Origin of the sequence: Enterobacter sp. RIT637 (assembly GCF_019718755.1) — a bacterium.
Taxonomy (GTDB): Bacteria; Pseudomonadota; Gammaproteobacteria; order Enterobacterales; family Enterobacteriaceae; genus Enterobacter.
Genome location: NZ_JAIHAZ010000001.1, coordinates 379,429 through 606,163 on the forward strand (window position 1 = coordinate 379,429; position 226,735 = coordinate 606,163).

Below are 226,735 nucleotides of genomic sequence, written 5' to 3' on the forward strand. Positions count from 1 at the left end.
CTTATGTTGGCGAAGACAACGAGCGACAGGTTCCGGTAATGATTCACCGTGCAATTCTCGGTTCTCTGGAGCGCTTCATCGGCATCCTGACCGAAGAGTTCGCTGGCTTCTTCCCAACCTGGCTTGCGCCAGTGCAGGTCGTGGTGATGAACATTACCGATTCTCAGGCGGATTACGTTAAAGAATTGACGCAGAAACTACAAAATGCGGGCATTCGCGTAAAAGCAGACTTGAGAAATGAGAAGATTGGCTTTAAAATCCGCGAGCACACTTTACGTCGTGTCCCGTATATGTTGGTCTGTGGTGATAAAGAGGTGGAAGCAGGCAAAGTTGCCGTTCGCACCCGCCGTGGTAAAGACCTGGGGAGCCTGGACGTAAGTGAAGTGATTGAGAAGCTGCAACAAGAGATTCGCAGCCGCAGTCTTCAACAACTGGAGGAATAAGGTATTAAAGGCGGAAAACGAGTTCAAACGGCACGTCCGAATCGTATCAATGGCGAGATTCGCGCCCAGGAAGTTCGCTTAACAGATCTTGAAGGTGAACCACTGGGGATTGTGAGTCTGAGAGAAGCGATCGAAAAAGCTGAAGAAGCTGGAGTAGATTTAGTTGAAATCAGCCCTAACGCCGAACCGCCAGTTTGTCGTATCATGGACTACGGCAAGTTCCTTTATGAAAAGAGTAAGTCTTCTAAGGAACAGAAGAAGAAGCAAAAAGTTATCCAGGTTAAGGAAATCAAATTCCGTCCTGGTACCGACGATGGCGATTATCAGGTAAAACTCCGCAGCCTGATTCGCTTTCTGGAAGATGGCGATAAGGCCAAGATCACACTGCGTTTCCGCGGTCGTGAGATGGCCCACCAACAGATTGGTATGGAAGTGCTTAACCGCGTCCGTGACGATCTGAGTGAACTGGCAGTAGTCGAATCCTTCCCTACGAAGATCGAAGGCCGCCAGATGATCATGGTGCTCGCTCCTAAGAAGAAACAGTAAGGCCTTCAAGCAGCAAAATCTGTGGAGCCTTCGGGTTTCATAGGTTTTGTTCGCCTATGTTTCGTTTATTTAACAATGCGAAGTGGAAGTTATTAAGATGCCAAAAATTAAGACCGTACGCGGTGCTGCTAAGCGCTTCAAAAAAACCGGTGGTGGTGGATTTAAGCGTAAGCACGCAAACCTGCGTCATATTCTGACCAAAAAATCTACTAAGCGTAAACGTCACCTGCGTCCAAAAGGCCTTGTTTCTAAAGGCGATCTGGGTCTGGTTATCGCGTGCCTGCCGTACGCATAAGCCGTTAACGTTTAATTTTTTTACTAAGAATATAGATACAGGAGAGCACATATGGCTCGCGTAAAACGTGGTGTAATTGCACGTGCACGTCACAAGAAAATTTTGAAACAAGCTAAAGGCTACTACGGTGCGCGTTCACGCGTTTACCGCGTTGCCTTCCAGGCTGTTATCAAAGCAGGTCAGTACGCTTACCGTGACCGTCGTCAGCGTAAGCGTCAGTTCCGTCAACTGTGGATTGCGCGTATCAACGCAGCAGCACGTCAGAACGGTATTTCTTACAGCAAATTCATCAACGGCCTGAAAAAAGCCTCTGTTGAAATCGACCGTAAGATCCTGGCTGACATCGCAGTATTCGACAAAGTAGCGTTCACCGCTCTGGTCGAAAAAGCGAAAGCAGCACTGGCATAAGCCAGTTGAGAGAGGGAGCTTTGCTCCCTCTTTTGTTTTAACATCATCAGAAGATTGACATTTATCCGTCCAGGCTTTTCAATAAGGTCTTCACGGTTTTTACCACACAAGGTAACGCAAGCATGAATGCTGCTATTTTCCGCTTCTTCTTTTACTTTAGCACCTGAATTCAGGAGGCTAGCGCGTGAAAGATGAAACGAAAAACAGCGCCAGATAAGCCTCCCGATGGAGGCTTTTTTTGTGTCTAAATTCGAGAGAATAAGTCCACCAAATCGGTGTCTGCACCGACATAATGAGGAAAACCATGTCACATCTCGCAGAGCTGGTTGCCAGTGCAACGGCCGCCATTAACCAGGCCTCAGATGTTGCCGCGTTAGACAATGTCCGCGTCGAATATCTGGGCAAGAAAGGGCACTTGACCCTTCAAATGACTACCCTGCGTGAACTGCCGCCTGAGGAACGCCCGGCAGCGGGTGCGGTGATTAACGAAGCCAAAGAGCAGGTACAGCAGGCGCTGAACGCGCGCAAAGCCGAGCTGGAAAGCGCGGTGCTGAATGCGCGTCTGGCGGCGGAAACCATCGACGTTTCTCTGCCGGGTCGCCGTATCGAAAACGGTGGTCTGCATCCGGTTACCCGCACCATCGATCGCATTGAAAGTTTCTTCGGTGAGCTCGGCTTTACCGTGGCGACTGGCCCGGAAATCGAAGATGATTACCATAACTTCGACGCACTGAATATTCCTGGCCATCATCCGGCACGCGCTGACCACGACACTTTCTGGTTCGACGCTACGCGTCTGCTGCGTACTCAGACCTCCGGCGTTCAGATCCGTACCATGAAGGATCAGGCGCCGCCAATCCGTATTATCGCGCCGGGCCGCGTCTATCGTAACGACTACGATCAGACCCACACCCCAATGTTCCACCAGATGGAAGGTCTGATTGTTGATAAAAATATCAGCTTCACCAACCTGAAGGGCACGCTGCACGATTTCCTGAACAACTTCTTTGAGGAAGATCTGCAGGTTCGTTTCCGTCCGTCCTACTTCCCGTTCACCGAACCGTCTGCGGAAGTTGACGTGATGGGTAAAAACGGCAAATGGCTGGAAGTGCTGGGCTGCGGCATGGTGCATCCAAACGTGCTGCGCAACGTGGGTATCGATCCGGAAGTTTACTCCGGCTTTGCCTTCGGCATGGGCATGGAGCGCCTGACCATGCTGCGTTACGGCGTGACCGACTTACGTGCATTCTTCGAAAACGATCTGCGTTTCCTCAAACAGTTTAAATAAGGGCAGGACAGAACAATGAAATTCAGTGAACTGTGGTTACGCGAGTTGGTGAACACCACGCTGGACAGCGACGCGCTTTCTAACCAGATCACCATGGCGGGTCTGGAAGTGGACGGCGTTGAGCCGGTATCCGGTGCCTTCAATGGCGTAGTGGTTGGCGAAGTGGTCGAGTGCGGCCAGCACCCTAACGCTGACAAACTGCGCGTGACAAAAGTGAACGTGGGCGGTGACCGTCTGCTGGATATCGTCTGCGGCGCGCCAAACTGCCGTCAGGGCCTGAAAGTGGCCGTGGCGACCGTCGGTGCGGTACTGCCGGGCGATTTCAAAATTAAAGCAGCTAAGCTGCGCGGCGAGCCGTCTGAAGGCATGCTGTGCTCCTTCTCCGAGCTGGGTATTTCCGACGATCACAACGGCATCATTGAGCTGCCGCTGGATGCGCCGATTGGCACCGATATCCGCGAATACTTGAAGCTTGATGATAACACCATTGAAATCAGCGTCACGCCGAACCGTGCCGACTGCTTAGGTATCATCGGCGTTGCGCGCGACGTGGCCGTGCTGAACCAGACCGAGCTGAACGCGCCGGAGATCGCTCCGGTTGAAGCGACCATCAGCGATGTGCTGCCTATTCAGGTTGACGCTGCGGATGCTTGCCCGCGCTACCTCGGTCGCGTGGTGAAAGGCATCAACGTGAAAGCGCCAACCCCGCTGTGGATGAAAGAGAAGCTGCGACGCTGCGGTATCCGCTCAATCGATGCGGTTGTTGACGTAACCAACTACGTTCTGCTGGAGCTGGGCCAGCCGATGCACGCGTTCGATAAAGATCGTATCGACGGCGGCATTGTTGTGCGCATGGCGAAAGAGGGCGAAACCCTGGTTCTGCTGGACGGCAGCGAAGCGAAGCTGAACGCCGATACTCTGGTGATTGCTGACCACAGCAAAGCGCTGGCAATGGGCGGTATCTTCGGTGGCGAACACTCTGGCGTAAACGATGAAACACAAAACGTTCTGCTGGAATGCGCGTTCTTCAGCCCGCTCTCCATCACCGGCCGCGCACGTCGCCACGGTCTGCATACCGATGCCTCCCACCGCTACGAGCGCGGCGTTGACCCGGCGCTGCAGTACAAAGCGATGGAACGCGCGACCCGCCTGCTGATCGACATCTGCGGCGGCGAAGCGGGCCCGGTTATCGACGTCACCAACGAAGCGACCCTGCCGAAGCGTGCCACCATTACCCTGCGCCGCAGCAAGCTGGACCGCCTGATCGGCCACCACGTTGCCGATGCGCAGGTCACCGACATCCTGACGCGTCTGGGCTGTGAAGTGACCGAAGGCCAGGACGAGTGGAAAGCCGTTGCGCCATCATGGCGTTTCGACATGGAAATCGAAGAAGATCTGGTGGAAGAAGTGGCCCGCGTATACGGCTACAACAACATCCCTGACGAGCCTGTCCAGGCAGGTCTGGTGATGGGTACCCACCGTGAAGCCGATCTGTCCCTGAAGCGTGTGAAAACCATGCTGAACGACAAAGGCTACCAGGAAGTGATCACCTACAGCTTTGTGGATCCTAAGCTGCAGCAGCTGATCCACCCGGGCCAGGAGGCGCTGATCCTGCCAAGCCCAATCTCCAGCGAGATGTCCGCGATGCGTCTGTCTCTGTGGACGGGCCTGCTCGGCACCATCGTGTACAACCAGAATCGTCAGCAAAACCGCGTGCGCATTTTCGAAAGTGGATTGCGCTTTGTACCGGATACTCAGGCGAATTTAGGCATCCGTCAGGATCTCATGCTGGCGGGGGCCATCAGTGGTAACCGCTATGAAGAGCACTGGGATCTGGCAAAAGGTACGGTTGATTTCTTCGATATGAAGGGCGATCTGGAAGCCATTCTCGATTTGACCGGTAAATTATCTGAAATTGAATTCCGCGCAGAAGCGAATCCGGCCCTGCATCCAGGCCAGAGCGCGGCGATTTATTTAGACGGTAAACGCGTTGGTTTCATTGGGGTTGTTCATCCGGAGCTGGAGCGTAAGCTGGACCTGAATGGCCGTACCATCGTGTTCGAGCTGGAGTGGAACCCGGTCGCAGACCGCGTCATTCCTCAGGCGCAGGACGTATCACGCTTCCCGGCGAACCGCCGTGATATCGCGGTTGTCGTCGCTGAAAACGTGCCCGCAGCAGATATTTTGGCCGAATGTAAGAAAGTTGGCGTAAATCAGGTAGTTGGCGTAAACTTATTTGACGTGTACCGCGGCAAGGGCGTAGCAGAAGGTTTCAAGAGCCTCGCTATTAGCCTTATCCTTCAGGATACCAGCCGTACACTCGAAGAAGAGGAGATTGCCGCTACCGTTGCCAGATGTGTAGAGGCATTAAAAGAGCGATTCCAGGCATCATTGAGGGATTGAACCTATGGCGCTTACAAAAGCTGAAATGTCAGAATATCTGTTTGATAAGCTTGGGCTTAGCAAACGGGATGCCAAAGAGCTGGTAGAGCTGTTTTTCGAAGAGATCCGTCGTGCTCTGGAAAATGGTGAGCAGGTAAAACTCTCCGGTTTTGGCAATTTTGATTTGCGAGACAAAAACCAACGTCCGGGTCGCAACCCGAAGACGGGGGAAGATATTCCCATTACAGCCCGCCGCGTGGTGACCTTCAGACCCGGCCAGAAGTTGAAAAGCCGTGTCGAAAACGCAACGCCTAAAGCAGAGTAATATGAACTAACTAAAAAGGCCGCTATTGCGGCCTTTTTTCTTTGCGCTCTTCTGCAAACCCACCGTAAAATCAATTACATCTCACGTGACTAAAACCATACCCATGCTTGATTTTGCCCATCGCCAGCACCGTTCCGATCGACGTCGCCTGCTTCTGCTTGCGCTGCTGCTCATCGTGGCTGCTGTCGTTAGCCTGTGCGCGGGCGACAGGTGGCTGGGGCCGGAAAGCTGGTTAGGTCCCGATGGCCAGCTTTTCGTCTGGCAAATTCGTCTGCCGCGCACGCTGGCGGTGATCCTGGTGGGGGCCGCGCTGGCGCTGTGCGGCACCATTATGCAGGCGCTGTTTGAAAACCCGCTGGCGGAGCCAGGGCTCCTTGGCGTGTCGAATGGGGCTGGCGTAGGGCTGATTGCGGCTGTCATGCTCGGGGGCGGGGCTCTCTCAGCATGGGGCATTAGCGTGAGCGCTATTCTCGGCGCCCTGCTGATAACCATTATTCTTCTGCGTTTCGCCAGACGGCATCTGTCGACCAGTCGGCTGCTGCTTGCCGGAGTGGCGCTGGGGATCATCTGCAGCGCGTTAATGACCTGGGCGGTCTATTTTTCCACGTCGTTCGATTTACGCCAGCTGATGTACTGGATGATGGGCGGATTCGGCGGCGTCGACTGGCGGCAGGGCTGGCTGATGGCGCTGTTGATCCCGGTCATACTGTGGACCTCTTTTCAGGCACAGCCGCTGAATATTCTCGCCCTTGGCGAAACGTCGGCTCGCCAGCTCGGTATGCCGATTAGCCTCTGGCGCAATGCGCTGGTGATTGCCATCGGCTGGATGGTGGGGGTAAGCGTGGCGCTGGCGGGGGCGATTGGCTTTATCGGGCTGGTTATCCCACATATGTTGCGTCTGTGCGGTATTACCGACCATCGGACTTTACTTCCGGCCTCGGCGGTTGCCGGGGCGGCAACGCTTCTGGTGGCTGACATCATCGCCCGGCTCGCCCTTAGCGCAGCTGAACTGCCGATTGGTGTAGTGACCGCTACGCTGGGCGCGCCGGTATTTATCTGGCTACTCTTAAAAGCTGGACGTTAAATCACTACCCGTAAGATAACCTGAGGGAATGCTATGCAGACTGATATTCTGAATACCGAAGTGACCACCATTGACGGCGAAAAAACCACGCTGGAAGGCTACAAGGGCAACGTGCTGCTCATCGTCAACGTGGCGTCTAAATGCGGCCTGACGCCGCAGTACGAACAGCTGGAGAACATTCAAAAAGCCTGGGAGAAAGACGGTTTCACCGTGCTGGGCTTCCCGTGCAACCAGTTCCTGGGCCAGGAGCCGGGCAGCGAAGAGGAGATTAAAACCTTCTGCAGCACCACCTATGGCGTGACGTTCCCGATGTTCAGCAAGATCGATGTCAACGGTGACGACCGCCATCCGCTGTATGCGAAGCTGGTGGCCGCAGCGCCGACCGCCGTAGCGCCGGAGGGCAGCGGTTTCTATGAACGCATGGCAAGCAAAGGGCGTGCGCCGCTCTATCCTGACGATATCCTGTGGAATTTTGAAAAGTTCCTGATTGGTCGAGACGGTCAGGTTGTCCAGCGCTTCTCACCGGATATGACCCCTGAAGATCCTATCGTCATGGAGTCTATCAAGCTGGCGCTGGCGAAATAATGACGTTGCTGATGCAGCTCACGGACGTTGCCGACAAGGGACGTCTGGAGCCGGTAACCGGTGCTATCAATGCAGGAGAAATCCTGCATCTCGTTGGGCCAAATGGGGCCGGTAAAAGCACACTGCTGGCACGTATGGCGGGGCTGACCTCTGGTCCGGGCGAGATCGCGCTGCAGGGGCGTGACCTCGCCAGCTGGTTGCCGCTATCGCTGGCACACCGGCGTAGCTATTTAGTTCAGCAGCAGGTGCCCCCGTTTGCGATGCCGGTCTGGCACTATCTGATGCTGCATCTGCATGACAAAAATCACGCCACGCTGCTCTCGGATGTCGCGACGGCGCTAGGGTTAGACGATAAGCTCGCCCGCCACGCCAGCCAGCTCTCCGGTGGGGAGTGGCAGCGCGTGCGTCTGGCCGCGGTTATCCTTCAGATCCATCCGGCAGGAAATCCTCACGGACGCTTGCTGCTTCTGGACGAGCCGATGAGCGGTCTGGATGTCGCCCAGCAGGCGGCGCTGGATACTCTGCTAAGCGGGTTGTCCCGTCAGGGGATAGCCGTCGTCATGAGCAGCCACGACCTTAACCATACGCTGCGTCATGCCCATAGGGTCTGGCTGCTGTCGCGAGGCAAAATGATTGCCAGCGGCGCGCGTGACCAGGTTCTGACGCCTCCCAATCTTGCCCGCGCGTACAATATGTCGTTCCGCAGGCTGGATATAGAAGGGCATAAGATGCTGATTTCTACCGCGCAAGAGTAACCGTTTCTTGCCTGGTAGCCTACTTGCACGCTAAATTACAAAAAGAATAAAAAAGCAGAGGATTCGTCTGGACATGCGATTCTGGTTTCTCTTTGTGGCAGCGCTCTTTCTTGCGGGATGCAGTAGCCATCGTGCGCCACCCCCTAACGCCCGGCTCTCGGATTCTATTACCGTGATTGCCAGCCTGAACGATCAGTTAAGCAACTGGCGCGGCACGCCTTATCGCTACGGCGGTATGAGCCGCGGCGGCGTGGACTGTTCTGGTTTTGTGCTGATGACCTTCCGCGATAAGTTTGATTTGCAGCTCCCGCGTGAAACGCGCAAACAGGCTGAAATAGGCACGGAAATCGACAAAGATGAGTTACTGCCTGGCGACCTCGTCTTTTTCAAAACCGGTTCGGGTGAAAGTGGCCTCCATGTCGGCATTTATGATACGGATAACCAGTTTATTCATGCTTCGACCAGTCGTGGGGTGATGCGCTCTTCGCTCGATAATGTCTACTGGCGTAAAAATTTCTGGCAGGCGCGCCGTATTTAGTCGCTGCTTGACTGCTCAACGCTGGCGGCAGGGTAACTAATAAACTCTGCCGCTTTTAATCATATAAGATGATTAAAGTTAAATTTACGAAGAATTACTTATGTCCATATGTATCTGTTTTATCTAAAACTGGCTATTACACAGCAACCAGGATAAGATTAATTTAGATTCAGGGATAAATCTGAAAAATATTACGGAACTGATGAAATTAATCTTATTAAAATCAAGACAGTGGAATTGTGTCGTCAATTGCTCCAGGATGTCCTCTCTCATCTTTAATGCGGGGCGAGTGCAATGATTATTACGCTAGATAATGACTACAAGTCTGAACTTTTGCTGCAGCCTGCGCGTAATAGCGCCGGGGGGCTTAAAGGTTTAGAGCTTGTGGTTAACTTTGCTGGCGTTGACACGGAAGTGCGGATCCCTACAGAACTGGTTATCCCGCGTCTTTCACCTGCAGAAGAGTTAGCGCTGTTTCAAGAGAAACTGCAATTGCTCGACACCTGTAAACTGTTCTTTATTCAGCATCAGTTAATTGCATGGATCAATATTACACCTGTAATAGTTGAGTTTTTATTAACTAATGGAAATGCTGTTTCATTACTCGAGCGCTACCCTTTTCTTGAGTTTACTGTTAATGAGAACTATCCAGGTTTAAATAATGGAAAAGATGATCTGAACCTGGCGAGAATGGCAATCCATTTTCCTTTAGTGCTGACAAACTTTGGCGCAGGTGCAGCCTCTCTCAAAGCGGTTTATGACGGTTTGTTTAAACGCGTAATACTGGACAAAGGTTTTATCCAGCAGCGGGCTGCATCGCTTTCTTTTGAGCCCTTTATGCGAGCCATTCTCTGGCAAATCACCCCACACTGCCAGTCGGTTATGGTATCCGGGATTGACGATCACAGCCTGTTGCAGCGTGTGTTGACGTTTAATTTTGGCGCGATGCAGGGTAGTCTCTGGCCTGCCGTACCGGCAGAGCAGGTGACAACGCTCGTTCAGTGATAACCCTTCTCTTCGCCCGTGTTTAAGACCCACTAAACCCTCTACACTAAAAGCAGGAGGACCTATGACCCTGTCTTTTACTGCACACTGGCATGACGAGTTGCCCGGTTTCTATACCGCACTCAAACCCACACCGTTACACCATTCCCGTCTTATCTGGCATAACGCGCCGCTGGCTGACGAACTGGCGATCCCGCCTGACCTGTTCCAGCCTGAAAAAGGGGCTGGCGTCTGGGGCGGCGAAACGCTTTTACCGGGCATGCAGCCTCTGGCTCAGGTCTACAGCGGCCATCAGTTTGGCGTCTGGGCGGGGCAGTTGGGGGATGGCCGGGGGATCCTGCTCGGTGAACAACAGCTTCCCAACGGCGAGACGGTTGACTGGCACCTGAAAGGCGCGGGTCTTACCCCCTATTCGCGCATGGGCGACGGACGCGCGGTGCTGCGCTCAACGATCCGCGAAAGCCTGGCGTCGGAAGCCATGCATGCGCTGGGTATTCCCACCACGCGCGCGCTGTCGATTGTGACCAGCGACACGCCGGTTGCGCGCGAGACGATGGAGCAGGGCGCAATGCTGGTCCGCATTGCTGAAAGCCATCTGCGCTTTGGTCATTTTGAACACTTTTACTATCGCCGCGAGCCGGAAAAAGTCCGACAGCTTGCAGACTATGCCATTCGCCGCCACTGGCCGCAGCTGCAGAACGAAGCGGAAAAGTATGTTCTCTGGTTCCGAGATATCGTCGCCCGCACCGCCTCAATGATTGCCCGCTGGCAGACCGTCGGGTTTGCACACGGGGTTATGAATACCGATAACATGTCCCTTCTGGGGCTCACCTTCGATTACGGTCCGTATGGCTTCCTTGATGATTACCAGCCGGGTTACATCTGTAACCATTCAGACTATCAGGGACGCTACAGTTTTGATAATCAGCCTGCTGTTGGGCTGTGGAATCTCCAGCGCCTTGCGCAAAGCCTGTCGCCTTTTATTGACGTCGATGCCCTGAATGATGCGCTCGATGGCTATCAGGAGGTTCTGCTGCGGGAGTATGGCGCGCTGATGCGCAACAAGCTGGGCCTGCTGACCCAGGAGAAGGGCGATAACGAATTGCTCAACACCTTGTTTGCGCTGATGGCGCGGGAAGGGAACGACTACACCCGCACCTTCCGGATGCTGAGCCAGACGGAGCAGAACAGCGCGGCGTCACCGCTGCGCGACGAGTTCATCGACAGGCAGGCGTTTGACGACTGGTTCACGCTCTACCGCTCACGGCTTCAGCAGGAGCAGGTGGACGATGCAACCCGCCAGGCGAAGATGAAGGCCGCGAACCCCGCAATGGTGTTGCGCAACTGGCTGGCGCAGCGGGCGATTGCGCAGGCAGAGCAGGGGCAGTACGACGAGCTACACCGCCTGCATGTGGCGTTGCGCACCCCGTTTGCCGACCGGGATGATGACTACGTCAGCCGCCCGCCTGACTGGGGTAAGCGGCTGGAGGTCAGCTGCTCAAGCTAAATGTTTTGCCGGGTGGCGGCGTCGGTCGCCTTACCCGGCTAGCACATCACTGCGCAACCCAGCCGCCGTCCATATTCCACGCAGCGCCACGCACATTTACGGCGCTGTCGCTGCACAAAAACAGCGCCAGTTCACCTAGCTGCTCCGGCATGACAAACTCGCCCGAAGGCTGCTTCTCCGCCAGAAGCTGTTCGCGGGCCTGCTCCGGCGGTACGCCATCCGCGATGCGCTTATCAATTTGCTGCTGCACCAGCGGCGTCAGTACCCAGCCGGGGCAGATGGTATTGGCGGTAATACCGCTGCGGGCGGTTTCCAGCGCCAGCGATTTCGTAAAGCCCACTACGCCATGCTTGGCGGCCACGTAGGCGGACTTCTCTTTTGACGCGACCAGCCCGTGAACGGAGGCGATATTGATGATGCGTCCCCAGTTTTTCTCGCGCATGGCGGGCAGCGCCAGCCGGCTGGTGTGAAATACCGAGGAGAGATTAATGGCGATAATGTCGTTCCATTTCTCCACCGGAAACGCGTCAACCGGGGCGACATGCTGTATCCCGGCGTTGTTGACAAGAATATCCACGCCGCCAAACTGCGATTCGGCGTAGCGCATCATGGCTTCAATTTGCAGCACGTCGCGCAGGTCCGCATCGTGATAGCCCGGCTTTTTGCCCAGTTGCGCAATCTCTTCTCGTGCTGATTCGCTGTCGCCGAAACCGTTGAGGATCAGCTGTGCCCCGGCCTTCGCCAGTACGCGGGCGATCCCAAGTCCAATGCCGCTGGTCGAGCCTGTCACCAGCGCTGTTTTACCGTTCAGATTCATCTTTCTCTCCTTACACAATGCCGGTCAGATAGAACACGGCAATGACAAAAAGCACTGCCAGACTTTTAATGAGGGTGATAGCAAAAATGCCGCCGTAGGCCTGACGATGGCTCAGGCCGGTAATCGCCAGCAGGGTAATCACCGCGCCGTTATGGGGCAGCGTATCCATACCGCCGCTGGCCATTGAGGCCACGCGGTGCAGCACCTCAAGCGGGATATTGGCGGCGTGGGCGGCGGCGACAAACGAGTCGGCCATGGCGGCAAGGGCAATACTCATCCCGCCGGACGCCGAGCCGGTGATCCCCGCAAGCACCGTCACGCTGATGGCCTCATTCAGCAGCGGATTCGGGATAGCCGCCAGCGCTTTGGATAACACCAGGAACCCGGGCAGGGCGGCGATAACCGCGCCGAAACCGTATTCCGAGGCGGTATTCATCGCCGCCAGAATGGCGCCGCTCACCGCGGTCCGGCTGCCTTCAGCCAGACGCCCCCGGATATTGCGAAAGCCAAAAATCAACACCAGCACGATACCGGAGATCAGCGCCGCCTCCACGGCCCAGATTGCGGTGATCTTGCCCACCTCGGTCACAATCGGTTTCGCCAGGCCTGGCAGGGTAAGCTCGTGGGTCGTGCCGTACCAGCCGGGGATCCAGCGGGTAAACAGCAGGTTAAGTATGCCCACCACCAGCAGCGGGGAGATAGCAATCAGCGGGTGCGGAAGGTTAATGTTATCCGGCGTTTCAGGCTCATTTTTCAGATCCGTGCCGTAACCTTCGTTGTTATTGAACGCCTTACGACGCTGGCGCTCCAGCCAGAGCAGGCCAAAGATGATAATAAACAGAGAGCCGATCAGCCCCAGCCACGGCGCGGCCCAGGCGTTCGTGCCAAAGAAGCTGGTGGGGATGATATTCTGGATCTGCGGCGTGCCGGGCAGGGCGTCCATGGTAAACGAGAATGCCCCCAGCGCCACGGTGGCCGGGATCAGCCGCTTGGGGATACCGCTCTGGCGGAACAGCTCCGCGGCGAAAGGGTAAACCGCAAACGCCACCACGAACAGCGACACACCGCCGTAGGTTAACAACGCGCACACCAGGACAATCACCGGAATGGCGTGGCGACGACCGAGGATCTGGATCGCGGCGGCGACGATGGAGCGTGAGAAACCGGAAAGCTCAATCAGCTTGCCAAAAACGGCCCCCAGCAGGAAAACCGGGAAGTAGAGCTTAACAAAGCCGACCATCTTTTCCATAAACAGGCCGGTAAACGTCGGGCCGACAGCTCCCGGATCGGTCAGCAGCACGGCACCGAGCGCCGCAATCGGCGCAAACAAAATAACGCTGTATCCGCGATAGGCCGCCAGCATCAGCAGCGCCAGCGCCGCCAGGGCAATTAACACGCTCATTACGACTCCTCACTTTAATTATTATTCGGGTACCAACGAGAGGCTTAACGCTCGACGGTCAGGGCGATGCCTTGCCCGCCGCCTACGCACAGGGTGACAAGCCCTTTTTTGACGTCACGGCGCTGCATTTCGTACAGCAGCGTCACAAGAATGCGGCAGCCGGAGGCGCCAATCGGATGGCCCAGGGCGATAGCGCCGCCGTTCACGTTCACCTTGTCCTCATCCCAGCCGAGCTGCTTGCCCACCGCCAGCGCCTGGGCGGCAAAGGCTTCATTGGCTTCAATGAGGTCCACGTCATCCAGCGTCCAGCCCGCCCGCGCCAGTGCCGTCCGACAGGCGCTGACCGGACCGATGCCCATGACCGACGGGTCAACGCCCGTCACGGCGTAGCTCACGATGCGCCCAAGGATCGGCAAACCGCTCTCCCGCGCCTTTTCGCCGCTCATCAGCAGCACCGCAGCGGCTCCGTCGTTGAGCGTTGACGCATTTCCGGCCGTGACCGTGCCTTCCACCTGCAAAAAAGCGGGGCGCAGTTGCGCCAGCTGCTCAGCGGTGGTGCCTGGCCGGGGCTGTTCGTCACGGCTGATGATAAACGGCGGCTTTTTGCCCTGTTGCACCGTCACCGGCGCTATCTCGTCGTCAAAGCGACCCGCTTCGATGGCAAAGGCCGCTTTGTGCTGCGACCGGGCGGCAAAGGCATCCTGCTGCTCGCGGGAAATGTCATTCTCACGGGCGACGTTTTCAGCGGTGATCCCCATGTGGTAGTCGTTGAACGCGTCCCACAGACCGTCGGTAATCATGCTGTCCTGCAGGCCCGTATGGCCAAAACGCAGACCTGACCGCGCGCCGTCCAGCAGATAGGGGGCGCTGCTCATGCTCTCCTGACCGCCAGCGATCGCCACATTCGCGTCGCCGCAGCGGATCGCCTGCGCGGCGAGCTGCACCGCTTTTAGGCCCGCGCCGCAGACCAGATTGACCGTTGTCGCTGGCGTACTGACGGGCAATCCGGCGGTGATGGCCGTCTGGCGCGCAGGGTTTTGTCCGCACCCGGCCGTCAGCACCTGACCGAAAATAAGTTCATCTACCTGTTCTGCGCTAAGACCGCTGTTCTCCAGCAGGTGCCGCACCGCAACGGCTCCCAGCTCAACCGCTGAAAGGGACGATAGCGATCCGCGAAAACTGCCAATGGGGGTTCGGGTTGCCCCGACAATCATGACCTCTTTCATCGTAAGTCCTCAGTTGAAGCGCATCTCGCGGACGTCGTCCGCCACGGTCATTTTCCCGGCCGTTTTAGCCGCAATTTCGTCGATGCTGACGCCGGGAGCATATTCCCGCAGGATGAACGCGCCGTTCTCAATTTCGAGCAAGGCGAGGTCGGTTAAAACCCGACGGATGCAGCCCGCGCCCGTGAGCGGCAGCGTGCAGCGCGGCAGCAGCTTTGACTCACCGTTTTTCGAGGCGTGGGTCATCACCACAATGATGTTCTGCGCCCCGGCCACGAGATCCATCGCGCCGCCCATGCCCTTCACCATCTTTCCGGGGATCATCCACGAGGCGATATTGCCCTCGACGTCCACTTCAAACGCGCCCAGCACGGTCAGATCAACATGACCGCCGCGGATCATGGCAAACGACTGGGCCGAGTCGAAAATGGCCGCGCCGGTGCGTGCGGTCACGGTCTGTTTACCGGCGTTGATCATGTCGGCGTCAAGGCTCTGCTCGTCAGGAAAAGCACCCATCCCCAACAGCCCGTTTTCCGACTGAAGCATCACGTCCATTCCGTCCGGAATGTAGTTCGCCACCAGGGTAGGGATGCCGATCCCCAGGTTGACGTAGTAACCGTCGCGCAGCTCGCGGGCGACGCGCATGGCCATCTGTTCACGGGTTAACATCGTCACACCCCTCCGCGCGTAGCGTGCGCTGTTCAATGCGTTTTTCAAACTGGCCGACAATCAGCCTGTCGACGTAAATTCCCGGGGTATGAATAGCCGACGGGGGCAGCTCACCCGGAGGAACGATCTCTTCCACCTCGACGACCGTTATCCGGCCCGCCGTTGCCATCAGCGGATTAAAGTTTTGCGCGGTGTGCCGATAGACAACGTTGCCGTACCAGTCCGCTTTCCAGCCCTTGATGAGCGCAAAATCGCCAGTAATGGCCTCTTCAAGGATGTAGTGCTTCCCCGCAAACTGGCGCACGTCCTTGCCGGCAGCCACGGGCGTGCCGTAGCCGGTGGCGGTGTAAAACGCCGGAATGCCCGCGCCGCCCGCGCGCACCTTTTCCGCCAGCGTGCCCTGAGGCGTGAGTTCAATCTCCAGTTCGCCGCTCAGCACCTGCCGCTCGAACAGCGCGTTCTCGCCGACGTAAGAGGCCACCACTTTGCGAACCTGCCGCGTTTCGAGCAGTAGCCCGAGACCGAAGCCATCCACGCCGCAGTTGTTTGATACCACCGTCAGATCTTTCACCTGACGGCGTCTGACCTCTGCAATCAGGTTCTCCGGAATACCGCACAGGCCAAAGCCGCCCGCCAGCAAGGTCATTCCGTCCGTCAGCCCATCCAGCGCCTGCGCATAGCTGCTGACGCGTTTATCCAGTCCCGCCATCGTCATCCCTCCCGTTATCCGTGCCGGTATCATTAGGGGCAGGAACTCATTTGTTAATTTTGAATTTGTGACCCACTCATTTGGTTTTTTTATTAATTTCCTGTTAACTAAATCTTTTCAATTGGTTAACAGGATGAAAAATGAGAATGAGTGTCAAACAGTTACGCGCGTTTTTAGCGGTAGCTCACACTCTGAATTTCGCGCACGCCAGCGAACGGCTGAATCTTTCCCAGCCAGCCTTAAGTCTGACGATTAAGGGACTTGAGGATGCGCTGGGGGGATCGCTGCTGCAGCGGAGCACGCGAAAAGTCGCGCTGACGCAGGAGGGAGAGACGTTTTTGCCTATGGCGCGCCAGCTGCTTGCCGACTGGGATAACGTCGAAGAGGCGATGCACCAGTGCTTTACCCTGCAGCGCGGTAAAATCTCGGTCGCGGCCATGCCGTCATTTGCGGCGAATGTGTTACCGGAGGTGCTCAAAGCGTTTCGCGATCGCCACGCCGGGATCAACGTCACCGTGCATGACGTTATCAACGAGCAGGTGATTGAGATGGTGCGGGAAGGGCGGGTTGAGATGGGCATCGCCTTTGAACCGGCACCGACGCACAACCTGCTGTTTACCCCGCTGGGCCTCGACAGGTTTGTCGCCATTGTGCCGAAAGATTCCTCGCTGGCGGGCAAAAAGCGCCTGTCATGGGAAGAGCTGCTGACGCTGGATTTCATCACCCTGCAGCGGCCTTCGGCAGTGCGCCTGATGCTGGAGGAGGAGTTGGCCCGGAGCGGCAGAAAGCTGGACGTCGCGCTGGAAAGCCATCAGCTGGTGACGGTCGGGCGAATGGTTGCGAGCGGTCTTGGCGGCAGCGCCGTTCCCGCGCTGTGCGAGGCGCAGATGGCCTCGTTAGGTGCGGTCTGTCTTCCGCTGGATAACCCGCCGATTGAAAAGTGCATTGGGGTGATCCATCCAGGGCACACGCAGCTCTCTAAGGCGGCGCATGCCCTGCTGGAAACGCTGAAAGACTTTTATCAGCCGGGTCAGGGGGCGAGAAACACCTGCGGCGCGGCGTGAGCCGGATGCTGACCCACATGCACCTGTGCGCCATACCAGTGGGCCAGCGCATCGGCCTGCAGGACGGCCTCCGGTGTGCCTTCGGCGACCAGCCTGCCGTTATGCAACAGCAGGATCCTGTCTGCCCACAGCGCCGCCAGGTTGAGATCGTGCAGCACCACGCAGACGTGCAGATCCTTTTGACGGGTCAGCGATTTTAACAGCCGCAGCAGATACTGCTGATGGTAGAGATCCAGCGCGGAAGTGGGTTCATCCAGAAACAGCCAGCCGCGCGGAGCACCGTCGCACCAGAGCTGCGCCAGCGCGCGCGCAAGCTGGACACGCTGCTGTTCGCCACCGGAAAGCGCCGCAAATTGCCTTCCGGCAAGCGGTAAACATTCGGTGATCCGCATGATTTCCTGAATAACTGCCGCTTCAGGCGTGCGGGTCCACGGGGCGCGACCCATGCCGATAACGGCCTCCACCGGCCAGTCAAATCCCAGCTGGGTGTTTTGTCGCATCACCGCCCGCTGGCGGGAAAGCGCGTCCGGACGCCATGCGCTGAGGGGTTTCCCCGCCAGAAGACAATGCCCGCTGGCAGGCTTGAGATAGCCCGTTAACAGCCGTAATAACGTCGATTTCCCGGCACCGTTCGGGCCAATTAACGCCGTCAGTTCACCCTGCGACAGTGACAGCGAAATATCGTTGATGAGCGTGCGTCGTCCCGCCTGAAAAACAATATTTTCCGCGCAATAGCGGTCAGCCATGTTGCCCTCCGCGACGGAAGATAAGCCAGAGAAACCAGGGGGCGCCAAGAAGGCTGGTCAGCAAACCGACCGGCATTTCTGCTGGCGCGACCAGCGTTCGCGCGGCCGTATCCGCAACCAGCAGCAGCGAAGCGCCGGCGAGGACCGAACCGGGGATCGCGGCCCGGTGATCCGCACCCAGCCACATGCGCATCAGATGCGGCACCACCAGACCCACAAAGCCGATCACGCCGCTGACCGCCACCGCGGCAGCAACCAGCAGGGCGCTGCACAGCAGCAGGATCCGCTGTACGACGGCGACATCCACACCCAGGTAGTGCGCTTCCTCATCACCGAGCTGCAGCACGTTGAGCGCGCTCGCCAGCCGCCAGATAACCAGAACGGTGGGCACCATCAGCGAGGTGACGGCCAGCAGTGTAGACCACTGCGCCTGGCCGAGGCTGCCCATTCCCCAGAGCGAAAGCTGGCGAAGCTGGGCATCGTTACTCACCCAGGAGAGGACACCAATCGCCGCGCCGCACAAGGCGTTTATTGCAATGCCAACCAGCAACAGACGTGACAGGGAGCTGTTGCGCTGCTGGCTGAGCAGGAAGATCGCAATGGTAGCGGCCAACGCGCCGAGAAAGGCTGCCAGCATCGGGGCGTAGAGCATCACCAGGGCAGGTAACGAGAGCGGAAGAACGACCCACAGCGCAACCGCCAGCGCCGCGCCGCTGCTGATGCCGAGCAAACCCGGATCCGCCAGGGGGTTGCGAAACAGTCCCTGCATCACACACCCCGCCAGCGCCAGCGACCCGCCGATGACCAGCGCCAGCAGCACGCGAGGCAGACGGATCGTCAGCCAGATCTGACGCAGCGCCTCATCGCTGCCGTTCCACAGCAGGCTGACCGGCAGGCGCAGCGCACCAAAGCCGGTGGCCATTAACGTCAAAAGGGAGAGCAGGGCAGCCAGCAGCCACAGCGAAACTGTAACCCGTCGGGACATCAGGGGAGTTGCTCCGCTTTGGCGCGCAGCTGCTGGATCGCTTTCGGCGTTCGCACGCTAAAGCCCAGCAGCGCCATGTCATCAATCGCCAGCACCTGTCTGTTCCGCCCGGCTGGCGTTTGCGCCAGACCCGGCAGTGTCCACAGATTGTCTTCACCGCCCAGCGCCCGCACGCCTTCCTGCGAAATCACCACCAGGTCGGGCTGGCTGGCAATCACGCCCTCCTGCGACAGCGGCTGATAGCGGGAAAATCCCTGCATTGCGTTCTGTAAACCCGCCGCACGGATGGCGGCATCCGCACCGGTCTGCTGTCCGGCAGCCATGGCGGTCATCCCGCCGTGGTTCAGAATAAACAGCACCCGCTTGTTCAGCGACGTCGTGGGCAGTGCGGCCAGCTCGGCACGCAGCGTTTTGCGGAGGATTTCTCCCCGCGCCTGCCGGTGCGTTGCTTCGGCAATCGTCCGGACTTTCTCGTCAATCATGCTCAGGGCGTTACTGCCGGGAACGGTAACTACCCGGACGCGGCTTTGCTCAACCTGCTTCAGCGCCAGAGAGGGCTGAGCCTGAGCGCTCGCCAGCACCAGCGTGGGACGCATGGATAAAATCCCCTCCGCATTGAGCTGGCGCAGATAGCCCACGTCAGGCAGGTCGTTCGCCGCCTGCGGCCACTGGCTGGTGCTGTCGCGCGCGACCAGAGAAGACTGCGCGCCAAGGGCATAAACGATCTCCGTGACGTCGCCGCCGAGGGTGACAATTTTCTCCTGCGTGGCGGCAAACGCCACCAGAGGCAGGGCGCTCAGCAGGGCAAACCAGCTTTTCATGCGGCCAGCCCTTTTGGCGTCAGGGCATCAATCTGGCTGCGCCACTGGCTCTGCTCCGGCTCGCCCTCGGTGCGCTGGCCGTACAGCTGGGCGATTTGCGTTCCGTCGGCGGCAAACAGTTCCAGGCTGGTGACGTGACCGTCAGCGGTCGGCTTGCGCGTCACCCAGCTCTCCGCGACGGCATCTTCCAGCAGATGCAGCGTAAAGGCGGGGTTAAAGATGTTCAGCCAGCCCTTCATCGGTACCACTTTTTCCACCACGCCGGTGAAGATCTGCACGCAGCCGCGGTTGCCGACGAAGACCATGATTTCGTTACCGTCCTGACGCGCCGTTTCCAGCAGCTGCGCCAGCGCGCTGTTCTCCACTTTGCAGGCGAGGTCGTCGCCCACCAGACGAAACGCCTGCTGGCGGGTGAGGTTATGGCGCTTCAACAAGCTGAAGAACTGATGAACGTCGGTCATGCCGCGCCACTCTTTGTCCACCCGCGCGGCATCCGCGTTTTCAGCATGAGCCGGGGCATCGGCGGCCTTCAGTTCAAGCGGCGGGTTGTCGGCAAAGATAAAGCGGGCCAGCACGTCGCCCCAGGCAGGAACCTCGGTGTTATCCGTGGCGTAGACCTTCAGCAGGGCATCGCCCTGGTGGTCGAAGAACTGAATGCTCTGCCGCTCGCCGCGGGCGGTGGTTTCGCTGATGTGAAACACGCTCGCCCACTGGTTGAGGAACAGGCGCAGATCCAGCGCGCGCGGGTTCAGCACCAGCCCGGCGTGGCCGTTCAGGTGCTGATTGGTAAAGCTCCCGACCTGCTCGTGAACGGCGTATTCGTTGCGGCAGATACACTTGGTTTCGCCTACGGCTTCCAGCGCGCCTAAAATCTCGCGGATTTCACCGTGCAGTCGCCAGGCGTCGTAACCCACGCGGGCAAAGGCCAGCTCTGCTTCACTGATGTTCATTAACCCTGCGATGTCGCGTGCGTATTTACCCGGATTGTCTTCTTTTAACTCAAGCCAGCGTGTGTAGTGATTCATTGTCTCTTCCTTCTCAATATGCGTTACCACTGATAACTCACGAAAATCTTGCCGTTGCGACCGTCCTGCGGGATCCCCTGCGGCGACCAGTACGCTTTGTCAAAGGCGTTGCCCAGCACCAGCGTGGTGGTCACGCCTTTGAGCTGTTCCAGACCTTTATAGCTGACGTAGAAATCATTCACCGCATAGCCAGGCTGTTTGCTGTAGCTGCTGCTGATATGCGTTGAGCGATCGACAAAAGTACCGATCCAGCCGACGGAGAACCCGCTTTGCGCCACCGGGATATCCAGCTTGCTGGTGACGGTGTCCGGGTTAATGCTGGAGATATACTCGCCGGTGTTGGTGTCTTTGCCGCGCGTGCGGTTGTAGGCCACGTCGAGGTTGAAGAGGTCGGCGGAGTATTTCGCCATCACGTCCCAGCCCCAGATTTTGGCGTCGGGGACGTTATAGGACATGGTGGTCGCCGCGGCAAAATCGACGGTGGTGGAGATGTAGTCTTTGGCTTTGGTATCGAAATAGCTGGCTTTGAACTCCAGCGCATCGTTGGCAAGCATCAGATCGTCAAAGCGCAGGCCAAAACCGAACTCCTGGGTTTTGTTGGTTTCCGGGCGCAGGTTCGGGTTGGGTACCCAGTAGTTGGTGTAGAAGCTGCCGATGGAGAAGTGTTTCGCATCGTTATACATCTCGCCCATGGTCGGCGCGCGGAAGGCCTGCGCATAAGAGCCGAACAGCATCAGCCAGTCGGTTGGGCTGACGGTTAACCCGGCGCGGGATGACCATTTATCGGCATCCACATCCTCGTAACCCTCGCTGCTGCCACGATAATTGTCGTAGCGCGTACCGCCCAGCAGGGTCACGGGCAGATCGCGCAGGGTGATCTCATCCTGCAGCCAGCCGGAGCTGAAGTCGATTTTGGCATTCGGGAAGCCGGTTGTCGCACCGCCCGGGCGTTGCTCCTGACGATAGTATTCACCGCCGTAGGTCAGGAGATGCGACGCAAAGGAGTCGCTGAACAGACGGGTGCGGTTTTCCACTTTGCCGCCTTTGGTGGTCTGTTTGCGAAACTCGCCGGTGCCGTCGACGTTCTGGGCGTTAATGCGCGCTTCGGACCAGTAGATTTTTGCATCGGCGTTCAGCCAGTCGTTACCTTCCGGGGCGATGCGGTAGCCAAGCTGCGCATCACGCTGGATGGTGGAACGGTCGGTCATGGGATTACTGCTGTCGGACGCGTCGGTGGTTTGCGGGTTTTTCGGCTCCTGCGCGTCGTTGTTGTAGTAGCGCAGGGAGCCGCTCAGGGTCTGGGCCGGGTCGATTTTCCAGCTGCCTTTCGCCAGCATGTTATTGATGGATTCGTCGTTAGGTGCCGTTGCACCGTCACTCTGACGGATATCACCACGATCCCGGCTGGACCATGCCACCAGACCGTCCAGCGTATCGGTGCGACCGTAGGCGCTGGCCCCCATCCCGAGGCTATGATCGCCCGTCGCGCCCGTACCAAACACGCGGTATCCGCTGTTCTTGCCCGGCTCCAGCAGATCTTTCGCGTCGGCGGTGTCATAGGAAATCACGCCGCCCAATGCGCCGCTTCCGTACAGCAGAGCGGAAGGACCGCGCACCACTTCGATACGTTTGATCAGCGCCGGGTCGAGGAAGGTGCTGTTGAGGTGGCCGGTATCGGTTCCCTGACGCACGCCGTCCACCAGGACCAGCACGCCGCGACGGTCATAACCGCGCAGGTTGACGTCCTGACCGTTCGTGCGGCCAGTGCCGTCCAGGGTCAGACCTGGGACTTTGCGCAGCAGGTCGGCGGCCGAGCTGGCGGTCTGGTTTTCCGGGGCAGTGGCGTCAATGACGCTGACCATCATCGGCGCCTCAAAGGCGCTGCGGGCGTTACCGGTGGCGGTGACGGTGATGTCGTCCGTGGTGGCGAACGCAGCGCCCGGCAGGGTGCTGACAATCGCCAGCGCCAGAAGTGACGGACGTAAAGACGTGGAATGCAGGTGTGGCATAGCAACTCTCCATAAGAATTGAAAAGCGCTGGCTGCCTGGGGAAAACCTGGGTGGCTGGCGAAATTATCGTGTTGTTTATTTAGTCAGGATCAGCTTTCCGGCATGGGTCTGGCGCAGAAGATAGTGCTGGCCATCATGCTCGATAATGACCCGCCCCTCGTCACCGAGCAGGGTTTTGCTGTCGATACGGCGATCGGTGGCGGTGGGGGAAGGCGCTGTGTGTGTTTTTATTGGCGTTGCCGCGCTGTTATCCGTACGTGACATAATGTTTATAAATAACAATCAATGTAACAATGATAATCATTATCAATAAACTGCAAATTCACGGCAAGCATTTTTGTGAAAAAAGGGTGAGGGGATCAAATTTGGGGGGGAGGTGCGGTCTGATGCCCTCACCCCGACCCTCTCCCACAGGGCGAGGGAGAAGGGCACGTACCGTAGGCCGGGTAAGCGCAGCGCCACCCGGCAGGATTTTAAAAGCGCGTGTCCACGGCTGAAGCCAGCTTCTCCAGCAGCAGCTCGCTGTCTTCCCAGCTCAGGCACGGGTCGGTGATCGACTGGCCGTAAACCATCTGCTGACCGGCAACGATTTTCTGCGTGCCTTCTTTGAGGAAGCTTTCCGCCATAATGCCTGCCACGGCGGTCGAACCGCTGCGGATCTGCTGGCAGATCTCATCGCAGACGTCCAGCTGGCGGCGATGCTGCTTCTGGCAGTTGCCGTGGCTGAAATCCACCACCAGATGTTCCGGCAGGTCGAACTCGGCCAGCGTTTCGCAGGCCGCCGCAATATCTTCTGCATGGTAATTGGGTTTCTTGCCGCCGCGCATAATGATATGCCCGTAAGGATTACCGCTGGTCTGGTAGATGGTCATGTGACCGCTCTTATCCGGCGACAGGAACATATGGCTGGCACGCGAGGCGCGGATCGCATCGACCGCAATTCGTGTATTGCCATCGGTCCCGTTTTTAAAGCCAACCGGACAGGAGAGGGCAGAGGCCATCTCACGGTGGATCTGGCTTTCGGTGGTGCGCGCGCCAATCGCGCCCCAGCTGATCAGATCGGCGATAAACTGCCCGGTCACCATATCGAGAAACTCGGTCGCCGTCGGAACGCCAAGCTCGTTGACCTGTAAAAGCAGCTTCCGCGCCAGCTCAATACCGTGGTTCACGCGATAGCTGCCGTTGAGGTCAGGGTCGGAAATCAGTCCCTTCCAGCCCACCACGGTGCGCGGTTTTTCAAAGTAGGTGCGCATGACGATCTCAAGGCGATGCTGATACTTCTCACGCATCCCCTGAAGACGTTTTGCGTAGTCCATTGCGGCATCCAGATCGTGAATGGAGCAGGGACCAATCACCACCAGAAGGCGCTTGTCTTCGCCGTTGAGGATTTTTTCAATGCGGCGGCGGGAGGCCGTCACGTGTTCCGCAACGCCTGCGGAAACGGGGTGCCGCTGAGCCAGTTCAGCCGGAGTCACCAGGCTGTCAATGCGCGCAGTGCGGAGTTCGTCGGTTTTATTCATGGAATGTCTCAGAAAATTTTTGCTTCATCGGCAGACTACCGGGAAGTGATGGGCATCACCTTAAACCAATCCCTGCTGATTTCAAGTTCGGGGCAGATTCGCCCCGATGATGCCCGTTATGATAACTGAAACTGGATTAATGTACTAGCATATTAGTACATGCGGCGATTCAGCCCCATGATGTCGAGGATTTTGGTGGCGATTTCTTCTACCGAATAGTTGGTGCTGTTCAGCCACGGGATCTGGTTTTTGCGGTACAGCGCTTCCACTTCGGAGACCTCCATCCGGCACTGGCGCATTGAGGCGTAGCGGCTGTTCTCGCGGCGCTCTTCGCGGATGGCCGCCAGACGTTCCGGGTTAATGGTCAGGCCGAACAGCTTGTGCTGCAGCGGCTTCAGGGCGGCAGGCAGCACCAGGTTATCCATATCGTCGGCAATAAAGGGGTAGTTCGCAGCGCGAATACCAAACTGCATCGCCAGATAGAGGCTGGTCGGGGTTTTGCCGCAGCGCGATACGCCCAGCAGGATCACCTGCGCCTGGTCGAGATTACGTAGCGAGATCCCGTCGTCGTGGGCGAGGGTGTAGTCAATGGCGGCGATACGTGCATCGTACTTGGTCAGGTTGCCGGGGTTTAGCCCGTGGGTACGGTGGGCGATAGGCGTCGGGTCAAGTTTCAACTCGCTCTGGAGCGGTGCCACCAGCGCCTGCACGATGTCCTGACAAAAGCCTTCACTTTGCAGAATGATGCTGCGAATTTCCGGGATAACAATCGAGTAGAACACCAGCGGGCGAACGCCGGTCTGCTGGAAGATGGCGTCAATCTGGTCTTTCACCGCTTTGGCGCGGCTCTCGTTTTCAACAAAAGGCAGCGTGATGCTGTTAATCGAAACGGGAAATTGCGACATCACCGCGTGCCCCAGCACCTCGGCGGTGATCGCCGTACCATCAGAAATATAAAAAACGTGGCGATCGACAGCATTATCCATTTTATCCACCCTGAATATCAGACCTAATTGCCTGAAAGCATAAATTAAAAAAGTAAATTAGACAGCAAAGAAGTTGTCCTAATTATAAGTGAAACGGTGTTTTTGATTTTCCTGAAAAGTGGATTTCATTTTTCAAATAGCGACTTTATTTTTGGGGTTTTTGGCTGAATATATAGGAATCATCGGTTTAGCCAGTGATGGGAAAGTATCCGAAAAGTTGAAAATTTAAATTGCTTACACGATTCACCGTTTTTTTAGCGGATGTAAATATGCCAGTATAAATACGTAGTCAGGTGTTTCTTACTCCGATCAAATATCACAAAAGGATTGTTTCGATGTCCAACAATGGCTCGTCACCGCTGGTGCTTTGGTATAACCAACTCGGCATGAATGATGTAGACAGAGTTGGGGGCAAAAATGCCTCCCTGGGTGAAATGATTACAAATCTGTCCGGTATGGGTGTTTCCGTACCAAACGGGTTTGCCACCACCGCCGATGCCTTTAACCTGTTTTTAGACCAGAGCGGTGTTAACCAGCGCATTTACGACCTGCTGGATAAAACGGATATTGATGACGTCACCGAGCTTGCCAAAGCCGGGTCACAAATCCGCCAGTGGATTATCGATACACCTTTCCAGCCGGAACTGGAAAAAGCCATTCACGACGCGTACAACCAGCTTTCTGCTGACGATGCGCAGGCCTCCTTTGCCGTACGTTCCTCTGCGACCGCAGAAGATATGCCGGACGCTTCGTTCGCCGGGCAGCAGGAAACCTTCCTGAACGTCCAGGGTTACGATGCAGTGCTGGTGGCGGTGAAGCACGTGTTTGCTTCCCTGTTCAACGACCGCGCCATCTCCTATCGCGTGCACCAGGGCTACGACCATCGCGGCGTCGCGCTCTCCGCTGGCGTGCAGCGCATGGTGCGCTCGGACGTGGGCTCATCCGGCGTGATGTTCTCCATTGATACCGAATCCGGCTTCGATCAGGTGGTGTTTATCACCTCCGCGTGGGGTCTGGGTGAGATGGTGGTGCAGGGCGCGGTAAACCCTGACGAATTCTACGTCCACAAGCCGACGCTGGCGGCTAACCGTCCGGCGGTGGTGCGCCGCACCATGGGCTCGAAAAAAATCCGCATGATCTATGCCCCGACCCAGGAGCATGGCAAGCAGGTTAAAATTGAAGATGTACCGCAGGAGCAGCGCGACCGCTTCTCCCTGACCGACGCTGAAGTGGAAGAACTGGCGAAGCAGGCGGTGCAGATCGAAAAACACTACGGCCGTCCGATGGATATCGAATGGGCGAAAGACGGGAACACGGGCAAGCTGTTTATCGTGCAGGCGCGTCCGGAAACCGTCCGCTCACGCGGTCAGGTGATGGAGCGTTATACGCTGCACGCGCAGGGCAAAATCGTGGCGGAAGGCCGCGCCATCGGTCACCGCATCGGTGCCGGTCCGGTGAAAGTGATCCACGACATCAGCGAGATGAACCGCATTGAGCCAGGTGACGTGCTGGTGACCGACATGACCGACCCGGACTGGGAACCGATCATGAAGAAAGCGGCTGCCATCGTCACTAACCGTGGCGGACGTACCTGTCACGCGGCGATCATTGCCCGCGAGCTGGGTATCCCGGCGGTTGTCGGCTGCGGTGACGCCACCGAGCGCATGAAGGACGGGCAGAATGTGACCGTCTCCTGTGCCGAAGGCGATACCGGCTACGTGTACGCCGATATTCTCGACTTCAGCGTGAAAAGCTCCAGTGTGGATACCATGCCGGACCTGCCGCTGAAGATCATGATGAACGTCGGCAACCCGGACCGCGCGTTCGACTTCGCCTGCCTGCCGAACGAAGGCGTTGGCCTGGCGCGTCTGGAATTTATCATCAACCGCATGATCGGCGTTCACCCGCGTGCGCTGCTGGAGTTTGACGATCAGGATCCGAAGCTGCAGAACGAAATCCGCGAGATGATGAAAGGCTACGACTCTCCAAGAGAGTTCTACGTCGGCCGTCTGACCGAAGGGATCGCGACGCTGGGCGCGGCGTTCTACCCGAAACGCGTGATTGTGCGTCTGTCTGACTTTAAGTCTAACGAATACGCTAACCTGGTAGGCGGCGAGCGCTACGAGCCGGAAGAAGAGAACCCGATGCTGGGCTTCCGCGGGGCCGGACGCTACGTTTCCGACAGCTTCCGCGACTGCTTCGCGCTGGAGTGCGACGCGGTGAAACGCGTGCGCAACGACATGGGGCTGACCAACGTGGAGATCATGATCCCGTTCGTGCGTACCGTGGACCAGGCGAAAGCGGTAGTGGACGAGCTGGCGCGTCAGGGCCTGAAGCGCGGCGAGAACGGGCTGAAGATCATCATGATGTGCGAAATCCCGTCTAACGCCCTGCTGGCCGAGCAGTTCCTGGAGCATTTCGACGGCTTCTCTATCGGTTCAAACGATATGACGCAGCTGGCGCTCGGTCTGGACCGCGACTCCGGCGTGGTCTCTGAGCTGTTCGACGAACGCAACGAGGCGGTGAAGGCGCTGCTCTCTATGTCCATCCGTGCGGCGAAGAAGCAGGGTAAATACGTCGGGATCTGCGGTCAGGGTCCGTCCGACCATGAAGACTTTGCCGCCTGGCTGATGGAAGAGGGGATTGATAGTCTCTCCCTGAACCCGGACACCGTGGTGCAAACCTGGTTGAGCCTGGCGGAACTGAATAAGTAACCGCTTAAAAACGGATAAAGGCGAGGAGATATCTCCTCGCCTTTTTTTATTTTCGTCCGAATATGCTCCCCATCACAAATAAAACAAAAAACCAAATATCATAATTTGTCTGTTAATTTAGACAATTGTTAGCGCGCAAAGCGTTGCTAATACTTGAGCCTTACTGCGCATCTCCACAGGATGATGCGCAACTGGTTGAAATACGTTTTAACCTGATAAAAAGGCAAATAACAATGACAATCTCCTCTGTATTACGTACGAAAGATAAAATAGGTTACGGCTTAGGCGATATGGCCAGCGCGCTGGTCTGGCAAACGGCGACGTTATTTCTCGCCTATTTCTATACGGACGTTTTTGGTTTGCCCGCCGCGATAATGGGCACCATGTTTTTAGTGGTGCGCGTGGTCGATGCATTTATTGATCCCTGCATTGGCGCACTCGTCGACCGCACGCAAACGCGCCACGGTCGTTTTCGCCCCTGGCTGCTGTGGTTTGCCATTCCGTTTGGCGTTAGCTGTCTGATCACCTTCTACGTGCCGGACGTCGGGCCGACCGGGAAAATCGTCTATGCCTGCGTGACTTACGCCATTCTTAGCCTTATCTATTCGGCGATTAACGTCCCTTACTGCGCCATGCCCGGCGCGCTGACGCTGGATCCGCGCGAGCGTCACTCTCTGCAATCCTGGCGCTTTGGGCTGTCGTTTATCGGTGGCCTGATCGTGACGGTGATTGCCCTGCCGCTGGTGTCGCAGCTGGGGCAAGGTAACGTACAGAAAGGCTATTTCTACGCGATGAGCCTGATGGGGTTGCTGGGTATTGTTTTATTCTTCTGCTGCTTCCTGATGACCCGCGAACGTTATTCGCCACGAAATGATACCTCCGGCTCCATGCTGACGGATTTAAAACTGCTGGCCAAAAACAGCCAGTGGCGAATTGTGTTCGTGTTTAATATTTTGCTGTTAACGGCGGTCGTGACGCGCGGCTCTGCAACTATGTATTACGTCAACTATGTGCTGCTGCGCCCGGAGCTGGTCTTTGCCTTTATTGTTTCAGGTATGGTGGCTTCATTAAGCGGGGCACTATTATCTGAACGCCTGCTCGGAAAGTTTGATCGCGTCCGCGCCTATCAGTGGACGATAATTTCCTTCGTCATCTTCGGCGCGCTGATTTTCTTCATTCCCCCTTCGCAGGTCTGGTTGATATTCGGCCTCAATATCGTCTTTAGCTTTATTCAAAACCTGACCACGCCGCTCCAGTGGACCATGTTCTCGGACGTGGTGGATTACGAAGAGCATCGCAGCGGTCGTCGTCTGGACGGACTGGTCTTCTCTACCGCGCTGTTTGCCATCAAGTTTGGCCTGGCGCTGGGCGGGGCCGTGGTCGGCTGGGTGCTCGGCATGGTGGATTACGCGCCGGGCCAGATGACGCAGGCGCCGCACGTGCTCTCTACCATCAACGCGCTCTTTACGCTCATTCCTTGCGTGCTGTTCCTCTGCATGGTGGCGCTTCTTTCCATTTACAAACTCAACAGTCGGCTGGTGGATTCCATTGCCCGTGAACTCGCGGGCAAGCGTGATGTGCGTCCCGACGCGGGGCAGCTCAGCCCGGCAACCCATTCTGCAATACAGGAGTAAAACATGACGGCTATCTATAAGGACGCAGGACGTCCGGTACACGAGCGCGTCGCCGATTTACTGGCGCGCATGACCCCGGAAGAGAAGTTTGCCCAGATGCACGCGTACTGGCTGATCCTCGATGAAAACGGCAACCACCGCGAACGCAGCGATCTCAGCGATGAGTTTGCGGGCGTGAGCGAGCAGGCCTCGCTCAGCGAACGGCTGAAGCTGGGTGTGGGGCAGATCACGCGTCCGCTCGGCACGCACATTGTTGATGCGAAAACGGGCGTGCGCGCGGCGAATCGGCTCCAGCGCATGATGATGGAAGAGACGCGGCTCGGCATTCCGGCGCTGTTCCATGAAGAGTGTCTGGTGGGTTTGCTGTGCAAAGACGCAACGCTGTTTCCATCCTCGTTGAATTATGGCTCGACCTGGGACCCGGCGCTGGTGCAGCGGGCGGCGGAGCAGATTGGCAAAGAGGCGCGATCCGTCGGCTGCCAGCAGGGGCTTGCGCCGGTGCTGGATGTTTCCCGCGACGTGCGCTGGGGACGAACCGAAGAGACCTTCGGGGAAGATCCCTGGCTGGTGGGGGTGATGGCGACCGCCTACGTGAAGGGTTTACAGGGCGATAAACGCGACCTGCTGGCAACCCTGAAACATTACGTGGGCCACTCGTTCAGCGAAGGGGCGCGCAACCACGCGCCGGTGCACCTCGGTTTCAGCGAGCTGAACGATACCTTCCTGCTGCCGTTCGAAATGGCGGTCAAGCTGGCGAACGCCGGTTCGGTCATGCCCGCCTACCACGATATCGATAACCAGCCCGGGCACAGCGACAGCTTCCTGCTGACCACTGTCCTGCGCGAACAGTGGGGCTTTGATGGCATCATCGTGGCGGATTACGGCGGCGTGAGCCTGCTGCATCAGCACCATGGCATTTCCCACGATGCGGCGGAGTCCGCCGCGCTGGCGTTTAACGCCGGGCTGGACGTTGAGCTGCCGAAAGATGACTGCGCGCGGCATCTGGCGGAAGCGGTAGAGCGCGGGCTGATTTCTATGGCGAAAGTGGATGAGATCGTGGCGCGTACGCTGACGGAAAAATTCCGCCTTGGCCTGTTTGAACGTCCCTATGCCGATGAGCAGGGCAGCGATCTGCAAAATGAGACGACCCGCCAGGTGGCGCGGGATGTTGCGACAAAGTCGATCACCCTTCTGGAAAACAATGGCCTCTTACCCCTCGGCGGTAAACCTCGCGTGGCGTTGGTCGGCCCGACGGCAGACGATCCGCTGGCCCTGCTGAGCGGTTACAGCTTCCCGGTGCACCTGATTATCAGCGACATGGTTGAAGAGACGTCGCAGGTGATGACCCCGCGCGCGGCGCTTGAACACTATCTCGGTGCATCGAACGTCCGCTATGCCAAAGGGTGCCACATCATTGAAAAACGGATGGCGGGCGCGCCGGTCTTCCCGGGCGACAGCGGCGGTAAACCGATGCAGCAGTCGCCAGTATCGCAGAGTACCGCCCTGATCCCCGAGGCGGTCAACGCCGCGCAGGAGAGTGACGTGGTGGTCGCCTGCGTCGGCGATCTCGCCGGGCTGTTCCAGAGCGGCACCGTGGGTGAAGGCTCAGATACTGACTCATTGAATCTGCCCGGCGTGCAGCAGCAGCTGCTGGAAGCGCTGGTCGCCACCGGTAAACCGGTGATTGTGGTCATGACCGGCGGGCGTCCGTACAACCTGCAGGGTCTGGAAGATAAGGTCGCGGCGCTGATGATGGCCTGGGCACCCGGGCAGGAAGGCGGCTGGGCGATTGCCGATGTGTTGACCGGACGCGCGGAGCCGCAGGGCAGGCTGGTGGTCAGCGTTCCAAAAAGCGCAGGCGCGATGCCGTTCTACTACAACCACAAGCTGAAAAGCGGGGGCACGCCGTTCGCGTTCCATTTCGGTGCCCGCTATCCGTTTGGTTTCGGCCTTGGCTGGACGTCGTTTAGCTGGAGCGCGGCACGCCTGGCTGACAGCCGCGTGCCGGTTGACGGCGAGGTGACGCTGAGTGTGGATATCACCAATACCGGAGAGCGCAGCGGCAGCGAGGTGGTGCAGGTTTACGTCAGGGATAAGGTTGCCACGCAGGTGCGACCGCTTCAGGAACTCAAAGCCTTCCAGCGCGTCACGCTTTCGCCGGGCGAAACCGCCACGCTCACCTTTACGTTAGCGGTGGACATGTTCAACTTCACCCGTCGGGACGGGAAACGCATCGTCGAGCCGGGTGAGTTTGAGCTACAGGTTGGCGCATCGTCGGCGGATATTCGCGAGACGGTGACGGTCAATGTCACCGGAGAGACGCGGGTGCTGCCTGGTGAGTGGCGGATGCTCAGCACCTGTCAGGTCGAACGCGCGTAGTCAGGATAAAAAAAAGCCCATCGTGGGAGATGGGCAAAGACTACACACAGCAATTCGTTGTTTCACTCAGGGGATTTCCATGCTTATAAATCAAGGTGTTGATTTATAACCGTGTCCTAATAGTAGGCATGTCGGCTTTTAGCGTCGATCAGATTCGTCTCAATAGTTAAAGAGAGGTAAAGATTTCTTGAGGTTAGCAGCGAAGTTACTGCTTAAATGGCGGGTCTGACCAGTGAGTAATGAGTAAATACTTTAGCAGTATTTAAGTATCATACGAAAGAGTGTAGGCCGGGTAAGCGTTAGCGCCACCCGGCCAAAGGCTTACTGCGTGTTCTTCTCTTCCAGCTCTTCCAGTTCGCTCAGGATCACATCCGGGTCCGTTCCCGGAGGGGGAACTTCATGCACCCAGGCCGAGAAGAGACGCCATGTCACTGCGAGCAGCACCGGGCCAATAAAGAGACCGATCATCCCAAACGCGATTAACCCGCCGATAACGCCTGACAGGATCAGGATCAACGGTAAATCAGCACCCATGCGGATCAGTATCGGGCGAATGACGTTGTCCATGGTGCCGACCACGCAGCTCCAGACCAGAAGCACAGTGCCCCAGGTGGTATCGCCCGTCCAGTAGAGCCAAATGATGGAAGGCACCAGCACCAGCAGTGGTCCCAGTTGTGCAAGACAGGTCATCAGCATGACAACGGTAAAGACGGTGGCGTACGGCACGCCGGAAATCGCCAGGCCGATACCGCCCAGCACAGCCTGCACCAGCGCGGTGACGACCACGCCCAGCGCAACGGCGCGCACGGCCTGTGCAGCCAGCAGCACGGCGGCATCGCCGCGCTTACCCGCCAGTCGGGTGGCAAAATGACGCACCCCGAGGGCAACCTGCTCACCGCGCCAGTACAGAAGGGCGCTAAAGACCAGCATCAGCGCACAGTGCATCATAAAGCGGCCAATGTGCGCCGCCTGACCGACAAACCAGGTGGTGGTGGTGCCAATATACGGCCGCACTTTCGCGATCAGCGCGCTGCCGCCCATCTCCAGCAGGCTGTGCCAGCCGCTGTAGAGTTTCGCGCCGACCAGTGGAATGCTGTTTAGCCACGCGAGATCCGGCAACGTCAGATCCCCGCTGGTGGCGGCACGGATAACCGGGCCACTGGAGTCGACAAGGCTATTTACCAGCAGGGCAATCGGAATAATAAACAGCATGAACAGCAGCAGCGTCATGACCAGCACCGCCAGGCCACGACGGCCAAACAGCAGTTTTTGCAGCCGTAATAGCAGAGGCCAGGTGGCGACGACAACGGTCGCGGCCCACGCAAAGCCAAGCACGAAGGGTTGAACAATCCACAGACACGCAATGATCATCAGGGCTAAAAACAGCACCGACAGCAAAATTTGCGCAACATCCCTGGGCTGACGAAGATTGACCATAAATGTAACTTTCCTTAAATGAACACCAGCATGGCTGGCGAGAACGTAAACCGCTTCTCTCTAATCATTAGTGATATCAGCGATTTTTGACAGGCGGATTTTGCCCGTAATTCAGCGAAGCACATAAGAAAAAAATGTGATAAAACTTTCCAGACACAACGCAAACGATTTCACACCACTCTAATTAGGGTCGACGGTAATGATCCCACAGATTTCTCAGGCACCTGGCGTCGTTCAGCTGGTGCTTAATTTTTTGCAAGCACTGGAGCAACAGGGTTTTACAGGTGATACCGCCACGAATTATGCCGACAGGCTGACGATGGCGACCGATAACAGTATCTACCAGCTTCTCCCCGATGCCGTCGTTTTTCCACGCTCTACGGCGGATGTGGCGCTGATTGCCCGTCTGGCCTCGCAGGAGCGCTTTACCTCTCTGGTTTTTACCCCCCGTGGCGGCGGAACCGGCACCAATGGACAGGCGCTGAACCAGGGCATCATCATCGATATGTCCCGCTATATGAACCGCATCATTGAAATCAACCCTGAAGAGGGATGGGTGCGCGTGGAAGCGGGGGTTATCAAAGATCAGCTTAATCAATTCTTAAAACCGTACGGCTACTTTTTTGCGCCGGAACTGTCGACCAGCAACCGGGCGACCATCGGCGGGATGATCAATACCGATGCCTCCGGTCAGGGCTCGCTGGTCTACGGTAAAACGTCGGATCACGTGCTGGGCGTGCGCGCGGTGCTGCTGGGAGGAGATATCCTCGATACCCAGCCAATGCCGGTCGAGCTGGCCGAGACGCTGGGTAAAGAGAGCACGGCGAGCGGGCGGATATATCGCACCGTGCTGGAGCGCTGTCGCGATAACCGTCAGCTGATCCTCGACAAATTCCCGAAACTGAACCGCTTCCTGACGGGTTACGATCTGCGTCACGTCTTTAACGACGACCTGACCCAGTTCGATTTAACCCGCGTACTGACCGGTTCGGAAGGTACGCTGGCGTTTATTACCGAAGCGCGTCTGGATATCACCCGGCTGCCGAAGGTGCGTCGCCTGGTGAACGTCAAATACAACTCCTTCGATTCTGCCCTGCGAAATGCGCCGTTTATGGTGGATGCACGGGCGTTGTCGGTGGAAACCGTTGACTCAAAAGTGTTGAACCTGGCGAGGGAAGACATTGTCTGGCATTCGGTCAGTGAGCTGATTACCGATGTACCCGACAAAGAGATGCTCGGTCTGAACATCGTTGAGTTCGCTGGCGATGACGCCGAACTGATTGAACATCAGGTCGGTACGCTGTGCCAGCGGCTGGACGAACTGATTGCACGCGGAGAAGGCGGGGTGATCGGCTGGCAGCTGTGCAACGATCTCTCCGGCATTGAGCGTATCTACGCGATGCGTAAAAAAGCGGTGGGGCTGCTCGGGAATGCGAAAGGGGCCGCGAAGCCGATTCCGTTTGCCGAGGATACCTGCGTGCCGCCGGAACATCTGGCGGATTACATCGTTGAATTCCGCGCGCTGCTCGACAGCCACGGCCTGAGCTACGGCATGTTTGGCCACGTGGACGCGGGCGTACTGCACGTGCGTCCGGCGCTGGATATGTGCGACCCGCAGCAGGAGATCCTGATGAAGGAGATCTCCGACGACGTGGTGGCCTTAACCGCCAAATATGGCGGCCTGCTGTGGGGCGAGCACGGTAAAGGGTTCCGCGCGGAGTACAGCCCGGCGTTCTTCGGGGAACAACTCTACGCGGAGTTGCGTAAGGTCAAAGCGGCATTCGACCCGAATAACCGCCTCAATCCCGGTAAGATTTGCCCGCCAGAGGGCGTTGACGCGCCAATGCTGCAGGTGGATGCGGTCAAGCGCGGTACCTATGACCGACAAATCCCGATTGCGGTACGCTCTTCCTGGCGTGGCGCGATGGAGTGCAACGGCAACGGCCTGTGCTTTAACTTCGATGTGAAAAGCCCGATGTGCCCGTCGATGAAAATCACCAGCAACCGCATTCACTCGCCAAAAGGGCGTGCAACCCTGGTGCGCGAGTGGCTGCGCCTGCTGGCGGATCGCGGCGTCGACCCGCTCAAGCTTGAGCAGGAACTGCCGGAAAAACGCGCCAGCCTGCGTTCCCTTATCGAACGCACCCGCAACAGCTGGCATGCAAATAAAGGCGAATACGACTTCTCGCATGAAGTGAAAGAGGCCATGTCCGGCTGCCTGGCCTGCAAGGCCTGTTCAACGCAGTGCCCGATCAAAATCGACGTGCCGGAGTTCCGCTCGCGCTTCCTGCAGCTGTATCACACGCGCTATCTGCGACCGATGCGCGACCATCTGGTGGCGACGGTGGAAAGCTACGCCCCGCTGATGGCGCGTGCGCCGAAGACCTTTAACTTCTTTATCAACCAGCCGCTGGTGCGCAAGCTTTCCGAAAAACATATCGGCATGGTGGATCTGCCGCTGCTCTCGACGCCGTCGCTGCAGCGCCAGCTGGTGGGACACCGCTCGGCGAACATGACGCTGGAACAGCTTGAAGCGCTAAGTGATGCGCAAAAAGCCAACGTGGTGCTGGTGGTGCAGGATCCGTTTACCAGCTACTACGATGCGCAGGTGGTGGCCGATTTTGTCCGTCTGGCGGAAAAAGTGGGCTACCAGCCAGTTGTGCTGCCGTTCTCCCCGAATGGCAAGGCACAGCACATTAAGGGCTTCCTGACCCGTTTTGCGAAGACGGCGCAGAAAACGTCTGACTTCCTCAATCGCGTGGCGCAGCTCGGAATTCCCATGGTCGGTGTCGATCCGGCGCTGGTGCTGTGCTATCGCGATGAGTACAAGCAGACGCTGGGCGAAAAACGCGGTGATTTCCACGTCATGCTGGTACATGAGTGGCTGCCTTTGGCGCTACAGCAAACCGCCGCACGTGAGGCCAGCGGTGAGCCATGGTATCTCTTTGGCCACTGTACTGAAGTCACTGCACTGCCGGGTGCACCTGCCCAGTGGGCCGCTATATTCGCCCGTTTTGGCGCGAAGCTGGAAAACGTCAGCGTGGGCTGCTGCGGTATGGCAGGGACCTACGGGCACGAAGTGAAAAACCACGCCAATTCGCTTGGGATCTATGAATTATCGTGGCAACAGGCGATGCAGCGTCTACCGCGTAACCGCTGTCTGGCGACGGGGTATTCGTGTCGCAGCCAGGTGAAACGCGTTGAGGGTAACGGTGTTCGCCATCCATTACAGGCTTTGCTGGAGATTATCGGATGATCTGGAAACGTGCGGTGACGCTGCAGGCGCTAAACGCCATGGGCGAGGGGAATATGGTGGGGCTGCTGGACATCCAGTTTACCCGCATTGGTGAGAATGAGCTGGAAGCGACGATGCCCGTCGATAGCCGCACGCATCAACCGTTTGGTTTACTGCACGGCGGCGCGTCCGTTGTGCTGGCCGAAACGCTGGGATCGGTTGCGGGCTACCTCTGTACCGAAGGGGAGCAGAAGGTTGTCGGGCTGGAGGTGAATGCTAACCATATTCGCTCTGTTCACAGTGGGCGCGTGCGCGGTATTTGCCGCGCGCTGCATGCCGGGAGCCGTCATCAGGTGTGGCAGATTGATATTCTCGATGAGCAGGAACGCCTGTGCTGCTCCTCAAGGCTGACGACGGCGGTAGTGTAAAGTTTCCTGATGTTTTGCCCGTGGTCAAAAACTAGCCAGTCTGTTGTGATATACTGGTCAGGATTTGTACATAAGCGAGGACATCATGGATACTGAAATAACCCCAACCCAACTGGCAATTGAATATTTACGTCGCGATAAGAGCAACCTGTCTCCGGCGCAGTACCTGAAAAAACTGAAACAACTTGAGCTGGAATTTGCAGATTTGCTGGCGCTCTCTTCAAGCGAACTGAAAGAAGAGATCTATTTTGCCTGGCGGTTGGGCGTTCACGTCCATTGAGTGCGAATGAAAAGGCCGCGTATGCGGCCTTTTTTGTCTCTGGAATTCAGTATTTGGCGGGAAGTTTGTTAATTTTTATCAGCCTGCCTTCGTCGATTTCAATAAACCCGCCCGTTTTAAGATCGGCCAGAATGCGCATCACGCCACTGCGCGAGAGCTGCGTTTTTTCCCTGATATACCTTTCCGCTGTTACGCCGAGCCGATAAGTCTCATCTTCCTCCATCAGCTTGACAAGCTGCTGGCGAATCATCTCATACGCCGTCGGTGCGCCCTGTGGCATCACGTTGTTATACAGGCGGCTATAGACAAACATCAGCTGGTTAGAAAGCAGGCCCCATAACGCTTTCTCTTTAATAATTTCGTTGACCTTCTCGGTAGTGAGAATGCCAATCAGGCAAGGGCTCACGGTTTTGATGTAATCATTGAAATAAATATCCGTCAGATTAGCGAGACCAAACACAGCAGGACTGCGGGCGGTGGAGAGCATCATGTCATCGCTTCTGCGGTAGACGGCAATTGTCCCCTCCAGAATTAAATAACAGATCCCCTTGCCGTCAACCTGAAGATCGAATTGCTCGCCACGGCCTGTTCTGCGCGTGGTGCAGTACGGCTCTAAATAAGAGATCAGTTCCTGGGCGTAGGGAGAGCCGCGATGTTGTTGTGCTGAAGACATTGTCTGAAACCTGAAAAAAAACCGGACTTATTATAGTGTCGCTCTTATCCTCCACCTTCTCCAGATATAAATGTGGGGTCAGTACTTTCGGGGTAAGTGATGGATATCCATCAGCACTCCGCGCACCATCGTGATGTATTTACCCGTTCGTAACTCCGCCAGAATCCGCATAATGCCGCTACGGGAAAGATAGGTCCGGCTTTTGATATAGGCTGCGGCGGTCGTATTGAGTCTTATCGCCTCAGGCTCCTGCATCAGTTCGACGAGCTGGAAGCGGATAATGTCGTAAGCCGACATTTGCGATATCTGGGCACAGTGTTCATAGACGCGCGAGGCGGTATAGATCAGCAGGTTAGAAAAATGCTCCCACAGATTTTGCTGCGCAACGACGTTATTAAAACGCTCCAGCGACACAGCCGCGACTTCGGAGGTTTCCAGCGCCCTGACGTAAAGGTGTTCAGAGGAGAACTGGCTGCTTACGCCCAGAATAAAGGGCGCTGATTCAGAATTTAAGACAATACCATCTCCACGGCGGTGTAATGCCACGCTCCCCTGGATCAGTAAAAAACACTGACGAATATCACTCTTGTAATAGTGAACTACTTCCCCTCTGGACAGTATTTTCCTTTCTGCTGAAGGAAGTAGGGTATCGATAATTTTTTCAATGTGCTTATAGGGTTTTAGGTGGAGCACGGTGGAATTGTCTTTACTATATTCTGTAGCCATTCGGGTATTCATCAGCTGCCTCATTCACTCATGCGATCATTTTTTGATCGGCATAGAGAATTATCTTAAAAAACAGCACTTCAGGGAATAATCGAAGCTGGTCTATTAATAGACTGACGCATGTGAGAGATATAACCTCATGAATCATAAGGGGTTGTATTGCGAGTCTAAAAGTAGACAAGGAATAATATGAGTTAAGGTTTATCTAAAAAGAAATGTTTCGAATTTGTTAAAGGCAAGTCTACAGCTAGACCTCAAATTGATTGTGTGCGGAATAAGAGTTGGTTAAATTTTGGCTCGTCGACAGGAACGCTCAGATTTCTATTCGCGAGCCATTTATCTGGTTCCTGACAAAAAATAAAAGGCAACGCTCAGGTTGATTGAAACTTGTGGGGAACGTTTGCCTGGATTTCAGTAATAAATAAAGTGATACAGGGTAGGATATTATGAAAAACAAAATGATGATGGCAATGCTGGCAGTGAGTTCTGCACTGACAATGACGCAGGCTTTCGCTGCAGCGGGTACCGTTAATTTTAACGGTAATATTCTGGATTCCGCCTGCGACGTTGATGTGGCTTCTCAGAACCAGGTCGTCGTATTGGGCGATTATTATAAAACGGAATTCGCGACAACGGGAGCCAGAACCGCTGCCACACAATTCAATATTGTATTGAAAAACTGTCCGGTCACGGTGACTAACGCGAAAGTGCGCTTTGACGGTACGCCTGATTTAAGCAACGCCAGCCTGCTGGCGATTGACTCCTCGGTGGCGGGGGCGGCAACAGGGGTGGCAATCAACCTGATGAGCGCCGATAAGGCCGATCTGCCTCTGCATGGCAGCAACAGCTATTCCTATGCACTGAGCAGCACCGCAGATAATACGCTGAACTTCTATGCGCAGTATATTTCGACCGCCGCGTCAGTCACTGCAGGTCCGGCTAACTCGGTGGCGAACTTCTCCGTGGTTTACAACTAAGTTTTTGCAGCAATCAGTAGGGGGCCAACCCGGCCCCTTTGTTTTACGAGGTTTTTACCATGCGTTTTATCAGAACAACAGGTCTGGCGGTGGCGCTGCTACCGTTGACATTAATGACGGCCAATGCCGGGGTTATTATTGGTGGTACTCGCGTTATTTTCGAGGGGGGAAAGAAAGAAGCCTCAATCAATATTACTAACCCTGACAACACCCCTTATTTGATCCAGTCGTGGATAGATATGCAGGATGGGGTGTCGGGTAAAGCGCCGTTTATTATTACGCCACCGCTGTATCGTCTGGACGGCGGACAAAAAAACCTTGAGCGCATTGTAATGACGGGTTCCCTGCCCGAGCAGCAGGAAAGTTTATTTTGGTTGAATATTAAAGCGATTCCCTCAGCCTCAAAACAGATGAACGCCCTGCAAATTGCGGTAAAAACGCGGATTAAATTGATTTATCGTCCTGAAGGTCTGCGTGCGTCAACTCCGGAGGATCAAGCGAATAAATTAACCTGGCAACGATCCGGGAATGCGATTCAGGTGAATAATCCCACACCCTACGTGATCAATTTCAATGAGATTACCCTGGCCGGGCGAAAACTTGATGATGTGACGTATGTTTTACCCGGCGCATCAGCACGGTTTTCATTACCTGAAGGGGTGAGGGGTGATTCTCTCACATTTAAAGTCATTAATGACTATGGCAGTCCTGGCACCGCACATCAAGCCAGTTTCTGATGCTCATGCATTCATTAGGTTTCCTGCAATGACAACATCAACGCATATGATACGGCCTGCTCGTCTGGCGATATTAATCGCCTGCGCACTTGCTGGTTCATCACCAGCAATTTATGCCAGTGAAACGTTTAACACGGAACTGGTTGAGCTGGATAATCCTGGAATGGGCAAAGCAGACCTGTCGGCTTTTGAAACAGGCTCTCAGGCACCGGGAACCTACCATGTTGACATCATTCTTGACGACCAGTTAATGGAGACCCGCGATATCGCCTTTGCCGCGGTGAAAAGCGACAACGGTAATGAGATATTGCAGCCTTGCCTGAGCATCGACCAGTTAAAACAGTGGGGAGTCAAAACCGCGCTATTTCCTCAACTTGCTTCGGGAAAAAGTGACTGCGCGGATCTTCAGGCCATTCCACAAGCCAGCACCGATTTTCAGTTTGGCGCTCAGCGCCTTCTTATCAGCATTCCACAGGCGGCGATTGATCTGCCCGCAAGAGGCTATGTGTCTCCTGAGATGTGGGATGAGGGGATCGCGGCGGCCATGCTCAATTACAGCCTGAGCGGCGCGAACACCTGGGCGAGCCACGGTGAAGGCAACAGCAGCGACAGCCAGTATGCCAACCTGCGTCCGGGGATCAATATCGGTCCGTGGCGTCTGCGCAATTACTCCACGTGGTCACGGGACGGTTCCGGTCAGGACAGGTGGGACACCGTCTATACCTACGCGCAGCGTGCCGTGATCCCCCTGAAAGCACAGCTGACGCTCGGAGACAGTTCTGCACCGGCTGACGTGTTTGACAGTATGCCGTTTCGCGGTGCTCAACTGGCATCTGATGACGACATGCTGCCAGATTCCCTGAAGGGGTATGCCCCTGTCGTGCGGGGTATCGCGCGCACCAATGCACAGGTTGTGGTGCGTCAGAATGGTTATCAGATCTACCAAAGCTACGTTGCGCCCGGTGCATTCGAGATTACGGATATGTATCCGACTGGAGGGGCAGGCGATCTGGACGTGACGATCAAAGAAGCCGATGGCAGCGAGCAACATTTCATACTGCCATATGCGTCGTTACCGGTACTGCAGCGCGAAGGCCGTCTGAAATATGCCCTCACCGGGGGGCAATATCGGTCCTATAACCACAGCGTGGACAACACGCCTTTCGGGCAACTTACCGGCATTTATGGCCTGAAGCACGGGATCACCCTCTATGGCGGAGTACAGGGCTCAAGCAGATATCGGTCGCTGGCGATGGGGATGGGTAAGAATATGGGCGATTTCGGCGCGCTCTCAGCAGACGTCACGCAGGGCTGGTCAACGCCGGATAACACAGCCAAAACCAACGGTCAGTCCTTGCGCGCGAGGTATAGCAAGAATTTCGTGAATATCGGGACTAACTTTTCCATCGCGGGATACCGCTATTCAACCCGCGGTTATTACGGGATGCAGGAGGTGCTGGATTCTTACGGAGACAGCAGCGCGCTTCAGGAGAGGCGGCGTAACCGCGCAGAGCTGACGATGAGCCAGACGCTGGGCGGCGACCTTGGGTCTCTAACCCTTAGCGCCGTGCGGGAAGATTACTGGAACACCGGTAAGTCGATGGCCTCCTGGAGTGTCGGATACAACAATTACTGGCATAACATTAGCTACGGGGTGACCTGGACATACAGCAAAAATGCCAGCGCTGCGGCATACGGCAGCGGGAGTGGGAAAACCTATGACCATGACCAGCAACTGGCATTCAACCTCAGCGTACCGCTGGAAAAATTCCTGCCGCGGACATGGGCCAACTATGCCATGAGCGCCAGCAAGAATAACGGCACCACGCACAATATCGGCATGAACGGCGTTGCGCTGGAAAACAGCGCCCTGAACTGGAACGTGCAGCAGGGTTACGGCACGAACGGCGTGGGTTACACCGGCAACATGAATGGTGATTACAAAGGCACCTACGGCGAATTGACGGCGGGCTATGGCTACGACAAAAACAGCGAGCGTCTGAATTACGGGCTGCAGGGGGGCATACTCGCACACGCCGATGGCGTCACGTTTTCTCAGCCGCTGGGTGAGACGAATGCTCTGATAAAAGCGCCCGGCGCGCGGGGTATCGATATCCGAAATCAGTCCGGAGTACGTACGGATTATCGCGGCTATACCGTGGTCAGTAATTTGTCCGTGTACCGAAAAAACGATCTCATCCTCGATCCGGAAAATATGCCTGACGATGTTGAGCTGGAGATCAATACCCGTACGGTCACTCCGACGCGCGGGGCGGTGGTGAGAGCGGACTATCTTTCCAGAGTCGGACGTCGGGTGCTGATGACCCTGACAGACAACAACCATCCCGTCCCGTTTGGGGCCGTAGTCACCCTCGCGGGTGATCGTAACAACAGTTTCATCGTGGGCGATCGCGGCCAGGTGTATTTGACCGGCATGAGCGAGCAGGGGACGTTAGTTGCAACCTGGGGAAACCAGGACAGCCAACAGTGCCGTGCTGATTTCAGTCTGCCGAAACAATCAACCTACAGTGGAATAACGGACGTGAGCGCCACGTGTCGCCAGGAGCATTAACATGAAATTCATTCAGGCTATTTTACTGCTCTGTTTACTCACCGGCTGGAATAACAGCGTGCGTGCAGGGACCTGCACAACAATAACACCGCAAATTTCCACGCTGTCGGTGGGCACAATTAATGTCCAACGCGATGCGCCTGTCGGCACGGTGGTATTTTCCGGCGCGGCCACCTATACGGGATCCTATCTTACCGGGTGCAGTAATCCATTAATGCTCGGATTTAGCATGCGCTATAACAACGCCACGTTGAGCGGCTATGGCAACCATGTTTACAACACCAATATTAGCGGAATGGGTATTCGCTTTTCTTCGAATAACTACTTTGAAAATCCGGCCAATACGTTTTCTTATAATGCGCAGACCTCTTATGTTGACTGGTACGGCGGCAAAATTGAGCTGGTGGTCACCGGTCCGGTTTCGTCTGGTGCCTTAACGCCGGGGGTCATAGGCGTAGTAACGCTTCAGGGGAGCGACGGCGTCTACCGCGACGGCCTGACGGCTCAGCTCACCAGCGGGACGATCAATGCGCTTGCATGCAGTATTACCACGCCTCAGCTGACGTTCCCTATTGGCGATATCTCCGCCTCAGCGTTTGGCACGGCGATCGGAACCACGCCCACGGGTGCACAGAATACGCAAAATCTGGGGTTAACCTGCACCCCGGGAACCAATATTAGCGTTTCGCTTGGGGGAATTCAGAACCCGGACAGCAGCAATACCAGCGTAATGGCGCTATCGGGACAGGGTATTACCGGTACGGCAAAAGGCGTGGGCGTGCAACTTTTATATAACGGCACGCCGCTGGTGCTGAATAGCCGCCTGCTATTAAAACAATCTTCGGGTGGACTAGAGACGCTGCCGTTAACGGCGCGATATTACCAGACGTTAACGTCTGTCGAATCCGGCGCGGCCAATGCCTCTGCCACGCTTAATTTGACCTACCAGTAGCAGGTGAATGATGAAATTCTCGCACAAGAAACGGGTCTTTCTCGCCTTGCTGAGCTGGAAGGCCTTTGCCGCCGATAACGTGAATCTTGACGTGACGGGAAATATTGTGGCCTCGCCCTGCATATTTAATGGCGGGAATACGCAGCTGGATATTAATCTCGGCAATATTCAGGCGACAAACATGGTGACGCCGGGTTCATCCTCCGACCCGGTGACGTTTAATCTGCAGTTTATGCAATGTCCCGCGGGGACGCGCAGCGTGACGGTCTCCTTCACCGGAAACCCCGACCCGGTTGCCGGGGTGAATTACTACATGAACAACGGCTCGGCAACGAACGTGGCGGTTGCGATGCGTGAGGCGGGGACCGGCACGCTCAAAGGAACGGGCTCCAGCATGACGCAAAATATTGCAGCAGACCGAACGGCGAGCATGCCCATGCAGGCATCGGTCATATCCCTGAGCGGTGGCGCGACGCCGGGAAGCATCAGCGCGGTTGTTGTGATGACGATGCAATACAACTGAGCACCGGGAAGCGCATATATCATGAGACGTGGGTGAGCTATGTTGAATATCCTGATTCAGGAAACGGATTTATTTTTTCAGGCCGGGCTACAGCATTTTTTCGTGGATTTTTTTGAGCACAATTTTCATCGCCCCATCCATTTTAATGCCGATCTGACTGAGGATAACGTCATTCAGGCCGATATTATTGTCCTTTCGCTCTGTCAGGGGGAAACGCTGACCTGTTTCCCGGAACTACAGGTCCGGGAAAAAGGGATTGTGATAGGTCTGGTTGACGATGAGCTGCGTTTTTCCGCGCTGCCCTCCTGTTTTCAGGACATCATCTTCCTCTCTCGCCGTGCTTCGCTTGATCGTATAAGCGGCACATTGTTTATCGCCTTGTTCAGAATGCAGTTACCGGGTTACACCTGGAATAAAAAATCCTGTTTCGAATGCCAACATAAAGTCTTATCACCGCAGCAGATTCGAATTATGGTGAATTTCTATCGTGGACACTCGGTTATGCAGACCGCCAACATATTAAAGATGAGCGATAAAACGGTCTTTACCCATAAATATATGATGATGCAAAAGTATAACCTGCGAACTGATTACGAGTTGATCGTTCTGCTCAGAAGGTTAATGGAGAAAAAAAGTCGGCCAAACCTGCTTCGTGATTACCTGGAAAATAATGAAGCATGAGGGGTAATGTGATCGTGCTGCAGAGAGTATGCCGGGCAAGCGGAGCGCCGCCCGGCAAGGCAATCACACGTTTACCGCACTGATTAACCGCGACTTCATGGACTGGTACGCCGACGCCGCAAGGTCCTCGGCCCAGCGCTGATCCTCAATCGCTTCCAGCTGCACCGCACAATACTTCGTTTCCGGCGTTTTGGAGACGGGGTCGAGGTTATCCTGGGTCAGCTCGTTGCAGGCGCCAATCCACCACTGATAGGTCATGTAGACGGCCCCGGCGTTGATGCGTTCGCTGATGCTGGCGCGGGTAATCACTTTACCCCGGCGTGAACGTACCCAGACCAGTTGGCCGTCAGCAATTCCCAGTCTATGGGCATCGGCAGGGTTCATCTGGACGCGTCCAGGCTCGTCGGCCAGGCTCTGCAGCGCCGCGCAGTTTCCGGTCATGGAGCGGCAGGAGTAGTGGCCCACTTCGCGTACTGTGCACAGCACCAGCGGGTAATCTGCATCCGGGGTTTCCGCTGGCGCGCGCCAGGCGGCGGCAAAAAGTTGCCCTTTGCCCGTTGGGGTGTCGAACTGATTGTCCTTGTACAGGTAGGGCGTACCGGGGTGATCGAGCGTTGGGCACGGCCACTGAATATGGCCCATCTCGCCCATTTTTGCGTAGGTCACGCCGTAGAAGAGCGGGCACAGCTCGCGCATTTCGTCCCAGATCTGCTGGTTGTCGTCGTAATGCATCGGGTAGCCCATCTCCGTCGCCAGCAGGCTGATGATCTCCCAGTCGCGCTTCACGTTGCCGCTGGCCTCTATGGCTTTCCCGAAACGCTGGAAGCCGCGATCGGCGCAGGTAAAGACGCCGCCGTGTTCACCCCATGACGTAGCGGGTAACAGCACATCCGCCACTTCCGCCGTTTTGGTCATAAAGATGTCCTGAACCACTACAAAATCGAGCGCGTCGAACCCGCGACGGACCAGGCCGAGATCGGCTTCTGTCTGAAGCGGATCTTCCCCCATGATGTAATACGCTTTGACCTTACCTTCCAGTGCAAGATGCGGCACCTCGGTGATGCGCGTCCCGACGCGATCGTCCATTCTGTTGACGTCTATCTTCCACGCATCAGCAAATTTCTGTCTGACCGCCGGGTCCGTAACCTCCTGATAGCCGGGGAACATATTGGGTAGAACGCCCATGTCGCACGCACCCTGAACGTTGTTTTGCCCGCGTACCGGGCCAACGCCGACCGCCGGACGGCCCAGGTTGCCCGTCAGCAGCGCCAGGCTGGAAAGGCCTTTCACCACATCGACCGCCTGACCAAACTGGGTAACCCCCATCCCCCACATTACCGTCGCTGACGGTGCCGCCGCGAACGTGCGCATTGCCTGACGCACATCGCGCGCGGGGATACCCGTCAGATGCTCCACGCGCTCTGGCGCGTAATCTTTGACGATCTGTCGGTACGCCTCAAGCCCTTCCGTAAAACGTGCGACGTAGTTTTTGTCGTACAGCTCCTCTTCCAGCAGCACATAGCCAAAGGCATTCACCAGCGCCATGTTGCTGCCGTTTTTCAGCTGAAGATGCTGATCGGCAATGCGCGCTGTTTCAATGCGCCGCGGATCGCAGACGATAATTTTTGCGCCGTTTTCACGCGCTTTCAGCACGCGCCGGGCGACGATAGGGTGGGAGTCCGCGCAGTTATAGCCGAACACCAGCAGGCATTTTGAGTTTTCAATATCGCTAATGGAGTTACTCATGGCGCCGTTACCGAGCGTTTCCTGCAGGCCAGCAACAGAAGGACCATGGCAGACGCGCGCGCAGCAATCGACGTTGTTGGTATTGAGCACGGCACGGGCGAATTTCTGCATGACATAGTTGGTCTCATTACCTGTTCCTCGTGAGGAGCCGGTGGTCATGATTGACCGTGGACCGAACTGTTCTTTGATGCTCTTGAGCCTCTGGGCGGTATAGCGAATGGCCTCTTCCCAGGTGACGGGGGTAAACGCCTCTCCTTTGTTGTAGCGGATCATGGGCTGCGTCAGGCGGGGGGTGAGCAGGCGGGTGTCGTTAAGGAAGTCCCATCCGTAGAATCCTTTCAGGCAAAGCGTGCCCTGATTGGTGACGCCTTCAGCTGCTTCGGCACGGATAATACGGTTATTTTCAACGACGAGGTTAAGTTTGCAGCCTGCACCGCAGTACGGGCAGACGCTGGCGATTTTTTTCATCAATAACAGACCTGTTAAGAAATGAAGCAATGTTTAACTGGAAAGCCCAGTCCCTTGTTGGGCTTAAGCAGGATCCATGCCACATTGCTTTTTCTTGATTTACAGGGTGTTATGGACGAAGGGCGTGTCATCGTCAGGCTGTTCGACAGAATTGACGATGACACGCTCGCCGTTTTGTTGGGCAGGGGTCAAAGATCGTCCATGGTGTAGCCGACGACGATTTCCAGCGTCTTGCGGATCACATCCGCCTGAACGACATCGTCTGTGGCTTCCAGCGTCTGGATCAGCCAGAGGATAATGGCTTTATTGGTCAGATGTCCTTCAGAGGCAAGGACACAGCGTACTGCAGTAGAAAAAACAGCGGACTCTTCAGCAAAACGTTCGCCTGCATGACGGAAGTACTCCGATAACGCACTGTCTAAAAAGGCAGAGTGAAATTCGGGTTGAAGCTGAATATTTTGTCTCATTTGTTCTCACCGTAGCTGTATGGTTGCAGTCAATGTATCTTCTTTGGATCGGACGGTTTTCCATTACCAAATAACGGCACTACATTGTCTCGACTCTCTCTGAGAGATCCCTCTCTTTTTGGTCGTCCGTGTGCGGTTCTGCGACGTGTAAAGGCGAGGTCATTTGAACCGATTTCGGCAATCACCCTCGCAAGTGTCTCCCGCCGCTGGGGATCCTTTTCATGTGCTTTCATATTACGCAGACGCTGGATGAGACCTTCGGTTGTCACGGGGCCACGCTCTCTCAGGAGAGAAAGAACGGCTTCACCGATTAGCTGGTCGATCAGGCGATCTGCGTCACTACAGTTCATCACGTTACCGTTCGAAAAGCAGTCCAAGCAGCATGTGATAATGCTGTTCTTCTTCCGGGCCTTCAGCCCTTTCGAGGCGACTTAAAAGTTTGGTACAGAGCGATTTGCGATTGAGATGTCGCCCGTCGCTAAGAATTTCAACAACCACCTGACCCAGCGTCTCCTGCTGAGTAGGTAGCGCGGCTTTCTCGAAGTACTGCGCGATTGCTGCTGCTGAATCTGCGACATAACCGTTCTGGTTCATGTTTCGCTCCTGTAAATATCCGTAATCAGTAACGTTACAATTAAGGTATACATATTTTTCAAATCTGTACATTCAAATTGTACAGATTTTTAACTTTTTCTTGATATATTTTATAATTTTTATAAATATCAGCTGGTTGTGAGTATGCTATTTAGCGTTATTGGTGCAGAATATATTGTACAATCTCGATTGTGCTCAGAGAGTTGTACAACACCAAAACCCGGCTTTGTAAATGCGCTAAATCATTGACGTGTAAATTATTTGTTAAGTAATGAATGTGCTATAACAACACTCTATCCACGATTTTTTCGTGGCCGAACCTATAAACCCCCAGGAATAGCATGCTAACAACCATCATTTACCGCAGTCATATCTGCGAGGACGTTCCGGTGAAAGCGCTGGAAGAAATGGTAGCTGCTGCAAATCGTAAAAATCGGCACTCCGATGTCACGGGGATCCTGCTGTTTAACGGCACACATTTTTTCCAGTTACTTGAAGGGCCTGTTGATCATGTAACGGCCATCTATCAGCATATCTGCCGTGACCCGCGACATCATAATGTGGTGGAGCTCATGTGCGATCACGGTCCCTTCCGGCGCTTTGGCAATGTGGGCATGGAGCTTTTCGATTTGCGTCAATTTGATACAGACGAAGTGCTCCAGCAGGTGCTTGATAAAGGAACGACGAAGTACCGGTTGACGTATAACGACCGTGCCTTGCAGTTTTTCCGCACCTTCGTTGAGGCCACAGAAAAAGCCAACTATTTTGAACTGCCTCCGGCGAACAGCTGGGAATTTATTCCCGAAGAGACGCCCTTATCCGCGCAGTCAGAGGTTGTGGCAAAAGGCGCAGATTGCAGCTTTGCGTTTCAACCTATCGTCGATCCCTTTATGCAACAGATTGTCTCCTGGGAAGCGCTGATTCGTACGCCCGAAGGGGATTCACCTGCGGCCTATTTTCAGACTCTGCCTCGAGACGCGCTTTATGAGGCCGATCTGAAAAGCAAGCAGGTGGCACTGTCGATGGCCAGCGCGCTGGGGCTACACACCCAAACGCTGTCCCTCAATCTGCTGCCGATGACGCTGGTTAACGTGCCAAACGCGGTTGATTTCCTGCTTACGGTCATTGAAGCGAATGGTTTTGTGCCCGAACAGATCGTTGTCGAGTTCACGGAAAGTGAAGCGATCTCCCGCTTTGATGAATTTACACACTCCGTCAGGCAGTTAAAGAGCGCGGGTATTAGCGTGACGATCGATCACTTTGGCGCAGGGTTTGCCGGGCTGCAGCTGCTGGCGCAGTTCCAGCCGGACAGGATCAAGATTAATCGGGATTTGATAGCCAACGTGCACAAAAGCGGCCCGCGTCAGGCGATTGTACAAGCCATCATCAAATGCTGCGCGTCCCTGGAAATCCAGTTCTGCGCGGTGGGGGTAGAGCTGGCTGAGGAGTGGATGTGGCTGGAATCCGCCGGGATTTCGCAGTTTCAGGGGCATCTGTTCGCCAGCCCGCGTCTGGGCGGGATCCCGGCTGTTGCCTGGCCTGAGAAAAAGAACGATTTCTAAAAACCTGTACATGACACTCGAGAGTTAACTGTACGAAGAGATAAATTTAGACAACAATAGATAAACGAGTGAAAGGATTTGACCCCTTTCACTTGTCTCAGAACGAGGAGTTGGTTATACAAATGCGTTGTACAATCTGATAAGGTTGGTGCGGTTAGGTATGAAAGTGTTGAGCGTGAGGGAGTTAATGGCCTATTACAGTATCGGCGAAGTCGCCGAACGATGCGGTATCAACCCCGTTACGCTGCGTGCCTGGCAACGCCGCTATGGTTTGTTGAAGCCGCAACGCAGCGAAGGGGGCCATCGTCAGTTTGACGATGAGGATATCCTGCGTATCGAAGAGATCAAGCGCCTGATGAAAACCGGCGTATCGGTCGGGAAAGTCAAAGCGTTACTGGAAAATAAAGAAGAGCTGACGCAGGGAAACTGGGTCTCTTTCCAGGAAGAGATGATGACGGTTCTGCGTTACGCCAGCCCGGGTAAACTGCGCGCCAAAATGGGCGAATTCCGCCGCGATCATGCGATGGATGCGCTGATTGATAACATTATTTCTCCGGTCCGCCAGCGAATGAACCAGGACCAGAATACCGTGCGTCACATGGCGAGTCTTTTTGACGGCGTCCTGATCGAATTCGCGGTTGCCAGCCTCGCGGAATCCCGCAAGAAAGCCGGTAAAGACGCGCTCCTGATCGGCTGGGAATGCGACGACCGAACGCATCTTTGGCTTGAAGCCGCGCGTTTGGCACAGAAGGGCTGGCATATTGACGTGCTGGCTGAACCCATTGATTCGCCGCGTCCTGAACTGTTCCCGGGGCAAAAAATCTTTGTCTGGACGGGGAAATCTCCCACGCCTCGCCAGCAGGAACAGCTCGATCACTGGCGCGAACAGGGGTTTGCTGTTTCATTTCATCACTGATCGTAAGAGGCCTTGAGGGCCTTTTTTTGTTTTTGTCACTTTTCTGCGCAGAAGCTATCTCAAAAATAGGCATTTCCGATGCATATTTTACTTTTCTCCTCTCCGCCACAAATGCCGCAACGAAATGCATTATTTATCAATGTATTGAACAATTAAATCCATCCTGCCTGCATCCTTCCACAGGGTCTATGCTTAATAAAAGTAACCAAAAAGGGCGGTTTAGCCAGATGCCCCTACTGACAGGGGGTTGAAGTGATAATCGTTATCACTAACATGGTGTTATGCCCTGATGGCTATTCAGACGAGGTGGACCTATGGAACTGCATTCAGAAACCTTTAATCCAGCCGATTTTGCCTGGCGCGGTTTAACGCTCACGCCAGCGGCGGCGGCACATATTCACGAGCTGGTGGCGAAAAAGCCCGAGATCCTCGGCGTGCGTTTAGGCGTCAAACAGACCGGATGCGCAGGTTTTGGTTACGTGCTTGATACCGTCACCGAACCCGAGAAGGATGACCTGGTCTTCGAAACCGACGGCGCGAAACTGTTCGTTGCGCTGCAGGCGATGCCCTTTATCGACGGCACCGAAGTGGACTACGTCCGTGAAGGCTTAAACCAGTTATTCAAATTTCATAACCCGAAAGCCCAGAACGAATGCGGCTGCGGCGAAAGCTTTGGGGTATAGGCGGTACTATGTCTCGTAATACTGAAGCAACGAGTGATGTGAACACCTGGAGCGGCGGACACCTGAATTATAAAGAAGGGTTCTTTACGCAGTTGCAGACCGATGAGCTGGCAAAAGGCATCAACGAAGATGTCGTGCGGGCGATCTCGGCCAAACGTAATGAACCTGAGTGGATGCTCGAATTTCGCCTGAGCGCCTTCCGCGCCTGGCTGAAAATGGAAGAGCCGCACTGGCTGAAAGCGCACTACGACAAGCTGAACTATCAGGATTACAGCTACTACTCCGCACCCTCCTGCGGCAGCTGTGACGATACCTGCGCCTCGCAGCCTGGTGCGGTACAGCAAACCGGTGCGGAGAACAGCTTCCTGAGCAAAGAAGTTGAAGAAGCCTTTAACCAACTTGGCGTGCCCGTTCGCGAAGGAAGAGAGGTGGCGGTGGACGCCATTTTTGACTCCGTCTCGGTGGCAACCACCTACCGCGAGAAGCTGGCAGAGCAGGGGATCATTTTCTGCTCCTTCGGCGAAGCGATTCACGATCATCCGGAACTGGTGAAAAAGTACATCGGTACCGTGGTGCCGAGTAACGATAATTTCTTCGCGGCGCTCAATGCGGCGGTAGCCTCTGACGGCACCTTCATTTATGTGCCGAAAGGCGTGCGCTGCCCGATGGAGCTTTCTACCTATTTCCGCATCAATGCCGAAAAAACCGGTCAGTTCGAACGTACCATTCTGGTCGCGGATGAAGGCAGCTACGTCAGCTATATCGAAGGCTGTTCCGCCCCTGTACGTGACAGCTATCAGCTGCACGCGGCGGTGGTGGAGGTCATCATCCATAAAGACGCCGAGGTGAAATACTCCACGGTGCAGAACTGGTTCCCCGGCGACGGCAATACCGGCGGCATTTTGAACTTCGTTACCAAGCGCGCGCTGTGCGAAGGCGAAAACAGCAAGATGTCCTGGACCCAGTCGGAAACCGGCTCGGCCATTACCTGGAAATACCCGAGCTGCATCCTGCGCGGGGATAACTCCATCGGCGAGTTTTACTCGGTGGCGCTGACCAGCGGGCATCAGCAGGCCGATACCGGCACCAAGATGATCCACATTGGTAAAAACACCAAATCCACCATTATCTCGAAAGGGATCTCCGCCGGGCACAGCCAGAACAGCTATCGCGGGCTGGTGAAAATCATGCCGACGGCCACCAACGCGCGTAACTTTACCCAGTGTGACTCAATGCTGATTGGCGCTGACTGCGGGGCGCATACCTTCCCGTACGTCGAGTGTCGTAACAACACGGCCCAGCTTGAGCACGAGGCGACCACGTCGCGGATTGGGGAAGATCAGCTCTTCTACTGCCTGCAGCGCGGGATCAGCGAAGAAGATGCCATTTCAATGATTGTGAACGGCTTCTGTAAGGACGTGTTCTCTGAACTGCCGCTGGAATTCGCCGTTGAAGCACAAAAACTCCTCGCCATTAGTCTTGAACACAGCGTCGGTTAAGGAAAGCACATGTTAAGCATTAAAGATTTACAGGTTAGCGTGGAAGAGAAAGCCATCCTGCGTGGCCTCAATTTTGACGTCAAGCCGGGTGAAGTTCACGCCATCATGGGGCCGAACGGCTCCGGGAAAAGCACGCTTTCCGCGACGCTGGCAGGACGCGAAGATTACGAAGTCACTCACGGCTCTGTCGAGTTTAACGGCAAAGATCTGCTGGAGATGTCGCCGGAAGACCGCGCGGGAGAGGGCATCTTTATGGCCTTCCAGTACCCGGTCGAAATTCCGGGCGTCAGCAACCAGTTCTTCCTGCAGACGGCGCTGAACGCGGTGCGCAAGTATCGCGGTCTCGACGCGCTGGACCGCTTCGACTTCCAGGATCTGATGGAAGAGAAGATCAAGCTGCTGAAAATGCCGGAAGACCTGCTGACCCGTTCGGTCAACGTCGGCTTTTCCGGCGGCGAGAAAAAGCGTAACGACATTCTGCAGATGGCGGTGCTGGAGCCCGAGCTGTGCATTCTGGATGAGACCGACTCCGGTCTGGATATCGACGCCCTGAAGATTGTCGCTGACGGCGTGAACTCCCTGCGTGACGGCAAGCGTTCATTCATTATCGTCACCCACTACCAACGCATTCTTGACTACATCAAACCAGACTACGTCCACGTGCTTTACCAGGGGCGTATTGTGAAATCCGGCGATTTCACGCTGGTTAAACAACTGGAGGAGCAGGGTTATGGCTGGCTTACCGAACAGCAGTAATGCGCTCCAGCAGTGGCATCGGCTATTTGAAACGCAGGGGCAGTCGCGTTCAGAACAGGCCCAGCAGCATCTTCAGCAGATGCTGCGCCTGGGGCTGCCCACGCGTAAGCACGAAAACTGGAAATACACCCCGCTCGATGGCCTGCTGAACGGCGAGTTTGTCACGCGTTCGGCGGAGCTTACTCCTGCGCAGCGTGACGCGCTGGCAGTGGGCGTGGATGCCGTGCGCCTGGTGTTTGTCGACGGTGAGTTCCGTGCGGAGCTGAGCGACGCGCTTCAGGGGGGCGGATTTGAGATTGAGATAAACGACGATCGCCAGTCCCTGAGCGCCCCGGTTCAGCCTGAGGTTTTCCTGCACCTGACCGAGAGCCTTGCCCGCGGCGTGACGCATATCCACGTGAAGCGTAACCAGCGTCCGGCGAAGCCGCTGCTGCTGATGCATATCACGCAGGGCATAGAGGGCGACGAAATCAACACCGCGCACTATCGCCACCATCTTGAGCTGGCTGAGGGGGCGGAGGCCACGGTCATCGAACATTACGTCAGCCTCAACGAGACGCGCCACTTCACCGGATCGCGTCTGACGATGAATGTGGCGGCCAATGCCCAGCTTCATCACGTCAAGCTGGCGTTTGAGAACCCGCAGAGCCACCACTTTGCCCATAACGACATTGTGCTGGGTCAGGATGCCGCAGCGTACAGCCACAGCTTCCTGCTCGGTGGCGCGGTGCTGCGCCACAACACCAGCACCCAGCTTAACGGTGAAAACACTACGCTGCGCATTAACAGCCTGGCGATGCCGGTCAAATCTGAAGTGTGTGACACGCGCACCTGGCTTGAGCACAACAAAGGCTACTGCAACAGCCGCCAGCTGCATAAAACCATCGTCAGCGACAGAGGCCGCGCGGTGTTTAACGGCCTGATAAACGTGGCCCAGCACGCCATTAAAACCGACGGGCAGATGACCAACAATAATCTGCTGTTAGGCCGCCTGGCGGAGGTGGACACCAAACCGCAGCTGGAGATTTACGCCGATGACGTGAAATGCAGCCACGGTGCGACGGTCGGGCGGATCGACGATGAGCAGATGTTCTACCTGCGCTCCCGCGGTATTGACCGTCAGGCGGCGCAGAAGATGATTATCTACGCGTTTGCCGCCGAGTTGACGGAAGCGCTGCAGGATGGCGTGTTAAAACAGCAGGTGCTGGCCCGTATCGGTGAGCGTCTGCCTGGAGGCGAAGCATGAGTTTTCCCGTCGAGAAAGTACGGGCAGATTTCCCGGTTCTGACCCGTGAAGTGAACGGTCTGCCGCTGGCCTATCTGGACAGCGCGGCCAGCGCGCAGAAGCCGAACCCGGTGGTGGATGCGGAAGCCGAGTTTTATCGCCACGGCTACGCCGCCGTGCATCGCGGTATTCATACCCTGAGCGCCGAGGCGACACAGCGCATGGAAAACGTGCGCACGCAGATTGCCGCCTTCCTTAACGCGCAATCGTCTGAAGAGCTGGTTTTCGTGCGCGGCACCACCGAAGGCATTAACCTCGTCGCCAACAGCTGGGGCAACGCCCAGGTGCACGCGGGTGATAATATCGTTATCACGCAAATGGAACACCACGCTAATATCGTGCCGTGGCAGATGCTCTGCGAGCGCGTTGGCGCGCAGCTGCGGGTGATCCCGCTCAATGCCGACGGGACGCTTCAGCTTGAGCAGCTTGACGCATTGCTTGACGATAAAACGCGGCTGGTGGCGGTCACCCAGGTCTCCAACGTGCTGGGGACGGAAAACCCGGTAGCGGAGATTGTCGAAAAGGCCCATCAGGCGGGCGCGAAGGTGCTGATTGACGGCGCGCAGGCGGTGATGCACCACGCGGTTGACGTCCAGGCGCTGGACTGCGATTTCTACGTCTTTTCCGGCCATAAGCTCTATGGGCCGACCGGGATAGGCGTGCTGTACGTCAAAGAGGCGATCCTGCAGGCGATGCCGCCGTGGGAAGGGGGCGGGTCGATGATCGCCACCGTTAGCCTGACGGAGGGCACCACCTACGCGCGTGCGCCGTGGCGTTTTGAGGCGGGCACGCCCAACACCGGCGGGATTATCGGTTTGGGGGCGGCGGTTTCTTATGTCTCGTCAATCGGCCTTGAGAGCATTCAGGAGTACGAACAGCTGCTAATGCACTATGCGCTTGCGGAGCTTGCCAGCGTGCCGGATCTGACCCTCTACGGGCCTGCCGACCGGCAAGGGGTGATTGCGTTCAATCTCGGGAAACATCATGCCTATGACGTGGGCAGTTTCCTCGATAACTACGGCGTGGCGGTCCGTACCGGGCACCACTGCGCCATGCCGCTGATGGCGTTTTACCAGGTGCCGGCAATGTGTCGCGCGTCGCTGGTGATGTACAACACAACGGAAGAGGTCGACAGGCTGGTGGCGGGGCTTAAGCGTATTCATCAGCTGCTGGGCTAACGGAGAGGCGAAAGATGGCGGAACTGCCGGACAAAGATAAATTACTGCGTAACTTCTCGCGTTGCGCAAACTGGGAAGAGAAATATCTCTATATTATTGAGCTGGGACAGCGTTTAGCGCCGCTCAGTGAAGAGGCGCATAACCCGGAAAATATTATTCAGGGCTGCCAGAGCCAGGTGTGGATTGTGATGGAGCAATCTGACGATGGCACTATTGAATTACGCGGAGACAGCGACGCTGCGATTGTAAAAGGCCTTATTGCCGTCGTCTTTATTCTCTATCACCAGATGTCGGCGCAGGACATTGTCGCGTTTGATGTTCGTCCCTGGTTTGAAAAAATGGCCCTGACCCAACACCTCACCCCGTCTCGTTCCCAGGGGCTGGAAGCGATGATTCGCGGCATTCGCGCCAAAGCTGCAATCCTTAGCTAGACTTACAGAACAGCATTCATTCTGTTTCGCGAGGTGGTTCCCGCCTCGCTGGTTTTTCAGCTTTCTGGCGTTCTGTCAGTGAATAAGGAATCTCAGCATGAAGCGCGCGTCTCTAATAACTCTATTACTCCTTGGTTCGCTCGGTGTGCTTAATTCGGCCCGGGCGGTGGATTATCCGTTGCCGCCCGCAGGCAGTCGTCTGATTGGGCAAAATCAAACCTACACGATTCAGGAAGGCGACAATAAACTGCAGGCCATTGCCCGCCGGTTTAATACGGCAGCGCAGCTTATTCTTGAAACCAATAATACCATTGCGCCGGTGAACCCCGCGCCGGGGACGGTGATCACCATTCCATCTCAAATGCTGCTGCCGGATACCCCGCGGGAAGGGATCGTGGTCAACCTGGCAGAGCTTCGGCTTTACTATTTCCCGCCGGGGGAGAATATCGTTCAGGTCTTCCCGCTCGGTATCGGGCAGTTGGGGCTGGAAACGCCGGTGACAACCACCCGCGTGAGTCAGAAAATCCCTAATCCAACCTGGACACCGACAGCGGGCATCAGGGCGCGCTCTCTGGCACAGGGAATTAAATTGCCACCGGTCGTGCCAGCAGGGCCAAATAACCCGTTAGGACGCTTTGCGCTGCGCCTGGGCGTAGGGAATGGTGAATATCTTATCCACGGCACCAGCGCGCCGGACAGCGTCGGTTTACGGGTCAGTTCGGGCTGTATGCGGATGAACGCGCCGGATATCAAAGCGCTGTTCGGGCAGGTGCGTGTTGGCACGCGGGTTCAGATTATCAATGAGCCGGTGAAGTTTGCCGTTGAGCCGGATGGGAAACGCTACGTTGAAGTACACCGTCCGCTGGCGCAGGTTGAGGGAGAAAACCCGCAGGTTGCGCCCATTAGCCACTCCGAAGATTTCGCGACCTTTGTGTCTCAATCGGGCAGTGATAAAGCGCTGATCGATAAAGCCTTGTCACGTCGTGCGGGGATCCCTGTTGTGGTGTCTGCCGGTAATGGCCCATCAGCCAACAACAGCGTGCTGTCGGTGCAGAACAGTCGGGTGTCAGCGGCGGTAGCCGAAGAAGAAGGGGAGAAGGTGACGCAGTAGGGATTTGACGAAGGCAAAAAAAATGGCGCACAATGTGCGCCATTTTATTAACAGGTACTATTACTTACGGTATTTAGTAGCCTGGTTGTCCAGACGCTGGTTAGCGCGAGCTGCGTCGTCTTTAGCAGCCTGAACGTCGGAACGCATTGCGTTCACGTCGTTGCTCAGCTGGTCAACTTTAGCGTTCAGAGTCTGAACGTCAGAAGACAGCTGATCGATTTTAGCGTTGCTGGAGCAACCTGCCAGCAGAGTAGAACCCAGGATTACCGCGCCCAGTACCAGTTTAGTACGATTCATTATTAATACCCTCTAGATTGAGTTAATCTCCATGTAGCGTTACAAGTATTACACAAAGTTTTTTGGGTTGAGAATATTTTTTTGATGGGAATACGCCTATTTTTGATCGTTCGCTCAAAGAAGCAACGAATTTGGCCTTTTTGTCGAAAAAGCTATGTTAAAAAAGGCATTTTTCATCGGATTCATCTTAGATAAATCACAATTAAATAGAAAAACCCGATTTGCAATTTGAATGACTTTGGCTAATGCCGGGAATAAAAAAAGCGCCCGGCGGGCGCTTTTTATCAAAATTAATTCGTTCGGGAATTATTACAGCACGTGAACAGATGCAGTGTTAGTGGTGCCTGCTGGAACCAGAGCACCAGAAACCATCACCACAACGTCGCCTTTCTGAGCCAGACCGCTTTCCAGCGCCATGGCTTTACCCTGAATATAGAAATCATCGGTAGACGCGATCTCTTTCACCAGATGGGCAACCACGCCTTTGCTAAGCACCAGCTGACGCGCGGTGGTTTCATTGGTGGTCAGGGCAAGGATGGTGGCATCCGGGAAGTATTTACGCACTGCACGAGCAGATTTACCGCCCTGGGTCGCTACCACGATCAGCGGTGCGTCCAGTTTCTCAGCGGTTTCAACTGCACCGCGGCACACAGCTTCTGTGATGCGCAGTTTGCGGCTGTCGTTGTTGAAGTCCAGACGGCTGGTCATCACGCGGTCAGTACGCTCGCAGATGGTCGCCATGATGCCGACCGCTTCCAGCGGGTATTTACCCTTCGCTGACTCACCGGACAGCATCACTGCATCGGTACCGTCAAGGATGGCGTTCGCCACGTCGCCTGCTTCAGCGCGGGTAGGGCGTGGGTTTTTGATCATGGAGTCCAGCATCTGCGTTGCGGTGATAACCACTTTACGCGCGCGCACACACTTCTCGATCATCATCTTCTGCGCGAAGATCACTTCTTCAACCGGGATCTCAACGCCCAGGTCACCACGTGCAACCATGATGCCGTCAGACGCTTCGAGGATTTCGTCGAAGTTGTTCAGGCCTTCCTGGTTTTCGATTTTGGAGATGATCTGGATCTTCTCGCCGCCGTGCGCTTTCAGGTGCTCACGGATCTCAACCACGTCAGAACGCTTACGGATGAAGGATGCAGCAACGAAATCAACGCCCTGCTCGCAACCAAAGATCAGGTCCTGTTTGTCTTTTTCAGCCAGTGCTGGCAGCGCGATGGAAACGCCCGGCAGGTTAACACCTTTGTTTTCGCCCAGGTCGCCGTTGTTCAGCACTTTACAAATAACCTTGTTACCTTCGATCGCGGTGACTTCCATACCGATCAGGCCATCATCCACCAGAACGGTGTTGCCGACGGACAGGTCGCTGGTGAAGCCTTCGTAGGTCACTGCAACGATTTCGCTGTTGCCGACAACGGATTTGTCGGTGGTGAAGGTGAAGGTCTGGCCCGCTTTCAGGGAGACGTCGTTACCGCCTTCCAGTTTGATGGTACGGATTTCTGGACCTTTGGTATCCAGCAGGATAGCTGCTTTTTTACCGGTCTTGCTCATTACGTTGCGCAAGTTCTGGATACGCTGACCGTGTTCTGCGTAGTCACCGTGGGAGAAGTTCAGACGCATCACGTTCATGCCGGCGTCCAGCATCTTGGTCAGCATCTCTTCAGATTCGGTTTTCGGGCCGATAGTACAAACAATTTTCGTCTTTTTCATGACAGTCTTAGTCTTTAAGTTGGGAAGGATATGGAAATCTCGCTCCGGGGGCGCACTGCCGCGGAGTCAAACCTGTGTTGCAAAAGAGTATATGACACGCACTAAGGATAGGAGACATCAAATGAGCGTGCAGAAGAAAGTGTGCCTGAGTGTCAGCCCAACGAAGGAGAGGAGAAGTTGTACGTTGTTTTTTGTATTCCAAGCGCTGAAACCATTCACCAGGGATTTGGCGCGCATTATACGCTGATTTTAAGATAAAAGGAAAATGGAAACAGCGTTTCAAAAATAATCTGTGCAGATTCACATAAGTTTGTTATCAAGGCGTTAAGGCATAATGACAACTTATGGCGGCAGGTGCCTGACCTGCCGCATTTTGCTTATTTTTGCAGCGCCTGGCTGAGGTCGGCAATGAGGTCTTTTTGATCTTCAATCCCGACTGACAGACGGATCAGCTGCGGCACAATGCCGTTTGCCAGGCGTTGTTCCAGCGGAATGGACGCGTGGGTCATGCTGTAGGGCTGGCTTACCAGGCTCTCCACGCCGCCCAGGCTTTCCGCGAGGGTGAACAACTTGAGGTTGCGGATCACCTCGGTGGCGCGTTGCGCATCGCCTTTTACCACGACGGAAATCATCCCGCCCGGCAGGGCCATCTGCGTGCGGGCAAGCGGGTATTGCGGATGCGACTCCAGGCCGGGATAGAACACCTTTTCGACCAGAGGATGCTGCGCCAGCCATTGCGCAATCGCCAGTGCGTTGGTGCTGTGCTTTTCAACGCGCAGCGCAAGCGTGCGAATACCGCGCAGGGTCAGGAAGCTGCTAAACGGATCCAGTACGCCACCTACTGCGTTTTGCAGATAGCCCAGCTTATCCGCCAGTTCCTTGTTGTCCCCGACAATCGCCAGCCCGGCCACCACGTCAGAATGGCCGTTCAGGTATTTAGTGGCGGAGTGCACAACGATATCGAAACCCGACGCCAGCGGACGGTGGATCACCGGCGATGCGAAGGTATTATCCGCCACGCTGATGACGTTATGACGACGGGCAATTTGCGCAATGGCCGCCAGATCCGCCAGCTTCAGCAGCGGGTTGGTTGGCGTTTCGACCCACACCATGCGGGTATCCGGGCGAATGGCGGCCTCAAGCCCGGCCAGGTCGTCCGGTTTAACCCAGCTGACCTGCAGACCGGTGCTGCGCTTGCGCACGTTTTCAATCAGGCGATACGTCCCGCCGTAAACGTCATCAATGGCGACAATATGGCTGTCTTTATCGAGCAGTTCGAGCACGGTGGAGATGGCCGCCAGACCGGAGGCAAACGCGTAGCCGCGCGTGCCGCCTTCCAGTTCGGCGATGGCGGTTTCCAGCGCGTGGCGGGTGGGGTTGCCGCTGCGGGAATACTCATAGCCGGTATGCTCGCCGGGTGACGGTTGCGCAAACGTTGAGGTGGCGTAAATCGGCGGCATGACGGCACCGTGCTGGTCGTTGAACTCGCCGCTGTGTACGCTCAGGGTAGCCAGATTTTTCATCACTTATTCCTTTATTGCTGAAGACGGTTGCGCCAGGCGGTCAGAACGTCACTGCGCGTAATCAGACCGAGAAAACGGTCGTTGTCGTTAATCACGGCCACCAGACCGCGGTCGAAGATGGCGTTAAGGGCGCTTTCCGGGGCGTGTTTATCCAGGAACTCCACCTGACGCGTCATGGCGGCCGTCACCGGAAGGGCGAAGCGATCGCCGTCGCCGCCGATATGTCGCAGGAGATCCCACTCGTCGATAATGCCCACCACCTTGCCGTTCTCCAGCACCGGCAGCTGGGAGATGTCATACAGACGCATGCGCGCCAGCACGGTGGAGAGCGTGTCGTCCGGGGCGGCGGTGACGGTGGCACCTTCATCGTGACGCAGCGCGATATAGTCGGAGAGATCGCCCACCTGAGGGCGCGTGATGAGCCCTTGCTGACGCATCCAGTCGTCGTTGAACATCTTCGAGAGGTACTTATTGCCGCTGTCGCAGGCGAAGGTGACAACGCGTTTCGGCGTGGTCTGCGCCTGGCAATACTTCAGCGCCGCCGCCAGCAGCGTGCCGCTGGAAGAGCCCGCCAGAATGCCTTCCGTTTTCAGCAGATCGCGCGCGGTGGTGAAGGCTTCGCGGTCGGTGATGCGCCAGGCGCGATTCACCCCTTCGATGTGGGCCAGCGGCGGAATAAAGTCTTCGCCAATACCCTCAACCAGCCAGGAGCCCGCGTCGTGGTAGCGTCCGGTCTCCACCTGGTCAGCCAGAACGGAACCGGCCGGGTCTGCCAGGACAAACTCCGTATGCGGAGAGTGCTCGGCGAACCACGCCTGCAGGCCGCCCAGCGTGCCGCCTGAACCGACGCCCACCACGATGGCGTCGATCCGCCCATCAAGCTGTTCAAACAGTTCCGGTGCCGTGGTGGTGCGGTGCGCCAGCGGGTTAGCCTCATTATTGAACTGGTCGATGTAAAACGCGCCGGGCAGCTCGTTGGCCAGCCGCTGGGCGTAATCCTGGTAGTAGGCGGGGTGGCCCTTGTTGACGTCGGAGCGGGTTAGCACCACCTGTGCGCCCAGCGCGCGCAGGTGGAATATCTTCTCGCGGCTCATTTTGTCCGGCACCACCAGGATCAGCGAGTAGCCTTTCTGCGCGGCGATCAGCGCCAGGCCAAGCCCGGTATTGCCCGCTGTCGCTTCAATAATCGTGCCGCCCGGCTGCAGCTGGCCGGTGCGCTCCGCTTCGTTGATCATCGACAGCGCAACGCGGTCTTTAATCGAGCCGCCGGGATTTTGGTTTTCAAGCTTCAGAAACAAGGAGCAGGGGCCGGTATCCAGTTTGTGTAGCTGGATAAGCGGCGTGCGGCCAATCAGTTCGGTGACGGAGTGATAAATCGTCATGGTCTTTTTCCTTTAAGGAGGTCATGACCGGATGATAGGACCATGAAAATTTCTCAATAAAGAACGTTTCACTGCCTTTTAGAACAGAAAGGAATATTCAGCGCGTTTTCGGATGTAAGGACAGCAAGACGTAAAGTTGTCTGGATGTGAGGATGGCTATATCGGGATAAAATGCTGCAAAAATGACCGTTTTTTCAGCGGGTCAGCCATTGAATATGCGTATGGCAGATAATCATTGCTGAAAATGATCTAAATGCCTTCCAGCCGTTAAATCCGCTGTTTATTTCCGAAAGTTATAACAAATTCCTTTTTGTTCATTTAAAACCTGATAACGCCTGTTTACTATCGTTTGGACATCCATACTGCTAAACCGCCACGGGCGGAACGGATAACGAATAAGAATGATCGTACTGAGCAATATTTCGAAGGTTTTTGACAACGGAAAGGTGGCACTGACAGCCGTTGATAATGTCAATTTGACGATAGCACAGGGACAGATTTACGGGATTATCGGCTACAGCGGTGCCGGGAAAAGTACGCTTATCCGGCTGCTGAACGGTCTGGAAAAACCCAGTACCGGCAGCGTAACCATCAACGGGCAAAATATTTCTGCTGCTAAGGGCGAAGCCTTACGTCAGGCGCGTCTGAAGATCAGCATGGTGTTCCAGCATTTCAACCTGCTCTGGTCGCGAACGGTGAGCGAGAACATCGCTTTCTCAATGCAAATCGCGGGCGTGCCTAAAGCCAATATCAAGGCGCGCGTGGCTGAACTGGTGGATCTGGTCGGCCTCAAAGGGCGCGAGAATGCGTACCCGTCCCAGCTGAGCGGCGGGCAAAAACAGCGCGTGGGCATTGCGCGCGCGCTGGCCAATAACCCGGACGTGCTGCTCTGCGATGAAGCCACGTCGGCTCTTGACCCACAGACCACCGATCAGATCCTCGATCTGCTGCTGGATATTAACCGTCGCTTCAAACTGACCATCGTGCTGATCACCCACGAGATGCACGTGGTGCGCAAAATCTGCGACCGCGTAGCGGTGATGGAGAACGGTAAAGTCGTGGAAGAGGGCGACGTCCTGAGCGTCTTTACCCATCCGCAACAGCCCATCACGCAACAGTTTGTTCGTCAGGTGAGCCAGTACGCCGAGGAAGAGACCTTCAATGCCGAGCTGGCAAATGAACTTGAAGGCACGGTTATCAAGCTGACCTTTACCGGGCACAGCACCCATAAGCCTGTCGTCGGTGAATTAACGCTGCGCTACGGCCTGCCGTTTAACATCCTGCACGGAAAAATGACGCAAACCGCCCACGGAGTTTTCGGGCAACTCTGGGTGCACGTGGTGGCATCTGATGAACAACTGAACAATATCCTCGCCGACCTGAAGCACAGCGATATTGAAGGTGAGGTGATTAAACATGGCTGAGGATCTCTTTCCGCATCTGAAGTGGGACCAGCTCTGGGCGGCAACTCAGGAGACGCTGTACATGACCGCGCTCTCCGGCGTGGCGACCTTTGTTCTGGGGCTCGTGCTCGGTCTGGCGCTGTTTTTAACCGCGCGCGGCGGGCTGTTCCATAACCGCACGGTCTACAGCGTGATTTCGATTGTGGTGAACGTGTTCCGCTCGATTCCGTTCATCATCCTCATTGTTCTGCTGATCCCGTTCACGAAAACCATCGTCGGGACCATCCTTGGCGCCAACGCGGCGCTGCCGGCGCTGATTGTGGGCGCAGCACCGTTCTACGCACGCCTGGTGGAAATCGCCCTGCGTGAAGTGGATAAAGGCGTTATAGAAGCAACGCGCTCGATGGGCGCACGACTGAGCACGTTAGTGTTTCGGGTTTTACTGCCGGAATCATCACCTGCACTGGTTTCAGGTATTACGGTGACGCTGATTGCGCTGGTGAGCTACAGCGCGATGGCGGGGGTGATTGGCGCCGGCGGTTTGGGAAATCTGGCTTATCTGGAAGGATTCCAGCGCAACCATGGTGACGTCACGCTGGTGGCAACGGTGACCATTCTGATCATCGTTTTCATTATCCAGTTCTGCGGCGATGTCATTACTTCACTGTTAGATAAACGCTAATACCCGTCATATTTCGAGCCTCAGGCGCGTTGGCTGCATTCGTTCACCCCAGTCACTTACTGTATGTAAGCTCCTGGGGATTCGCTCACTTGCCGCCTTCCTGTGACTCGAACTATTTAGGGTAACAACAACACACAGGAACCACATCATGAAAAAAACACTGACACTGATCGCCGCCGCAACCCTGAGTGCCCTGAGCTTCGCTTCCTGGGCCGACACCCTGACCGTAGGCGCGTCCAACACGCCGCACGCCGAAATTCTGGAGCAGGCAAAGCCGATTCTGGCGAAACAGGGTATCGACCTGGAGATTAAACCGTTCCAGGACTACATTCTGCCGAACACCGCGCTGGCGGGTCATGACATCGACGCGAACTATTTCCAGCACATTCCTTACCTGAACAGCGTGCTGAAAGATCATGCGGGCGACAAGGACTACGATTTTGTCAGTGCGGGCGCGATCCACATTGAGCCAATCGGCATCTACTCCAAAAAATACAAGTCGCTGAAAGACCTGCCGGAAGGCGGCAAGATCATCATGCGTGATGCCGTTTCCGAAGAGGGGCGCATTCTCTCCATCTTCGAGAAAGAGGGCGTGATCAAGCTGAAGCCGGGCATCGATAAAGTGACCGCACGCATCAGCGACATCGTCGAGAACCCGAAAAAGCTGCAGTTCACGCCTAACGTCGAAGCTTCTCTGCTGCCGCAGATGTACAACAACGACGAAGGCGCTGCGGTGGTGATCAACGCCAACTACGCGATTGATGCAGGTCTGGACCCGGTTCACGACCCAATAGCGGTAGAGAGCGGTGAAAACAACCCGTACGCCAACATCATTACCGTGCACCGCGGTGACGAGAAGAAGAAAGATATCGTCGCGCTGGTGAACGTGCTGCACTCGAAAGAGATTCAGGACTGGATCCGCACCAAATATAAAGGCGCGGTCATCCCCGTAAACAACTAATTTACTGATTTTACAGATGAAGCCCGGCGAGTCTCTCGCCGGGCTTCTTTTTTGTATCCGGCAGGAGAATCATTTAAGCTCAACCTTTAAAAGGCAATGGAGTGATGACGATGGGTAACGTGACCAAAGATGAAGCGCTGTACCAGGAGATGTGCCGGGTGGTCGGGAAGGTGGTGCTTGAGATGCGTGATTTAGGGCAGGAGCCAAAGCATATTGTCATTGCCGGCGTGCTGCGAACCGCGCTGGCGAACCAGCGCATTAAACGCAGTGAACTGACAACCGAAGCGATGGAAACGGTAGTTAAAGCGCTGGCCGGGTAATGCGCCAGCGCTTCGCAAGCTGCTCGAGCGAGCAGCAGAGCAGGTAGTAGACCACGCCCGTAAAGATAAATATGGCCGCCGGGTAGATTTGCACCCGGTTGTTGACCTGTCCCGCCACCGTAGTCAATTCCGGGACGTTCACAATAAACGCCAGCGACGTATCCTTCAGCAGGCTGATAAAAATCCCCACCAGAGACGGCAGAATATTGCGCATCACCTGCGGGAGCAGCACGCGCCACAGGGTTTGCCGCGTGCCGAATCCCTGCGTCAGTGCGGCTTCATATTGCCCGGCGGGCAACGCGTTTAGCCCGGCGAGTACCGAATGCATAACCGATGCCGCCGTGAACCAGGCCAGCGCCAGCGTCACGGTGAGGGCGCCGGGCAGATCGCCGCCAGTCATCAGCGGCAGCAGATACCACATCCAGAAAATCACAAAGATGAGCGGAATGCCGCGTATCAACTCTGCCCACAGAAACAGCGCCTTACGCCCAAGCCCGGGATAGCGCCACGCGGCGCACGCCAGCGCAATACCGCAGGGCAGAGCAAGTATGGCGGCTCCCGCAGCCATCAGCAGCGAGAGCAACACGCCGCCGGGTTCACCCGCCGCTGCACGTCCCCACAGCAGATAATCCAGGTTATCAACAATGACGTTAAATCCGGCAATCATGCTGAGCCCTCCCTGCGCGGGGGCCGAGTCGCGTCAGTAGCATACCCATCAGCACGCCGGTAAGCAGATACAGTGCGGTTCCCACGGTAAAGGCCTCCAGCGCGTGCGCGTTGTAGCTTTCGATCTGCCGCACCTGATAGGTGAGTTCGGCAAAGCCAATGCCGCTGGCGAGCGAGGAGAGCTTCATCAGGTTGAGATACTGACCGACGACAGGCTGCCAGGCGTTCGCCAGTCCTTGCGGCAGCAGAATGTAGCGGAATAACCGCCAGGCAGAAAATCCCTGCGCCAGCGCCGCCTCCCGCTGTCCGCTGGGGACGGAACGCAGCCCGGACTCAATCTCCTCAATTAAAAACGCTGAGGTGAACACGCCCAGCCCCCACGCCGAACATAAAAATTCAGGAGTGAACCACCAGACGTCGCCGGGCAGAATCGACCAGGCGTGATCGGCATTCACCACATCCCTAAACCCGAGCGGCAGCCCGTTCCAGGCGGCGAAGTACCAGAACAGGAGCTGCACCAGCAGCGGCGTGTTGCGAAACAGCGAGACCCAGCCGCTGACGACGGCATGACCGAACCGTCCTGCGGAGAGGCGAAGCAGCAGAAACAACAGCGCAAGCAGGGTGGCAAGTACCACGCCTGCGAGCGTGACCCACAGCGTGGTGAGAAAACCGGATACTATCCACTGCAGGGGCTGTCCGGTCAGCACTCCCTGCCAGTCGAGCGCGGGCATTACAGCGCCTCCTGGTGAAGCGGGTCGAGCACTTTTTGCAGGAACCGCTGGGCGCGCGGATGCGAAGGTTGACTGAAAAATTGCGCAGGCGGGGCGGTTTCGAGAATTTGCCCGCCGTCGATAAAGACGATCCGGTCAGCAATCTCCCGGGCAAACTGCATCTCGTGCGTCACCACAATCATGGTGATCCCGCTGTGGGCGAGGGCTTTCATCACATATAGCACTTCGCCAATCATCTCGGGATCGAGGGCTGACGTCGGCTCATCAAAGAGAATGATTTGCGGCGACGAGGCCAGCGCGCGAGCAATCGCCACGCGCTGCTGCTGGCCGCCGGAGAGCTGCGCGGGAAAGTGATGGGCTTTTTCGAGCATCCCGACCTTATCCAGCAGCGCCAGGGCGCGCTCCTGGGCAGGCTGCGGCTTCCAGCCGTGAACGTGCTCCAGTGCCAGGGTGATGTTCTGGCTGGCGGTGAGGTGGGCGTAAAGGTTAAATTGCTGGAACACAAAGCCGACGCGGCTGCGTAACTGGCGCAGGGCCGCAGCGGCAAGCCGGGAGGTGGGTTTGTTATCAATCAGAATGTCGCCGTCACTGAGGGTTTCAAGCTGGTTGATAAGGCGGATCAACGTCGACTTTCCTGAACCGGATGGACCGAGGATCGCCACGACTTCACCCGAAGAGATGCTGAGGTTAATGCCTTTTAACACCTCGTGGTCGCCGTAACGTTTTACGACGTCACGAAACTCGACGCTGGCGTGTTCCAGATGTGAAAAATCCGCGGCGTCGGCCGCGGAGTGTGAAAATAAACCTGAGAGCATATTACTGGGCTTCTATTTTAAAGGCGCGAGGCTGTGGGGCGGGGGTGTTTGGGCCAAACCAGACATCGTAGATTTTTGCCGCCTGACCGTTCTTCTCGAGATTAACCAGCTCGTCGTTAACGGCCTTCAGCAGCGCCGTTTCACCTTTTTTCACCCCAACGCCAATCTCTTCCTTGCTGAGCAGATCCGGCAGGATTTTAAAGTTCGCTTTATCCGGGGCCTGTGCCAGCAGGCCTGCAAGAATCGTGCTGTCCTGGGTGATGGCCTGCACGTTGCCGTTGCGCAGCGCCGTCAGCGCCAGAGGAATGTCATCATAAGAGAGCACGCGGGACTGCGGGAAACGCTGGTGCAGCGCCTGCTCACCCGTTGTCCCTTTCACCGCACCAATGCGTGCCCGGCTGTATTCATCCAGCTTATCGGGTGATTTGGCGGGGACCAGGAACTGTTGTCCGGTCACGAAATAGGGGGTGGAGAAATCAATCACCTGCGCGCGTTCCGGGGTGATGGTGATATCCGCCACGATCAGATCCGCTTTACCGGACTGAAGCAGTGGAATTCGGTTCGCCGGATTGGTGGCAACCAGTTCAAGCTTCACGCCGAGTGATTTTGCCAGCGCTTTGGCGAAGTCCACGTCGTAACCCACGATGTCGTGCGTCTTTGCATCAATCGAGCCAAACGGCGGATTGGCGTCAAAAGTGGCCACCTTCACCACCCCTGCGGCCTTAATGTCCGCCAGCTGATCGGCCTGGACCTGCGCTGAAAGCAGGCTCCCGGCTGCCAGTAGTCCCAGAACCCATGTCCGTTTGTTAAACCCTTTCATTTTTGCTGCCATAGTCATACGTCATCCCGTCGTTTTTTGTTTTGTCCCGCTACGCTCCCATAAGCGAAAGCTATCGCCAAATAAGAAATCGTTCTTTGCTATGAGCAAAAAAGCATTAGTGAACAGGGTGTTATGAACAGGTAAATGAAAGGGGAGGCTATTTGCAGATACTGCACATGAACAGTCAATATTGGTATTTCCCCCGCGCCGAATTTGAGTGTTTAACTGAGGTCAGGCAAAGCGAAGAGGGTAAAGACGATGAAAAAATGGATAAGCACGTTACGGCGGTTTTTTGCGACCCGGCAGGTCAATGCGGAGAACAGCGCGCAACGGGTTCTTGAGTCGATACTGCCTGTCGCCAGCCTGTATGGCGTGGACGTTGCCAACATCGATCCGGAGTGGTTCTATGATAAAACGTCACGCTGAACTGCGCCGGACGCGCGAAATGTACTGGAATGAGCTGTGCGTGATGACTGTAAAGCAGGGATGAGCGGAAAAATACGCAGGCAAATCCTCGGTAAACGGTAGCCGTTTTGTTACCTCTATCTCCTTTCAAAGATGGAGATGAGAATGAAACGGACAGTATTAACCACAACGCTTTCAACCACCGCATTACTGCTTTCCATGCAGGCGGCGCACGCTGCACCACAGGCGCACGTCGTCTGCGGTTACTCCCACACGCTCGGCGATGATGCCATTATGATGTACGGCATGGCCAACGAGGCCATGCTGCACGATTTTTTTGGCAACGTGCAAACGGATGCCTTCTCCAGCCGCGAATCGCTGCGTAGAGATGAAAAGACCACCTGTGACAACAAAGCCGACAGCTCGGCCTACTGGGCACCTTCTCTGAGGTTGCCTGACGGAACGGTGGTCAAACCCGCCTATCAAAAAACCTACTATCAGGCCTCGAACGTTGACGCCTGGCCGCTGCACCCTTTCCCGGCGGGGCTGTCGCTGCTGGCAGGCGATCATCATGGCACCGCGCCGAATCCGCATATCACGTTTTTATGCGCCAACGGCAAGGGCTACACCACCAAAACGGGGGAAGTGTGCGGCTTGCGCAAGGCGAACGATGCCGTGCAGTTTAATATCGGCATTCAGTTTCCGAACTGCTGGGACGGGGTCAACCTGAAGCCCGCTCACGGGATGATCAACGCCACCTACGACACGAAAGGGCAGTGCCCGTCCGCTTTCCCGGTGAAAATACCGACCGTGACATGAATATTGCGTACGTGCTCCCGACGATTAGCGCTCTGGATACCAGCAAAGCGCAGCTTTCTCTCGACCCAATCATGCACGGCAGCGAGCGCGAAGAGCGGTGGGGAAGCCTGTACACGGCGCATGCGGACTTCATGAACGGCTGGACGGAGGACGCTGCGCGCTTTATGACCGACCTGTGCATGAACCGCGGGATAGACTGTGGCACCACCGTTCCGAATGGCTACTCAAAAGCGAAAGCCAACGTCTGGCTCAGCAGCCTGGATCCAGCGCTTTCCCAGCCGGATCCTCAGGTCCTGCTGGTGCAGGACAACTGGCAGAACGGCGGGCGCACGAAAAACAGCGAAACGCTGTCGCTGGTGAAGTTCCATATTCCCCCGCTGCCTGCCGGGCAGGATCCGTCGCAATTTAAATACCGCGTACGTATTTATGGCGGGAAAGTGGAAACCAACGGCGCGGATCAAATTTTCTTCTATCCGGCAAGCAATGACTGGGATCCGGCCAGCGTGAGCTGGCATGCGCGGCCAGCTTGTAACTACCGTTCGGATGCGGTGCTTTACCTGAACCACTCCCGCGAGTACCGGATGGTGGACGTGGATAAAGCGGTGCGTAAGGCGCTGGCCGAAGGGAAAACCGAGATTTCGTGGTACATCGGCGGCGATCGTCAGGGAAATCACTACCAGTTTGAGACGGCGTCATCTCCGCAAAGTATGATCCTGATGCTGACCGGTTTTAGCAAAACGCCGGAGATCTGATACCGCCCGCGTTTTTTTGTTCTCATCAACGTTAACTGGTAATGTCGATAGCCTGAATGACGGTGCCAGTTAACGCGATGAGTATAAAAAAAATGATAAAGCGCAGCATTGCCGCCTGGGTGGCGATCTGTCTGATAAGCGGTGTGTTGCTGTATGCGGAACAGATCCGCCGTCAGTACTGGGAGCGCGATCGCGAGTATTCGGCGCTGTTTTCTGAAATTAGCGCCGTCCTTACGCAGAACGAGTCTGTATTGCCGCTCCTGAGCGGTAATGAAGATATCACGGCACTGAATAAAAAATTCCCCCATCTTCTTGCGCTGGAGAAAACAACCGGACGCGCGCTGGACGCCGCCCGCGTTGAGCCCGCCAGCGAGCGACAATACTGGCTCTATAATCCCTGGCGGCAAATCCGTGTACGGGTTGATCTTGCCCCGCTACTTAATACGCATCATGCCTTTGACCGCCTCGAGGTCTATTATTCGAAGCGTAGCGAACCACACTCTTCAGATGCGTTCTGGCACTGGGCACGCCCCTTCCCACAGGTAACGCAACCCTTCGTGCTTTCAGCCGATGCTCAGCCGGACTGGCTCGGAATTCAGTGGGTTATCTTCCTGGCAGTCTTTCTTGGATGGGGTATGGTCATTGCGGTGGGCAGCGTGGCGCTCTGGCAGCGCAAGGCAAGACGAGACGCCGAGCAGCGCGCCTTGTATTACCAGCATGCCCGACTGAACACGCTGGGGGAGATCACTGCGGGTATTGTCCATGAGATCAACCAGCCGCTCACCGCCGTGCAGACCTGGATCCAGGGCGCGCAGCGACAGCAAAAGCTGGATAATCCGCAGGCGGTGTCCCAGGCACTGGCAGCTGCGTTGGTGCAAACACAGCGTATCAGCGCCCTGTTAACGCGTTTTCGTGAACACGTAGTGCAGGAGAAAGTGACGCTGCGCGAAACCGACCTGGCGCAATGCTGGCAGCAGGTTGTGAATTTACTGGAACACGAGAGGCGCGCTGAACATATCATCGTCACCCATGCGTTTGCACCGGAGGCAATGACGGTTCTGGCGGACAGACTTTGGCTTGAGCAGGTACTGCACAATCTGCTGAGCAACGCGATTCAGGCCCAGTAGGCGAACGCGCAGGGTTGGGTGCGGATTGAAAGCCGAAAAGGTGAAAATGGCATCCAGATAATCGTGACGGATGGCGGCCCCGGCTTTAGCCCGGAGGCGCTACAGAATGCCTTTATGCCGTTTTACAGCGGCAGAGAAGAGGGAATTGGCCTGGGGATGACCTTAACGGAGTCACTGATGACGCGCATGAACGGATCGATTACGCTGGGTAATTCGCCGGAGGGAGGCGCGCGAATCGTCCTGCAACTGGCTAATGGAAAGGAGATGACGCATGGATAATATAATCTGGCTGATCGATGACGATGAATCCATCAGAGAGTCGATGGCATTTTTACTTTCGGGCATGGGCTGGGAAGTGAAGACGTTCGGGAGTATCGACGCGTTTACCACGGCCCATGTTAAGGACTCAACGCTCGTCGGCTGCCTGCTGCTGGATATGCGCATGCCGGGAAAAGGGGGACTGACGTGGCTGGAAGAGGGCGAGTGGCCGTGGCCGCTGCTGCCGGTGATTATCATGACCGGGCACGGCAGCGTCGACGCCTGCCGCCGGGCGTTCCGTAATGGTGTTTTTGAGTTTTTCACCAAGCCGCTGGATGCGGACAAGCTTATCGAATCTGTGGGGCTGGCGTGCGAGGAGAGCCAGCGACGGTTCGCCGCCTGGCAGGAGCTCTCACGGATAAAAGCGCGCTTTGAACAGCTCACCGCGCGGGAACATGAGGTGTTGGCGGTGTTGATGGAAGGGCTCAGCAATAAAGAGGTGGCGGCGCGGCTAAACCTGTCGCCGCGCACGGTGGAAGCGCATCGTGCGGCCGCGTTTGCCAAGCTTGGCGTCACGAGCCTGGTTCAGGCAAGCCGCGAGTACGATAAATTGCAATCCGTATAATTACCAGGATGCGTGCGTAATCAACCGAATTACGCGTCGCTGCCTGTCCCGGTATCCTCGAATGGTCTTCAGATATTCTATTCGAGGTTATGCAATGAAAAAGTTAATGATGGCGGCAGCGCTGGTCGCGGGTAGCGTAAGTCTGACTGCGCAGGCAGATTCCGTGAGCCAGAAAAATCTCTCCCTGGCGCAGGCCAATGCGCTGGCAAACTCTGCCGTCCAGGCGTGTCTGGCGAAGAACTATCAGGTGTCGGTTACCGTGGTTGACCGTGCGGGTGTGGTGAAAGCGGTGCAGCGCACCGATAATGCGGGCCCACACACGGTAAAAGCCAGTGAAATGAAAGCCTTCACGGCGCTCAGTTCGAAGAATGCCTCAGGCAAAGTGATGGAAGCGGCACAGAGCAACGCGGGCGCGCAGAACATGCGTGATATCCCTGGCTTCCTGCTGCTGGCGGGTGGCTTACCCGTTAAAGAGGGCGATGAGGTGCTCGGGGCGATTGGTATCGGCGGTGCGCCGGGCGGTCATCTGGATGAAGCCTGTGCTCAGGCAGCCATTGACGGGCTGAAGAAGTAACAGCAATAAAAAAGCACCGGCTTTACCGGTGCTTTGCAATCAGATCTTGCAGGCGTCGCCGCAGTCATCATCGGCAACTATCGCCTGCGCTTTTTTGTCTGCATCGTCCAGACGTTCCGCGTTACGCTCTTCTGCTTCATCCAGTCCGTTAAAGACCAGGTTATCGAGATCAATTTCCATGTGGCACCTGCTATGTTCTGTTTTTGATACTGGCACAGTATAGGGCAAAAAAAACCAGGAATGTACCTCGCAGCACATAAGGATAATCCCTGCCATACTCAGTGCGTTGTCACTGAGGAAAGCACATGATTATACTCTGTAAAGCCTGCGGGACCTCGTATGCTTATCAACCCGACAGATGCCCCGTATGCGAGGATGAACGGCAGTATGTTCCAGTTACCGGGCAGGCGTGGACCGATCCTGAAACCGTCACTGCCGCGCATACCAACAAATGGCAGCAGCTTGAACCGCAGCTCCTTAGCATCAAAACGGTGCCCGCCTTTGCCATCAATCAACGGGCACTCCTGCTGCGCACCCCGCACGGCAATATTTTGTGGGATTGTATCGCCAACCTCGACCCGGCAACCCAAACGCTGATCGCCGCGCTCGGTGGGATCAGCGCCATCGCCATCTCACACCCTCACTATTACACCACCATGCAGGACTGGGCGGAGAGGTTCAACGCGCCGGTGTATCTTCATGCGAGCGATCGGGAGTGGGTCATGCGCGACAGCCCGACCCTTCACTTCTGGCAAGGTGAAACCCTGGAGATTGTCCCCTCCGTGACGTTGCTGCGTCTCGGCGGCCACTTTGCGGGCGGAACGGTGCTGCACTGGCAGGAGGGCGAAGGGGTTTTGCTGGCGGGGGATATCCTGCAGGTCACACCGGGGAAAGACGCCGTTTCGTTTATGTGGAGCTATCCCAATATGCTTCCGCTACCCGCCCACACCGTTGCGTCCGTCATCCATCGCCTTGAAGGCAGAAAATTTGAGCGACTCTATGGCGCGTTCGAGGGGCAGAACATCCCGGCTTTCGCGGACGATATTGTGCAGCGGTCGGGCCAAAAATATATTGCTTGTCTGAAGTAAAGTACGGTGGGTAAACTTTACGAGTGTGATCGCGATCATACCTAAACTACAACAGATAAAAGAGAAATTGCTATGCAACATATCATTGAAGGTTTTCTCAGCTTTCAAAAAGAGATTTTCCCGCAACGTAAAGAGCTCTTCCGCAGTTTAGCGTCCAGCCAGAATCCCAAAGCGCTGTTCATCTCCTGCTCTGACAGCCGACTGGTGCCAGAACTGGTCACGCAACAAGAGCCAGGACAACTCTTTGTCATTCGTAATGCTGGCAATATTGTGCCGCCGTTCGGGCCAGAGCCAGGCGGCGTCTCAGCCACCATCGAATACGCGGTTGTCGCGCTGGGCGTGACCGACATCGTGATCTGTGGCCACTCAAACTGCGGTGCGATGAAAGCGATTGCCGACAATGCAAATCTGGAGCCGATGCCTGCGGTTTCCCACTGGCTGCGCTACTCTGATGCGGCTAAAGCCGTGGTGGAAAAGAAATCCTGGGACCAGCCAATCGATAAAGTGAATGCGATGGTGCAGGAGAACGTGTTTGCGCAGCTGAGCAACATTAAGACCCACCCGTCCGTCGCGGTGGGCCTGCGTAATAATTCCATCCGACTGCACGGCTGGGTGTACGACATTGAAAGCGGCGACATCCGCGCGCTGGATAAAGCGACGAAAACCTTTATCTCTCTGTCTGAAAATCCGGAAGTTTTCTTCGAGTAATCAGACCTTTCAGGGCAGGGAGGCCCTGTCAGTTATCAATAAAAGGCAACTTTTTGCGCGTAACCGACGCAGGTTTATTCGCCGCTTTTGCCATTGCCTCCCCAATTTCAGAGCACTCTGCCAGCCCCTGGACAAAGGGTCGATCGTGCATCAGCCACGGTATCGCACCAAAGGCAATACGTCCGCGAAGCGTATCGGGCGCCAGCAGCGTGTAATCTTCACCAATATCGGGTATGTCGTCGCCTGTCGTTTGTAGCTGTTTACGCAATGACGGGAAGGGTAAATCTTCTGTCTTGAGCGGTTTCTGCCCGCGCGCATCAATAAAGACATCGAAGCAGTAGCGGTTCTCTTTGGTGGTAATGACCGTTTGAGCACTACCAATATCCAGCGCGTAATCCTCACCCAACGCCACTACGCTTATGATCCCCGCCTCGCGCAGGGCAAGCAGCCTGCGAATAGATTGCGGCGGGATGGCGGCATAGTTATCAATAAACACGCGCTCCAGCCCGGCTTTGAACCGCGCTCTGTCCTTTTCGTTCAGGGCAGGTACGATTTCTGCAACGATCTCGTGCAGCCGCAGTACGGTATAGCGCCAGGCCACGGTGCGCCGTTCGCGTTTGTTTCGCTCGACCTCTTTGAGATTCTCTTCCGCCCAGGTAAAGGGACCGTGCTGTTTACGCTCTTCAAACCACGCGTCGCGAAGGCTGTCTGCGTCCAGTTGTTGCAGCGATATGGCCTCGCACCACGCCGGATCGGCAAGTTCAAGCTCTTTAACCATCAGGGTAAAGATGCGGTCCAGCAAGCCGTCGGCTCCTTTGGCAATCTCGGTTTGAACCACGAATTCGGTCAATACCGACAGTGGCTCGTAAGGAATCGGGCAGTAAAAATCTGCCTCTGGCAAAATGCCGGTCCGTGACATCAGGACAATTTTTAGCGCCTCGCTTCCTTTATCCAGAATGAACGCGTCGTCCACAAACTCACCGTGCTGCATCACCACCGCCATGGCCGCGTCCAGGCCGCTCAAAGACGTTCCCATAATGCCCACCTTGCAGGGGCGAATTTCGGCGTCCATGAGTCCTGACCATGGGCTAGGGAAGTACGTGCGCGTGGCTTCATCATCGTCTGGCCAGACGTGACCGGTGGCGATAACCGCAAGGTCATACCGATCGGCGAACGCATCACCGTTAACGGAAAGCGTGATGGCGTTTGAGTTGACATCGATATCTGTGACTTCCGAGGATTCGTGGATCTCGACCTTGAACCCTAATTTTTTAGCCTCTTTTACAACCGTGAGAAAGCTGTCGCGGAAATATTCGCCCAGCAAAATACGCGGTAGAAATTGACGGTCATGTAAGCGGGCTTTATCAACTTTAAAGCGTGCCAGGTGGGTTTCGCTCTGGCCCTTAAGCCAGTCGAGATAGGTCATAAAAATGGGCGGGATTTCAATGCTTGCTATGTTCGCCAGCATCAGACGAGAGTTTTCGTCGTCGTTATAGGGCATACCCACGCCAGCTTCATCAGCTTTTTCAAAGACGGAGACCGAAAGCGGCTGCGGATTTTTAAGGAGTGCGTAAAAGGTGTAAATCCCTGTTGGGCCGGAGCCAATAATCGCGATTTTCTTCATCGACGTTCTTCCTGCTTTTTTGTCATGAGAAAAGCGTAGCAGGAGAATAATTAAGAAATCAGGAGATTGGGATAATTCAGAACATAAAGAGAGGATTTGCACCATTTCAGGACTGAAATGGTGCGTCCGAGTGGACTCGAACCACCGACCCCCACCATGTCAAGGTGGTGCTCTAACCAACTGAGCTACGGACGCAGAATGGTGCGTTCAATTGGACTCGAACCAACGACCCCCACCATGTCAAGGTGGTGCTCTAACCAACTGAGCTATGAACGCAACGTGTTGTCGGTGACAACGGGGACGAATATTAGCGGCACAGCATCGTTGAGGCAAGAGGGAAAATGCATTTTTCTCTCTGATTTCACGCGATTGCTTCATTACCGCGCAAAGTGAAGAGAAAGTAGCCGCCGGCTGGCGGCTACTGCCTGTTTAACGTGCGGCGCGTTGCAAAATGACCGTTGATGGCTGGCGTTGCAGGAAGCGCATACGCAGCATCATCATGATGGCCGCTGAGGTCAGACCGATGATAAAGCCCATCCAGAACCCTGCCGGCCCCATGCGATCCACCACCAGATCGGTAAGCGCCAGAATATAACCACACGGCAGACCTAACACCCAATAGGCGATGAAGGTGATAAAGAAGATAGAGCGCGTGTCTTTATATCCGCGCAACACGCCGCTACCAATCACCTGGATGGAGTCAGAAATCTGGTAAATCGCGGCCAGCAGCATCAGGTGCGATGCCAGCGTGACCACTTCCGGATTGTCGTTATAGAGCAGGGCAATCTGCTCGCGTAATGCAACGGTAAAAAGCGCCGTACAGACGGCCATGCAGACGCCAACGCCCAGCCCGGTCCGGGCGGCCGTTTGCGCATCCAGCGTCGAGCCCTGGCCCAGACGGAAGCCCACGCGAATCGTCACCGCCGCGGCCAGCGACATCGGCAGGACGAACATCAGGGAACTGAAGTTCAGCGCAATCTGGTGCCCGGCCACGTTCACAATGCCCAGCGGGGAGACCAGCAGGGCGACCACGGCAAACAGGGTCACCTCAAAGAACAGCGCCAGTGCAATAGGAAGACCCAACTGCACCAAACGCGTCATGATGTTCCAGTCCGGCGTGCTAAATCTGTTTTCATTGCGAATATCGCGCATTGAGCGGGCGTGTTTTACAAAGGTGATCATCGAGAAGAACATCACCCAGTAAACGGCCGCCGTCGCCACGCCGCAGCCGACGCCGCCCAGCTCCGGCATGCCGAAGTGGCCGTAAATAAAGATGTAGTTCACCGGAATATTGACGAGCAGACCGATAAAGCCCATCACCATACCGGGCTTGGTTTTTGCCAGACCTTCACACTGGTTACGCGCCACCTGGAAAAAGAGGTAGCCGGGCACGCCCCAGAGCAGGGCGCGCAGATAGCCGACGGCTTTATCCGCCAGTGCCGGGTCAATGTTGTCCATTGCGCGAATGATATGCCCGGCGTTCCAGAGCACCACCATAATCAGCACGGAGACAAACCCTGCCAGCCAAAAACCCTGGCGAACCTGATGGGCAATGCGCTCGCGTCGGCCCGAGCCGTTCAGCTGTGCAATAACTGGCGTGAGTGCGAGCAGCAAACCATGACCAAACAGGATGGCCGGTAGCCAGATAGATGTGCCGATTGCCACGGCAGCCATATCGGTGGCGCTGTAGCCACCTGCCATTACCGTATCCACAAATCCCATTGCGGTTTGGGCTACTTGCGCGACGATCACTGGTATAGCCAGTGCCAATAGCTGGCGCGCTTCATTCATGTACTTCTGCACGTGAACACCTTTATTTTGTAGTTATATGAGAGACTAAAAAAGCCGCCGTAACTGGCAGCAAGAAGAAAATGCAGGGGGGTGCCAGCTATTGTAGCGGGCTTTAACTATTTATCTAGTGAAAAAATCGCCAGAAAATGCGCTCCACTGGCAACCTGTTTTTCCAACTGTTATTGTGGTGGGATTAAACGGTGTCACCACCGTCCGGAAAAAACAGGAGTTGTAAGCATGTTTACTGGTATTGTGCAGGGCACCGCCAAAGTGGTGTCCATTGATGAAAAACCCAATTTCCGCACTCACGTGGTGGAGCTGCCGGAATATATGCTCGACGGCATAGAGACCGGTGCCTCGATTGCACATAACGGCTGCTGCCTGACCGTGACCGAAATTAACGGTAACCAGATTAGCTTTGATTTAATGAAAGAGACGCTGCGTATCACCAACCTGGGCGAGCTTGCGGTGGGGGATACCGTCAACGTTGAGCGCGCGGCGAAGTTCAGCGACGAGATCGGCGGCCATCTAATGTCGGGCCACATCATGACCACCGCCGAGGTCGCAAAAATTGTGACCTCGGAAAATAACCGTCAAATCTGGTTTAAAGTTCAGGATCCGGCATTAATGAAATACATCCTGTATAAAGGATTTATTGGTATTGATGGGATTAGTCTGACGGTCGGAGAAGTGACGCCGACGCGTTTTTGCGTGCATTTAATTCCCGAAACGCTGCAGCGCACAACGCTGGGCGCAAAAAAACTGGGGCATCGCGTGAATATCGAAATCGATCCGCAAACCCAGGCGGTTGTAGATACCGTTGAACGTGTCCTGGCGGCAAAAGAGGCGGCGATAATAAAAGCCGTTGAGGAAGAATAAAAAATAACCCCGGCTATCCGGGGTTATTTTTTTAGCGTGCGACACGGAGTCCGTGTTCAATGCCGCGACTGAAAACCACCTGCCAGAGCTGAATATCCCGCGCACGGAACGCACCCGCGCAGGCATTCAGATAATAGCTAAACATGCGTTTGAACCGTTCGGAATAGTTGTCTGCAATCTCGGGCCAGGCCTCCTGAAAACGCGAGTGCCATGCCATCAATGTGGTGTCGTAATCCGCGCCGAAGTTATGCCAGTCTTCCACAATGAAGTGGGGCTCGCTGGCGTTAGCAATCTGGCGCACGGACGGTAAACAGCCATTCGGAAAGATGTATTTATTAATCCACGGGTCCACGTTATTGTCGGTGCGCTTAGAACCAATGGTATGGAGCAGGAAAATACCGTCAGGCTTCAGGTTTCGGTCGGCAACGTCAAAATAGGTTCTGTAGTTTTTCGGACCCACATGCTCAAACATGCCAACAGAAACGATGCGGTCGAACTGTTCGTTAAGATCGCGGTAATCCTGAAGCCGAATATCGACATCCAGATCCTGGCAACGTGTCTGAGCCATTTTTTGTTGTTCAGCTGAAATCGTCACGCCCACAACGCTGGCACCGTAATGCTTCGCCATAAAATACGCCAGACCGCCCCAGCCGCAGCCGATATCCAGCACGCGCATACCCGGCTGTAACTGCAGTTTCTCGCAGATCAGACGCAGTTTATCCTGCTGCGCCTCTTCAAGCGTTGTGGCCTTTTTCCAGTAGCCGCAGGAATATTGCATTAAGGGATCAAGCATACGGCTGAACAGGTCATTACCGAGATCGTAGTGCTCTTTACCGACGATCCAAGCCCGCTTTTTACTTTGCAGATTGAACAGGCGGGCGGAGGCGATACGCAGCGTGTCTTTGAAGTGGCGAGGGAGCTGATTTTCAAGACCGGCGCGCAATACGCTGGAGAAGAACATGTCCAGCCGTTCACACTCCCACCAGCCGTCCATATAGCTTTCGCCCAGGCCTAACGATCCCTCCTGCAAGACGCGTTTAAAAAAATCGGGATGTTTGACCTGCGGATCGGCGGGGGACGATCCATTAATCGTGATGCCCGCACGGCCCAACAGTTCACTGACGATCCGGGACCAGTTATCGTCCGGAACGCTGACTTCTTCTATACACGATGAACTCATAGCTTCTCCATCACCTTGCTGTGATCAGAACCTTAAAACAGCGTAGACGCTTTTTTTGGTTTGTGAGAAATCTCACGGTTAATGCCCGCGAGGCTAATATCCGACGTAGAACAGAGGAAGGGAGATAACCCTTGCCGAAAAGCCTTCCATGGTAAAACGGGAGCACTCCGGCTCCCGTTAACACTTAATATTTATCGTATTTAATCGAACCAAATTGAGTATAGGCCTCAAAATTTGGTGATTCAATAGAAAATTCTTAGCAACCTAATCACTAAGTCTTAACATAATTACTGGCGCGATTATGCGTGCGACGTTTCCACCTGCTGACGCGCATTCTGCTCGCGCTGTGCGGAGGACTGCATACGGTAGCCCAGGGCAGCCAGCGCAACGGTCACCAGCATAACGCTGGTGGTAGTCAGGAGCGGCGTGACAATCAACGCAGAGACCACCAGGCTTGCCAGGAAGCACAGACCCAGCTGTAACGTATTCTGCAGAGCGGCGGCGCGTCCCGTCGCCTGCGGGAACGGACGTAACGCCTGCGCCACCACGATGGGGTAAATAGCACCGTTAGCGACGGCCATGACGCAGAACGGAATCAAAATTTCTGTCAGGCCCGTACCCGGAATAAACCCGACGGCCCATGTGCCGAAAACGCTTAACGCGAACAGCACCAGTAGCCAGGGCAGCATCTGCTGGCCTTCCCACTTCTGCAGCGCTGCGCGACAGCCGTAGCCGCCGACCAGGAAAGCGATGGTCTGCGGAACATAGCTCAGGCCGATTGCCGCCGGGCTGTATCCCATATCGTGCAGAATGAACGGTGAGCCAGTCAGCCACGCGAAGAAACTGGCGGAACAGGCTGCGTAAATCAGGACGTTGCCGCGATAGGCTTTTGACCGCAGCAGCGAGGCAAAGGTAATCGGCTTCGCGTCAGGATGCGTCTCTTTTTTATGCGCAGGCTTGAGGAAGAACGCGGGCAGCATCAGTACCAGGGTAATGGCAAAGAGCGTGGCGAAAATCGCCTGCCAGTCGAAATGGGCGAGGATCCAGCTTCCGAGCAACGGGGCAAGGGCAGGCGAGAGACCGACCAGCGGCATAATGGTGGCGAAAATTCGGTTAGTGCGGGATGCCGGATAATAATCGGTCACCAGCGCCTGCCAGGTCACCGCTGCAGCACAGACGCCAACGGCCTGAATGAAACGCAGTACCAGCAGCCAGGTGGCATCGCGTACCCACAGCATGCCGAGGCAACCCACGGCAAAAATAGCCAGACCCAGTAGCAGCACCGGTTTACGACCAAAGCGATCGGAGAGCGGCCCCCAGAGCAGCTGCGCGAAGGCAAAACCGGCGAGGAACAGGCTCAGGCTGGCGCTGATAGCGGCTGCGGGGGTTTGCAGATCTTCCTGCATCGCGGCAAACGCGGGCAGATACATGTCGGTCGCTAAAAAGCCCAGCACGCTTAAGCCGCCGAGCCAGACTAAAAATCCTTTCCTGGGTTGCATTCTTTTATTCTCCTGAGGAGGCAGGTGTACGTTGGCGCAGAGTGTAGGGAGTGCAAAGCGGCTTGTGAAACGCTAATATTTGTCGAGTGCATTCAAATTTTTTGCAGGCAGAACATGTGGTCAGATTATTCTCTTGAAGTTGTCGATGCTGTTGCCCGTAACGGCAGTTTCACCGGTGCCGCGCAGGAGTTACACCGCGTACCCTCGGCGATCAGCTACACCGTGCGTCAGCTGGAAGAGTGGCTGGCGGTTCCGCTGTTCGAGCGGCGTCATCGCGACGTGGAATTAACGCCCGCAGGCGCGTGGTTTTTGAAGGAAGGGCGTTCTGTTATCAAAAAAATGCAGATCACCCGCGAGCAGTGTCAGCAGATCGCGAACGGCTGGCGCGGCCATCTCTCCATCGCGGTGGATAATATCGTTAAGCCGGAACGGACCCGGCAGATGATCGTGGATTTCTATCGTCATTTTTCTGATGTCGAACTGCGGGTCTCCCAGGAGGTGTTCAACGGCGTCTGGGACGCGCTGGCGGATGGCAGGGTTGAGATGGCGATTGGGGCCACGCAGGCGATCCCCGTTGGGGGACGCTATGCGTTTCGCGATATGGGGATGCTGAGCTGGACCTGCGTTGTCGCCAGCGATCATCCGCTGGCGACAATGGAAGGCCCTCTCAGCGATGACACGCTGCGCAACTGGCCGTCGCTAGTGCTGGAAGATACCTCGCGCTCGCTGCCCAAGCGCATTACCTGGCTGCTGGACAACCAGCGTCGCGTGGTGGCCCCTGACTGGGAATCGTCGGCAACCTGTCTTTCTGCGGGGCTGTGCGTGGCGATGGTGCCCGTACACTTCGCGCGTCCGCGTATCGATACCGGCGAGTGGACAGCGCTAACGCTGGAAAATCCGTTCCCGGATGCGGCCTGCTGTCTGACCTGGCAGCAAAACGACGTATCGCCTGCGATGGCCTGGCTGCTGGATTATCTGGGAGACAGCGAAACGTTGAATCGGGAGTGGCTACGGGAGCCAGCATAACTGGCTCCGTAAGCGATTAACGGCGATAGTCGCGGAACGGACCGTCCGCCACGGAGCGGCGCTCAATGAGGCGCGGGTGAACTTCAATCGACTGGGATTCTTCACGCTTGTTGACGATCCTGTCCATCAGCATGTTGAAAGCCGTTTCGCCCAGTGAATCTTTTGGCTGGTGAATGGTGGTCAGCGCCGGGGTGAAGAAGCGCGCGTTACGCACGTTGTCATACCCGATCACGGAAATATCCTGCGGCACCCGCAGGCCCAGCTCGTCGGCGGCGCAGAGCGCGCCCATCGCCATAATATCGCCGCCACAGAAAACGGCCGTCGGGCGATGCGGTTGGGAGACAATCTGCTGCATTGCGCGGTAGCCGGATTCCGGCTCAAAGTCGCCCTGAACAATCCAGTTTTCCGGCACGGTGATGAGCGCCTCTTCCATTGCCTTCATAAACCCGGCCAGACGGCCCGCACCGGTGTTGCGTTCCAGCGGCCCCGGGATCACGCCAATCTCGCGGTGACCGCGTTCGATCAGATAACGACCGGCCATATAGCCGCCTTCAAAGGCATTATCGATAACGGAATCGGTGAAATCCGCGCGCGCTTCGCCCCAGTCCATCACCACCATCGGAATGTGGCGATACTCTTCCAGCATAGAAAGCACGGACTCTGGGTACTCAGAACACATCACCAGCAGGCCATCGACGCGCTTTTGCGCCATCATCGACAGGTAGGCGCGCTGCTTCTCGATGCTGTTCCACGCGTTGCCCAGAATCAGCGTATAGCCTTTCTGGAAGCAGTTTTTCTCAACGGCTTCGATGATTTCGGCAAAATAGGCCGCTTCGCTGCTGGTCGCCAGCAAGCCAATCGACTTGGTGTGATTCACCTTCAGGCTGCGCGCAACCGCACTTGGGGAGTAATGTAACTCCTTGATCGCCGCCCAGACGGCGTTGCGCGTCTCTTCCGCGACGAAGCGGGTTTTGTTAATTACATGTGATACGGTTGTAGTGGAAACGTTTGCGCGTTTTGCTACGTCTTTTATTGTTGCCATTCAATGTCACTCCAGACCATATCCTAAACTCCTGAAAAACTTGAAGGTAAACGTTTGCCTTCTCTCACCCTTATTACGCAATCTTGAGTTGCGACACGCCGGGAAAACGACACAGGACGTCAGGAGGGGGTCAATGGCCGGTACGCTAATAAATTTAGCGTGGAATTTTGTCCTATCTTGATGAAAAGGGGAAGAGCTAAAGTGGATATCAGTTTAAATCCAGGAAGATTTTTGACGTAAACTGTGTAAAAATGAGCAAGCTCACTTTTCGTGGGGTGATTAAAAGGAGAAAAATTGATGAGTTCCGATCTGAAGTTTTCGCTGGTGACCACCTTTATCGTGCTGGCATTGATTGTTGCCGGTGGTTTGACGGCTGCGCTGCATTGATTTACGCGGGGGGGAGAGTCCTCTCCCTCCTCATTTGCTTCCTATTGTTACCTCTCCGGCAAAAATCTTTTGCCAAAATGTTAACTTCTCAAATTTTGTGATTGATGTCATGCTTTTGACTTCTTTGTTCTGTGTCGCTTGATGACACGGCATCCGGAGTTGACTCATGAAAATCAATTTTCCTCTGCTGGCCCTGGCGATTGGCGCTTTTGGGATTGGCACCACTGAATTCTCCCCCATGGGGTTACTGCCTGTTATCGCACGCGGCGTGGACGTCTCTATTCCTGCTGCCGGGATGTTAATTAGCGCCTATGCCATCGGCGTGATGGTCGGGGCCCCGCTGATGACGCTGCTGCTGTCGCACCGCGCACGTCGCAATGCGCTGATATTTTTAATGGTGATCTTTACGCTGGGCAACGTGCTCTCCGCAATTGCGCCGGATTACACCACCCTGATGCTGTCGCGTATTCTGACCAGCCTGAACCATGGCGCATTTTTCGGTCTGGGCTCGGTTGTTGCGGCAAGCGTGGTTCCGAAGCACAAGCAGGCCAGCGCGGTGGCGACCATGTTTATGGGGCTGACTATCGCCAACATAGGCGGTGTGCCGGCGGCCACCTGGCTGGGTGAAGTGATTGGCTGGCGAATGTCTTTCCTGGCGACAGCCGGGCTGGGCGTGGTGGCGATGGTGGCGTTGTTCTTCTCCTTACCGAAAGGGAGCGCCGGTGAACGTCCTGACGTGCGTAAAGAGCTGTCGGTGCTGATGCGTCCTCAGGTGCTTTCCGCGTTGCTGACCACGGTGCTGGGGGCCGGTGCGATGTTTACGCTCTACACCTATATTTCACCGGTGCTGCACGATATCACCCACGCGACGCCGATCTTTATTACCGCGATGCTGGTGCTGATTGGCGTGGGCTTCTCTATCGGTAACTATCTGGGCGGGAAGCTGGCCGATCGTTCCGTGAGCGGTACGCTGAAAGGCTTTTTAACCCTGCTGATTGTCATCATGATTGCGATCCCGTGGCTGGCGCGCAACGAATGGGGTGCCGCGATTGCGATGGTCGTGTGGGGCGCTGCTACCTTTGCCGTGGTACCACCGCTTCAGATGCGGGTGATGCGTGTCGCCCATGAAGCGCCAGGTCTCTCTTCTTCCGTGAATATCGGTGCGTTTAACCTGGGTAATGCGCTGGGGGCCGCAGCGGGCGGGGCGGTGATTTCCGGCGGTCTGGGATACAGTTTTGTGCCGGTAATGGGGGCAATTATTGCCGCACTCGGCCTGCTGTTAGTGCTGATGTCCGGGCGTAAACAGCCAGAAGCCGCCTGCGCGGCGGAATAAGTAAAAACGCAGAAGGGCGAACCCTTCTGCGAGTCTCTTACGCGGCGAAGTTCTTCGCCACAAAGTCCCAGTTAGCCAGCGCCCATAAGTGCTCCAGATAGTTAGGACGCGCGTTACGGTAATCAATGTAGTAAGCGTGTTCCCATACGTCCACGGTCATCAGCGGTTTAGCACTGGTGGTCAGCGGGGTGCCCGCATTCGAGGTGGAAACGATAGCCAGCTTGCCATCCGCTTCTTTGACCAGCCACGTCCAGCCAGAACCGAAGTTTTTGATGGCTGCATCGGTAAACTTCGCTTTGAAATCCGCGAAGCTGCCAAAAGCGGCGTTAATGGCGGCCGCCAGTTCACCGGCAGGTTCACCGCCGGCATTCGGCGCCAGGCAGTGCCAGTAGAAGGTGTGGTTCCACACCTGAGCCGCGTTGTTAAATACGCCACCCTCTGAGCTGCGGACGATCTCTTCCAGCGTTTTGCCTTCGAAATCGGTGCCCTTAATCAGATTGTTCAGGTTGGTGACGTACGTCTGGTGATGCTTGCCGTAATGATATTCCAGGGTTTCCGCAGAAATGTGCGGTGCCAGGGCGTCTTTGGCATACGGTAGTGCAGGTAATTCGAACGACATTGCTTCTCTCCTTATTTTATTTGTATGTTGTCAATAACCCTACAGACAACATGGAAAGGATAGCAAATTGAAAGGGTATGCAAAAGAGGAACTTACCCTGCCACGCGTGCGGCAGGGCAGGGGTTAGCGAATGGTTTTTGGCGTCATGACGCGACGTGCGCCAACGTAGTGACGCACCCAGTAGTCTTCACTGAGCGAGGTAATCTGGATGTCCTGGCCGCTACGCGGTGACTGAATGAATTTTCCGTTGCCAACGTAGACGCCGACATGGTCAGCCGTGCCGCGACCCTGAGTACGGAAGAACACGAGGTCTCCGTTCTCCAGCTCACCACGATTGACCGGTGCGGCGTCGCGCAGGTGGTACATTTCATTAGCGGTACGCGGAATACGGAACTTCACCAGGTCTTTATAAGCGTAATACACCAGGCCACTGCAATCGAAACCCGTTCGCGGAGAAGTGCCACCCCAGTGATACGGTTTCCCTATTTGCCCCATTAATTTATTCATCGCCGTTTTTTGCGCTTTCTGCATACGGACTTTATGCACTTCGGCTAATTTCGTGACCTTCGTGCACTTCGCTTTGTGACCTTTACGCGTAGTGCATTTTTCTGTCACAAGGTTGGCGGCCGTTTGCGAGGCTTTACGTCGGGTAGAATGTGCGGTGTGGGCTGGGGATGTTTTCGTCTTGCTGGAGGCGGTCTTTTTGGTCTGAGTGGGTGTTTTTTTCTTTACGGTCTTGCTGGTGGTTTTTTTCTTACGTTCTGTGGACTTAACCAGATGCGATTTTTGTACAGCAGAATGCCGCGCCTGTTCAGAGGCGTTCGCCGCTGGCGTGAAAGTGAGTGATGTAAACAGTAAAGCACAGAGCGTGATCGAGATTTTATTTATCCGCGCCACTGGGCAGTCCCCTGATTTATGCAGGCCATCAATAATACCCGCGTATGATTTACAAAGCCCGTCGATTCTAATCCATAAAAACCCGAGAAGTTAATAGCATTTTTCATTCTAAAATCATGTTTCGTTAGCAAGTGCAAAAAAATTCATCGTTCTGTCGCACAATTGTCCACTCCCTAAGCAAAACCGTACTGCAAACAGGGATAAGCGTCATTTGCAATGCATCTTTTAGCGTTAACCGTTAAAATAGTAAGACGTGACAAAAATGTTATTTTCCGATGTCTGTCTGAACCGCTACAATGTCAGACGAATGCCGTAACAGAAGTTAAAGGAAGCAAGACATGAGCACCACTATTGAAAAAATTCAGCAACAAATCGCTGAAAACCCGATTCTCCTGTACATGAAAGGTTCTCCGAAGCTGCCAAGCTGCGGTTTCTCCGCACAAGCGGTTCAGGCGTTATCTGCCTGTGGTGAGCGTTTTGCTTACGTTGATATCCTGCAGAACCCGGACATCCGCGCTGAGCTGCCAAAATACGCAAACTGGCCGACGTTCCCACAGCTGTGGGTTGACGGTGAGCTGGTGGGCGGTTGCGACATCCTGATCGAAATGTATCAGCGTGGCGAACTGCAGCAGCTGATCAAAGAGACGGCGGCGAAGTACAAAACGGAAGAGCCGGACGCAGAGTAATTTTCTGCGGAAATAAAAAAGCGACCCGCTTAGTGTGGTCGCTTTTTTTTTGCCGGGTGGCGCTGCGCTTACGCGGCCTACGATTGGCGATCGGCCTCATCACCCATCGGCAGCGGCCAGCCGCCCAGGCGTTTCCAGCGGTTAACAATTTCACAAAACAGTTCTGCCGTGCGCTCCGTATCGTAGAGCGCCGAGTGCGCCTGCGTGCCGTCAAACTCGATCCCTGCCGTGATGCAGGCTTTGGACAGCACCGTTTGGCCCAGCGCCAGACCGCTTAGGGCTGCGGTGTCGAACGTCACAAACGGATGGAACGGGTTGCGTTTCAGCGAGGCGCGCTCTGCGGCGGCCATCGTAAAGCTGTGATCGAACGTCGCGTTGTGGGCCACCATAATGGCGCGGCTACAGTCATTCTCTTTCATGCCTTTGCGCACCATTTTAAAGATAGCGTGTAGCGCGTCATATTCACTGACCGCGCCACGTAACGGGTTTTTCGGATCGATACCGTTAAAGGCCAGCGCCTCTGGCTGCAGGTTTGCCCCTTCAAAAGGTTCAACATGGAAATGCAGCGTGGTGTCCGGTGTAAGCCAGCCCTGTTCATCCATCTTCAGCGTGATGGCGGCAATTTCAAGCAGCGCATCGGTTTTAGCGTTAAATCCGGCTGTTTCTACATCAATGACAACGGGATAAAAACCACGAAAACGGTCGCACAGACCGGTAAATTGAGCGTTATCGGACATCAGGGTCTCTTACAAGGGGAAAAAAGCAGTGCGCATTATGGCAAATTTTGAGAGGGGATGCAGTAAAACTACGGGCGCATAGTGCGCCCTGCGAGATCAGTTGCCCAGACCGCGGCCAGCGTCTTTGGCTTCGATCAGTTCGATTTTATAACCGTCGGGATCTTCAACAAACGCAATCACGGTGGTGCCGCCTTTTACCGGGCCCGCCTCACGCGTAACGTTGCCGCCGTTGCTGCGGATGCGCTCACAGGCTTCCGCTGCGTTGTCCACTTCCAGCGCGATATGACCGTATGCAGTGCCCAGCTCATAGCTGTCCACGCCCCAGTTGTAGGTCAGCTCGATGACGGCCTCATCCGTTTCCGGGCCGTAACCTACGAACGCCAGCGAATATTTGTATTCAGGGTTTTCGCTGGTGCGCAGCAGCGTCATGCCCAGAACGTTAGTGTAGAAATTGATGGAACGTTGCAGGTCGCCAACGCGCAGCATGGTGTGAAGTAGGCGCATAATTTCCTCATTAACCAATGGAATGGAGTATCTTTTTGAACAGAAACGATGTTTTAGTATAGCGGCGAAATGTCGCCGCTATCAATGCACAATGGGGGATTACAGCGAAGGGTAGTCGGTATAGCCTTCCGCGCCACCGCCGTAGAAGCTTTCAGGGCGCTGTGGGTTCAGCTCTGCTTTCTTCTGCAGACGGGCAACCAGATCAGGGTTCGCAATAAAGTCACGGCCAAACGCGACCGCGTCGATCAGGCCTTTGCCGATCAGGTCTTCGGCTTTCTCTGGGGTATACGCACCCGCACCGATGATCACGCCGTGGAAGCGCTCGCGCACTTTCTGGCGGAATGCTTCTGTGTAAGGCTGGCCGCCTGCCCAGTCCGGCTCGGACATGTGCAGATAAGCAATTCCGCGTTTCGCCAGCTCTTCAATCAGATACAGCGCGTCCGCTTCTTCGTTCGGGCCGTTGTCGACGTTCTGGAAAGAACCAATAGGGGAGACGCGAATACCAATACGGTCTGCGCTCCACTCTTGGCATACCGCATCCACCACTTCAAGCACCAGACGCGCGCGGTTTTCAACGCTGCCGCCGTACTGGTCCGTGCGGTGGTTAGAGGACGGTGACAGGAACTGGTGCAGCAGGTAACCGTGTGCAGAGTGCAGTTCAACGAGGTCGAAACCGGCTTCACGAGCGTTGGCCACGGCCTGGCGGAAATCGTTCACGATACCCGGAATTTCATCCAGCTCAAGTGCGCGCGGCATAGAGGTGTCCACGCGGATCGCATTCCCGTTTTCATCACGCAGGGAAGTACGGGTATTTGCGCTCAAGGCCGACGCGGAGACCGGCGCCTGGCCGCCAGGCTGGATGCTGCTGTGCGAGATACGTCCGGTGTGCCACAGCTGAACCGCAATGCGGCCCTCTTCTACGTGCACGCCTGCGGTGATTTTCTTCCACGCGGCAATTTGCTCCGGGCTGTGCAGACCGGGCGCACCGGCATAGCCTTTCGCCTGGGCTGAAATCTGCGTGGCTTCAGAGATGATAAGGCCTGAGCTTGCGCGCTGACGGTAATATTCACCCATCAGAGGCGTTGGGATGTCACCCGGTTCGATGCTGCGAAGACGGGTCAGCGGGGCCATAAACACACGGTTTGGCGCGGTAACGGCGCCCACTTTCAGTGGGGTAAATAACTTTTCAGCGGACATAACGACTCCTGAGTAGACCAGTCGACTAGTAATAACGTAAATAAAAACGCCTGCTAAACGCCAGGCGCAGTAATACTGCTTTTTACATGTGCCAGCGCGCTTTCGAGCGGCACGGCACTGCGAGAAATCTTGGCCTGCAGGTTGGCTCCTAACCAGAGGGAGTACAAAACCTGAGCCTGTGTAAACGGGTCGCCGGGGAAGGAGAGCGTGTTTTCATCACGCCCTTTCTCCAGCGCCTGCGCGAGCAGGGCGATAACCCCGCAGGCACCTTTATCCATCGCCGCGCGCATATCTTCGGAGAGATCGCACACTTCTGCAGAGAGTTTTACCGTCAGGCAACCGCTGATGATGCCCTGCTGACAGAACTGCGTCAGCGTTTCCTGATAGTAGTTCAGAACCCGATCCCGGTAGTTACCTGCACCGCTGGCGAAGTGGGTGGCGAGGCGCTGATGGTAGCTGGCGTAGTGCCGCTCCAGCATGGCCACGCCGAAGGCTTCTTTGGAGCGGAAGTAGTGGTAAAACGACCCCTTCGGCACCTCAGCGGTTTTCAGTAACTCACTCAACCCCATACCGGTAAACCCGCGGTGCATGCAAAGACGCTCGCCGGTTGCCAGTAAATGTTCGCGTGTATCGTGTTCAGTGTGTCTGCTCATGGATGCACTGTAATAGACCGTTCGGTCTAATGCAAGCGAGTTTACTGACGACATGCGCTCAGGATATCCAGCTGCTGTTGATAAACTGTTGATTTCACGTCCATCATGCCCAGCACGGTCGAGAACAAATTGTCCTGCGATACCGCATCTTTTGCTGCGTGGTCACGCAAACACTGCTCGTTGACGCCATAATTTTTCGCGTAGTCAGGGGAGAGCCAGAACATAAAGGGAATATGCGTTTGCTGCTCCGGCGCCAGCATGTACGGCGTACCGTGCAGATAAATCCCGCTTTCACCCAGTGATTCACCATGATCGGAAAGATAAATCAGCGCCGTGTTCATGTTGGCCTGACGGGCTTTTAAGGCGTCAATCGTTTTACTGACCACACTGTCGGTATAGAGGATGGTGTTGTCATAGGTGTTCATCAGCGCCTGATGATCGCAGTCCTGAATTTCGTTGGTATCACAGGTTGGCGTAAATTTTCGGAAACTGCTCGGATAGCGATTGTAATACGCCGGACCGTGACTGCCCATCAGGTGGATAACCAACACCGTGTCTTGCTTCAGGCCGTCCAGCACATTATCCAGACGATAGAGATTCACATCATCAATGCAGGTTTTGTCTTTGCAGAATTGATCCAGCTTCCACTGCGTCATGTCTGTGTGCGGCACACGTTCGCAGGCGCCTTTACAGCCGCCATCGTTATCGCGCCACAGCAGATTAACACCTGCATGGTGAAGCACGTCGAGCAGACCTTCCTGGTGATGTGCGAGGTCAGCATCGTATTTTTTCCGGGTCATGCCGGAGAACATACAAGGGACAGAAACGGCGGTTTCGGTACCACAGGACGAGGCCTGCGGGAAGTTAATGACGTCTTGCTTTTTAAGTTCCGGGTTAGTTTCGCGCCCGTAACCGTTGAGCGAGTAGTTTGCCGCGCGTGAGGCTTCACCGACGACCAGAACCAGCACGGTTTTTTTCTGCTGCCCGGCAATCAGTGGCCCTTTATGGGCATCTTCACCGATGCGCACCAGCGTTTGGTCGCCCGCAAACCAGCGCATTTTGCTGTACTTCACGACGGCGCTAACGTAGTTCGCCGGCGTGACCATTTTGACGATGCTTTTATTATTCCGAAACAGCGAGGCGTAATCTTTATAAAAGACGGCAGCCACCAGAATAATGACCAGCAGCGCACCCAGCATCGCTGCAAAGCGCATCAGGAGGGCATACCACCATTTCCCGGTACGGATACGCGTCAGTGCGAGTATGGCGGACGGGACAAAACCGGCAACGGCAATCCACAGGATCATCTGTGGCGTGAGCAGTGCCGTGGCTTCCTGGGAATTGGTTTCAAACACGTTCACAATCATGTTCTGATCGATAACCGCGCCGTAGGTGTACATAAAGTAGGTCGCGGCAGCACATCCCATGGTCAGGACAATCAGCAGCGGCTTACGAATATAGGGAATATTGAGCAGGCTAAAGACAATCACCCAGCCGCAAAACAGCACCAGCGGTACGGAAGCGGCGAAGAGGATGTCGTGCAGATGTGCAGGGGCGATAATGGCCCAGCTGCGCTGAATAAAAAGTGCATTTAGCGCAGTGAAGAAAAGCGCACAACCCAGAGTGAATTTTATATCGTTACAGTGTAACTTTTTTGCAAACCACATCATAAGAAAACCATTCGTTATCGTGATGCGGCGAGTATAGAGAGGGAAGATTAGTGAAACCTTAATGCCACAAAACGGTGGTAAATCTCTTGCACACCAGGCGCATAACGTCTTCACTGTAAGTGATGGTCGTTTTGTGGAGGTGAGTGTGGCAGAGCAGCTGGAATTTTTCCCCATCCAGAGCCCGTGCCGGGGGATTTGTCAGGTTGATGAACGCGGCTATTGCCGTGGGTGTATGCGTACCCGTGACGAGCGCTTTAACTGGCAAAACTTTAGCGACACGCAAAAGCAGGACGTGCTTCGCCTCTGCCGACAGCGTCTGCTGCGCAAAATTCGCGCAAACAAAGCAGGGGAAACCGAAGAACCCCAGCAACCTTCACTGTTTTAACACGGTAATTGCGTATACTCATGACATCACGTTCTTGAGGAAAATGTTATGGTTCAGCGTATTACCCTTGCCCCGCAGGGCCCGGAATTCTCCCGTTTTGTCATGGGCTACTGGCGTTTGATGGACTGGAATATGTCCCCGCTTCAGCTGGCAAGCTTCATTGAAGAGCATCTCGATTTAGGCATCACCACCGTCGATCATGCCGACATCTATGGCGGCTACCAGTGTGAAGCCGCCTTCGGTGAGGCGTTAAAGCTGGTGCCAGCCCTGCGTCAGCGGATGGAGATCGTCACCAAGTGCGGGATCGCCACCACCGCGAAACCTGAACACGCGCTCGGCCATTACATTACCGACAGCGCACACATTATTAAGAGCGCCGAGCAATCTCTGGTCAATCTGGCAACCGATCATATCGATCTGCTGCTGATCCATCGTCCGGACCCGTTGATGGATGCCGATGAGGTGGCGGAAGCGTTTCTGAATCTGCACCAAAGTGGCAAAGTCCGACACTTTGGCGTGTCTAACTTCACCCCGGCGCAGTTTGCGCTCCTGCAATCTCGTCTGCCGTTTACCCTGGCTACTAATCAGGTCGAGATTTCTCCAGTACACCAGCCGCTGCTGCTGGATGGTACGCTCGATCAGCTGCAGCAGTTGCGCATTCGCCCTATGGCGTGGTCGTGCCTGGGCGGCGGTCGTTTGTTTAATGACGATGAATTCCAGCCCCTGCGTGACGAGCTGGAAACCGTGGCCCGAGAGCTGAATGCCGAAAGCATTGAGCAGGTGGTCTATACGTGGATACTGCGTCTGCCGTCTAAACCACTGCCGATTATCGGTTCGGGTAAAATTGAGCGCGTGCGGTCTGCGTTGGCGGCCGAAGAGCTGCAGATGACCCGCCAGCAGTGGTTCCGCATCCGCAAGGCCGCGCTGGGTTACGACGTGCCATAAACCGCCTTAAGGTGACTTTCCGGTGAAATCTTTGCCTCTGGTATACACTTAAGGGGCAAAAAATAACCAGCGGAGGTCATATGAAGCGTTTTGCTCTGGCATTGGTCACGCTGGTTGTTTGCGCAGGGGCGCAGGCAGCCAGCGACGAAGTAGAAATGAATCTCGTCACCTCTCAGGGTGTAGGTCAGTCCATCGGTACGGTGAAGATCACGGAGACCGATAAAGGGCTGGAGTTCGCCCCTAACCTCAAAGCACTTCCTCCCGGTGAACATGGTTTCCATGTCCATGCTAAAGGCAGCTGTCAGCCCGCTTTAAAAGAAGGTAAACCGTCGGCGGCGGAAGCAGCAGGAGGGCACCTCGATCCGCAGCATTCCGGCAAGCATGAAGGCCCGGAGGGAATGGGGCATTTAGGCGACTTGCCTGTGCTGGTGGTGAACAATGACGGTAAAGCCACGGATCCGGTTGTGGCGCCGCGTCTGAAAAAGCTGGACGAGGTGAAAGGGAAAGCGCTGATGATCCATGTCGGCGGCGATAACATGTCCGATCAGCCTAAACCCCTCGGCGGTGGCGGAGCACGCTATGCCTGCGGCGTGATCTGATCCCCAATCGTTCCCGGTGGCGGTGCCTGTTCCAGCTGCGACAGCGAGCAGTGCAGGCGCCAGATTATCGAGGCCAAATCACGAGCCGCGGGCAGATGATGCCGCGCAAGGGTATCGCAGATCCGCTGCAGTTCAGCCAGCGTCGTTTCCAGCGGCCGCTGCTGGACACCGCGCTCGCTCATCACATCGCGTAGCAGAGAGAGGCAAACATCACGCACCTGCGACAGCGGATCGGAACGCGTTTCCCACGCACGAAGCTGCCAGACGACGTGTGAACAGTTCAGCAGCACCACGCCCCAGCGTAAAAGCCAGCGTCGGGAAAGAGAGTCCTGGCTATTATTGAGCTGGCTGACGTGGTGATAGACCAGCGATTCATACTCGCTTTCACGCAGATGCGGTTTACGACTAAGCTGGTCGACAAATCCCCGTCTTAGTTCACGGATATGTCTGCGGCTTTTACGCGCATCAGAACCCGGCCGCAGTACGGCGAACGCCAGCCACGCCAGGCCCACGCCGAGGATCTTCGCCAGATTGTCATTGAGAAAGTCAGCGTAGTCATACACCGGTGGATTCGTCACTGAAATAAACGACCCCATAAAGACAATCAGCTGCCCCCAGAGACCGGCCTGCCTGGGCATTTGTAACTTCAGCAACTGCATGGTGGTTAATAGCGGGAACAGGAACAGCAGGAACTGCCACAGGTCGCTTATCTGAACCATCAATCCGAACTTCACCACAAAACTGAACAACGACAGCAACAGCAGCGTGCGTAACAGCAGCGTAAGCGAGTTAAACGGCGACGCGGCAACGGAATAGAGCACGCAGCTGATGGCGGCAAGCGTCAAGGCCGCAGAGCCGGATTCCCACTGCGTGGTGATGCTCCACGCGCCAACGAGGGTAAGGGCGCAAAAGGTGCGAAAACCGCTCCACAGCGCTTCCATATAGTCGGTGTGGCGCGCCAGCGCCGGGCTGCTGGGGACGGCGAATTCCGTTATTGGACTGGCATTCTCGACCGCGTTTATCCATCGACTGCTTCGCAGATACAGCCGACAAAAATAGTTCAGGCGCTGCCAGAACGCGCGGTGACGGTAATCGTACTCATCGACGGGGGCGAGCGGGGCGATGATCCTTGCCACGGTGTAGATGTCCGTCTCCGGGCGGGCGAGGGCCGCAAGCAAGGTATCAATGACGTCGCGCGTGTTGGCTGGCGGCGTGGGCCAGTTGAGCAGCATTCGACGCAGGCTGGAGATTGCGCTGGTCATCCGCAGCTGCTGATGCAGCAAATAGTTGAGGAGTTTGTTTTGCCGGCGAAAGCGATAGTGGCTCCAGAAGGCCTGAATGCGCAGCAGATTCATGGTCAGGATCTGCCCAATGACCTTCTCGTGTGCCAGACGGATTTCATCGTTGGTATCCGGCTGCCAGAGAAGGCTTGCATGCTCCAGTAAGCGGGCATGCAGGGTCTTCAGGGCGGTGATAAGCGCCGTACCGTCGGAGGTACTGGGCAGGATCATCATCATAAATCCGCCGCTAAGAATACCGACAATCACTTCACAGACGCGAGCCTGGGCGATGTCCCATAGCTCGGTGGTGTCGAGTACATTCACCACGGGAAAGGCAATGATGGCGGCGGTATAACCCGCCAGCTGGAATGCGTAGGCAACGTTATTGGTAAAATGGGCGCAGGCCCAGGTACAAAACCCCAGCCAGGCCGCCATGCTCAGTAAAAAGAGCCACGGATCGTTTAGCGTATGCCCCGCAATGATTAACGCAGCTGTGGCTCCTAGCAGGCTTCCGGCCACGCGCCCCAGACTTTTACTGATGACACCACCGACGGTCGGGAAGCTCACCACCGCCGCAGAGGTCATTGCCCAATAGGGCTCATCCAGATTCAGGTAATAGGCGACGGTCAGCGCAAGGCACATGGCAATGCCGTTTCGCAGCGCGTAACGCCACTGAGGGCGCGATGCTTTTACCCACGGTAGGTTTTGCCAGGAGAGCACCCGCAGGTTCATCAGCGCGTTCCGATAGACACAGTACAGGTCGTGCCTGAAACCAGCGTGAGATTCTGGGGCAGGTTGTCAAACTCTACGCGAACCGGAACGCGCTGTGCCAGACGAACCCACGGAACGTTAGGTTTAATATCGGGGACCAGGCCAGAATCCGTCTCAACGCTTTGATCGTAAATGGCGCGCCCAATGCTGGAAACGTGACCCTGTAACCTGTTCGAACCGCTGTAGAGGGTGATGGTTGCAGGCGCACCTTCCTGAATATGCCGAAGCTTGGTCTCTTCAAAATAGCCCACGACATAAAAAGAGTGGCTGTCGACTAAGGCAAAAACGGGTTGCCCGGTAGTGGCATAGTTCCCCACGCGGGCAGAGAGGTTAGTCACCCAGCCATCGACCGGCGCTTCCACCACCGTTTGCGTTAACGCCCACTGCGCCTGCTTGAGCGTAGCTTCCGCCACGTTAACGTTGGCTTGCATAGCCTTAACGTTTATGTTGGCGGTGTCTAAATCTTCGGCAGAGATATAGTTTTGCGACAAATGCCGGCGGCGGGTCGCTTCGTTATTGGCTTTCGCGAGATCGGATTGCGCTTTCGCAAGCTGTGCCTGGGCGTTGAGGATGGCGATATGAAAAGGCGTATCATCAATACGGAATAAAACGTCTCCCTTTTTGACGAACTGGTTATCCTTAACAAGAAGCGTCGTGATGCTTCCAGACACCTGCGGCGTGATGCTGACCTGTTCTGCGCGAATTTTACCGTCGCGTGTCCAGGGGGACTGCATGTAATAGTTCCACATCCACCAACCGGCAATCAGCGCCAGCGCCAGAACAAGAAGGGTGGAAAAGTATTTTAGTGTTTTCAGGGACATATTTACCACACGGTCAACACGGCAAGGCCCAGGCATACGGAAAGGGCAAACAGGGAGAGATCCATCAGCATGGGGTGCCAGATCTCGCCGGAATACATCCAGTCTCGCAGGAGTCGGTGTGCGACAAGCCAGATCGCAAAGCCCACCAGTACGGCTTTAAACAGGGGAGGAAAATAGACTGATGCACCAAAGATCAGGTCCTGGAGGGGTAACCCCGTGGAGTTTAACGAGAACGTCACGAGCAGTGATCCTTTGCAGTGAACTGAGTGCCACAATGGCCTGTCTTACAATGAAATAACATAAGTATTCAGTGTAAATCATACTTTTATTAATGTTGAATGCAGTAATGCATTTGTTTTGGCAATATAAATACTGCACACTATTCTAAAATCAGTATAATAACTTAGCAAGCTAATTATAAGGAGATGAAATTGGAATCGCCATTAGGTTCTGATCTGGCAAGGTTGGTACGCGTCTGGCGTGCTCTGATTGACCATCGCCTGAAACCTCTGGAATTGACACAGACGCATTGGGTCACGCTGCATAACATTCATCAGCTACCGCCCGAGCAGTCGCAAATTCAACTGGCAAAAGCGATCGGTATTGAGCAACCGTCACTGGTGCGTACGCTCGATCAGCTGGAAGAGAAAGGACTCATCTCCCGGCAAACCTGTGCCAGCGATCGTCGCGCGAAGCGGATTAAGCTGACGGAAAAAGCGGCGCCTATCATCACTGAGATGGAGGCCGTTATCAGCAAAACGCGTGGTGAAATCCTGTCGGGGGTATCGCCTGAAGAACTGGAAATGCTCATCAGCCTCATTGGTCGCCTTGAGCAAAACATCCAAGAACTGCAGTCACGCGACTGAGAAGTAAAAAAGGCCTTGCATGAGCAAGGCCTTTCTCTTTTTACTGGAAAATCACCACGCGGTTTCGTCCTCTCTCTTTGGCCTCGTACATCGCCTTATCCGCACTTTCCACACACTTCTCGGCGGTAATGTCCGGCGATGATGCCGTGAAGACGCCCATACTGATCGTAATCGGCTCGGGCAGTTGCCCCTCACTGCTGGCTTTATCAAAGCTGCTTAACTTTATGCGGATGCGTTCAGCGACCTGGCGAGCCTCTTCTGAAGAGGTATTTTCCAGCATCAGGACAAACTCCTCGCCGCCGATACGTGCCGCTATATCTTGCGGTCGTACGGAATCCATCAGCAGGTTAGAGACAAACTGCAGCACTTTGTCTCCCTGCAAGTGCCCGTAGTTGTCGTTGATGCGTTTGAAGCGATCGAGATCGCTGACAATCAACGAAACCGGACGGCTGGCTTTGGCGATCGCCAGCGCCTGATTTAACGAATCATAAAAATAACTGCGGTTATAAAGACGCGTCAGCGGATCGCGAATCGAGTTCTGATAAGACTGCTGATACTTTAAGTGTGATTCACGATACAAATTGAAAACATCGTAAAGCAGGACAAAAATAATAAGCAGCGTCGCGACAGTTTCAAATAAACGGGCGCGATACCATGAATAATCTTCGGCATGCCCACCCACTAACAGCATTGACAATGTGACCACATAACAGACGCAGAGGAAATTCCCCCCGACCCAGAATAGGTTGCGTACGCGCGTAATATACATCAGCGTTGCTAATGTCACTATCCACAGCACAATTAATGAAATATTAATGCACTGGCTCCAGAGAACCATAAACTGGCGGGTTTCATTATCCACCAGGTCGATTGATAAGAAATTTGAATGACTGGAATAGAGCCAGGCCAGAGAAACAACGCAAAGGGTAAAGACAACTAACCCGCTAATAATTGACACATGCGCCAGCCGTGACAGAGGCCGACTACGCGTGGTGTAGAGTAACGCCGAGACGATGATCAGTACCGCCATTAACAGATGGCGGAACATGTAGTAAATCATCGCATCGTTATAGTTGACGACATTGAACTGATAGAGATCCAGCCAGGCCGGGAAACTGGACAGTGTGCCAATCATCAACAGTGCCGAACCGGCAAAGGCGAAGGCGATCGCCACCAGATACAACCGTTTCCTGTCACACCAGTATTTCATTACCATAAAACAGGCAATAAACAGGTGAAATACCAGCAGGAAAATGGTGAGTGTAGGGAATAAAAACGGCGAAAAAGAAGGGATCAATCCCACCAGTTTGATAAACAAAGTCTGTAATATCCCGATGACAACAATGCAACCGAGACAGAACGAGATATAACGAGCTTTTACAGAATGACTGATCGCAAGCATATAGTTTTTAACAAAGTTATAATAAATTAAAAGAGGTAAGTGCGACGAGTCTAATGTATTAATTCAATAAATACTTTGCGCAGAAACAATATCAGATAACATTAATAATAAGTGCAATAAATATATTTTGTAAATATATTCATTTAAATGATGTGTTTTGTAAAGGGATGTGGCCTGAGAGCCACACCCCATGACCAAATTAACGTGGGGAAACGGTCACCTGACTGCCATTGCTCGCCAGAACAACACGTTGGCCTGCAGAGAAGCGGGTGCTGCCCTGTTTCTGTACGACCATAATGGTGCTACCGTCATCTTTGCGGATTTCCAGCTCCACGCCCTGCGTTTTGTTCATTGCACCCTGAACGCCCTGGCCTGCCACGCCACCGGCAACGGCACCTGCTGCTGTCGCCAGCGAACGGCCCGTGCCGCCGCCTACGGTGTTACCAAGGAAGCCGCCCAGAACCGCACCGCCGATGGCACCCATTACGTTGTTTTCATCGCCGCCCTGAATTTGAACAGGACGCGCATTAACAATAGTACCGTAAGTCACGTTCTGAACTTGCTTAGCCTCAGAAGCGCTATAGACGTCGCCGGAAAGTGAACTGTCATTCACACAACCAGCGAGTGTTAAACCAATCAGCGAAACGCCCAGTACACGTAAAATCATTTGAATCTCCTGTTCACCAAAAACGCCCGGTACGGGCATCCATTATGGCTAAATTATATGGCATTACGGGCCATAGTTCATATCTTTGCACCAACAATCAGAAAATTGTACTTGTATTTGGCTTAACGGAAGATAAACGGACTTCCCGCGTGCCGCCTGTCTGACATTGTTAAAAAATATTATCTCTGCATAGTAAAGCACCGCTGTTTATGGTGGAGTGGATATCCTTAGCCCACTCAACGTAAGGAAAGCGCATGAAATCGGGTCGCTATATCGGTGTGATGTCTGGCACCAGTCTTGACGGTGTTGATGTCGTTCTGGCCGCTATTGATGAAAACATGGTGGCACAGCAGGCGAGTCTGACCTGGCCTATCCCCGTTTCGCTTAAAGAAGACATTCTGAGCATTTGTCAGGGTCAGCAACTGACGCTTTCACAGCTGGGACAGCTCGACGTGCGCCTGGGTGCGCTGTTTGCAGAGGCGGTTTTAGCCCTGATGCGAAAAGAGAATCTGCAGCCGCAGGATGTGGTCGCCATTGGTTGTCATGGTCAGACCGTCTGGCATGAGCCTACCGGCGACGCGCCGCACACGTTGCAAATCGGTGATAATAATCAGATTGTGGCAAAAACGGGTGTCACCGTGGTGGGCGATTTTCGTCGTCGCGATATTGCGCTGGGCGGGCAGGGTGCGCCGCTGGTGCCTGCGTTCCATCACGCGTTGCTGGCTCATCCGGTTGAGCGCCGTATGGTGCTTAACATTGGCGGGATTGCAAACCTGTCGATGCTGATCCCTGGCCAGCCCGTGCGCGGGTACGATACGGGGCCGGGCAATATGCTAATGGATGCCTGGATCTGGCGTCAGTGCGGTAAGCCCTACGATAAAGACGCGGAGTGGGCCAGCGAAGGCAAAGTCATTCTTCCGCTGCTGCAGTCCATGCTAAGCGATCCCTGGTTTGCGCTACCTGCGCCGAAGAGTACGGGGCGCGAGTATTTCAACTACGGCTGGCTTGAGCGCCAGCTGGCGCAGTTCCCAGCGCTGGCACCGCAGGATGTTCAGGCCACGCTGACCGAACTGACCGCCGTGTCGATATCGGAACAGGTTCTGCTCAGCGGAGGGTGCGAACGTCTGCTGGTCTGCGGCGGAGGGAGCCGGAATCCGCTGGTGATGGCGCGTCTGGCGGGGCTACTGCCGGGTACTGAAGTCACCACAACGGATGAAGCCGGGATCAGCGGTGATGATATGGAAGCGCTGGCCTTCGCCTGGCTTGCCTGGCGTACCGTTGCAGGCTTGCCGGGTAATTTACCTTCTGTCACCGGTGCGCGGGAGGCGAGCGTCCTCGGGGCGATTTTCCCGGCAAATCCTCGTCATAATCAGAGTTAACTGAAATTCAGCGCGGCGTGTCGTCGTTAGAATGGAATGAAACAGGAGGGCAGCCATGCCCTCCAGGACCAGGAAAGTCTTCGGAATACGCCCATGAAAAAACTTCTTCTTATTGCCGCGCCTTTATTGCTGTCAGGATGCAGCGTCTATAACCAGTTCCTTGAGCGCATGCAGACCGATACGCTGGAGTATCGTTGCGACGAAAAACCGCTGACGGTGAAGCTGAATAACCCGCGTCAGGAAGCCAGCTTTGTTTACGACAACAAATTGCTGACCCTGAAACAGGGGATGTCGGCTTCCGGGGCGCGTTATACCGACGGGATTTACGTGTTCTGGTCGAAAGGTGACAGTGCAACGGTCTACAAGCGTGACCGCATTGTGCTGAACAATTGCCAGCTCGAAAATCCGAAGCGTTGAGATTTTTACAGGGGCGGCGCACAATAGCGCCTCCCACTCTCAATGTCAGCTAACGCCATGTCAGATAACGACGAACTGCAGCAAATTGCGCATCTGCGCCGTGAATACACCAAAGGCGGCCTGCGTCGCCAGGATCTTCCCGCTGAACCCCTTGTGCTTTTCGAACGCTGGCTGAAACAGGCCTGCGAAGCGAAACTCGCCGACCCCACCGCCATGGTTGTCGCGACGGTTGATGAAAACGGTCAACCGTATCAGCGCATCGTATTGCTCAAGCATTATGACGAGAAAGGGCTGGTGTTCTACACCAACCTGGGCAGCCGCAAAGCGCACCATTTAGAAAACAATCCTCGCATCAGCCTGCTGTTTCCGTGGCACATGCTGGAGCGTCAGGTGATGGTGACCGGCAAAGCGGAACGTCTCTCGACGCTGGAAGTGGTGAAGTATTTCCACAGCCGCCCGCGCGACAGCCAGATTGGCGCCTGGGTTTCAAAACAGTCCAGCCGTATTTCTGCCCGCGGCGTGCTGGAAAGCAAATTCCTCGAGCTCAAACAGAAGTTCCAGCAGGGTGAAGTGCCGCTGCCAAGCTTCTGGGGCGGTTTCCGCATCCCCATTGAGCAGATGGAGTTCTGGCAGGGGGGCGAGCACCGCCTGCACGACCGCTTTTTATACCAGCGCGACGGCGGCGGCTGGAAAATCGACAGACTGGCACCGTAATCCCCGAAATTTGTTGATTTAAGCGCTAGCGCACACCGCGCTAGCGCTTTATTCTATGGTCCTTTCGCATCAGGCGAAAAGTCGTGTACCGGCAAAGGTGCAGTCGTTTATACATGGAGAATTTGATGGCAAGCAGTAACTTGATTAAACAATTGCAAGAGCGGGGCCTCGTGGCCCAGGTGACGGACGAGGAAGCGTTAGCAGAGCGACTGGCGCAAGGCCCGATCGCGCTCTATTGCGGCTTCGATCCCACCGCTGACAGCTTGCACTTGGGGCATCTTGTTCCATTGTTATGCCTGAAACGCTTCCAGATGGCGGGCCATAAGCCTGTTGCCCTGGTGGGCGGCGCGACCGGTCTGATTGGTGACCCAAGCTTCAAAGCCGCTGAGCGTAAACTGAACACCGAAGACACCGTGCAGGAGTGGGTGGATAAAATCCGCAAACAGGTGGCACCGTTCCTCGACTTCAACTGTGGCGACAACTCCGCAATTGCTGCTAACAACTACGACTGGTTTGGTGGCATGAACGTGCTGACCTTCCTGCGTGATATCGGCAAGCACTTCTCTGTTAACCAGATGATTAACAAAGAAGCCGTGAAGCAGCGTCTGAACCGTGACGACCAGGGTATCTCCTTTACCGAGTTCTCCTACAACCTGCTGCAAGGCTATGACTTTGCCTGCCTGAACAAACTGCACGGCGTTTCCCTGCAGATTGGCGGTTCCGATCAGTGGGGTAACATCACCTCCGGTATCGATCTGACCCGCCGTCTGCATCAGAATCAGGTCTTCGGTCTGACCGTTCCGCTGATCACCAAAGCCGACGGCACCAAATTCGGTAAGACAGAAGGCGGCGCGGTGTGGCTCGATCCGAAGAAAACCAGCCCGTACAAATTCTACCAGTTCTGGATCAACACGGCGGATGCCGATGTTTATCGCTTCCTGAAGTTCTTCACCTTTATGGACATTGAAGAAATCAATGCGCTGGAAGAAGAAGACAAGAACAGCGGTAAAGCACCGCGCGCGCAGTACGTGCTGGCGGACGAAGTGACCAAACTGGTTCATGGTGAAGAAGGTCTGGCTGCGGCAAAACGCATTACCGCAAGCCTGTTCAACGGTACCCTGAGCGATCTGAGCGAAGCGGACTTCGAACAGCTGGCGCAGGACGGCGTGCCAATGGTTGAGATGGAAAAAGGGGCTGACCTGATGCAGGCGCTGGTGGACTCTGAGCTGCAGCCGTCTCGCGGTCAGGCGCGTAAAACCATCGCGTCTAACGCCATCACTATCAACGGTGAGAAGCAGGCTGACCCGGAATACACCTTCGTTGACGGCGATCGTCTGTACGGACGTTACACGCTGCTGCGTCGCGGCAAGAAAAATTACTGTCTGGTCTGCTGGAAGTAATTAAAAGTACGCAGGGGCGTGGGAAACCACGCCCCTTTTGTTTTTACAGGGTTTGGTAAGAAAAAATGAACAACATCCTCGCCATCCAGTCCCACGTTGTTTTTGGGCATGCTGGCAACAGCGCCGCGGAATTCCCGATGCGCCGCCTCGGTGCCAACGTCTGGCCCCTCAATACCGTACAGTTCTCGAACCACACGCAATACGGCAAATGGACCGGCTGCGTGATGCCGCCATCGCATCTGACGGATGTTGTGCAGGGTATTGCCGAAATCGACCAGCTCAGGCGCTGTGACGCCGTCCTGAGCGGTTACCTCGGCTCAGCAGAGCAGGGTGAGCACATTCTGGGGATCGTCCGTCAGGTGAAAGCGGCAAATCCGGCGGCAAAGTACTTTTGCGATCCGGTCATGGGCCATCCTGAAAAGGGCTGCATTGTCGCGCCGGGCGTAGCCGAGTTTCACGTCCGCCACGCGCTTCCTGCCAGCGATATTATTGCGCCAAATCTGATCGAGCTTGAAATCCTCTGCGAGCATCCGGTTAACAGCGTAGAAGAAGCTGTAAGCGCCTCTCGCGAGCTAATTGCTCAGGGGCCTGAGATTGTCCTGGTGAAGCACCTCGCGCGTGCAGGGTTAAGCCAGGACCGTTTTGAGATGCTGCTGGTCACCAGGGACGAAGCATGGCACATCAGCCGTCCGCTGGTGGATTTTGGCATGCGTCAACCGGTAGGTGTCGGTGATGTGACCAGCGGCCTGTTGCTGGTGAAATTACTGCAGGGCGCGACGCTGCGCGATGCGCTGGAGCATGTGACCGCAGCAGTTTATGAAATTATGATTGCGACGAAAAACATGCAGGAATATGAGCTGCAGGTGGTGGCAGCACAGGATCGTATCGCGAAGCCGGAGCACTATTTCAGCGCAACCCAATTGTAAGAGCAGGGATATTGTAGGCCGGGTAAGCGCAGCGCCACCCGGCAATACAAAGCGCTCGGATTAATTCAACCCTTCCGCTTTCAGCGCTGTTGCAACCGCAGGGCGCGCCGCTACGCGTTCCATATACGACGCAATATGATCTAACCCTTCCAGGTTCAGCTTCACCGCGCGCGCCCAGCGCAGAACGGTAAACAGATACGCATCAGCAATGGTGAAACGCGCGCCGCAGATCCACTGTTCGTCTTTCAGTGATTCATTAATGTACTGCATCTTTTTCTCAAGCAGCGCACGTACGGTCGGTTTGTACTCTTCCGGCGTATCCGGGCGGAACAGCGGCGTAAAGCCTTTGTGCAGCTCGGTCGCGATGTAGTTAAGCCACTCAAGGGTTTTATAGCGAGAGATACTGCCTGTCGGTGCCAGCAGTTGGCGATCCGGCACATTGTCTGCCAGGTACTGCATAATCGCCACGCCTTCGGTCAGCAGCGTACCGTCATCCAGCAGCAGGGCCGGAACTTGTCCTTTCGGGTTGATCGCAAAAAAATCATCGCCGTTTTCGAGGCGCTTTTTCATCAGATCAACGCCGTCCAGCGTGAAATCTTTGCCGCTCTCGCGAAGAGTGATATGGGAAGCAAGAGAGCAGGCGCCCGGTTTGTAGAACAGTTTCATCGGTAACTCCTTTTTGCTGAGGTTTCAGCTATGGTAGTGCGCGTTCGGGTAAAAAAAAAGCCGCTAATGCTTTAGCGGCTTCTTTCCGTTCAGTCGTTTCCCGATGACATTACGCGGTAGCGGTTTCGGTCGCTTTAGACGTTTTGTCGTCGTCCTGAGTCATACGATTCAGCTTAGGCGCGGTCAGCAGCATCAGCGCAGCGATAACCGCGGTAGCGATACCAATCTGCATGAAGACAGTACCGTACACGTTCAGGGAAAGCAGTGGGTCAGTCACGTTTTCCGGAACCGCCATCAGGTTAGCAATTTTACCTGCAATGATTGCCGCACCCGCAGTGGTCAGGAACCAGCTACCCATGATGAAGCCCATCAGTCGCTGTGGCACCAGCTGTGCAACCATCGCCAGGCCCAGACCGGAGATCATCAGCTCACCGATAGACTGCAGGGCATAGCTCAGGATCAGCCAGTTAACGGAGACGATACCCGCGTCGGATGCAAACTTGGTCCCCAGCGGCAGCACCAGGAAGGCGCAAGAACACAGCACCATGCCCACGGCGAACTTGTGCGGCATTGGCAGACGGTCGCCCATCTTGTTATAGATAGCGGCCAGAATCGGGGAACCAATCATGATCCAGAACGGGTTCAGAGCCTGGAACTGCTCAGGTTCGAACGCAATACCGAGGATGGAATGTTCAACGTTACGGATAGCGAAGAAGTTCAGAGAGGTCGGCATCTGGCTGTACAGCACGAAGAAGATAATCGCTTCCAGCATCAGGATGAAGGCGACAATCATCTTACGACGTGCAGCGCCCTGCATGGCGAAGGCTTCTTTTGCAAAGATGCAGACGATACCCAGCGCAACCACGCCCAGAACGGCACGAGCAACGCCCTGGTTGTGCAGCAGCCAGGTCGCGATTGCGGCGAGGATCACAACACCAACGATCGTTGCCAGCAGTTTACCCATGTGAACCGGTTCGAAGTCTGGCTTAGAACCGTAGTCTTTAACCCAGCTGCGGCAGAAGAGGAAGTTCACAACGGTGATCAGCATACCCACGAAGCTCAGCGCAAAGGCCACGCTCCAGCCGAATTTCGCTGCCAGCCATGGCGTTGCCAGCATGGAGAAGAATGAGCCGATGTTGATGGACATGTAGTACATGGTAAATGCACCGTCCAGGCGTGGGTCATCTTTGTTGTAGCAGGTAGAGAGCAGGGAGGACGGGTTCGCTTTGAACAGACCGTTACCGACGGCAATCGTCGCCATACCCATATAGACCACAGCCGCATCGTGTCCAGACCATGCAACCAGACCATAGCCAATCGCCAGGACAATGGCGCCCAGCATAATGACGCGTTTGGTGCCGAGGACTTTGTCACCCAGCCAGCCGCCGATGGCAACCAGACCGTACACCAGGGCACTGAAGGAGGAGAACAGCGTGATGGAATCCGCTTCGGACATACCCAGTTGTTTAACCAGGTAAACCGCCATGATCCCTTGCAGGCCGTAATAACCAAAACGCTCCCATAACTCGATAGAGAAGATGAGATAGAACGCTTTCGGCTGTTTAAAAGCGTTGAGACTCACGCTTTCATTTGTTGGTTTATTGTTTGCAGTAGACACATATACCTCTTTTTTTACATCCCATATTAACGGGGGTGTTCATAGCGTGATGACCGTAGTCCATCCGCTTTATAGTTATATTGGGAGGGGAAACGGCGGGTAATGTTCACTATCCTGACCCATCTGGCAATATGTTTGAAATACTCTGTTACATTTAACTGGGGTGGTATAATCCACGGGTCACACAAATGTTATTCAGCGTTAAATTTCACACGTTGCGTTTTGTTGGTTTTTTTCACTGCCCGAAACCCCTCTTCAGTCCGTTATGGCGATATGTTCTGCTATTTGACCTTTAATGTAGTGATATAGCCCATAATCTGAAAAATGACTGGTCTTATATGCGGTAAATGAACGGTTAATTCTTGCCGGACAAAGGTTTTGCGGGGTGTTTGACAACAAAAATCCAACATGACGTTATCAGAGTGATCTTGATCACAGATGTATAGAAATTTTTGGTGATGAAAAAACTATTAACCTGTTTGAGTGTTAAATAGCCGAATAATCCATAAGGCGTGGCAGCGTAAAAACGAACAAATTACGGTCAAAAGAAAGGAAGGTAGATGACCTTCCTTCTGTAGGGTTTTGATTCAGGAATAAAAACGGGAAAGCGATCAGGGATAGACCTTTTCTTTATATTCGCAAAGATCTTCGATGGTGCAGGAGCCGCAGCGAGGCTTGCGTGCGATGCAGGTATAACGGCCATGCAAAATCAGCCAGTGATGGCAGTCGACCTTAAATTCCGCCGGAACGACCTTTAATAACTTCTCTTCTACCTGCTCAACGTTTTTGCCTGGCGCAAAGTTGGTGCGGTTGGAAACGCGGAAGATGTGCGTATCGACGGCGATAGTTGGCCAGCCGAACGCCGTATTGAGCACCACGTTCGCCGTTTTGCGTCCGACGCCGGGCAGGGCCTCCAGCGCGGCGCGATCCTCCGGCACTTCGCCTCCGTGCTGTTCCAGCAGGATCCGGCAGGTTTTAATCACGTTTTCGGCCTTGCTGTTAAACAGGCCGATGGTTTTGATATACGACTTCACGCCTTCGACGCCTAACTCAAGCATCGCTTTCGGCGTATTAGCTACCGGATAAAGCAGGGCAGTGGCTTTATTGACGCTCACATCGGTAGCCTGTGCAGAGAGCAACACGGCGATCAGCAGCTCAAACGGGGAGGTAAAATTCAGCTCCGTCGTCGGGTGCGGGTTCTCGTCCCGCAGACGGGTCAGGATCGCAATGCGCTTTTCTTTATTCATGAAGCCTTCTCGGGTGTCCCTTCCAGAGCGCTACGCTCAGCCGCGCGGCGCTTACGTTTTTCATCAATCACGTATTTTATCGCCAGCATCATGCCAAGGCCAATAAAAGCACCCGGCGGCAGCATGGCCAGCAGGAATGGCGTATCGGTGTGGAACACTTCAATACGCAACGCTTTTGCCCATCCGCCCAGCAGCGCATCTGCGCCATCGAAGAGTGTCCCGTTCCCCAGAATTTCACGCATGGAGCCGAGGACGAACATGGCGGCAGTCGCGCCCATACCGATGGAAAAACCATCCAGAGCGGAAATCGCGGGGTTGTTTTTAACCGCGAAAGCCTCAGCACGGCCAACGACGATACAGTTAGTCACGATCAGCGGAATAAAAATCCCGAGCGACTGGTACAGGCCAAACGCGTAAGCGTTAATCAGCATTTGCACCACGCTAACCACCGACGCAATGATCATCACGTAAATCGGGATGCGGATTTCTGAGGGTGTCCAGCGGCGCAAAACGGAAATAGAGAAGTTGGTCAGGGTTAGCACCAGCGTGGTTGCCAGTCCCAGCCCGAGCGCGTTGGTGGCGGTGGACGTTACTGCCAGCAGCGGGCAGAGCCCCAGCAACTGTACCAGCGCGGAGTTGTTCTTCCACAGCCCCTGAACAATAACCTCTTTAACCTGGCTCATGGTCACTCCTCACAGGCCGGAAGATTGTTAATCTGCGCAGGCAGCGTTTCGGCATACAGCCCGGCGCGTTTTACGGCGTTTACCACGGCGCGGGGCGTGATGGTCGCGCCCGTGAACTGGTCGAACTCACCGCCGTCTTTCTTCACCGCAAACGCTGCGTCATTTTCACCGTGGATCACTTTACCGGCAAAGTGCAAAATCCAGTCGCTTAAGCGCGTTTCTATTTTATCGCCAAGGCCCGGCGTTTCGTGATGCTCCGTCACACGGGTACCCAGTACGGTACCGGAGAAATCGCTGCCGACGAGCAGTTGAATCGCTCCGGAATAACCGTCAGGGGCGGTGGTTTCCATGACTGCGCCCACCGGCCGATCCCCTTTGCGGGCGATAAAGACGCGGTGCGTGCCTTTCCCAAGCTGCGGCGCGTCTACAACAAAGCAGCTTTTCTGCAGGTCATTATCGTAGAAGTCAGAGGGGATCACCTGATCAAACAGCGCTTTTTGCTGCTTTGCCGCCTGCTCATCAATCGTCGATTTGGTCAGCTCGTTCACCAGCGCCGTCAGGCCGGTCAGTACCGCAGCGAAAATAGCCAGCGTGACGCCGTGTTTTTGCATGGTCTTTAACATGGCGAAACCCTTATCGATGACCATACACGCGCGGACGCGTGTAGTAGTCGATGAGCGGAACGGTAATGTTGGCGAGCAGAACGGCGAATGCTACCCCATCCGGATAACCGCCAAAGCTGCGAATCAGCCACACCAGCAGACCCGCCAGCGCGCCGAAGATCAGACGGCCACGATTGGTGGTCGACGCCGTAACCGGGTCGGTAAGAATAAAGAATGCACCCAGCATGGTCGCGCCGGAGAGCAGATGCATCTGCGGGCTGGCCAGTGACTCAGGAGAGAAAACCCAGCCCAGCGTCGAACAGACCGCCAGCGTCACGAGGAAGCTGACCGGAATATGCCAGCGAATGGCTTTCTGCTGCAGCAGGAACAGGCCGCCGAGCAGATACGCAAGGTTTACCCACTGCCAGCCTGCACCGGCCAGCATGCCGCTGTAGATGGCGGATTTCATGATCTGCTCTACGTTATGCCCGGCATGCAGGGACGTTTTAAAGGTATCGAGAGGCGTCGCCTGGCTGATACCGTCCACGCCCATACGCAGCGCGTTCATATCCGCGCCGAGGGCCGTATGGCCGGTCAGGATAACGTGCAGGGCATCCATAAAGCCTGGGACCGTGGCGGCAATTTCATGGGGTGGCAACCAGCTGGTCATCTGCACCGGGAAGGAGATCAGCAGCACAACGTAGCCGATCATTGCCGGGTTAAACGGGTTATGCCCGAGCCCGCCGTACAGCTGCTTGGCGATGATCACCGCAAATACGGTTCCGAGCACCACCATCCACCATGGGGCAAAAGGGGGAATACTGATCGCCAGCAGCAGCCCGGTCAGTAACGCGGAGTTGTCGGCGAGAATGCGGGAGACCGCCATTTTGCGCAGCTTAAGCACGAGCGCTTCCGCCGCTAACGCGCTGGCGCAACCAAGGACCAACTGGAAAAGGGTTCCCCAGCCGAAAAACCAGCACTGAACGGCGATGCCCGGCAGCGCCGCCAGGCAGACGAGCATCATGATGCGCGATGTCTGGCGCTGGTTATGGGTGTAAGGGGAACTTGCGATTCTGAAAACCATTTAGTCCTCGTTAACTGCTTGTTGTGCGGCTTTCTTCGCCTGAACGCGCGCAATCGCGGCGGCGACAGCGGCTTTGCGTGGATCGTCGTTTGCGGCCTGCGGCTGCTCTTCCTGCTGGGCGGCTTTACGCGCCTTGGCCCGAGCGATAGCGGCTTCGACAGCGGCTTTGCGAGGGTCAACCGGCACTTCGGGCTCTGCAGTTTGCGCCTGCTGTGCTGCTTTACGCGCTTTCGCGCGTGCGATGGCCGCTTCGACCGCAGCCTTACGCGGATCCTCTGCGTCTTTCTCAACAACCACGTCCTGCTGGCCAGCTTTACGGGCTTTGGCACGGGCAATCGCCGCTTCAACCGCCGCTTTACGCGGATCGACACTCGTTTCCGGCTGGGCAGTTTCTGCTTTCTCTGCCTGACGGGCGCGAGCCTGGGCCTTGCGCGCTTCACGGGCCGCAATCGCTTCGCTGTTATCCGGCTTTTCGCCTGCCGGGATCACCAGGGTTTGCGCTGCGGTGGCTTTTTTCTCCCGCACGCGCGCCAGTGCGGCGTTGATAGCGTCCTGATCTTTCTCACCTGGCTGAACGGCAGCCTGCTTATGGCGTTCCTGGCGGGCGACTTTTTCGCGTTCCAGTCGCGCCTGACGGGCTTCAAAGCGCGCTTTGGCTTCGGCCGCGCGCTTTTCTTCCATTGAGATGGCATAAATCTCGGCCTTCTCCTGACGGAAGTATTGCACCAGCGGAATATTGCTTGGGCAGACCCAGGCGCATGCACCGCATTCAATGCAGTCGGCGAGATTGTGGGCTTGCGCTTTGTCGTGCAGCTGGCCTTTGCTGTACCAGTACAGCTGCTGCGGCAGCAGATCCGCCGGGCATGCATCAGCACAGGCGCTGCAGCGGATGCAGCCTTTTTCTTCCTGTTGCTCACCCATCTCGGTCGGAGAGGGGGCAAGCAGACAGTTAGTAATTTTGACGACCGGAACGTCCAGCCACGGCAGGGTAAAGCCCATCAGCGGGCCGCCCATGATCACCATCTGGTCGCTGCCAGGGCAAAACCCGGCCTGCTCCAGCAAATGACGCACCGGCGTACCCAGACGCGCCCAGACGTTGCCCGGACGGGAAACCGATTCACCGGTCAACGTCACCACACGCTCGGTTAGCGGCTCGCCGTCAATCACCGCACGTTTTACCGCATACGCCGTTCCGACGTTTTGCATCAGCACGCCGATGTCAGAGGAGCGGCCACCGTGCGGAACTTGTTTACCGGTGAGGATCTGGGTCAGCTGCTTTGCACCGCCAGACGGGTACTTGGTCGGGATAACGCGCAGGCTAATATCGTGGCAACCTGCCAGCACGGCCCGCAGCATGGAAATGGCCTGCGGTTTATTGTCTTCAATGCCGATCAGCACTTCTTGTGGCTGCAGAATATGGGCGAGGATGCGAATACCTTCCACCACCTGGGCAGCACAGTCCTGCATCAAACGGTCATCGGCGGTGATATAAGGTTCGCATTCCGCAGCGTTGATAATCAGCGTGTTAATTTTGTCGCCACCGCCGCGCAGTTTGGTACCCGTCGGGAAACCCGCGCCGCCAAGACCGGCCACGCCGAACTGATGAACACGTTCAATCAACTCTTCGCGGCTGCGTGAGCGGTAATCGCTCCAGCCGTCACGGTCGATCCAGCGGTCTTCGCCGTCGGCTTCAATAATTACGCTCAGTTCAGACAGCGCAGAAGGGTGCGCGACGGTATGTGGGGCGATCGACACCACTTTACCGGAGGTTGGAGCGTGTACCGGCAGCATCCGTCCCCGACCAAAGGTCAGCGGCTGGCCGCGAAGAACAGTATCGCCTTCTTTTACGCAAAGCTCGCCTTCCGCGCCGATATGCTGTTTGAGCGGCATCACGTAACGCGTCGCCAGCGGAATTTGCCGCAGCGGCGTGCCGTTGGACTGGGTTTTCATCTCCGGGGGATGGATACCGCCGTCGAAGTCCCAAATCTTCTCTTTTCTGAAAGCAGAAAATAACTTAAGCATGTTGTTCCACAGGAATATTGCGAACCGGAATGGCCTGAAGATCCCACTTCCAGCTTTCGGTAGTCGTTTCAACCGGGCGCAGCTCGATACATTGCGTCGGGCAGGGGGCCACGCAGAGGTTACAGCCGGTGCAGAGGTCCGCCACGACGGTGTGCATGGCGCGGGTTGCGCCGACAATGGCGTCAACCGGGCAGGCCTGAATACATTTGGTGCAGCCGATGCAGTTCGCTTCGTCGATCACCGCGAGGGCGCGAACCGGCTCCTGTACATCGGCATCGCCGTCGACGGGCTGCGGGTCAACGTTGAGCAGGGCAGCAATTTTGAGCATCACCGCTTCGCCGCCGGGTGCACAGCGGTTAATTTTTTCACCCTGCACGCCTACCGCTTCGGCATAAGGCCGACAGCCGGGGTAGCCGCATTGCCCACACTGGCTTTGCGGCAGCAGTTCGTCAATTTTTTCAACAACGGGATCGTCCTCAACCGCGAAACGGCGGGAGGCGTAACCCAGAATCAGGCCAAACACCAACCCCAGCACGCTGATGGAGGCGATGGCAATCCAGATAGCACTCATTACAACTTCACCAGACCACTAAAGCCCATAAAGGCCAGAGACATTAAACCGGCGGTCACCAGTGCAATGGCATTGCCGCGGAAGGGCGCGGGAATGTCCGCAGCGGCCAGACGCTCGCGTATTGACGCGAACAGCACCATAACGAATGAGAAACCGACGGCGGCGGAAAAACCGTACAGCGCCGACTGCATAAAGTTATGGCCGAGGTTGATGTTCAGCAGCGCCACCCCGAGTACGGCACAGTTGGTGGTGATCAGCGGCAGGAAGATACCCAGCAGACGATAGAGCGCCGGGCTGGTTTTGCGCACCACCATTTCGGTAAATTGCACGACGACCGCAATGACCAGAATAAAGGACAAGGTGCGCAAATAGATCATGTCCAGCGGGATCAGGATCCAGGTATCAATCAACCATGCGCAGATGGACGCCATCGTCATGACGAAGGTCGTCGCCAGCCCCATGCCCATCGCAGTCTCCAGTTTTTTGGAAACCCCCATAAAAGGACACAGGCCAAGAAACTTCACCAGAACGAAGTTGTTAACCAGCACAGTGCCGACAAAGAGCAGTAAGTAATCGGTCATTATTTAGCCTGAAATAAAAAAGCCGCCTATTATCGGACAAAGCACGACAGGCGACAACAGGTTAACAGTAAGGTTTTTACGGGTTCACGAAGGTTTTCTTCACCCGCGTCGAACGCTTGAAGTAAGGGACCAGCAGCGCAGCAGCCAGTAACGGGAACAGCAGCTGTCGAACCGCCAGCGCGTCAGAAACCGGTGAGAACGCAAAGGCTTTCACCGCCAGCAGCACGGAAATGAGCAGCCAGATGATATAGTGCTTAGGCACACTTTTGCGGCGTTTAAAGAAAGCGATGGTCAACCACAGGGTGTAGTACCATATCCCGATCGCGAAAACGAACGAGGCAAACCACAACGCAATATTAAGCACACTTTGCGACATTAGGGTCTGAATGGCATGAGGTGTAATCAGCGCGGTGGTATAGAGTAACAGCGCAAGCGATGCGCTTAATAATGCAACCAGCAGCCATGCCAGCGGGGCGATTAACCAGCCTCCAATGCGTTCTCCAGGCGATACGGTCATGCTCTCTCCCATAGTCTGCGCGAAAAGTTATACAGAAATTTGCAGGGCGGAGAGTATATAACATTTCGCGCGGATGGCTACTTTCTTATAAAACGTAACGCCATACTGACTTCGGCACTTCCCCGACGTTGAACAAACGGCCACCGGAAACCAGTTCAGCGCGGCGATGGTCAGCGGCGCGATACATATTGATAATTTCGTCATTATCCGACAGCGTGTAGTTCAGATGGTCAAACAGTTTTTCCAGGCTCTCAAGGGAATTGATCTTGCGAAATTTTAATAAATAGTCCTGAACTGTCATGTTAATAAGTTTCCATATAAAAGTGAGTAATACCCGTGTCGGTAATTCGTTCGAATAATAAACGGATAAATAAAGACGTAAACAGCCCACTCAGGTAATGCGACGAAATTAGGAGTTTTCTTTGCTGAAAGATTCAGGCATCAGACGATGCCTGGAAGTGAAGGTTAACCCTGTTCAACACGGCTGGCAATATGCAACTGACAGAATGTGTCACAAGGGCGTTACTTCGGTTGTGCGACGGTGACCGGCTCCGGCGGTTGGTAGTTATCGATGTGGCTGGCAACGCCAAGCAAAATGACCGAAACCCCAAGGACAATCCATCCCGCTAATTCAATGATTCGATTAATTATTGATGACATGACTCGTGTTTGTAATTTATCCATAAATACAGATTGCAAATGTTACCGTGCGGCACAGACCTCGGCAAGCGGTTTGGGAACGATACCCTTAATCATTCTCAGAGAGTTACATCCTTGTAACAAAAACATCTGGTGCAAGGTGCTATTTTAAGTCATATGACACATTATTAATGTGTAGTAATACCCGCAAAGCCAGTGTGAAATAAGATAATGACAGGAGGGCACTACGATGAGTGAAAATATCCGTGTCGGGCTGATTGGTTATGGTTACGCGAGTAAAACTTTTCACGCTCCTCTGATTAGCGGGACGCCGGGAATGTCGCTGGGCGCAGTCTCGAGCAGTGATGCCGCCAAAGTACATGCCGACTGGCCAACCGTTCCGGTTGTTTCTGAGCCTAAACATCTTTTCAACGATCCGAATATTGATGTCATCGTCATTCCCACCCCAAACGACACGCACTTTCCGTTGGCTAAGGCGGCGCTGGAAGCGGGTAAGCATGTTGTGGTCGATAAACCTTTTACCGTGACACTGTCACAGGCGCGTGAGCTGGATGCACTGGCAAGAAGTCTTGGCAGGCTGTTGTCCGTCTTCCATAACCGGCGCTGGGACAGTGATTTCCTGACGGTAAAAGCCCTGCTGAGTGAAGGTACGCTCGGTGAAATAGGTTATTTTGAATCTCATTTTGACCGATTTCGTCCGCAGGTGCGTGACCGCTGGCGTGAACAGGCGGGCCCCGGGAGCGGTATCTGGTATGACCTGGCGCCGCATTTACTCGATCAGGCCGTGAATCTGTTTGGCCTGCCGGTGAGTATGACGGTTGATTTAGCGCAGCTTCGACCCGGCGCGCAAACGACAGATTACTTCCACGCCATTTTGAGCTATCCGCAGCGTCGTGTTGTTCTGCACGGGACGATGCTCGCCGCCGCGGAATCGGCGCGTTATATCCTTCATGGTACGCGCGGCAGCTACGTGAAGTTTGGTCTGGATCCGCAGGAGGACCGCCTGAAAAACGGCGAGCGTTTGCCGCAAGAGGACTGGGGCTACGACATGCGCGATGGCGTGCTGACGCGCGCAGAAGGTGAGGAGTTAGTTCAGGAAACGCTGCTGACTATTCCCGGTAACTATCCGGCTTATTACGCGGCTATCCGTGACGCGCTCAACGGTACGGGGGAGAATCCGGTTCCGGCCAGCCAGGCGATTCAGATCATGGAGTTGATTGAGCTGGGCATTGAATCTGCCAAACATCGCTCAACGCTCTGTCTGGCATAAGTTCTACATGTTTTTGTAAGCCGGATAAGGCGTAGCCGCCACCCGGCATAGGATTTACGCGGTTGCTACCTTATCCCGAAGCGCCTGCTTCTCTTCAGGCGTCAGGAAGGCAATTTCCACTCCGTTAATCTGCGCCTGGCGGATCTGCTCGCGGCTCAGGCCCGCCTGCGGCGCGGCGATGTTGTATTCGTGAATAATATCCACACCCTGAACCGCCGGATCGTCGGTGTTCAGCGAGGCCAGCACGCCGTGTTCCAGGAAGGTTTTCAGCGGATGTTTATCCAGCGCTGCTACGGTGCTGGTCTGAATGTTGGAGGTCAGGCAGGATTCGATACCGATGCGTTGTTCCGCTAGGAAATCCATCAGGGCACGATCTTCGACGGCTTTCACCCCGTGGCCGATACGCTCTGCGCCCAGCTCGCGAATGGCCTGCCAGATGCTTTCCGGGCCTGCTGCTTCACCCGCATGAACGGTAATGTGCCAGCCAGCGTCGCGCGCGCGATTGAAATGCGAGAGGAAGAGGCTACCCGGGAAGCCAAGCTCATCCCCGGCGAGGTCGACAGCGGTGATCTGGTCACGATGCGCCAGCAATGCTTCCAGCTCCTGAAGGCAGGCCGCTTCACCGAAGGTGCGGCTCATGATGCCAATCAGACGTGCCTGAACATCGAAAGCTTTACACCCTTCGCGAACGCCCTCAATTACCGCCTCCACCACGCCCGCGACGGGCAGGTTGTGAGTCATGGCCATATAGCCCGGCGAGAAGCGTAGTTCGACGTAATGCAGGCCGTTACGGGCGGCGTCTTCAATGTTCTCGAATGCTACGCGGCGGCAGGCATCGAGCGAGGCCAGCATCTTTACGCCCCAGTCGAGTTTGCTCAGGAAGCTGACCAGATCCGGTTCATTCGAGGTCACCTGAACATGTGGGATCAGAGCTTCAAGCGTTTGTGCTGGAAGCGTTAAATTGAACTGGCGGCCAAGATCGAGGATGGTTTGGGCACGAATGTTACCGTCAAGGTGACGATGAATATCAGTTAAAGGCAGGCGTGTATCAATCATGGTCGCACTCTTTGCTGGTTAAAGTGCGCCATATTATAAAAACAAAACGAGGTAAAAAGCTATTTGCGCAAGGGAATATTCCGTTGCGCAAATTGATTACAGAAGTGAGTTAATCCCGGCAATGAGTCGCTGAACGCCTTGTTCCAGCTTGCTGCGCGGGCAGCCAGCATTCAGGCGCACGAAGCCTTTACCCTCTTCTCCGTAGGTATATCCCGGCATGATCGCCACTTTTTCCTGCTCAATCAGCACTTTTTGCAGCGCCTTGTCGTCAACGTTCAGCGGGCGCAGGTCGATCCAGGCCAGATAGGTTGCTTCCGGCGGCTGCCAGTTCAGTTTCGGAAAAGCGCGGTTTACTTCTTGCGCGATATACAACAGATTCTCTTCCAGATAGCCCCGCAAGGCATCCAGCCATGGCGCTCCCTGCTGATAGGCGGCGATATGCGCCGTCAGTGCCAGCACGGAAGGGGAAGAGAGTCCGTCACGGCCTTTAAGCGCGCGGAGATAACCGTTACGGCTCTCCTCATCACCAATAAGGCCGTAAGCGCCCGTCAGCGCCGGAATATTAAAGCTTTTCGAGCCGGAGGTGAGAAGCGCCCATTTACCGCGCGCCACCGTGTTCCACGGCGTGTGACGATGCTCTCCCCACACCATATCCATATGTATTTCATCGCTGATCGCCGCCACGTCATAGCGCTCACACAGTTCCGCCATCTGAGTCAGTTCCTCCCGCGTCCAGACCTTGCCGGTCGGGTTTTGCGGGCTGCACAGCAGCAAAATTTTGTTTTCTGGTTTCGCGAGGGCTGTCTCCAGCGCGTCCATATCACCCATCCAGCCGCTCGCCTGTTTCACCATCGCAACCGGCACGACGTGGCGCGCGTTGCCTTCGATGGCGTTATAAAACGCATCGTACGCCGGAGTATGAACCACCACCCCGTCGCCGGGTTGTGACCAGAGACGGATCAGCTCTGACACCATGTAGATGACGGAAGGGCCATAGACGACGGATTCGGTATCGATACGGCTGTTAAAGCGCTGCTGGAACCAGTGCGCGACGGCAGCCAGAAACTCATCGTTTTTCCAGCGGCTGTAGCCAAACACGCCGTGATCGATACGCTGATGCAGCGCGTCGGTAATGCAGGGAGCGGTGGCGAAATCCATATCCGAGATGGTGAAGGGCAGCAGATCGGCCGCGCCAAAGCGGTCGGCGACGTAGTCCCACTGCGTACACCAGGTGCCGTGTCGATCCACGACGGTCGAGAAATCAAACATGACGTTAATCCTTAAAGTAAAACCCCCTCATGGTGAGGGGGCTGAGTCATCAGGCTTCTACTGTTCGCATCAGGGTTGCCAGCTCATCCTTCACCGACTGCACCTGCGGGCCGATAACCACCTGCAAGTTATGCTGATTTAACTGTACCACACCGATAGCGCGGTTGGCTTTCAGCGCATTGGTATCCACTTTCGACATATCCGCCACCGACAGACGCAGGCGGGTAATGCAGTTATCCAGCGAGGTGATGTTATCCGCACCGCCCAGCGCTGCCAGAATGGCCGGGGTGTTATAACCCGATTTTCCTACCGTCCCCGCAACCGCCTGTTCAACGCTGGTCGCCGTTTCTGCATCGCGGCCCGGTGTTTTCAGGTTAAAGCGGGTGATGGCGAAGCGGAAGATGCCGTAGTACACCGCAAACCAGATTGCCGCCACGACCGGCACCAGATACCACTTGGTGGACAGGCCGTGCAGGATCCCGAACACCACGAAGTCAATCACGTTGCCGTCGGTGTTACCGATGGTGACGCCCAGCACAGCCATCACGGTGAAGCCCAGACCGGTCAGTACGGCGTGAATGAGGTACAGCACCGGCGCGACGAACAGGAACAGGAATTCGATTGGCTCGGTTGTGCCGCCAACGACGCAGGCGATCACGCCGGAAATCAGCAGGCCTTTAATTTTATGACGGTTTTCCGGACGTGCACAGTGGTACATCGCCAGCGCCGCGCCCGGCAGGCCGCCGAGGAAAGCAGGCATTTTGCCCTGAGACAGGAAACGGGTTGCGCTCTCAGAGAAGCCGTGGGTGGTCGGGCAGCTCAGCTGCGCCTGGAAGATGGTCAGCGCACCGCTCACGTCGTGACCGCACACCTCCATCGTACCGCCCGCTTCGGTGAAGCGAATCAGGGCTACCAGGATATGCTGCAGGCCAAACGGCAGCAGCAGACGCTCGCCGGTGCCGAAGATCATCGGACCGAAATCTCCCGCGCCGTTGATGATGCGGCCAATACCGGTGATACCCATCGCGAAGACAGGCCAGATCAGCGGAATGATCAGACCAAACAGACCCATTACCACGAGGGTAATAATCGGCACAAAGCGGGTACCGCCGAAGAAGGCCAGGGCATCCGGCAGGCGGATATTGTGGAAGCGTTCGTGCAGCATCCAGATAATCACACCTGCGATCACCGCACCGAGGATCCCGGTATCAATAGACTGGATACCAATCACGCTCTGAATGTTATTGGCTTTCAGCACGGCTGCGTCGGTGGTCGGCAGAATGCCTTTCGCAGTCAGCCAGAAGTTAACCGCAAGGTTCATCACCGCGTAACCCACGAAACCCGCAAACGCCGCGACGCCTTTATTTTCGCGCGCCAGGCCCAGCGGGATGGCGATGCAGAACATGACGGGCAGGAAGCTAAACGCAAAGGAGCCGACTTTGCTCATCCAGATGAAGATCGCCTGCAGCACCGGGTTGCCGAGGAACGGGATCAGCGTGATGACGTCATGGCTGCTCAGGGAGCTGCCGATCCCCAGCATGATCCCGCAGAATGAGAGAAGCGCCACGGGCAGCATAAAGGTTTTACCCAGTTGCTGGAAAAACTCCCACAGCGATATTTTTTGTGCTGCTTTCGCCGTCATAAAACGACTCCTTGATGGTTAAAAATAATTTACCTGCTTCACTGCTGCGAGAAGATAAAACGTTTTATCAAAGTTTAGTGCGCGCTAAATCACATTCTCAGGCTTTTACTGGTAGTATAAAGATAACGTATTGATAAAACGTTTTACCGATCTCATTATCAGGGAGTCTCGCCAACCCATGGCTGTAGCGAAAAAGATCACCATCAACGATGTAGCCCTCGCGGCTGGCGTTTCCGTCAGCACGGTGTCACTGGTTTTAAGTGGTAAGGGGCGCATATCTCCCGCCACCGGACAGCGGGTCAACGAGGCGGTTGAACAGCTGGGCTTTGTGCGTAACCGTCAGGCGTCGGCGCTGCGCGGCGGACAAAGCGGGGTGATTGGTTTGATCGTTCGCGACTTAACCTCGCCATTTTATGCGGAGCTGACCGCCGGGTTAACCGAAGCGCTTGAAGCACAGGGACGGATGGTCTTTCTGCTTCACGGCGGTCGCGAGGCCGATCAGCTGCTTTCCCGGCTCGATATGCTGCTGAACCAGGGGGTGGACGGAGTGATTGTCGCTGGCGCTTCGGGTGTGGGCAGCGAGCTGTGCGAGCGCGCCGCAGAGAAGGGTGTGCCGCTGGTCTTTGCTTCCCGCGCCAGCTACCTGGACGAAGCCGATACGCTGCGCCCGGATAACATGCAGGCTGCACAAATGCTGACCGAGCATCTTATTCGTCGCGGTCACCAGCGCATTGCCTGGCTGGGCGGGAAAAGCTCATCGCTCACGCGCGCCGAGCGGGTAGGCGGCTATTGTTCGACGCTGATCAAATACGGTCTGCCTTTCCACAGTGAGTGGGTGGTGGAATGTGGATCCAGCCAGAAAATGGCGGCGGAAGCGATCGGTTCGCTGCTGCGCGCCAGCCCGACCATTAGCGCCGTGATTTGCTATAACGACGTGATTGCAATGGGGGCGTGGTTTGGTCTGATCCGCGCTGGACGTCAGAGCGGTGAAGGGGGCGTTGAAACCTTCTTCGGCCACCAGGTGGCGCTCGGGGCGTTCGCCGACGTCGGTGAAAACGCGCTCGACGATCTGCCCATTGTCTGGGCGACCACCCCCGCACGCGAAATGGGCTACACGCTGGCGGACAGGATCATGCAGCGTATCGACAATACGGATGTGCAGGCCGGGCACCAGATTGTGGCGGCGCGGCTGGTGACGGTGAAATGATATCAGGTGGGTTGCGTTAGCGGATTGAGCAGCAATTCGGCTTCCAGCGCTTCCACAAATTTTCGTACTTTTGCCGGGATCAGGCGGGAGGTCGGGTAAACCGCCCACACTGCCAGCGATTCCGGCTGGGCATCCTCCAGGACGATCCGCACGAGTTTACCCTCTCTGAACGCCGGTTCTACGTACCAGCGAGATAAATTGGCGATGCCCATCCCTCCCAGGCAGGCTTCGAAAATTGCCTCAATAGAGTTCGCGGAGAATCGGCCCGACACTTTTTGTTTGTAGCGCTGTTCGCCCTGTTCGAATGACCAGTGAACGGTGTCTGACGTGGTCAGACAGCTATGTGCCGCCAGATCGTTAAACGATTTTGGATAGCCGTGTGCAGCCAGATACGCCGCGCTGGCGCAGAGGTCGCGGGGGTTGTGACACAGGCGATGGGCAACAAGCCGGTTATCACGCAGCGGCGCAATGCGTAACGCCACGTCTATGCCTTTTCCGACAATATCAACCTGTTCGTCGGTGGCGAGTAAATCGACCTGCAGGGAAGGATGCTGTTGCATGAACCGGGTCAGCATGGGAGCCACAATCTTCCGGCCAAACCCCGCTGAGGCGGTAATGCGCAGGCGTCCGGAAAGGTGGGTCCCTTCGGGAAACAGGTCAGCAAGCGCGTTGCTTTTATCTTCCAGTAGCGCCTGTGCATGCGGCAAAAAAATGTCCCCATCGCTGGTAGGTGAGAGGGAACGCGTGGTGCGGTGCACCAGCCTGACCCCCAGTTCAGCCTCAAGATTATTAAGAGACCGTGACGCCGCCATGGCGCTCACAGAGAGCCGACGCGCGGCACCCGCCAGGCTACCCGCCTTGACGGCTTCGACAAACACTTCGATATCTTCGAGTCTCATTATATCGTTTTTCGTTATGCTGACTTATCAAGGTACATATCTACATTATTTATCGTTACGCTGCCATAGTCTCTTCACATCATGATAAACATGAATTTGGAGTGAAGATGAAAAAGTTGAAAACGGTTCTTGCGTTCAGTGGCCTGCTCTTTGCTGGCACATCGTGGGCAGATGCCCCTGCGCAGGTGAAACAGCAGGTCCCAGGATATTATCGTCTGGCGGTAGGAGAATACGAGGTGACGGCGCTGTTCGACGGCTATAACGATCTTTCGCCAACGCTATTGCAAGGGCTTTCACCCGACAAGGTTCGCAACCTGTTGGCGCAACGCAAAATCGATTCCGAACGCATGCCTACTTCCTTCAACGCGTTTCTGGTTAACACCGGTAAACACCTGGTCATGATTGACAGCGGGGGGGGCCACTGCATGTCAGAAACGGCCGGTCAGCTAATCGACAATATAAAAGCATCAGGATATCGCCCTGAGCAGGTCGATACGATTTTCCTGACCCATCTGCATCTTGATCATGTGTGTGGCCTGAGCGACGCAGACGGTAAGGCGCTGTTCCCGAATGCCACAGTATATGTACCGCAGGGAGAGGCCGACTACTGGCTTGACCCCGCAAAAGAAGCGATCGCGCCGGCTAATGCGAAGGCGTATTTCGCTATCGCCAGGAATGCGCTGTCCGCGTATAAAGCCACCGGGCACCTTAAAACCTTCGTCCCGCCAGCTTCGCCTATCCCGGAAGTCCAGACGGCATATGCCATTGGGCATACCCCTGGCAGTACCGTTTATCGCTTCGCGTCGCAGGGGACGGCTATCAACTTCATTGGGGATTTGATTCATGCTCCTGCAGTCCAATTCCCGCACCCTGAAGTGTCTATTCGCTTTGATGTCGATCCGAAAAAAGCCATCTCATCCAGGGCGCAGGAGTTTAACGCGCTGGCGAATGACGGTGAGTGGATGGCCGCAGCACATCTGCCTTTCCCCGGTATCGGTCATATCACCGCCTGGCAGCAGGGCTATAGCTGGAATCCTGTCAATTACGGTCCTTATCAGCGTGCGGCCAACGTGCCTCTGCTGAAATAAAATGAGGTGACTAGCATGAAAAGTTACACCGTAACGGCGAACGGTATTCGACAGTTCGTTGTAGAGGAGGGGGAAGGCGCACCGGTTATTCTTCTGCATGGTTTTCCAGAAACAAACTATGCCTGGCGCTACCAGATACCCGTTTTGTCCCGACACTATCGTGTGATTGCGCCAGATTTACGCGGGTATGGGGAAACGGATAAACCGGCCTCCGGTTATGATAAACGGAACATGGCACGGGACGTCCGGGAACTGATGCGTGTGCTGGATTTACAGAAAGTGGTGCTGGTGGGGCACGATCGCGGCGCGCGCGTCGCGACGCGGTTTGCAAAAGATTACCCTGAGCTGGTGGATCGACTGGTGGTGATGGATAACGTGCCAACGCGTATTGTAGCGCGCGATCTGAATGCGTCGATTGCGCGTGCGTACTGGTTCTTCCTGTTTCATCTTGTGCCAGACCTGCCGGAAGCGCTGATTGCGGGTCGGGAGCATATATGGCTGCGCCACTTTTTCTCTGACTGGACCTACAATCCGTCGACCATTAGCGGCGAGGCGTTTGACACCTATGTTCGGGCGTATCAGGCGCCGGGTGCCGTGCGCGGCGCGATGGCTGACTATCGCGCCAACGCAGAGGATGTGGCGCAGGATATGGCTGACGCTGAGGTGAAAATCACCTGCCCGGTAATGTCGCTGTGGGGTAATGATTTTCATGCGGTCGGCAAGCTTTTCGATATGGAAAGCGTCTGGGCCGAAATGGCGGAAAACCTGCGGGCGTATGGTATTGATGAGTGCGGCCATCTGCCGCAGGAGGAGCAGCCAGAGAAAGTGAATGCGCTTCTGCTGGATTTCCTGGCTGGATGGAAAAGCTAGCTGGCAATAAAAACCCCTCGTAAGAGGGGTTTTGACGTTTACTGCTGTGGTGCCGCCGGTTCGGTTGGGGCTACCGGTTCAGCCGGTTCCGGCATCCCCAGTGCAGGCATACCAAACATGCCGACAAAATCTTCCAGCGGCATTTTATCGCCGTTCAGGATCACCTGCCCGTTGGCATACTGCAGGCTGGTGGAAATCGTGTTGTCTTCCACTTTAGTGATGCGGAACATCTGACCCATCGCCGCCAGGCCTTTCACCTGCTGGTTCGCCAGCTTGCCGGCGTCTTCATCGCCGTAGCCTTCCAGCTTCGCAATCTGGGTCATAAACTCGGTTGCCATGTCCATTGGGATGGTCAGCTTGCTCTCGAGCGACTTCACGCTGCGATCCACTTCCTGCGCCAGCGTCTGCGGTTCGCCGGTTGCGGTTGCCGGATCTTTCAGGAACAGCGACAGGTTGAAGTTAGTTTCGCCTTTGCTGTTTTTCCAGCTCAGCGGCGCGACGGTTATCACCGGCTCGCCTTTCAGCAGGATTGGCAGGTTGTTGAACAGCACCGCCATCGCCTGCTGCTGGTACACTTCCGGATTCTGCTGCAGCGCGGCATCGGTCAGCAGCGCCTGGCTCTCTTTGCTGTATTTCTGGCTAAACTCGTGCCACGCCTGGCCGTCAATATTGCCGATCTTCAGCGTTAATTTTCCGGTCCCCAGATCCTGATTCTGCACCTTCAGGCTCTTCAGGGCGTAATCCAGCTGAGTATCGATATTCTTGCCGTCTTTGGAAATGTCGGATTTGCCGTTCACGTCCATGCCTTCCAGCACGGCCATTTCTTTGCCTTCAACCGCGATTGCAATCTTATCGAGAGAGAGCTTCTGATCGCCAATACGCTCTTTAAAGTCGGTCATACGGCTGTTGCCGTCGGCTTTCAGGTTGTTGAAGCTGAGCTGAACCTTTTGGTTATATTCGTTAACCGCATTCACCACGCCGCTTTCGGCTTCACCGCTCAGAGAGAACACGTTTCCGTCGCGGTCAGCGTCCAGTTTGAAGTTGCCCCCGCTGAAGGCGACCTTCTCGTTCTCTTTCTCGTAGTTCAGCGCTTTCAGCGCAATATCGGAACTCGTGTCACCGGCATAGCTGATGCGGGTATTGATTTCGAAAGGCGAGGTATTTTTTGCCAGATCAAACAGCGGTTTGGTGACGTCGTTATTCACCAGCACCGTGTGAACGGACGCCATTGATGGGATCAGATTAAACGATTTTAACTGTGCCAGCGGGAACGGACCGTGGCTGACCACTTCATCCAGCACCACGCTCTGGCCTGGCTTCAGCCAGGCGTTGGCGTTTCCTGCTACAGGTTTCACCACCATCTGCATATGGCTGGTAAACACGCCGCGCTGATAGTTCTGATAGCTAAGCTCAACGCCTGCCTCCGGCGCGCTGCGCTTAATCTCTCCGTTAGCCTGCGCGACCATCTCAGCCAGACGGCCTTCCAGCTGTTTCCCGGTAAACCAGGAGGCGCCTGTCCAGACCACGCCTAACGCTACAATCACTCCAACCGCTACGACCGATTTTTTCATTGCGACTATCCCTAAAATGAAACCAGGCGGTAAAAACCGCCTGGAGATATTAAGCCTGCAACTAGCTTAGCAAGAGTTGTTAAAAAATTCAGTAAGTGCTTAAAGCTTATTGAAAACGCGCGCCAGGCGACCGGCGCCGCTTACGCTAACCGGCGACTCGTTCGCCGCGACAAAAGCCGACTCACCGGGCTTGAGCACCAGGCGCTGTTCGCCTTTCTGCAGCGTCGCTTCGCCCTCCACGCAGAACAGGATCGCCGCGCTCTCCTGCGCAATGGCGGTTTCGGCCTGGCTCAGGTCGTGCAGGGAGAAGGCAAAATCTTCAACCGGGATCGGGAAGTCCAGCTCCGCGCCGTTTTTCACCGGCTGGGTCAGCAGCTCGTCGGCAGGCTTCGCCACGAACTTCACGTTGGCGACCAGCTCCGGAATATCGATATATTTCGGCGTCAGGCCCGCGCGCAGCACGTTGTCCGAGTTGGCCATCACCTCCAGCGCCACGCCCTGCAGGTAGGCGTGCGGGGTTTCGGCAAACAGGAACATCGCTTCGCCCGGGTTCAGCTTCACTACGTTCAGCAGCAGAGGAGAGAACAGGCCGCTGTCGTCCGGGTAGAATTCGGAAATCAGACGGATGGTCTCCCACGGCTCACCTTGCTGGCTGTTCAGCGCTGCTTTCAGCACCGCCAGCGCGTGGGCTTTTTCTTCGCCCTGCATATTGAGCAGGCTGGCAAACAGCTGGCTCAGCGCGTCCGCGTTCGGGTTTTCCAGGAAGTGGGCGATAGCCTTGTTGGCACCCGCGACCGGTTGCAGCAGAGAAACGATCTCTGAAAACTCGCGGAATGCGTTCATCGCCAGGAAAGGGGTGAGCGCAAAAACCAGCTCCGGCTTGTGGTTCGGATCTTTGTAGTTACGTTCAGCCGCGTCTAATGGAATACCCGCCGCGTTCTCTTTCGCAAAGCCGATTTCAGAGGCTTTCTTGTTCGGGTGAACCTGAATGGAGAGCGGCTGGTCGGCGCACAGTACCTTAAACAGGAACGGCAGCTCGCCAAAACGCGTGGCAACCTTGTCGCCCAGCAGTGCGGCTTTATCGGCATCAATCACGTCGCGCAGGCTGCGCACCTGGCCGCTGGCGTCTTCAATTTTTGAGCTGCTCTTCGGGTGCGCCCCCATCCACAGCTCTGCCATCGGCAGGTTGTCCGGGTTGGCGATACCGTAGAGATCCGTTAACGCAGTTTTACTTCCCCAGGCGTAGTTTTGCACTGAGTTGATGAGTTTTTGCATTATCAAGCCCTGATTCAAATGTGGAATTAACTCCGGGTATTAAAGCAATAAACCGCGTGGAAGTAACCTGCGGATGTAAAAAGTCGTACTAGTCTCAGTTTTTGTTAAAAAATTGTGTAGGATAAGCTGACTCGCTTTTAAGCCGGGCAGCGGAACATCTGCCCTGAACAATCAGACCGAAGCAGTAAGTGAGAGAACAATGTCGAATAAACCCTTTCATTATCAGGATCCTTTTCCCCTCAGTAAGGATCAGACCGAGTATTACCTGTTAACCCGCGATTACGTTTCTGTCTCTGAGTTTGAGGGACAGGAGATCCTCAAAGTTGACCCGCAGGCGCTGACGCTGATGGCGCAGCAGGCCTTCCACGATGCTTCCTTTATGCTCCGTCCGGCGCATCAGCAGCAGGTTGCCGATATCCTGAGCGATCCGCAGGCCAGCGAGAACGATAAGTACGTGGCGCTGCAGTTCCTGCGAAACTCGGATATCGCGGCGAAAGGCATTCTGCCGACCTGCCAGGATACGGGCACCGCAATTATCACCGGCAAAAAAGGGCAGCGCGTCTGGACCGGCGGCGGTGATGAAGCCGCGCTAGCGCACGGCGTCTACAACACCTATATCGAAGATAACCTGCGCTACTCGCAAAACGCGGCGCTGGATATGTACAAAGAGGTCAACACCGGCACCAACCTGCCTGCTCAGATTGACCTCTACAGCGTCGACGGTGACGAATACAAATTCCTCTGCATTGCCAAGGGCGGCGGTTCAGCCAACAAAACCTACCTCTACCAGGAAACCAAAGCGCTGCTCACCCCGGGCAAGCTGAAAAATTATCTGGTCGAGAAAATGCGTACCCTCGGCACCGCAGCGTGTCCGCCGTACCACATCGCCTTCGTGATCGGCGGTACGTCGGCGGAAAGCACGCTGAAAACCGTCAAGCTGGCGTCGACCAAATACTACGACGGCCTGCCGACAGAAGGGAACGAACACGGCCAGGCGTTCCGCGACGTGCAGCTCGAACAGGAACTGCTGACCGAAGCGCAGAACCTGGGTCTCGGTGCGCAGTTTGGCGGTAAATACTTCGCGCACGACATCCGCGTGATCCGCCTGCCGCGCCACGGCGCATCCTGCCCGGTGGGCATGGGCGTCTCCTGCTCTGCGGATCGCAATATCAAGGCGAAGATCAACCGCGACGGCATCTGGATCGAGAAGCTGGAGAACAACCCGGGCAAATACATCCCGGAAGCGCTGCGTAAGGCGGGCGAGGGGGAAGCGGTTCGCGTGGACCTGAACCGCCCGATGAAAGAGATCCTGGCACAGCTTTCGCAGTATCCGGTCTCGACGCGTCTCTCTCTGAACGGCACGATTATTGTGGGCCGCGACATTGCGCACGCGAAGCTGAAAGAGCGTCTGGACAACGGCGAAGGGCTGCCGCAGTACATTAAAGATCATCCGATCTACTACGCCGGCCCGGCGAAAACGCCTGAAGGCTATGCCTCCGGCTCGTTAGGCCCAACCACGGCGGGCCGCATGGACTCTTACGTTGACCAGCTTCAGGCCAACGGCGGCAGCATGATCATGTTGGCGAAAGGTAACCGTAGCCAGCAGGTGACGGACGCCTGCCACAAGCACGGCGGCTTCTACCTGGGCAGCATCGGCGGCCCGGCAGCGGTGCTGGCACAGGGCAGCATCAAAAGCCTGGAGTGCGTGGAATACCCGGAACTGGGTATGGAAGCGATCTGGAAAATTGAAGTGGAAGATTTCCCGGCGTTCATCCTCGTGGATGACAAAGGCAATGACTTCTTCAAGCAGATCCAGTCGTCCCAGTGTTCGGCGTGCGTGAAGTAATTCTGTAAAAAGTCGGGTGGCGCAGGCCGCCACCCGACACTAAAAAGAGCGCACGAAGCGCCATAACGTTTCTCAGAAGTCATCAATACTTATCTCTTAAGCATGTGAGCAATCCCATCTTTGTAATCAAGGAGAAAGTAATGACCACGGTACGCCATGAGAAAGACTCGATGGGCGCCATCGACGTCCCGGCCGATAAGCTTTGGGGCGCGCAAACCCAGCGTTCGCTGGAGCATTTCCGTATCTCAACTGAAAAAATGCCCGTCTCGCTGATTCAGGCGCTGGCGCTCACCAAACGTGCAGCCGCTAAAGTGAACCAGGATTTAGGCCTGCTGACGGCAGACAAAGCGACCGCCATCATCAACGCCGCCGACGAAGTGCTGGCAGGCAAGCATCCCGATGAATTCCCCCTCGCCATCTGGCAGACCGGTTCCGGCACCCAGAGCAACATGAACATGAACGAAGTGCTGGCAAACCGGGCCAGCGAACTGCTGGGCGGCGTGCGCGGCATGGAGCGTAAGATCCATCCGAACGATGACGTCAACAAAAGCCAGAGTTCTAACGACGTCTTCCCGACGGCGATGCACGTGGCGGCGGTGATTGCCATCCGCGAGCAGCTTATCCCGCAGCTCAACGTACTGAAATCCACGCTCAACGAGAAAGCGCAGGCCTTCCGCGACATCGTTAAAATTGGCCGTACGCACCTGCAGGATGCCACGCCGCTGACGCTCGGCCAGGAGATCTCCGGCTGGGTGGCGATGCTGGAACATAACCTGAAGCACATCGACCACAGCCTGCCGCATCTGGCGGAGCTGGCGCTCGGCGGGACGGCGGTCGGGACCGGGTTAAATACCCATCCCGAATACGCGGTGCGCGTGGCGGAAGAGCTGGCAACCATCACCGGACAGCCGTTCGTCACGGCGCCCAACAAGTTTGAAGCGCTGGCAACCTGCGATGCGCTGGTCCACACCCACGGCGCCCTGAAAGGGCTGGCGGCATCATTAATGAAAATTGCCAACGACGTGCGCTGGCTGGCCTCGGGTCCGCGCTGTGGCATCGGTGAAATCAGCATCCCGGAAAACGAGCCGGGCAGCTCCATCATGCCGGGTAAAGTCAACCCGACCCAGTGCGAAGCCATGACCATGCTCTGCTGTCAGGTGATGGGTAACGACGTGGCCGTCAACCTGGGTGGCGCGTCCGGCAACTTCGAGCTGAACGTCTATCGCCCGATGGTGATCCACAACGTTCTGCAATCGATTCGTCTGCTGGCGGACGGGATGGAGAGCTTTAACGAGCACTGTGCGGTAGGGATTGAGCCGAATCGCGAGCGTATCAGCCAGCTGCTCAATGAATCCCTGATGCTGGTGACGGCGCTGAATACCCATATCGGCTACGACAAGGCCGCCGAGATCGCTAAAAAAGCGCATAAAGAGGGGCTGACGCTGAAAGCCTCCGCCCTGGCGCTGGGCTATCTCACGGAGGCAGAGTTCGACGCCTGGGTTCGCCCGGAGGCGATGGTCGGCAGCCTGAAATAATCAACCCGCCACATACAGGTGCAGCCGTGGAATAATCAGCTGCAGCGGCTGCGCCTGAGGTCTGTAGCGGTGCTGGACATTGTCCGCATCGTAATTCAAAAGCTCACCAATATCCGGCACGATGGCCCCCTGATCGGCATCATACAGCGCAATCAGCGGCGTTGGGCAGGCATACTGCACCTGCTTTTGCTGCCCGGAATACCAGACGCGGGCAATAGGCTGTACCTTCACCGGGCGCTTGATCTTGAGGCGCGTATCCGCCGGTAGCGAGGCGATGCTGTGATACTCCTGCTCCAGACGCTCGATCCACTGCTCGCGAGACCAGGGGGCAACGGTACGCGGTGCTTTCAGGCTTTTCTCAAGCTGCGCCAGAATCTCATCCCGGGTAAAGTTTTTAATGATGTGCTTATTCGCCCAGCCGAAGCGAAGCGTGGCGGGGTGACGCAGTACCGTCAGCGTGCGATAGGCATTCAGGGTAATCAGCCCCGGAAGCTGACGGTGCACCCACTCAAACCGGGCGGCAGGGGCGAGGCCCGACTCTTCGGTGACGATCTTTTCAAACGCCGCTTTCAGGGTGTTGATATGGGTAATCTGGCCTTCAAGCGCTTCACGCGTTGCCGCATCGGTCTGCAGGCAGATCACGCCAGGCAGACGCACGGCCGCTTTGCTGCTGCGATGTTCAGACTGCTGCTGGATAAAAAGGTGGCGATAGTGCTTCATCGCCAGCTCAAATGCGGCGCTGCCGATGTGCTGTTCAACTTCGATGGTGTTCAGCGGGTCGTGCTCCGCCCCTTTGACCACGTCAGGCAGAGTAAAAACGCGCGCGGCCAGCAGGCGGCAGGTTTGCAAGCGTTCAGTCAGGTTAAGTAGCTCGTGTTCTATTTCGCGAAAGGTGCTGTTCAGCCTTTCGATGAGATCGTAGGTCGCCATAAACACTCTCATTAGTTACAACATACTTATCATATAGCACAGCACGCCGGGTCAGGCCAGCGTGCGGTTGAGGTCAGACAGGGACGGGAAGGGCGATGTTATGGTACACCGGCCAGCTAAAGCAGAAGCGCGCGCCGCCGAGCTCGCTCTCTTCACAATGCACCGTGCCGCCCATCGCCTGGGCGATAGAATAAACAATCGCCAGCCCAAGGCCACAGCCTCCGGTGGCGCGATCGCGGCTGGGGTCGAGGCGGACAAACGGCTCAAACACGGTTTCTCGTGCTTCCGGCGTAATTCCTGGTCCGTCATCCTCCACGGTCAGGCTCGCCTGATTGCCCTGCAAATCCAGGCTAATCCGCAGCGTACTCTCGCTGTAGCGCATGGCGTTATTCATCAGATTATCCAACACGCGCTCCATCAGCCGAATATCCAGCGCGCCGTAATCCCCCGGAGTTACCGCCGTCAACAGCGTGCGTTGGGGATTCACGCTCTGAACGTCATCGATGTGGGTTTGCAGCCAGTCGGGCAGATCCGGCGTGCTGAGGTTAAGCTCGTTTTGCGGACGGTCGAGGCGGGCGTAGGTCAGCAGCTCTTCAATCAGCGCTTCAAGCTGGCCAATGTCGCGATTCAGCGCCTGATTCTCCGCCTCGGTCAGGTTCTCGCTCATCTCCAGCCGATAGCGCAGGCGAACCAGCGGGGTACGTAACTCGTGAGCAATCCCGTCGATCAGCTGTTTTTTGCTCGCAATCAGGGCGTTAATGTTATCGGCCATCTGGTTAAACGCAATGCCGAGGCGATCGAAACTGGAACCGCTGTCGAAATGAATCCGCTCGGTAAGATGACCCTCACCAAAACGCTGCGCGGCTGATTCCAGTTTCAGCATGTCCTGCCAGTGTGGGCGCATCCAGATAAACACCGGAAAAGCCAGTGAAATGGCAATAAACGCCAGCAGGGCGAGATCTAACAGGCGCATCTGATGCAGATAATAAAGATAAGGCACCGGCCCGACGGCCAGCACGTAGTGGCTGCGCGGAATACGCTGGATAAAGGTGTACTTCTCATCCAGCGCCACAATGTCCCCGTCACGCAAACGCTGCATAGTGGGGGCATCTAACTCGAAATCTTTCAACGGCTCGATGCGCAGATCGAACGACAGATTTAAATCCAGCTCTTTGAGGGTTTTCGCCCAGTCGTGCGGAGGAATTTCCCGCAGCTCGCTGCGCATCAGATAGAGCGAGCTTTTCATCAGATCGTCAAGCGACTGCCTGCCCGCACGTTCGGCGGTGAATTTATAGACCAGCCCGACCAGCATGGTCATCACCAGGAAGCAGACAAACAGCAGTAGATAAAACTGCACAAACAGCTTTTTCATTGGATCTCACCGAAGAAACGCTTTGTGCAGAATATACATGAAAACCTGTCGATATTTTCATGTCTGTGAAGCGTGTTACATGGCTTTCGCGCTGTTTTTTACCTTGGCGATGAGTGTTTCCGTTACGGCCAGGCCTTCCGCAGTATGCGTATCAATCACATCGGTCCCGAATTCGTTAATTAAATCCAGGAGAATTTCGTAAGACTGGATGAGTTCAAGGAGGTCAAAGAGCGCTTTTTGATCGGCGCGTGAGGGGGAGGAATGGCTAAGCGCAGCCTGATTAACAATCCATTCAAGATTGACTTTGATGGCTTCTACCTGATTGTAGCTATACATATTTCATGGGCTTAAATCCTCATTTCAAGATTTTATGGGAGAGGTATCGTGAGATCTTCATGGTGAAAATGAGTCTGCATGTAGCAGGGGCGGCGCTAGCGGTAGAAAGGATGGATGACGGTTTAAGTATGGGCTAGTTCGCGTGCTTAGCAAGTTAATTGTTGCGCAAACGGATAAATAAAAGCGCGAAAACGAGGGCATCGCTGGGTAATGCCTTCATTTCGCGCATGTTATGCTAACCGGAAAACGAATCAGGTTTCCCACGCGTGCGGAGCAAAAAGATACCCCTTATTACGCACGGTTTTAATGCGGTAGGGCTCGGTGGCGTTATCCTGCAGTTTTTTACGCAGGCGCGAAATCGCGACGTCCACGCTGCGGTCCATTCCGTCATAGCTGACGCCGCGCAGGTTTTTCAGCAGGGCATCGCGATCCATGATCTGCCCGGCATGCGTTGCCAGCTCCCACAGCAGGTCAAAGTCTGCGGTGGAGAGAGCAATAAGCTCGCCAGAGAGCAGCACCTGGCGGTTAATGGGATCAATAGACAGCGTACCGAAGCGCATCGCTTTGTGGGGCGTCAGTGACGAGGCAGGCGCTTCACGCTCGCTGCTGGCGCGCTGGCGCAAATGAAGCCTCAGCCGGGCCAGCAGAACGGCTGGCGGCGTGGTTTTGAGAATGTAGTCGTTAGCGCCCATCTCCAGGGACAGAATATGGTTCATGTCGCTGTCCAGAGAGGTCAACAGCACGATAGGCCCCTCCCACCGGGCGCGCAGGTCACGGCAGAGCGTCATGCCATCTTTACCGGGCAGCATGATATCCAGCAGCACCAGATCCGGGTTTTCGCGTAGTACAACCTCTTCAGCACGATCGCCGCGAGGCTCAACGATGACGTCCATATCGTGTTTACCCAGATAAGCGGCGATCAGTTGTCCCACTTCGGGTTCATCTTCTACATAAACAATCTTATTCATACTGCGTCTGTTATCGCGAAAAAAGCCAACATACACCGCACAACCTTAACCTTCCATTAATCTTTCTAAATTAACGCCAGTTCCGTTATTCTGCCTCATATTGTTTCTTGATTGTTATGGAAAAAATAATGGGGCTGCTGATTAAAGCCGCGCTGGGTGCGTTGGTGGTGCTGTTGATTGGGGTGCTGGCGAAAACGAAGAATTACTACATTGCCGGGTTGATTCCGCTCTTTCCGACCTTTGCGCTCATTGCGCACTACATCGTGGCGTCCGAGCGTGGCATTGAAGCGCTGCGGGCCACCATTGTGTTCGGAATGTGGTCCATCATTCCGTATTTTCTCTACCTGCTGTCGCTGTGGTACTTCACCGGTTTTATGCGGCTTCCGCTGGCGCTGGGCGGGGCAGTGGTCTGCTGGAGCCTCAGCGCCTGGGTATTGATCTTCTTCTGGAGCCGCTTTCACTAGCGAAGCGGGCGTCCTCCGTCCACGGAGAAGGTTCTGCCCGTAACGTAGCAACTGGTGAGCAGATAATCGATAAGGTCGATCACCTCTTTTTCGCCCGGGGCGATTTTCATCAGTGATTTATTCAGCGCCTGCTGGCGATACTCTGCATCATCATGTTCGTTAAACAGGATCATCGCCGGGGCGATGGCGTTCACTTTCACTTCGGGAGCCAGCTTGCGGGCAAACGAGCGCGTCATGTTATCCAGCGCGGCCTTGCTTGCCGCATAAGCGATGTGCTTGTCGCTGCCGCGCTCCACCACATAATCGGTGAAATGAATAATGTCACCCGCCGCGTGCCCGTGGCCGCGCAGCAGATCCTGCAACGCATGGTTCAGCAAATAGGGCGCATTGACGTGAATTTGCAGCATGCAGGAGAGCGTTTCGCTCAGCGGCGTCGCAGACGTTTCGGCCTGCCAGGCGCTGGCGTTATGAATAATAGCGCGCAGCCCGTGGGTGGTGGACTTCACCTTTTCAGCAAAGGCAAGGATCCCCTCATCGGTTGAAAAATCGGCCTGAATGCAAACCGCTCCGGCTTTTCGTAATCCTTCAATCGAGGGATATTCACTGCGGTAGCTGACGATAACCGGATGGCGAAGGTTGAGAAAGTGATGGGCGAGGGCGAGGCCGATACGACGGCCTCCACCGGTGATCAGTATTGGGCGTTGCTGTGCATTTCCCATCGTATTCTCCTTTTCAGTTCAACAATGGGAAAGGCGAGGCTATCCCATTAACATCCACGTGGCCGGTACGGCTGCAATCAGTAACAAGCCGATTGCGGCCATTTCACGGCGCTTAAGGGCGTTCTCCAGCTGATGCGTGCGACGTGCATAAATAAACACCAGCAGACCCGGCGCATACAACACTACCGACAGCAGCAGATGCATAGGCCCGGAAGCATACAACAACCACAGACCGTAAATACAGGCACCGACGCCGACAATATAGTGTGCCGGGCGCGTCGCAATTTTTAACAAATACGCACCCACTAAGAAATAGGGTACCAGAATCATTTCAGAGGCGATGGTCAACAGGGTGTTATAGTCCGAACCTGTGAGCCAGATCAGCACCAGACAGACCTGTACGCTGATGTTGGTGAGCCAGAGTGAGGCAGACGGCGCATTGTTTTTATTCTGGCGGGCAAACAGGCGAGGAAACGCCTTGTGCGTGGCAGCCAGGAACGGCACTTCTGCGGCCATGATGGTCCAGCTCAGGTAAGCGCCGCACACGGAAACGATAAGCCCCGCAGCGATCACCACATCCCCCCACGGGCCGAGCATTTTCACCATCAGCCCGGCCATCGACGGATTACGCATTTCTGCCAGTTCAGGACGCGCCACCACGCCCAGCGACAGCAGCGTCACCAGCAGATAGACCCCCAGCGCCGCCAGCACGGCCAGCAACGTGGCGCGGCCTACGTCGCGCTTATTACGCGCCCGGGCGGAGACCACGACGGCGCCTTCGACACCGATGAACACCCACAGGGTGATCAGCATGGTATTTTTGACCTGCTCCCAGACGGGCACGCCCAGCGCAATGCCGGTGAAGTCGAGCTTGAAGACGTCAAGGCGAAACGCAATAAATGCCAGCACGACAAACAGGCCAAGCGGGACCAGTTTAGCCAGCGTCGCCACCAGGTTGATGCTGGCCGCCGTCTGGACACCGCGTAACACCAGCCAGTGCACCACCCACAGCAGGACAGAGGCCCCGACAATGGATTGCCAGGTATTGCCGTCACCGAACAGGCGCAGCTCAGGGGTGTCGGTAAAGAAACTGAGCGCCGAAAAGACAATCACCAGGTAGGAGACGTTAGCGATCACCGCGCAAAGCCAGTAGCCCCATGCGGAACAGAAGCCAATCAGCTCCCCGAAGCCTTCGCGGGCGTAGGTGAAAATGCCGCCATCCAGATCGGGGCGAATGCGGGTGAGCAGCAGCATGGCAAACGCCAGCAGCAGGATCCCGACGCCGGTGATAGCCCAACCAATGATTAACGCGGCAGGGCTTGCGACCGCCGCCATGTTCTGCGGCAAACTGAATACACCGGCACCCAGCATTGAGCTTAAAACGAGTGCAGTTAATGCACTCAGGCCAAGTTTCTTTTCCATTGGCTTCCTGTTATGAAAGGTCCAAATCCAGAATAATTATTTCGCACGGGCGCATAAAAATGGTGGATCACACTAAGGCGCGGGATTTTACGGAGTGTCAGGAAAGCATGCAATGATGTGTGGCCGAAATTAGAAAAAAAGTAACAAAAAAGGCGGCATTATGCCGCCTCGGATCAACCGTTTTGTTACTTATACAGATCGGCGCTGATGGTCATGTTGTTACCACGTTCCTGCCACTGGCGGGTGATGTGGTAGTACTTCGCACCTTTCTTCGCCGCGCGTTTCGCGACCTGGTAAGAAACTTCCGTTCCGTTGCCGTAGTTGCCGGTAAACTTGATGCTGTCGAACGGTACCATCTGCGCGGCAGTGGCGTTGTTCAGCTCTTCAATTTTGGTTCCGTCCGGCAGGGTGACGGAATAGCGTCCACCTTTGGTGGTTTGCGTTTCAAAGAAACGGCCCACTTCAGCGCTTGGCGCTGCAGAGGTCGCGACGCCCGGGATCTCAACTTTCTTCGCTTCTTCACCGCCTTTCGCTAACGCCGCACGTCCCGCGTCGGAATCCGCAGGGATAGCATCCGGGCTTTGAAGAACGCGTTTTTTCGCATCTTCTTTATAGATAAACGCGGTAATACGCTGGTTGCCGCCCTGGTTAGCATCCACCTGACGCACGATATAGAAGGAGTAAGCTCCTTTCTGTTTGGCGGCTTTGGTGATGGCATCGTTCACTTCAGGCTGGCTGCGGTAGAAGCCCTGAACGGTAACGGTGTCATACGGCTCGAGAGCAATCGCCTGATCTTTCGGCAGCTCAACGATGCCGTTAATCACGCGGTTTTTCTGCTCATCCGCTTTAGGCGCATTTTCTTTATACAGCGCAATGGTGACGCGCTGGTTGCCGCTGTTGCCCTGATCGGACTGATCGAGCACATAGAACGAAGCCGCGCCTTTTTTATCAGCGGCTTTTGACGCGGCGGCAACGCCGTCGCCAATGGAGTTGTAGCGACCCACAATGACCGTCTGGTCAAAAGGTTTTAACGCTGCCGCTTGCTCCGGCGTTAACTCTGTCGCGGCATTCGCAGACAGGGCGGTCGCAGAAAGAAGTGCGGACGCCAGGAGTGTGTTCTTAAGCTTCATAAAAATAATCCTTCGCCTTGCGCAAACCATGTACTGGTATTGTTGTTAATTTGAGACGGTCCCGATTATGGCATTTAAATCCCGTCGCTGTCTGCGCCATTTTTCACAGCCTGTGCTCAGCGCATGACCCAATTCGATAACATTTAGTGATATGTTGAAAAAACAGACGTTTGACAAGTAAAACTGATAAAGCTTATGACTTTTACAAGTTAATTTAATGTTAATAAGTTGTTCCGTTATGGCGCTATATCATGTTTTTGCCGCTTCGCTTGCGCGATTTATCGGTCTCAGCGATGAATTTAAGGTAAATATCTCTGTCAGCGATGCCGATCGCTTATTTTTCACAGATAAAGTAAGAAATAGTGTTTTTGGACGGTAGATCACAAGCGTTATTTTCAGTAGGTTATAGAAAGTTTGTTACTGTTTTATTTTCCGGGGTGAATCATTTTTCGTCGTTATGTGGATGGCGAAATCTGCGACTGACCGCGGGCAATTATCGACAAACCATCATCAAAAACCGATGGAAGGGAAAACTATGCGTATTGGGGTACCAAAAGAACGGTTAGCCAATGAAACCCGTGTAGCGGCAACACCGAAAACGGTGGAGCAACTGCTCAAACTGGGTTTTACCGTCGCGGTTGAAAGCGGCGCGGGCAAACTGGCCAGTTTCGATGACGAGGCCTTTATCCAGGCCGGTGCGGAAGTGGTCGAAGGGGCAGAGGTCTGGCAATCACCGATCATTCTGAAGGTCAACGCACCGGAAGAGAACGAGATTGCGCTGCTGAACGCGGGCACGACGCTGGTGAGCTTCGTCTGGCCTGCACAAAATCCAAAGCTGATGGAGAAGCTGGCTGCCCGTGGCGTCACCGTGATGGCGATGGACTCGGTGCCGCGCATTTCGCGCGCCCAGTCTCTGGATGCGCTGAGCTCCATGGCGAACATCGCGGGCTACCGCGCTATCGTTGAAGCGGCTCACGAGTTTGGTCGTTTCTTCACCGGTCAGATCACCGCGGCGGGTAAAGTACCGCCAGCGAAAGTGATGGTGATTGGTGCGGGCGTGGCAGGTCTTGCGGCGATTGGTGCGGCAAACAGCCTGGGCGCTATCGTCCGTGCTTTTGATACCCGTCCGGAAGTGAAGGAACAGGTCCAGAGTATGGGCGCCGAGTTCCTTGAGCTGGACTTCAAGGAAGAAGCTGGCAGCGGTGACGGCTACGCGAAGGTGATGTCCGAAGCCTTTATCAAAGCCGAAATGGAGCTCTTCGCCGCGCAGGCGAAAGAGGTCGACATCATCGTTACCACGGCGCTGATTCCGGGCAAACCGGCACCGAAGCTGATCACCCGCGAGATGGTCGATTCCATGCAGCCGGGCAGCGTGATTGTGGATCTGGCCGCGCAGAACGGCGGCAACTGCGAATATACCGTGCCGAATCAGGTGACCACGACCGCTAACGGCGTGAAGGTCATTGGTTATACCGATCTGCCGGGTCGTCTGCCAACCCAGTCTTCACAGCTGTACGGTACTAACCTCGTCAACCTGCTGAAGCTGCTCTGCAAAGAGAAAGACGGCAACATCACCGTTGATTTTGACGACGTGGTTGTGCGCGGCGTCACCGTGGTCCGTGAAGGTGAAATCACCTGGCCTGCACCGCCTATCCAGGTTTCCGCGCAGCCTCAGGCGGCACCAAAAGCCGCTCCAGAGCCAAAAGAACCCGCTAAACCGGCTTCCCCGTGGCGCAAATACGCGATCATGGCGCTGGTAATTATTCTGTTCGGCTGGCTGGCTGACGTCGCGCCTAAAGAGTTCCTTGGTCACTTCACCGTCTTCGCGCTTTCCTGCGTCGTAGGTTACTACGTGGTGTGGAACGTCTCCCACGCGCTGCATACGCCGCTGATGTCGGTGACCAACGCCATCTCCGGGATCATCGTGGTCGGGGCGTTGCTGCAGATTGGTCACGGCGGCTGGATCAGCTTCCTGAGCTTTGTCGCGGTGCTGATCGCCAGTATCAATATTTTCGGTGGTTTCACCGTGACTCAGCGCATGCTGAAAATGTTTCGTAAAGGCTAAGGGGTAGCATATGTCTGGAGGATTAGTGACAGCCGCATACATTGTTGCTGCGATCCTGTTTATTTTCAGTCTGGCGGGGCTTTCCAAACACGAAACGTCTCAGCAGGGGAATAACTTTGGTATCGCCGGGATGGCGATTGCGCTGATTGCCACCATCTTCGGGCCGGACACCGGCAACGTTGCGTGGATCCTGGTGGCGATGATCATCGGTGGCGCAATTGGTATTCGCCTGGCAAAACGCGTTGAAATGACCGAGATGCCGGAGCTGGTGGCGATTCTGCACAGCTTCGTGGGTCTGGCGGCGGTGCTGGTGGGCTTCAACAGCTACCTGTATCACGAACCGGGCCTGGAACCGATTCTGGTGAACATTCATCTGACGGAAGTGTTCCTCGGCATCTTTATCGGTGCGGTGACCTTCACCGGTTCGATTGTGGCGTTCGGCAAGCTGCGCGGGAAGATCTCTTCTAAGCCGCTGATGCTGCCAAACCGTCACAAGCTGAACCTGGCGGCGCTGGTGGTCTCATTTGTGCTGCTGGTGGTCTTCGTGCGTACCGAAAGCGTGGGTCTGCAGGTACTGGCGTTGCTGGTGATGACCATCATTGCGCTGGCGTTCGGCTGGCACCTGGTGGCGTCCATCGGTGGTGCGGATATGCCAGTGGTTGTCTCGATGCTGAACTCCTACTCCGGTTGGGCGGCAGCGGCGGCAGGCTTTATGCTGAGCAACGACCTGCTGATCGTCACCGGTGCGCTGGTGGGTTCTTCGGGTGCGATCCTGTCTTACATCATGTGTAAGGCGATGAACCGCTCGTTCATCAGCGTGATTGCCGGTGGCTTTGGTTCTGACGGCTCTTCTACCGGTTCCGATGAGGAAGTGGGCGAGCACCGTGAAATCAGCGCGGAAGACACCGCGGATATGCTGAAAAACTCGCATTCCGTGATCATCACCCCGGGCTACGGCATGGCGGTGGCGCAGGCGCAGTATCCGGTTGCGGAAATCACCGAGAAGCTGCGCGCGCGCGGTATCAAGGTGCGCTTCGGTATTCACCCGGTGGCGGGTCGTCTGCCAGGCCACATGAACGTGCTGCTGGCGGAAGCGAAAGTGCCTTACGACATCGTGCTGGAAATGGACGAGATCAATGATGATTTCGCCGACACCGACACCGTGCTGGTCATCGGCGCTAACGACACCGTTAACCCGGCGGCGCAGGACGATCCGCGTAGCCCAATCGCCGGTATGCCGGTTCTGGAAGTGTGGAAAGCACAGAACGTGATTGTCTTCAAACGCTCCATGAACACCGGCTATGCAGGCGTTCAGAACCCGCTGTTCTTCAAAGAGAACACCCACATGCTGTTTGGCGACGCCAAAGCCAGCGTGGATGCGATCCTGAAAGCGCTGTAATTCGCTTTCTCCTGACAAACCGCCCTTCGGGGCGGTTTTCTTATTTCTGCGGTCAGCTTTTCTCCTCTGTCTATACTTTACCCTTTGTGTAATACGAGGAGGTGTAATGCATTTTCTGTCCCGCTTCGACATTATTGCTTTGATGATGACGCCGACATTCTGGATAGGCGTCGCCACGGTTGTCTTTGTGACGCTGCTGGTGTACTGGCTGCTGACGCGCCTGATCGCGTTCGTTAAGAAAGGGATCACCACCTGGGGCGACAAGCACCCGACCACCAACCGGATGCGTTTTATCCTGACGGATATGCTTAACCGCACCAGCCGCTTCCTGCTGTTTGTGGTGGCGCTGCTCTTCAGCCTGCGTTTCGTTGACCTGCCCGATCATCTTTTTGGCACCGTCAGCCACGCCTGGTTCCTGGTTTTCGCCATCCAGGTGGCGCTGTGGATGGATCAGGGGGTGGTGTCGTGGCTTCGTCACGTCATGCTGGCGCCGGGAAGCCATAAAAACCCGGTTACGCTGGTGATCACGGGGCTTATTCTCCGTGCCATCGTCTGGTCAGTGATGCTGCTGTCTATCCTTGCTAACGCGGGCGTCAACATCACTGCTCTGGTTGCCAGCCTTGGGGTAGGGGGTATTGCCATTGCCCTCGCCGTACAAACGATCCTCAGCGACGTGTTTGCCTCTCTGTCTATCGGTTTTGATAAGCCGTTCGAAATTGGCGATTTTGTGGTGTTCAACGACGTGGCGGGGACGGTCGAGCACATTGGCCTGAAAACAACCCGTATCCGCAGCCTGAGCGGGGAGCAGATCGTCTGCGGTAACGCCATTTTGCTTCAGCAGACGCTTCACAATTACAAACGCATGCAGACGCGTCGCATCGTTTTTACCTTTGGCGTGGCCAGCGACACGCCGCCCGATAAGCTGCGCTACGTGGGGGATATGGTCAGGCAGATCATCATCGATGTCGGTGAGACTAAATTCGATCGCGCCCATTTTCTGGGCTTCGACCGCGACCGCCTGACGTTTGAAGTTGTCCATATCGTCAATACAGCGGATTACAACAAATACATGGACATCCAGCAGGAGATCAATATCCGTATTCTTGAAGGGCTGAACGCCCAGGAGATTAAGCTGGCGCTGCCCAGCATGGTATTGCACGCGCCGTGGATGCAGGAGGAGTCAGGTGAACAGCCGAAGCCAGTAATGGAGAGCTGATGAGAAAAGCCCGCCGGAGCGGCGGGCTGATATGTTTACGTTAATCGTCTTCCGGGTCGTCCAGCTCCACCGGCGTCTGATACTCATCCGGCTTAATGACCAGCAGGTCGCAGCGCAGATGGTCGATCACCTGTTCGGCGGTATTGCCGAGGAACGCGGCTGAAATACCGGTACGCCCGATAGTCCCCAGCACCACGATCCCCGCCTGCAGATGTTCCGCTAAATCCGGGATCACCTCTTCAGGCAGCCCTTTTTCAACGTGCGTCATTTTCTCATCAATGCTGAATTTCTGGCGCAGCGCTTTCATCGCCAGCAGGTGCTGACCGCGGATCGCGTCGTTATAGACGCTCGGGTCAAATTCAGGCAGCTCAATGGCGATGTTAATCGGGGTGACCGGATACGCCCCCACCAGGTGCACTTCGGTGTGGTTGACCTGTTCGGCAAGCTGGATGGTTTCCTTCACCAGCTTCTCGTTCAGTGAATTATGGTAATCCTCTTCGCTCGCCAGGTTTACCGCCACGACGGCTTTCCCGCCCTCAGGCCACGGCTGGTCTTTCACCATCCAGACCGGACAAGGACATTTACGCAGCAGGTGCCAGTCGGTCGGGGTGAAGATCACGGATTCCAGCTTGTCATGCTGGTGCGCCATCTTCAGCAGCAGGTCGTGCCCACCGGCGACAACTTCCTGGATAATGGCTTCGAAAGGTCGGTTATGCCAGACCACTTTGATATCAATTGGAACACCCGCTTCCAGGTAATATTTCGCCTGTTCACGGATCCACGCGGTACGCTGGCTGATGACGCCCTGACGCATCGCGGTGCGCTCGTCAGGCGACAGAAGGGTGGTCATCTCATACGAGAAGTCATAGATCGGCAAAAACGCTTTGATTTTGCCACCAATCCGTTGATGTAAATACACAGCGCGTCGTAATGCCGGCTGATCGTCCTGATTCGGATCGATAGCTACCAGCATGTTTTGATACTTGGCCATACAGGTCTCCTTACTACTGTCACCACAGTCTGTAATTAAAAGAGTAACCTATATATCTTGAATGAAACAGGGGGGAGGTTTTGTCAGATCAATAAATCATGCAAATTTATCAAAGAAGCAGAACGGTCACCGTCACGGCGATAAACGCAATCAACAGCAGCACCATCACCGCTATCGCAAAGGTCGTCGAATCCTGTACATAGGTCTTTTCCTCTCCCTTCATAGGGCCGACAAGCATGATCCAGATGAATATGAAGGTGACTGAGGCAATAACGACTGAAACGAAGAATAAACTTTCTCTCAAATCATAACCTCAACGGGAACGTGCCTGGCGCAGACCGGGGAGTGAGAGCGGTTGAAGAGGGCAATGTAAAATGCCAGCCCCGTCATCACGAAAATGTACGAAACTGGCATGAATCATTCGGGGATATTATGCGACGTTACGGGCGTGCCCGGCGAGGACCGCCAGCGCTTCACCATTTTCGATGGTGATGTATTTACCTTTAACCGCCAGCATGCCGCTTTTCTGGAAACGTCCCAGCAGACGGCTGATGGTCTCAACGGTCAGGCCCAGGTAGTTACCGATATCGCCACGCGTCATCGTCAGACGGAACTCACGCGGGGAGAAACCACGCTCCGCGAAACGGCGGGAGAGGTTATAGATAAACGCGGCCAGGCGCTCTTCTGCATTCTTTTTGGAAAGCAGCAGGATCATGTCCTGGTCGCCTTTGATCTCACCGCTCATCAGACGCATCATCTGCTGACGCAGGTTAGGCATCTTACCGGACAGATCGTCCAGGGTTTCAAACGGGATTTCGCAAACCATTGAGGTTTCGAGCGCCTGAGCAAAGCTCGGGTGATGACCCGTGCCGATAGCATCAAAGCCCACCAGGTCGCCCGCCAGATGGAAGCCAGTGATCTGCTCATCACCCTGTTCGGTGATGGTGTAACTCTTGATGGTGCCAGAACGGATAGCATAGAGCGATTTCAGTTCGTCTCCCGCTTTAAACAGCGTCTGCCCTTTCTGAATAGGCTTTTTACGCTCGATGATATTATCAAGCTGATCGAGTTCATGCTCATTCAGGGTAAACGGGATACAGAGCTGGCTGATGCTGCAATCCTGGCAATGGATAGCACAACCGCCAGACTGAATGCGTCGTATAATTCGCTTTTCCGGGATCATAGGTTTGCTCAAGCCTTAATTGATATTGGTCAATTTTAACATCTTTTTGGTAAGTACGTAAGCCTGGCAAACCCTCAATAAGGACAAGTGGCGACATTGTGTCGCCATCTTCTTGAAATTCCACAAATTGCTTATGGATTTTTACCCTAACTGGAAGAAAATTAAGCACTAAAAGCCTGGTTTCTACAGCAAAAAATACCCTTCATGGCGCAGTAGCCACTCTTTTCGCTGCACCCCGCCGGCATAGCCCGTCATGGTGCCGTTGCGGCCAATCACGCGGTGGCAGGGCACCACGATGCTGACCGGGTTGGAGCCGTTTGCGGCCCCCACTGCGCGCGCCGCGCCCGCACGGCCTAACTGCTCTGCGAGCTGACCATAGTGCATGACCTGCCCGCAGGGAATGGCCCGCAGCGCCTGCCACACTTCGCGCTGAAAAGGCGTGCCTGCCGTGGCGGTTGGCAGAGTGTCAATGATGCTGAGATCGCCCTCGAAGTACGCCGCAAGCTTGTCGCTCAGCCCACCCGGGTTGGTGGCGCTGATACGCTCAAAACCCTGCGCGCGATAATGAATGTTCAGCAGCTCTTCCATACGGTCGCTGTGCTCTTCCCATTCGACGGCGCGCAGATTGAACGCCTCATCGGCGATAACCCACAGCGGCCCCAGCGGCGTCGTAATCTTATCTTCGAGTAATCTCAGCATCCTCATTCCTTTAGTTCAGCCTCGGGTAGATCCCCGGTCCAATCGGCAGGCCGACAAGATACCACGCCACCAACATCACCAGCCATACCCCTAAAAAGATAAGCGGATAAGGCAAGACGAGCGAATAGTAGGTACCCAGTTTGGCCTCCGGTTTATAGCGCTGCAGGAAGCCTAAAAACAGCGGAACAAACGGTGAAACCGGCGCCAGCGGAATGACCGACGAGTCAGCGATGCGGAACAGGATCTGGGCAAATGCCGGGTGGAAGCCCAGCATCATAAACATCGGCACGAAGATCGGCGCCAGAATCGACCAGATGGCGGAGCCGCTGGCGATAAACATGCACAGCAGCGATGAGAGCAGCGCCAGGCCGACAAACGCCGGTACGCCGCTTAACCCGGCAGCCTCCAGCGCGTCGGTCAGGCCCACGGCCATAAACTTGCCCATGTTGCTCCAGTTAAACATCGCCACAAACTGCGCCAGCGGGAACACCATCACGATAAAGCCCGCCATCTCTTTCATCGGCTCGATCATCAGCTGCGGCAGATCGCCCTGACGGCGGATTTTACCGGTCGCGATGCCGTAGGCGAGCGACACGACAAAGAAGAAGAGGATAATCAGCGGCACGATACCCTGGATAAACGGCGACGGCAGGACGGTATGTTTAACGGGATCGCGCAATATGCCGTTTTCCGGCACCACCATCAGCGCCACCAGCGCGATAAAGGCCAGCGAGACCACCCCAGCCACGCGCAGGCCGAAACGCTGCTCTTTGCTCAGGGTTTCCAGCTTTTCATCGCTACGGCCTTCCCATTTCCCCAGACGCGGCTCGATGATCTTATCGGTAATCAGCCCGCCAACAATCGTCAGGACAATCACCGAGCTGGCCATAAAGTACCAGTTGTCGATCACGCTGACGTGCATGGCCGCATCGATGGTTTTCGCCGCCTCCGTGCTGATGCCCGAGAGCAGCACGTCGGTGGTGACGATCAGCAGGTTAGCGGTAAATCCGCAGCCCACGCCCGCAATCGCCGACAGCAGGCCCGCCACGGGATGACGCCCGACGGCGAGGAAGATCAGCGCCCCCATCGGTGGCATGATCACCAGCGCGGCGTCGGAGGAGATATGGCTGAAGAAGGCGATAAACAGCACCATATAGCTGGCGTAGCGCGCGCTGACGTGGGAAGCCATTTTCACCATTAACGCGGGCAGCAGGCCCACGCGTTCCGCCAGCCCGGCGCCCAGCACCAGCGCCAGAATGGCGCCCAGCGGGGCGAAACCGCTGAAGTTCTTAATCACGTTGGGTAAAAACCAGTGCAGCCCGTCAACGCTGAGCAGGTTTTTCACCGCCACCAGGCTGCCGTCAGCCGGGCTGCGCACGCTCACGTCAAAGGCGGAGAGCACGGCGGTGGCGACCATCAAAATCACAATCAAATAGATAAACAGCAGGAAAGGGTGCGGCACTTTATTGCCGATCCTTTCAACCCAGCCATAGAGCTTACCGGATGGGGAATGCGAAGGTATGGATGACATACTCATGGGCGTTCCTCGGGAGTGTTGTGTTGTTGTGTTGTGTTTTTTATTTTAAAGGTGACGGTGTCACGCCCCGTGGGATCGGACACACGTACGGTTTTTCTTGTAATTGTTGTTCGAACTCTTCACGGCATTTTCTCAGCAGCGCGGCGTCCTGCAGCAGATTGAGCGCAGTTGCACCCATCACTTTTCCGGCCAGCAGCATGCCTTTGTGGGCAATGGAGGTACGCCCCTGCGCCACCAGCTGCCAGGTGTGCAGCGGCGTGCCGACGGTAAAGCAGGGGCTGAAGCACTGGGCGACCGGCATTTTCCAGCTGACGTCGCCCACGTCCGTGGAGCCAGCCAGCACGTTGTCGGTAACGGCATAGGGCGCGACTTCATCCACCAGCAGCGTCTCGTGATGACGGCGGGCAAAAGCTTTCCCCGCGTCACCGCCCGTTGCGGCAATATTTTTCAGGCTGTTTTGCAGATCGTTGGGCGTCAGGGTGGCGCGGATCTCGCGGGCGAAGGCGCGTTCTTCCTCCGTCCAGAGCGGCGTGCCGTAGTGCTGTAACGCGCGATACATCGCCGCTTCAAGCGTGCGGTTCGGCAGGTAGCTGGAGCAGGCTTTATCAAAGCGACACTCGACGGTGGTTTCGGTCATCATCGCCGCGCCCTGGGCGATTTTCTCGATGCGTTCGTAAATCTGCTGCGCATCGGCCATCTCCGGGGCGCGGATCAGGTACAGCACCTCAGCCTGCGCCTGCACCACGTTGGGCGAAATCCCGCCGGTGTCGGTGATGGCGTAATGGACGCGCGCTTTCTCAATGATGTGTTCGTTGAGGAAGTTGGTGCCGGTGGTCATCAGCGTCACGGCGTCCAGCGCGCTGCGTCCCAGATGGGGGGAGTTGGCTGCATGTGCCGCCACGCCGTGAAAACGCCAGGCGGCCTGAATATTCGCCAGCGTGCTGACGTTAAACATCCCGGCGAAGGCTTCCGGGTGCCAGGTGACGGCGGCATCGACGTCATCAAACAGACCTTCGCGCACCATAAAGGTTTTCCCGGAGCCACCTTCCTCGCCGGGACAGCCGTAAAAACGCACCGTTCCGCTGTCGCCGTGCTGTTCCAGCCAGCTTTTCACCGCCACCGCGCCCGCAAGCGCCGCGGTGCCCAGAAGGTTATGCCCGCAGCCGTGGCCGTTAGCCCCCGGCGTGGCGGATTGCGCCGTTGCGCAGTGCGCCTGCTGGCTTAACCCGGCCAGCGCGTCGTATTCGCCCAGCAGGGCAATCACCGGTTTCCCGCTGCCGAAGCTGGCGATAAACGCGTTGGGGATGCCGCCTGCCTCGCGGGTCAGCGTGAAGCCTTCGGCCTCCAGCTCGCTGGCGAGCCGTTCGGCGGACCAGAACTCTTCAAAGCGGGTTTCAGGATGATCCCAGATCGCGTCGGCAATATCGGTTAACGTCCGACATCGCGTGTCGATCGCATCGGCAATAAAAGCGTAGTTCTCCTGCATTACACACCTCGCGTCCACGGGAAATTGAGCGCAGTTCGCGCCAGCGTTTCAATGGCGATGGTCATTACCTGCTCATCGAAGTCGAATTTTTCGTTGTGATGTCCGGCGCTCAAATCGGTGCCAAACACCATATAGGAGGCCATGCCGCCGTTCTGCTGCACGCGGGCCATCATCAGCGTGGCGTCTTCGGAGCCTGCTGGCGCTTTCACCTTATCGATGGCGTGAACAACCCCGGACACCTGGCTCGCCTGTTCGCGCAGATAACTAACCCACGCCGGCGTCGGCGCGCTGGAGGTCGCGGCCCCCATCAGGCGCATCTCGGCGCTCACGCCGTACAGCGATGCTGCGCCGGTTATGACCGCCTGCGCGCGTTCAAAGACGTACTGATTAATGGCTTCGGTTTCGCCTCGCGTTTCAACCTTGATCAGGGCATTGGCGGGCACCACGTTGCGTCCGCTGCCCGCCTGCATTACGCCAACGTTCACCCGGGAGGCACCGTCGCTGTGCGGGGCGATGCTGTGCAGGGCGAGGGCGGCCTGCGCGGCGGCGAGCAGGGCGTTACGTCCGTCCTCCGGTTTACCGCCCGCGTGTGCGGCCACGCCGGTAAAGTTCACGTCGAACTTGGTGGTGGCCATAAAGTTATCGCTGCCGCAGATCGTCGTTCCGGCAGGGACGCCGGTACCAATATGGATGGCGGTGAAATAGTCCACGTCGTCCAGCGCCCCGGCGGCCACCATGGCGCGCGCGCCGCGTGTGCCTTCTTCGGCAGGCTGGAAGATCAGCTTGAGGGTGCCGTTGAGCTGCGCTTCATTCTGCTTAAGCACCCGCGCCAGCCCCAGACCAATGGTGGTGTGGCCGTCGTGCGCGCAGGCGTGCATCATTCCCGCGTTGCAGGAGGCAAACCCGTCGCGGAACGGGCGGTGGCTTTCATCCAGCGCTTCGCTTAAATCAAGGGCATCCATGTCGACGCGAAACGCCAGCGTCGGGCCAGGACGCCCGGTATTGAGGGTCGCCACAATGCCGGTAAACCCGCCTTCAAACGGTGCCAGCCATTTCTCAGGCGCGCCCTGCGCCCGCGCGCGGGCAAACTCACGCGCCAGAGTCGCGGCATCGGGCAATCCCATCCGGCTTTCGGCATCCACCACGTCACGACCCATCGCCAGTTCGTAACCCAGCGAGTCGAGGATTTCCGCGACCTTCGCGGCGGTACGAAACTCTACCCAGCCGGACTCCGCAAAATGGTGAAAATCGCGACGCCATGCGCTCAGTTGCGGGGATAATGTCTGGATGTACTGCGCCAGTGTGTCCATATCTGTTCCTGTCATCATTAAAATATGTGAACTGCTTCACGCTGTGATAGTTTTTACTTATCACTAACCGATTTTTCACAGTTTTAACCGTTCAGGAATTACCCTCGCACATCCCTTTCCATTAAAGTAGATGACAGTTTCTTTACTCTGATAAACAACGGTTATCGGTCGGGCTATGACATTCCAGATTAAATTTCATCAAATCCGGGCGTTTGTTGAAGTCGCGCGTCAGGGCAGCATTCGCGGTGCCAGCAGGACGCTGAATCTTTCGCAACCGGCGCTGACAAAATCCATCAAAGAGCTGGAGGAGGGCATCGCGGCGCAGCTTTTCGTGCGCAGGAGTAAGGGCGTCGCGTTGACCGAATGCGGTGAGGGCTTTTACCAGCGCGCCAGGTTGATTCTGGAAGAGCTGCGTGCGGCGCAGGATGACATCCGTCAGCGCCAGGGTGAACTGGCCGGGCAGATCAACATCGGAATGGGGGCCAGCGTTTCACGCACGCTGATGCCCGCCGTTATTACCCGCTTTCATGCGCAGCATCCGCAGGTCAAGGTACGGATTATGGAAGGGCAGCTGGTGTCGATGATCAATGAATTACGCCAGGGCGAACTTGACTTCACCATCAATACCTATTATCAGGGTCCCTACGACCATGAATTTACGTTTGAAAAACTCTTTGAAAAACCGTTTGCGGTATTTTGTCGGGAAGGGCACCCGGCGACGGGAGCAACCTCTATTAATGAGCTTTTGCATTATAACTGGACAATGCCGACACCGCGGGGAAGCTATTATAAACAACTGGAGGATGTATTTAGCCACCGCTCGCAAATACCGCGAATTGGTGTGGTCTGCGAAACCTTTTCCTCCTGTATTAGCCTTGTCGCGCAAAGTGATTTTTTAAGCATATTGCCGCAGGAATTAGGCTGCGACCCTTTGCTGGCGCTCCGCCTGGTCATGCTGCCGGTCGTGGAGTCGCTTCCTAAAGCAACCTATTATTTAATTCAGCGCCGTGATTCACGTCAGACGCCCCTTGCCGAATCATTAATTACGCAATTCAGAAGGGAAGCGAGAAAAATAGTCATTGCGTGAAATGCATATTATAAAAAAACAGGATCTGCCCGACATCAGACAGACCCTATAGTACACACAGCAGTATATCCTTTCGCCAGTCCTGAGTATTATATCCATGAGGCAGGTATATTTAGGTATAACACCTTTCCCGAAAAATGAAAGGCAGCCGGGTGATTGATTTTATAAAAATTTAACGCAAATCACTTATTTTAACTTTACTGAAGTTTTAGTTAAGTCTGCTTTAAATGTTTTTAATAATGGCTATATATATTCATCAGGTTAATATGTCTCTCACCCCCGCATCCTGCAGGGGTGATTGAGGCGACTGTCTGGGGCAGGTATAGTACAAGCCCAGATGTAGCCGGAGGATTTCCATGAACCCTGACGACAAATCCCTTTTTCTTGACGCCATGGAAGACGTTCAGCCCCTGAAACGCTGCACGGACATCCACTGGCAGCAAAGCCGTAATTCACGGGCTCGCCAGGACATTGATACCGAACAGCTCGACAACTTTCTGACCCTGGGTTTTCTGGAATTGCTGCCGCTCGAAGAGCCGCTGATGTTCCAGCGCGAAGGGGTTCAGCAGGGCGTTATTGATAAGCTGCGTTCCGGTAAATATACCCGCCAGGCCAGCTTAACCCTCTTACGTCAGCCCGCCGAGCGCTGCCGCCAGATGCTGTATTCTTTTATCCGGCAGGCCAGTCGTGACGGGCTGCGCAATCTGATTATCGTGCACGGCAAAGGGCGTGAGCTGAAGTCGCACCCTAATGTGGTGCGCAGCTATCTGGCGCGTTGGTTGACGGAGTTCGAGGAAGTGCAGGCATTTTGTGTCGCGCTGCCGCACCATGGCGGCAGCGGGGCTTGCTATGTTTCGCTGCGAAAATCCGACGAGGCGAAACAGGAGAACTGGGAGCGGCACGCCAAGCGCAGCCGCTAGCGGTAGTGCTTAGAACGTTTCCCAGTGATTGTCGCCCGACGCGCTGGCCGTTGCCGGGCGCAATAGCTGTGGCGTTTTCACATTTTTGGGGCGCGGCGCGGCGCTTTCCTGCACGTTCAGGCGAAATGCTGCCACGGCCTGACGCAGTTGCTCGGACTGGTCTTCCAGGGCCGCTGCGGCCGTGGCGGATTCCTGCACCAGCGCGGCGTTTTGCTGCGTCACGCTGTCCATTTGCGATACGGCCAGGCTCACCTGCTCAATACCGCGACTCTGCTCGTCAGATGCTGACGAAATCTCGCCCATAATATCGGTGACGCGGGTGACCGCTGCGACGATCTCTTTCATCGTTGCGCCAGCCTCGCTCACCTGCTCAGAGCCGGTGTTGACCCGGCTGACGGAATTCTCAATCAGCCCTTTGATCTCCTTCGCCGCCTGTGCGCTGCGGCTGGCCAGCGTACGAACTTCACCGGCAACAACCGCAAAGCCACGGCCTTGTTCCCCGGCGCGTGCGGCTTCCACCGCCGCGTTAAGCGCCAGAATGTTCGTCTGGAAGGCGATGCTGTCAATCACGCCGGTGATGTGCGCGATTTGCTGTGAACTGTCGGCAATTTCGGTCATCGTGCGAACCACGTTATCCACGACGTGACCGCCGCGTGCGGCCGTTTCAGAAGCATTTTTCGCCAGCAGCGTAGCCTGACGCGCGTTATCGGAGTTCTGTTTAACCGTTGCGGTCAGCTCTTCCATACTGGCGGCAGTCTCTTCCAGCGAGGCAGCCTGCTGTTCGGTACGGGCCGAGAGGTCATTGCTCCCGGCGGCAATTTCACCCGCGCCGGTATAGATCGAATCCGTGCTCCCGCGCACGGCACTGACCGTGTTAACCAGCGACTGCTGCATCTCATGCAGGCCAGCCGCCAGCTGTCCCATCTCATTGCGGCCAGAGATATTGACGCTTTGCGTCAAATCCCCGCCCGCGATGGTGCGGATGTGGTTCATGATGGTTTTAAGCGGTTTCAGCAGCAGGTGCTGTAAGCCCTGCCAGATCACGACCAGTACGGCGATCACGGCCAGGAAAATCCCTACCAGCGTCCACTGCATCTGCGTAAAGCTGCTCTGATTTTCCTGTGTCGCCGCTTTAAGCAGGGTGTTGTTTTCGGCACGCCAGCGGTTATAGACCGCTTCCATCCCGTCCTGCGCCTGCTGGGCATCCAGGTCACCGTAAGCCTGATAGTTGTCGGCGCGCAGATACTCAATCGACAGACGCATCACCTCGTGCATTTGATTCCAGGATTTTTGCATCTCTTCGGTTAACGCCGCGTTTTGGCCATTAACCTGCGGCATTTTCTGCCACTCTTTGTTATAGGCTTCGGCTTTCGCCAGAGAGTCATTGGCGGTGCCTAACAGCTTGTTGATCGCCGCGAGGGACGCAGGATCGCGCTGGTTTTTCAGGTAACGGATCGCCACGCGGGTGACGGTAACGCGCGTTTTTATCAGCGTATTGACGCTGTCGCTCAGGCTCTCCTGCTGGGCATTGAGCACCCCGGAGTTCTGGAAGTTATGACGATCGTTGCTGACGGCGGAGTAGAACAACCCTCCCGTGACAACTTGCAGCAGACAGAATATGGTGAGGGCAAAGATAATACCGGTAATCACGTGCAGATTTTTCAGCATAGCGGTCGTCCGTTAGAAAGATGCAGAGGTACATCCATACTATCGTCGTATAGAATTTAAACTTTAATTTAACTCGTGCTTAACTTAGGGCTCCGATCGGGAACCTGTTGTAAACCCGGATCATTTTTATGAGGAAGGTCAACATGAGCAGCATTGATAAAAGCGGAACGTACGCGCTCGGCACGCGAACGGTTAAACGACTGGGCTATGGCGCGATGCAGCTTGCCGGGCCGGGCGTGTTTGGCCCACCGAAGGATAAGCAGGCCGCGCTGGAGGTGCTCCGCGAAGCGGTGGACGCGGGTGTGAATCATATCGATACCAGCGATTTTTACGGCCCGCACGTGACTAACCAGCTGATCCGCGAGGCGCTTCATCCTTACCGGGACGATCTGACCATCGTGACCAAAATCGGCGCCCGCCGTGACGACAAAGGTGCCTGGCTCCCGGCCTTTTCCGCGCAGGAACTGACTCAGGCGGTGCATGATAATCTGCGCAACCTGCAGCTGGACGTACTGGATGTGGTCAATCTGCGGATCATGTTTAGCGCCCACGGTCCTGCAGAAGGATCGATTGCAGAACCGTTGTCCACGCTGGCGGAGCTGCAGCAGCAGGGGCTGGTTCGTCATATTGGATTGAGCAACGTAACTGCCTCTCAGGTCGCCGAGGCGCAGAAAATGGTGTCCGTGGTGTGCGTGCAGAACATGTACAACATTGTGAATCGCGGTGATGATTCGCTGGTGGATACGCTTGCGCAGCAGGGGATTGCATATGTGCCATTCTTCCCGCTGGGCGGTTTCACGCCGCTGCAATCTTCCGGGTTGCAGACGGTTGCGGATGCGCTGGGTGCAACGGCAATGCAGGTTGCGCTGGCGTGGTTGCTGCAACGTTCTCCGAACATCCTGCTGATCCCCGGAACGTCCTCCGTGGCGCATCTGCGGCAAAACCTTGCCGCCGCAGATCTGGTGTTACCGCCGGACGCGCTGGACACGCTGAATTCGCTGGTGGATTAAGCGAAAACAGAACGCCGCCTGCCAGATGAAGCCCTGGCCTAGTCTGCCGCAGGCGTCATCTGGTTATTCTGCCGGTGAAGTGCTAACGCTTCCGCCACAATCTCTTGCTTACTTTTGCGGGTTTCATAGGCGGTGGTTCTGATGTACTCCATCAGGTCGGGATCGATGCGGGCGCTCAACATCCTGAGATCGGCCTCCTTTGCTAAACCGCGAGCAACGCGTTTGTCGGGATAATCACGGGCTGGCATAGAAAACGTCCTCCAAAAAGTCTTGTTAATTCGTGCTGTAAAATATGCATTAGTCTAAATTCAAAGTCAATCATTAGTGTTTTTATAGTGATTGTTTTATTTTAACTCTTCAAGCAAGTCATCAATAAGTCACAGATTTAAAGATAACATGGTTATTTTTATTATTGTCGACCATGCTATTTATAAGCATAACCCTGTAGGGTAGATACGTTGATGCGTAACACTTTTGTGCCTGTCGCAGCAGCAGTAGCCATTTTTATTGCGGGTATTTTTATCCTCAATATTCAACTCTGGTATTCAGCACGGGCCGACAGTCAGTCGGGAGCCCGATACGCTGTAAGCGATATCAATGACATTCTTGACGAAGCGCGCATTGCCGCCCGAACGGCGACGGAAATTATCGTCAAGGGGTGCGATGCAGAAGGCCAGTACCAGTTGGGGACGGAGGCAGCACTTCAGCCACATCTCAGAACTATCGTCATCATCAGGCAGGGGCAGCCCTGGTGTTCATCTCTGCCGGGAAATCGCGTGTTATTGCGGCATATTAATCAATTACCCGATACTCCCTTATTTCTTGTTCCGGCAAGCGATACGGTTAACGGGCAGCCGGTGTTGCTCTTTCAGACCCGGTTTGCAGAAAACCGTATTATCGTGACGATCAGCGATCGCCATATCCGGGATGCGTTAAGCACGCCGTTAAAGCACGTGAAGTATTCATTAGCGGTGGGCGGGAGCGCGATTGACGCCTCTGGCGCACTGCACGTTATGCCTCCCGGCGAACGTGAGGCCAGACAGGTTTACTCTGAACAATACGCCTATAGCATCCGATACAACCCTGCGCCTTTTTTCAGCCTGAAAAGACTTCTTACCCAGGGGGGAGGCATACTCCTTTTCGTACTGCTGGTTGCCGGTATCGCGGCTTATGTTCTGTATAAGTACCTGAACAAACACACGCTTCCTGAAGAAACACTTCGCAGCGCGATTGCGAAGAGAGAAATCATTCCGTTTTACCAGCCCGTGGTTAACGGCAGGGAGGGCACGCTGCGTGGCGTGGAGGTTCTGGCAAGATGGAAACACCCTAAAGCGGGTTATATTTCACCCGGCGCATTCATTCCGATTGCTGAAAAATCGGGGCTGATTGTTTCCCTCACGCAAAGCCTGATGGCGCAGGTGGTGACGCAAATGAATGCCATCTCCAGCAAGCTTCCGGAAGGTTTCCATATCGGCATTAACTTCAGCGCTTCCCATATCGCGATGCCGGGCTTCGTGGACGAATGCCTGAAATATAAAAATAGCTTCGTCAGAAAGGACTTAAACCATGTGATTGAGGTGACAGAGCGAGAGCCGCTGGATATTGATGAGCGCCTCGTGCAGACCCTGAACGTCCTCCATGAAAATGGTTTTGCCATTGCCCTGGATGACTTTGGTACCGGTTATTCCGGGCTCTCTTATCTGCACGATCTGCATATCGATTACATCAAGATTGACCACAGCTTCGTCAGCAGAGTCAATGAACACGAGGACTCCACCCGGATCCTCGATTGCGTATTGGATTTGGCGCGTAAGCTCTCCATTAGCATTGTGGCGGAAGGCGTTGAGACGAAGGCGCAGTTAGACTATCTCAACCGGAATAACATCGTATACCAGCAGGGATACTACTTTTTTAAACCGGTCGCCTTTACCGGGCTTATCCATATTTTGCTGTCTAAGCCCAAGGTGAAGGTCCTGGTGGAGTGACTTGTACAGGCTATGGACAAATTAAATCCGCTCAAACTTCAACGCGTTTGGGTTGGCCTCCGGAAATCACCTTGATCCTCGCCCATAATCCGTAATACTGTATTTATATACAGCATCTGGCGGGAAAGGCATTATGGACACTCTCTTTTCTTATCATCCAAAACAAATCATTGAATTACCTTTATTTTTAGAACGCGTCGCCTGTGGTTTCCCCAGCCCGGCGCAGGATTACGTGGAGGATCGTCTCGATCTTAACCGGCTGGCGGTAAGGCACCCCAGTGCGACCTATTTTATCAAGGTGAGTGGAGACTCCATGATTGGAGCGGGAATTAGCGACGGCGATCTGCTGGTGGTCGATCGTTCGTTAAATGCCGAACATGGGGATATCGTCGTGGCGTCGGTCGCCGGTGAGTTTACGGTGAAAGAGCTACAGACTCGCCCGGCTCTGAGACTTCTGCCGCATAATGCCCGCTATCAGCCGATTACCTTTCATTCCGAAGAGGAGCTGCAGATCTTCGGCGTCGTCACCCACACGCTCAAAACGCATAAACATGTTCGCGCTGGTTGATGTGAATAGCTTCTATGCCTCCTGCGAGCGGGTGTTCCGCCCCGATCTGGAAGGGAAGCCTATCGTGGTGGTGTCCAATAACGACGGCTGCATTATTTCACTGTCGCGGGAGGCAAAGCAGTTCGGCATAAAAATGGGGGAGCCGTATTTTAAATTCAAAGAAAAGGGCTACCCGTCGCGGGTTTACGTCTTTAGCTCAAACTATGCGCTGTATGCCGATCTCAGCAGCCGGGTCATGCAGACGCTGACCGATCTCGCTCCGGCCATTGAGATCTACTCCATTGATGAAGCATTTGTGAACGTTTCGGGTGTCAGCAACTGCCTGTCGCTGGAAGCATTCGGTCATCAGATGCGCACGCAGGTCTTTAAAAATACGGGCCTAACCGTTGGCGTCGGTATTGCTCCGACAAAAACGCTGGCGAAGCTGGCCAACTATGCGGCGAAACGCTGGGCCAGCACGGGCGGCGTGGTCGATCTCTCAGACCGCGAGCGGCAGCGTAAACTGCTGGCAAAGGTTCCGGTAGAGGAGGTGTGGGGAGTAGGGCGGCGCATCACGAAAAAACTGAACGCGATGGGCATTATCACGGCGCTGGAGCTGGCGGAAGTGTCATCCTGGGTCATCCGCAAACATTTTAACGTGGTACTGGAACGGACGGCCCGCGAGCTTCGCGGCGAGCAGTGCCTTGATCTGGAAGAGTTCACCCCCACGAAGCAGCAAATCATCTGTAGCCGTTCGTTTGGACACCGTATTACGCAATACGAAGAGATGCACCAGGCGATTTGTGCCTATGCGGAACGCGCAGCAGAGAAACTGCGGGGCGAGCATCAATACTGTCGTTTTATCAGCGTGTTTGTGCGCACCAGCCCGCACGCGGACAACGAAATTTATTATGGCAATCAGGCTTCCGTCACCCTGATGACGCCCACCAATGACTCGCGCGATATCATCCGCGCCGCCACGGAGGCGCTGGGGCGTATATGGCTCGACGGATACCGCTATATGAAAGCCGGGGTCATGCTGGCGGACTTTTTCAGCAGCGGCGTTGCCCAGCTTAATTTGTTTGACGACAATCGCCTGCGCGCCAACAGCGCGGCGCTGATGGAGATGATCGACAGCGTCAATCATTCCGGCAAAGGGAAGATATGGTTCGCCGGGCAGGGGATTGATAAATCCTGGGCGATGAAGCGCGAGATGCTGTCACCGGCCTATACGACGCGGTACGCCGATTTGCCGGTGGCGAGGTAGAGTGCGTTATTTCTTTTGCGTCAGCCAGGTTGCCGCAGCCGTCAGCACGCCGATCCACGGCATTTGGCCCGCTCCGGCCAGGAAGTTATGGCGATCGATGTCATTATTTTTACGGATATCAGCAAGGCGGGTCAGCGCCTCTTTGTCATCGGTGGCGCCGATCTCCTCAAACTGTTTTTCAAACCCCTGAGCGATGAGCTGAGCGGCCGCATCGGCGTTTGCGCTCTCGATCGCAATGAGGTTCGGGCCTTTTTGGAAAAAACAATAATCCGGCATACGTGCTCCAGAAACAGGGGATACGGTAAAAATACTCTATTCCTTGCGGTTAAAAAATGCACGTGATTTACGGCGGGAACAATCAGCTTTTCTTTATTATTTCAGGCAGTAACTGCTCAATCACGCTGACGACCTTTCTGACGCGTTGCGGAATAAAGCGGGCGTCAGGATAAACGGCATACAGGAAGCGATCGGGCAAGCGCCAGTCGGGCAGCACCGGTACTAGCGTGCCCGCCTGTAGCGCGCGGGCCGCGAGCGGTCGCTGCAGGCCGCCGATGCCAATGCCGGACGCCAGCGCCTGCAGCAGCGCGTCGCTGGTGTTGGCACGGAAAACGGTATTCACGTTGACCTCGAACGTCTCCTCGCCACCAATCAGGCGCAGGGGAGCATCCAGCGGAATACCGCTGAACCGTACGTGTGGCAGCGTCGCCAGCTCGCTGACGGCGTGTACCGCCTGAAAACCGGGAGCGGCAAACAGCGCGGCTTCAATCCGCGCCAGCACGCGAGCCGCGTGCGCCTGCGGAGGCTCACTGCTCAGCCGTATCGCGACATCCACGCCTTCCGTCACCAGATCGGCAAGGCGGTCATCCAGGGAAATCATCAGCTGCAGTTCGGGATGCAGGTGCTGTAGCGTCAGCAGATGCGGCAAAAAAATCTGCCCCAGGCCGCTCGGTAACTGGACATGGACGCGTCCCTGAACGCTAGGGTCGACAGGATGTAAACGCCTTTCCGCTTCCCCCATGGCGTCCAGCACAAGCTGCATATCACGCCGGTAACGTTCACCCTGTTCGGTCAGCTTCATCGTACGCGTCGTACGGTGCAGCAGTACCACACCCAGCGATTCCTCAAGCGCCGCGATCTGTTGACTGACGGCGGACTGCTTAATACCGGCCTGACGGGCGGCCGCCGAAAACGAGCCCGCTTCCGCGACGCGTAGAAAGGTGGAAATGGCATTGAGCTTATTATTCATTTAATGATTCTGCTTATAAGTGCCATCGGTTTCAGGGGATATCTCCAGAAAAAATAATAGATCACACTGCGTCTGTCACCCTTTCCGGAGAAACACCATGAATAAGATGCAGCAACACAACGTCGCCCTGGTCGCGGGCGCCAGCGGCATTGTCGGCAGACAGCTGGTCAACACGCTTCTGCACCATCAGTGGGAGGTGCTCGGCCTCAGTCGCCACGCGGTAACCCACCCGGACGGCATTCCAGTGGTGAACGTCGATTTGCTGGATGCGCAGGACACCGCGCGGGCGCTGGACGCCCTGAACGATGTCACCCACATCTTTTACAGCGCCTGGGCGAACGCGGCGAACTGGACGGACATGGTTGAGCCGAACGTCACTATGCTGCGTAACCTGGTCAGCACCCTCGAAAAAACGGCACCTTTGCAGACGGTCAGCCTGATGCAGGGCTACAAAGTGTATGGCGCACACCTGGGGCCGTTTAAAACCCCGGCGCGGGAAAGCGATCCCGGCGTGCCGGGTGCCGAATTTAACGCCGCACAGCTCACGTGGCTCAGCCAGTTTCAGCGGGGGAAAGGCTGGCATTGGAATGCCATCAGGCCGGGTGTGGTGGGGAGCGCGGTACCGGGCAATGTCATGAACCTTGCGCTGAGCATCGCCCTGTACGCCTCCCTGTGCAAGGCGCTGGGGTTACCGCTGCGTTTTCCCGGTTCGGAACAGGCCTGGTACAGCATCGTTGACCATACCGACGCCGGGCTGCTGGCCGAGGCAACCCTGTGGGCCGCCGCGTCACCTGCGGCACAGAATCAGGCGTTCAACGTGAACAATGGCGATATCTGGCGCTGGAGCGAGCTGTGGCCGCGCATCGCACGCTGGTTTGAACTGGACTCTGCGCCGCCGGTGAGGCTGTCATTTCATCAGCTGTTTAACGATTATCGCGGCGTATGGCGCGAGCTTGCCGGAGAGCGGCTGGTGGAAGCGGATATTCTGCAGTTGAGCGACGGGCGGTTTGCCGATTTTGTCTTTAGCTGGGATTACGACATGTTCGGTGACGGGAGCAAGCTGCGCAGGGCGGGCTTTACGCAAATGCAGGCCACCGATGAGATGTTTTTCAGCCTGTTCGCGCAGCTGAGAGCCGCGCGGATTATTCCCTGACAATACAGGGCGTCCTGATAACCGTCAGGACGCCGGGGGCTTACTCAACCGTTAACGCATTGACGATCTCGGCCACGCTTTTCACGCTGCGGATGTTACCAATCCCCGTGCCGAGCGCGATATAGCCTTCATCAGTATTATCTTCCAGCATGCCCAGGCGCAGGCCCCGTAAACCTCCCATTGCCTTACCCAGCTCTTCGTTGCTTGCGCCTGCTTTATCCATCGCCGCCAGTTTGTTCGCCAGCTTGCCGGGAAGAGAGCGGTAGTAGTGGGGCACGGTGCGGAAAAGCAGCAAATCGAGACCGTTGGAGGCAACAATTTTCTCTTTGACCCCCTGCGGCACGCGGCTTTCTTCCGTGCTGATAAAGACCGACCCGGCAAACACGCCTTCCGCACCCAATGCATGCGCCGCTCTGGCGGTGCGATTATCGGTAATGCCGCCCGCGGCCATCACCGGGACGTGCTTCACGGCATCGGCAATCAGCGGCACGATGGAAAAGGTGCCAAGTGCCGTCGCGGGTAAGGTGCCGCCCTCATCAAAACCGGTGGCGACGATAATGTCTGCCCCCATCTCTTCTGCGAGGCGGGTGTTTTCCGGGGTGGGATTGATGTCGCGGTAGATAATGGCGATACCCGCCTCTTTTAACTCGCTGAACAGCGCAGGAATAATGCTGCCTTCCCCATAGCCCGTATACACCACGGCCCTGACGCCTTCGTCTTTCACCACCTGAAGAATAGGTCCAGTCCAGACGTCATTAACGGCTGTGGGGATCAGGTTCACGCCAAAGGGTTTTTCGGTCAGCCGTTTGGTTTTACGAATCTCCTCGCGCATTTTTTCGGCGGTCTCTTCCGGCGTGGAGACTGCGGTGTCGGCGGTTAAACCGGCATTAGGCCCCAGCACGCCGAGCCCTCCGGCATTGCTGACCGCGGCAACTAAACGGGCATCCGTGAGCCAGGACAACGGCCCCTGAATAACAGGCTTTTCGATCCCCAGGATCTGACAGATACGGTTATTTTTCATAGCAGACTCTCCCTCTCGTTTGAATGGAGGAGAGTGTAGGGCGCAGCATTGTTAGGAAAAATAGCCAGAAATATTCATCACTGTTATAAAATTAATAACAATCATTTTATCCTGCTCGCGGCAAAAGCGGCCCTTATGCAAATAAACCTTTTTGAATCTATTCGAATTTTTATTGAAATTGTCGAGTCGGGGAGCCTGACCCAGGCTGCGGAAAATCTGCAGATCCATCGCCCGGCGGTCACCAAAGCGTTACAGCTTCTGGAGCAGCACAGCGGCACGCGTTTGCTGCAGCGAACAACGCGTCGGATTAGCCTGACGCCTGATGGGGAAGCGTTTTATCGCCGGAGTAAACCCCTGCTGGCGCAGGCGGACGAATTGCTGGAGTCGTTTGGTGCTGGCCGGGTAATACACGGCCAGTTGCGTGTGGATATGCCCATCGCTTTTGCGGCGCAGCGGGTGATACCGAACCTGCCTGATTTTTATCGACAGCATCCTGAAATCGACATCGTTCTGAGCAGCTCTGACCGCCGCCGGGATATGCTGCGGGACGGTCTCGACTGCGTGCTGCGGGTGGGCGAGCTGGACGACGGCGATTATATCGCGCGAAAAGTGGGGAACATCAAAATCACGACCTGCGCCAGCCCGGCCTGGCTGGCACAGCACGGCACGCCAGAAACGCTGGATGATTTACACCAACATCAGGCCATCAACTGGGTGAATAACAACAGCAGACAAATCCATCCGTGGACGTTTACCACGCCGGAAGGCATCGCGGAGATTACCCTGCCCGGTAAGCTTGTCGTGGACAACTCCGAGGCCTACATCGCGGCGGGCCTCGCCGGGCTGGGGCTAATGCAGGGGATGAATCTCTTTCTCCAGCCTTACATTGACCGCGGTCTTCTGGTTGAGGTCTTGCCAGACTATCGCTCGCCGGACCGCAAGCTGTCACTGCTCTATCCACACCGTCACCTCTCCCGCAAGGTGCGGGTCTTTACCGAGTGGCTGGAGAGTCTGGTGTGAAAACGGCTAGCTCGTGGCACAGCGCGCCAATCTGTTCCACGGCGCTCAGCAGGCGGGGTGTCGGTTCGTTTGCGCAGTTCAGCCGCAGAAAGTGCGTTAACTCGGCGGCCGGGGAAAACAGGGGGCCAGGGCTGACGCCAATGCCCAGCGCCAGCGCGCGACGGTGCACCTCCAGCGCGTTGACCTGCTGAGGCAGTTCTACCCACAGCAGGAAACCGGCTGCGGGCACGTTTACGCGCGTACCCGGTGGAAAGCTGGCTTCGACTCGTGCGACGACGGCTAAAACGCCCTCTGCAACCCGGCGCTTTAGCCGCCGCAGGTGGCGATCGTAGTCGCCGCTTGCCAGCATCTCGCTCGCCGCAGCTTCCAGCAGCGGGGCGCCCGCCCAGTCTCCGGCCATGCGGGCCTGTAAGACCTGCGGGTGGTAGCGTCCGGGCGCAATCCAGCCGATTCGCCAGCCCGGCGCAAGCGTTTTAGACAGCGAGCTGCAGTAAATCACATTTCCGCTCTGGTCGAACGCCTTGCAGGCCGGAGGACGTTGCCCCTCGCCGACCAGGTCACCGTAAACATCGTCCTCAATCAAAGGAATTCCCGCCTCTTCGAGCAGGGCAACCAGCTCCTGCTTGCGCGCGACGGGCATGCTGGCACCCAACGGGTTTTGCACGGTGGGCGAGGCCAGAACGGCAGCGGGGCGGTGGCAGCGAATGGCGTCTGCCAGCGGTTCCAGCAGCAGGCCTTCCACAGGGTCGGTGGGGATCGCTAAGGCCTTCAGGCCTAAATCCTCCAGCAGCAGGAGCGTGCCAAAGTAGGCGGGCTGCTCAATCGCCACGACATCGCCCGGCTGACACACGGCCCGAAGGGCCAGACGCAGCGCCTGCGTCGCGCCTGTGGTGATAATGAGGTCGTCCGCGCCGAAACGGGCCCCCCACTGTGCGGAACGCGCGGCGATCCTGGTGCGCAGATCAACCCTTCCCGGCGGCAGGCTATAGCTCTGCCCATGCGCGTCAAGACGACGACTCGCAGAGTGCAGCGCCCGCTGTAGCGCATCGCCTGGCAGCCACGCGGGATCGGGCAGGGCGGCGCCCAGCGGGATCAGCCTGGCTTCAGCACTGCTGAACAGCGAACGGGCTACGGCGGACAGGGTGACGGGGACCGGACCAGGCGGGGAACGCGTGGGCTCCACGCGCGCAGGCTGGCTGGTCTGGCGGATGTAATAGCCTGAACGCGGGCGCGCAACAATCAGCCCTTCCGCCTCAAGGCAGCGAAGGGCCTCCAGCGCCGTAGGCAGGCTAACGTGCTCGCGTTCGGCCAGTTTGCGCGCGGAGATCATCCGGTCACCGGCGCGCAGCGCGCCAGACGTGAGCGTGAGGCGCAGCATCTCAGCAATGCGGCGATAGTGTGGGGACGACTGGGACGGGGCAGACATGGGTATCTGTTCAGGCTAATTTTCGATAAAACTGACTATACAGCCAATGATGTGCGCCATCTATAGTGTCCGGCATGTTCAGGACAAGGAGGCATTATGCACAGCGATAATTTCAACATTTCCACCTATTTCAAACGCATAAACTACACCGGACCGGCGGCTGCCGATACGGCTACCCTGCATGCGCTGATGCGCCATCAGCTTTTTTCCGTTCCCTTTGAGAATCTGGACGTGCAGGCGGGCAAAGTTGTCTCGCTGGTGCCAGACGAGATTGCCGATAAGGTGCTAACGCAGGGGCGCGGCGGCTACTGCTATGAGGTGAACGGGCTTTTTGCCATGGTGTTGGAAGCGTTAGGGATACCTTACCGTTTCGTGGCGGCGCGCCCGATGTTCTACCCCGTGCGGCGGCCGAAAACCCATATGGCGTTGATTGCCGAGGTGGAGAGCCGACAGTGGCTTTGCGATCTCGGGTTCGGCAGCTACGGCATTCGCGCGCCGATGGCGTTAGATACGCTTGATGTGGATATCACGCAGGATTTCGACACGTTCCGACTGAGCCGCAGCGCGGAAGGCGAGTATCTGCTTCAGGCGAAGGTGGAGGGGGAATGGGCTAATCAATACGGTTTTGATCTGACGCCTCAGGAATGGATTGATTTCGTCCCGGCTAACTACCTTAACTCCACGCACCCGGATGCGATCTTTGTGCAGAAGCGGGTGGTTGTGCAGCATGGCCCCGACGGACGCGAGATTTTGCTGGGCGATATGCTAAAAACCATCACGGCAAACGGCACTGAAACGCGGCAGCTGGCGGAGGATGAAATTCGCCATGTCCTGAAGGACCGTTTTGCGCTGACCGCCGCGTAATCGGAGAAAGATGGGTACTCAGCCCGGCCCGTCGGCTGCGGCTTTGCGCTGAGCCCCCCACTGTAACAGCAGGCTAAACGACGCGGGTAACACGGTAAGCGTCACCAGCGTCGCAACCAGCAGCCCGCCGATGATGGCATAGGCCATAGGCCCCCAGAAGACCTGATGAGAAATGGGGATCATGCCCAGAATGGCGGCACAGGCGGTCAGACTGATGGGTCTGGCCCGGTGCTCCGCAGCCGCCATAATCGCGGCATCGCCTGCCATCCCCTGAGCAAGATTGCTGTCAACCTCGCTAATCAATATCACCGCGTTCCGCACGATCATCCCCGCCAGGGCGATGACGCCCAGCAGCGCGACAAACCCCATCGGCGTTCCGCCGGGGAGCATAGCCAGCACGATCCCCGGTAAACCAAACGGGGCCATCAGGAGTGCCAGCAGCATACGGGAATATCGCCGCAGCTGAAGCATCAGCAGCAACAGCATGATGACCAGCGTTACCGGAAGAACGGTAAAGACGGAGCTGTTCCCCTTATCCGATTCGGCAACCGCGCCGCCTTCTTCAATGCTGTAACCTGCGGGCAGGCTCGCGCGCAGCTTGTCGACCGCCGGACGCAGCGCCGTGGATACCGCTTCAGCCTTTAGCCCCGGGGCAAGATCCGTTTGCACCGTGATAAAGGGCACGCGCTGGCGACGCCAGATGACCGGATCGTCCACGCCCCAGACCGGCGTTGCGACGGCGCTGAGCGGAATTTTTTTACCGTCATTCCCCTGAATCGTGAGCGAGGAGAGGGTAGCGGTGCTGTGACGTGCATTGTCCGTAGCCCGGAGCACCACGTCGACAAGGCGGTCGTTATCCCTGATGGACGTGACCACGCTGCCGGACCAGATGGTGTTCAGCGTGCGTGCGAGGCTTTCTGACGATATTCCCGCCGCCCTGGCCGCCGTCTGATTCACCTTAAGGGTAATGACCCTCTCCGGCTCTCCGGCCGTCTGGTTCACGTCACGTGAGAACGGGGACTGCCCAATCGCGTCCGTGAGACGGTTCGCAAACGCTCGAACCTGCAGATAATCAGGCCCGCTCACCCGGTATTTGATTGGCCAGCCGACGGGCGGCCCCAGCTCGAGGGGCGACACGCGCGTGATGATGTCGCTAAACTGCGTCGCCAGGATCCTGTTGAGCTGCGCATGCAGACGATCCCGCGCCTCAAGATCTTTAGCCACCACGACCATCTGGGCGATATTTTCATTTTCCAGCAGCACGTCCATCGGCAGGTAAAAACGGATGGCGCCCGACCCAATGTACGTCGAATAGCGCTTGATGTTGCCGTTGCCGACCAGCGTCTTTTCCAGCTTTTCCACCTCTCTTAACGTTTCCGGCTGCGACGCGTTGGCCGGAAGCGTCAGGCTGACCAGCAGCTCAGGCCTGTCCGAAGCGGGGAAAAACTCGCCCTGCATAAACGTCGTGCCGTACACGGACAGCCCCAGCGCGGAAAGGGCGAGCAGCACGGTAGCGACTCGGTGACGCAGTGCCAGGCGTAAAAGCCGTCCGTACCCGCGCGCGATCCTTCCGGGGCCCGTCGCGTGATGTCTGACTTTTTCCGGCAGTAGCCACGTACCCGTCAGCGGTGAAAACAGGATCGCGACAGCCCAGGAACAGAGTAAGGCAATGAGCACCACCGCAAACAGGGAAAAACAGTATTCACCGGCGCTGGAGGCCGCAAAACCAACGGGAATAAAGCCGGCAATCATCACCAGGGTACCGGTGAGCATCGGGAAGGCCGTCGTTTTGAATGCATGGGTGGCCGCATGCCGACGGGAATCCCCCGCTTCCAGCCGGGAGACCATCGTTTCAACGGCGATCATGGCGTCATCCACCAGCAGGCCCAGGGCAATGATCAGCGCCCCGAGCGAGATGCGCTGAAGGCCAATACCGGCGAGCATCATGCCGGCAAACGTCATGGCGAGCACCAGCGGGATGGCCGTCGCCACCACCAGCCCGGCCCGTAAACCCAGTGAGACAAATGAAACCGCCAGCACGATAATAACGGCTTCGATAAGCACCCGGATAAACCCGCTTACCGCGTCACTGACCACCGCTGACTGATCGGCGACTTTCACCATCTCGATACCGTGCGGCAGCCCGGTGCTGAGGACCGCCATTCTGGCGTTCAGCGCAGCACCGAAACGCAGCATGTTGCCCGTTGGCGCCATCGACACCGCCAGCCCGATAGCCGGTTTGCCGTTCACCCGGTAGGCCGGGGCCGGTGGCTCGGCGATTTCCCGGGTGACGGTGGCAATGTCGGTCAGCGGAATATAGCGATTGTTCACGTGCAGCGTGACGGCGCGTAAGCTCTCTTCGGTCGTGAGCGCCCCGCTGACCTTTATCGCCATGTTCTCCCATCCGGTACGCATAACGCCAGCCGGAACAACCGCGTTCTGCGCCCGGAGGGCGTCGGCGACGGCCTGAATATCGAGCCCCATCCCGGCGAGGCGTGCCGGAGAAAAGGCGAGAACCCACAGCTCCTGCTGTTCGCCCAGCAGGGTGGTTTTGCCCATATCCGGCAGGGACATCAGCTCGCGCCGTATTGTCTCTACGCGATCCCGCACCTCACGCAGGGTGAAACCGTCGGGAATGAAGGCATAAATTGTGCCGAACGTGTCGTCAAACTCGTCGTCCACGGCAGGGCCCTGTACTCCTTCAGGCAGGGACGGCGTGATGTCCTGCATTTTTTTGCGAACCTGATACCAGATGTCTGGCACGCTCTGCGGGGGCGTATCGTCACGGAGGTTGACATGGATAACGGTGCGTCCGGCCCGGGTTTCACTTTCGAGATAATCCAGCCAGGGCGTTTCCTGCAGCTTTTTTTCAAGCGTATCGGTCAGCAGGCGGGTGGTATCCGCCACGGATGCTCCTGGCCACTGCGCGGAGACGACGGCCGTTTTAATGGTGAAAGCCGGATCTTCGTTACGCGGCAGCTTCTCATAACAGAACACGCCCATCGCAATCACCAGCAGCATGAAAAAGCTGACCATCTGCGGGTTCTTCAGCGCCCAGGCGGAGAGGTTAAATTTGGCTTCCGGTCCTGTGTTCATGGCTGAACCTCTCCAGCCATCACCGGCTCGCCGGATCGTAATGTGCTCACGCCCGCCGTGATCACTCGATCGCCCGGCTCCAGGCCGGAGGCAATCATGACGGAGGTGGCCGTATAGCTCGCGGGCACCACCGCGCGCAGCTGCGCCCGCGACTGCGGGGTAATCACAAAAACAGCCGGTTTGTCGCCGGCACGGGTCAGCGCGGACGCGGGAAGGGTGTACCCGCGCGGGGCTGATGATGGCAACGTGACGGTCACACTGGCACCCAGCGCCATGGCCGCCGGCGGGTTTTGCAGGGTGGCCCTGACGCGCCAGGTGCGGGTCTGAGGATCGGCCTGCGGGGTGATATCCCGCAGCACGGCAGACGCCTGTACCGACGGGTCGCTGAGGAGGGAAACCTGCAAAACCGCCTTATCCAGAGGCGGGATCGCATCAGGGGTGGCAATATCAAACGCCACGTCGCGGGCTTCACCGGTCGCCAGCGTCAGCACGGACTGACCGTCGCTGACAACCTGTCCCGCAGAGGCGTTCACGGCCGTAATGACGCCCGCCTGCGGTGCGATCAGGCGCGTCCAGCCGAGGCTTTCGCGTGCATTTCGCCGCGCGGCCTCGCTGCTTTTTAAGCGCGCGCTGGCGACAAGCCAGTCCGCACGGGCGCTGTCGAGCTGCGTGCGGGCTATCGCACCCGTTGGCATGAGCTTTTGCATTCGGCTGACGTTAAGCGCGGCGACCTGCGCTGAGGCTTTGGCGCCTTCATAGTCGGCCTCAGCGCCGTCGAGCTGGTTTTGTCCGGTCGTGTTGTCAAGCATGGCCAGCAGCTGCCCGGAGGTGACACTGTCACCAATATCGACGCTACGCGTCAGTATCCGGCCCCCGGTGCGAAAGCTCAGGGTCGTTTCATCGTGGGCATGGATCTCACCGGTTCTTTCCAGCGCGGGAAGGGTTTGGGCGGTGCCAACCACGACATAGCGTACCGTTCGTACCGGGTCGGGCTTATTTTCGTGTTTATCACCGCAGCCGGTCAGCGGAAAAATCGCCAGCGCAAGCAGGGCCAGGGGAAGAAAATGCAGCCAGGAAAGGGGGCGCGCCACGCCGTACAAATGATGCAGGCAGTGGCGGAGGGAGAGAAAAAATTCGTCTGACATAACGCCGCTCCATAAAGGGAATGGCGTTATTAAATGCGCGCTACGTCGAGAAAGATTCGATGTTCTGTCAAGGCTTTATCAAGAGTGGAGATTTTCATTATCGGACGGATGCCAGGGCAACAAAATGCACACGGCGAGGCCGCCGGTTTCCGGTAACGACGCGCTAATCTCACCCCCATGCGCCTGACAAATCGCCCGGGCGATGGACAAACCGAGGCCGCTGCCGCCGGAATGCCGCGCGCGGGACTGCTCCTCGCGGCTAAAGCGTTTAAACATTTCCGGTAAAAACTGGGGCGATACGCCCGGCCCGTCATCGGTAAATTCGAGGGTGTAATGACCGCTGGCGTAGTGCAGCGCCACCTCAAGATGGCCGCCATCGCGTCCGTAACGTAGTGCATTTTCCATGAGGATGGTCACGACCTGTCCCAGACGGAACGCATCGCCCCGGAAGGGGCAGGTGCGCGGGTTACGAAGGGTTATCCGGAAATGATGCGCATCAGCCTGGGGCATGATCCAGGCTGCCCGCTCCTGAATCAGCTCATCCAGACAGAACGGCTGGTCCTCCAGCACGAGATTACCCGCGTCGGCCAACGAGAGAAGGTGGAGCTCATCGGTGAGGCGGTTGAGGTGCTGGAGCTGTTTCATCACCATGCCCAGCTGCGCCGGGCTGGCATCAAACACGCCGTCTAACATGCCCTGCAGACGCCCAATGGCGGCCGTCAGGGGCGAGCGCAGCTCGTGCGCCATCGCGACGTGTGAGGCGCGGAGCTCTTTCTCATAGCGGGCGAGTTGCCCCGTCATGGAGTTAAAATCGGTCGCAAAGCTGACCATTTCCGCCGGGGCATCCTTGATAAGTTCCGCCTGACGGCCAAACTGCCCGTCGGCGACATCCTTTGCTGCATCGCGAAGGCGGCTGAACTGCTGCGCCAGCGGCCGGGCGTGTTTTAGCCCCATCACCACAATAAACGGGATCATCACCAGCACCAGCAGCGCCACCGTGACCCAGTCAGCTGAGGCGATAGACGGCGTGGAATAGCTCAGACCCCACCAGGTGTCCACAATCGTGTGGAAGCGGGCCGGATTGGCCTGCGGGTTCTGGCTGAGCGTAAGAAACTCCTGCCGGACCGCCGCTGGCATTTTGCCCATTATCCAGTAGTTCTGCACCGCATAACGTAGCCACATGCAGGTGGCAATGACGATCACGCTGCCGATGGCCAGCGCTAAGATGCGCGCGCAAATCCAGCGCCACAGAGAGGAGTGCCGGTTTTTTATCATGGCTGTCTGAACCTGTAACCCACGCCGCGAACGTTGATCAGCACGCCGGAAATACCCGCCGCCTCAAGTTTTTTACGCAGGTTATAAATATGGGTGTCCACCACGCGCTCCAGCGCCTCGCTTTCCGGTAAACAGTGTTCCAGTAAATACTGACGGGAAAACGGGTGCGCAGGAGAGCGCAGCAGCGTTGCCAGAAGAGAGAATTCCGTTGGCGTAAGATCGAGCATCACGGGCGCATCGTCGCCGTTATCTACGCTCGCCACAATGGCGGCGACATCCACCTCCAGCGTTTGCCAGCGAAGGATCGCTTCGTCTGTCTCTTTTTTACGGCTGCGCCGCAGCACCGCCTGCACCCGAGCCACAACTTCTCCCGGATGATAAGGCTTCACAACGTAATCATCGGCACCGTACCGCAGGGCACCAATACGGTCGGGGGTATCCCCCATGGCCGTGACCATGATCACCGGCACATCGCTTTTACGACGCAGGCCAGCCAGCACTTCGGTGCCGTTAAGCCCCGGCAGCATCACGTCCAGCAGGATGAGGTCGGGCTTCCACCGCTGGGCCATATCCAGCCCGGAAAGACCGTCTCTGGTAATGGTCACGTCGTAATTTTCACGCCGTAAATAGGCTTCGAGCACGCCAGCCGCATCGGCGTCATCTTCAATAATCAGCACTCTTCTGGACAACATCCGTTCACCTTGACCATTTCTTAACACTATCCCGACGATTCATTGATTCAGCCAAATCATACTGCGCCAACATTATGTGGCCGCCCCTGAATCAGGAGACGCCAGCGTCTGTATGGAGAGCAGTATGATAGCGATAAAAAAAGTCCTGTATATGTCCGTCCCGCTTCTGATGGTCGTGGCATCCGGCGCGCAGGCGGATGATGGCTCTGCGTCCGATTCCTTAACCGTCGGGCTGGGGGGACAGTATGCCCCGCGTTACTCAGGCTCAGACAAGCAGGTGTGGCAGGTGGTTCCTGTGCTGCAAGGGCGCAAAGGCGCTTTCTTTATTGATGCGCAAAAAGGGCTGGGATATGACCTGCAAAACGACAGCGGTTGGTATTTCGAACACACGCTGGGGTACGACTTTGGAAGGGCTGATAAAAATTCTGACTGGCGTGAGGGCGCAAACAATCTGAAAGGGATGGGGAACATTGATACCACTCTGAATACCGGCCTTGCCGTTGGCTGGCAGGCCGCGCCCTGGCTGAGTGTAGAGGCGAAAGCGACGCTGCCGTTAACGGATAGCCAGGGGGCCAGCTATCAGGCTTCCGTGACGCTAATCCCTGTACAAAATAACCAGGACACGGTTGCCTTTCAGTCTGCGGCCCTGTTTGGCGACAGCCGTTATCTGAATACCTGGTATGGGGTCAGCGAGCAGCAGAGCCGCCGCACCGGATATCACCGCTATTCAGCGCCGGGTGGATTTTATGGCGTCGACACTAGTCTGACCTGGAGCCATCTGTTCGATGCCCACTGGGGAACGGTCCTGAGTGCGGACTATACCTGGCTTGGCGACCATGCGAATGAAAGCCCGATTGTGATGCGGCGAAATGAAGGGTCTGCAACCGCCGCTATCACCTGGACATTTTAACCAGAGAAAGGGTCAGGCAAAGAGTCCCTTAATAAGCATCCAGAAAAGTGAGAGCAGGCAGAGGAGTTGTACGGTTCGCAATGACCACAGCTGAAAACGCCATTGATACCGCTCCCGGGCATCGGCCTCTGCGATCGGGCCTGCGGCATCAGCAGCGTTTTTCCCTGAGCGGCGCAGAATATCATGGCACAGCCAGACCAGAAGTATGAGGCTAAGTATTCTTGTGAAAAGTAAACCGTAGGCGGTATAAAACATATCCCAATAGCAGCGGAGGGTGTCCATAGCCTTTATCCTTTCCTGAGCCGCCCATACGGCTGGTATGGGCGGTGAACGATTATTTCTTCTTATCCATCATCGCTTTTAAATCGGCAAACGGGTTAAAGGTGGCGACGCCCACGTCTTTTTGCGCGTCTTCACCGGCGACCACGGTGGTGCCGTACTGATCCGCTTCGGTGTATTTAGAATGCTCGTGATCGTGGCAAAACAGGCACAACAGTTCCCAGTTGCTGCCATCTTCCGGGTTGTTGGTATGGTCGTGATCAATATGGTGAACAGTGAGTTCACGGAGGTTGGAATAGACAAACTCCCGCGAGCAGCGTCCACACACCCATGGGTAGATTTTTAATGCTTTTTCGCGATAGCCGCTTTCCAGCCGCGCGTAGTTTTTGGGGATCAAAGCCATTGCCGATGTTACCTGCCATGAAAAGAGTGGGGAATATTATATCCCATTATGGCGCGTCATGACGAACCACTCAATTCTGTCAATTTATTTGAATCACTCCGTTAAATAAACGCCATTTATTCTCACACGGTAATGCGTAAAGTAGGGATAACGCAAAGCATTATCAGGACACAGAGTCATGAAAAAGATCGGGTTTTTATCCTTTGGTCACTGGACGCCGTCGCCGCAGTCCGGTACGCGCTCGGCGGCAGACACACTGCTGCAGTCTATCGATTTGGCCGTGGCGGCCGAAGAGCTGGGTGCAGACGGTGCCTATTTCCGCGTACACCACTTTGCCCGCCAGCTGAGCTCGCCGTTCCCCTTACTGGCGGCGATAGGTGCAAAAAGCAAACGTATTGAAATCGGTACCGGCGTGATCGACATGCGCTATGAGAACCCGATGTATATGGCGGAGGACGCGGGGGCCGCGGATCTTATTTCCGGCGGTCGTTTACAGCTTGGCATCAGCCGCGGCTCTCCTGAGCAGGTCATTGATGGCTGGCGTCATTTTGGCTATGTCCCTCAGGAGGGGGAAAACGAATCGGATATGGCGCGCCGTCATACCGAGGTGCTGCTGGAGGTGCTGCGTGGAGAAGGCTTTGCAAAACCCAATCCACAGCCGATGTTCCCGAACCCGCCAGGGTTACTGCGTCTGGAGCCGCATTCCGAAGGCTTACGGGACCGCATCTGGTGGGGCGCAGGGTCGAATGCGACTGCGGTATGGGCTGCTAAACTCGGAATGAATTTGCAAAGCTCCACGCTGAAGGACGATGAAACCGGCGAGCCGTTTCATATTCAGCAGGCAAAACAGATCCGCGCGTACCGCCAGGCCTGGGCCGACGCGGGACATACCCGTCAGCCGCGCGTGTCGGTCAGCCGCAGCATTTTTGCCCTGATGGACGACCGCGACCGGATGTATTTCGGTTCAAGCCGCAATGAGAGCGATAGCGTCGGTTATCTTGATGAAAAAACGCGCGCCATTTTCGGTCGCAGCTACGCCGCAGAGCCTGACGCGCTGATCGAACAGTTGAAAAAGGATGAGGCCATCGCCGAGGCGGATACGCTCTTGCTGACCGTGCCGAACCAGCTGGGCGTGGACTATAACGCGCATGTTATTGAGTCCATTCTGAAGCATGTCGCACCGGCAATGGGCTGGAGATGATCTCCCGGGCACTCTGGATCGCCGATTCGGCGATCCAGAGTCCGGTGCAGGCGATGGGTGGGCTAGCGATGATCCATATCGCTTAGCAGCACGGCGATGCTTTGCCCGCCCGCCGTTTGCTCCAGGGCAATCTTCACGATGATCGTCAGCGGAACAGAAAGCAGCATTCCCACAGGACCAAGCAGCCAGCCCCAGAATATCAGGGACAGGAATACCACAAGCGTGGAAAGCCCCAGCCCGCGGCCCATCATGCGTGGTTCAAGAATGTTCCCGAACACCAGGTTGATCGCCAGATAACCCGCTAACAGTACCAGCGCATCATAAAGCCCGCTGAACACCAGCGCCTGAAGAATCGGGGGGATCGCCGCCAGCACGGAACCGATGTTAGGAATGTAGTTGAGGGCAAAGGCCAGCAATCCCCAGACGAAAGCAAAGCGCACATCCAGCGCGACGAGCATCCCCCAGACCACCAGGCCAGTCACCAGGCTGATGGCGGTTTTCAGCACCAGATAGCGTGAAACACTGTCCAGCGCGCGCTGAATCGCCCCCATACCCTCCACCGGACGAACCATGATTTGCTGCAGCTTTGCGGGCAGTTGCGGCACTTCCAGCAGCATAAACACGACCGTCAAAAACAGCAGGAAAATGGATGTCATAGCGTTAGAGAGTTGCGCCAGCAGGCTGGTAACGAGGGTCATGGCGGCATTCGGATCGATATACTTCAGCAGTTCCTCAACCGAGATCTCAATACCTGCCCGCTGCAGCCAGGGCTCGAGTTGCAGGAGCGGGATCGCCAGCGAAGAACGGTATTTTGGTAGCGTACGCGCCAGCTCGTTCAACGATGTCCCGAGATAGGCCACCAGTAGCACCATGACAACGATGATAATGCTGATGAGCAGCGTGATCGCCAGCACGCGGGGAACGCGTAGCCGCACCAGGCGCTGTACCAGCGGGTTCAGGATCACCGCAATAAAAAGCGCCAGAATAAATGGCACAATGATGTCGGCTGCAAAACGAACGCCGGTCAATATGATTACCAGCATGCCCAGCATAATGACAATCTTCAGCCCGTTAAGGGTAATGATGGGTTTAGCCATGGAAGTTCCTGAATAATTTTTTATTTATAATAGATGCTTTATCCGAGTAAAAAAACTAACCAAAATCAAACGGGATGGGTAAAGAAATGAAAAGACTTTGAGTAAAACCCTGGCTTATGGTACAAATCTAGCGTGTTCAACTACCGAGGACAATTTTCATCCGCAAAGACGAGAAGCAACAACGCGGATAATTGTAATTTTATGGACAATTTGTTCAGGACGTATTTTTCAACAAACACCGCTGTTTTCTCCACCTCCTTCTGCCTTCTGTCTGGTGAGCAACACTGGCGCAACGCGCTGTAGTCACGTCTTCTGCCTGAGCTGGCGCCCTGCGCTAAGCTGTCCGATCTATTTTCATATTTTTTGGTTTGCTGTCTAAAGCGAGCCACGATGGATTATATTCTCAAGCAGGAGAAGAACATGTTTTACTGGATTTTATTAGCCCTGGCTATTCTCGCTGAAATTACCGGCACCCTGTCGATGAAATGGGCAAGCGTGAGCGATGGTAATACCGGTTTTATTTTAATGCTGGTGATGATTACCCTTTCCTATATTTTCCTCTCATTTGCGGTAAAAAAAATCGCGCTGGGTGTCGCGTATGCCCTGTGGGAAGGTATCGGTATTTTATTGATCACGCTGTTCAGCGTCATGATATTTGACGAAACCTTGTCGACAATGAAAATTGCCGGATTAACCACGCTGGTGGTAGGGATCGTGCTGATTAAATCGGGTACACGTAAACCGACGAAACAGCAGAAGGAGCAGGCTCATGCAGCAGTTTGAATGGATCCACGCGGCCTGGCTGGCGCTGGCCATCGTGCTGGAAATCGTGGCTAACGTCTTTTTAAAATTCTCTGACGGTTTTCGCCGTAAGTTTTATGGCCTGATGTCGATTGCCGCCGTTCTGGGGGCATTTAGCGCCCTGTCGCAGGCGGTGAAAGGGATCGATCTTTCTGTGGCCTATGCGCTGTGGGGCGGCTTCGGGATCGCCGCCACCCTGGCAGCAGGCTGGATACTGTTCGGTCAGCGTTTGAATCACAAAGGCTGGATCGGCCTGGTGCTGCTGCTCGCAGGCATGATTATGATCAAACTCGCCTGATGTCAGTTTCGACATCCTCTTCAGGCAGCGATATTCGCTGCCTTTTTTATTGCTGCGCGAGGGCTTCCAGCTTGTCGCGAAAACCGGTAACCGACAGGGCACGGTTATCGGCGCGCCATCTGTCTTTGGCGGATGGGGCAGAGCTTTGAACACCAATCAACTGCCAGCCATCCTCGGTTTTCAACATCAGCGGTGACCCGCTGTCACCCGGTAGCGTGTCGCACTGATGCGAGAGCACGCTGTTTTGCGCCCAGCCAGTGACCGTGCAGTCCGTATGCGTGTAAAGCGAATCAAGATGATCGACCGGGTAGCCGGATTGCGTCACTTTTCGGTCAACGGCTTTCAGTGCCGCCGTCAGCGCGGCTTTGTCACCGTCGAATAAGGGCAGGGGTGTGATACCCGATGGTGGATAGCGAAGAACAATCAGCCCAAAATCCCAGGATGCGGCGGCAGGGGGCACAATCCAGCCCTCACCATCCGGCTTTAAGCGTTTACCCAGAGAGGGATCAACCCGTCCTTCAATGCCGTGGATCTCATAGCGCCAGACCCCTTTTTGCGACACAAAGCGCAGGGCGACAGCTTTATCCGGCTTGCCGGCTGGCGGCATGAGAAGGCAATGTCCGGCCGTCAGTGCCAGCTGAGGGGTAATTAATGTTGCGGTACATAAGTTACCGCTGGCCGTTTCCAGTTGTCCTATTGCATCCCAGGGAGCCTGCGTCGGGTCGGTAACCCGCGTGCGGTCATCGTGACCAAAAAAAAGGGTCTTGACCTCTTTGGCGCTGATAGCGTCTTCATCACCATCGTCCGCATGTAAGAATCCTGAAAAAAGACCAAACGTTCCCAGTAACAACACAACAGATTTACGCATATCACACTCTGGTGGGGTAATTATGATTATTAAAAGTGAACCCTATGAAAATACTATAGACGGGACAGCGTTAAAGTGGGAGTAAAATCAGCGTGCTACAATCAGGAAAGATAAAACTGGCTTGCGATGAGCGCGCATAAAATAAGCAATATAAGAATGAGCTCAAACCGATAGCGCCGCAGCATACGCCCTCCGGATAAAAAAACGGCGCGGAACTGGTCGGTTCAGCGCCGGTTTACCAACGTGCCCCGAAGGGCACGGTTAAGCTTGTACTCTTACGCAGCTGGCTGTGCAGCTGGTTTAGCAGCTTCGTGTTTTACTGCTTTTTTGTGATGCTTTTTAGCCGCCTGCGCTTTCTGCTCTACAGCAGGCTTGGTCGCTTTTTTGTGGTGCTTTTTAGCGGCCTGGGCTTTCTGCTCTGCAGCAGGTTTTGCTGCTTTGTGATGTTTCTTATGGTGAACCGCTTTGGCTGGCGCAGCGGTGGTGGTTGCAGCTGGCGCCGCAGCAGGTGTTGCGGTCGCGGTAGTTTCAGCAGCAAATGCAGCAGAAGACAGACCCATAGCAGCGGCAACAACCAGAGCTAATACTTTTTTCATGTTCATACCCTCGAATTTGGTTTTTCATTTAACCCCACTGCGGGGCCGTTGAAAGAACTATATCCCTGTAAATTCGGGGTTTCCGTGAGTGATTGGTATCGGCGTGTAACCGTTTGTACAACGCCGGGATTTCCCCGGCGATGTCGATTACAAATAGCGTGACGTCAGGTGTTCGCGGAAGTAACGGATATTCAGATCCTCGCCCGTCGCCTGGGTGATTAACTGCGACGTGCTAAACCGGCTGCCGTGCTGCCAGACGTTCTGACGCAGCCAGTCGAACAGCGCTGAGAAATCGCCATCAGCAATAGACGCCTGCAGACCCGGAAGCGCCGTTTTCGCGGCGTGGAAGAGCTGTGCGGCGTACATTGCACCCAGCGTATACGACGGGAAATACCCAAAGCCGCCGTCGGTCCAGTGGATATCCTGCATACAGCCGTTGCGGTAGTTGTCTTTGGTCGACAGCCCAAGCCAGGCCTGCATTTTCTCATCCCACAGCGCCGGAATGTCGTCCACCTCAATGTCGCCGTTGATCAACGCGCGTTCAATTTCATAGCGCAGCACCACGTGCGCCGGGTAGCTCACTTCGTCCGCATCCACGCGGATATAGCCCGGCTTCACGCGCTGGTTCCAGGCGATAAAGTTCTCCTCGCTGAATGCCGCCTGGCTGCCAAAACGGGCGTGCACCGCAGGGAGAAGATGCTTGAGGAAGGCTTCACTGCGTCCCAGCTGCATTTCAAAGAACAGGCTTTGAGATTCGTGGATTGCCGTTGAGCGCGCCAGCGCCACGGGCTGTCCTGACCAGGCGCGCGGCAGGTTTTGTTCGTAGCGGGCGTGTCCGGTTTCGTGGATCACGCCAAACAGCGCGCTGAGCAGTTCATTCTCGTCATAGCGCGTGGTGATGCGAACGTCCTCCGGGACGCCGCCGCAGAACGGGTGAGCGCTCACGTCCAGGCGGCCACCGTTAAAATCGAAGCCGAGCATCTTCATGGCTTCCAGACCCAGTTCGCGCTGGGTTGCCGTCGGGAAGGGACCCTGCGGGGGAATAAACGACCGTTGAGCCTGTTTTTCCACCACGTTTGCCAGCAGGTCCGGTAGCCAGGACTTCATATCGCCGAACAGAACGTCCAGACGGGCGCTGGTCATGTCGGGCTCAAAAATATCCAGCAGCGCGTCGTACGGCGTACAGCCTTTGGCTTCAGCCCGCAGGCGAGCCTCTTCGCGGCTGAGTTTGACCACCTCTTTCAGGTTAGCGGAGAAACCCTGCCAGTCGTTGGCGGGGCGCTGGGTACGCCAGGCATGCTCACATTTGCTGCCTGCGAGGGATTTGGCTTCCACCAGCGATTCCGGCAGCAGCGTTGCCTGCTGGTAGTGGCGCGTCATTTCGCGCAGGTTGGCCTGTTCGACATCATTCAGGTCTTCGCTTGCCGCTGCAGCCAGCCAGTCGCCGACTTTTTTATCGGTCAGGATCTGGTGTTGCAGGACGCTCATCTCCGCCAGCGCTTCACCGCGCGCGGCGCTGCCGCCCGGCGGCATCATAGTGAACATGTCCCAACTGGCGATGGAGGAGAGGTGCGAGAAGCGGGAGAGGCGCTGGAAGGTTTTCACAAGTGACTGATAGGCGGATTTTTTTTGCAATTCTTATTTCCTCTTGTCAGGGATGTGTTTCAGGGAGCATACAATGAAACAGACCAAATTCCCCAACATTTCCCACACGGAGGAAATCTGTGCCGATCTCCTCCGTTGAAACCGTCGCCGGCATTCCGGCAGACGGTTTTCGGTGGGCACTTAGTCCTTATCACGCATAACCTGTTGCAAGATCGCCAGCGCCTGGTTGAACTGGGCATCCGGAATGGTCAGCGGATAAAGGAACCGGATCACGTTGCCGTACTGACCGCAAATCAACAGCAGCAGCCCCCGGGAGAGCGCCTTTTGCTGGATCGCCTGCGCGATGGCGGCTGAAGGTTCGCGGCTCTCGGGATCAAAAAACTCCGCTGCAATCATCGATCCTCTTCCCCTTATCGCCACGAGCGCAGGAAAACTGCCCTGAATCTCCTCCAGCGTGGCTGTCAGTCGTTCGCCCAAATGACGGGCGCGCGTGCACAGTGACTCGCTGTCGATAATATTCAGCACCGCGTGCGCGGCGGCCACCGCAAGCGGGTTGCCTGCATAGGTTCCCCCCAGACCGCCGGGCGCCGGCGCGTCCATGATCCCGGCGCGGCCCACCACGCCGGACAGCGGCATTCCGCCTGCCAGGCTTTTAGCCATCGTCATCAGGTCGGGCTTGTCCGCGTAGTGTTCCATGGCAAACAGTTTACCCGTACGGGCGAAGCCGCTCTGCACTTCGTCGGCAATCATCACGATCCCGTGCTCATCGCAGATACGGCGGATGGCGGCCACCAGCTCTGCCGGGGCGACGTTGAATCCGCCTTCACCCTGGATGGGTTCAAAAATAATCGCCGCCACCTGTTTCGCCTCAATATCCGCTTTGAACAGGCGCTCAATCGCCGTGATGGCATCCTGCGTCGTGATGCCGTGCAGCTCGGAGGGATACGGCACGTGATAAACCGACCCCGGGAAGGGGCCAAATCCCAGCTTATAGGGCGCGACCTTGCCGGTTAACGCCATGGTCATATAGGTTCGGCCGTGAAAGCCTCCCCCGAAGGCAATCACACCCGGTCTGCCGGTGTGGGCCCGGGCGATTTTAATCGCATTTTCTACCGCTTCCGCGCCCGTTGTGAAGAACGCCGTCTTGGCCGGGCTCTGCACCGGGGCCAACTCGTTAAGCTTTTCGGCTAATGAAACGTAGCTTTCATACGGCACAATCTGATAGGCCGTATGGGTGAACTGGTGAAGCTGTTTTTCCACTGCGGCCACCAGTTCAGGGTGACGATGGCCGGTATTCAGTACCGCGATCCCGGCGGCGAAATCAATATAGTCGTTGCCTTCCACGTCGGTAAGCGTGGCATTCTCTGCCGTGCGGGCAAAGAAATTACACATTACGCCTACGCCGCGCGGGGTGGCAGAAAGTCTGCGCTGATGAAATTCCTGGTTACTCATATCAGATACCCTTTTGTCGAAACGATCATACGCCAAGACGATCGCGCAGGCTGTAATACGCCGCGCCCATCGCCGTGAATGGGATCCGCAGGCTGCGACCGCCCGGGAAGGGGTAGTGCGGGAGTTTGGCAAACGCATCAAAGCGCTCAGCGTCACCGCGCAACAGTTCAGAGATCAGCCGTCCGGCCAGGTGGGTGCAGGTCACGCCGTGGCCGCTGTAGCCCTGCATGTAATAGATGTTTTTATCCAGACGACCAAACTGCGGCATACGCGACAGGGTCAGCAGGAAGTTGCCCGTCCAGCGGTAGTCGATTTTGACGCCGGCCAGCTGAGGGAAGGTTTGCAGCAGCTTTGGCATCACCAGGCGCTCGACATCGTCCGGATCGCGCGCGCCATAGACTACGCCACCGCCGTACAGCAGGCGGTTGTCGGCGGTGAGGCGGTAGTAATCCAGCAGGTAGTTGCAATCTTCCACGCAGTAGTTATTAGGGATCAGCGTGCGGACGACCTCTTCCGGCAGCGGGGCGGTGGTCACCACCTGGGTGCCGCAGGGCATGCTGCGTTTTGCCAGCTCCGGCTCTATCTTATCGCCCAGATAGGCATTCCCGGCGACTATCACGTAGCGGGCCGTCACCTGGCCATGCTGCGTGCTCACCACGGCCGGGCTGGTGTGCTGAATGGCGGTCACCGGGGACTGTTCATACACCCGCCCGCCGTTAAGGCGAATGGCGTCCGCTTCGCCTATCGCCAGGTTCAGCGGATGAATGTGCCCCCCGCTGCGGTCCAGCAGCGCGCCGGTATAGCGCTCGCTGTCGACTTCCCGGCGGATGGCGCTGGCGTCCAGCAGCTCCAGCTGCGTGTTGCCGTAGCGTTCCCAGTTGGCTTTTTGCTCCTCCAGCGTCTCCAGTTGCTTATGGTTTAACGCCACAAACAGCCCGCCGGGACGATAGTCGCACTGGATCTGATAGCGCTGGATACGCTCCCGGATGATCTCCCCGCCTTCAAACATCATGCTCCCGAGGACTCTGGCGGCGTCGGGTCCGTAGTTTTTCTCAATCACGTCGATATCGCGGCTGTAGGAGTTAACCAGCTGGCCGCCGTTGCGTCCGCTGGCGCCGAAGCCGATGCGCGCCCCTTCAAGGAGCACCACGTCGTAGCCCATTTCGGCGAGATGCAGCGCGGAGGAGAGGCCGGTATAGCCGCCGCCCACCACGCACACGTCGCAGCTGATCGACTCGTTAAGCGTCGGGAAAGGTTCGTAAGCGTTCGCGCTGGCCGCGTAGTAGCTGGTGGTATGTTCGGTCATGATTGAGGCTCCAGGGCAATCCAGATGGTTTTCAGTTCGGTAAATTTTTCCAGCGCGTGCAGGGACTTATCGCGACCGTTGCCGCTCTGCTTATAGCCGCCAAAGGGTACGGTCATATCACCGTCGTTATAGTTATTGACGAAGACCGAGCCTGCTTTCAGGCGGCGGCTCATGCGGTGCGCGCGGGAGAGATCGCGGGTCCATACCGCCGCGCCAAGCCCATATTCACTGTCGTTGGCCAGCGTTAAGGCTTCCTCTTCGGTTTTAAAACGGGTGACGACCAGCACCGGCCCGAAAATCTCTTCCCGGCAGAGCGGGGAGGCGGGGTCGATGTCGACAAAAATGGTTGGACCGACTGCGGAAGGCCACGATTGTTCCCGCCCGTCCAGCAGCAGCGTGCCTTTTTGGGTTCCCTCGCGAATAAACGTGTGGACGGTATCGGCGTGCGCAGCGTCGATGAGCATTCCCATCGTGCTGTCGGGATCGAGCGGATCGCCCGGCTGCCAGTGACGAGCCTGCGCTTTCAGCTTTGCCAGGAAGTCATCGGCGATGCTGTCTTCGAGCAGCAGACGGGTACCGGCGATACAGACTTGCCCCTGGTTATAGAAAATCCCGGCGGCGGTCGCGCTCACGGCCTTGTCCAGGTCCGGACAGTCGGCAAAGATAATGTTGGCACTCTTGCCGCCAGCCTCCAGCCAGACGCGCTTCATGTTGCTTTCACCCGCGTCCTTCAACAGCTGCTTGCCGGTACGGGTAGAGCCGGTAAACGTCAGCACCTCGACCTCCGGATGCAGTGCCAGCGCCTGGCCCGCTTCGTGGCCGTAACCGCTTATCACATTCAGCACGCCGTCCGGCAGGCCCGCCTCTTTCGCCAGCCCGGCCAGCCGCAGGGCGGTGAGCGGCGATTTCTCCGAGGGTTTCAATACCACGCTATTGCCCGCGATCAGCGCCGGGCCCAGCTTCCAGCAGGCCAGCAGCAGCGGGAAGTTCCAGGGGACGATGGCCGCGACAACCCCGATCGGCTCGCGCACGATCATTGCCAGCTCGTCCGGACCCGTAGGCGCCACTTCGCCGTAGACTTTATCCGCCGCTTCGGCGTACCAGCGAATGGCGCGCGCAGCGCCGGGAATATCGTCGCGCAGGCTGTGGCGGATGGGTTTACCGGTGTCCAGCGTTTCCAGTAAGGCCAGCTCTTCGCCGTGGCGTTCCATCAAATCGGCGAGCTTATTTAGCACGGCCTTGCGCTGCGCCGGAGACGCCTGCGACCAGTCACCGCGCTCAAATACCTCGCGCGCGGCCTGAACCGCACGGTCCACGTCCGCCTGCTTTCCCCGGGCCACGTTCGCCAGCGTCTGTTGGGTAGCAGGATTGACGGTTTCAAACGTGGCATTATCGGCAGCGCCACAATAGGCTCCGTTAATAAAGAGCCGGGTCTCAATGGCGCTATTTTTTGCTTTATCCTGCCAGTAAGTCAGGTGCTGAAAATGCATATTCACTCCTTTCTTTCGCAATCAGATAAATAAAGGCATGGCCGTTTCAGGCAATACGAAGCCGTGAGGCATCCCGGGAATTAACCCGTTGAATGCCGACATTGATCGTTTTTATTTGTCCCGGCGTAAGTGGGCTTACGCCGGGACTGAGTGGTAATTAGAACGTGGTGGGGGTGTGGGCACTGATAATGCGGCAGATGCCTGCCGAGGTGTTGCTGAAGCTGTGCGGTATGCCGGTATTGATGGCATAGCTTTGCCCCGCAACCAGGTGATAAAGCTGGCCATTAATGGTCAGCACTATTTCACCTTCCAGTATCGTACCGATCTCCTCACCCTGATGTTTGATCCTCTCTCCGGTCGTGGTTCCAGGCTGGTAAGTTTCAAAAATCATCGCCAGCGTACGGTTCGGATTTCCGTTATGAACCAGCTTCATCGAAACCCCCTGACTGCCTATTTCGATAAGGTCTTCCTGATTAATAACCACCTGCGGTTCATCAGGTTTTTCCGGTTCCGAAAAGAATTCCGAGAGCGACAGCCCATAAACTTTCAGCAGCTTTTGCAGCGTACTGATGGCAGGACTGACTTTATCCTGCTCAATGGTGCTGATGGCACTGTGTGTTAACCCAGACAGTTCGGCGGCACGCCGCTGCGAGAGACCCAGCTGCTGGCGGATCTCTGACAGACGTTTCCCTGGCGCCAGTCCGTCATCGCTCATAGTTGCATTTCCTTTACGATAGTGGTCAAAGTCGTTGCTTCTCGGCAACGTGGCTTTGACAGGCGGTGATAAAACCTTCAAACAACATGCGTGACAGGGCGTACTCGCTGCTGTTCCATTCGGGGTGCCATTGCACGCCGAGGGCAAAAGGGTGGTCATGAACGCTAACCGCTTCGACCAGCCCGTCCGTCGAACGGGCCTCCACGCGGAGCCGTGGCCCTAACGTTCGTGCACCTTGCCCGTGTAACGAGTTTACCCAAAATTTGTTACAGCCTGGTATTAATTGAGACAGCAGTCCTCCCTCCTGAACCTGAACTTCATGAGAAGGGGCGTATTGTAGCTCAACCGGCAGTTCAGCATCCTCCCGGTGTTCAAGCAGGTCGTTCTGCTCGAACAGGCGGCGATACAGCGTTCCTCCCGTCGCAACAACCAGTTCCTGCAGCCCCCGGCAGATGGCGAAAATGGGGATGCGCCTTTCGAGCGCGGCGGCAATCAGCGCCATACTCAGAAGATCTCGCCCGGGATCGGCGTTAGGCTCATCGCCGTTTTCACCATAAAGGTGCGGCTGCACGTTACTTGGGCTGCCTGGCAGGTAAATCCCGTTAAGGGTTGGCAGCAGAGCGGCCATTAACTCTGGCTCTGCCAGCGCATGCGGTAAGGCAATAGGTAAACCCCCCGCGTTAATAACGGCATTCAGGTACTTTTCTTGCAGGGTCTGGGTCTCATGACCCTTAAGCCTGTTTCTGCACATCACCACGCCAATAACTGGCTTGTTCATTATATTTTCCATGATCGCCCTCACAAAGTGGACTAAATTTAGGCCATTCTCACCTCTGGAACGGCCTTTTCGTTCAATATTTTCTCAATCTAGCAACGAGATCTGCCTTTTGCAAACTTAATTTAACATTTGACAAACAATTTGTTTGCATACAAATTCGATAGGGTGGACATTATATTTGACAGTCCAGAGCAGCGAACGCAAATCACAAAAACGGTGGTAAATCATGGAAACCAATATCGTAGAAGTTGAGAACTTTGTGCAGCACACGGATGAGAGGCGGGGCAGCGCCTTTACGCAGGAAGTGAAGCGCTATTTAGAAAAGTATCCTGACACCCAGTTTATTGACGTCCTCCTGACCGACCTGAACGGCTGTTTTCGCGGCAAACGTATCCCGGTTGCCGGACTGAGCAAACTTGAAAAAGGCTGCTATTTCCCGGCATCGGTTTTCGCCATGGACATTTTGGGTAACGTCGTGGAAGAGGCGGGCCTGGGGCAGGAGCTCGGCGAGCCGGACTGTATCTGTGTGCCGGTACCGGGTACCCTGACGCCGTCCGCCGCCGACCCGGAATACATTGGTCAGGTGCAGCTCACCATGGTCGATGAAGATGGCGCTCCCTTTGACGTTGAGCCGCGGAACGTACTCAACCGACTCTGGCAGCAGCTGCGCCAGCGCGGTCTGTTCCCCGTGGTAGCGGTAGAGCTGGAGTTCTATTTGCTTGACCGTAAACGCGATGCAGAAGGGTATTTGCAGCCACCCTGCGCGCCGGGCACCGACGTGCGTAACACGCAGAGTCAGGTCTACTCGGTGGATAACCTGAACCACTTTGCTGACGTGCTGAATGATATTGACGAGCTGGCGCAGTTGCAATTGATCCCCGCCGACGGGGCAGTGGCCGAGGCCTCTCCGGGCCAGTTCGAGATTAACCTGCACCATACGGAAAACGTGCTTGATGCCTGCGATGATGCGCTGGCGCTAAAACGTCTCGTCAGGCAGATGGCGGAAAAGCATAAGATGCACGCCACGTTTATGGCAAAGCCGTATGAAGAGCATGCGGGCAGCGGGATGCATATCCACATCAGCATGCAAAACAACAGAGGCGAAAACGTGCTCGCAGACGCCAGCGGCGAGGATTCCGCGCTGCTGAAACGCGCGCTGGCCGGGATGATCGATCTGATGCCGGCGTCCATGGCGCTGCTGGCACCGAACGTCAACTCCTACCGCCGTTTCCAGCCGGGCATGTACGTGCCAACGCAGGCGTCATGGGGACACAACAATCGTACGGTTGCCCTGCGTATCCCCTGCGGCGATCGCCATAACCATCGGGTCGAGTACCGGGTAGCGGGAGCAGACGCGAATCCGTATCTGGTGATGGCGGCGATTTTTGCGGGCATTCTTCACGGGCTGGATAACGATTTACCCCTGCAGGAAGAAGTAGAAGGTAATGGTCTGGAGCAGGACGGGCTGCCATTCCCGATTCGCCAGAGCGATGCGCTGTGGGAATTTATGCAAAACGATCATCTTCGCGAACGGCTGGGCGAGCGTTTCTGCCACGTCTATCACGCCTGCAAAAATGATGAATTACTGCAGTTTGAACGCCTGATTACCGAAACTGAAATTGAGTGGATGCTGAAAAACGCCTGATAACGTGCCCCGGTAAGGGGCCGCTTTGTTTCATCGCATACGTATCACCCAACGGCCTGCGCGGAGCCTGGCCTAACTGTTCGCTGGCATGCCAGCTATCTCCCGGGAGTCGCGTTATGGAGCGCAGGCGGCACAGGGATTTTCTTAACGACACTGTGTGACGAGGTAGGAAATGATGCAGATGTTCAATTATCCGCAGGGCGAAGGGGGCCAGTCAGGCGCCTGCTGTGAGTGCGAGCCAGAGACGGTGCGCTGGTACGATCGCGTTTGTTCTTTACAACTTCCCCCTTTGCTAAGCAGGTTTGCGTTAAGGTCAACGCAAGTGCAAACCACGGTAAGCATGGGGGGGACGGTTTATGGCGACTAACACCTCTCTTGACTCGCCGGGCATGGCCGGAAGAACCCGGCTGCGCAGCTCCCTAAAGCTCTGGCAGGTAGTTATGATGGGGCTGGCTTACCTCACCCCCATGACCGTGTTTGATACCTTCGGCATTGTGTCCGGTATCAGCAATGGCCACGTGCCCGCCTCGTATCTCCTGGCGCTGGCTGGCGTCATGTTTACCGCCATCAGCTACGGCAAGCTGGTGCGACAGTTCCCGGAAGCGGGCTCTGCATACACCTACACGCAGAAATCGATCGGACCCCATCTGGGTTTTATGGTCGGCTGGTCATCGCTGCTGGACTATCTCTTCCTGCCGATGATCAACGTGCTGCTGGCGAAGATCTACCTTTCCGCGCTGTTCCCTGAAGTCCCGCCGTGGGTCTGGGTGGTAGGGTTTGTGATGATCATGACGCTGGCGAACCTGAAGAGTGTTAACCTGGTCGCCAACTTTAACACCTTGTTTGTGCTGGTGCAGGTCGCCATCATGGTGGTGTTTGTCATACTCGTGGTGCATGGTCTGCACAAGGGTGAGGGCGTCGGCACCGTCTGGTCGCTCCAGCCGTTTATCAGCGAGAACGCACATCTGCTTCCTATTATTACCGGCGCGACGATCGTCTGCTTCTCTTTCCTCGGCTTTGACGCGGTCACCACGCTGTCGGAAGAGACGCCAAACGCGGCGCGAGTTATTCCCAAAGCCATTTTTCTGACCGCATTGTATGGCGGGCTGATATTCATTGTTGCCTCGTTTTTCATGCAGCTCTTTTTCCCGACCATCGCGCGCTTCAAGAACCCGGACGCCGCGCTGCCGGAAATTGCGCTGTACGTGGGCGGCAAGCTCTTCCAGTCGGTATTTCTGTGTACCACGTTTGTGAATACGCTCGCTTCAGGCCTGGCCTCGCACGCCAGCGTCTCACGCTTGTTGTATGTGATGGGGCGTGACAACGTCTTTCCGGAGCGGGTGTTTGGCTACGTGCATCCGAAATGGCGTACTCCGGCCCTGAACGTCATTATGGTTGGGATAGTGGCGCTGTCGGCCCTGTACTTTGATCTCGTGACCGCGACGGCGCTGATCAACTTTGGCGCGCTGGTGGCGTTTACGTTTGTTAATCTCTCGGTGTACAACCATTTTTGGCGGCGTAAGGGGCTGAACAAAACGTGGAAAGATCGGTTCCACTATTTCCTCCTGCCAATCATTGGTGCCGTAACGGTCGGCGTGCTGTGGATAAATCTCGAAGCGACGTCCCTGACGCTTGGCCTCATCTGGGCGGCGCTGGGCATCCTTTACCTGACATGGCTAACGCGCCGTTTCCGAAAACCGCCTCCGCAGTTTAAAGCCGGTAAGATAGAGCAGGCCTGGGATTCCTGAACGTGAAACGGCACCAGTACGCTGGTGCCGTTTATCTGGATCGCACATCAGCCCGCAGGCTTATTATCTCAGACGTTTATGAAGACTTGACCCCACCAGCAGCGCCGCGCACAGCATCAGCGCGATAAACCCGCCCACGCCGTTCCAGCCGTAGTTGTGCCAGAACACGCCGCCGAGGGTCCCGGCGATGCTGGAACCCAGGTAATAGCTAAACAGATACAGCGACGATGCCTGACCTTTGGCGCGACGGGCGCGCGGGCCAATCCAGCTGCTGGCGACCGAGTGGGCGGCGAAAAAGCCTGCTGAGAAGAGCAGCATTCCGGCAAATATCAGCCACAGGGAGGAGAAGATCGTCAGCAGCAGGCCGACCAGCATCACCGCCGTGAAGAACAGCATCACCGGGCCGCGACCGTAGCGTGCGGTCATCGCTCCGGCTTTTGGCGAACTCCAGGTACCGGTGAGGTACGCCACGGAAAGCAGGCCGACCACCGCCTGGCTGAGATGCCACGGAGAGAGCATCAGGCGATAGCCAATGTAGTTAAACAGCGTGACAAACGACCCCATCAGCAGAAAACCCATCAGGAACAGGCGCGGCAGCCCTTTATCACGCCAGTGCAGGCGGAAGTTGATAAACAGCGTTTTTGGGCGCAAAGAGGTCGGTCGGAAATGGCGTGATTCCGGCAGGATTTTCCAGAACATCAGGGCTGATGCCAGCGCAAAACACCCGATTACCGCCAGCGCGATGCGCCAGCTAAAGAAATCCGTAAACACCCCGCTCAGCAGGCGTCCGCTCATCCCGCCAATCGAGTTCCCGCTGATGTACAGCCCCATAGAGAAGGCGACAAAGCTCGGGTGGATCTCCTCGCTGAGATAGGTCATCCCGACCGCCGCCACGCCGCTCAGCGATAACCCGATCAGCGCACGCATTATCAGAATACCGTGCCAGCTGGTCATCATGGTCGAGAGTAACGTGCAGACCGATGCCAGCATCAGCGCGGTCACCATCACCTGTTTACGGCCAATGGCGTCGGACAGCGGCCCGGTAAAGAGCAGGCCAATCGCCAGCATGCCGGTAGAAATAGAGAGTGAAATACTGCTGCTGGCAGGCGACACGCCAAACTCGTGGGACAACACGGGCAGGATCGGCTGAACGCAATAGAGCAGGGCGAAGGTTGCGAGACCCGCTGAGAAAAGCGCCAGCGTGACGCGCATAAACTGAGGGGTACCACGTTTAATAAACTGCACCGGCTGAGATGCTGCAGGTAAATCATCAATATCATTTGCCGGAGTGATATCAATGGTAGTTGTACGACTCACACATGTTCCTTGCTTAAACATCCCCGTAATTTCTGGTGACGGGTATGACCACAAGATCAGAGTAGGAAAATGTAAATATTCTGTCTAATATATTAATAATCTCAAATGATACTTTAAAAATATGAATATCGAGCTGCGTCATTTACGCTACTTTGTCGCCGTCGCCGAGGAGCTGCATTTTGGCCGCGCAGCGGCAAGGCTGAATATCTCTCAGCCACCGTTAAGCCAGCAGATTCAGATCCTGGAACAGCAGGTCGGGGCGCGTCTGCTGGCGCGAACGAACCGTAGCGTGAGCCTGACCGCCGCGGGCAAGCAGTTTCTGGCTGACAGCAGGCAAATCCTGAGCATGGTGGATGACGCCGCAGCCAGGGCGGAGCGGCTGTATCTGGGGGAGACCGGCGAACTGCGGATCGGCTTTACCTCATCGGCACCCTTCATCAGCGCTGTCTCAGAAACCCTCTCATTGTTCCGCCGCCATTTCCCGGACGTGCATATTCAGACCCGCGAAATAAACACCCGCGAGCAAATTTCGCCGCTGAACGAGGGTTCGCTCGACCTGGGGCTGATGCGTAACACTGCGCTACCGGATACGCTGGCATGGCAGGTCATTCTGCGCGAACCGCTGATGGCGATGATCCCACTCGATCACCCGCTGGCGTCGCAAGCTTCCGTGACGCTGGCAGAACTGGCAAAAGAGCCCTTTGTCTTTTTTGACCCTCAGGTCGGGACGGGTCTGTATGACGATATCCTGGGATTGATGCGTCGCCACGATCTCGCTCCGGTGATTACTCAGGAAGTGGGGGAGGCCATGACCATTATTGGCCTGGTCGCCGCCGGACTTGGGGTTTCTATTCTCCCGGCGTCCTTTAAGCGGGTACAATTGCAGGAAATGCGCTGGGTGGCGATTGCCGAAAAAGAGGCGGTTTCCGAGATGTGGCTGGTCTGGTCAAAACATCGCGAACAGAGTCAGGCGGCGCAGCGGTTTAAAAAGCAGCTCATCACCGCCTCGGCAGGGCGATATTTGTAGGGAAACAGGGTTAAAAATGTGCGGTAAATCACATGGCTAAGTAAATATTTGACGACGCCTGGTGAAGTGCTTCACCATAGCCAACAGTTTATTTCGAAGCTCGAAAATAAGGGAGTACGAGGTGGTTGCTGATAGTCAGCCAGGGCATATTGATCAGATTAAGCAGACCAATGCAGGCGCAGTGTATCGCCTGATCGATCAGCTCGGTCCGGTTTCGCGTATCGATCTTTCGCGCCTGGCACAACTGGCACCCGCCAGTATCACCAAGATAGTCCGCGAAATGCTGGAAGCCCACCTGGTCCAGGAGACGGAAATACAGGAGCCGGGCAGCCGTGGCCGTCCTGCTGTCGGACTGGTGGTAGAAACGGAAGCATGGCACTACCTGTCGCTGCGCATCAGCCGGGGAGAAATCTTTCTTGCGCTGCGCGATCTCAGCAGCAAGCTGGTGGTGGAAGACCGTCTGGAACTCCCGCTCGATGCGGAGCAACCGCTCCTCGACGCGATTGTCTCGCACATCGATCACTTCTTTATTCGTCATCAGCAGCGACTGGAACGGTTAACGGCGATTGCTATCACCATGCCGGGCATTATTGATACCGAAAATGGCATCGTGCACCGCATGCCGTTTTATGACGATGTCAAAGAGATGCCGCTGGGCGAGGTGCTGAAAAACCATACCGGCGTGCCCGTTTACATTCAGCATGATATCAGCGCCTGGACCATGGCGGAGGCGCTGTTTGGCGCATCTCGCGGCGCGCGGGATGTGATTCAGGTGGTCATTGACCATAACGTCGGGGCGGGCGTGATCACCGACGGACGTCTTCTCCACGCCGGAAGCAGCAGCCTGGTGGAAATCGGTCACACCCAGGTCGACCCGTACGGTAAACGCTGCTACTGCGGCAACCACGGCTGCCTGGAGACCATTGCCAGCGTCGAAAGCGTGCTGGAACTGGCGCAGGTGAGGCTCAGTCAATCGATGAGCTCCTCGCTTCACGGCCAGCCGCTTACCGTGGATTCACTGTGTGCGGCTGCGCGACAGGGGGATTTACTGGCGAAAGATATCATCACGGGCGTCGGTAATAACGTGGGCCGCATTCTGGCCATTATGGTCAATCTGTTTAATCCACAAAAAATCCTGATTGGTTCACCGCTCAGCCAGGCGGCGGATATTCTCTTTCCGGCGATTTCTGCCTGCATCAACCAGCAGGCGCTTCCGGCGTACAGCAAAAACATCGCGGTCGAAAGCACCCAGTTTTCGAACCAGGGAACGATGGCCGGTGCCGCGCTGGTGAAAGATGCGATGTATAACGGCTCTTTACTGATCCGTTTGCTACAGGGTTAACTCTTTTCCATAGATGTAAGAAATATTGCGCTATCTCAAGCCGGGTAGCGCATGCATCCCGTAGACTTCCCCCACTGAATTATTTACTTGGTTTATATTTTCGAAGCATACCCAAGAGGTGGAATGAGTCATGCTTAAGCGTTTCTTTGTTACTGGTACTGATACCTCTGTCGGCAAGACCGTCGTATCCCGCGCATTGCTGCAGTCTCTGGCAGCGAGCGGTAAACGCGTGGCAGGGTACAAACCGGTCGCAAAAGGCAGTAAAGAGACGCCAGACGGATTGCGTAATAAAGACGCCCTGGTTCTGCAAAGCGTTTCGTCCATTGAATTACCTTACCATGCGGTCAATCCTATCGCGCTGAGCGAGGATGAGAGCAGCGTGGCGCACAGCGGTCTGATCAACTACAGCCTGCTTTCCGACGGTCTGGCAAGCCTGAGCGAGAAAGTTGACCACGTTGTGGTTGAAGGTACCGGCGGCTGGCGTAGCCTGATGAATGATTTACGCCCGCTTTCCGAGTGGGTGGTGCAGGAACAGCTTCCCGTGGTGATGGTGGTCGGCATTCAGGAAGGGTGCATCAACCATGCCCTGCTGACGGCGCAGGCCATTGCTAATGACGGCCTGCCGCTGGTGGGATGGGTGGCTAACCGTATTAACCCGGGTCTTGCGCACTACGCTGAAATCATCGAAGTGCTGAGTAAAAAACTCCCCGGACCTTTAGTGGGTGAGTTGCCCTACCTGCCGCGCGCCGAACAGCGCGAATTAGCGCAGTACATCGACCTCTCTGCTTTCAGCAGTATGGGGTCCGTAGACCGAGTCGTGGCGTAACGTTCTCGACAGTACCGACGCAACGACACACGCGACCAGCAGACCGGGCAGTAAAAAATACTGCCCGGTCATTTCACAGACCATCAGTGCCGACATAATCGGCGCATGCGTCGTGGCAGCCAGCAGCGTTGCCATCCCTGCCAGCCCCAGCAGAATCGCCGTTTCAGAACCCGGCAGCCATAGCGCGAAAAGCTGCGCAAACAGCATTCCTGTCGCCATGCCGACAAATAACGTCGGTGTGAACACCCCGCCGGGCGCGCCCGAGCCGCTGCTTGCCAGTACCGCCAGCAATTTACAGATAAACACGCCTGCAATCACCGACAGCAGCGGCGGGGCGAGAAGAAAAGCCTGAACCACGCTGTAGCCATTCCCCCACACCTTCGGCGTCAGCAGCGACAGCAGCCCGACGATCAGCCCGCCCAGCGCCAGCTGCCACGGCGGCGAAAGCTTGAGGCGCAGGAAAAGGCCGTGGCTGAACGCCATCAGCCACATCAGCAGCGGTCCGCATAGCCCGGCCAGCAGACCCATGCCGACAATGAGGGAATAATCCACCGCGGTAAGGCTCTCGCTGAGGTGAACCTGATAAAGGGTGTTTGCGCCGGGGCTGAGCAGGCGGGTCGTAAGCAGCGCGACCACCGCAGCAATCACCACCGGGCCGAGCGAGGCCAGCATCAGCGTGCCAAACAGGATCTCAGCGATAAACAGGCTTCCGGCTAAGGGGGCGTGGTAGGCGCTGGCCATCCCGGCGGCGGCCCCGCAGGCAATCCACAATTTCCATTCTGATTTAGGGGTAAAGCGCCGGGCGAACAGGGACGCGGCGAGGGCAGCAAGCAGGATCATCGCCCCTTCACGCCCGATGGCACTGCCGCTGGCGACCACCAGCAAAGAGGCAAGCGATTTCACCAGGCTGGCACCGTAATCAAACTGTCCGTCTTCGGTTTCCAGTGCTTCCATATAGTCTGTAGGTGCCTGGGGGCGCTGCGCGGTAAATCGTTGCCATCCCCAGAGCAACAATCCTGCGGTCAGACCGCCCAGCGCGGGCGTCAGCGCGCGCCGCCAGGGCGAGAGCGACGCGGCGGCATTCACCAGGCTGCCGCTATCGTTGCTGAGAAGCACCCACTCCAGCAGGTACATACTGTGGCGGAATACCGCCACGGCCAGCGCGGCCAGCACGCCGGTGACGGTGGCAATCAGGAGTCGGCGAAACATCGCGCGAATGTCGGGGTAAGCGTGAAGACGTTGCATGGGTCGCGAGTCAACGGGGTCGATGTTCTATTGTGATAGGAACTCAACCAGTATGCAAATGAGCTTTTATAGGGCGTTCTAAATATTTATGTTATTTATTTTTATTGATGATTTATTTGATTGTTAAATATTAACCAAAAGTGCTGAATAAATCTGGTTAAGTCGTATTCATAGTAGAATTGCATTTTTAATTAACGGGAAGGGAAAGGGATTTATTTATGAGTAATCAATTCGCTAATTACCGGAGAGTAACGCTTGGGATACCGTACCGATAATTATGGCCGGGGGCAGGCGCTGGCAGGGGATAAAACGTCTACCGGAGCCACCTGTATTAGTACCCTGCCGAACTGCACCGAACACGGGCGAGGGGTTATCAGGGTTGGTGATAAAACCACACCCTGTAAAAAATGCGGAAAGCCCGGAACCATTCTCGATGGTGAACCCCGTGTAAAATTCTATGGTGTTGCCGCCGCAGTCGATCGCTCTAACGTCATGTGTGGATGCCCGCCGGGAACAAATTTCATCATCGCGCCAGTAGGGGACTGGTTGAGTAGTGGGCCATCACCGGAAAAAAATGCCAGGGAAAAGCACGCCGCGGTGCTGGCCGAACGCAGGGCAGAGCAGGAGAGGGAGGAAAAACGCAGAGAGGAGGAAAGGGAGCGTAACCGGGTATTTGCAAAATCCTGCCTTCGCGGTGAAGGCTGCAATGATGCCGGTGGCCAGCGCGAACCCCACACCCATTTTGCTGATATGGCATTTTTTCAGGCCATGCCCGTCAGCGACCCCGCAACCGATTCAGATGCCCCGCAGCACGCCCAAATCGCAAGAAAGAAAAAGCCAGATGATATCTCCAAACCGAAGAAGCGCAGCGCCCTTTATCGCTGGTGGAACGGCAACCATGAGGAGATGGATTATCAGGCCGCCGTTGCTGCCGCGGCTGCCGCTTCACGCGCACAGACGGCCACGGCAGGCGCAAGCCTGCTGGAGCTGATAAGCGGCAGGGCGCTGACATACGGCACCTGGGCGGTACGCGGTGCCGCCGGGCTGGGTGAGATAGCTGCCGCCGGAGCGGGTGCTCCCGTGGCCGGACTGCTGGTGGGTATGATGCCCGGCAGGCTGAACGACGGCGAACAGGATTTTATTGACCGTATGCGCCTGGCGCAGATGCGTGAAGCCCCGAGCCGTGTTCGCTATACGTGGGAGAACGACAGCAGGGGGAACCCGGTGCCGCATGGCTGGCACACGCCGCCAGGCCGGGACAGTGTTCGCGTCAGAAAAATGGAGTACGACAGCAGGGCGCAGGCATACACCTTCACCACGGAGGAAGAACCGCGCATCACCATCGTGTGGACGCCTGACCGGACAGACGAGAAAACGCCGTGGAATACCGGCAACCCGACGCGGCCTGTGCTGCCGAACCCGGTGATTGTTGACCCATTGCCGGATAATACCGGCATATCGGCGACCACCAGTCCGGCCCCGGAGGAAAAGAGTTTCGCGGATTACATTCTGATCCTGCCGTTCCCTGACCTGCCGCCAATATATATCTACCTGAGCAAACCGCCGGTGGAGTTTCTGGAAGTCGAGCTATACAGTGACTTTAAACGCCGTTCGCGGCAGGGGGTATATGAGGCTGATCACATGCCGTCTGCTGCGGCTGTTAAAACTTATCTCCGCAGGAAATACCCGCATTTAAAAGAAACGGAAATTCAGGAACTTTCATTACTGGTAGCGGCTATCGTCGTTCCTAAAAATATGCATCAGAAAATCAGTGAGACTTATGGCGGGCGTAATACCCCTGCACAAATTGACTTAGACTCGCAGAACTTGCGGGCAGCAGTAGATCGCAATCTGGATGCTATAAAGCCAGCATTAAAAAAGCATGGGGCAACGGAAAGTCAGATTGAAGCTGCAAGGGCTAAAATTCACCAATTGAATCGTAATATGGGGTTATACGAATGACAGTAAATGTAGAAGCACTGATCCGTAATCTGGGCAGGAGCTATAAAGAGTTAGTTGAAAATGAAATAATCACTTACAAAAGCGACCTTAAAGGGGCAGCAGGTGACCCCGTGTTACTTTTACAAATGGCGAACGAAGGTGTTTCTTTAGCTTTTAATCGAGAAGGGAGGATACTGAAAGAAATTACGTTGTCTATTCAGCGTGATGAGGTAAAGGGATGGGTCTTCCCGAATGAACTTCCTACACCGTTGCAGCAAAATATGTCTCGCATCTGGATTCATCAGGCGTTTGGTGAGCCTGAAGGCACGGTTGCCCCCAAAACCATAATGAATCGTTCTTTCGGTTGGGTTGAAAAGTACACCGTTGAAGATTTTCATACGCCTATCACAATGCAGATTAATTACGATCTTGACGAGATGGTGAAAGAAGTCGCTTTTATTCTCACTTCTGAAATTCGCTGGTGAACTCAACATAAGCCCAGAAAGTTTTTTTGTGGGCATTTCTTGCAGCGAATTTCCGGAGGTGGAAAAAAAGATGAGTGAGAAGAAAAGCCTTTGTGATTATACGGAACAATAATTTTTAGAGTTAGTTCGCAAAATTTATAACGCAGAAGGTCCAACAGAATAAGACGACAATCGCAGGGTAAGGGAATTCAGACGCCTTACCGAGCATCCATCAGGCTCAGAATTGATCTTCTATCCAGAGGATGGGAAAGAGGATAGCCCTCAAGGAATTGTCAAAGAGGTCAAAGAGTGGCGTAAAGCCAATGGTAAACCAGGCTTTAAAGAATCTTGAGCATCAAGCCCCGGAAGGGCTGAGGGATCCCCGGAAACATCATCAATACACCAGAAGATGTTTTGATAGGCCATCGCCATATCGGCGTAGACCCTGTCGGGGTTCATCCCCGACAGTAGCCCCTGCGACTGCCGGATGATATGGTCACTCAATATCAGATATGACACCACCCTGCGTGATTTCTCGCTGTTCGCCTGGAACCATCGATTCCTGTCTTTATTTATGGGGAACCATCAGCCCGCAAGGGGCTCTTCTGGTCTGTATTAAAATATGATACTCAGCTCTCACTATGAATATTCAGCGCCCGGCGCGTACGCCCTGAACTCAGGTACTCGGCAATATAGTCCTGCGAAATCTCGCCGTTGTAGCGCCCGTCCTCATCCACGATCGGCATCCAACTGGTATTACTCTCATACAGACGTGAAAGCACCACGCGCAGGTTGTCTTCCGCCTTGCCGGTCATGCGGAACGGATGCAGGATGTCGGCGCAGGTACCGCTGGCGTTACGCGCCTCGCGACGCTTCACAAAGCCCAGCGGTTTGCCGTGTTCGTCGACCACTGTCACGGCACGAATGTCGTTATCATCCATGGTCGCAAAGGCGTCGGGAAGCGGAGTAGAGCCCCGCACCGTAATGGTCGGCTGCTGGTCGGTCACGTCGCCCGCCGATACCAGCAGCAGACGCTTCAGCGTGCGGTCCTGACCGACAAACGAGCCGACAAACTCATTCGCCGGTTTCGCCAGCAGTTCATCCGGGCTGGCGCACTGCACGATTTTCCCCTGACGGAACACCGCAATACGGTCGCCCAGCTTCAGGGCTTCGTCGATATCGTGGCTCACCAGCATGACGGTTTTTTTCAGCTTGCGCTGCATCTCCAGGAACTGGTTCTGGATCACCTCGCGGTTGATCGGGTCCACCGCGCCGAAGGGTTCATCCATCAGCAGTACCGGAGGATCCGCCGCCAGGGCGCGGATCACGCCGATACGCTGCTGCTGGCCGCCGGACATTTCGCGCGGGTAGCGGTTGAGGAACTTATGCGGATCCATCGCCACCATATCCATCAGCTCTTCGGCGCGGGTTTTGCAGCGCGCTTTATCCCAGCCCAGCATGCGCGGCACGACGGTGATGTTCTCTTCGATGGTCATGTTCGGGAACAGGCCAATCTGCTGGATCACGTAGCCAATGTTGCGGCGCAGGGTGACGGTGTCCATCCCGCTGGTGTCTTCACCGTTGATCAGGATCGTCCCGCTGCTAGGGGTAATGAGGCGGTTAATCATCTTCAGGGTGGTGGTTTTCCCGCAGCCGGACGGGCCGAGCAGGACGCACATTTCCCCTTCGGGCACGTTCAGGTTGACGTTGTCGACGGCCTTAAAGGTCTGGCCGTGCTTCTGTGAAAATTGTTTGGTGAGGTTTTCCAGTTTTATCATTATCGAATCCCCTTTGGAGTCAGAACCACCTGCAAACGGTGCAGCAGCCAGTCGAGCACAATCGCTAAAAGACAAATCATCAGCGCGCCCGCAATCAACATGCGAATATCGCTTCCGCCGATGCCGTTGAGCAGCAGCAGGCCCAGGCCGCCCGCGCCGATCACGGCGGCAATTGCCATCACGCCGATGTTCATCACCACGGCGGTGCGGATACCGCCGAAAATCACCGGCAGCGCCATCGGGATCTCGACCCAGCGCAGGCGCTGCCAGAAGGTCATGCCAATGCCGCGTCCGGCTTCGCGCAGGCCCGGCGGCAGGCTGTCGAGCGCGGTATGGGTGTTACGCACAATCGGCAGCAGCGAGTAGAGAAACACCGCCGTGATCGCGGGCAGGGCACCGATACCCTGACCGATCAGCGAAAACAGCGGGATCATCAGGCCAAACAGGGCGATAGACGGAATGGTCAGCACGATGGTGGCTATTCCCAGCACCGGCGTTGCCAGCCACTTGTGGCGGACAATCAGAATGCCCAGCGGTACGCCGATGATGATGGCTAAGCCTACGGCCAGCGCCACCAGCCAAAGATGCTGCAGCGTCAGGGTCAAGAGGTAATCCCAGTTGTCCAGAATGTAGTGAATCGTCTCCATAGCGCCTCCTAAAGCAGCTGTTTGCTACGCAGGAAATCGCGGGCGACCTGCTGCGGTGACTGATGGTCGATATCCACCCTCTTGTTCAGCTCGGTGATAACGTCGTTGTTGAGCTGGGCCGAGAGGGTGTTGAGCGCCTCTTCCAGACCGGGGTTGGCCTCCAGCGTGTCCTTACGCACCACCGGCGTCACCGCGTAGCTCGGGAAGAAGCCTTTATCATCTTCCAGCACCTTGAGGTCGAAGCCTTTCACGCGCCCGTCGGTGGTGTAAATCAGACCGGCGTCAACGAAGCCGTCGCGCACCGCGTTATAGACCAGACCGGGGTCCATCTGGCGGATTTGCGGGCGGTCCAGATCCATCTTGTAGGCCGCCTGAAGCGGCGTCATGCCGTCGCTGCGCCCGGCAAACTCCAGGTCCAAGCCCAGCAGCCAGTTTTTGTCCGGATTGGTTTTACGGACCTGCTCAATCTTCGCCACCATCTCCGACATGGTGTTGATATGTTCCGCCTCGGCGCGCTTGCGCTGCATGGCGAAAGCGTAGGTGTTGTTCATGTCGGCGGGTTTGAGCCAGATCAGACCGTGCTTCGCGTCCAGGCGTTTCACCGTCTCGTAAGACTCCTGCGGCGACATGCGTTTGTTGATGTGGTTAAAGATGATCAGCGACGTGCCGGTGTACTCCCAGGTCATGTCAATCTGCTTGTTGATCATCGCGTTGCGGGAGATCACCGTGGCAATGTTGGTTTGCGGCTGGACCTGAAAACCTTTCTTTTGCAGGTACTGCACGGTCATCGCTGAGAGAATGTGCTGCTCGGTAAAGCTCTTGGTCGCCAGAATCAGCGGGGCCGCCATCGCCTGGCTGGTGAACAGCGCCGCGGCACACAGCGCCGTCAGGCCGGAAAACAGTCTCATAAAAGCTCCTTGTTATTGTTATCGAGCGAGATGGGGACTCATCGCGCGACCCAGCGCCGCCAGCAGGGTATCGAGGATCAGGGCGAACAGGGCGGTGGCCGCCGCGCCGAGGATCAGGGTCGGGAAATCATTCAGGTAAATACCGGGGAAAATCAGCTCGCCGTAGCTGCTGGCGCCAATCAGGAACGCCAGCGGCGCGGTACCGACGTTAATGGCGGTGGCGATGCGGATACCCGAGAGCATGACCGGCCAGGCAGCTGGCAGCTCAACCTGACGCAGGCGCTGCCATTTGGTCATCCCGATGCCGTTTGCCGCCTCCAGCAACGACGGCGGGACCGAGCACAGCCCGGCGTAGGTATTGCGCACGATCGGCAGCAGCGAGGCGAGGAACAGGGCGATGATGGCGGGCGAATCGCCAATGCCAATCACCACCATCGCCAGCGCCAGAACGGCCAGCGGCGGCAGCGTGTTGCCGACGTTGAAGATTTGCATCACATATTCGGCGATACCCCGCGCGGCCGGACGGCTCAGCAGAATACCGGCCGGAATACCCACCAGCAGGGCAAAAAACATGGATGAGAAAACCAGAATCATGTGCTGTTGCCCAAGATAAATCAGGTCAACCTGTCGGGACTTGATCGTCTCAAGCCCGATACCCCAGACGAGGAGGGCGAGGACCACAATAATGGCGCCGACAAACAGCAGCGAACGTTTGAGTAATGGGTGCATTGCGGTGTGTCTCCCTGTGCGCATGCGTTATAGCAACCACCGGTTGCCTGTTGTTATGCCATGTTTCGGCAGGGGTATTTCACCTATAGCAAGCGTTTGGGAAGGGTTCCAGCGAAGGGGGAAAATCAGTAACCCTATGAAAACAGTGACAACCTCGGGTTAAGCCTTATGGCGTAAGGGCTGATTGAGGGGCAGGCAGAATAGTCCTAAAGCGAATTTTTAGATGTGACAACGTCACATCTAAAGAGATCTTACACCGAATACTGGTCATTATCTTCACAGAGTGGCACGCACCCGTCTGACCCGCGCCGAGACGGTAATAATTGAAACGATAGCGACCACGGCGAGCATCAACCCGAGCGCCAGCATGGCGTTAAAGCCAATCCATCTGAACAGCAGCAGCCCCGCAATACCGCCCGTAATAAACGAGCAAAGGGTGGTTAAGTGAGTTTTCAGCTGACTTTTTTGCGCCGCCGTATCTTTGGAGTAATCCCTGCGCAGCATCGCCACCAGTACGGAGGCCAGGGATATCCCCGCGTCCGTCAGCGTCCCGGTAATGTGCGTCGATCTTACCCGTCCGCTGGACAACTGCGTGGAAGTGGAATTATGAATGCCCATCAGGCCGCACAGAAAAAGAATAATCTCGCGGTTGCTGGTGAGGGCATGAAAATACATCTCGTAGAAGGAGACGCCGGTCAGCAATATACCCTCGACAAACAGGATCTGGCAAAAAATCAGCCTGACGTTATGGATAATGCCCCATATCACGATCGTGCGCGCAATAATGGCGCCTGCGACAAAGGAGAGAATAATCGAGCCGAAGAAAATAATATCGCTCAGGTCGGTGGAAGAGACTTCGCTGGATAACTGTGAGGTGTTGCCGGTCATGTGTGAGGGGAAAAAACCAAATGCCCCGAGGGCGATGGCATTCAGCAAACCTGCCGAGGTCGCCAGCCAGAGAGCAAGCCGGCGATCCTCCTTATGCGTTCGTTCTTTCTTGAGTCTAATCAGCAAGAATACCTCCAGGTTGAGCGTTGCCTGAATAGTCAGGCTAGCAAAGCGGTGCAACGGGCTGTCCAGGATATGGCTTAATTATTATTCCCTCTGACGCGTTTAAGGGTTTAGTAATTAAATAAAATATCCTTGCTCAACATGGGGGCGTAAATACTTTATATCATGCCGTTATTGCCGTGACGCAAAAACGCCGGGCGCTGGTTGAGACGTTCAAACCAGGCCTCAATTGCCGGCACGTCGGGCTTATCAAACGGCGTCATCTTCCAGCGATTCACCGACAGCCCAAGCACCACGTCCGCAAGGGTAAACGTCTCGCCAGCCGCATAGGCACCGGTGCGCTGCAGCTGGTTTTCCAGAATGCTGATGCAATGGTTCCACTCTTTTATTCCCGCCGCAATGCGCTCAGGGTCGTTAAAGTCTGGGTTTTTACGCCCCAGCGCCGGGAAGACATAGCGCCAGGCGTTATTGAATTCGGTTGCCTGCCAGTCCATCCAGCGCTCAACGTTGGCGCAGGCTTGCGGTTCTGCGGGAAGCAGATCGTGACGTCCGGCCTTGCGCACCAGATAACGGCAGATGGCGTTGGACTCCCACAGCACGAAATCGTCATCAATCAGCACTGGCACCATGGCGTTGGGATTCAGGGCGCGGAAAGCATCCGTTTCCGTTGAGGCAAAACCGGTGCCGTAATCTTCCTGTTGATACGCGAGTCCCGCTTCTTCGCAGGTCCAGAGCACTTTACGCACGTTGATGGAGGTGGTTTTGCCGAGGATGTTAATCATGTCGCCGCTTCTCTTCAGAGTGATGAATCGTTTAAAAACCATACACCAGCGGTGAAAAAAAGCGTCAACAAATCATCCGGCGAGTGATTTGTGAAAACGCGAAAGCAGAAGCGTTAATACAACCGCGCCCAGGAGCAATATTCCGCTCAATGCAAACGTGCTCTGCCAGCCGCTATGATCGAACACCATACCGCCCGCCGTTGAGCCGAGCGCATTGGCGAGCTGGATCACCGCGACCATTAACCCGCCACCGGCTTCAGCATCTTCCGGCAGCGTTCGCGCAATCCATGTCCACCATCCCGTGGGTGCCGCAGTGGCCAGCATCCCCCAGAAGCCTAACAGCAGGGCAACGATCCACACGTTGTGACCGGTCAATATCAACACGCCTGCTATGACGGCCATCAGCAGAGGAATGGCGATTAACGTCAGATAAAACGCCGCGTTCAGAAGCAGAGCCACAAAAAGTGTGCCAACAAAACCCGCGACGCCGATGGTGAGTAAAATCAGCGATAAGCCGGAGGGGCTGACCTGCGTGACGGTTTCAAGATACGGCCGCACGTAGGTAAACAGCGCAAACTGTCCCATAAAGAACAGGCCGCAGGCCAGCAGACCCACAGAGACCGCTCGCTGACGGAACAAACGAAAAACGCTTCCACGCGCGGTGTCGTGCTGATTCCCTTTCATATCCGGCAGGCTAAAACACTGCCAGATGAACGCGACTATCGCCACGGGAACCAGACACAGGAAGGCACCGCGCCAGCCAATGGTGGCGCCGAGATAGCTCCCGAGCGGGGCGGCGACTACCGTAGCCAGCGCGTTCCCCCCGTTGAATATCGCCAGCGCGCGAGATACCTGATGCTGCGGAACGAGGCGAATGGCCGTTGCGGCAGACATGGACCAGAACCCACCTATTGCGATACCGATCAGCGCGCGGCCTGTCATGTAAACCAGATAGTTTGGGGCGAAAGCGATAATCATCCCCGAGAGCGCCATCAGGATTGTCATGCCCAGCAGAAGGTGTTTGCGGTTCATATTCCCGGCAAGCCGGGAAAGGAAGAGGCTGGTCAGAACCGCCAGCGCGCCGGAAATCGCGATCCCCTGGCCAGCGAGCCCCTCCGTAACGGCCAAATCTCTTGCAAGGGGCGTGAGCAGGCTGACGGGCATAAATTCCGAGGCAATCAGGACAAATACGCACAGGGTCATGGCAAAAATACCGCCCCAGTGCGCGCGTTTCTCATTCTGTGAGGTGGTAGGGTTCAGAGTGGACATAGTCATCTTTCGCGAAGGGCCGCCCGCTCAACACGGGCGGCGAAGAGGTTTATTTCAGGCTGGTTTTGAAGAACTGTTCAAACTGCTCGAACGGGATCTTCCCGGCAACGTTGTCGTACAGATCGACATGGTTTGCGCCCGGAACAATCACCAGTTCTTTCTGCTTGCTGCCGACCGCTTTAAACGCATCTTCTGCAAAGTAGCGGGAATGTGCCTTTTCACCGGTTACGATAAGCGTCGGGATAGTTATTTCCCCGGCATAGCTCAGCAGCGGCATATTCATAAAGGACAATGGCGTGGTCGCGGTCCACGCGCCGGTGGAGTTGACGGAGCGCGCGTGGAAGCCGCGCGGCATGCGGTAGTAGTCATAGAACTCCTTTAGTACCGGATGCGGGTCTGCTGGCAGCGTCTCTGGCAGAATACGTTCAGCCGCCGTCACCTTGCCGTTCTCATCGACATAAATGTCATGACCGCCGTGCGCGAAGGTGCCGCTCTCAGCATCTTTCCAGCGCTGTTCGTTCAGATACTGCAGAACGGCGCGGCGGTCAGACGTTGAATAGCGATCTTTCCCGTCGCCCACGCCGTGACCCATCGCCCGGCTCATGTCATACATCACACTGGTGGCGACCGCTTTCACGCGGGTGTCCATGGAGGCCGCATTCAGCGCCATACCGCCCCAGCCGCAGATCCCGAGAATACCAATTCGGTTACGATCAACCTCTTTCTGTATTCCCAGGAAATCCACCGCCGCGCTGAAGTCTTCGGTGTTGATATCCGGAGACGCAACGTTGCGCGGCTGGCCACCGCTTTCGCCCGTATAGGACGGATCGAACGCCAGGGTCACAAACCCATTTTCCGCCAGGGTCTGCGCATACAGGCCGCTGGACTGCTCTTTGACCGCGCCAAACGGCCCGCTGACCGCAATCGCTGCCAGCTTGCGGTCGCCGCGGTTTTTGGGAAGATACAGATCACCCACCAGGGTGATCCCGTACCGGTTCTGGAAGGACACCTTACGGTGATCGACTTTGTCACTTTCGGCGAAGGTTTTATCCCAAGTGGTCACCATCGAAACAGGTGCGTTTGGGTTGGTGGTTTCTGCATAACTCATTGTTGTCACTCCACTTAATGATGCACATAGCAGCATCGCAACGGACAGCTTTTGGATGAATGTTTTCATGAAAATAGACCCTGGGTTGTTGTGTGGAGGTCATTATAGTTAGCAGAAATAGTGCTGATTAGAGGCCGAAAGCTGCTAGGATTCATATCATATTGTTATAAATTGGTGAGCGTGATGGCGAAACGGGAAAACTATAATGAGCTGTACCTGTTCATGCAGGTGGTACGGGAGGGGAGCTTCACGGCTGCTGCGCAGCGGCTTGGACTGGCGCAATCCGGGATCAGCCGCTCGGTTCGTGAGCTGGAAGAGCGATTGGGCGTACAACTTCTGGTCCGCACCACGCGTAAGCTCTCGCTCACCCACGCCGGGGAACAGCTTTATCAGACCGCTGAGTCTGCATTCGATACCCTCGATACGGGCCTGGCCACGCTGGCACACTATCGTCAGACGCCGTCCGGCACGGTGCGTATTAATGCCAGCCAGCACGCTATCGACAAATGTCTGCTGCCAAAGCTTGCCATTTTTAAACAGCGTTACCCGGACATCAGGCTGGAGCTGATGAATGAAAGCCGCTTCGTCGACATTATCGCCGAGCGGTTCGATGCGGGTGTCAGACTGGGGCCGGAAGTGGGGCAGGGAATGATTGCAGTGCGTATCACGCCTGATATGGAAATGGCCGCAGTGGCTGCCCCGGAACATTTCAGACGCTACGGTTTTCCCCAAACACCTGCGGATTTAGTGGCGCACACCTGCATTGCCTACCAGTTTGCCGACGGTAGTGACTACCAGTGGGAGCTGGTGCAGGACGGGAAAAAAATCACCCATCGGCCAGAGGGGCAATGGGCGTTGTCTGACAGCTACATGGAAGCCGAAGCCGCCCGGCTGGGACTTGGGCTGGCCTATGTCCCGGTGGAGCTGGTGGCTGACGATCTGGAGCGCGGAACGCTGATCCGGGTGTTGCAGCGCTATAGCCTGCGCATGGACGGGTTGTACCTCTATTATCCGCACCGTAACGTGTCGCCTGCCCTGAGGGTGGTGATCGATACGCTGAAAATTTAGGGCGGCATAACACCCGGAGAGCGGACATTCAAACTGCCCGCCGGTGAACCATGACTAAAAATAAATCAGGACCGCTGAGGTGAGGCAAATTTTGCAGCAATCATTTCAGATGTGGGCTGTATTCCCCCAAGACTCCACTGTTCCGGGTCATGCTCGTCAATACGGATCCATACTGAACGCCGGAATTCAGGATCGCCGTTTCCCTCAATTTCAACAATAAGGTCAGTCATACGACGTAGCAGTTCTTTTTTTTGCTCCGAATTCATAATTCCTTTCATGGTTTGCACATTGACGAAGGGCATTGTATTCTCCTTAAATAACTGAGTCTTGAAATCATACTCAGGTTACGAGGCAAACGAAGAGATGTCAAAAAATAAATCATTACCGTACTTATTACCTGAGCTTTGTGGGCTAGCGGCGGCCGCTGAGCTTCTTGGCGAACAATGGGTTTTGTTGATTCTGAGGGAGGCGTTTTATGGGGTAACACGCTTTGAAACGATACGGGATCATACAAAAATCACCCGGCAGACGCTGGCGAACCGGTTAAAAAAAATGACTGAACTCGGCCTGCTTTGCAAAATTCCTTATCAGGAAGAAGGGGCGCGTGAACGGTATGAGTATGTTCTCACCGCCAAAAGCCGCAGCCTTGCGCCGATTCTTTTCTCTTTGATGGAGTGGGGCCATAAAAACATACTGCACGACGCACCGCATATTGCCTTAACAGACAAAGAAAGTGGAGAAGTGGTGAATAGCGCCTATGTCACCGCAGGCGGTAAGCTTGTTGACCCTAAAAACGTTCGGTTAACGCTTCACGACCACCGATACTCCGCCGCCACGCCCCAGGCGCCTGACCCTACTGACGCTTAAAGCTGCGGTTGAAGGACTGCTGGGAGTCAAAGCCCAGCGCTATCGCCACGTTCAGAATCGGCTCGTCGCTGTGGGTTAATCGCTCAACCGATGTCATTCTGGAAGGCACCTCGCAAACCGCAAAGTAACCTTATGAAATTAAGTGTTATGTCTTTTCCTCAACGAGTCGCGGTCGTAAAGTGCCTGCGTTGCGGCACATCCGCAATCGGGCGTAGGAACCCGCATCTACAGAGCGATATTTATATGTCGCGGCAGCGCCGATCTCGTTAAAATTGCGGTGGCGCTGACGGAGCAGCCGCAAGGCTGGCCGTTTTCTCTGTGGGCGGTATTCCTACCTCTGTCAGCGCTACCCCCTCGAGCGTAGGAACTCATCGGGTGGTTGACCCAATTTTCACACTGAGGATGCCCTACGATGGCTACTATCCCAACCCTGACTTATCTTCCATCTGACGAAAACGTCATTCTGCAACTTGTCTCCCGACCACTTCCGGCTGATGCCGATCTATTTGACGTCGCCGACAACTGCGCCGCGCTGGTGAGCGTGCTGGTCGAAACCGATGATGCCACGAGCCGTACTGCGCTGTGTGAGCGTCTTCTTCAGGCCCTGCGCAGGCTGCGTAAACTCTGCGATGTCGATCTTCCTCCCCATCTGATAGAACAGTTGATCATGGGGGAGAAACTAAACTCCTGCGTGCCGGACTGCTGGCAGGACACCCTGACTCAGGTGGACTATGTTCTGGCGCTGACACAGGCGGTGATGGGGGGCACGCTGCCCGCTCACGTAGCGAAAGAGCTTACGGGCCTGCTGCACGATATGGTGTGGCTGTTGGCTGAGTTTGTGAAGGAGCCGCGCATTACTGCGCATTAAGGACGCTGACGGGGAGGGGCGGCAGCGCCCCTTTGAAACCATGTAGTTAACGTGATGAGTTCCCTGTATCCAGAAGCGACGTACCGTAGGAGTTGTCGATAGTACAAAGCCAGCGACCGTCGCTTTCCTGCCGAAAAACATAGGTCGCGCGACGCGACATTTCTGTTATCCCTCCCTGACCATCAGGAAAACGCAGTACGGTTTCCATGATAACGAGCGCATTGCCACCCCCTTCGATCACCTGCATCTCGCCTTGTTCGACGCTCAGCTGATCCTGAAAATAATCCGAGATGGCAATAAACGCGCTGCGGATGTGCTCTTTGCCTTTCACGGTCATGCCGGGTTTAACCACCAGAGCTGCGTCTTCCGCGTAATACTCCATCAGGGCATCATAGTTTTTGGTGGTGATGGCGTGGTCACAGGATTCAATGATCTGGCGTAGCGGATGTGTGGTCATATGCGTTTCCTCGGGGAAGGGGGAAGGCGTATTAACGTAACAGCCTGGTGCGTTTGTATAGCTACCAGGTTTTATGGCTGGGGGCGTTGGGGGGGGAATTGAGGGATTAGGTAACGTTAGATCTGTTATGAGCGAAAAGCGGACATAAGGCTCAAAAAAAAGAAAAAATCGCCAGATTTGGTAGTACAGACTAAATTGAATTTAGATCCACTGGTATGACCACGCGGAGAAGGCTCAATAAATGAATTCGATAATTATACCCGTCAATCAAGGCGGTTTTCTGGCAGCGACGGTTTGGGAGAGAAGTAATGCCAAGTCGATGGTTATCATTCACCCGGCAACGGCAGTTGTGCAGGCATTCTATAAGGGATTTGCGGAGTATCTTTTTAACAGGGGATTCAGCGTTCTCACTTATGATTACCGCGGCACGGGTCTTTCGAAGTCCGGGAGGGTCCGTCACTACAACGTCTCAATGTCAGACTGGATCGAGCAGGACGTCGGATGCATAACAGCATGGGCTAAAGAGCGTTTCCCAGGCGTTAGTTTGCTGGCGGTAGGGCACAGTGTGGGAGGTCACGCCGTTCTGCTTTCGTCTGCCACCCAAGCCTTGCAGGCCGCAGTCATTGTGGCTTCACATGCCGGAGTGACGAGTACGATAAAACGAACGGTAGAAAAAGTACGCGTCTGGTGCTTATTGCGTGTTCTGGCCCCGGTGCTTTGTCGTATCTTCGGCTACATGCCTGCAAGGCGCCTGGGGCTGGGTGAGGATTTACCGGCTCCGGTGATGCGTCAGTGGGGGCGCTGGAGCGCAATGCCGGGTTATTTCTACGACGATCCAGGCTGGGATGCACGTCAACGTGCCGGTGAGATAACGTTACCTGTGCTGGTAATGGGTTTTGATGACGATCCGTGGGCTAACCCTGAAGCTATTGCACGGTTGCTGGAACCAGTGCAAAACGCAAAAATTGAACGCCGCGAGATACGGCGAGCAGATTTTGGACTTTCGTCCATTGGCCATATGGGCTTTTTTCGTGTGCGATGTGCGGAGAAATTATGGCCAGTCGTCGGTCAATGGCTGGAGAGTCAATGCCCGGATTGAACAAAGTGTGGGCATTAAGCCCTGAGTCCTCCCGGTTTAACGTCCGCTCCTGGCATGGAGCGGACATTAAGATCAACCGCTGATGCGATCAGCTTTATATTTCGCGAAAGAAAAAATGCACTTTCCCTTGCTGTAATACAACGGCAGGTAAACCCTTATCTTCTTTGGGCGAGAGGTAGATAATTACCCACGCTGGAAGATGGCGGCTAACTTGTTGCATTAAGGCATAATTCATACGCTGATTTTTTGCATCCGATTGCCCGGCGCTGTTTATAAAAACCGGGCTGAGGTGACTTCCATTTAACCCATCGTGCCTTACGAGATAACTTTTCCCGGTCGCATTCGCACCTATGAAGTCAGGAGTGCGAACAATTTTTTCTGCTTCGTGGAAGCTGGTGTAAAAGCCGCAGGTCGGACTATTCTGGCTTGCAGGATCATAATATCCATTTTTTGGAAGCTCACATCCCGCATCTTTATCTGCAAATTTAACGACCAGATAGCGGGATTCATTGGTCTGAAATACGTATTTTCCTAACCAGTTATTATATCCCTCTCCCTTACGGACATCGCCATGTTTGCGTTTAGATTCTTTTAATGTCGCCAGCACAGCAGATTCAATTTTATCTGAGAGCACAAGTGATGCCGCCTCGGGGGTAGGGGCCAGTTCAGTAGGGATCCACGCCAGAATTCCATCGGTTTGCCACTCTTCCACGCCCATACCCGTTGGGCGATACTGCAGTAACGGGGTTAAAGGCAATGACGCTTCATTTAATTTATCATTTTCCAATATCGGAAAAGTAAAATCGTAATCCGTGCGGCTGAACATTTCGCTTTGAGAGTGGCTGACCTGGGCATCGCTAAAAGGATCCATACCCGATGCATTGCTGATATTCCAGGCGATGCTATGTTCAGCGTGGTATGTGTACGACTTTACAGAATTGTCGCGAACGCCTGTGCAGGCCGTCAGTAGCAGAGTTGTAAACACAATTGAAAGTGATCTCGATAACAAACTATTCATTCATACTTCCCGTTGTTTAATCATAAGAAATAATATCGGCAACACCGGCCAATAGCTTAATTTTTATGGGTATATAAAAAAAGGTTTGTCATTGTAGGAGCTGGAATCACTGGCGTATCCATCGCATGGCATCTCGCCCACCGTGAATTTGACGTCACCCTCGTTGAACAGAATATGCCTGCGTCAGGTGCGACCGGCAGCGCGTTTGGCTGGCTGACCGGTGTGATGAAGGATGATGCGGCCGACGTGTTTATCCGGCGCATCGCACTTGCGGACTGGCACAGGCTGGAAGAACACATACCAGAACTTCACATTAAATGGAGCGGTTCGTTAACCTACGGCGCAGCATCCGGGTCCTGCCTGCAGGACGAACGTCTCCTCCACAAGGCTAAGATTGCCCGTCTTGAACCTGCTTTGAACAATCCTCCCTCAGAGGCCCGCTATGCTGCAAAAGATGGTGCTATTGATGCCGTCAGTGCAACGCGATTATTGCTCGACAAAGCCCGTGAGAAGGGCGTCGTGCTAAATACCCAAACAACCGTTACGGGGCTTTACATGACGGAGGGGAAGGTGACAGGCGTCTTGACCTCCCGGGGGACACTGCATGCAGATTGCGTTGTGCTGGCCTGTGGTACAGGTATTCCCACCCTGACTGAGCAGATGGATATTCATGTTCCGGTTCTCTCATCACCGGCCATATTGTTGCGCTTTGCGGCCTCCCGGAACGTGGTCAACACGATCCTCTCCGGTGATGATATTGAGGTTAGGCAAGCGCACAATGGGAATTTGTTAGCCGCAGAAGATTACCCGGCAAGCGGCAATGTCAGAGAAACGGCGGAGGCAGCACAACGCGCGGTAAGAAGCAGGCTCAAGGGCGCAGAGTCGGCTGCTCTCATCCAGTACTCAACAGGAGAGCGTCCTGTTATTCAGGATGGGTATCCCATTCTTGGTTTTGCTAATGAGAGCAGAACGGTTTACGTCGCCTCGATGCACCCAGCCGTTACGTGCGCAGCGACGATTGGCAGACTGGTCTGTGAAGAATTATGCGACGGTCAGAGCAATGCAATCCCGCACTGTTACCGGCCATCCCGCTTTAAAAATAAATAGCGTCCCTTAAAAGCTATTACTACAGACATGAAAGATAGCCAGATGGAACTGTTCAGAGCAATCCTACAGAAGGAGAGACGATAAATGACGCTAGCGTCCGTTCCTGGCACGGTGTTGCGAATCTGATTTTTCCCTACTATAAAAACAGTTCTATAACTAAGCTAATGAGCTATTTTTTTTTAGGAAATTGTTTTGCAACTTCAATCTTCCAGACTGCATCTTCGCCCCGTAACGACATCTGACCTGGATGATCTTTTCAGAATTTATGGCGACCCGGCTACGAACACATTTAATCCAGCAGGGCCATATCCTGACCTACAGCATGCACAAACTGTCTTAGCCCGTTGGATCAACCACTGGGAAACTCACGGCTTTGGAAACTGGGCAATCGCGTTACAGGAAAGTCCTGAAAGAATCATTGGTTTTGGTGGTCTGAGCGTCAGCAGTTATGCGGATATCGTAATTAATAATTTAGGATATCGTTTCTCCACAGAGGTATGGGGAAAAGGTCTGGCAACGGAGTTTTCGAAAAGCTCTATCAGATATGGATTTGGTGAGTTAAAGCTGACTGAGATATCTGCCGTAGTCAGAGGAAATCACGTGGCATCGCAGAAAGTTCTTCAAAAAGCTGGGTTGCAATACATAAAAGAGATTCATGATGTGAAAGATGCACCGCCTAGCCTGCTTTTTTCTCTCACACTGAGTGAATGGTTAAGACAATCAATGTGAGCGTATTTACTCTAACTTATTGATAGTAAAATCCATATGCGGCGATTTGAAAAGTACCAACGTCCGCCATTCGCACTATGCGGGTAATGTCCTGAAGCTTCCTTGCCGCACCTCATCTCCTCAACTCTTATCATGTTCTGGCTAAAAAAAGCCGCAAGCAGATGGCTGCTTACGGCTCCAGGATCGTTGATGGTGCCTTATGACAATCAGGCCGCTTTCACAGCCCTGATTTTTTTCGTGTCAGCCTCCGCTGCAGCTGGGGCAGTGAGATCGGGAAGCTTGCTGGTACGCAGAATATGCTGGACGGTCTCTTTCTGCTCGGCGAGATACAGGCCAAGATTTTCAGCCTGCGTTTCATCCATCTGCATTCCGCTTTGCAACAGCCAGTCGGTGAACGCGTCTGCCATATCAAGCAGCTTGTCGTGAGCGTCAGCTTCTTTCTTACTGGCAAAAGTCATTTTCTCTTCACCTTTTCTTACGACAACAAATTTTGTTTCAACAGCCATCGTGCACCTCGCTATACTGTATTTATATACAGTATATCAGCTACTGATGGAAGTTGCAGCAAAATATGCATTACTGGCGCAGCTGCTGCGTTTCCGGGCCACCGATACTCCGCCGCCATGCCCCAGGCGCCTGACCATACTGACGCTTAAAGCTGCGGTTGAAGGACTGCTGGGAGTCAAAGCCCAGCGCTATCGCCACGTTCAGAATCGGCTCGTCGCTGTGGGTTAAGCGCTCCACGGATTTTTGCAGCTTTTGCGCGCGAATATACCCGGCGAGGGGATAGCCCGTATGTTCTTTGAACAGGCGCTGGAGATGCCATTTTGAGTAGCCAGAGCGCCGGGCGACGGACTCAATATCCAGACGGCTATCCAGGTTGTTGTCGATCCAGTCGAGCAAATCATGCATAAATGCGCCAGTGTTCATGTTGTTACCCCCACGCTGCATAGAGAAAAGTATCTTTATCTGTTGCATTTAAAGGTGGCGCGTTTTTGTATCAATTGCAAGTTTTATTGTTGCATTTAAATCCCTGAGCGAAACGGGTGTTTTAACATCGCCTCAAATAGCACATAAAGTGCAACAATTATTCTTGCACTTAATTAAGCGCCTTCCTACAATCGCCGGGAATAGTGTATTCGCAACTGTTACAGTTTTGTGGCGATGAACGACACAAATGGCCTAAAGCCAGCCCGGACAAAGGAAGTGGCGCGGCGCCTCCCGCTGCGTCTTGCCCGGCGGCTACAATCACCGGAATAAAAATAATGAGCCTGCAAAAAACCTGGGGTAACTTTCATCTGAGCGCGCTGGGGGCGATGTTCGCCTCCGTGCTGCTCGTCGGGTGCGATGACAGCGTCGCGCAAAACGCTGCGCCACAAGCGCCCGCCGTCAGTGCCGCTAACGTGGTGGTGAAATCCATCAGCCAGTGGGATAGTTTTAACGGCCGGATCGAAGCGGTGGAGAGCGTTCAGCTACGCCCGCGCGTCTCTGGCTACATTGATAAAGTGAATTACACCGACGGCCAGGAAGTGAAAAAGGGCGAGGTGCTGTTCACGATCGATGACCGAACCTATCGCGCGGCGCTTGAACAGGCGCAGGCGAATCTGGCGAGAGCCAAAACGCAGGCGAGCCTGGCGCAAAGTGAGGCTAACCGTACCGATAAGCTGATCAATACTCATCTGGTCTCACGGGAAGAGTGGGAGCAGCGCCGCTCGGCTGCCGTTCAGGCGCAGGCCGACATTCGTGCCGCGCAGGCGGCGGTTGACGCCGCTCAGCTCAACCTGGACTTCACCAAAGTCACCGCGCCTATCGACGGTCGCGCCAGCCGGGCGCTGATCACTAGCGGGAACCTGGTGACTGCGGGCGACACCGCCAGCGTCCTCACCACGCTGGTCTCGCAGAAAACGGTTTACGTCTATTTTGACGTGGACGAGTCGACCTACCTTCACTACCAAAATCTGGCCCGCAGCGGGCAGGGGGCGTCCAGCAACCACACGGCGCTGCCGGTGGAGATTGGCCTGACGGGCGAAGAGGGCTATCCCCATCAGGGCAAAGTGGATTTTCTGGATAATCAGCTAACGCCGAGTACCGGCACCATCCGCATGCGCGCGCTGCTGGATAACGCGCAGCGTCAGTTCACGCCGGGCCTTTTTGCCCGCGTACGCCTGCCAGGCAGCGCGGAATTCAAAGCTACGCTTGTCGACGACAAGGCCGTGCTGACCGATCAGGATCGCAAGTATGTTTACGTTGTTGATAAAGAGGGCAAAGCGCAGCGTCGTGATATCACGCCGGGACGTCTGGCAGACGGTCTCCGCATCGTGCGGCAGGGGCTGAACCCTGGCGATAAAGTCATCGTCGAGGGTTTACAAAAAGTGTTTGTGCCGGGAATGCCGGTCAACGCGAAAACCGTTGCCATGACCGCCAGCGCCGCCCTCAACTGATCCCTTGACCTGAGAATCCACCCATGGACTTTTCCCGCTTTTTTATCGACAGGCCGATTTTTGCCGCGGTGCTGTCGATTCTGATTTTTATCACCGGATTAATCGCCATCCCGTTGCTGCCGGTGAGCGAATACCCTGACGTCGTGCCGCCAAGCGTGCAGGTGCGCGCGGAGTACCCGGGCGCCAACCCGAAAGTGATTGCCGAGACTGTGGCGACGCCGCTGGAAGAGGCGATCAACGGCGTTGAGAACATGATGTACATGAAGTCCGTTGCGGGTTCCGACGGCGTGCTGGTGACCACCGTTACCTTCCGTCCTGGAACCGACCCGGATCAGGCGCAGGTTCAGGTGCAAAACCGCGTCGCGCAGGCCGAAGCGCGTCTGCCGGAAGACGTGCGGCGCCTGGGCATTACCACCCAGAAACAGTCCCCGACGCTGACGCTGGTGGTGCATCTGTTTTCGCCCAACGGTAAGTACGACTCCCTGTATATGCGTAACTACGCCACGCTGAAGGTGAAGGACGAGCTGGCGCGCCTGCCCGGTGTCGGCCAGATCCAGATTTTCGGCTCGGGTGAATACGCGATGCGCGTCTGGCTGGATCCCAACAAGGTGGCGGCCCGCGGACTGACCGCTTCGGATGTGGTCACGGCGATGCAGGAGCAGAACGTGCAGGTGTCCGCCGGGCAGCTTGGTGCCGAGCCGCTGCCGAAAGAGAGCGATTTCCTGATCTCCATTAACGCCCAGGGCCGTCTGCATACCGAAGAAGAGTTCGGCAATATTGTCCTGAAAACGACGCAGGACGGTACGGTCGTCCGCTTGCGCGACGTGGCGCGTATCGAAATGGGGTCCGGCAGCTATGCGCTGCGTTCCCAACTGAACAACAAAGACGCGGTCGGGATTGGTATCTTCCAGTCGCCGGGGGCGAACGCCATCGATCTGTCTAACGCGGTGCGCGCGAAAATGGACGAACTGTCGACCCGTTTCCCGGAAGATATGAAGTGGGCGGCACCTTACGATCCGACCGTTTTCGTGCGCGACTCCATCCGCGCAGTGGTCCAAACGCTGCTGGAAGCGGTGGTGCTGGTGGTGCTGGTGGTGATCCTGTTCCTGCAAACCTGGCGCGCGTCGATCATACCGCTGATCGCGGTGCCGGTTTCGGTGGTGGGTACCTTCAGCATTCTCTACCTGCTGGGCTTCTCGCTGAATACCCTGAGTTTGTTCGGGCTGGTATTAGCCATTGGTATCGTGGTGGACGACGCCATCGTGGTGGTGGAAAACGTCGAGCGAAACATTGAAGAGGGGCTTGCTCCGCTCGCGGCGGCGCATCAGGCGATGCGTGAAGTGTCTGGCCCGATCATCGCGATTGCGCTGGTGCTGTGCGCGGTGTTTGTGCCGATGGCGTTCCTCTCAGGCGTTACCGGGCAGTTCTACAAGCAGTTTGCGGTGACGATCGCGATTTCCACGGTTATCTCCGCCATTAACTCGCTGACGCTCTCTCCGGCGCTGGCGGCACTGCTGTTAAAACCGCACGGCGCGCCGAAAGATTTCCCGACCCGGCTTATCGATCGTCTGTTCGGCTGGATTTTCCGTCCGTTTAACCGCTTTTTCCATCGCAGCTCGAACGGCTATCAGGGGCTGGTGGGCAAAACGCTGGGCCGACGCGGCTCGGTATTTGTGGTGTATCTGCTGCTGCTCTGTGCCGCAGGCGTGATGTTTAAAGCGGTTCCCGGCGGGTTTATTCCGACGCAGGACAAGCTGTACCTAATTGGCGGCGTGAAGATGCCGGAAGGTTCGTCGCTGGCGCGCACCGATGCGGTGATCCGCAAAATGAGCGAAATCGGAATGAATACCGAAGGCGTGGAATATGCGGTCGCGTTTCCGGGTCTGAACGCGCTGCAGTTTACCAACACGCCGAATACCGGGACGGTCTTCTTCGGCCTGAAGCCGTTCGACCAGCGTAAACATACTGCGGCGGAAATTAACGCGGAGATCAACGCGAAAATTGCACAAATTCAGGAAGGCTTTGGCTTCTCCATTCTGCCGCCGCCGATTTTAGGGCTGGGTCAGGGGTCGGGCTATTCCCTGTACATTCAGGATCGCGGTGGTCTGGGATATGGCGCGCTGCAAAATGCGGTGAACACCATGTCCGGCGCGATTATGCAGACGCCGGGAATGCACTTCCCGATCTCAACCTACCAGGCTAACGTTCCGCAACTGGACGTGCAGGTCGACCGTGACAAGGCGAAAGCGCAGGGCGTGTTGCTGACCGATCTGTTCGGTACGCTGCAAACCTATCTGGGCTCGTCGTACGTGAACGACTTCAACCAGTTCGGGCGCACCTGGCGCGTGATGGCGCAGGCCGACGGGCAGTTCCGCGACAGCGTGGAAGATATTGCAAATCTGCGCACCCGTAATAGCCAGGGTGAAATGGTGCCGATTGGCAGCATGGTGAAAATCACGACCACCTACGGGCCAGATCCGGTGATTCGCTACAACGGCTACCCGGCGGCGGATCTGATTGGCGATGCCGACCCGCGCGTGCTTTCGTCTGCGCAGGCGATGACGCAGCTGGAAGGAATGTCGAAGCAGATCCTGCCGAACGGGATGAACATTGAATGGACGGACCTGAGCTTCCAGCAGGCCACCCAGGGCAATACGGCGCTGATCGTCTTCCCGGTCGCGGTGCTGCTGGCGTTCCTGGTGCTGGCGGCGCTGTATGAAAGCTGGACGCTGCCGCTGGCGGTGATCCTCATCGTGCCGATGACCATGCTTTCCGCGCTGTTTGGCGTCTGGCTGACCGGCGGCGATAACAACGTGTTCGTACAGGTCGGGCTGGTGGTGCTGATGGGGCTGGCGTGTAAAAACGCGATTCTTATCGTGGAGTTTGCCCGCGAGCTGGAAATTCAGGGCAAAGGCATTATGGAAGCCGCGCTGGAGGCGTGCCGCCTGCGTTTACGCCCGATTGTGATGACCTCCATCGCCTTTATTGCCGGAACCATTCCGCTGATCCTCGGCCACGGCGCGGGCGCAGAAGTGCGCGGTGTCACCGGGATCACGGTCTTCTCCGGGATGCTGGGGGTGACGCTGTTTGGTCTGTTCCTGACGCCGGTGTTTTACGTGACGCTGCGTAAGTTCGTCACGCGCGGGAAAAAAGAGGAAAGGGACGTTCTGCCCGCGTAGGACATTGCAGATAATAAAAAACCGCCTTGATAGTAAGGCGGTTTTTTTTGTACTCAAGGAAAGTTAAAGAGCTTCTTTATACTTGGCGATAAGCTCAGGCACCGGATCGCAGCCGCTGGTGTCGGCTTTTTTCACTTCTTCCAGCGCGCTTGCCACGGTGTGGCGCGCCAGAACCTGTAACGAAGCCTGCTCAGCTTCTTCGGAAATCGATTTGAAGTACCAGCAGGCGTTAGCGCTGACCACGCAGCGGGCCGGTACGTCAGGACGCGATGCCCACAGCTTTTTATCTTCGATGACGGAAAGGTAGATATCGCGCAGGGTGATCTCTTCCGCCGGGCGTCCAAGATGAATAGAGCCGTTACGGCCAAGCGTGGAGACGATAATACCGTCACGCGTGAGAGGAACCATCAGTTTGCGGATGAAGCTCGGGTTTGCTTCCAGACCGTAGGCCAGAATCGCACTCGTCGAACGTTCACCCAATTGCTCCGCCATTGCTACGCTGAGAACCATCTGCAAAGCTGTCGGGAAGCGGTAATCTAACATTTTTGTATCCTGGGTTGCGGTGAATCTTGTTCTTTTTGGCACCGCAGAGGTGAATAAGCAATAAACAACAATATAACAAATACGGTAATTATTTTGAAGCAATCTGCGGCATTTGCGATCAAACCCCCCGTTCCTGTTTAGCTATACGTGCGGTTCGGGAAGTCAACCGTCACCATCAGGCCATCTTCTGCCGAAGTGCTCAGGTTTACGCTGCTGTTGTGTTGCTGCGCCACCGCTTTAACGATGGCAAGCCCCAGTCCACTTCCGCTTTGCAGTTGATTGGGATCGCGGAAAAATCGGTCGAACACGCGCTCGCGCAATTCAACCGGAATACCGGGCCCTGCATCGGAAACGCGTAGCCGCGCGGAGCCATCTATTGTGTGGACATCGACCTGAATCCGCCCGCCTTCGTGACTGTACTTCACGGCGTTCTCAATGAGATTATCAATGAGCGACACCAGGCGTTCCCTGACGCCTGAGATCCAGATTTCATCCTCGGCGAAAAATTCCAGCTCAATCCTGCGCGCAGACGCCAGCGGTTCCAGTTCGGCCATTCGCTCTTGAATGAGCGATGTTAGCGGTACGGGCTCCAGGTCCGTATCAAGGCGTGCTTCACTGTGCATCATTAGCAGCAGTTGATTGACGAGACGCGCAGCACGACTGTTGCTGCGAACAATCCCTGTTAGCAATTCCTGTTGGCTCTCGCTGAGTACATACGATTGCAACGCTTCCACGTTGATTCGCATCGCCGCCAGCGGCGTTCGCAGTTCGTGAGCCGCATCGGCAATAAAAACCCGCTCCCTTTCCGCGCTTTCTCGCACTCTGGCAAGAAAGTCGTTAATCGCGTCCACCATCTGGCGAAGCTCCCTGTGTTTTGGTACAGCTTTTAAGGGGGAGAGATCGTCTGGCGTGCGCAATGCAATTTCATTGACCACCTTGTTCCAGGGGCGCATGGCAATGCGGATTGACAGCCACGCGGGGAACAGAAGAAAAGGGAAACAGACCAGCAGCGGCATGATGTAATAGCCGCGCGAGTTCAGGTAGATAAAGAAGTTCCAGCCACCGGCCGGGGTGAAAAGGGAGACCTCCACATCGGAATGCGCGGATTTAAGGGTCCGGCTGGTCCAGGTACGACCGTCGCTCTGAACACGCTGCATTTCCCCAAACCGGGTGTTGGTTACCCCCGTTGGTGCACCAGGCGATGAAAAAATAACCGCGTTATTTCTGCGCACAATGACGTTGATTGACAGGGCGGGGTCTTCGCCGCCGCCATAGCCCTCGCGTAACGCTTTGCTGAAGGCTGCCAGCACGGCGGTACGATCCTGCGGGTGTTCATCCATCCGCTCAACCAGGGTAAAAAGCGTTTCATAGGTATTACTGCCCGTGAGGATGGGAGGACTGCGCAAGTCCTCCCACAGAATGAAGGTTAAAAATAGACACCATAGCAGGGTAAGCAGCAGCAGCTGGGCGATGATAATTCGGCGTACCAGCGTCGGGCGCTTCAGGTGATACCAGACGTTTCGCATTAAGTCGCCACCTTCTGAACAGCAACGGTATCAATAACATACCCGACCCCACGCACCGTTCGCACATAGCCGTCGCCGATCTTTCGCCGCAAATTCCCCATATGCACGTCGAGCGCATTGCTGAGGTTCTCTTTGTTGCCGAATATCCGTTCTTCCAGAAAGCGTCGCGTTATCACGCGGTCCGCGCGCAGCATCAACGTTTCAAGCAGCGCGTATTCACTGGCCGTCAGCTCGACGTGACGCGCGTTTACCGTCACGCGACGCGTCGGCATATGAAGGAATAAGCCTCGGATCTCTATCGCCTCATTCTCAAAACCGTAACTGCGCCGCGCAAGGGCTCTTACCCGCGCCAGCAGTTCGGCGAGAACGAAAGGTTTAACGAGATAGTCGTCTGCACCCGCATCCAGCCCGCACAGGCGATCCTGCAGCGTACCTCGCGCCGTCAGGATGATGACGGGGATCCCCTTGAGCTGCTGGCGTAAGCGCGTCATGAGGCTCATGCCGTCGCCGTCGGGAAGCCCCAGGTCGAGCAAAATAAGTTCTGGCACGCAGACGTCAAGCTGATGCAGCGCATCCTCTTTACGGCGAACCCATATAACGTCAAATCCTTGATCGGCAAGGGCGATACGTACGCCATTGCCCAGATCCAGGTCGTCTTCGATTAATAGAATTTTCACACTGGTAACTGTATCGACCGTGAATGAAGAACATCTTAAGAAAAAAACGGTATCAGGAAATCTGCCCGGTTTACAGGGCCTGCGCGCGCTTCAGCGTTTCTTCATTTTCGGCTCATAAGAACCTTAGGGTCAGTATTCAAAATGGGCGTTCTGGCGTTTAACCGCTTGCATCGTCACCATTTGAATCCAGAAGGACTTCTTTAATGAGAAACATCGAACTGCGTCATACGTTCCCACACTTGCTCTCGGGCCGCAGCCTGAAAAACATCGTGCCGGGCGTCGTTCTGGCGTTACTGACCACGCCTGTACTGGCGGCAGAGCAGAGCCAGGGTAACGTATTAACACTGGGCGGAGGCGTGGACGTCGCGCCACGCTACTCGGGTTCGGATAAAAGCCGCGTCAGTGCGGCGCAGGTGGTGGATTACGCCATGACAAACGGCTTCTTTATCAGCACCACGCGGGGCGTCGGTTACGGCAACAACATCGGCAATCTGGATTACAGCGCCGCAGTGAGCTATCGAGCAGGCCGTAAAGATAAAGACGTGAGCAGCGATTCGATAAGCTCCGGCAGCGACTACCTGCGGGGTATGGGCGATATCAAGGGCTCGGCCATCGTTGTGCCTGGGCTGGGGTACAAGGTGACTGACTGGCTTCGTCTGCAGCTCCAGGCTGAGGTTCCGGTTTCTGAGAGAGACAACGGTGAGGCGGTGCATTTCGGTATTATCAGCCCGCTCTATACCTCACCAAAAAATGAGGTGACGCTGGCGCTGACCGGCAGTTGGGGATCCGGCAAGTATATGCAGACGTACTATGGTGTCAGTGCCGCCCAGTCGAGTGCATCGGGATTTGCCCGACATGACGCCGGAGCCGGTATTTATGCCTGGTCGATGAATCTGGACTGGACCCACAGGCTCACCTCACGCTGGAGCGTGCTTGCCTCAGCGGGCGCAACGCAGCTGACGGGGGATGCGGCCGATAGCCCAATTGTGCAACGCAAAACGTCGCCCACGGGGAGTTTGAAGGTGACGTACAGTTTTTGATGGTTGGTTACTTATGGAGATGAGCGCGCAATAGCGACGAATTCGAGCCGCCCCGGGAAGATGATGGGGCGGCAGTGTTTGATGCAAGGAATTATCATGGATTATCAAAATTCACTGCGCTGAAGAGGGCCAGTTGATCCTTCACGGATGTATTTAGAGCTCTTCTGTTCAAACCGTTTGATTTTTCGCCACTTCAACGAAAGAATCTTTATAAATAACATGGGATAAGGAAGAAACGGAATGTTCACTCTTTACATGAGGTGGGAGGCCGAGCGAGAACAGGCTCCAGGTGATATTCAATTCATTCTGTCGCCATGAGATTCGCTGGATCTGGCGAGCATCTTTTACGAATTGGATTACCTGGAATATGCCCAGCGCAAGCGCATTCTGCCTCACAGCGTCCCGAAGAGACGGGAAGGGGTTTATCACCGATACGCGACACAACCTTACAAACGCAAGAGTCTTACTGAATACGACGGACTCTATGATGAGGTGAAATGGAATCTTGAGCACGGGTGGATGGTCGGCGTTGACACCAATGAAAAATGCCCTTAGGAGCGAGAAACAGACATTCACAGTTTATGCCGAACAAACCAATCTGTTTTATTCTTGTCACTATCAACTCTTTCAGACATGTATGAAGTTGTGAAATTTTGTCGTGAATGACCCCGGGAAAATGTTTCTTTCTATCACACTATTGATTGACTAATAATTCTTCTCATTCAGAAAATTCAATCAGACTAATGGCAGGAAATAATCACCCTAATTGGTGATTTTTTTGTTTTACCTTGTCGCCATTCTCATCGCATTAGTAACCATTGTCATATTATACCCTTGCTTGAAATTGACAAAAATCAAACTTTTTAGTGTTTTTTTTGCGCTTCAAATAAAGTCTGTCATTGAGCGTTTTTACATCAATTTTAAAAAATTAACCAGATTAAAACAAAGTCCGGCACTTAATGGGGGACGCATAGGTGCTGGCTAAAGTTATGATGCAAGGGACCAAGGGATGGGGGGAGGTGAAGGGTTTGTGTTGGTAAGCAGGTGTTGCGAAGTGTTGCAGCGTGCGGTATTACACTGACTTTATGACATATCAAAGACTAATTAAATACTTTTCAATCAATTTGAATTAATAATAGTCACAAGTATTACTAGTGATACCGTGACTGTCGTGTGACTTTCAAATGAAAATACTTAAGAATTTAAAATGAATTCTATTCATGACTAGTGCAACAATTATTAAACACTTATTTGGTGTTGACATGTTTCCACTAAAGCCTCAATTTCCAATCCCGAGACGCTAATCCGGTTCAACAGCAGCACCATGAGACTCTATGAATACCGAACATAATCAATCAACCCAAAAAGGAAAGGGGAATAAGGACAAGCCAGCGTCAAAGCGGGTTATGTTCAGTACCAGGCTCGACGAGTCGCTGTATGAAGCAGTCAGGGTGTTGTCGTTCCAGCACCGGAAATCACGACAGGAAATTGTCGGAGAGGCGATCGAGTTACTCAAAGTGAAGTACGGCGAGGTTTCCCTCGCCGCAGATATAGCAAAGCAATAACCCCCTCGTCGCCAAACTAGACGGGTTATCGCAAACACCAATCAACAGAATGATAGCAGGATTAAAGTGAAAAAAACGTTACTTGCAACAGTAGTATTGACCGCCATCACATCCCAGGCTGGCGCAGCTACTCAGGAACAGACGCGTACCATCGGTGAAGGCTACCAGCACGCCGTGCGTTTCAACATGACCGACGTCCACAACCCGGACACTCTGATCGACGCTCACAAGCTGGCGCACAACCCGCTGTTTGCTGATAAAGAAATAGGTCAGAAAGCTCAGGCTCTGATGACTCACATCTATGACGCATGGGCTGAGCAGAAAGACCACCTCCCGCAAAAAGAAGCACCATACCCACTGGCAGCACCGCAGCTGGAAGCACCTTACGCGGATCCGATTGCTAAACCACAGTCTACTCCTGTTAAAGCGCCTGTATCCCAGCAGCAGACTCCAGTTAAGCAGACCGCGCCAGCGCTTAATCCACAGCCAAACCGCGCTACCCCGGAGAAAGAAGGCCAAACGCCTGAATATGCTCAACAACGCTTCCCTATCGTTGAGCAGAAAACTCCGGTGGCTCAGCCACTACCTACCGCACAGGAAGTTCCTGTTGCATCTGGCAAGGTTCCTACTGTTGAGCCGCACTTGATCCCTACCATTGAGCAAAAGACTCCGGTTAAACAGGCTGCGCCTACCGCAAAACCTTACCTGATTCCTGCTATCCAACAGCAGACCCCAGTTAAGCCTGCGGCGCCGAAGGCTCAGCCTGCACTGATCCCAACCATTCAGCAGCAGACCCCGACCAAACAGGCCGCACCTACTGCACAGCCATACCTGATCCCGACTATCCAGCAGCAGACTCCGGTTAAGCGAGCAGCACCAGCGCTCAACCCGCAGCCGAATCGTGCCATCCCTTCTATCCAGGGTGAAACGCCAGAATACGCTCGCCAGCTGTTCCCACGCGAACAAGCTACGCCAATACGTGAGCCGCAACCGATTGCACAGGAAACCCCAGAGTACGCAAAGCAGCTGCTGGTTCAGCCTACTCCGAACCACGCTACACCTTCTTATGCCGAGCAGACCCCGACCAAACAGGCTGCACCGGAAGTTCGTGAGCAGTTCACCCCAGATCCGCTCCCTAACGAAGGTCTGGCGCACGCTGTACGCTACAACATGACCGATGTTCACAACCCGGACACCCTGATCCACCAGGAAAAACTGGCTCATAACCCGCTGTTTGCTGATAAGGACGTTGCACAGAAAGCCCAGGATCATGTTTCCCACCTGATGGCTATCAAACTGGAACAGGAAGGCCACTACGAAGCACGCCAGGCAGCTGCGTCTCAGAATGACGCTGCACAAGGCTCAGCTCACCTCCAGAGTGCTGCTGTTGTTGTACAGCCTGCGCCAGTTTCCGCCCCTGCGAACGGTGCTGCTGCTCCTGCTGCCCCTTCTATCGACCCGGCAGTTCAGACCGCACTGGATGAGAAAGCAGAAAAAACCGATCTGGCGACGCTGAGGACGCAGTTCAACAAAGAAGCGGTGAACCGCATTAACTCTGAAAACAAGCTGGGTACTCGCATTGATAACGTTGAGTCTGATGCCGCAGCAGCGAAAGCTGCGCAGGTAACTCGCGATGACGATCAGGACATCCGTTTCAACAAACAGAAAGCCGCTCAGAAAGCAACTGATGACGCTCAGGATGCCGCGCTTGCTCAGAAAGCCTCTACCGCTGCATTGAACACCGCAGTGAAGGATTCCGCTAAGAACGACGCTCATCTGCAAGACCAGATCGACAACCACGAGACCCGTATTGCGACACTGGAAAACGCACCTAAGCCGCAGGACGGCAAAGACGGTGCGCAAGGCCAGAAAGGTGATAAAGGCGATAAAGGTGATCGCGGCGACCAGGGCATCCAGGGTCAGCAGGGCGCAACAGGCGCAGCTGGTCAGGATGGTCAGAAAGGAGACAAAGGCGACACTGGGGCAACTGGTGCGCAGGGTTTGAAAGGTGATAAGGGAGATACTGGCGCAGCTGGCACCAACGGTACCAACGGCGTGGATGGTAAAGACGGTAAAGACGGCCTGAACGGTGCCGACGGTAAAGATGGCGCCCAGGGTCTGAAAGGCGACAAGGGCGACACTGGCGCAGCGGGTAAAGACGTTGATCCGACCGTAGTTAACCAGCTCAAAGACGGCATTAAAACCAACGGCGACGCTGTTAAAACCAACAAAGACGCTATCGACCAGAATGAAGCGAATATCGCTGCCGCTGTGCTGAAAGCCAACGCTAACGAACAAGGTGTTGCCGATAACAGCAAAGGCATTGCTACCAACAACTCTCGAGTCCAGAAAAACGCCGCCGCTATCAAGCTGCATGAGGATCACGCGCAGACCCTGGCTCAGGGCGAACTGACTATTGGAAAACTGGCTGTTCAGAACAACAAAACTCTGACCAAACAGGCGCAGGACTTCACCGCACTGCAAACCGAAGTTAAGCAGAAGGTTGACACCAGCGTATTCCAGCAGCGCTCCGCAGTGGTTGATCAGCGCTTTGCCGATACCGACGCTCGTATTCACCAGCAGAAGATAGAGCAGGACAAAACCAATCAGAAGGTTGCGGCCAACAGCAAGCAGTTGGCGAACCACGAGGTGCGTATCACCGACCTGGAAGCAAACAACAAATCTAACTTCAACAAACTGGAAGCCCAGCAGAACAAAGACCGTAAAGAGTTCCGCGCGGGTGTAGCTGGTGCCGTTGCACTTACCCAGATCCCGCAGGTT

The 226,735-nt window shown here is 55.7% G+C and carries 218 protein-coding genes, 2 tRNA genes, 1 other RNA gene, 4 pseudogenes and 1 other annotated feature (1 of these 226 cut by a window edge); of the genes and pseudogenes, 104 read left to right on the forward strand and 121 right to left on the reverse strand.

The annotated features are described in order from the left end of the window. The 14 genes from K5E19_RS01830 to selO form a co-directional block, all read left to right on the forward strand. Positions 1 to 443: His/Gly/Thr/Pro-type tRNA ligase C-terminal domain-containing protein (locus K5E19_RS01830; protein ID WP_260411585.1), on the forward strand; the 443-nt coding region annotated here is incomplete at its 5' end. Between the two features lie 3 nt (positions 444 to 446). Beyond that, positions 447 to 989, forward strand: a complete 543-nt coding sequence (infC, locus tag K5E19_RS01835; protein ID WP_014069901.1) for a translation initiation factor IF-3 — start codon at positions 447 to 449, stop codon at positions 987 to 989. A gap of 97 nt (positions 990 to 1,086) precedes the next feature. Continuing rightward, positions 1,087 to 1,284, forward strand: coding sequence for a 50S ribosomal protein L35 (gene rpmI / locus K5E19_RS01840; protein ID WP_003030583.1), 198 nt, complete (start codon positions 1,087 to 1,089; stop codon positions 1,282 to 1,284). Between the two features lie 51 nt (positions 1,285 to 1,335). Continuing rightward, a complete protein-coding gene (rplT, locus tag K5E19_RS01845; RefSeq protein WP_000124850.1) occupies positions 1,336 to 1,692 on the forward strand; it encodes a 50S ribosomal protein L20 in 357 nt (118 codons plus the stop codon). Positions 1,693 to 1,809: 117 nt separating this feature from the next. Next, positions 1,810 to 1,934 (forward strand) — a sequence feature (Phe leader region). Further along, entirely contained in the window at positions 1,815 to 1,859 is a 45-nt protein-coding gene (pheM, locus tag K5E19_RS01850) for a pheST operon leader peptide PheM (protein WP_001386830.1), read from the forward strand. (Overlaps the previous feature by 45 nt.) Before the next feature lie 62 nt (positions 1,935 to 1,996). Continuing rightward, entirely contained in the window at positions 1,997 to 2,980 is a 984-nt protein-coding gene (gene pheS / locus K5E19_RS01855) for a phenylalanine--tRNA ligase subunit alpha (RefSeq protein WP_021241084.1), read from the forward strand. Positions 2,981 to 2,995: 15 nt separating this feature from the next. Next, on the forward strand, positions 2,996 to 5,383 hold the full coding sequence (pheT, locus tag K5E19_RS01860; protein ID WP_221549737.1) for a phenylalanine--tRNA ligase subunit beta: 2,388 nt from the start codon (positions 2,996 to 2,998) through the stop codon (positions 5,381 to 5,383). A 4-nt stretch (positions 5,384 to 5,387) separates the two neighbouring features. After that, positions 5,388 to 5,687 carry an integration host factor subunit alpha gene (gene ihfA / locus K5E19_RS01865; RefSeq protein ID WP_003857805.1) on the forward strand — a complete coding sequence of 100 codons (300 nt, stop codon included), beginning with the start codon at positions 5,388 to 5,390 and terminating at the stop codon, positions 5,685 to 5,687. Positions 5,688 to 5,790: 103 nt separating this feature from the next. Further along, positions 5,791 to 6,771, forward strand: a complete 981-nt coding sequence (btuC, locus tag K5E19_RS01870) for a vitamin B12 ABC transporter permease BtuC (RefSeq protein WP_221549738.1) — start codon at positions 5,791 to 5,793, stop codon at positions 6,769 to 6,771. Positions 6,772 to 6,804: 33 nt separating this feature from the next. After that, on the forward strand, positions 6,805 to 7,356 hold the full coding sequence (locus tag K5E19_RS01875; RefSeq protein WP_221549739.1) for a glutathione peroxidase: 552 nt from the start codon (positions 6,805 to 6,807) through the stop codon (positions 7,354 to 7,356). Then, positions 7,356 to 8,111: a vitamin B12 ABC transporter ATP-binding protein BtuD gene (btuD, locus tag K5E19_RS01880; protein WP_221549740.1), complete on the forward strand. Its 756-nt coding sequence runs from the start codon at positions 7,356 to 7,358 to the stop codon at positions 8,109 to 8,111. Before K5E19_RS01875 ends, btuD begins: the two co-directional genes overlap by 1 nt. 73 nt (positions 8,112 to 8,184) lie before the next feature. Then, on the forward strand, positions 8,185 to 8,649 hold the full coding sequence (locus tag K5E19_RS01885; RefSeq protein WP_108416813.1) for a C40 family peptidase: 465 nt from the start codon (positions 8,185 to 8,187) through the stop codon (positions 8,647 to 8,649). Positions 8,650 to 8,943: 294 nt separating this feature from the next. Continuing rightward, a complete protein-coding gene (locus K5E19_RS01890; protein WP_221549741.1) occupies positions 8,944 to 9,654 on the forward strand; it encodes an EAL domain-containing protein in 711 nt (236 codons plus the stop codon). Positions 9,655 to 9,718: 64 nt separating this feature from the next. Then, complete coding sequence (gene selO, locus K5E19_RS01895) at positions 9,719 to 11,161, forward strand: protein adenylyltransferase SelO (RefSeq protein ID WP_221549742.1); 1,443 nt, start codon at positions 9,719 to 9,721, stop codon at positions 11,159 to 11,161. Positions 11,162 to 11,207: 46 nt separating this feature from the next. Here the strand turns inward: selO and K5E19_RS01900 are convergent, their stop codons facing one another. From K5E19_RS01900 to K5E19_RS01920, 5 genes are read right to left on the reverse strand one after another with little or no spacing between them, the layout of a single operon-like run. After that, a complete protein-coding gene (locus tag K5E19_RS01900; protein ID WP_221549743.1) occupies positions 11,208 to 11,978 on the reverse strand; it encodes a 3-hydroxybutyrate dehydrogenase in 771 nt (256 codons plus the stop codon). A gap of 10 nt (positions 11,979 to 11,988) precedes the next feature. Continuing rightward, on the reverse strand, positions 11,989 to 13,380 hold the full coding sequence (locus K5E19_RS01905; protein WP_058840782.1) for a GntP family permease: 1,392 nt from the start codon (positions 13,378 to 13,380) through the stop codon (positions 11,989 to 11,991). Positions 13,381 to 13,424: 44 nt separating this feature from the next. Continuing rightward, complete coding sequence (locus K5E19_RS01910) at positions 13,425 to 14,606, reverse strand: acetyl-CoA C-acetyltransferase (protein ID WP_221549744.1); 1,182 nt, start codon at positions 14,604 to 14,606, stop codon at positions 13,425 to 13,427. Positions 14,607 to 14,615: 9 nt separating this feature from the next. Continuing rightward, positions 14,616 to 15,272 (reverse strand): CoA transferase subunit B, encoded by a 657-nt coding sequence (locus tag K5E19_RS01915; protein ID WP_221549745.1) that lies wholly within the window; start codon positions 15,270 to 15,272, stop codon positions 14,616 to 14,618. Continuing rightward, entirely contained in the window at positions 15,259 to 15,981 is a 723-nt protein-coding gene (locus K5E19_RS01920) for a CoA transferase subunit A (RefSeq protein ID WP_221549746.1), read from the reverse strand. The genes K5E19_RS01915 and K5E19_RS01920 overlap by 14 nt, the downstream gene beginning before the upstream one ends. Positions 15,982 to 16,121: 140 nt before the next feature. On the opposite strand from K5E19_RS01920, the gene K5E19_RS01925 reads away from it, so the two are divergent. Then, positions 16,122 to 17,045 (forward strand): LysR family transcriptional regulator, encoded by a 924-nt coding sequence (locus K5E19_RS01925; protein WP_221549747.1) that lies wholly within the window; start codon positions 16,122 to 16,124, stop codon positions 17,043 to 17,045. Here K5E19_RS01925 and K5E19_RS01930 read toward each other — a convergent pair. The 8 genes from K5E19_RS01930 to K5E19_RS01965 all read right to left on the reverse strand — a co-directional run bounded on the left by K5E19_RS01930 (position 17,012) and on the right by K5E19_RS01965 (position 25,138). After that, positions 17,012 to 17,791, reverse strand: coding sequence for a heme ABC transporter ATP-binding protein (locus K5E19_RS01930; RefSeq protein ID WP_221549748.1), 780 nt, complete (start codon positions 17,789 to 17,791; stop codon positions 17,012 to 17,014). The genes K5E19_RS01925 and K5E19_RS01930 overlap by 34 nt on opposite strands. Then, positions 17,784 to 18,776, reverse strand: a complete 993-nt coding sequence (locus tag K5E19_RS01935) for an iron ABC transporter permease (RefSeq protein ID WP_221549749.1) — start codon at positions 18,774 to 18,776, stop codon at positions 17,784 to 17,786. The genes K5E19_RS01930 and K5E19_RS01935 overlap by 8 nt, the downstream gene beginning before the upstream one ends. After that, complete coding sequence (locus K5E19_RS01940) at positions 18,776 to 19,597, reverse strand: hemin ABC transporter substrate-binding protein (RefSeq protein ID WP_221549750.1); 822 nt, start codon at positions 19,595 to 19,597, stop codon at positions 18,776 to 18,778. Before K5E19_RS01940 ends, K5E19_RS01935 begins: the two co-directional genes overlap by 1 nt. After that, entirely contained in the window at positions 19,594 to 20,622 is a 1,029-nt protein-coding gene (gene chuS / locus K5E19_RS01945; RefSeq protein ID WP_221549751.1) for a hemin-degrading factor, read from the reverse strand. Before chuS ends, K5E19_RS01940 begins: the two co-directional genes overlap by 4 nt. A 23-nt stretch (positions 20,623 to 20,645) precedes the next feature. Next, the gene (locus tag K5E19_RS01950) at positions 20,646 to 22,631 is read right to left on the reverse strand and encodes a TonB-dependent hemoglobin/transferrin/lactoferrin family receptor (protein ID WP_221549752.1); all 1,986 of its coding nucleotides are present in this window, start codon (positions 22,629 to 22,631) and stop codon (positions 20,646 to 20,648) included. A gap of 76 nt (positions 22,632 to 22,707) precedes the next feature. Then, a complete protein-coding gene (hemP, locus tag K5E19_RS01955; protein WP_221549753.1) occupies positions 22,708 to 22,896 on the reverse strand; it encodes a hemin uptake protein HemP in 189 nt (62 codons plus the stop codon). A gap of 209 nt (positions 22,897 to 23,105) precedes the next feature. Further along, positions 23,106 to 24,152, reverse strand: coding sequence for a 3-deoxy-7-phosphoheptulonate synthase AroH (gene aroH, locus K5E19_RS01960; protein ID WP_221549754.1), 1,047 nt, complete (start codon positions 24,150 to 24,152; stop codon positions 23,106 to 23,108). 152 nt (positions 24,153 to 24,304) lie between these two features. Beyond that, entirely contained in the window at positions 24,305 to 25,138 is an 834-nt protein-coding gene (locus tag K5E19_RS01965; RefSeq protein ID WP_221549755.1) for a pyruvate, water dikinase regulatory protein, read from the reverse strand. 335 nt (positions 25,139 to 25,473) lie between these two features. On the opposite strand from K5E19_RS01965, the gene ppsA reads away from it, so the two are divergent. From ppsA to K5E19_RS01980, 3 genes are all read left to right on the forward strand, one after another. Beyond that, positions 25,474 to 27,852, forward strand: a complete 2,379-nt coding sequence (gene ppsA / locus K5E19_RS01970; protein ID WP_100166949.1) for a phosphoenolpyruvate synthase — start codon at positions 25,474 to 25,476, stop codon at positions 27,850 to 27,852. Between the two features lie 233 nt (positions 27,853 to 28,085). Continuing rightward, positions 28,086 to 29,486: an MFS transporter gene (locus tag K5E19_RS01975; RefSeq protein WP_221549756.1), complete on the forward strand. Its 1,401-nt coding sequence runs from the start codon at positions 28,086 to 28,088 to the stop codon at positions 29,484 to 29,486. Positions 29,487 to 29,489: 3 nt separating this feature from the next. Then, entirely contained in the window at positions 29,490 to 31,865 is a 2,376-nt protein-coding gene (locus K5E19_RS01980; RefSeq protein WP_221549757.1) for a glycoside hydrolase family 3 N-terminal domain-containing protein, read from the forward strand. A gap of 5 nt (positions 31,866 to 31,870) precedes the next feature. On the opposite strand, the gene rprA is transcribed toward K5E19_RS01980, so the two are convergent. Further along, positions 31,871 to 31,978: antisense sRNA RprA (rprA, locus tag K5E19_RS01985), an RNA gene on the reverse strand. A 208-nt stretch (positions 31,979 to 32,186) separates the two neighbouring features. Next, positions 32,187 to 33,302, reverse strand: coding sequence for an AI-2E family transporter YdiK (gene ydiK / locus K5E19_RS01990; RefSeq protein WP_221549758.1), 1,116 nt, complete (start codon positions 33,300 to 33,302; stop codon positions 32,187 to 32,189). Positions 33,303 to 33,501: 199 nt separating this feature from the next. Here ydiK and K5E19_RS01995 point away from each other — a divergent pair, with 199 nt between their 5' ends. From K5E19_RS01995 to K5E19_RS02005, 3 genes are all read left to right on the forward strand, one after another. Beyond that, positions 33,502 to 36,558 (forward strand): FAD-binding and (Fe-S)-binding domain-containing protein, encoded by a 3,057-nt coding sequence (locus tag K5E19_RS01995; protein ID WP_221549759.1) that lies wholly within the window; start codon positions 33,502 to 33,504, stop codon positions 36,556 to 36,558. Further along, a complete protein-coding gene (gene menI / locus K5E19_RS02000) occupies positions 36,555 to 36,965 on the forward strand; it encodes a 1,4-dihydroxy-2-naphthoyl-CoA hydrolase (protein ID WP_221549760.1) in 411 nt (136 codons plus the stop codon). Before K5E19_RS01995 ends, menI begins: the two co-directional genes overlap by 4 nt. 85 nt (positions 36,966 to 37,050) lie before the next feature. Further along, positions 37,051 to 37,245, forward strand: coding sequence for a YdiH family protein (locus K5E19_RS02005; RefSeq protein ID WP_221549761.1), 195 nt, complete (start codon positions 37,051 to 37,053; stop codon positions 37,243 to 37,245). A 46-nt stretch (positions 37,246 to 37,291) separates the two neighbouring features. Here the strand turns inward: K5E19_RS02005 and K5E19_RS02010 are convergent, their stop codons facing one another. Both K5E19_RS02010 and K5E19_RS02015 read right to left on the reverse strand, forming a co-directional pair. Beyond that, on the reverse strand, positions 37,292 to 37,918 hold the full coding sequence (locus tag K5E19_RS02010; RefSeq protein WP_221549762.1) for a helix-turn-helix domain-containing protein: 627 nt from the start codon (positions 37,916 to 37,918) through the stop codon (positions 37,292 to 37,294). 78 nt (positions 37,919 to 37,996) lie between these two features. Continuing rightward, a complete protein-coding gene (locus K5E19_RS02015) occupies positions 37,997 to 38,656 on the reverse strand; it encodes a helix-turn-helix domain-containing protein (RefSeq protein ID WP_221549763.1) in 660 nt (219 codons plus the stop codon). A 434-nt stretch (positions 38,657 to 39,090) separates the two neighbouring features. On the opposite strand from K5E19_RS02015, the gene K5E19_RS02020 reads away from it, so the two are divergent. From K5E19_RS02020 to K5E19_RS02045, 6 genes are read left to right on the forward strand one after another with little or no spacing between them, the layout of a single operon-like run. Then, the gene (locus tag K5E19_RS02020) at positions 39,091 to 39,621 is read left to right on the forward strand and encodes a fimbrial protein (RefSeq protein ID WP_221549764.1); all 531 of its coding nucleotides are present in this window, start codon (positions 39,091 to 39,093) and stop codon (positions 39,619 to 39,621) included. A gap of 59 nt (positions 39,622 to 39,680) precedes the next feature. Further along, positions 39,681 to 40,358: a molecular chaperone gene (locus K5E19_RS02025; RefSeq protein WP_221549765.1), complete on the forward strand. Its 678-nt coding sequence runs from the start codon at positions 39,681 to 39,683 to the stop codon at positions 40,356 to 40,358. A gap of 28 nt (positions 40,359 to 40,386) precedes the next feature. Continuing rightward, positions 40,387 to 42,930 carry a fimbria/pilus outer membrane usher protein gene (locus K5E19_RS02030; RefSeq protein ID WP_221549766.1) on the forward strand — a complete coding sequence of 848 codons (2,544 nt, stop codon included), beginning with the start codon at positions 40,387 to 40,389 and terminating at the stop codon, positions 42,928 to 42,930. 1 nt (position 42,931) lies between these two features. Further along, positions 42,932 to 43,882, forward strand: coding sequence for a fimbrial protein (locus K5E19_RS02035; protein WP_221549767.1), 951 nt, complete (start codon positions 42,932 to 42,934; stop codon positions 43,880 to 43,882). Positions 43,883 to 43,892: 10 nt separating this feature from the next. Further along, positions 43,893 to 44,405 carry a fimbrial protein gene (locus K5E19_RS02040; RefSeq protein WP_221550022.1) on the forward strand — a complete coding sequence of 171 codons (513 nt, stop codon included), beginning with the start codon at positions 43,893 to 43,895 and terminating at the stop codon, positions 44,403 to 44,405. A gap of 39 nt (positions 44,406 to 44,444) precedes the next feature. Beyond that, positions 44,445 to 45,086, forward strand: a complete 642-nt coding sequence (locus tag K5E19_RS02045; protein WP_221549768.1) for a helix-turn-helix transcriptional regulator — start codon at positions 44,445 to 44,447, stop codon at positions 45,084 to 45,086. Between the two features lie 63 nt (positions 45,087 to 45,149). Here the strand turns inward: K5E19_RS02045 and fdhF are convergent, their stop codons facing one another. From fdhF to ycgZ, 4 genes are all read right to left on the reverse strand, one after another. Continuing rightward, positions 45,150 to 47,300: a formate dehydrogenase subunit alpha gene (gene fdhF, locus K5E19_RS02050; RefSeq protein ID WP_221549769.1), complete on the reverse strand. Its 2,151-nt coding sequence runs from the start codon at positions 47,298 to 47,300 to the stop codon at positions 45,150 to 45,152. A gap of 188 nt (positions 47,301 to 47,488) precedes the next feature. Then, on the reverse strand, positions 47,489 to 47,767 hold the full coding sequence (locus tag K5E19_RS02055) for a biofilm development regulator YmgB/AriR family protein (RefSeq protein ID WP_010430215.1): 279 nt from the start codon (positions 47,765 to 47,767) through the stop codon (positions 47,489 to 47,491). Positions 47,768 to 47,796: 29 nt separating this feature from the next. Further along, a complete protein-coding gene (locus K5E19_RS24160; protein WP_260411588.1) occupies positions 47,797 to 48,117 on the reverse strand; it encodes a hypothetical protein in 321 nt (106 codons plus the stop codon). Between the two features lie 4 nt (positions 48,118 to 48,121). Then, the gene (gene ycgZ / locus K5E19_RS02060) at positions 48,122 to 48,361 is read right to left on the reverse strand and encodes a regulatory protein YcgZ (protein WP_010430219.1); all 240 of its coding nucleotides are present in this window, start codon (positions 48,359 to 48,361) and stop codon (positions 48,122 to 48,124) included. Positions 48,362 to 48,702: 341 nt separating this feature from the next. Between ycgZ and K5E19_RS02065 the strand changes: the two genes are divergently transcribed. From K5E19_RS02065 to K5E19_RS02105, 9 genes are all read left to right on the forward strand, one after another. Next, entirely contained in the window at positions 48,703 to 49,923 is a 1,221-nt protein-coding gene (locus tag K5E19_RS02065; RefSeq protein ID WP_221549770.1) for a diguanylate phosphodiesterase, read from the forward strand. A 187-nt stretch (positions 49,924 to 50,110) separates the two neighbouring features. Then, positions 50,111 to 50,839: a MerR family transcriptional regulator gene (locus tag K5E19_RS02070; protein WP_221549771.1), complete on the forward strand. Its 729-nt coding sequence runs from the start codon at positions 50,111 to 50,113 to the stop codon at positions 50,837 to 50,839. Positions 50,840 to 51,153: 314 nt separating this feature from the next. After that, on the forward strand, positions 51,154 to 51,522 hold the full coding sequence (sufA, locus tag K5E19_RS02075; RefSeq protein WP_010430228.1) for a Fe-S cluster assembly scaffold SufA: 369 nt from the start codon (positions 51,154 to 51,156) through the stop codon (positions 51,520 to 51,522). Positions 51,523 to 51,530: 8 nt separating this feature from the next. Beyond that, positions 51,531 to 53,021: a Fe-S cluster assembly protein SufB gene (gene sufB / locus K5E19_RS02080; protein ID WP_221549772.1), complete on the forward strand. Its 1,491-nt coding sequence runs from the start codon at positions 51,531 to 51,533 to the stop codon at positions 53,019 to 53,021. Between the two features lie 9 nt (positions 53,022 to 53,030). After that, positions 53,031 to 53,777 carry a Fe-S cluster assembly ATPase SufC gene (gene sufC / locus K5E19_RS02085; protein WP_126543817.1) on the forward strand — a complete coding sequence of 249 codons (747 nt, stop codon included), beginning with the start codon at positions 53,031 to 53,033 and terminating at the stop codon, positions 53,775 to 53,777. Continuing rightward, positions 53,752 to 55,023, forward strand: coding sequence for a Fe-S cluster assembly protein SufD (sufD, locus tag K5E19_RS02090; RefSeq protein ID WP_221549773.1), 1,272 nt, complete (start codon positions 53,752 to 53,754; stop codon positions 55,021 to 55,023). Before sufC ends, sufD begins: the two co-directional genes overlap by 26 nt. Continuing rightward, a complete protein-coding gene (sufS, locus tag K5E19_RS02095) occupies positions 55,020 to 56,240 on the forward strand; it encodes a cysteine desulfurase SufS (RefSeq protein WP_221549774.1) in 1,221 nt (406 codons plus the stop codon). The genes sufD and sufS overlap by 4 nt, the downstream gene beginning before the upstream one ends. 14 nt (positions 56,241 to 56,254) lie before the next feature. Further along, entirely contained in the window at positions 56,255 to 56,671 is a 417-nt protein-coding gene (gene sufE, locus K5E19_RS02100; RefSeq protein ID WP_221549775.1) for a cysteine desulfuration protein SufE, read from the forward strand. A gap of 97 nt (positions 56,672 to 56,768) precedes the next feature. Beyond that, a complete protein-coding gene (locus K5E19_RS02105; protein ID WP_221549776.1) occupies positions 56,769 to 57,782 on the forward strand; it encodes a L,D-transpeptidase family protein in 1,014 nt (337 codons plus the stop codon). A gap of 60 nt (positions 57,783 to 57,842) precedes the next feature. On the opposite strand, the gene lpp is transcribed toward K5E19_RS02105, so the two are convergent. The 4 genes from lpp to K5E19_RS02125 all read right to left on the reverse strand — a co-directional run bounded on the left by lpp (position 57,843) and on the right by K5E19_RS02125 (position 62,706). Next, the gene (lpp, locus tag K5E19_RS02110) at positions 57,843 to 58,079 is read right to left on the reverse strand and encodes a murein lipoprotein Lpp (protein WP_001082307.1); all 237 of its coding nucleotides are present in this window, start codon (positions 58,077 to 58,079) and stop codon (positions 57,843 to 57,845) included. Between the two features lie 309 nt (positions 58,080 to 58,388). Beyond that, on the reverse strand, positions 58,389 to 59,801 hold the full coding sequence (gene pykF / locus K5E19_RS02115) for a pyruvate kinase PykF (protein WP_221549777.1): 1,413 nt from the start codon (positions 59,799 to 59,801) through the stop codon (positions 58,389 to 58,391). A gap of 377 nt (positions 59,802 to 60,178) precedes the next feature. After that, positions 60,179 to 61,324 (reverse strand): PLP-dependent aspartate aminotransferase family protein, encoded by a 1,146-nt coding sequence (locus K5E19_RS02120; RefSeq protein ID WP_221549778.1) that lies wholly within the window; start codon positions 61,322 to 61,324, stop codon positions 60,179 to 60,181. An 11-nt stretch (positions 61,325 to 61,335) separates the two neighbouring features. Next, positions 61,336 to 62,706 (reverse strand): cystathionine beta-synthase, encoded by a 1,371-nt coding sequence (locus K5E19_RS02125; protein ID WP_221549779.1) that lies wholly within the window; start codon positions 62,704 to 62,706, stop codon positions 61,336 to 61,338. 401 nt (positions 62,707 to 63,107) lie between these two features. On the opposite strand from K5E19_RS02125, the gene K5E19_RS02130 reads away from it, so the two are divergent. The 4 genes from K5E19_RS02130 to fumD all read left to right on the forward strand — a co-directional run bounded on the left by K5E19_RS02130 (position 63,108) and on the right by fumD (position 66,072). After that, positions 63,108 to 64,130: a methionine ABC transporter ATP-binding protein gene (locus K5E19_RS02130; protein WP_221549780.1), complete on the forward strand. Its 1,023-nt coding sequence runs from the start codon at positions 63,108 to 63,110 to the stop codon at positions 64,128 to 64,130. Continuing rightward, positions 64,123 to 64,791 (forward strand): methionine ABC transporter permease, encoded by a 669-nt coding sequence (locus tag K5E19_RS02135; protein ID WP_163329006.1) that lies wholly within the window; start codon positions 64,123 to 64,125, stop codon positions 64,789 to 64,791. The genes K5E19_RS02130 and K5E19_RS02135 overlap by 8 nt, the downstream gene beginning before the upstream one ends. A 148-nt stretch (positions 64,792 to 64,939) precedes the next feature. Then, positions 64,940 to 65,752, forward strand: coding sequence for a MetQ/NlpA family ABC transporter substrate-binding protein (locus K5E19_RS02140; protein ID WP_003857677.1), 813 nt, complete (start codon positions 64,940 to 64,942; stop codon positions 65,750 to 65,752). Between the two features lie 110 nt (positions 65,753 to 65,862). Further along, positions 65,863 to 66,072, forward strand: coding sequence for a fumarate hydratase FumD (fumD, locus tag K5E19_RS02145; RefSeq protein WP_014883541.1), 210 nt, complete (start codon positions 65,863 to 65,865; stop codon positions 66,070 to 66,072). On the opposite strand, the gene K5E19_RS02150 is transcribed toward fumD, so the two are convergent. Genes K5E19_RS02150 through K5E19_RS02165 form a run of 4 tightly spaced genes read right to left on the reverse strand, consistent with a single transcriptional unit; the run spans position 66,053 to position 69,116 of the window. After that, on the reverse strand, positions 66,053 to 66,739 hold the full coding sequence (locus K5E19_RS02150) for an amino acid ABC transporter permease (protein ID WP_221549781.1): 687 nt from the start codon (positions 66,737 to 66,739) through the stop codon (positions 66,053 to 66,055). The two genes, fumD and K5E19_RS02150, sit on opposite strands and share 20 nt — an antisense overlap. Next, on the reverse strand, positions 66,723 to 67,469 hold the full coding sequence (locus K5E19_RS02155) for an amino acid ABC transporter permease (RefSeq protein WP_221549782.1): 747 nt from the start codon (positions 67,467 to 67,469) through the stop codon (positions 66,723 to 66,725). Before K5E19_RS02155 ends, K5E19_RS02150 begins: the two co-directional genes overlap by 17 nt. Next, positions 67,469 to 68,284, reverse strand: coding sequence for an amino acid ABC transporter ATP-binding protein (locus K5E19_RS02160; protein WP_221549783.1), 816 nt, complete (start codon positions 68,282 to 68,284; stop codon positions 67,469 to 67,471). Before K5E19_RS02160 ends, K5E19_RS02155 begins: the two co-directional genes overlap by 1 nt. A 1-nt stretch (position 68,285) precedes the next feature. Next, the gene (locus K5E19_RS02165) at positions 68,286 to 69,116 is read right to left on the reverse strand and encodes an ABC transporter substrate-binding protein (protein WP_221550023.1); all 831 of its coding nucleotides are present in this window, start codon (positions 69,114 to 69,116) and stop codon (positions 68,286 to 68,288) included. A gap of 246 nt (positions 69,117 to 69,362) precedes the next feature. Between K5E19_RS02165 and K5E19_RS02170 the strand changes: the two genes are divergently transcribed. From K5E19_RS02170 to K5E19_RS02190, 6 genes and pseudogenes are all read left to right on the forward strand, one after another. Beyond that, positions 69,363 to 69,530 (forward strand): hypothetical protein, encoded by a 168-nt coding sequence (locus tag K5E19_RS02170; RefSeq protein WP_042713742.1) that lies wholly within the window; start codon positions 69,363 to 69,365, stop codon positions 69,528 to 69,530. A gap of 144 nt (positions 69,531 to 69,674) precedes the next feature. Further along, positions 69,675 to 71,080, forward strand: a pseudogene (locus tag K5E19_RS02175) (DUF1996 domain-containing protein). Between the two features lie 92 nt (positions 71,081 to 71,172). Then, a complete protein-coding gene (locus K5E19_RS02180; protein WP_260411591.1) occupies positions 71,173 to 72,207 on the forward strand; it encodes a sensor histidine kinase in 1,035 nt (344 codons plus the stop codon). Between the two features lie 18 nt (positions 72,208 to 72,225). Next, positions 72,226 to 72,486 (forward strand): sensor histidine kinase, encoded by a 261-nt coding sequence (locus K5E19_RS24165; protein ID WP_311775503.1) that lies wholly within the window; start codon positions 72,226 to 72,228, stop codon positions 72,484 to 72,486. Further along, on the forward strand, positions 72,479 to 73,090 hold the full coding sequence (locus K5E19_RS02185; protein ID WP_221549784.1) for a response regulator transcription factor: 612 nt from the start codon (positions 72,479 to 72,481) through the stop codon (positions 73,088 to 73,090). Before K5E19_RS24165 ends, K5E19_RS02185 begins: the two co-directional genes overlap by 8 nt. A gap of 94 nt (positions 73,091 to 73,184) precedes the next feature. Then, a complete protein-coding gene (locus K5E19_RS02190) occupies positions 73,185 to 73,664 on the forward strand; it encodes a heme-binding protein (RefSeq protein WP_221549785.1) in 480 nt (159 codons plus the stop codon). 39 nt (positions 73,665 to 73,703) lie between these two features. Here the strand turns inward: K5E19_RS02190 and K5E19_RS02195 are convergent, their stop codons facing one another. After that, on the reverse strand, positions 73,704 to 73,844 hold the full coding sequence (locus K5E19_RS02195) for a hypothetical protein (protein ID WP_003857665.1): 141 nt from the start codon (positions 73,842 to 73,844) through the stop codon (positions 73,704 to 73,706). Positions 73,845 to 73,969: 125 nt separating this feature from the next. Here K5E19_RS02195 and K5E19_RS02200 point away from each other — a divergent pair, with 125 nt between their 5' ends. Further along, the gene (locus tag K5E19_RS02200) at positions 73,970 to 74,752 is read left to right on the forward strand and encodes an MBL fold metallo-hydrolase (RefSeq protein WP_221549786.1); all 783 of its coding nucleotides are present in this window, start codon (positions 73,970 to 73,972) and stop codon (positions 74,750 to 74,752) included. A 72-nt stretch (positions 74,753 to 74,824) separates the two neighbouring features. Continuing rightward, positions 74,825 to 75,460, forward strand: coding sequence for a carbonic anhydrase (locus K5E19_RS02205; protein ID WP_010430283.1), 636 nt, complete (start codon positions 74,825 to 74,827; stop codon positions 75,458 to 75,460). Positions 75,461 to 75,488: 28 nt separating this feature from the next. On the opposite strand, the gene K5E19_RS02210 is transcribed toward K5E19_RS02205, so the two are convergent. The 4 genes from K5E19_RS02210 to mdtK all read right to left on the reverse strand — a co-directional run bounded on the left by K5E19_RS02210 (position 75,489) and on the right by mdtK (position 78,887). After that, positions 75,489 to 77,084: an FAD-NAD(P)-binding protein gene (locus K5E19_RS02210; RefSeq protein WP_221549787.1), complete on the reverse strand. Its 1,596-nt coding sequence runs from the start codon at positions 77,082 to 77,084 to the stop codon at positions 75,489 to 75,491. 118 nt (positions 77,085 to 77,202) lie between these two features. Further along, positions 77,203 to 77,279 (reverse strand) — tRNA-Val (locus tag K5E19_RS02215). A gap of 4 nt (positions 77,280 to 77,283) precedes the next feature. Beyond that, positions 77,284 to 77,360: transfer RNA gene (locus K5E19_RS02220), tRNA-Val, on the reverse strand. 153 nt (positions 77,361 to 77,513) lie between these two features. Beyond that, positions 77,514 to 78,887: an MdtK family multidrug efflux MATE transporter gene (gene mdtK / locus K5E19_RS02225; protein WP_221549788.1), complete on the reverse strand. Its 1,374-nt coding sequence runs from the start codon at positions 78,885 to 78,887 to the stop codon at positions 77,514 to 77,516. A 225-nt stretch (positions 78,888 to 79,112) separates the two neighbouring features. Here mdtK and K5E19_RS02230 point away from each other — a divergent pair, with 225 nt between their 5' ends. Further along, a complete protein-coding gene (locus K5E19_RS02230; protein ID WP_126543833.1) occupies positions 79,113 to 79,754 on the forward strand; it encodes a riboflavin synthase subunit alpha in 642 nt (213 codons plus the stop codon). Between the two features lie 31 nt (positions 79,755 to 79,785). Here the strand turns inward: K5E19_RS02230 and cfa are convergent, their stop codons facing one another. Both cfa and punC read right to left on the reverse strand, forming a co-directional pair. Further along, entirely contained in the window at positions 79,786 to 80,934 is a 1,149-nt protein-coding gene (gene cfa, locus K5E19_RS02235; RefSeq protein WP_221549789.1) for a cyclopropane fatty acyl phospholipid synthase, read from the reverse strand. Between the two features lie 299 nt (positions 80,935 to 81,233). Continuing rightward, positions 81,234 to 82,433: a purine nucleoside transporter PunC gene (punC, locus tag K5E19_RS02240; RefSeq protein ID WP_221549790.1), complete on the reverse strand. Its 1,200-nt coding sequence runs from the start codon at positions 82,431 to 82,433 to the stop codon at positions 81,234 to 81,236. A gap of 114 nt (positions 82,434 to 82,547) precedes the next feature. Here punC and punR point away from each other — a divergent pair, with 114 nt between their 5' ends. Next, positions 82,548 to 83,459 (forward strand): DNA-binding transcriptional activator PunR, encoded by a 912-nt coding sequence (gene punR / locus K5E19_RS02245; protein WP_221549791.1) that lies wholly within the window; start codon positions 82,548 to 82,550, stop codon positions 83,457 to 83,459. A 16-nt stretch (positions 83,460 to 83,475) separates the two neighbouring features. Here punR and purR read toward each other — a convergent pair whose 3' ends face one another. Further along, a complete protein-coding gene (gene purR / locus K5E19_RS02250; RefSeq protein ID WP_010430302.1) occupies positions 83,476 to 84,501 on the reverse strand; it encodes an HTH-type transcriptional repressor PurR in 1,026 nt (341 codons plus the stop codon). A 297-nt stretch (positions 84,502 to 84,798) separates the two neighbouring features. Between purR and K5E19_RS02255 the strand changes: the two genes are divergently transcribed. Together K5E19_RS02255 and K5E19_RS02260 are read left to right on the forward strand one after the other, a co-directional pair. Next, a complete protein-coding gene (locus K5E19_RS02255; protein WP_042717882.1) occupies positions 84,799 to 84,888 on the forward strand; it encodes a YnhF family membrane protein in 90 nt (29 codons plus the stop codon). A 166-nt stretch (positions 84,889 to 85,054) separates the two neighbouring features. Beyond that, positions 85,055 to 86,221: an MFS transporter gene (locus K5E19_RS02260; RefSeq protein WP_221549792.1), complete on the forward strand. Its 1,167-nt coding sequence runs from the start codon at positions 85,055 to 85,057 to the stop codon at positions 86,219 to 86,221. 37 nt (positions 86,222 to 86,258) lie between these two features. Here the strand turns inward: K5E19_RS02260 and sodB are convergent, their stop codons facing one another. Together sodB and K5E19_RS02270 are read right to left on the reverse strand one after the other, a co-directional pair. Continuing rightward, complete coding sequence (gene sodB / locus K5E19_RS02265) at positions 86,259 to 86,840, reverse strand: superoxide dismutase [Fe] (protein ID WP_221549793.1); 582 nt, start codon at positions 86,838 to 86,840, stop codon at positions 86,259 to 86,261. Between the two features lie 123 nt (positions 86,841 to 86,963). After that, positions 86,964 to 87,737 carry a C40 family peptidase gene (locus K5E19_RS02270; protein ID WP_221549794.1) on the reverse strand — a complete coding sequence of 258 codons (774 nt, stop codon included), beginning with the start codon at positions 87,735 to 87,737 and terminating at the stop codon, positions 86,964 to 86,966. A gap of 338 nt (positions 87,738 to 88,075) precedes the next feature. On the opposite strand from K5E19_RS02270, the gene grxD reads away from it, so the two are divergent. Continuing rightward, complete coding sequence (gene grxD, locus K5E19_RS02275; protein ID WP_010430312.1) at positions 88,076 to 88,423, forward strand: monothiol glutaredoxin 4; 348 nt, start codon at positions 88,076 to 88,078, stop codon at positions 88,421 to 88,423. 77 nt (positions 88,424 to 88,500) lie between these two features. Here the strand turns inward: grxD and rnt are convergent, their stop codons facing one another. The 5 genes from rnt to eptA form a co-directional block, all read right to left on the reverse strand. After that, a complete protein-coding gene (gene rnt, locus K5E19_RS02280) occupies positions 88,501 to 89,160 on the reverse strand; it encodes a ribonuclease T (RefSeq protein ID WP_221549795.1) in 660 nt (219 codons plus the stop codon). A 96-nt stretch (positions 89,161 to 89,256) separates the two neighbouring features. Continuing rightward, positions 89,257 to 89,664 (reverse strand): lactoylglutathione lyase, encoded by a 408-nt coding sequence (gloA, locus tag K5E19_RS02285; protein ID WP_010430317.1) that lies wholly within the window; start codon positions 89,662 to 89,664, stop codon positions 89,257 to 89,259. Between the two features lie 99 nt (positions 89,665 to 89,763). After that, entirely contained in the window at positions 89,764 to 90,861 is a 1,098-nt protein-coding gene (locus K5E19_RS02290) for an alkene reductase (protein WP_221549796.1), read from the reverse strand. A 53-nt stretch (positions 90,862 to 90,914) separates the two neighbouring features. Then, complete coding sequence (locus K5E19_RS02295) at positions 90,915 to 91,514, reverse strand: TetR/AcrR family transcriptional regulator (RefSeq protein WP_221549797.1); 600 nt, start codon at positions 91,512 to 91,514, stop codon at positions 90,915 to 90,917. A 41-nt stretch (positions 91,515 to 91,555) separates the two neighbouring features. After that, positions 91,556 to 93,181: a phosphoethanolamine transferase EptA gene (gene eptA / locus K5E19_RS02300; RefSeq protein WP_221550024.1), complete on the reverse strand. Its 1,626-nt coding sequence runs from the start codon at positions 93,179 to 93,181 to the stop codon at positions 91,556 to 91,558. 148 nt (positions 93,182 to 93,329) lie between these two features. Between eptA and K5E19_RS02305 the strand changes: the two genes are divergently transcribed. The 3 genes from K5E19_RS02305 (at position 93,330) to sodC (ending at position 95,113) form a co-directional block, all read left to right on the forward strand. Continuing rightward, positions 93,330 to 93,569 (forward strand): DUF1289 domain-containing protein, encoded by a 240-nt coding sequence (locus K5E19_RS02305; protein ID WP_010430327.1) that lies wholly within the window; start codon positions 93,330 to 93,332, stop codon positions 93,567 to 93,569. A gap of 48 nt (positions 93,570 to 93,617) precedes the next feature. Continuing rightward, on the forward strand, positions 93,618 to 94,514 hold the full coding sequence (locus K5E19_RS02310) for an aldo/keto reductase family oxidoreductase (RefSeq protein WP_221549798.1): 897 nt from the start codon (positions 93,618 to 93,620) through the stop codon (positions 94,512 to 94,514). A gap of 80 nt (positions 94,515 to 94,594) precedes the next feature. Beyond that, positions 94,595 to 95,113 (forward strand): superoxide dismutase [Cu-Zn] SodC, encoded by a 519-nt coding sequence (gene sodC / locus K5E19_RS02315; protein WP_010430333.1) that lies wholly within the window; start codon positions 94,595 to 94,597, stop codon positions 95,111 to 95,113. Here the strand turns inward: sodC and K5E19_RS02320 are convergent. From K5E19_RS02320 to K5E19_RS02330, 3 genes are read right to left on the reverse strand one after another with little or no spacing between them, the layout of a single operon-like run. Further along, positions 95,092 to 97,125: an FUSC family protein gene (locus K5E19_RS02320; protein WP_221549799.1), complete on the reverse strand. Its 2,034-nt coding sequence runs from the start codon at positions 97,123 to 97,125 to the stop codon at positions 95,092 to 95,094. The two genes, sodC and K5E19_RS02320, sit on opposite strands and share 22 nt — an antisense overlap. Beyond that, positions 97,125 to 97,985 carry an HlyD family secretion protein gene (locus K5E19_RS02325; RefSeq protein WP_221549800.1) on the reverse strand — a complete coding sequence of 287 codons (861 nt, stop codon included), beginning with the start codon at positions 97,983 to 97,985 and terminating at the stop codon, positions 97,125 to 97,127. Before K5E19_RS02325 ends, K5E19_RS02320 begins: the two co-directional genes overlap by 1 nt. A gap of 2 nt (positions 97,986 to 97,987) precedes the next feature. Further along, entirely contained in the window at positions 97,988 to 98,224 is a 237-nt protein-coding gene (locus K5E19_RS02330; RefSeq protein WP_010430338.1) for a DUF1656 domain-containing protein, read from the reverse strand. Between the two features lie 186 nt (positions 98,225 to 98,410). On the opposite strand from K5E19_RS02330, the gene slyA reads away from it, so the two are divergent. After that, a complete protein-coding gene (gene slyA, locus K5E19_RS02335) occupies positions 98,411 to 98,851 on the forward strand; it encodes a transcriptional regulator SlyA (protein ID WP_221549801.1) in 441 nt (146 codons plus the stop codon). A gap of 40 nt (positions 98,852 to 98,891) precedes the next feature. Here the strand turns inward: slyA and K5E19_RS02340 are convergent, their stop codons facing one another. Together K5E19_RS02340 and slyB are read right to left on the reverse strand one after the other, a co-directional pair. Then, positions 98,892 to 100,253 (reverse strand): GGDEF domain-containing protein, encoded by a 1,362-nt coding sequence (locus K5E19_RS02340; protein WP_221549802.1) that lies wholly within the window; start codon positions 100,251 to 100,253, stop codon positions 98,892 to 98,894. A 199-nt stretch (positions 100,254 to 100,452) separates the two neighbouring features. After that, positions 100,453 to 100,920 carry an outer membrane lipoprotein SlyB gene (slyB, locus tag K5E19_RS02345; protein ID WP_013096912.1) on the reverse strand — a complete coding sequence of 156 codons (468 nt, stop codon included), beginning with the start codon at positions 100,918 to 100,920 and terminating at the stop codon, positions 100,453 to 100,455. Between the two features lie 254 nt (positions 100,921 to 101,174). On the opposite strand from slyB, the gene anmK reads away from it, so the two are divergent. The 5 genes from anmK (at position 101,175) to pdxY (ending at position 105,756) form a co-directional block, all read left to right on the forward strand. Beyond that, on the forward strand, positions 101,175 to 102,299 hold the full coding sequence (anmK, locus tag K5E19_RS02350; protein ID WP_108416859.1) for an anhydro-N-acetylmuramic acid kinase: 1,125 nt from the start codon (positions 101,175 to 101,177) through the stop codon (positions 102,297 to 102,299). A gap of 93 nt (positions 102,300 to 102,392) precedes the next feature. Continuing rightward, positions 102,393 to 102,716 carry a C-type lysozyme inhibitor gene (mliC, locus tag K5E19_RS02355; protein ID WP_221549803.1) on the forward strand — a complete coding sequence of 108 codons (324 nt, stop codon included), beginning with the start codon at positions 102,393 to 102,395 and terminating at the stop codon, positions 102,714 to 102,716. A gap of 57 nt (positions 102,717 to 102,773) precedes the next feature. Continuing rightward, a complete protein-coding gene (gene pdxH, locus K5E19_RS02360) occupies positions 102,774 to 103,430 on the forward strand; it encodes a pyridoxamine 5'-phosphate oxidase (RefSeq protein ID WP_221549804.1) in 657 nt (218 codons plus the stop codon). Between the two features lie 125 nt (positions 103,431 to 103,555). Continuing rightward, positions 103,556 to 104,830: a tyrosine--tRNA ligase gene (gene tyrS / locus K5E19_RS02365; protein ID WP_032657730.1), complete on the forward strand. Its 1,275-nt coding sequence runs from the start codon at positions 103,556 to 103,558 to the stop codon at positions 104,828 to 104,830. Positions 104,831 to 104,895: 65 nt separating this feature from the next. Continuing rightward, a complete protein-coding gene (gene pdxY / locus K5E19_RS02370; protein ID WP_221549805.1) occupies positions 104,896 to 105,756 on the forward strand; it encodes a pyridoxal kinase PdxY in 861 nt (286 codons plus the stop codon). Between the two features lie 60 nt (positions 105,757 to 105,816). Here the strand turns inward: pdxY and gstA are convergent, their stop codons facing one another. From gstA to blr, 12 genes are all read right to left on the reverse strand, one after another. Next, positions 105,817 to 106,422, reverse strand: coding sequence for a glutathione transferase GstA (gstA, locus tag K5E19_RS02375; RefSeq protein WP_221549806.1), 606 nt, complete (start codon positions 106,420 to 106,422; stop codon positions 105,817 to 105,819). 109 nt (positions 106,423 to 106,531) lie between these two features. Next, positions 106,532 to 108,040, reverse strand: coding sequence for a dipeptide/tripeptide permease DtpA (dtpA, locus tag K5E19_RS02380; protein WP_221549807.1), 1,509 nt, complete (start codon positions 108,038 to 108,040; stop codon positions 106,532 to 106,534). 611 nt (positions 108,041 to 108,651) lie between these two features. Next, on the reverse strand, positions 108,652 to 109,287 hold the full coding sequence (gene nth, locus K5E19_RS02385; RefSeq protein WP_221549808.1) for an endonuclease III: 636 nt from the start codon (positions 109,285 to 109,287) through the stop codon (positions 108,652 to 108,654). Next, the gene (locus tag K5E19_RS02390; protein ID WP_221549809.1) at positions 109,284 to 109,970 is read right to left on the reverse strand and encodes an electron transport complex subunit E; all 687 of its coding nucleotides are present in this window, start codon (positions 109,968 to 109,970) and stop codon (positions 109,284 to 109,286) included. Before K5E19_RS02390 ends, nth begins: the two co-directional genes overlap by 4 nt. A 2-nt stretch (positions 109,971 to 109,972) precedes the next feature. Continuing rightward, positions 109,973 to 110,593: an electron transport complex subunit RsxG gene (gene rsxG / locus K5E19_RS02395; protein WP_221549810.1), complete on the reverse strand. Its 621-nt coding sequence runs from the start codon at positions 110,591 to 110,593 to the stop codon at positions 109,973 to 109,975. A 10-nt stretch (positions 110,594 to 110,603) separates the two neighbouring features. Further along, positions 110,604 to 111,656 (reverse strand): electron transport complex subunit RsxD, encoded by a 1,053-nt coding sequence (gene rsxD / locus K5E19_RS02400; protein ID WP_221549811.1) that lies wholly within the window; start codon positions 111,654 to 111,656, stop codon positions 110,604 to 110,606. Then, positions 111,657 to 113,678, reverse strand: a complete 2,022-nt coding sequence (gene rsxC, locus K5E19_RS02405; protein WP_221549812.1) for an electron transport complex subunit RsxC — start codon at positions 113,676 to 113,678, stop codon at positions 111,657 to 111,659. Next, positions 113,671 to 114,249 carry an electron transport complex subunit RsxB gene (gene rsxB / locus K5E19_RS02410; protein ID WP_221549813.1) on the reverse strand — a complete coding sequence of 193 codons (579 nt, stop codon included), beginning with the start codon at positions 114,247 to 114,249 and terminating at the stop codon, positions 113,671 to 113,673. The genes rsxC and rsxB overlap by 8 nt, the downstream gene beginning before the upstream one ends. Further along, positions 114,249 to 114,830: an electron transport complex subunit RsxA gene (gene rsxA, locus K5E19_RS02415; protein ID WP_109080963.1), complete on the reverse strand. Its 582-nt coding sequence runs from the start codon at positions 114,828 to 114,830 to the stop codon at positions 114,249 to 114,251. The genes rsxB and rsxA overlap by 1 nt, the downstream gene beginning before the upstream one ends. Positions 114,831 to 114,906: 76 nt before the next feature. After that, positions 114,907 to 115,347, reverse strand: coding sequence for a DUF2569 domain-containing protein (locus K5E19_RS02420; RefSeq protein ID WP_221549814.1), 441 nt, complete (start codon positions 115,345 to 115,347; stop codon positions 114,907 to 114,909). Between the two features lie 85 nt (positions 115,348 to 115,432). Continuing rightward, the gene (gene ydgT, locus K5E19_RS02425; protein WP_221549815.1) at positions 115,433 to 115,648 is read right to left on the reverse strand and encodes a transcription modulator YdgT; all 216 of its coding nucleotides are present in this window, start codon (positions 115,646 to 115,648) and stop codon (positions 115,433 to 115,435) included. Positions 115,649 to 115,869: 221 nt separating this feature from the next. Continuing rightward, the gene (gene blr, locus K5E19_RS02430; RefSeq protein WP_168112406.1) at positions 115,870 to 115,995 is read right to left on the reverse strand and encodes a division septum protein Blr; all 126 of its coding nucleotides are present in this window, start codon (positions 115,993 to 115,995) and stop codon (positions 115,870 to 115,872) included. 241 nt (positions 115,996 to 116,236) lie between these two features. Here blr and K5E19_RS02435 point away from each other — a divergent pair, with 241 nt between their 5' ends. After that, entirely contained in the window at positions 116,237 to 117,277 is a 1,041-nt protein-coding gene (locus K5E19_RS02435; RefSeq protein WP_221549816.1) for an oxidoreductase, read from the forward strand. 54 nt (positions 117,278 to 117,331) lie between these two features. Here K5E19_RS02435 and add read toward each other — a convergent pair whose 3' ends face one another. The 3 genes from add to malX all read right to left on the reverse strand — a co-directional run bounded on the left by add (position 117,332) and on the right by malX (position 121,244). Then, positions 117,332 to 118,333 carry an adenosine deaminase gene (add, locus tag K5E19_RS02440; protein ID WP_221549817.1) on the reverse strand — a complete coding sequence of 334 codons (1,002 nt, stop codon included), beginning with the start codon at positions 118,331 to 118,333 and terminating at the stop codon, positions 117,332 to 117,334. A gap of 96 nt (positions 118,334 to 118,429) precedes the next feature. Continuing rightward, complete coding sequence (locus tag K5E19_RS02445; RefSeq protein ID WP_221549818.1) at positions 118,430 to 119,602, reverse strand: MalY/PatB family protein; 1,173 nt, start codon at positions 119,600 to 119,602, stop codon at positions 118,430 to 118,432. 49 nt (positions 119,603 to 119,651) lie between these two features. Further along, entirely contained in the window at positions 119,652 to 121,244 is a 1,593-nt protein-coding gene (gene malX / locus K5E19_RS02450; protein WP_089599526.1) for a maltose/glucose-specific PTS transporter subunit IIBC, read from the reverse strand. Between the two features lie 178 nt (positions 121,245 to 121,422). On the opposite strand from malX, the gene K5E19_RS02455 reads away from it, so the two are divergent. After that, complete coding sequence (locus K5E19_RS02455; RefSeq protein ID WP_221549819.1) at positions 121,423 to 122,451, forward strand: Mal regulon transcriptional regulator MalI; 1,029 nt, start codon at positions 121,423 to 121,425, stop codon at positions 122,449 to 122,451. Positions 122,452 to 122,453: 2 nt separating this feature from the next. Here K5E19_RS02455 and K5E19_RS02460 read toward each other — a convergent pair whose 3' ends face one another. Then, the gene (locus K5E19_RS02460) at positions 122,454 to 123,350 is read right to left on the reverse strand and encodes a LysR family transcriptional regulator (protein WP_221549820.1); all 897 of its coding nucleotides are present in this window, start codon (positions 123,348 to 123,350) and stop codon (positions 122,454 to 122,456) included. 107 nt (positions 123,351 to 123,457) lie between these two features. Between K5E19_RS02460 and K5E19_RS02465 the strand changes: the two genes are divergently transcribed. After that, positions 123,458 to 124,438 carry an MBL fold metallo-hydrolase gene (locus tag K5E19_RS02465; protein ID WP_221549821.1) on the forward strand — a complete coding sequence of 327 codons (981 nt, stop codon included), beginning with the start codon at positions 123,458 to 123,460 and terminating at the stop codon, positions 124,436 to 124,438. 15 nt (positions 124,439 to 124,453) lie between these two features. Further along, a complete protein-coding gene (locus K5E19_RS02470; RefSeq protein WP_221549822.1) occupies positions 124,454 to 125,308 on the forward strand; it encodes an alpha/beta fold hydrolase in 855 nt (284 codons plus the stop codon). A 38-nt stretch (positions 125,309 to 125,346) separates the two neighbouring features. Here the strand turns inward: K5E19_RS02470 and K5E19_RS02475 are convergent, their stop codons facing one another. Continuing rightward, a complete protein-coding gene (locus tag K5E19_RS02475) occupies positions 125,347 to 126,879 on the reverse strand; it encodes a YdgA family protein (RefSeq protein ID WP_221549823.1) in 1,533 nt (510 codons plus the stop codon). Positions 126,880 to 126,978: 99 nt separating this feature from the next. Next, entirely contained in the window at positions 126,979 to 128,154 is a 1,176-nt protein-coding gene (manA, locus tag K5E19_RS02480; protein WP_221549824.1) for a mannose-6-phosphate isomerase, read from the reverse strand. A gap of 199 nt (positions 128,155 to 128,353) precedes the next feature. Between manA and fumA the strand changes: the two genes are divergently transcribed. Both fumA and fumC read left to right on the forward strand, forming a co-directional pair. Continuing rightward, positions 128,354 to 130,000, forward strand: coding sequence for a class I fumarate hydratase FumA (fumA, locus tag K5E19_RS02485; protein WP_221549825.1), 1,647 nt, complete (start codon positions 128,354 to 128,356; stop codon positions 129,998 to 130,000). 140 nt (positions 130,001 to 130,140) lie between these two features. Beyond that, positions 130,141 to 131,535 carry a class II fumarate hydratase gene (fumC, locus tag K5E19_RS02490; RefSeq protein WP_221549826.1) on the forward strand — a complete coding sequence of 465 codons (1,395 nt, stop codon included), beginning with the start codon at positions 130,141 to 130,143 and terminating at the stop codon, positions 131,533 to 131,535. Here fumC and tus read toward each other — a convergent pair whose 3' ends face one another. The 4 genes from tus to rstA form a co-directional block, all read right to left on the reverse strand. Further along, a complete protein-coding gene (gene tus / locus K5E19_RS02495; RefSeq protein ID WP_221549827.1) occupies positions 131,536 to 132,465 on the reverse strand; it encodes a DNA replication terminus site-binding protein in 930 nt (309 codons plus the stop codon). A gap of 73 nt (positions 132,466 to 132,538) precedes the next feature. Next, a complete protein-coding gene (gene rstB, locus K5E19_RS02500; protein ID WP_221549828.1) occupies positions 132,539 to 133,837 on the reverse strand; it encodes a two-component system sensor histidine kinase RstB in 1,299 nt (432 codons plus the stop codon). 75 nt (positions 133,838 to 133,912) lie between these two features. Continuing rightward, positions 133,913 to 134,173, reverse strand: coding sequence for a hypothetical protein (locus K5E19_RS02505; protein ID WP_221549829.1), 261 nt, complete (start codon positions 134,171 to 134,173; stop codon positions 133,913 to 133,915). 251 nt (positions 134,174 to 134,424) lie between these two features. Next, entirely contained in the window at positions 134,425 to 135,141 is a 717-nt protein-coding gene (gene rstA / locus K5E19_RS02510; RefSeq protein WP_221549830.1) for a two-component system response regulator RstA, read from the reverse strand. A 128-nt stretch (positions 135,142 to 135,269) separates the two neighbouring features. On the opposite strand from rstA, the gene K5E19_RS02515 reads away from it, so the two are divergent. Next, positions 135,270 to 135,605: a GlpM family protein gene (locus K5E19_RS02515; protein WP_089599552.1), complete on the forward strand. Its 336-nt coding sequence runs from the start codon at positions 135,270 to 135,272 to the stop codon at positions 135,603 to 135,605. On the opposite strand, the gene folM is transcribed toward K5E19_RS02515, so the two are convergent. From folM to ydgH, 3 genes are all read right to left on the reverse strand, one after another. After that, positions 135,602 to 136,324 (reverse strand): dihydromonapterin reductase, encoded by a 723-nt coding sequence (gene folM / locus K5E19_RS02520; RefSeq protein WP_221549831.1) that lies wholly within the window; start codon positions 136,322 to 136,324, stop codon positions 135,602 to 135,604. The genes K5E19_RS02515 and folM overlap by 4 nt on opposite strands. Before the next feature lie 39 nt (positions 136,325 to 136,363). Further along, positions 136,364 to 137,746, reverse strand: coding sequence for an amino acid permease (locus K5E19_RS02525; RefSeq protein WP_089599555.1), 1,383 nt, complete (start codon positions 137,744 to 137,746; stop codon positions 136,364 to 136,366). A gap of 185 nt (positions 137,747 to 137,931) precedes the next feature. Next, positions 137,932 to 138,876, reverse strand: coding sequence for a DUF1471 family protein YdgH (gene ydgH, locus K5E19_RS02530; protein ID WP_010430434.1), 945 nt, complete (start codon positions 138,874 to 138,876; stop codon positions 137,932 to 137,934). 535 nt (positions 138,877 to 139,411) lie between these two features. Here ydgH and pntA point away from each other — a divergent pair. The 3 genes from pntA to K5E19_RS02545 all read left to right on the forward strand — a co-directional run bounded on the left by pntA (position 139,412) and on the right by K5E19_RS02545 (position 143,556). Beyond that, positions 139,412 to 140,941 (forward strand): Re/Si-specific NAD(P)(+) transhydrogenase subunit alpha, encoded by a 1,530-nt coding sequence (pntA, locus tag K5E19_RS02535; protein ID WP_221549832.1) that lies wholly within the window; start codon positions 139,412 to 139,414, stop codon positions 140,939 to 140,941. A gap of 10 nt (positions 140,942 to 140,951) precedes the next feature. Beyond that, positions 140,952 to 142,340 carry a Re/Si-specific NAD(P)(+) transhydrogenase subunit beta gene (gene pntB, locus K5E19_RS02540; RefSeq protein ID WP_010430438.1) on the forward strand — a complete coding sequence of 463 codons (1,389 nt, stop codon included), beginning with the start codon at positions 140,952 to 140,954 and terminating at the stop codon, positions 142,338 to 142,340. A gap of 106 nt (positions 142,341 to 142,446) precedes the next feature. Further along, positions 142,447 to 143,556 (forward strand): mechanosensitive ion channel family protein, encoded by a 1,110-nt coding sequence (locus K5E19_RS02545; protein ID WP_221549833.1) that lies wholly within the window; start codon positions 142,447 to 142,449, stop codon positions 143,554 to 143,556. Positions 143,557 to 143,596: 40 nt separating this feature from the next. Here the strand turns inward: K5E19_RS02545 and uspE are convergent, their stop codons facing one another. From uspE to K5E19_RS02580, 6 genes are all read right to left on the reverse strand, one after another. Then, positions 143,597 to 144,547, reverse strand: a complete 951-nt coding sequence (gene uspE / locus K5E19_RS02550; protein ID WP_014169827.1) for a universal stress protein UspE — start codon at positions 144,545 to 144,547, stop codon at positions 143,597 to 143,599. Positions 144,548 to 144,977: 430 nt separating this feature from the next. Continuing rightward, positions 144,978 to 145,730 (reverse strand): fumarate/nitrate reduction transcriptional regulator Fnr, encoded by a 753-nt coding sequence (gene fnr, locus K5E19_RS02560; RefSeq protein WP_006174991.1) that lies wholly within the window; start codon positions 145,728 to 145,730, stop codon positions 144,978 to 144,980. A 183-nt stretch (positions 145,731 to 145,913) separates the two neighbouring features. Beyond that, the gene (ogt, locus tag K5E19_RS02565; protein ID WP_221549834.1) at positions 145,914 to 146,429 is read right to left on the reverse strand and encodes a methylated-DNA--[protein]-cysteine S-methyltransferase; all 516 of its coding nucleotides are present in this window, start codon (positions 146,427 to 146,429) and stop codon (positions 145,914 to 145,916) included. Positions 146,430 to 146,439: 10 nt separating this feature from the next. Next, complete coding sequence (abgT, locus tag K5E19_RS02570; protein WP_029740288.1) at positions 146,440 to 147,966, reverse strand: p-aminobenzoyl-glutamate transporter; 1,527 nt, start codon at positions 147,964 to 147,966, stop codon at positions 146,440 to 146,442. A gap of 40 nt (positions 147,967 to 148,006) precedes the next feature. Then, positions 148,007 to 149,452 carry a M20 family metallopeptidase gene (locus K5E19_RS02575; RefSeq protein WP_221549835.1) on the reverse strand — a complete coding sequence of 482 codons (1,446 nt, stop codon included), beginning with the start codon at positions 149,450 to 149,452 and terminating at the stop codon, positions 148,007 to 148,009. After that, positions 149,452 to 150,762 carry a M20 family metallo-hydrolase gene (locus tag K5E19_RS02580; RefSeq protein ID WP_221549836.1) on the reverse strand — a complete coding sequence of 437 codons (1,311 nt, stop codon included), beginning with the start codon at positions 150,760 to 150,762 and terminating at the stop codon, positions 149,452 to 149,454. The genes K5E19_RS02575 and K5E19_RS02580 overlap by 1 nt, the downstream gene beginning before the upstream one ends. 175 nt (positions 150,763 to 150,937) lie before the next feature. Here K5E19_RS02580 and K5E19_RS02585 point away from each other — a divergent pair, with 175 nt between their 5' ends. Both K5E19_RS02585 and smrA read left to right on the forward strand, forming a co-directional pair. Beyond that, the gene (locus K5E19_RS02585; RefSeq protein ID WP_221549837.1) at positions 150,938 to 151,849 is read left to right on the forward strand and encodes a LysR family transcriptional regulator; all 912 of its coding nucleotides are present in this window, start codon (positions 150,938 to 150,940) and stop codon (positions 151,847 to 151,849) included. Between the two features lie 356 nt (positions 151,850 to 152,205). Next, positions 152,206 to 152,769, forward strand: a complete 564-nt coding sequence (gene smrA / locus K5E19_RS02590) for a DNA endonuclease SmrA (RefSeq protein WP_221549838.1) — start codon at positions 152,206 to 152,208, stop codon at positions 152,767 to 152,769. Between the two features lie 9 nt (positions 152,770 to 152,778). On the opposite strand, the gene tcp is transcribed toward smrA, so the two are convergent. After that, entirely contained in the window at positions 152,779 to 154,437 is a 1,659-nt protein-coding gene (gene tcp, locus K5E19_RS02595) for a methyl-accepting chemotaxis citrate transducer (protein WP_221549839.1), read from the reverse strand. 143 nt (positions 154,438 to 154,580) lie between these two features. Between tcp and K5E19_RS02600 the strand changes: the two genes are divergently transcribed. After that, entirely contained in the window at positions 154,581 to 155,447 is an 867-nt protein-coding gene (locus tag K5E19_RS02600) for an aldo/keto reductase family oxidoreductase (RefSeq protein ID WP_221549840.1), read from the forward strand. Between the two features lie 38 nt (positions 155,448 to 155,485). Here the strand turns inward: K5E19_RS02600 and K5E19_RS02605 are convergent, their stop codons facing one another. Further along, a complete protein-coding gene (locus K5E19_RS02605) occupies positions 155,486 to 155,695 on the reverse strand; it encodes a hypothetical protein (protein WP_174339430.1) in 210 nt (69 codons plus the stop codon). 213 nt (positions 155,696 to 155,908) lie between these two features. Here K5E19_RS02605 and K5E19_RS02610 point away from each other — a divergent pair, with 213 nt between their 5' ends. From K5E19_RS02610 to umuC, 3 genes are all read left to right on the forward strand, one after another. Beyond that, positions 155,909 to 157,432 (forward strand): cyclic diguanylate phosphodiesterase, encoded by a 1,524-nt coding sequence (locus K5E19_RS02610; protein ID WP_221550025.1) that lies wholly within the window; start codon positions 155,909 to 155,911, stop codon positions 157,430 to 157,432. A 133-nt stretch (positions 157,433 to 157,565) separates the two neighbouring features. Further along, a complete protein-coding gene (gene umuD, locus K5E19_RS02615; protein ID WP_221549841.1) occupies positions 157,566 to 158,000 on the forward strand; it encodes a translesion error-prone DNA polymerase V autoproteolytic subunit in 435 nt (144 codons plus the stop codon). Then, positions 157,984 to 159,246 carry a translesion error-prone DNA polymerase V subunit UmuC gene (gene umuC / locus K5E19_RS02620; RefSeq protein WP_221549842.1) on the forward strand — a complete coding sequence of 421 codons (1,263 nt, stop codon included), beginning with the start codon at positions 157,984 to 157,986 and terminating at the stop codon, positions 159,244 to 159,246. The genes umuD and umuC overlap by 17 nt, the downstream gene beginning before the upstream one ends. 6 nt (positions 159,247 to 159,252) lie before the next feature. On the opposite strand, the gene K5E19_RS02625 is transcribed toward umuC, so the two are convergent. After that, a complete protein-coding gene (locus tag K5E19_RS02625) occupies positions 159,253 to 159,522 on the reverse strand; it encodes a hypothetical protein (protein WP_221549843.1) in 270 nt (89 codons plus the stop codon). A gap of 82 nt (positions 159,523 to 159,604) precedes the next feature. Further along, positions 159,605 to 160,492, reverse strand: coding sequence for a LysR family transcriptional regulator (locus K5E19_RS02630; protein WP_221549844.1), 888 nt, complete (start codon positions 160,490 to 160,492; stop codon positions 159,605 to 159,607). Positions 160,493 to 160,589: 97 nt separating this feature from the next. On the opposite strand from K5E19_RS02630, the gene K5E19_RS02635 reads away from it, so the two are divergent. Next, positions 160,590 to 161,645, forward strand: a complete 1,056-nt coding sequence (locus tag K5E19_RS02635; RefSeq protein ID WP_221549845.1) for an SDR family oxidoreductase — start codon at positions 160,590 to 160,592, stop codon at positions 161,643 to 161,645. A gap of 40 nt (positions 161,646 to 161,685) precedes the next feature. Here K5E19_RS02635 and K5E19_RS02640 read toward each other — a convergent pair whose 3' ends face one another. Continuing rightward, positions 161,686 to 162,666 (reverse strand): nitronate monooxygenase family protein, encoded by a 981-nt coding sequence (locus K5E19_RS02640; RefSeq protein ID WP_221549846.1) that lies wholly within the window; start codon positions 162,664 to 162,666, stop codon positions 161,686 to 161,688. A gap of 135 nt (positions 162,667 to 162,801) precedes the next feature. Here K5E19_RS02640 and K5E19_RS02645 point away from each other — a divergent pair, with 135 nt between their 5' ends. Continuing rightward, positions 162,802 to 163,686: a LysR family transcriptional regulator gene (locus tag K5E19_RS02645; protein ID WP_221549847.1), complete on the forward strand. Its 885-nt coding sequence runs from the start codon at positions 162,802 to 162,804 to the stop codon at positions 163,684 to 163,686. Here K5E19_RS02645 and K5E19_RS02650 read toward each other — a convergent pair. Continuing rightward, a complete protein-coding gene (locus tag K5E19_RS02650; protein ID WP_221549848.1) occupies positions 163,658 to 165,112 on the reverse strand; it encodes a PLP-dependent aminotransferase family protein in 1,455 nt (484 codons plus the stop codon). The two genes, K5E19_RS02645 and K5E19_RS02650, sit on opposite strands and share 29 nt — an antisense overlap. A gap of 96 nt (positions 165,113 to 165,208) precedes the next feature. Here K5E19_RS02650 and K5E19_RS02655 point away from each other — a divergent pair, with 96 nt between their 5' ends. Beyond that, positions 165,209 to 165,976: an arylamine N-acetyltransferase gene (locus K5E19_RS02655; protein WP_221549849.1), complete on the forward strand. Its 768-nt coding sequence runs from the start codon at positions 165,209 to 165,211 to the stop codon at positions 165,974 to 165,976. 18 nt (positions 165,977 to 165,994) lie between these two features. Here the strand turns inward: K5E19_RS02655 and K5E19_RS02660 are convergent, their stop codons facing one another. The 4 genes from K5E19_RS02660 to K5E19_RS02675 all read right to left on the reverse strand — a co-directional run bounded on the left by K5E19_RS02660 (position 165,995) and on the right by K5E19_RS02675 (position 172,184). After that, positions 165,995 to 169,072: an efflux RND transporter permease subunit gene (locus K5E19_RS02660; RefSeq protein ID WP_221549850.1), complete on the reverse strand. Its 3,078-nt coding sequence runs from the start codon at positions 169,070 to 169,072 to the stop codon at positions 165,995 to 165,997. Beyond that, positions 169,069 to 170,217, reverse strand: a complete 1,149-nt coding sequence (locus K5E19_RS02665; RefSeq protein WP_221549851.1) for an efflux RND transporter periplasmic adaptor subunit — start codon at positions 170,215 to 170,217, stop codon at positions 169,069 to 169,071. Before K5E19_RS02665 ends, K5E19_RS02660 begins: the two co-directional genes overlap by 4 nt. Positions 170,218 to 170,295: 78 nt before the next feature. Beyond that, the gene (locus K5E19_RS02670) at positions 170,296 to 171,492 is read right to left on the reverse strand and encodes a cell wall metabolism sensor histidine kinase WalK (RefSeq protein WP_221549852.1); all 1,197 of its coding nucleotides are present in this window, start codon (positions 171,490 to 171,492) and stop codon (positions 170,296 to 170,298) included. Next, the gene (locus K5E19_RS02675; RefSeq protein WP_221549853.1) at positions 171,489 to 172,184 is read right to left on the reverse strand and encodes a response regulator; all 696 of its coding nucleotides are present in this window, start codon (positions 172,182 to 172,184) and stop codon (positions 171,489 to 171,491) included. Before K5E19_RS02675 ends, K5E19_RS02670 begins: the two co-directional genes overlap by 4 nt. A gap of 124 nt (positions 172,185 to 172,308) precedes the next feature. Between K5E19_RS02675 and K5E19_RS02680 the strand changes: the two genes are divergently transcribed. After that, complete coding sequence (locus tag K5E19_RS02680) at positions 172,309 to 173,094, forward strand: MipA/OmpV family protein (protein ID WP_221549854.1); 786 nt, start codon at positions 172,309 to 172,311, stop codon at positions 173,092 to 173,094. A 12-nt stretch (positions 173,095 to 173,106) separates the two neighbouring features. On the opposite strand, the gene K5E19_RS02685 is transcribed toward K5E19_RS02680, so the two are convergent. Both K5E19_RS02685 and yajD read right to left on the reverse strand, forming a co-directional pair. Beyond that, positions 173,107 to 173,376 (reverse strand): hypothetical protein, encoded by a 270-nt coding sequence (locus tag K5E19_RS02685; protein WP_221549855.1) that lies wholly within the window; start codon positions 173,374 to 173,376, stop codon positions 173,107 to 173,109. A 52-nt stretch (positions 173,377 to 173,428) separates the two neighbouring features. After that, a complete protein-coding gene (gene yajD / locus K5E19_RS02690; RefSeq protein ID WP_003857471.1) occupies positions 173,429 to 173,776 on the reverse strand; it encodes an HNH nuclease YajD in 348 nt (115 codons plus the stop codon). Between the two features lie 178 nt (positions 173,777 to 173,954). Between yajD and K5E19_RS02695 the strand changes: the two genes are divergently transcribed. Beyond that, the gene (locus K5E19_RS02695; RefSeq protein WP_221549856.1) at positions 173,955 to 174,977 is read left to right on the forward strand and encodes an LLM class flavin-dependent oxidoreductase; all 1,023 of its coding nucleotides are present in this window, start codon (positions 173,955 to 173,957) and stop codon (positions 174,975 to 174,977) included. Between the two features lie 62 nt (positions 174,978 to 175,039). Here K5E19_RS02695 and K5E19_RS02700 read toward each other — a convergent pair whose 3' ends face one another. Beyond that, complete coding sequence (locus K5E19_RS02700; RefSeq protein ID WP_221549857.1) at positions 175,040 to 176,074, reverse strand: AI-2E family transporter; 1,035 nt, start codon at positions 176,072 to 176,074, stop codon at positions 175,040 to 175,042. A 420-nt stretch (positions 176,075 to 176,494) separates the two neighbouring features. Between K5E19_RS02700 and mdtJ the strand changes: the two genes are divergently transcribed. Next, entirely contained in the window at positions 176,495 to 176,857 is a 363-nt protein-coding gene (gene mdtJ / locus K5E19_RS02705) for a multidrug/spermidine efflux SMR transporter subunit MdtJ (protein WP_221549858.1), read from the forward strand. Next, positions 176,844 to 177,173, forward strand: coding sequence for a multidrug/spermidine efflux SMR transporter subunit MdtI (mdtI, locus tag K5E19_RS02710; RefSeq protein ID WP_010430539.1), 330 nt, complete (start codon positions 176,844 to 176,846; stop codon positions 177,171 to 177,173). The genes mdtJ and mdtI overlap by 14 nt, the downstream gene beginning before the upstream one ends. 46 nt (positions 177,174 to 177,219) lie before the next feature. On the opposite strand, the gene K5E19_RS02715 is transcribed toward mdtI, so the two are convergent. From K5E19_RS02715 to puuD, 8 genes are all read right to left on the reverse strand, one after another. Next, positions 177,220 to 178,041: a serine protease gene (locus tag K5E19_RS02715; protein ID WP_221549859.1), complete on the reverse strand. Its 822-nt coding sequence runs from the start codon at positions 178,039 to 178,041 to the stop codon at positions 177,220 to 177,222. A gap of 275 nt (positions 178,042 to 178,316) precedes the next feature. Then, positions 178,317 to 178,637 (reverse strand): acid resistance repetitive basic protein Asr, encoded by a 321-nt coding sequence (asr, locus tag K5E19_RS02720; RefSeq protein WP_029485059.1) that lies wholly within the window; start codon positions 178,635 to 178,637, stop codon positions 178,317 to 178,319. 147 nt (positions 178,638 to 178,784) lie between these two features. After that, entirely contained in the window at positions 178,785 to 180,272 is a 1,488-nt protein-coding gene (locus tag K5E19_RS02725; protein WP_221549860.1) for a carboxypeptidase M32, read from the reverse strand. A gap of 150 nt (positions 180,273 to 180,422) precedes the next feature. Then, positions 180,423 to 181,694, reverse strand: coding sequence for a 4-aminobutyrate transaminase (puuE, locus tag K5E19_RS02730; protein WP_221549861.1), 1,272 nt, complete (start codon positions 181,692 to 181,694; stop codon positions 180,423 to 180,425). Positions 181,695 to 181,719: 25 nt separating this feature from the next. Next, a complete protein-coding gene (locus K5E19_RS02735; RefSeq protein WP_059346671.1) occupies positions 181,720 to 183,000 on the reverse strand; it encodes an FAD-binding oxidoreductase in 1,281 nt (426 codons plus the stop codon). Next, the gene (gene puuC / locus K5E19_RS02740) at positions 182,997 to 184,490 is read right to left on the reverse strand and encodes an aldehyde dehydrogenase PuuC (protein ID WP_221549862.1); all 1,494 of its coding nucleotides are present in this window, start codon (positions 184,488 to 184,490) and stop codon (positions 182,997 to 182,999) included. Before puuC ends, K5E19_RS02735 begins: the two co-directional genes overlap by 4 nt. 157 nt (positions 184,491 to 184,647) lie before the next feature. Then, positions 184,648 to 185,205, reverse strand: a complete 558-nt coding sequence (puuR, locus tag K5E19_RS02745; protein ID WP_221549863.1) for an HTH-type transcriptional regulator PuuR — start codon at positions 185,203 to 185,205, stop codon at positions 184,648 to 184,650. A gap of 25 nt (positions 185,206 to 185,230) precedes the next feature. Beyond that, positions 185,231 to 185,995 carry a gamma-glutamyl-gamma-aminobutyrate hydrolase gene (puuD, locus tag K5E19_RS02750; RefSeq protein ID WP_221549864.1) on the reverse strand — a complete coding sequence of 255 codons (765 nt, stop codon included), beginning with the start codon at positions 185,993 to 185,995 and terminating at the stop codon, positions 185,231 to 185,233. 214 nt (positions 185,996 to 186,209) lie between these two features. On the opposite strand from puuD, the gene K5E19_RS02755 reads away from it, so the two are divergent. Beyond that, positions 186,210 to 187,628: a glutamine synthetase family protein gene (locus K5E19_RS02755; protein WP_029739362.1), complete on the forward strand. Its 1,419-nt coding sequence runs from the start codon at positions 186,210 to 186,212 to the stop codon at positions 187,626 to 187,628. A gap of 356 nt (positions 187,629 to 187,984) precedes the next feature. Beyond that, positions 187,985 to 189,376, forward strand: a complete 1,392-nt coding sequence (locus K5E19_RS02760) for an APC family permease (protein WP_221549865.1) — start codon at positions 187,985 to 187,987, stop codon at positions 189,374 to 189,376. Positions 189,377 to 189,439: 63 nt separating this feature from the next. Here the strand turns inward: K5E19_RS02760 and K5E19_RS02765 are convergent, their stop codons facing one another. After that, positions 189,440 to 190,693: an MFS transporter gene (locus K5E19_RS02765; protein WP_221549866.1), complete on the reverse strand. Its 1,254-nt coding sequence runs from the start codon at positions 190,691 to 190,693 to the stop codon at positions 189,440 to 189,442. Between the two features lie 121 nt (positions 190,694 to 190,814). Here K5E19_RS02765 and K5E19_RS02770 point away from each other — a divergent pair, with 121 nt between their 5' ends. The 3 genes from K5E19_RS02770 to bioD all read left to right on the forward strand — a co-directional run bounded on the left by K5E19_RS02770 (position 190,815) and on the right by bioD (position 193,888). Further along, the gene (locus K5E19_RS02770) at positions 190,815 to 191,720 is read left to right on the forward strand and encodes a LysR family transcriptional regulator (RefSeq protein ID WP_221549867.1); all 906 of its coding nucleotides are present in this window, start codon (positions 190,815 to 190,817) and stop codon (positions 191,718 to 191,720) included. A gap of 121 nt (positions 191,721 to 191,841) precedes the next feature. Further along, a complete protein-coding gene (gene mlc / locus K5E19_RS02775) occupies positions 191,842 to 193,062 on the forward strand; it encodes a sugar metabolism global transcriptional regulator Mlc (RefSeq protein WP_221549868.1) in 1,221 nt (406 codons plus the stop codon). A gap of 130 nt (positions 193,063 to 193,192) precedes the next feature. Next, the gene (bioD, locus tag K5E19_RS02780) at positions 193,193 to 193,888 is read left to right on the forward strand and encodes a dethiobiotin synthase (protein ID WP_010430557.1); all 696 of its coding nucleotides are present in this window, start codon (positions 193,193 to 193,195) and stop codon (positions 193,886 to 193,888) included. Here the strand turns inward: bioD and clcB are convergent. After that, the gene (gene clcB, locus K5E19_RS02785; RefSeq protein ID WP_221549869.1) at positions 193,823 to 195,133 is read right to left on the reverse strand and encodes a voltage-gated ClC-type chloride channel ClcB; all 1,311 of its coding nucleotides are present in this window, start codon (positions 195,131 to 195,133) and stop codon (positions 193,823 to 193,825) included. The genes bioD and clcB overlap by 66 nt on opposite strands. 255 nt (positions 195,134 to 195,388) lie before the next feature. Between clcB and K5E19_RS02790 the strand changes: the two genes are divergently transcribed. From K5E19_RS02790 to K5E19_RS02800, 3 genes and pseudogenes are all read left to right on the forward strand, one after another. Continuing rightward, the gene (locus K5E19_RS02790) at positions 195,389 to 197,095 is read left to right on the forward strand and encodes an S-type pyocin domain-containing protein (RefSeq protein ID WP_221549870.1); all 1,707 of its coding nucleotides are present in this window, start codon (positions 195,389 to 195,391) and stop codon (positions 197,093 to 197,095) included. After that, on the forward strand, positions 197,092 to 197,559 hold the full coding sequence (locus K5E19_RS02795) for a DUF6392 family protein (protein ID WP_221549871.1): 468 nt from the start codon (positions 197,092 to 197,094) through the stop codon (positions 197,557 to 197,559). The genes K5E19_RS02790 and K5E19_RS02795 overlap by 4 nt, the downstream gene beginning before the upstream one ends. 133 nt (positions 197,560 to 197,692) lie before the next feature. Beyond that, positions 197,693 to 197,890, forward strand: a pseudogene (locus K5E19_RS02800) (bacteriocin immunity protein). Between the two features lie 56 nt (positions 197,891 to 197,946). Here K5E19_RS02800 and K5E19_RS02805 read toward each other — a convergent pair. From K5E19_RS02805 to K5E19_RS02845, 9 genes and pseudogenes are all read right to left on the reverse strand, one after another. Continuing rightward, positions 197,947 to 198,111, reverse strand: a pseudogene (locus K5E19_RS02805) (IS4 family transposase); the annotation flags it as partial. A gap of 56 nt (positions 198,112 to 198,167) precedes the next feature. Then, the gene (osmV, locus tag K5E19_RS02810) at positions 198,168 to 199,316 is read right to left on the reverse strand and encodes an osmoprotectant ABC transporter ATP-binding protein OsmV (RefSeq protein ID WP_221549872.1); all 1,149 of its coding nucleotides are present in this window, start codon (positions 199,314 to 199,316) and stop codon (positions 198,168 to 198,170) included. Further along, positions 199,316 to 199,963 (reverse strand): osmoprotectant ABC transporter permease OsmW, encoded by a 648-nt coding sequence (osmW, locus tag K5E19_RS02815; protein WP_006808875.1) that lies wholly within the window; start codon positions 199,961 to 199,963, stop codon positions 199,316 to 199,318. The genes osmV and osmW overlap by 1 nt, the downstream gene beginning before the upstream one ends. Positions 199,964 to 199,971: 8 nt before the next feature. Then, positions 199,972 to 200,871 (reverse strand): osmoprotectant ABC transporter substrate-binding protein OsmX, encoded by a 900-nt coding sequence (gene osmX, locus K5E19_RS02820; RefSeq protein ID WP_221549873.1) that lies wholly within the window; start codon positions 200,869 to 200,871, stop codon positions 199,972 to 199,974. An 18-nt stretch (positions 200,872 to 200,889) separates the two neighbouring features. Further along, complete coding sequence (gene osmY, locus K5E19_RS02825) at positions 200,890 to 201,600, reverse strand: osmoprotectant ABC transporter permease OsmY (protein WP_221549874.1); 711 nt, start codon at positions 201,598 to 201,600, stop codon at positions 200,890 to 200,892. Positions 201,601 to 201,876: 276 nt separating this feature from the next. Then, positions 201,877 to 202,614, reverse strand: coding sequence for a YoaK family protein (locus tag K5E19_RS02830; RefSeq protein WP_221549875.1), 738 nt, complete (start codon positions 202,612 to 202,614; stop codon positions 201,877 to 201,879). Positions 202,615 to 202,769: 155 nt separating this feature from the next. Next, positions 202,770 to 203,393, reverse strand: coding sequence for a glutathione S-transferase family protein (locus K5E19_RS02835; protein ID WP_221549876.1), 624 nt, complete (start codon positions 203,391 to 203,393; stop codon positions 202,770 to 202,772). 72 nt (positions 203,394 to 203,465) lie between these two features. Then, positions 203,466 to 204,662, reverse strand: coding sequence for an MFS transporter (locus tag K5E19_RS02840; RefSeq protein WP_221549877.1), 1,197 nt, complete (start codon positions 204,660 to 204,662; stop codon positions 203,466 to 203,468). A 49-nt stretch (positions 204,663 to 204,711) separates the two neighbouring features. Continuing rightward, positions 204,712 to 205,839 (reverse strand): alpha/beta hydrolase, encoded by a 1,128-nt coding sequence (locus K5E19_RS02845; protein WP_221549878.1) that lies wholly within the window; start codon positions 205,837 to 205,839, stop codon positions 204,712 to 204,714. Between the two features lie 114 nt (positions 205,840 to 205,953). On the opposite strand from K5E19_RS02845, the gene K5E19_RS02850 reads away from it, so the two are divergent. Further along, positions 205,954 to 206,838, forward strand: a complete 885-nt coding sequence (locus K5E19_RS02850) for a LysR family transcriptional regulator (RefSeq protein ID WP_221549879.1) — start codon at positions 205,954 to 205,956, stop codon at positions 206,836 to 206,838. Positions 206,839 to 206,903: 65 nt separating this feature from the next. On the opposite strand, the gene K5E19_RS02855 is transcribed toward K5E19_RS02850, so the two are convergent. Continuing rightward, positions 206,904 to 207,140: a tautomerase family protein gene (locus K5E19_RS02855; RefSeq protein ID WP_221549880.1), complete on the reverse strand. Its 237-nt coding sequence runs from the start codon at positions 207,138 to 207,140 to the stop codon at positions 206,904 to 206,906. A 61-nt stretch (positions 207,141 to 207,201) separates the two neighbouring features. On the opposite strand from K5E19_RS02855, the gene K5E19_RS02860 reads away from it, so the two are divergent. Beyond that, a complete protein-coding gene (locus K5E19_RS02860; protein ID WP_221549881.1) occupies positions 207,202 to 207,705 on the forward strand; it encodes a helix-turn-helix domain-containing protein in 504 nt (167 codons plus the stop codon). On the opposite strand, the pseudogene K5E19_RS02865 reads toward K5E19_RS02860, so the two are convergent. Then, positions 207,692 to 207,796 (reverse strand): annotated as a pseudogene (locus K5E19_RS02865) (AraC family transcriptional regulator); the annotation flags it as partial. The gene K5E19_RS02860 and the pseudogene K5E19_RS02865 sit on opposite strands and share 14 nt — an antisense overlap. Positions 207,797 to 208,117: 321 nt before the next feature. On the opposite strand from K5E19_RS02865, the gene K5E19_RS02870 reads away from it, so the two are divergent. After that, positions 208,118 to 208,573 (forward strand): hypothetical protein, encoded by a 456-nt coding sequence (locus K5E19_RS02870; protein ID WP_221549882.1) that lies wholly within the window; start codon positions 208,118 to 208,120, stop codon positions 208,571 to 208,573. A gap of 46 nt (positions 208,574 to 208,619) precedes the next feature. Here K5E19_RS02870 and K5E19_RS02875 read toward each other — a convergent pair whose 3' ends face one another. After that, a complete protein-coding gene (locus K5E19_RS02875) occupies positions 208,620 to 209,030 on the reverse strand; it encodes an SgcJ/EcaC family oxidoreductase (protein ID WP_221549883.1) in 411 nt (136 codons plus the stop codon). A 241-nt stretch (positions 209,031 to 209,271) separates the two neighbouring features. Between K5E19_RS02875 and K5E19_RS02880 the strand changes: the two genes are divergently transcribed. Further along, positions 209,272 to 210,129, forward strand: coding sequence for an alpha/beta fold hydrolase (locus K5E19_RS02880; protein WP_221549884.1), 858 nt, complete (start codon positions 209,272 to 209,274; stop codon positions 210,127 to 210,129). 94 nt (positions 210,130 to 210,223) lie between these two features. Here K5E19_RS02880 and K5E19_RS02885 read toward each other — a convergent pair whose 3' ends face one another. After that, entirely contained in the window at positions 210,224 to 211,147 is a 924-nt protein-coding gene (locus K5E19_RS02885) for a hypothetical protein (RefSeq protein WP_221549885.1), read from the reverse strand. A 90-nt stretch (positions 211,148 to 211,237) separates the two neighbouring features. Between K5E19_RS02885 and K5E19_RS02890 the strand changes: the two genes are divergently transcribed. Both K5E19_RS02890 and K5E19_RS02895 read left to right on the forward strand, forming a co-directional pair. Then, the gene (locus K5E19_RS02890; RefSeq protein WP_221550026.1) at positions 211,238 to 212,254 is read left to right on the forward strand and encodes an FAD-binding oxidoreductase; all 1,017 of its coding nucleotides are present in this window, start codon (positions 211,238 to 211,240) and stop codon (positions 212,252 to 212,254) included. 192 nt (positions 212,255 to 212,446) lie between these two features. Continuing rightward, a complete protein-coding gene (locus tag K5E19_RS02895; protein WP_221549886.1) occupies positions 212,447 to 212,983 on the forward strand; it encodes a GNAT family N-acetyltransferase in 537 nt (178 codons plus the stop codon). Positions 212,984 to 213,189: 206 nt separating this feature from the next. On the opposite strand, the gene K5E19_RS02900 is transcribed toward K5E19_RS02895, so the two are convergent. After that, entirely contained in the window at positions 213,190 to 213,489 is a 300-nt protein-coding gene (locus K5E19_RS02900) for a YebG family protein (protein WP_221549887.1), read from the reverse strand. A gap of 70 nt (positions 213,490 to 213,559) precedes the next feature. Continuing rightward, entirely contained in the window at positions 213,560 to 213,913 is a 354-nt protein-coding gene (locus K5E19_RS02905) for a helix-turn-helix domain-containing protein (RefSeq protein ID WP_126328417.1), read from the reverse strand. A 335-nt stretch (positions 213,914 to 214,248) separates the two neighbouring features. Here K5E19_RS02905 and K5E19_RS02910 point away from each other — a divergent pair, with 335 nt between their 5' ends. Both K5E19_RS02910 and oqxB read left to right on the forward strand, forming a co-directional pair. After that, positions 214,249 to 215,424, forward strand: coding sequence for an efflux RND transporter periplasmic adaptor subunit (locus K5E19_RS02910; RefSeq protein WP_221549888.1), 1,176 nt, complete (start codon positions 214,249 to 214,251; stop codon positions 215,422 to 215,424). 23 nt (positions 215,425 to 215,447) lie between these two features. After that, positions 215,448 to 218,603 (forward strand): multidrug efflux RND transporter permease subunit OqxB, encoded by a 3,156-nt coding sequence (oqxB, locus tag K5E19_RS02915; protein ID WP_221549889.1) that lies wholly within the window; start codon positions 215,448 to 215,450, stop codon positions 218,601 to 218,603. Between the two features lie 63 nt (positions 218,604 to 218,666). Here the strand turns inward: oqxB and K5E19_RS02920 are convergent, their stop codons facing one another. From K5E19_RS02920 to K5E19_RS02930, 3 genes are all read right to left on the reverse strand, one after another. Next, positions 218,667 to 219,146: an Rrf2 family transcriptional regulator gene (locus K5E19_RS02920; RefSeq protein ID WP_010430601.1), complete on the reverse strand. Its 480-nt coding sequence runs from the start codon at positions 219,144 to 219,146 to the stop codon at positions 218,667 to 218,669. 137 nt (positions 219,147 to 219,283) lie between these two features. Beyond that, positions 219,284 to 220,672, reverse strand: coding sequence for a HAMP domain-containing sensor histidine kinase (locus tag K5E19_RS02925; RefSeq protein WP_221549890.1), 1,389 nt, complete (start codon positions 220,670 to 220,672; stop codon positions 219,284 to 219,286). After that, on the reverse strand, positions 220,672 to 221,349 hold the full coding sequence (locus K5E19_RS02930; RefSeq protein ID WP_221549891.1) for a response regulator: 678 nt from the start codon (positions 221,347 to 221,349) through the stop codon (positions 220,672 to 220,674). Before K5E19_RS02930 ends, K5E19_RS02925 begins: the two co-directional genes overlap by 1 nt. A gap of 203 nt (positions 221,350 to 221,552) precedes the next feature. Here K5E19_RS02930 and K5E19_RS02935 point away from each other — a divergent pair, with 203 nt between their 5' ends. The 3 genes from K5E19_RS02935 to K5E19_RS24325 form a co-directional block, all read left to right on the forward strand. After that, complete coding sequence (locus K5E19_RS02935; protein WP_221549892.1) at positions 221,553 to 222,389, forward strand: MipA/OmpV family protein; 837 nt, start codon at positions 221,553 to 221,555, stop codon at positions 222,387 to 222,389. 1,334 nt (positions 222,390 to 223,723) lie between these two features. Next, entirely contained in the window at positions 223,724 to 223,954 is a 231-nt protein-coding gene (locus tag K5E19_RS02940; protein WP_221549893.1) for a hypothetical protein, read from the forward strand. A 66-nt stretch (positions 223,955 to 224,020) separates the two neighbouring features. Then, on the forward strand, positions 224,021 to 226,735 hold the 5' portion of the coding sequence (locus K5E19_RS24325; RefSeq protein ID WP_221549894.1) for a YadA-like family protein. The gene runs 174 nt beyond the window's last position; 2,715 of the gene's 2,889 nt are visible here — the first part of the coding sequence; its start codon is at positions 224,021 to 224,023; the stop codon falls past the right edge of the window.

What these genes read in the sequence shown, in the direction of transcription:
- K5E19_RS02325 (WP_221549800.1), bottom strand. Translation starts at nt 97,985, where the DNA reads ATGTCCCTGAAAACACTAAAATACTTTTCCACCCTTCTTGTTCTGGCG.
- K5E19_RS02695 (WP_221549856.1), top strand. Translation starts at nt 173,955, where the DNA reads ATGAAAAAGATCGGGTTTTTATCCTTTGGTCACTGGACGCCGTCGCCG.
- ycgZ (WP_010430219.1), bottom strand. Translation starts at nt 48,361, where the DNA reads ATGAACCAGAACGGTTATGTCGCAGATTCAGCAGCAGCAATCGCGCAG.
- nth (WP_221549808.1), bottom strand. Translation starts at nt 109,287, where the DNA reads ATGAATAAAGAAAAGCGCATTGCGATCCTGACCCGTCTGCGGGACGAG.
- tus (WP_221549827.1), bottom strand. Translation starts at nt 132,465, where the DNA reads ATGGCGACCTACGATCTCATCGAAAGGCTGAACAGCACCTTTCGCGAA.
- K5E19_RS02070 (WP_221549771.1), top strand. Translation starts at nt 50,111, where the DNA reads ATGGCCTATTACAGTATCGGCGAAGTCGCCGAACGATGCGGTATCAAC.
- gstA (WP_221549806.1), bottom strand. Translation starts at nt 106,422, where the DNA reads ATGAAACTGTTCTACAAACCGGGCGCCTGCTCTCTTGCTTCCCATATC.
- K5E19_RS02940 (WP_221549893.1), top strand. Translation starts at nt 223,724, where the DNA reads ATGAATACCGAACATAATCAATCAACCCAAAAAGGAAAGGGGAATAAG.
- K5E19_RS02420 (WP_221549814.1), bottom strand. Translation starts at nt 115,347, where the DNA reads ATGACCGTATCGCCTGGAGAACGCATTGGAGGCTGGTTAATCGCCCCG.
- fumC (WP_221549826.1), top strand. Translation starts at nt 130,141, where the DNA reads ATGACCACGGTACGCCATGAGAAAGACTCGATGGGCGCCATCGACGTC.
- fumA (WP_221549825.1), top strand. Translation starts at nt 128,354, where the DNA reads ATGTCGAATAAACCCTTTCATTATCAGGATCCTTTTCCCCTCAGTAAG.
- K5E19_RS02505 (WP_221549829.1), bottom strand. Translation starts at nt 134,173, where the DNA reads ATGTATAGCTACAATCAGGTAGAAGCCATCAAAGTCAATCTTGAATGG.
- K5E19_RS02460 (WP_221549820.1), bottom strand. Translation starts at nt 123,350, where the DNA reads ATGAGACTCGAAGATATCGAAGTGTTTGTCGAAGCCGTCAAGGCGGGT.
- K5E19_RS02150 (WP_221549781.1), bottom strand. Translation starts at nt 66,739, where the DNA reads ATGATTGCCGGATTTAACGTCATTGTTGATAACCTGGATTATCTGCTG.
- uspE (WP_014169827.1), bottom strand. Translation starts at nt 144,547, where the DNA reads ATGGCCAAGTATCAAAACATGCTGGTAGCTATCGATCCGAATCAGGAC.
- K5E19_RS01965 (WP_221549755.1), bottom strand. Translation starts at nt 25,138, where the DNA reads ATGGATAATGCTGTCGATCGCCACGTTTTTTATATTTCTGATGGTACG.
- hemP (WP_221549753.1), bottom strand. Translation starts at nt 22,896, where the DNA reads ATGTCACGTACGGATAACAGCGCGGCAACGCCAATAAAAACACACACA.
- K5E19_RS02795 (WP_221549871.1), top strand. Translation starts at nt 197,092, where the DNA reads ATGACAGTAAATGTAGAAGCACTGATCCGTAATCTGGGCAGGAGCTAT.
- puuR (WP_221549863.1), bottom strand. Translation starts at nt 185,205, where the DNA reads ATGAGCGATGACGGACTGGCGCCAGGGAAACGTCTGTCAGAGATCCGC.
- K5E19_RS02885 (WP_221549885.1), bottom strand. Translation starts at nt 211,147, where the DNA reads ATGAATAGTTTGTTATCGAGATCACTTTCAATTGTGTTTACAACTCTG.
- K5E19_RS02875 (WP_221549883.1), bottom strand. Translation starts at nt 209,030, where the DNA reads ATGACCACACATCCGCTACGCCAGATCATTGAATCCTGTGACCACGCC.
- K5E19_RS02860 (WP_221549881.1), top strand. Translation starts at nt 207,202, where the DNA reads ATGTCAAAAAATAAATCATTACCGTACTTATTACCTGAGCTTTGTGGG.
- K5E19_RS02260 (WP_221549792.1), top strand. Translation starts at nt 85,055, where the DNA reads ATGAAAATCAATTTTCCTCTGCTGGCCCTGGCGATTGGCGCTTTTGGG.
- puuC (WP_221549862.1), bottom strand. Translation starts at nt 184,490, where the DNA reads ATGCATTTTCAGCACCTGACTTACTGGCAGGATAAAGCAAAAAATAGC.
- K5E19_RS02195 (WP_003857665.1), bottom strand. Translation starts at nt 73,844, where the DNA reads ATGGAAATTGATCTCGATAACCTGGTCTTTAACGGACTGGATGAAGCA.
- ogt (WP_221549834.1), bottom strand. Translation starts at nt 146,429, where the DNA reads ATGCTGAGATTACTCGAAGATAAGATTACGACGCCGCTGGGGCCGCTG.
- K5E19_RS01930 (WP_221549748.1), bottom strand. Translation starts at nt 17,791, where the DNA reads ATGGCTGACCGCTATTGCGCGGAAAATATTGTTTTTCAGGCGGGACGA.
- selO (WP_221549742.1), top strand. Translation starts at nt 9,719, where the DNA reads ATGACCCTGTCTTTTACTGCACACTGGCATGACGAGTTGCCCGGTTTC.
- K5E19_RS02130 (WP_221549780.1), top strand. Translation starts at nt 63,108, where the DNA reads ATGATCGTACTGAGCAATATTTCGAAGGTTTTTGACAACGGAAAGGTG.
- K5E19_RS02055 (WP_010430215.1), bottom strand. Translation starts at nt 47,767, where the DNA reads ATGAGACAAAATATTCAGCTTCAACCCGAATTTCACTCTGCCTTTTTA.
- slyB (WP_013096912.1), bottom strand. Translation starts at nt 100,920, where the DNA reads ATGATTTTACGTGTACTGGGCGTTTCGCTGATTGGTTTAACACTCGCT.
- fumD (WP_014883541.1), top strand. Translation starts at nt 65,863, where the DNA reads ATGGGTAACGTGACCAAAGATGAAGCGCTGTACCAGGAGATGTGCCGG.
- K5E19_RS02600 (WP_221549840.1), top strand. Translation starts at nt 154,581, where the DNA reads ATGAGCAGCATTGATAAAAGCGGAACGTACGCGCTCGGCACGCGAACG.
- K5E19_RS02920 (WP_010430601.1), bottom strand. Translation starts at nt 219,146, where the DNA reads ATGTTAGATTACCGCTTCCCGACAGCTTTGCAGATGGTTCTCAGCGTA.
- rsxD (WP_221549811.1), bottom strand. Translation starts at nt 111,656, where the DNA reads ATGGTTTTCAGAATCGCAAGTTCCCCTTACACCCATAACCAGCGCCAG.
- K5E19_RS02445 (WP_221549818.1), bottom strand. Translation starts at nt 119,602, where the DNA reads ATGTTTGATTTCTCGACCGTCGTGGATCGACACGGCACCTGGTGTACG.
- K5E19_RS02045 (WP_221549768.1), top strand. Translation starts at nt 44,445, where the DNA reads ATGTTGAATATCCTGATTCAGGAAACGGATTTATTTTTTCAGGCCGGG.
- K5E19_RS01890 (WP_221549741.1), top strand. Translation starts at nt 8,944, where the DNA reads ATGATTATTACGCTAGATAATGACTACAAGTCTGAACTTTTGCTGCAG.
- clcB (WP_221549869.1), bottom strand. Translation starts at nt 195,133, where the DNA reads ATGCAACGTCTTCACGCTTACCCCGACATTCGCGCGATGTTTCGCCGA.
- K5E19_RS02015 (WP_221549763.1), bottom strand. Translation starts at nt 38,656, where the DNA reads ATGAATACCCGAATGGCTACAGAATATAGTAAAGACAATTCCACCGTG.
- pntA (WP_221549832.1), top strand. Translation starts at nt 139,412, where the DNA reads ATGCGTATTGGGGTACCAAAAGAACGGTTAGCCAATGAAACCCGTGTA.
- pykF (WP_221549777.1), bottom strand. Translation starts at nt 59,801, where the DNA reads ATGAAAAAGACGAAAATTGTTTGTACTATCGGCCCGAAAACCGAATCT.
- K5E19_RS02630 (WP_221549844.1), bottom strand. Translation starts at nt 160,492, where the DNA reads ATGAATAATAAGCTCAATGCCATTTCCACCTTTCTACGCGTCGCGGAA.
- K5E19_RS02165 (WP_221550023.1), bottom strand. Translation starts at nt 69,116, where the DNA reads ATGGCAGCAAAAATGAAAGGGTTTAACAAACGGACATGGGTTCTGGGA.
- bioD (WP_010430557.1), top strand. Translation starts at nt 193,193, where the DNA reads ATGCTTAAGCGTTTCTTTGTTACTGGTACTGATACCTCTGTCGGCAAG.
- sufE (WP_221549775.1), top strand. Translation starts at nt 56,255, where the DNA reads ATGGCGGAACTGCCGGACAAAGATAAATTACTGCGTAACTTCTCGCGT.
- sufD (WP_221549773.1), top strand. Translation starts at nt 53,752, where the DNA reads ATGGCTGGCTTACCGAACAGCAGTAATGCGCTCCAGCAGTGGCATCGG.
- K5E19_RS02465 (WP_221549821.1), top strand. Translation starts at nt 123,458, where the DNA reads ATGAAAAAGTTGAAAACGGTTCTTGCGTTCAGTGGCCTGCTCTTTGCT.
- purR (WP_010430302.1), bottom strand. Translation starts at nt 84,501, where the DNA reads ATGGCAACAATAAAAGACGTAGCAAAACGCGCAAACGTTTCCACTACA.
- K5E19_RS02210 (WP_221549787.1), bottom strand. Translation starts at nt 77,084, where the DNA reads ATGAAGAAAATCGCGATTATTGGCTCCGGCCCAACAGGGATTTACACC.
- sufS (WP_221549774.1), top strand. Translation starts at nt 55,020, where the DNA reads ATGAGTTTTCCCGTCGAGAAAGTACGGGCAGATTTCCCGGTTCTGACC.
- K5E19_RS02205 (WP_010430283.1), top strand. Translation starts at nt 74,825, where the DNA reads ATGCAACATATCATTGAAGGTTTTCTCAGCTTTCAAAAAGAGATTTTC.
- K5E19_RS02900 (WP_221549887.1), bottom strand. Translation starts at nt 213,489, where the DNA reads ATGGCTGTTGAAACAAAATTTGTTGTCGTAAGAAAAGGTGAAGAGAAA.
- K5E19_RS02850 (WP_221549879.1), top strand. Translation starts at nt 205,954, where the DNA reads ATGGCGAAACGGGAAAACTATAATGAGCTGTACCTGTTCATGCAGGTG.
- punR (WP_221549791.1), top strand. Translation starts at nt 82,548, where the DNA reads ATGTGGTCAGATTATTCTCTTGAAGTTGTCGATGCTGTTGCCCGTAAC.
- malX (WP_089599526.1), bottom strand. Translation starts at nt 121,244, where the DNA reads ATGACGGCGAAAGCAGCACAAAAAATATCGCTGTGGGAGTTTTTCCAG.
- K5E19_RS01935 (WP_221549749.1), bottom strand. Translation starts at nt 18,776, where the DNA reads ATGTCCCGACGGGTTACAGTTTCGCTGTGGCTGCTGGCTGCCCTGCTC.
- K5E19_RS02040 (WP_221550022.1), top strand. Translation starts at nt 43,893, where the DNA reads ATGAAATTCTCGCACAAGAAACGGGTCTTTCTCGCCTTGCTGAGCTGG.
- rsxA (WP_109080963.1), bottom strand. Translation starts at nt 114,830, where the DNA reads ATGACCGATTACTTACTGCTCTTTGTCGGCACTGTGCTGGTTAACAAC.
- punC (WP_221549790.1), bottom strand. Translation starts at nt 82,433, where the DNA reads ATGCAACCCAGGAAAGGATTTTTAGTCTGGCTCGGCGGCTTAAGCGTG.
- K5E19_RS01905 (WP_058840782.1), bottom strand. Translation starts at nt 13,380, where the DNA reads ATGAGCGTGTTAATTGCCCTGGCGGCGCTGGCGCTGCTGATGCTGGCG.
- puuD (WP_221549864.1), bottom strand. Translation starts at nt 185,995, where the DNA reads ATGGAAAATATAATGAACAAGCCAGTTATTGGCGTGGTGATGTGCAGA.
- K5E19_RS02310 (WP_221549798.1), top strand. Translation starts at nt 93,618, where the DNA reads ATGGTTCAGCGTATTACCCTTGCCCCGCAGGGCCCGGAATTCTCCCGT.
- K5E19_RS02515 (WP_089599552.1), top strand. Translation starts at nt 135,270, where the DNA reads ATGGGGCTGCTGATTAAAGCCGCGCTGGGTGCGTTGGTGGTGCTGTTG.
- mdtJ (WP_221549858.1), top strand. Translation starts at nt 176,495, where the DNA reads ATGTTTTACTGGATTTTATTAGCCCTGGCTATTCTCGCTGAAATTACC.
- add (WP_221549817.1), bottom strand. Translation starts at nt 118,333, where the DNA reads ATGATTGATACACGCCTGCCTTTAACTGATATTCATCGTCACCTTGAC.
- K5E19_RS02125 (WP_221549779.1), bottom strand. Translation starts at nt 62,706, where the DNA reads ATGACGATTTATCACTCCGTCACCGAACTGATTGGCCGCACGCCGCTT.
- K5E19_RS02665 (WP_221549851.1), bottom strand. Translation starts at nt 170,217, where the DNA reads ATGTCAGACGAATTTTTTCTCTCCCTCCGCCACTGCCTGCATCATTTG.
- K5E19_RS02255 (WP_042717882.1), top strand. Translation starts at nt 84,799, where the DNA reads ATGAGTTCCGATCTGAAGTTTTCGCTGGTGACCACCTTTATCGTGCTG.
- K5E19_RS02585 (WP_221549837.1), top strand. Translation starts at nt 150,938, where the DNA reads ATGACATTCCAGATTAAATTTCATCAAATCCGGGCGTTTGTTGAAGTC.
- K5E19_RS02610 (WP_221550025.1), top strand. Translation starts at nt 155,909, where the DNA reads ATGCGTAACACTTTTGTGCCTGTCGCAGCAGCAGTAGCCATTTTTATT.
- rstA (WP_221549830.1), bottom strand. Translation starts at nt 135,141, where the DNA reads ATGAATAAGATTGTTTATGTAGAAGATGAACCCGAAGTGGGACAACTG.
- mliC (WP_221549803.1), top strand. Translation starts at nt 102,393, where the DNA reads ATGAAAAAACTTCTTCTTATTGCCGCGCCTTTATTGCTGTCAGGATGC.
- fdhF (WP_221549769.1), bottom strand. Translation starts at nt 47,300, where the DNA reads ATGAAAAAAATCGCCAGCGTCTGCCCGTACTGCGGTGCAGGCTGCAAA.
- K5E19_RS02010 (WP_221549762.1), bottom strand. Translation starts at nt 37,918, where the DNA reads ATGTCTTCAGCACAACAACATCGCGGCTCTCCCTACGCCCAGGAACTG.
- osmY (WP_221549874.1), bottom strand. Translation starts at nt 201,600, where the DNA reads ATGCACCCATTACTCAAACGTTCGCTGCTGTTTGTCGGCGCCATTATT.
- K5E19_RS02670 (WP_221549852.1), bottom strand. Translation starts at nt 171,492, where the DNA reads ATGATAAAAAACCGGCACTCCTCTCTGTGGCGCTGGATTTGCGCGCGC.
- rnt (WP_221549795.1), bottom strand. Translation starts at nt 89,160, where the DNA reads ATGTCCGATAACGCTCAATTTACCGGTCTGTGCGACCGTTTTCGTGGT.
- aroH (WP_221549754.1), bottom strand. Translation starts at nt 24,152, where the DNA reads ATGAATAAAACCGACGAACTCCGCACTGCGCGCATTGACAGCCTGGTG.
- K5E19_RS02655 (WP_221549849.1), top strand. Translation starts at nt 165,209, where the DNA reads ATGCACAGCGATAATTTCAACATTTCCACCTATTTCAAACGCATAAAC.
- btuD (WP_221549740.1), top strand. Translation starts at nt 7,356, where the DNA reads ATGACGTTGCTGATGCAGCTCACGGACGTTGCCGACAAGGGACGTCTG.
- K5E19_RS02135 (WP_163329006.1), top strand. Translation starts at nt 64,123, where the DNA reads ATGGCTGAGGATCTCTTTCCGCATCTGAAGTGGGACCAGCTCTGGGCG.
- K5E19_RS02640 (WP_221549846.1), bottom strand. Translation starts at nt 162,666, where the DNA reads ATGAAAAATAACCGTATCTGTCAGATCCTGGGGATCGAAAAGCCTGTT.
- K5E19_RS01980 (WP_221549757.1), top strand. Translation starts at nt 29,490, where the DNA reads ATGACGGCTATCTATAAGGACGCAGGACGTCCGGTACACGAGCGCGTC.
- K5E19_RS02650 (WP_221549848.1), bottom strand. Translation starts at nt 165,112, where the DNA reads ATGTCTGCCCCGTCCCAGTCGTCCCCACACTATCGCCGCATTGCTGAG.
- K5E19_RS02065 (WP_221549770.1), top strand. Translation starts at nt 48,703, where the DNA reads ATGCTAACAACCATCATTTACCGCAGTCATATCTGCGAGGACGTTCCG.
- K5E19_RS02185 (WP_221549784.1), top strand. Translation starts at nt 72,479, where the DNA reads ATGGATAATATAATCTGGCTGATCGATGACGATGAATCCATCAGAGAG.
- rplT (WP_000124850.1), top strand. Translation starts at nt 1,336, where the DNA reads ATGGCTCGCGTAAAACGTGGTGTAATTGCACGTGCACGTCACAAGAAA.
- manA (WP_221549824.1), bottom strand. Translation starts at nt 128,154, where the DNA reads ATGCAAAAACTCATCAACTCAGTGCAAAACTACGCCTGGGGAAGTAAA.
- K5E19_RS02160 (WP_221549783.1), bottom strand. Translation starts at nt 68,284, where the DNA reads ATGCTCTCAGGTTTATTTTCACACTCCGCGGCCGACGCCGCGGATTTT.
- K5E19_RS02680 (WP_221549854.1), top strand. Translation starts at nt 172,309, where the DNA reads ATGATAGCGATAAAAAAAGTCCTGTATATGTCCGTCCCGCTTCTGATG.
- yajD (WP_003857471.1), bottom strand. Translation starts at nt 173,776, where the DNA reads ATGGCTTTGATCCCCAAAAACTACGCGCGGCTGGAAAGCGGCTATCGC.
- rsxC (WP_221549812.1), bottom strand. Translation starts at nt 113,678, where the DNA reads ATGCTTAAGTTATTTTCTGCTTTCAGAAAAGAGAAGATTTGGGACTTC.
- K5E19_RS02905 (WP_126328417.1), bottom strand. Translation starts at nt 213,913, where the DNA reads ATGAACACTGGCGCATTTATGCATGATTTGCTCGACTGGATCGACAAC.
- K5E19_RS01940 (WP_221549750.1), bottom strand. Translation starts at nt 19,597, where the DNA reads ATGAAAAGCTGGTTTGCCCTGCTGAGCGCCCTGCCTCTGGTGGCGTTT.
- K5E19_RS02760 (WP_221549865.1), top strand. Translation starts at nt 187,985, where the DNA reads ATGGCGACTAACACCTCTCTTGACTCGCCGGGCATGGCCGGAAGAACC.
- K5E19_RS01915 (WP_221549745.1), bottom strand. Translation starts at nt 15,272, where the DNA reads ATGTTAACCCGTGAACAGATGGCCATGCGCGTCGCCCGCGAGCTGCGC.
- ydgH (WP_010430434.1), bottom strand. Translation starts at nt 138,876, where the DNA reads ATGAAGCTTAAGAACACACTCCTGGCGTCCGCACTTCTTTCTGCGACC.
- K5E19_RS02470 (WP_221549822.1), top strand. Translation starts at nt 124,454, where the DNA reads ATGAAAAGTTACACCGTAACGGCGAACGGTATTCGACAGTTCGTTGTA.
- K5E19_RS02910 (WP_221549888.1), top strand. Translation starts at nt 214,249, where the DNA reads ATGAGCCTGCAAAAAACCTGGGGTAACTTTCATCTGAGCGCGCTGGGG.
- K5E19_RS02625 (WP_221549843.1), bottom strand. Translation starts at nt 159,522, where the DNA reads ATGCCGGATTATTGTTTTTTCCAAAAAGGCCCGAACCTCATTGCGATC.
- rstB (WP_221549828.1), bottom strand. Translation starts at nt 133,837, where the DNA reads ATGAAAAAGCTGTTTGTGCAGTTTTATCTACTGCTGTTTGTCTGCTTC.
- asr (WP_029485059.1), bottom strand. Translation starts at nt 178,637, where the DNA reads ATGAAAAAAGTATTAGCTCTGGTTGTTGCCGCTGCTATGGGTCTGTCT.
- K5E19_RS02390 (WP_221549809.1), bottom strand. Translation starts at nt 109,970, where the DNA reads ATGAGCCAGGTTAAAGAGGTTATTGTTCAGGGGCTGTGGAAGAACAAC.
- mdtI (WP_010430539.1), top strand. Translation starts at nt 176,844, where the DNA reads ATGCAGCAGTTTGAATGGATCCACGCGGCCTGGCTGGCGCTGGCCATC.
- K5E19_RS02715 (WP_221549859.1), bottom strand. Translation starts at nt 178,041, where the DNA reads ATGCGTAAATCTGTTGTGTTGTTACTGGGAACGTTTGGTCTTTTTTCA.
- fnr (WP_006174991.1), bottom strand. Translation starts at nt 145,730, where the DNA reads ATGATCCCGGAAAAGCGAATTATACGACGCATTCAGTCTGGCGGTTGT.
- sodC (WP_010430333.1), top strand. Translation starts at nt 94,595, where the DNA reads ATGAAGCGTTTTGCTCTGGCATTGGTCACGCTGGTTGTTTGCGCAGGG.
- K5E19_RS02020 (WP_221549764.1), top strand. Translation starts at nt 39,091, where the DNA reads ATGAAAAACAAAATGATGATGGCAATGCTGGCAGTGAGTTCTGCACTG.
- K5E19_RS02455 (WP_221549819.1), top strand. Translation starts at nt 121,423, where the DNA reads ATGGCTGTAGCGAAAAAGATCACCATCAACGATGTAGCCCTCGCGGCT.
- K5E19_RS02290 (WP_221549796.1), bottom strand. Translation starts at nt 90,861, where the DNA reads ATGTCCGCTGAAAAGTTATTTACCCCACTGAAAGTGGGCGCCGTTACC.
- K5E19_RS01900 (WP_221549743.1), bottom strand. Translation starts at nt 11,978, where the DNA reads ATGAATCTGAACGGTAAAACAGCGCTGGTGACAGGCTCGACCAGCGGC.
- K5E19_RS02645 (WP_221549847.1), top strand. Translation starts at nt 162,802, where the DNA reads ATGCAAATAAACCTTTTTGAATCTATTCGAATTTTTATTGAAATTGTC.
- K5E19_RS02140 (WP_003857677.1), top strand. Translation starts at nt 64,940, where the DNA reads ATGAAAAAAACACTGACACTGATCGCCGCCGCAACCCTGAGTGCCCTG.
- rpmI (WP_003030583.1), top strand. Translation starts at nt 1,087, where the DNA reads ATGCCAAAAATTAAGACCGTACGCGGTGCTGCTAAGCGCTTCAAAAAA.
- K5E19_RS24160 (WP_260411588.1), bottom strand. Translation starts at nt 48,117, where the DNA reads ATGAACTGTAGTGACGCAGATCGCCTGATCGACCAGCTAATCGGTGAA.
- umuD (WP_221549841.1), top strand. Translation starts at nt 157,566, where the DNA reads ATGGACACTCTCTTTTCTTATCATCCAAAACAAATCATTGAATTACCT.
- K5E19_RS02295 (WP_221549797.1), bottom strand. Translation starts at nt 91,514, where the DNA reads ATGAGCAGACACACTGAACACGATACACGCGAACATTTACTGGCAACC.
- K5E19_RS02525 (WP_089599555.1), bottom strand. Translation starts at nt 137,746, where the DNA reads ATGGAAAAGAAACTTGGCCTGAGTGCATTAACTGCACTCGTTTTAAGC.
- K5E19_RS01925 (WP_221549747.1), top strand. Translation starts at nt 16,122, where the DNA reads ATGAGAATGAGTGTCAAACAGTTACGCGCGTTTTTAGCGGTAGCTCAC.
- K5E19_RS02605 (WP_174339430.1), bottom strand. Translation starts at nt 155,695, where the DNA reads ATGCCAGCCCGTGATTATCCCGACAAACGCGTTGCTCGCGGTTTAGCA.
- K5E19_RS02575 (WP_221549835.1), bottom strand. Translation starts at nt 149,452, where the DNA reads ATGCAGGAGAACTACGCTTTTATTGCCGATGCGATCGACACGCGATGT.
- pheS (WP_021241084.1), top strand. Translation starts at nt 1,997, where the DNA reads ATGTCACATCTCGCAGAGCTGGTTGCCAGTGCAACGGCCGCCATTAAC.
- K5E19_RS02675 (WP_221549853.1), bottom strand. Translation starts at nt 172,184, where the DNA reads ATGTTGTCCAGAAGAGTGCTGATTATTGAAGATGACGCCGATGCGGCT.
- K5E19_RS02735 (WP_059346671.1), bottom strand. Translation starts at nt 183,000, where the DNA reads ATGACCGAACATACCACCAGCTACTACGCGGCCAGCGCGAACGCTTAC.
- K5E19_RS02030 (WP_221549766.1), top strand. Translation starts at nt 40,387, where the DNA reads ATGACAACATCAACGCATATGATACGGCCTGCTCGTCTGGCGATATTA.
- sufA (WP_010430228.1), top strand. Translation starts at nt 51,154, where the DNA reads ATGGAACTGCATTCAGAAACCTTTAATCCAGCCGATTTTGCCTGGCGC.
- K5E19_RS02580 (WP_221549836.1), bottom strand. Translation starts at nt 150,762, where the DNA reads ATGGACACACTGGCGCAGTACATCCAGACATTATCCCCGCAACTGAGC.
- osmV (WP_221549872.1), bottom strand. Translation starts at nt 199,316, where the DNA reads ATGATAAAACTGGAAAACCTCACCAAACAATTTTCACAGAAGCACGGC.
- K5E19_RS02230 (WP_126543833.1), top strand. Translation starts at nt 79,113, where the DNA reads ATGTTTACTGGTATTGTGCAGGGCACCGCCAAAGTGGTGTCCATTGAT.
- K5E19_RS02180 (WP_260411591.1), top strand. Translation starts at nt 71,173, where the DNA reads ATGATAAAGCGCAGCATTGCCGCCTGGGTGGCGATCTGTCTGATAAGC.
- btuC (WP_221549738.1), top strand. Translation starts at nt 5,791, where the DNA reads ATGCTTGATTTTGCCCATCGCCAGCACCGTTCCGATCGACGTCGCCTG.
- smrA (WP_221549838.1), top strand. Translation starts at nt 152,206, where the DNA reads ATGAACCCTGACGACAAATCCCTTTTTCTTGACGCCATGGAAGACGTT.
- gloA (WP_010430317.1), bottom strand. Translation starts at nt 89,664, where the DNA reads ATGCGCCTACTTCACACCATGCTGCGCGTTGGCGACCTGCAACGTTCC.
- K5E19_RS01910 (WP_221549744.1), bottom strand. Translation starts at nt 14,606, where the DNA reads ATGAAAGAGGTCATGATTGTCGGGGCAACCCGAACCCCCATTGGCAGT.
- K5E19_RS02035 (WP_221549767.1), top strand. Translation starts at nt 42,932, where the DNA reads ATGAAATTCATTCAGGCTATTTTACTGCTCTGTTTACTCACCGGCTGG.
- K5E19_RS02320 (WP_221549799.1), bottom strand. Translation starts at nt 97,125, where the DNA reads ATGAACCTGCGGGTGCTCTCCTGGCAAAACCTACCGTGGGTAAAAGCA.
- pheT (WP_221549737.1), top strand. Translation starts at nt 2,996, where the DNA reads ATGAAATTCAGTGAACTGTGGTTACGCGAGTTGGTGAACACCACGCTG.
- cfa (WP_221549789.1), bottom strand. Translation starts at nt 80,934, where the DNA reads ATGAGTTCATCGTGTATAGAAGAAGTCAGCGTTCCGGACGATAACTGG.
- abgT (WP_029740288.1), bottom strand. Translation starts at nt 147,966, where the DNA reads ATGAGTATGTCATCCATACCTTCGCATTCCCCATCCGGTAAGCTCTAT.
- K5E19_RS02200 (WP_221549786.1), top strand. Translation starts at nt 73,970, where the DNA reads ATGATTATACTCTGTAAAGCCTGCGGGACCTCGTATGCTTATCAACCC.
- grxD (WP_010430312.1), top strand. Translation starts at nt 88,076, where the DNA reads ATGAGCACCACTATTGAAAAAATTCAGCAACAAATCGCTGAAAACCCG.
- sufC (WP_126543817.1), top strand. Translation starts at nt 53,031, where the DNA reads ATGTTAAGCATTAAAGATTTACAGGTTAGCGTGGAAGAGAAAGCCATC.
- slyA (WP_221549801.1), top strand. Translation starts at nt 98,411, where the DNA reads ATGAAATTGGAATCGCCATTAGGTTCTGATCTGGCAAGGTTGGTACGC.
- K5E19_RS01885 (WP_108416813.1), top strand. Translation starts at nt 8,185, where the DNA reads ATGCGATTCTGGTTTCTCTTTGTGGCAGCGCTCTTTCTTGCGGGATGC.
- K5E19_RS02840 (WP_221549877.1), bottom strand. Translation starts at nt 204,662, where the DNA reads ATGTCCACTCTGAACCCTACCACCTCACAGAATGAGAAACGCGCGCAC.
- K5E19_RS02475 (WP_221549823.1), bottom strand. Translation starts at nt 126,879, where the DNA reads ATGAAAAAATCGGTCGTAGCGGTTGGAGTGATTGTAGCGTTAGGCGTG.
- ydgT (WP_221549815.1), bottom strand. Translation starts at nt 115,648, where the DNA reads ATGACAGTTCAGGACTATTTATTAAAATTTCGCAAGATCAATTCCCTT.
- K5E19_RS01875 (WP_221549739.1), top strand. Translation starts at nt 6,805, where the DNA reads ATGCAGACTGATATTCTGAATACCGAAGTGACCACCATTGACGGCGAA.
- sufB (WP_221549772.1), top strand. Translation starts at nt 51,531, where the DNA reads ATGTCTCGTAATACTGAAGCAACGAGTGATGTGAACACCTGGAGCGGC.
- K5E19_RS02635 (WP_221549845.1), top strand. Translation starts at nt 160,590, where the DNA reads ATGAATAAGATGCAGCAACACAACGTCGCCCTGGTCGCGGGCGCCAGC.
- K5E19_RS01950 (WP_221549752.1), bottom strand. Translation starts at nt 22,631, where the DNA reads ATGCCACACCTGCATTCCACGTCTTTACGTCCGTCACTTCTGGCGCTG.
- menI (WP_221549760.1), top strand. Translation starts at nt 36,555, where the DNA reads ATGATCTGGAAACGTGCGGTGACGCTGCAGGCGCTAAACGCCATGGGC.
- K5E19_RS02925 (WP_221549890.1), bottom strand. Translation starts at nt 220,672, where the DNA reads ATGCGAAACGTCTGGTATCACCTGAAGCGCCCGACGCTGGTACGCCGA.
- pdxY (WP_221549805.1), top strand. Translation starts at nt 104,896, where the DNA reads ATGAACAACATCCTCGCCATCCAGTCCCACGTTGTTTTTGGGCATGCT.
- tyrS (WP_032657730.1), top strand. Translation starts at nt 103,556, where the DNA reads ATGGCAAGCAGTAACTTGATTAAACAATTGCAAGAGCGGGGCCTCGTG.
- rsxG (WP_221549810.1), bottom strand. Translation starts at nt 110,593, where the DNA reads ATGTTAAAGACCATGCAAAAACACGGCGTCACGCTGGCTATTTTCGCT.
- K5E19_RS02025 (WP_221549765.1), top strand. Translation starts at nt 39,681, where the DNA reads ATGCGTTTTATCAGAACAACAGGTCTGGCGGTGGCGCTGCTACCGTTG.
- K5E19_RS02835 (WP_221549876.1), bottom strand. Translation starts at nt 203,393, where the DNA reads ATGATTAACATCCTCGGCAAAACCACCTCCATCAACGTGCGTAAAGTG.
- K5E19_RS02660 (WP_221549850.1), bottom strand. Translation starts at nt 169,072, where the DNA reads ATGAACACAGGACCGGAAGCCAAATTTAACCTCTCCGCCTGGGCGCTG.
- sodB (WP_221549793.1), bottom strand. Translation starts at nt 86,840, where the DNA reads ATGTCGTTCGAATTACCTGCACTACCGTATGCCAAAGACGCCCTGGCA.
- chuS (WP_221549751.1), bottom strand. Translation starts at nt 20,622, where the DNA reads ATGAATCACTACACACGCTGGCTTGAGTTAAAAGAAGACAATCCGGGT.
- K5E19_RS02685 (WP_221549855.1), bottom strand. Translation starts at nt 173,376, where the DNA reads ATGGACACCCTCCGCTGCTATTGGGATATGTTTTATACCGCCTACGGT.
- puuE (WP_221549861.1), bottom strand. Translation starts at nt 181,694, where the DNA reads ATGAGTAACCAGGAATTTCATCAGCGCAGACTTTCTGCCACCCCGCGC.
- rsxB (WP_221549813.1), bottom strand. Translation starts at nt 114,249, where the DNA reads ATGAGTGCTATCTGGATTGCCATCGCCTCCATCAGCGTGCTGGGGTTG.
- K5E19_RS02770 (WP_221549867.1), top strand. Translation starts at nt 190,815, where the DNA reads ATGAATATCGAGCTGCGTCATTTACGCTACTTTGTCGCCGTCGCCGAG.
- pdxH (WP_221549804.1), top strand. Translation starts at nt 102,774, where the DNA reads ATGTCAGATAACGACGAACTGCAGCAAATTGCGCATCTGCGCCGTGAA.
- K5E19_RS02170 (WP_042713742.1), top strand. Translation starts at nt 69,363, where the DNA reads ATGAAAAAATGGATAAGCACGTTACGGCGGTTTTTTGCGACCCGGCAG.
- K5E19_RS02545 (WP_221549833.1), top strand. Translation starts at nt 142,447, where the DNA reads ATGCATTTTCTGTCCCGCTTCGACATTATTGCTTTGATGATGACGCCG.
- ppsA (WP_100166949.1), top strand. Translation starts at nt 25,474, where the DNA reads ATGTCCAACAATGGCTCGTCACCGCTGGTGCTTTGGTATAACCAACTC.
- K5E19_RS02755 (WP_029739362.1), top strand. Translation starts at nt 186,210, where the DNA reads ATGGAAACCAATATCGTAGAAGTTGAGAACTTTGTGCAGCACACGGAT.
- K5E19_RS01975 (WP_221549756.1), top strand. Translation starts at nt 28,086, where the DNA reads ATGACAATCTCCTCTGTATTACGTACGAAAGATAAAATAGGTTACGGC.
- anmK (WP_108416859.1), top strand. Translation starts at nt 101,175, where the DNA reads ATGAAATCGGGTCGCTATATCGGTGTGATGTCTGGCACCAGTCTTGAC.
- lpp (WP_001082307.1), bottom strand. Translation starts at nt 58,079, where the DNA reads ATGAATCGTACTAAACTGGTACTGGGCGCGGTAATCCTGGGTTCTACT.
- K5E19_RS02935 (WP_221549892.1), top strand. Translation starts at nt 221,553, where the DNA reads ATGAGAAACATCGAACTGCGTCATACGTTCCCACACTTGCTCTCGGGC.
- K5E19_RS02005 (WP_221549761.1), top strand. Translation starts at nt 37,051, where the DNA reads ATGGATACTGAAATAACCCCAACCCAACTGGCAATTGAATATTTACGT.
- pntB (WP_010430438.1), top strand. Translation starts at nt 140,952, where the DNA reads ATGTCTGGAGGATTAGTGACAGCCGCATACATTGTTGCTGCGATCCTG.
- K5E19_RS02435 (WP_221549816.1), top strand. Translation starts at nt 116,237, where the DNA reads ATGAGTGAAAATATCCGTGTCGGGCTGATTGGTTATGGTTACGCGAGT.
- K5E19_RS02105 (WP_221549776.1), top strand. Translation starts at nt 56,769, where the DNA reads ATGAAGCGCGCGTCTCTAATAACTCTATTACTCCTTGGTTCGCTCGGT.
- eptA (WP_221550024.1), bottom strand. Translation starts at nt 93,181, where the DNA reads ATGTGGTTTGCAAAAAAGTTACACTGTAACGATATAAAATTCACTCTG.
- K5E19_RS02870 (WP_221549882.1), top strand. Translation starts at nt 208,118, where the DNA reads ATGGCTACTATCCCAACCCTGACTTATCTTCCATCTGACGAAAACGTC.
- tcp (WP_221549839.1), bottom strand. Translation starts at nt 154,437, where the DNA reads ATGCTGAAAAATCTGCACGTGATTACCGGTATTATCTTTGCCCTCACC.
- K5E19_RS02155 (WP_221549782.1), bottom strand. Translation starts at nt 67,469, where the DNA reads ATGCCCGCGCTCGACTGGCAGGGAGTGCTGACCGGACAGCCCCTGCAG.
- K5E19_RS02855 (WP_221549880.1), bottom strand. Translation starts at nt 207,140, where the DNA reads ATGCCCTTCGTCAATGTGCAAACCATGAAAGGAATTATGAATTCGGAG.
- osmX (WP_221549873.1), bottom strand. Translation starts at nt 200,871, where the DNA reads ATGAGACTGTTTTCCGGCCTGACGGCGCTGTGTGCCGCGGCGCTGTTC.
- folM (WP_221549831.1), bottom strand. Translation starts at nt 136,324, where the DNA reads ATGGGAAATGCACAGCAACGCCCAATACTGATCACCGGTGGAGGCCGT.
- oqxB (WP_221549889.1), top strand. Translation starts at nt 215,448, where the DNA reads ATGGACTTTTCCCGCTTTTTTATCGACAGGCCGATTTTTGCCGCGGTG.
- K5E19_RS02700 (WP_221549857.1), bottom strand. Translation starts at nt 176,074, where the DNA reads ATGGCTAAACCCATCATTACCCTTAACGGGCTGAAGATTGTCATTATG.
- umuC (WP_221549842.1), top strand. Translation starts at nt 157,984, where the DNA reads ATGTTCGCGCTGGTTGATGTGAATAGCTTCTATGCCTCCTGCGAGCGG.
- K5E19_RS02340 (WP_221549802.1), bottom strand. Translation starts at nt 100,253, where the DNA reads ATGCTTGCGATCAGTCATTCTGTAAAAGCTCGTTATATCTCGTTCTGT.
- K5E19_RS01995 (WP_221549759.1), top strand. Translation starts at nt 33,502, where the DNA reads ATGATCCCACAGATTTCTCAGGCACCTGGCGTCGTTCAGCTGGTGCTT.
- K5E19_RS02190 (WP_221549785.1), top strand. Translation starts at nt 73,185, where the DNA reads ATGAAAAAGTTAATGATGGCGGCAGCGCTGGTCGCGGGTAGCGTAAGT.
- K5E19_RS02845 (WP_221549878.1), bottom strand. Translation starts at nt 205,839, where the DNA reads ATGAAAACATTCATCCAAAAGCTGTCCGTTGCGATGCTGCTATGTGCA.
- ydiK (WP_221549758.1), bottom strand. Translation starts at nt 33,302, where the DNA reads ATGGTCAATCTTCGTCAGCCCAGGGATGTTGCGCAAATTTTGCTGTCG.
- K5E19_RS02120 (WP_221549778.1), bottom strand. Translation starts at nt 61,324, where the DNA reads ATGAAAAATCTGGCTACCCTGAGCGTACACAGCGGCGAGTTCAACGAC.
- ihfA (WP_003857805.1), top strand. Translation starts at nt 5,388, where the DNA reads ATGGCGCTTACAAAAGCTGAAATGTCAGAATATCTGTTTGATAAGCTT.
- K5E19_RS02880 (WP_221549884.1), top strand. Translation starts at nt 209,272, where the DNA reads ATGAATTCGATAATTATACCCGTCAATCAAGGCGGTTTTCTGGCAGCG.
- osmW (WP_006808875.1), bottom strand. Translation starts at nt 199,963, where the DNA reads ATGGAGACGATTCACTACATTCTGGACAACTGGGATTACCTCTTGACC.
- K5E19_RS01920 (WP_221549746.1), bottom strand. Translation starts at nt 15,981, where the DNA reads ATGGCGGGACTGGATAAACGCGTCAGCAGCTATGCGCAGGCGCTGGAT.